This is a genomic window from Pseudomonas sp. AC172 (genome assembly GCF_979258595.1).
In genome coordinates, this window is the sequence record NZ_OZ409868.1 from 3,755,860 (window position 1) to 3,986,545 (window position 230,686).

Genomic DNA, 230,686 nt, shown 5'->3' on the forward strand with positions numbered 1-230,686 from the left:
AACTCGCGTATTTCCTGGTCGTCATCGACCAACAATATCGACTTGTTGACTGAGCTCACTTCGAAGGCATCCTTGTTGTTGGAATTGGGGCGGATTATGCCTGATGAACCTTGGAATTTTGTTGTCTGTTCTGGCGTCATCGCTGGCAAGCCAGCTCCCACAAGGATTTGTGTCGTTCACAAAACCTGTGGGAGCTGGCTTGCCAGCGATGAGAGCGACTCGGTATCAAGCCTGTTCGAGGGCTACACCGGCGCCCACCAGCCCGGAATACGGCGCTGTCACCAGCCACACCGGGATACCTTTGAAATAGTCGCTCATGCACCCTTTGTCAGCAAAGCTACGGGCGAAACCGCTTTCGAGGAAGAAATCGGCAAAGCGTGGGATAACACCGCCGACGATATACACCCCGCCACGTCCGCCCGTGGTCAGCACGTTGTTGCCGGCGACACGGCCGAGCCAGCAACAAAATTGCTCCAGCACTTCCAGCGCAATCGGATCACCCGCCAGACCGGCCGCGGTAATCGCTTCCGGCGTGTCGAGCTTCGGCTCATGCCCATCCACCGCGCAGATCGCCCGGTAAACCCGTGGCAAGCCACCACCGCTCAACGCGGTTTCCGCGCTGACATGGCCGATCTCGTTGTGGATGTGCTGCCACAACTGGGTTTCACGCGGACTGCTCAGCGGCAAATCGACATGACCGCCCTCGCCCGGCAACGCCGCGAAACGGCCTTCACCGAGGTCGAGCAAGGTGCCGACGCCCAGGCCAGTGCCCGGACCGATCACCACCGCCGGACGCAACGGCTCCGGCGCACCCTCGCAGACCACGCGGAATTCGCCCGGCTGCAAACGGGTCATGCCCAGCGCCATCGCCGAGAAGTCGTTGACCAGCAACAACTGCTCGACCTGCAAGGTTTTGCAGAACGCGGTGCGACTCAGCCGCCAGTGATTGTTGGTGAATTTGAACTCGTCACCACTGACCGGCCCCGCCACCGACAGGCACACCGAACCGATTGAGCCCGGCGCCAGACCGAGCCCGCTCAGGTACAGGCTGATCGCCTCTTCCGGGCTGGCGTGGTCGGCCGTGGCCAGCACCTGAACCGATTCCAGTTGCTGGTTTTTCCACAACGCAAACCGCGCGTTGGTGCCTCCGATGTCACCGACCAAAGCCAGTTTCAATTAAGCGTCTCCAGGGCAGAAGTGAAGGCGCTGGCGCCCTGCTCCGCCGAGCTGAAGGCCATGCGCATGAAGCCAAACAGTTCGCGACCGCTGCCGATGTTGTTGCCCAGCAGGCCTTTGGCGGGTTCGCGCGCTGCAAATTCTGCGGCGTCGACCTTGAGTTCCAAGGTGCCTTTGACGCCATCGACGCGAATGATATCGCCCTCTTGCACGCGTGCCAAAGCGCCACCGACATAGGCTTCGGGGCTGACGTGAATCGCCGCCGGGATTTTCCCCGAGGCGCCGGACATGCGCCCGTCAGTTACCAGCGCGACTTTGAAGCCGCGATCCTGCAGCACACCGAGGAACGGCGTCATCTTGTGCAACTCGGGCATGCCGTTGGAGCGCGGGCCCTGGAAGCGCATCACGGCGACAAAATCTTTTTCCAGCAGACCGGCCTTGAACGCGTCGGCCAGATCCTGCTGATCCTGGAACACCATGGCCGGTGCTTCGACGATCTGGTTTTCCAACGCGACGGCGGACACCTTCATCACGCCGCGCCCGAGGTTGCCTTCCATCACGCGCAAACCACCCTCCGCCGAGAATGCACGGGCGACCGGGCGCAGGATGTTTTCGTCGAGGCTGTCGACCGGGCCTTCACGCCAGACCAGTTCACCGTTATCAAGGAACGGTTCTTTCGTGTATTTGCTCAAGCCGTGGCCAAGCACGGTGTTGACGTCTTCGTGCAACAGACCGGCGCCAAGCAGTTCGCGGATCAGGAACGACATGCCGCCCGCTGCCTGGAAGTGGTTGATGTCGGCTTTGCCGTTCGGGTAGACGTGACTCAGGGTCGGCACGACTTCGGAGAGGTCGGCCATGTCCTGCCAGGTCAATTGAATGCCCGCTGCCATGGCGATGGCCGGCATGTGCAGGGTGTGGTTGGTCGAACCGCCAGTGGCGTGCAGCGCGACGATCGAGTTGACCAGCGACTTCTCGTCGACGATTTCGCCGATCGGCATGAAGTTGCCGTTCTGCTTGGTCAGGCGCGTGACTTGATGCGCGGCTTCGCGAGTCAGCGCGTCGCGCAGCGGCGTGTTCGGGTTGACGAAAGAGGCGCCCGGCAAGTGCAGGCCCATGACTTCCATCAGCAACTGGTTGGTGTTGGCGGTGCCGTAGAAGGTGCAGGTGCCCGGGCTGTGGTAGGACTTCATCTCCGATTCCAGCAGCTCTTCGCGGGTCGCTTTGCCTTCAGCGTACTTCTGGCGAACGTCGGCTTTTTCCTTGTTGGAAATCCCCGAGACCATCGGCCCGCCCGGGACGAAGATCGTCGGCAGGTGGCCGAAGCGCAGCGAACCCATCATCAGGCCCGGCACGATCTTGTCGCAGATACCGAGCATCAGCGCGCCGTCGAACATGTTATGCGAGAGCGCCACCGCAGTAGACATGGCGATCACTTCGCGGCTCGGCAGGCTCAGTTCCATACCCGGCTCACCTTGGGTGACGCCGTCGCACATCGCTGGCGTACCGCCGGCGAACTGGCCGACCGAGCCGATTTCGCGCAGGGCGTTCTTGATCTGTTCCGGGAACACTTCGTACGGCTGGTGCGCCGAGAGCATGTCGTTATACGAAGAAACAATGGCGATGTTCGCCGAGTTCATCATCCGCAGGCTGTGCTTGTCTTCGCTGCCGCACCCGGCCACGCCATGGGCGAAGTTGGCGCATTGCAGCTTGCCGCGCATCGGCCCGTCAGTGGCGGCGCCGCGAATCAGTGCAAGGTAAGCCTGACGCGTGGCGCGGCTGCGGGCGATAAGCCGTTCGGTGACCTCAAGAACGCGGGGATGCATGTGTAGAACTCCAGGCTAACGGATGTGGCGACCTGATTGTCTATGCTGATCAAACGCCGTTGTTGTTGGAATGACAGACGGCTTTTTTGACCATTCGGACCAGTTGATTCAGGTCACTCGTTGTAGATAAAACAAAATATTGCCACTAAAAAGGCTTGTTTTCTATTTTTATGCGAATAATCTTGTAATTCCAACAACAAAACGACGGCGGCGCTGTTCCATGACTCTACGAATCGCAATCAATGGTTTTGGCCGCATCGGCCGTAATGTCCTGCGCGCACTGTATACCCAAGGCTATCGACAGGATTTGCAGATCGTCGCCATCAACGATCTGGGCGACAGCTCGATCAATGCCCATCTGCTCAAATACGACACCGTTCACGGCACGTTCGACGCACAGGTCGAGCATGATAACGAGAGCCTGACGGTCAACGGCGACCGCATTGCGGTCAGCGCGATTCGCAACCCGGCCGAACTGCCATGGGCGGCGGAAAAGATTGATGTGGTGTTCGAATGCACCGGTCTCTTTACCGATCGCGCCAAAGCCGCCGCGCATCTTACTGCCGGCGCACGCAAAGTGATCATTTCGGCCCCGGCCAAAGGCGCCGACGCTACCGTGGTTTATGGTGTGAACCACGACATTCTGCGCCAGTCGCACCAGATCATCTCCAACGCTTCGTGCACCACCAACTGCCTGGCGCCAGTGGCGCAGGTGCTGCACCGCGAGCTGGGGATTGAAAGCGGTCTGATGACTACGATCCATGCCTACACCAACGATCAGAACCTGACTGACGTCTATCACACCGACCCGTACCGCGCGCGTTCGGCCACGCAGAACATGATCCCGAGCAAGACCGGCGCCGCTGAAGCGGTGGGCCTGGTGCTGCCGGAACTGGCGGGCAAACTGACCGGCATGGCCGTGCGGGTGCCGGTGATCAATGTGTCGCTGGTGGATTTGACCGTACAGCTGAAAAAAGAAGCCAGTGCCGAGGAAGTCAACGCGCTGATGAAAGCGGCTAGCCAACACTCGAAGATATTGGGTTACAACACGTTGCCGCTGATTTCCAGCGACTTCAACCACAATCCGCTGTCGTCGATCTTCGACGCCAATCACACCAAATCCAGCGGCAAACTGCTGAAAGTGCTGGCCTGGTATGACAACGAGTGGGGCTTCTCCAACCGCATGCTGGATAACTGCCTGGCGCTGTGTAACGCCGAGTAACCTCAAGTAATCCCCTATCCCTGTGGGAGCGAGCTTGCTCGCGAAAGCGGTATGTCAGTCACTATTTGAATAGCCTGACACTACGCCTTCGCGAGCAAGCTCGCTCCCACAGGGTTTCGATTTCAATTTGAAATCAACACTTGACCATTCGACTAGATGATAAGCATTATCATTCGCTTGAAATCGATCAGGTCCTCCCGTGAGTCAATCGCGCTTCAACCACGTCTTCCTTACTCAGCGCACATCCTTGCTGCGTACGCTGGAACGGATGGTCAACAATCACAGCACCGCTGAAGACCTGTTGCAGGAGACCTACCTGCGCGTGACGCGGGCGTTGAGCGAGCGGGCCATCGATCACCTCGAACCTTTTGTCTTCCAGACCGCGCGCAATCTGGCGCTGGATCATTTGCGTGCGCGCAAGATCCATTCGCGGACCATGGTTGATGATGTGCCGCAGGATGTCGTGCACAGCGTCGCCGCCCCCGCCAGCAGCGCCGAAGATGCCGCCCACGCCGAACAGATGCTGGAGCGCCTGAACGTGAGCCTCAGTCAACTCAGCCCCCGCCAGCAGCAGATTTTCATCCTCAGCCGTTTGCACGGGAACAGCTATCAGGAAATCGCCGACGAGCTGAACGTCTCCCTCAGCACCGTGCAGAAAGAACTGAAGCTGATCATGAGCATTTGCATCGGTGTCGCTGAACGCCTGAATGGCGACTGAGGTCGTAGGCCTTTTCTGTAAGTGCCAGGATCGCCTGCACGGATCATCGGGCTTTGTTACCCTTGCCCGACTTTTACGCTTCACTTGAAAAAACAGCCGTGCGCAGACACTGCCGAGGAAACACCGTGACGGACACCCACCGCTCGCCTTCGCCGGATTCGGTGCAGGACGCTGCAAACGCAATGGACCAGGCGCTGGACTGGCTCATCGTGCTCGGCAGCCCGGACGAGGAGCAGACCCGGCAGTTTCATGCCTGGCTGGCGGCCGATCCGCTGAACGCCGAGGCGTTCGCCAAGGCCCAGGCGATCTGGGACGGCCCGCAAGTCGCCCAGTGCGCGCAAAGCCTGGCGGCCAAACCTGCAAAAGTCCCCGTCCTCAAGCGTCTGCGTCCGCACTGGAAACCGCTGGCCACCGCCGCGGTGCTGGTGCTCGGTCTGTTCAGCTTCAGCAATTTGCCCATGCGCCTTCAGGCCGATCACCTCACGGTGGTTGGCGAGCGCCAGCGTCTGCAACTGGAGGACGGCTCGAAAGTCCTGCTCAATACCAATTCGGCATTCTCCAGCACCATCAACGATCAACAGCGCGTTGCCCGGTTGTTTCAGGGTGAGGCGTTTTTCGAGATTGCCAGCGGCCGCAATCAACCGCTGGAAATCGATGCCGGGCCAGTCACTGCCAGCGTGCGCGATACGGCGTTCGCCGTGCGTTATCTCGATGGCGTCGCGCAGGTCAATGTGCAGCGCGGCGACGTCGATTTGCGCGCCACGCACAACGATGCCCGTGTGCGCCTGACTGCCGGCGAAAGCATTCGCATCGGCCCCAACGGTTTCGACCGCCCGGCCAAACTCGATGCCAACACGGACCTGGCCTGGGTGCAGGGCCGGCTGGTGTTCGAGAACTGCCCGCTGAATCAGGTACTGGCCGAATTGCGCCGCTACTACCCGGGCTGGATCATCAACAACAACGAGCAACTGGCCGACGTCGCCGTAACCGGCAATTACCGTCTCGATCAGCCGCTCGACGTGGTGCGTTCCCTCGCGCACATCACCTCGGCGCGCCTGCAGGAATTCCCCGCGCTGGTGATTTTGAACTAAATGAGAATTATTTTTACTCGATAGCCAACGTCAGTACGTCTCGTTATAGCCAATGCAATTGATTCGCAACACGCGAAGCCAATGAGCACCTATAAAGATTCGTGCGACACGGAGCGCTATCGATGTCCTCACGCCTTACCCGCCAGACTTCCTCCCCTTCCCGCGTATTGTCGCTGCTGACCGCGGCCATCCTGATGGCCGGCACCGCGCCACTGATGGCCGCCACCGAGCAACCGATGCGCAACATGGGCGATTACTCGTTCTCCATCGGCCAGCAGCCGCTGGTGTCGGCGCTCAATGCCTTCACCGCCGTGACCGGCTGGCAGGTCGGCTTGCCGGCAGAACTGGGTCAAGGCGTATCGTCGCCGGGCGTGCGTGGCTCGCTGCCACCGGAAAAAGCCCTGGAGCGTCTGTTGGTGGGGACCAACCTGAGCTTCCGCAAAATCAGCAACAACAACGTTGTGCTGGAAAAGCGCAACGCCAGCGGCACGCTCAATCTGGATCAGGTGACCATCAGCGCCACCCGTCAGGAGCAGTCGGTCACTAGCGTGCCGGCCACCGTCACCGTGCAGACCCGTCAGGATCTGGACCGCAACAACGTCAACACCATCAAGGATCTGGTGCGTTATGAGCCGGGGGTTTCCGTCGGCGGGGCCGGCACACGCGGCGGCATCAGCGGCTACAACATTCGCGGTATCGACGGCGACCGCATCCTGACGCAAGTCGATGGCGTGGAAGTGCCGGACGGTTTTTTCAACGGCCCGTACGCCAAGACCCAGCGCAATTACGTTGACCCGGAAATCGTCAAACGCGTGGAAATCCTCCGTGGCCCGGCCTCGGTGCTCTACGGCAGCAACGCCATCGGCGGCGCCGTCAGCTACTACACCCTCGATGCCGACGACATCATCAAGCCCGGCAAAGACGTCGGCGCGCGTCTGAAAACCGGTTACAGCTCGGCCGATGACAGCTGGCTGAAGTCCGCCACCGTCGCCGGCCGCGCCGACCAGTTCGACGGATTGCTGCACTACAGCCAGCGCGACGGTCACGAAACCGATTCCTACGGCAGCAACAATGGCACTGGCCTTGAGCGCACCGCCGCCAACCCGGAAGACGTCCGCGCCTACAACGTGCTGGCCAAGATCGGCTGGAACTACAACGAAGATTCGCGTCTGGGCCTGACCTACGAAAAGTACAAGGATGATCGCGACACCGATCAGAAAAGTGCCTACGGTGGCCCTTACTTCAACGGCGCCCCGACCATCCCCGACAGCGTGCTGCCCGGCGGCATGTACCAGTGGCGCACCGGCAACGACACCATCACCCGTGAACGTATCGGCATCGAACACTCGTTCGCCCTCGACAGCCTGCTGGTCGACAACGTGAAGTGGAGCCTCAACCACCAGATCGCCAAGACTGACCAGAGCACCAGCGAGTTCTACTACCCGATCACCCGTAAAGTGCTGCGTACTCGCGACACCATTTACGAAGAGAAACAGTGGGTCTTCGATGCGCAACTGGACAAGGCTTTCGCCATCGGCGCCACCGATCACGTCCTGACTTACGGCACCACCATCAAGCAACAGAAAGTCACGGGCTCGCGCAGCGGCGACGGCACCTGCCTGGCGGTCGGTCGTGGCTGCACCGCCATTGGTGCGACCAGCACCGCTGACGTGTTGGCCAAAGCCACCGACTTCCCGGACCCGACCATCAACACCTACAGCGTGTTCGCTCAGGAACAGATCAGCTGGAACAACTGGACCTTCCTGCCGGGCCTGCGCTACGACTACACCCAGCTCAAGCCGCACATCACCCAGGAATTCCTCAACACCGTGGCGGCTGACGGCCAAGGCACGGTGAGCGACAAGAACAAGACCTGGCACAAAGTCTCGCCGAAATTCGGCCTGACCTACGCCCTGACCGAGAACTACACCTGGTACGGTCAGTACGCCGAAGGCTTCCGCACCCCGACGGCGAAAGCCCTGTACGGCCGCTTCGAAAACACCACCACCGGCTACAGCGTGGCGCCAAACCCGGACCTCGAACCGGAGAAAAGCAAAAGCTATGAAACCGGTCTGCGCGGCCACTTCGAACAAGGCTCGTTCGACATCGCGGTGTTCTACAACAAGTACCGCGACTTCATTAACGAAGACGCTGTGACCCCGGGCCGCAACGAACTGACCTTCCAGTCGGCCAACATCAAGCACGCCACCATCAAGGGTGCGGAAGTCAAAGGTCGCCTGAATCTGGATGCGTTCGGCGCACCGCAAGGCCTCTACACCCAGGGCTCGATTGCCTACGCCTACGGTCGCAACAACGACAACGGCGAGCCGATCAACAGCGTCAACCCGCTGACCGGCGTGTTCGGTCTGGGTTACGACCAGGACAACTACGGCGGCCTGCTGAGCTGGACCTTGGTGAAGAAAAAGGATCGCGTCGACGACAGCAACTTCAAGTCGCCGGATGGCGTCAGCAGCCAGTTCAAAACCCCGGGCTTCGGCATTCTTGATCTGGCCGGTTATTACAAAGTCACCGACGACGTCACCGTCAGCGGCGGCATCTACAACCTGACCGACAAGAAATACTGGCTGTGGGATGACGTGCGCGGTTACGACAGCGTCGGCGAAGCATCGGTGACGCAACCGGCCAACCTTGATCGTCTGACCCAACCGGGCCGCAACTTCGCGATCAATCTGATCTGGGACATCTGATCCTGCGAACCTCACTGCGCGTGTTCCGGCACCGCGCAGTGAGGTTTTTTTACGCTTGCACGTCTTCTTGTTCGTCTCGTTATCAAGCGCCTCTTTTATCAAGGACATGTCATGACCACTTCGGAAAAAGCCCTGCGTTCACAACGCCTGAACCAGATCACCCACGAGCCGCACAGCAAGCTCGACGCCCTGGTCAAAGCCCACGCGCCGTTCGAGACTCGCGCCAACTTCGCCCGTTTTGTCGTCGCGCAATACCTGTTCCAGTCAGAACTGGTCGACCTGTACAACAACGCTGAACTGACCGCCATCGTCCCTGATCTGCCGGCGCGTTGCCGCGCCGAAGCGGCCAAGGCAGACCTCGCCGATCTCGACACCGAAGTACCGGTACCGGTGGCGGGCGCGGTGAAAAACCCGAGCAAGGCTCGCGCGCTGGGCTGGATCTTTGTTTCCGAAGGTTCGAAGCTCGGTGCAGCATTCCTGATCAAACGTGCCGTGGCGCTGGAGCTGAGCGAAACCTTTGGCGCCCGTCACCTCGGCGAGCCTGAAGGTGGCCGTGCCGAAGGCTGGAAAAGCTTCGTGCGCACCCTCGATTCACTGCAGTTCAGTGCTGAAGAAGAGGCTGAAGTGGAGCAAGGCGCGATCGATGCGTTCAACCGCTTCACCGTGTTGCTGGAACAGGCTTACGCCACAGAAGCCGAATTGGCCTGATCCCCGAAACACCACAAAACCCTGTGGGAGCGAGCTTGCTCGCGAAGACGGCGGCACATTCAACACTGATGTGACTGACCTACCGCTTTCGCGAGCAAGCTCGCTCCCACATGGGAACAGCGCAAGTCTGTAGAATCCCTTTCTCGCCTCACAGCAATCCCGAGCCCATGCCGCAACCCGCCTCCTCGAAACTCGCCCGTGTGCTGTTCGGCCTGCTGGCTTACGTCAGCCTCGGCATTGGCCTGATCGCCGTCGTCGTGCCCGGTCTGCCGACCACCGAGTTCATCCTTCTTGCCGCCTGGGCCGCGACCCGCAGCTCGCCGCGCCTGAGTGCCTGGCTGGAAAACCATCGCTTGTTCGGACCGATCCTCAGCAATTGGCGCAACGGCAAGATCATCGCGCGCAAGGCCAAGGTCAGCGCCACGGTGAGCATGTTGCTGTGCGCCACGTTGATGCTGGTGATGCTCGATCACGGCTGGCCGGTCTATCTGGCAATCGCCGGAATGAGCCTGGGCAATCTGTGGATCTGGTCACGCCCGGAATCAATCTCTGCCCGAATCGATCCTTCATCACACTGAAACATCCCTGTAATTAATCGCTTTTTCAGCACATTTTCCTGCGCAAACGTTTAGCGCTGACCGTCCGTCGGCACGCGCCTCATGACCTCTGCTTCCACGCCGATGAGCATTGAATGGCGCTGAATGGATTTGGCGAACCGGATAGTTCAGTCCGACTGCCACCCGTTTATTCATTCGCGAGATCGCCCCATGTTCGACGCTCTGTCCATTCGCCTGAAAATCGTCCTGCTCTCCGGTCTGTGCCTGCTTGGTGTGGTTGCGCTGATCGTCGGCATGAACATCTACCAGACCAATCAGAACGACGAACTGGTCAGCAACTCCAGCAACAAGCTGCTCACCGCCAGTGTCGAGAATCTGCTGCAAGCCAAAGCCGCCGAGCAAGCGGTGCGGGTGCAGAAAACCTTCGGCGAAAGCCTGACGGTGATCACCGCCCTGGCCGACCAGATCAAGGACATGCGGGTAATGGCCGCCAAGCGTTCGCTGGACGCTGGCGCCTTGCGCGAAGAGTTGAACCTGAGCCTGAAAACCGCCTTCGAGCGCAACGACAAAGTGCTCGGCATCTGGCTCGCTTTCGAACCGAACGCTCTCGACGGCAAGGACAGCGAATTCGCCAACGATGCCGCTCGCCAGTCCAACGAAGCCGGACGTTTTGCCACGTACTGGAGCCGTGCCGCCGGCGCCTCGCTGAACACGATCATGGTCGAAGAAGACCTGACCAAAACCACCCTCAGCGTCAGCGGCACGCCTTACAACAGTTGGTACACCTGCCCTCGCGACAACAAGCGCACCTGCCTGCTCGATCCGTATGCCGACACGGTCGGTGGCAAGGAAATGCTCATGACGACCATCTCCGTGCCGTTGATTGTCGACGGCAAAGCCATCGGTGTCGTCGGTGTCGACATTGCCCTCGACGCCCTGCAAGCAGCGGCCGTGGAGTCCCAGCGCAACCTGTTCAACAACGCCGGGCACATGCTGATCGTCTCCGGCAGCGGCGTGCTCGGTGCCGACAGTTCTGACGCCACCAAGGTCGGCAAAAAGATCAACGACACCCTCGGCGCCGATGGCCAGGATGTGCTGCAACTGCTGACCTCCGGCACCCCGAAAATTCTCGAACAGGGCGACCTGATTCGTGCGGTGTACCCGGTCGACCCGATTGGCAACTCGCGTGCCTGGGGCGTGGTGATCGATCTGCCAAAACAAGTGCTGCTGGCTGACTCGGTCAAGCTGCAAGCGGTGCTCGATGATGCGCAGGAAACCGGCGTGATCACCGCGCTGCTGGTCGCCGTGGCCGCTGGTCTGGTCGGTCTGTTGCTGATCTGGCTGACCGCATCCGGCGTTACTCGCCCGATCAATAGCGTCGCCGAGATGTTGAAGAACATCGCCAGCGGCGAAGGCGATCTGACCCAACGCCTGAACTACAGCAAGCAGGATGAACTGGGCGAACTGGTGAACTGGTTCAACCGCTTCCTCGACAAGCTGCAACCGACCATCGCGCAGATCAAACAGAGCATCACCGAAGCACGCGGCACCGCCGACCAGTCTTCGGAAATCGCCCGCCAGACCAGCGAAGGCATGCAGGTACAGTTCCGCGAGATCGACCAGGTCGCCACTGCCTCCAACGAAATGAGCGCCACTGCCCACGACGTCGCCAACAGCGCGTCGAACGCGGCCAATGCCGCCAAAGGCGCCGACCAGTCGGCCAGGGACGGCATGTCGATCATCGAGCGCAGCACCCGCGACATCAACCAATTGGCCGATGAAGTCAGCAAAGCGGTGACCGAGGTTGAAGCGCTGGCAGTCAACAGCGAGCAGATCGGTTCGGTGCTGGAAGTGATCCGCAGCATCGCCGAACAGACCAACCTGCTCGCCCTCAACGCCGCCATCGAAGCCGCCCGCGCCGGTGAGAGCGGCCGGGGTTTCGCGGTGGTCGCCGACGAGGTACGCAACCTCGCCAAGCGCACGCAGGATTCGGTCGAAGAAATCCGCATCGTGATCGAGCGCATCCAGACCGGCACCCGTGGCGTGGTCGCGACCATGCATTCGAGCCAGACCCAGGCGCACAACAACGCCGGGCAGATTCGTCAGGCGGTGGATGCGCTGGGCAAGATCAGCGATGCGGTGACGGTGATCAGCGACATGAACCTGCAGATTGCCAGTGCGGCTGAGCAGCAGAGTGCGGTGGCGGAAGAAGTGAACCGCAACGTGTCGGCGATTCGTACCGTCACCGAAACGCTGACTGAGCAAGCCACTGAATCGGCGGCGATCAGCAGCCAGCTCAATGCACTGGCCAGTCAGCAGATGAAGTTGATGGATCAGTTCCGCGTCTGAGCCCACCACTCAATCCACCACAAAACCTTGTGGGAGCTGGCTTGCCAGCGATGGCGGCACATCAGTCAGTACATTGTTGACTGACACTCCGCTATCGCTGGCAAGCCAGCTCCCACAGGGTCAAGTGGCAACCCTGCAATCGGGGATTTCATCTGACCCGACATTCTTTTGCACTATCATCGCCCTCTCGCTCCGGAGGGCCTTCGATGACTGATTTACTCACGTCCATTCAAGCCGCACTCGGCTTGCCGCATACGCCGATTGCGTTCACTGATCGTGGCGCCCTGCCCTCGGCATTCGCCGTCACTGAACTTGCCTGCGCCAGCATGGCCGCGGCCGGTCAGGCCGTCAGCGAATTGATCCATCAGCAAACCGCTCACTTGCCCAGCGTAGAAGTCGACCGGCGTCTCGCCTCGTTCTGGTTCTCGACCTCGCTGCGCCCCATAGGCTGGCAAGTCCCACCGCTGTGGGACCCGGTTGCCGGCGACTACGCCACACAGGATGGCTGGATCCGTCTGCACACCAACGCCCCGCATCACCGCGCCGCCGCTGAACGCGTGCTCGGTGCCTGCGCCGACCGTGCCGCGATGGCGGCAAAAGTCGCGCAGTGGACGAGCACGGATCTGGAGCAAGCGGTCGTCGAGGCCAAGGGCTGCGCGGCCGAGATGCGCAGTTGGGCGCAGTGGCAAAAGCATCCGCAGGGATTGGCGGTAAATGCCGAACCGCTGGTGCATTTCATCGATTCGCCGGATGAACACGCACCAATGTGGCAAGGCTCTGTCGAGCGCCCATTGGCCGGGCTCAAGGTGCTGGACCTGACGCGCGTGCTCGCAGGCCCCACCGCCAGCCGTTTTCTCGCCGGCCTTGGCGCCAATGTGTTGCGTATCGATTCGCCGACCTGGAACGAACCCGGCGTCGTTCCGGAAATGACCCTCGGCAAACGCTGCGCGCGACTGGATCTGCATGACTCGCTGGATCGTGCGGTGTTCGAAAGTCTGCTGAAGGACTCCGATATTCTGCTGCACGGGTACCGCGCCGACGCACTGGAGCATCTCGGCTTCGGCGTTGAGCGCCGTCGCCAGCTCGCGCCGGGCCTGATCGATGTCGGCCTTAACGCCTACGGCTGGAGCGGCCCGTGGCAGAACCGCCGCGGCTTCGACAGTCTGGTGCAGATGAGCAGCGGCATTGCCGAGGCCGGCCAGCGCTGGAAGCAAACTGACAAACCGACGCCGTTGCCGGTGCAAGCGCTGGATCATGCGACCGGATATTTGCTGGCGGCGAGTGCGCTCAGGTTGCTCAGCGAGCGCTTGCGCAACGGCCGGGGAGGCTCTGCCCGATTGTCGCTGGCGCGGACTGCGAAGTTGCTGATCGAACATGGGCCCGGCACAAACGAAGCACTGCGCGCCGAGGATGAACAGGATCAGGGATTGCTGATTGAGCAGACCCCGTGGGGCCCGGTGCATCGCTTACAGGTGCCGGTGAAGATCAGCGGCACATCTATTCAATGGGCTTTGCCGGCTACGGAATTGGGTTCTCACCGACCACGGTGGGCTTAAAAAGCCCCTCACCCTAACCCTCTCCCAGAGGGAGAGGGGACTGATCGGGAGATATTGAAGAGATTCACCGACTTGAACGGTTGGTTCTGAATCCATAGTCGATTCGGTCCTTCAGGTCGATGGACAACGCCAGACACCTCGGTCGGCCCCCTCTCCCTCCGGGAGAGGGCTGGGGTGAGGGGCTGCAATTTCAGGCCGGGCGATGATGTATCAATCAGCCCTGCTCAAGGATGTCCACAAAAGCTGCGCCGCATAACCTCGATAAGGCCGCCAGACCTCTGCACGCAACGACAACTCCAGCGCTGTCGGCCGCACGCCCTCCAACACTTCCAATGCCCGCAACAACCCGACATCGCCATGGGGAAACCCATCCATATCCCGCAACTGCCGCAACGCAATGTACTGCGCCGTCCACTCGCCAATCCCGTGCAACGCTAACAACCGCGCCACGCCGCCTTCGCGATTTGGCTCAAATAACCAAGGATCATCCAGCAATGCCCGTGCGACGCCCGACAGCGTGCGCCCTCGACTTTTCGGCATGCCCAGCGCTGCCAGATCTGCCGCTGCCAACACGTCCGCCTCGGGAAACACATGGGTCAATCCAGGCACTGTCGAAGCCAACGGCGTCCCATATTGCGCAACCAGTTTCCCCGCCAGACGAATCGCCGCCACCACCGTAATCTGCTGCCCAAGCACCGCGCGAAACGCCAACTCCAACCCGTCCCACGCACCTGGAATGCGCAACCCCGAACGTTCGACAATCAGCCGTGCCAGCAACGGATCATTCGCCAGATACCCATGCATCACCGCCAGATCCGCATCCAGATCAAACATCCGCCGCAACCTGACAACGATCTCGGGCACCGCTGCCGGATCAGGAAAATCCAGCTCGACCTCCAGCGCATCCGCCGCCCCAAGCCAGACCGAAACCGTGCCGTGGACACCGTTCAATCCAATGCTGCGCGAATACACACCTTCAACGACGGTCTCGATCCCTGACACCGCCCGCGCCGCCAGAAAACCCAACATCGCCGCCCAGTCATAGGGCGGCCGATACTCAAGCAGCAACCTCACAACGACAGCAGACCACTGTACAACCCATACGCTGCCAACCCCGCGCCGATGATCACGCAGGTAAAAATCCCCTTCTCGACATGGGTGAACAGTGGCTCGCCCGCCTCATGTTTGGCCTTGGCAAACAAAATCACCCCCGGCGCATAGAGCAACGCCGACAGCAGCAAATACTTCACCCCGCCGGCGTACAACAGCCACACCGCATAACCGAGGGCGATGCCGCCGATCAGCAGGTCCTTGGTGCGCTCGGCCGAGGCGTGTTCGTAGGTTTCGCCGCGCCCGCTGAGCAGCACTGCGTACGCCGCCGACCACAGATACGGCACCAGAATCATCGACGACGCCAGATAAATCAGGCTGGTGTAAGTGCCCGCCGAGAACAGCGTGATCAACAGGAAAATCTGGATCATCGCGTTGGTCAGCCATAGCGCGTTGACCGGCACATGGTTCTTGTTTTCCTTTTTCAGGAACGCCGGCATGGTCTTGTCCTTGGCCGTGGCGAAGAGAATCTCCGCACACAACAAGGCCCATGACAGCAACGCGCCGAGCAGCGAAATCGCCAGACCAATACTGATCAACAACGCCCCCCACGGCCCGACGATGTGTTCCAGCACGGCCGCCAGTGACGGGTTCTGCAAATTCGCCAGTTCCGGCTGGCTCATGATCCCCAGCGACAACACGTTGACCAGCACCAGCAGCGCCAGCACACCGACAAAACCGATCACCGTGGCGCGGCCGACGTCGCTGCGTTTCTCCGCCCGCGCCGAGTACACACTGGCGCCTTCGATGCCGATGAACACGAACACCGTGACCAGCATCATGTTGCGCACCTGATCCATCACCCCGCCGAAATTCGGGTTGCTGGTGCCCCAGATGTCGCGGGTAAAAATGTCAGCCTTGAAGGCGACGGCAGCGATGACGATGAACATGATCAGCGGTACGACTTTGGCCACCGTGGTCAGTTGATTGATCAGCGCCGCCTCCTTGATCCCGCGCATCACCAGAAAATGCACAGCCCACAGCAGCACCGAGGCGCAGCCGATGGCGATCGGCGTGTTGCCTTGGCCAAATACCGGAAAGAAGTAGCCGAGGGTGCTGAACAACAGGACGAAATAACCGACGTTGCCCAGCCATGCGCTGATCCAGTAACCCCACGCAGAAGAAAAGCCCATGTAGTCGCCAAACCCGGCCTTGGCGTAGGCGTACACGCCAGAGTCCAGTTCGGGTTTGCGGTTAGCGAGGGTCTGAAAGACAAACGCCAGGGTCAGCATGCCAATCGCGGTAATCCCCCAACCGATCAGAATCGCACCGGCATCGGCGCGCGCCGCCATGTTCTGCGGCAGCGAAAAAATCCCCCCGCCAATCATCGAACCCACCACCAGGGCGATCAACGCGCCAAGGCGCAGCTTTTGCGTCGGTTGCGACATTTCAGTTTCCCTTTGAAGTGTGGTGAGAGTTTATTTGTAACAACTATTAACTAAACGGATAAAGGTAGATGACGTTTATCAGGTAACGCCAATTAACGCCCATTTATATATAGCCGATGACGCTAACGCCTAGCACGTTAAGACAGTTTTGTGCGCTGATCCTGATAAATCAATTCTGTACTGAAAACAGTGGCTGAAAATTTGCCAAAAGCTGAAAAAGAACTAGCGTGATAATTCGAAAGTAATAATAGCCATTCCCAAAAATGTAGCCACAACACCTCTAGGACGGCACTTGCAGGCAGGAGCCTTATGCCTTCAATCGAAGCCTAAGTCATTCATTAACAATGGAATGTGACCATGCACTGATCTAAGTCAGCTGTTTGAACAGACAACAGAACTACGCTGTGATCTCTTCTCTCCTGCAATGGAGTCATGCAATGTCTGAAGCTCCCGGAAAACTACGACTTGGTGCACTGGTTGCATTGGTAGTCGGTTCAATGATCGGTGGCGGGATATTCTCTTTGCCACAAAACATGGCCGCCAGCGCCGACGTCGGTGCGGTACTTATCGGTTGGGCCATCACCGCCGTCGGCATGCTCACCCTCGCTTTTGTCTTCCAGACCCTTGCCAATCGAAAGCCCGACCTGGACGGCGGTGTCTACGCCTACGCCAAGGCCGGTTTTGGCGATTACATGGGTTTCTCGTCCGCCTGGGGTTACTGGATCAGTGCCTGGCTGGGCAACGTCGGGTACTTCGTTCTGCTGTTCAGCACCCTCGGCTATTTCTTCCCGGTTTTCGGTGAAGGCAACACCGTTGCTGCGGTGATCGGTGCCTCGGTGCTGCTGTGGGCCGTGCATTTTCTGGTGTTGCGCGGGATCAAGGAAGCGGCCTTCATCAACCTCGTGACTACGGTCGCCAAGGTCGTGCCGTTGCTGCTGTTCGTGCTGATCGCGGTGTTCGCTTTCAAACTGGACATCTTCACCGCTGACATCTGGGGCATCAAAAACCCGGATCTGGGCAGCGTGATGAACCAGGTGCGCAACATGATGCTGGTCACCGTGTGGGTGTTCATCGGCATCGAGGGCGCGAGCATCTTCTCCGCCCGCGCCGAAAAACGCTCGGACGTCGGTAAAGCCACCGTGATCGGCTTCATCACCGTGCTGCTGTTTCTGGTGCTGGTGAACGTGCTGTCGCTGGGCATCATGACCCAACCGGAACTGGCGAAACTGCAGAACCCGTCGATGGCGGCCGTGCTTGAGCATGTGGTCGGTCACTGGGGCGCGGTGCTGATCAGCGTCGGTCTGATCATCTCGCTGCTAGGGGCGCTGCTGTCGTGGGTGCTGTTGTGTGCGGAGATCATGTTCGCCGCCGCCAAAGACCACACCATGCCGGAGTTCCTGCGCAAGGAAAACGCCAACCACGTACCGGTCAATGCCCTGTGGCTGACCAACGCGATGGTGCAGATTTTCCTGATCATCACGCTGTTCTCGGCCAGTACTTACCTGTCGCTGATCTACCTCGCCACCTCGATGATTCTGGTGCCCTACCTGTGGTCGGCGGCGTATGCCCTGCTGCTGGCGGTACGCGGGGAAAGCTACGAAGGTTTTGCGGCCGAACGGCGCAAGGATCTGATTATCGGCGGCATCGCGCTGATCTATGCGGTGTGGCTGCTGTATGCCGGCGGGGTCAAGTACTTGCTGCTCTCGGCCCTGCTCTACGCACCTGGCGCGATCCTGTTCGCCAAAGCCAAGCTGGAACTCAAACAACCGATTTTCACTAACGTCGAGAAGCTGATTTTCGCCGCAGTGGTCGTGGGTGCCCTGGTGGCAGCCTACGGTCTCTACGACGGCTTCCTGACTCTGTAACCCCTGATTTTTTTGTTATCTGGAGGATCTGAAATGACCACGGAAAAAGTTAAGTACGGCGTCCATTCCGAAGCCGGCAAACTGCGCAAAGTCATGGTGTGCTCCCCAGGTCTGGCCCATCAGCGGCTGACCCCGAACAACTGCGACGAACTGCTGTTCGATGACGTGCTCTGGGTGGCTCAGGCCAAGCGCGACCACTTCGACTTCGTCACCAAAATGCGCGAGCGCGGCATCGATGTGCTGGAAATGCACAACCTGCTGACCGACATCGTCGCCATCCCGGAAGCGCTGGACTGGATTCTCGAGCGCAAGGTCACCGCCGACTCGGTAGGCCTGGGCCTGATCAACGAAGTGAAGTCCTGGCTGAAAAGCCTCGAGCCGCGACACATCGCCGAATTCCTGATTGGCGGCGTCTCCGCCGATGATCTGCCGGACAGTTTCGGTGGCAAGACCATCCAGATGTTCCGCGACTTCCTCGGCCACTCCAGCTTCATTCTGCCGCCGCTGCCGAACACTCAGTTCACCCGCGACACCACCTGCTGGATCTACGGTGGCGTGACGCTGAACCCGATGTACTGGCCGGCGCGCCGTCAGGAAACCTTGTTGGCGACTGCCATCTACAAATTCCACCCACAGTTCACCAACGCCGAATTCGAGATCTGGTACGGCGACCCGGACAAGGAGCACGGCAGCTCCACCCTTGAAGGCGGCGACGTCATGCCAATCGGCAACGGCGTGGTGTTGATCGGCATGGGCGAGCGTTCTTCCCGCCAGGCCATCGGCCAACTGGCGCTGAACCTGTTCAAGAACAAAGCCGTGGAAAAAGTCATCGTCGCCGGCCTGCCGAAGTCCCGCGCCGCGATGCACCTGGACACCGTGTTCAGCTTCTGCGACCGCGACCTGGTGACGATTTTCCCGGAAGTGGTGAACCAGATTGTCGCCTTCACCCTGCGCCCTGACGAAAGCAAACAGGGCGGCATCGACATCCGCCGCGAAGAAGGCACCTTCCTCGACACCGTGGCCAAGGCCCTCAATCTGCCAAAGCTGCGCGTAGTGGAAACCGGCGGCAACAGCTTCGCCGCCGAACGCGAGCAATGGGACGACGGCAACAACGTGGTGGCCGTGGAGCCGGGCGTGGTCATCGGCTACGACCGCAACACCTACACCAACACCCTGCTGCGCAAGGCCGGCGTGGAAGTCATCACCATCAGCGCCGGTGAACTGGGCCGAGGCCGTGGCGGTGGCCACTGCATGACCTGCCCGATCATCCGCGACCCGATCGATTACTAAACCTCTGAGCCCTGGCCGGCACTTACAACGTGCGGCCAGGGGGATAACCGACACCGAAGGAGATCCATCATGGCTTTTAACATTCACAACCGTAACCTGCTCAGCCTGGAACACCACACCCCACGTGAGCTGCGTTACCTGCTCGACCTGTCCCGCGACCTCAAACGCGCGAAATACACCGGCACCGAGCAACAACACCTGAAGGGCAACAACATCGCCCTGATCTTCGAAAAAACCTCGACCCGTACCCGTTGCGCGTTCGAAGTGGCGGCGTATGACCAAGGCGCCAACGTCACCTACATCGACCCGAACTCGTCGCAGATCGGCCACAAGGAAAGCATGAAAGACACCGCCCGCGTGCTGGGGCGCATGTACGACGCCATCGAGTATCGAGGCTTCAAACAGGAAATCGTCGAAGAACTGGCGAAGTTCGCCGGCGTGCCGGTGTTCAACGGCCTGACCGATGAATATCACCCGACGCAAATGATCGCCGACGTGCTGACCATGCGTGAACACGCCGACAAGCCGATCCATGACATCAGCTACGCCTACTTGGGCGACGCGCGCAACAACATGGGCAACTCGCTGCTGCTGGTCGGCGCCAAACTCGGCATGGACGTGCGCATCTGCGCGCCGAAAGCGCTGTGGCCACTGGATGATCTGGTCGAGCGCTGCCACAAATACGCCGAAGAAAGCGGTGCGCGCATCACTCTCACCGAAGACCCGAAAGCCGCCGTCAAAGGCGTCGACTTCATTCACACCGACGTTTGGGTGTCGATGGGCGAGCCGGTGGAAGCCTGGGCCGAGCGTATCCAGCAACTGCTGCCGTATCAGGTCAACGCTGAACTGATGAAAGCCAGCGGCAACCCGCGCACCAAGTTCATGCACTGCCTGCCGGCGTTCCACAACAGTGATACCAAGGTCGGCAAACAGATTGCCGAGCAGTATCCGCACCTGAAAAACGGCATCGAAGTGACCGACGACGTGTTCGAGTCGCCTGCCTGCATCGCCTTCGAGCAAGCGGAAAACCGCATGCACACGATCAAGGCGATTCTGGTCTCGACCCTCGCTGACCTCTAACCGATCGACACGGTCACTGTGGGAGCTGGCTTGCCAGCGATAGCGGAGTGTCAGTCGACAGAAATGCTGACTGACACTCCGTCATCGCGGGCAAACCCGACTCCCACAGGGATCGCATTCGTCCTGCACGAACTTCTAGAAGGACATGCACCATGCGTATCGTCGTAGCGCTGGGCGGTAACGCCCTGCTCCGCCGTGGTGAACCGATGACCGCTGATAATCAGCGCGCCAACATCCGCATCGCCACCGAGCAAATCGCCAAGATCCATCCCGGCAACCAACTGGTCATCGCCCACGGCAATGGCCCGCAAGTCGGCCTGCTGTCGCTGCAGGCGGCGGCCTACACCTCCGTCACCCCGTATCCGTTAGACGTACTCGGTGCCGAAACCGAAGGCATGATCGGCTACATCATCGAACAGGAACTGGGCAACCTGCTCGATTTCGAAGTGCCGTTCGCCACTCTGCTGACCCAGGTTGAAGTCGACGCCAACGACCCTGCGTTCAAGAACCCGACCAAGCCGATTGGCCCGGTTTACGACAAGGCTGAAGCAGAAAAGCTCGCCGCCGACAAAGGCTGGGCGATTGCTCCGGACGGCGACAAGTTCCGCCGTGTCGTCGCCAGTCCACGGCCAAAACGCATCTTCGAAATCCGCCCGATCAAGTGGTTGCTCGACAAGGGCAGCATCGTGATTTGCGCCGGTGGTGGCGGGATTCCGACCATGTACGACGAGAACCGCAACCTCAAAGGCATCGAGGCGGTGATCGACAAGGACCTGTGCTCGTCACTGCTCGCCGAGCAACTGGAAGCCGACCTGCTGGTGATCGCCACGGACGTCAACGCGGCGTTCATCGATTACGGCAAACCGACGCAGAAAGCCATTGCCGAAGCACACCCGGATGAACTTGAACGCCTCGGTTTCGCCGCCGGCTCGATGGGTCCGAAGGTGCAGGCAGCCTGCGAATTCGCGCGCCATACTGGCAAGGTTGCGGTGATCGGTTCGCTGGCGGACATCGAAGCCATCGTCCAGGGCACTGCCGGTACTCGCGTGACCACCGCAAAACCCGGCATCACTTACCGATAATTAGAAACTCCGGGGGCAGGCCGAGGGCCTGCCCTTCTCCCATGCCTTGAAAGGAGAAACCCATGGCCCAGTTTGAACCCGGTCATTTGCACATCGAGCGGCATGCGTTGACTGACGATGACGTCAATTACAACGTACACCTCGACTATGAAGTGTTTACCGATCCTTCGAAAGGCAAAGGAATACAGTTCACCCTGCATGGCAGCATGCAGGGCAAGGACATGAAGGAAACGTTTTTCCTGCCCAAGGAAGAGGCCTACAACTTCGCCCGTGACGTGACCCGGATCGCCGAGAAATACGGGATTCCCAAGGCTCACAGCCAGATCGGTTCGGTACACAAGCATTACGACCTGATGTTTGAAGACATTCGGCAGAAGTTGAATATGCAATCCGGGGATCCGGTCAATCCTGAGCATTTCGAGTAAACCGAAAAAGCCCCTCACCCTAGCCCTCTCCCAGAGGGAGAGGGGACTGACCGAAGTGTCTGACGGCAGATATCGACCTGAAAGACCGAGTCGATTATGAATTCACAGCCGTATTTTCGGGTCGGCGTATCTCGTGAGCATTCCACAATCGGCCCCCTCTCCCTCCGGGAGAGGGCTGGGGTGAGGGTGTTTTTGATTTAAGGCATACTTGCCACCCTCCGCTCTGCAGATCACTGAACCGCCCCATGCGTATCCACGTCAGTTTCATCGACCGCGTCGGCATCACCCAGGAAGTCCTGGCTATCCTCGGTGGGCGCAACCTCAATCTGGATGCGGTGGAAATGATCCCGCCGAACGTCTACATCGACGCGCCGACACTCAGCCCGCAAGTGCTCGAAGAACTGAAAGATGCGTTGTTTCGTGTGCTCGGCGTGGAAGCGGTGACCGTGGTCGACATCCTCCCCGGCCAGCGTCGGCACTTGCAGCTTGATGCACTGCTCGCGGCGATGACCGACCCGGTGCTCGCCCTCGACAGTGCCGGCAAGGTGCTGCTGGCCAACCCGGCGTTGATCGCGCTCTACGGTCGCGAGCCTGCGGGGGAAAGTGTCTCTGAGTTGTTCAACGATCCGGCGCTGCTCGACACCTTGCTCGAACACGGCTTCCGCCTGCCGCTGCGCGAAATCACCGTCAACGGTCAGACCTTGTTGCTCGACGCCACGCCAATCACAGACGCTGGCGCCCTGCTCACTTTGTATCAACCGAACCGCATCGGCGAACAACTCTCGGCGTTGCACCACGACCATGCAGAAGGCTTCGATGCGCTGCTCGGCGAATCCCCGGCGATCCGCACGCTCAAGGCGCGCGCGCAACGGGTTGCCGCTCTCGATGCGCCGTTGTTGATCCAGGGCGAAACCGGCACCGGCAAAGAACTGGTCGCCCGTGCCTGCCACGCGATCAGCACTCGCCACAGTGCACCGTTCCTCGCCCTGAACTGCGCAGCACTGCCAGAGAACCTCGCTGAGAGCGAACTGTTCGGCTACGCCCCCGGCGCCTTCACCGGCGCAGCGCGTGGCGGCAAACCGGGGCTGATGGAACTGGCCAACCAGGGCACGGTGTTTCTCGATGAGATCGGCGAGATGTCGCCGTACTTGCAGGCCAAGTTGCTGCGCTTTTTGAACGACGGCAGTTTCCGCCGGGTGGGCGGTGATCGCGAAGTGAAGGTCAACGTGCGCATCCTCAGCGCAACTCATCGTGATCTGGAAAAAATGGTCAGCGAAGGCCTGTTCCGCGAAGATCTGTTCTATCGCCTCAACGTGCTCAACGTTGAAGTGCCGCCGCTGCGCGAACGTGGGCAGGACATTCTGCTGTTGGCGCGCTATTTCATGCAGCAGGCCTGTGCTCAGATCCAGCGCCCGGTCTGCCGCCTCGCCCCGGGGACTTACCCGGCGCTGCTCGGCAATCGCTGGCCGGGCAACGTACGACAATTGCAGAACGTGATCTTCCGTGCGGCGGCGATTTGCGAGAGCAGTCTGGTGGATATCGGCGATCTCGACATTGCCGGCACCTCGGTGGCGCGTCAGGCGGACAGCGATGTCGACAGCCTTGAACAAGCGGTCGAGTCCTTCGAAAAAACGCTGCTGGAAAAGCTCTACGTCAGCTACCCCTCGACCCGCCAACTGGCCAGCCGCCTGCAGACTTCGCACACGGCCATCGCCCATCGCCTGCGCAAGTACGGCATTCCCAACAAATCCTGAGATCACCTCATACCCTGTGGGAGCTGGCTTGCCAGCGATGACGTCGGCACAGGCACCATCGATGGTGTCTGACCCACCGCTATCGCTGGCAAGCCAGCTCCCACAGGTTTTTCAGCAGTCTTTCGATCCGCGTTAAAAACGACCTCCAACTGTACTGAAAGCGCTACAGCGGAACGATATCGATACAACCTCCTCCGATCACCGCTGTGCAAGGCTTTGATCCCGTTCAGCTTTTATCCCCGTCCTAGCCTGTAGCGATTTCGCTACACACGTCACAGCCAACCAATCGACCAATACACGCAACTCATTGATTTATAACGATAAACAAACATTGGCCGTGTTCTTGCTAATCAACTCCTCATAAATAAGGGCCTTCGCGCCCGACTATTCCACCGCGTCCACCAGACGAGTCTGGCCCCCCTGAGGAGTTTCCATGAGCGAGTTGCGTTTTACTGAAGATCACGAATGGCTGCGCACCGAAGCTGACGGCAGCGTTACTGTCGGCATCACCGCTTTCGCGCAGAACGCCCTGGGCGACGTGGTGTTCGTGCAACTGCCTGAGTTGCAGGCTTACGAAAAAGGCGCCGAAGCCGCCACCGTGGAATCGGTAAAAGCCGCCAGCGGCGTGTACATGCCGCTCGACGGCGAAGTGCTGGCAACCAACCCGGCGCTGGAAGACAGCCCGGAACTGGTCAACGAAGATCCGCTGGGCGAAGGCTGGTTCTTCCGCTTCCAGCCAAGCGACGCCGCCGCTGTCGGCAAACTGCTCGACCAGGACGCTTACGACCGTCTGATCAAAGCCCAAGCCGAAGCCTGAGGAACACCGACATGACTCAAGTAAACCTTGGCACCGCCAACGAATTCATCGCCCGTCACATCGGCCCGCGCGCCGGTGACGAGCAAGCCATGCTCAACAGCCTTGGCTTCGACTCGCTCGAAGCCCTGAGCGCCAGCGTCATCCCGGAAAGCATCAAAGGCACCAGCGTGCTCGGCATGGACGACGGCCTCAGCGAAGCCGATGCATTGGCGATGATCAAATCGATCGCCGGAAAAAACCAGCTGTTCAAAACCTACATCGGCCAGGGCTACTACAACTGCCACACGCCGTCACCGATCCTGCGTAACCTGCTGGAAAACCCGGCCTGGTACACCGCTTACACCCCGTACCAGCCAGAAATCTCCCAAGGCCGTCTCGAAGCACTGCTGAACTTCCAGACCCTGATCAGCGACCTCACCGGCCTGCCAATCGCCAACGCCTCGTTGCTCGACGAAGCCACCGCCGCTGCCGAAGCCATGACCTTCTGCAAACGCCTGAGCAAGAACAAGGGCAGCCACCAATTCTTCGCCTCGATCCACAGCCACCCGCAAACCCTCGACGTGCTGCGCACCCGTGCCGAACCGCTGGGAATCGACGTTGTGGTCGGTGATGAGCGTGAACTGACGGACGTGACGCCGTTCTTCGGCGCGCTGCTGCAATACCCGGCGAGCAACGGTGATGTGTTCGATTACCGCGAACTGACCGAACGCTTCCACGCCGCCAACGCCTTGGTCGCCGTCGCCGCTGACCTGCTGGCCCTGACCTTGCTGACCGCGCCGGGCGAGTTCGGCGCTGACGTCGCCATCGGTTCGGCCCAACGCTTCGGCGTGCCGCTGGGTTTCGGTGGCCCGCACGCCGCTTACTTCTCCACCAAAGATGCGTTCAAGCGCGACATGCCGGGCCGTCTGGTCGGCGTTTCGGTTGACCGTTTCGGCAAGCCGGCGCTGCGTCTGGCGATGCAGACCCGCGAGCAACACATCCGCCGCGAGAAGGCCACGTCGAACATCTGCACCGCACAAGTGCTGCTGGCCAACATCGCCAGCATGTACGCCGTCTACCACGGCCCGAAAGGCCTGACCCAGATCGCCAACCGCATCCATCACCTGACCGCGATTCTGGCCAAGGGCCTGACCGCGCTGGGCGCGAAAGTCGAACAAGCCAGTTTCTTCGACACCCTGACCGTGGCCACTGGCGCGCAAACCACCGCACTGCACGACAAGGCGCACGCTGCACAGATCAACCTGCGCGTGATCGATGCTCAGCGTCTGGGCCTGTCGGTCGACGAAACCACCACCCAGGCTGATATCGAAACCCTGTGGGGCCTGTTCGCCGACGGCAAAGCCCTGCCGGACTTCACTGCCCTCGCTGCATCCGTGCAGAGCACTATTCCAGCCTCGCTGGTACGCCAGTCGCCAATCCTCAGCCACCCGGTGTTCAACCGTTATCACTCGGAAACCGAGCTGATGCGCTACCTGCGCAAACTGGCGGACAAGGATCTGGCGCTGGATCGCACCATGATTCCGCTGGGTTCGTGCACCATGAAACTCAACGCTGCCAGCGAAATGATCCCGGTGACCTGGGCTGAATTCGGTGCCCTGCACCCGTTCGCTCCGGCCGCGCAAAGCGCCGGTTACCAGCAACTGACCGATGAACTGGAAGCAATGCTCTGCGCCGCCACCGGTTACGACGCGATCTCTCTGCAACCAAACGCCGGTTCGCAAGGTGAATACGCTGGCCTGCTGGCGATCCGCGCCTATCACCAGAGCCGTGGCGATGAGCGCCGCGACATTTGCCTGATCCCGTCGTCCGCTCACGGCACCAACCCGGCCACCGCCAACATGGCCGGCATGCGCGTTGTTGTAACTGCATGCGATGCGCGCGGCAACGTCGACATCGAAGACCTGCGTGCCAAAGCCATCGAACACCGCGAGCACCTCGCCGCGCTGATGATCACTTACCCGTCGACCCACGGCGTGTTCGAAGAAGGCATCCGCGAAATCTGCGGAATCATTCATGACAACGGCGGCCAGGTGTACATCGACGGCGCCAACATGAACGCGATGGTTGGCCTGTGCGCACCGGGCAAGTTCGGCGGCGACGTTTCGCACCTTAACTTGCACAAAACCTTCTGCATCCCGCACGGCGGTGGCGGCCCGGGCGTTGGCCCTATTGGCGTGAAGTCGCACCTGACCCCGTTCCTGCCGGGCCACGGCCAGATGGAACGCAAGGAAGGCGCGGTCTGCGCAGCACCGTTCGGCAGCGCGAGCATTTTGCCGATCACCTGGATGTACATTCGCATGATGGGCGGCGCCGGTCTGAAGCGCGCTTCGCAACTGGCAATCCTCAATGCCAACTACATTTCCCGTCGCCTCGAAGAGCACTACCCCGTGCTGTACACCGGCAGCAACGGTCTGGTGGCGCACGAGTGCATTCTGGATCTGCGTCCGTTGAAAGACAGCAGCGGCATCAGCGTTGATGACGTCGCCAAGCGCCTGATCGACTTCGGTTTCCACGCGCCAACCATGTCGTTCCCGGTGGCGGGCACGCTGATGATCGAGCCGACCGAAAGCGAATCCAAGGAAGAACTCGATCGCTTCTGCGACGCCATGATCCGCATCCGCGAAGAAATCCGCGCGGTGGAAAACGGCACGCTGGACAAGGACGACAACCCGCTGAAAAACGCTCCGCACACTGCGGCGGAACTGGTTGGCGAGTGGGCTCACCCGTACAGCCGCGAGCAGGCCGTGTATCCGGTTGCGTCGTTGGTTGAAGGCAAATACTGGCCACCGGTCGGTCGTGTCGACAACGTCTTCGGTGATCGCAACCTGGTCTGCGCCTGCCCGTCGATCGAAAGCTACGCTTAATGGAATGAGGGGCGGGTTTACCTGCCCCTTTCTCCAGAACACCACAAAACCCTGTGGGAGCTGGCTTGCCAGCGATGAGGGTGGATCAGCCTACATCTTTGTTGCCTGACCCACCGCCATCGCTGGCAAGCCAGCTCCCACAAGGAACGCATCAAGCCTGATATTTCCGCCAATTCCTATAACAAGAAACCGGAGAACCACTCATGTCGTTAAGCGTGTTCGACCTGTTCAAGATTGGCATCGGCCCCTCCAGTTCCCACACCGTCGGCCCGATGCGTGCTGCTGCGCGTTTTGCCGAAGGGCTGCGTCGTGAAAATCTGCTGACCAGCACCGCCAGCGTTCGCGTCGAGCTCTACGGTTCCCTCGGCGCCACCGGTAAAGGTCACGGCAGCGACAAAGCCGTGCTGCTCGGCCTCGAAGGCGAACACCCGGACACCGTTGATACCGAAACCGTCGCCGCACGCCTGCAAGAAATTCGCGGCAACGGCCGACTGAACCTGCTCGGTGAACACAGCATCGCGTTCAACGAGAAAGAACACCTGGCGATGATCCGCAAGCCGCTGGCCTATCATCCCAACGGCATGATCTTCCGCGCCTTTGATGCGGCGGGCCTGCAGATACGCAGCCGCGAGTACTACTCGGTTGGCGGCGGTTTTGTCGTCGATGAAGACGCGGCCGGTGCAGATCGCATCGTCGAAGACGCCACGCCGCTGACCTTCCCGTTCAAAAGCGCCAAGGACTTGCTCGGTCATTGCGCCACCTACGGTCTGTCGATCAGTCAGGTGATGCTGACCAACGAAAGCGCCTGGCGCCCGGAAGCGGAAACCCGCGCCGGCTTGCTGAAGATCTGGCAGGTGATGCAGGACTGCGTTGCTGCGGGTTGTCGTAACGAAGGCATTCTGCCGGGCGGCCTGAAGGTCAAGCGCCGTGCGGCAGCGCTGCATCGGCAACTGTGCAAGAACCCGGAATCAGCGCTGCGCGATCCATTGTCGGTGCTCGACTGGGTCAACCTGTACGCACTCGCCGTCAATGAAGAAAACGCCAACGGCGGGCGCGTGGTCACCGCGCCCACCAACGGCGCGGCGGGGATCATTCCGGCGGTGCTGCATTACTACATGCGCTTTATCCCCGGCGCGAATGACGACGGTGTCGTGCGCTTTTTGCTGACTGCTGCAGCCATCGGCATTCTCTACAAGGAAAACGCCTCGATCTCCGGTGCCGAAGTCGGCTGCCAGGGTGAAGTCGGCGTGGCTTGTTCGATGGCCGCCGGCGCGTTGTGCGAAGTGCTCGGCGGCAGCGTTCAGCAAGTCGAGAACGCTGCGGAAATCGGCATGGAGCACAACCTCGGCCTGACCTGCGACCCGATTGGCGGACTGGTGCAAGTGCCATGCATCGAACGCAACGCGATGGGCTCGGTAAAAGCCATCAACGCGGTGCGCATGGCCATGCGCGGCGACGGTCAGCATTTCGTTTCCCTCGACAAAGTCATCCGCACCATGCGCCAGACCGGCGCCGACATGAAAAGCAAATACAAAGAGACCGCCCGCGGCGGTCTGGCGGTCAACATTATCGAATGCTGATCACGAAACGTAACTAGCCCCCTCTCCCTCCGGGAGAGGGCTGGGGTGAGGGGCTCTTGATCCTGCCCTTACCCCAAACCCAAATTTTCAAGGAGCCACGCATGTCCACCGAACAACTGTCGAAAACCCCGCTGCACGCTCTGCACCTCGAACTCGGCGCCCGCATGGTGCCGTTCGCCGGCTACGACATGCCCGTGCAGTACCCGCTCGGCGTGATGAAAGAACACCAGCACACCCGTGAACAGGCCGGGTTGTTCGACGTCTCGCACATGGGCCAGATCCGCCTGACCGGCGCCAACGCCGCCAAAGCGCTGGAAACCCTCGTGCCGGTGGACATCATTGACCTGCCCATGGGCATGCAGCGTTACGCGATGTTCACCAACGAGACCGGTGGCATTCTCGACGACCTGATGGTCGCCAATCTCGGCAACGACGAACTGTTTCTGGTGGTCAACGCCGCGTGCAAGGATCAGGATCTGGCTCACTTGCAAAAACACATCGGCGATCAGTGCACCATTACAGCGCTGTTCGAAGAGCGCGCACTGTTGGCGTTGCAAGGTCCGGCTGCTGTTACCGTGCTGGCGCGTCTTGCGCCGGAAGTGGCGAAGATGACCTTTATGCAGTTCAACCGCGTGTCGTTGTTGGGCGTGGAGTGCTTTGTCAGCCGTTCTGGTTACACCGGTGAAGACGGTTTCGAAATCTCGGTGCCTGCCGCTGATGCTGAAAAACTTGCTCGCATTTTGCTGGCCGAACCGGAAGTCCAAGCCATCGGCCTCGGTGCCCGCGATTCGCTTCGCCTGGAAGCGGGCCTGTGCCTGTATGGCCACGACATGAACACCGAGACCACCCCAATCGAAGCCAGCCTGTTGTGGGCGATCTCCAAGCCACGTCGCGCTGATGGCGCGCGGGCCGGCGGTTTCCCGGGCGCAGAACACATTTTCGCCCAACAACAAGATGGCGTGGCACGCAAACGCGTCGGCCTGCTGCCACAGGAACGCACCCCGGTGCGTGAAGGCGCAGAAATCGTCAACGAAGCCGGCGAAATCATCGGCAGCGTGTGCAGCGGCGGCTTCGGCCCAACGCTGGGTGGGCCGTTGGCAATGGGTTACCTCGACAGTGCCTATGTCGCCATCGATACAGCGGTATGGGCCATCGTGCGTGGGAAAAAGGTGCAAATGCTTGTAAGCAAAATGCCATTTGTTCCACAACGCTACTATCGTGGTTGATTGACTGTTTCTATAAGTAACGCGATTGCGTAATGCGTGCACTAATGTGTCACGCAATCGCCACAAAAAAGTGCATTTTCTAACATCCGATTCGGATATGAACTTTGCTTATAACGTTCGAAAACAATTGAACAAGCGAATCGTCCAAGCCCGCACTAGTGAAAGGATTAACTTGCTCAAGCTCAGTAAAACCGGGGGCTTCGCAGGGCTTGTTTTTTCTCCCGTAGTTGGCGTAGAGTTTGTCCACTGTGTTTGCATGGGTCAGCTTGGAATCGTGACCTGGGCAGTAGCCTACAAGTTAGCTACATCCCGTTCGACGTCTTCTTACTCTCCTGCAACCAGCCCCAGTACTCTTTCATGAGAAAGAGACTGTCATCAATTTTTGCGTCAAAGGAAATAAGAAATGTCCACACGTCAGAGCGGTACCGTCAAGTGGTTTAACGACGAGAAAGGTTTTGGTTTTATCACTCCAGAAAGCGGTCCGGATCTGTTCGTGCATTTCCGCGCCATTCAGGGCAACGGCTTCAAAAGCCTGAAAGAAGGCCAGAAAGTGACCTTCGTCGCTGTGCAGGGCCAGAAAGGCATGCAGGCTGACGAAGTACAAGCAGAAGCCTGATTTCTGTTACGAAAAAGCCCCTGATATTGATATCAGGGGCTTTTTTGTGCGCGCGAATCCGTAAAATGGAGCTTCAATTTGCGTCCAGAGGCTGCCATGTCGAAAAACCTGCTCACCCCACAGGGCGACTTTCCTCCCGTTGGCTTCGGCCGGCGCCTGGCCGCGATGTTCTATGATTTTCTGCTGTGTACTGCCCTGCTGATCGTCACGGGTGGCATCTACAAGATGATCCAGGCCGCAATCATTGGCGAAGAACGTCTGCGGGTGATGACCGATGCCGGGCAACTGGACGGAGATCCCTTGTACTCCACCGTACTGGTGTTGGTGCTGTTCGGATTCTTCGCCAAGTTCTGGACCCATGGCGGGCAGACACTGGGCATGCAGGTGTGGGGCATTCGCGTGCAGAACGCCAATGGCACGGCGATCAGTCTGTGGCAGGCGCTGTTGCGGTTTATGGTGTCGATTGCGTCGTGGGCGTGCGTAGGGCTGGGATTCTTATGGTCGCTGTATGACAAGCAGAAGCGCACGTGGCATGACATCTATTCCGATACCCGCGTGGTGCGGATCCCGAAGAAAACAAAGTAATTCCAGACACCAGATACCACTGTAGGAGTGAGCCTGCTCGCGATAGCGGTATGTCAGTCAATGTTTAAGTCGACTGATACACCGCTATCGCGAGCAGGCTCACTCCTACAGGTTTATTTGTTGCCTGAAAGACCTTAAGCGTTACCGGCCAGCTTCATCCGCGCTGCCTGGGTGAAATCGAGCATCCGCTTGAGCGGCCGAATCGCCTGCGGAATCAACGCCGGATCAACAAAGATCTCGTTCGTCCCTTCCTTCAAGCTCTTGAGCGTGCGCTCAAGGGTGTTCATGGCCATCCACGGGCAATGTGCGCAACTGCGGCACGCGGCACCGTTACCGGCGGTTGGCGCCTCGATGAAGACCTTGTCAGGGCACAACTGCTGCATCTTGTAGAAGATGCCACGGTCAGTGGCGACGATCAGGGTCTTGTTCGGCAGGCTCTGCGCGGCAGCGATCAACTGGCTGGTGGAACCGACCGCATCCGCCAGCTCGATCACCGACGTCGGCGACTCCGGATGCACCAGAATGGCGGCGTCCGGGTACAGCGCCTTCATGTCTTCGAGCTGCTTGGACTTGAACTCTTCGTGAACGATGCAGGCACCGTCCCACAGCAGCATGTCCGCGCCGGTCTTGCGCTGAATGTACGTGCCGAGGTGCTTGTCCGGCCCCCAAATGATGGTCTCGCCGTTGTCCATCAGGCTTTCGACGATTTCCAGCGCGCAACTTGAAGTCACCACCCAATCAGCTCGTGCCTTAACAGCTGCGGAGGTGTTGGCGTAAACCACCACCGTGCGCTCCGGGTGCTGATCACAGAACGCCGAGAACTCATCGACCGGGCAACCCAGGTCGAGCGAGCAGGTCGCGTCCAGCGTCGGCATCAGCACGCGCTTTTCCGGGTTGAGAATCTTCGCGGTCTCGCCCATGAACTTCACGCCGGCCACCACCACGGTCTTCGCCGGGTGAGCGTTACCGAAGCGGGCCATTTCCAGGGAGTCGGAGACACAGCCACCGGTTTCTTCGGCCAGAGCCTGAATCACCGGATCGCAATAAAAGTGGGCCACCAGCACCGCGTCCTGAGTCTTGAGCTCGGCGGCGATAGCGGAACGGTAATAAGCCTCTTCCTCAGCGGTCAGCGGTTTGGGCTGTTTGGCATCGAGGTGGGCTTGAACCAGAAGGCGTTCGGAAATCTGCGTCATGTTCGCAAGACCTGCAGGCGCGTTCGCGCGAAAGTCGAGTATACACCCGGCTCCGGACCGCTTGAGGGTACCGCCGGGAGAGTGAGTATTATCAGGCACGGACAGCGTTGAAGCTGCGCAAGGCTACAGAATATCCCGTTGATACAAAAGATCATTCTGACCTGCGTCAGCGCTGCGGGTATTGAAATAATGCATGGCCAAATTGCAGGCAAAAAAAAACCCGGAAATCCTCACTTTCGTGGGCCTTCCGGATTTTCTAAACCGCCAAATATGGTGGGTCGTGTGGGATTCGAACCTACGACCAATTGGTTAAAAGCCAACTGCTCTACCAACTGAGCTAACGACCCGCTGTGTGGTGGCGCGTATAATACTGATTTTTAAGGACTATTCAACACCTTTTTGAAAATAATCAAAAATAAGGTGTTGGGTCGTCCACACCAGCGGCCGCAAAGCCTTCTGCGCGCAGGCGGCAGCTGTCGCATTTGCCGCACGCGCGGCCGTCATCGTCGGCCTGATAGCAGGAAACGGTGAGGCCATAATTAACGCCGAGCTTCACGCCCGCCTGAACGATCTGCGCCTTGCTCAGGTTCTGCAGGGGCGCCTGAATGCGGAAGCCGTTGCCTTCCACGCCAGCCTTGGTCGCCAGATTGGCCATGCGCTCGAAGGATTCGATGAACTCCGGGCGGCAATCCGGGTAACCGGAATAGTCCACGGCGTTAACACCAATAAAGATGTCACGTGCACCGAGCACTTCTGCCCAGCCCAACGCCAGTGACAGGAATACCGTGTTACGCGCCGGTACGTAAGTCACTGGAATGCCTTCGCCCAGCTCCTCGGGGATGTCGATGCTGGTGTCGGTCAGGGCTGAGCCGCCCATGCCATTCAGATTGAGACCGATCACCTTGTGCTCAACCACACCCAAGTCGCGGGCGACGCGGGCAGCGGCGTGCAGTTCGGCGTGCGAACGCTGACCGTAGTCGAAGCTCATGGTGTAGCAGCTGTAGCCTTGGGCGCGCGCCATGGCCACGACGGTCGCCGAGTCCAGGCCACCGGACAGCAGGATGACCGCGCGTTTTTCGAGAGTGTTTAGTTGTTCGGTCATCTCAGCGCCCCGGCTCGTCATTCCACAGATATTTATGCAATTGCAACTGCAGCCGCACCGGCAGATTGTCCGCCACCACCCAGTCCGCCAGATCCCGAGCATTGAGGTCATGGTGACTTGGGGAAAACAGCACTTCGCCGGCACGCCGTTCGAGACCGTACTGAATCAGTTTCGAGACGGCCCAGTCATAGTCGTCCCGCGAGCAGATGACAAACTTCACCTGATCGTTGGTCGTCAGCAGTTCGATGTTCTCGTAACGGTTGCGATGGGCTTCTTTCGAATCCGGCGTCTTCAGGTCGACAACGCGACTGACGCGCGGATCGACATCCGAGACGTCGAGGGCGCCACTGGTTTCCAGCGAGACCTCATAACCGGCGTCACACAACTGCTTGAGCAAAGGAATGGCATTCGGCTGCGCCAGCGGCTCACCACCGGTGACACAGACGTAGCGCGGACGAAATCCGGCCACTTGTTCGAGGATGTCGTCGAGGGTGCGCACAGTGCCGCCACTGAACGCGTAGGCGCTGTCGCAGTATTGGCAACGCAAAGGGCAACCGGTCAGGCGCACAAAAACCGTGGGCAGCCCAGCAGTCCGCGTTTCCCCCTGCAACGAGTAGAAAACTTCGGTGATTCTCAATGTGTCTTGCATAGTCGCCACGGGCGTAACAGCTAAACAGGCTGTCCGCCTCCGTCAGGCACTTCAGGCAATCCCGCCAACGCGTAGACCGCAAGAAGCGTGTTTCAGAAAAAGGGCGTGAATTCTAACGAAAAAACCCGCGACAAGCGCGGGTTTCTTCCAAACGGGTCAAGCTTGCTTACATGCGTTGCAGATCGCGCTGAGCCAACTGAGCGGCAGAGGTACCCGGATATTGGGCCACCACCTGCTGCAGAATGCCTTTGACCTTGTCGGTATGACCGAGACGGCGCTCTACATCAGCCAGCTTGTACAGCGAATCCGGCACTTTGGCGTGCTTGGGATACAGCTGCGAAACCTTGGCGAAAGCCTGACCTGCACCTTGCAGATCGCCTTTGGCCAGATTCACTTCACCCAACCAGTACTGGGCGTTGCCCGCGTATTGGCTGTTCGGGTATTTGCGCAGGAAAGCGGCAAAAGCCTGGCTGGCCTTGTCGAAATCCTTGGCTTTGATCAGGTCGAAAGCAGCATCGTAATACAGCTTTTCCTTGGCCGGATCACCCGGTTCGCTGCTTGCAGCAGGTGCCTGGGCAGCAGCCCCGACGCCAGCGGCAGCACCGGCAGCAGCACTTGCATCGCCACCGGCAGAAGAATTCTCAGGAGTCGCGGCAGGTGCAGCACCGGATCCTATGCGCCGATCAAGATCCTGGTATCGCTCCAGGGATTCCTGTTTCATGCGCGCAACCTGATTCTGCAGTTCTTCGATCACACCTTGCTGGCGCGATATCTGATCCTGCATCTGTTGCAATTGGTTGAACAGCATGCCTTGTGCCGAGGCAGGGGCCGAAGCCGCTCCCCCGGCATAGGCGCCGTTCGTACCGTAACCCGCAGGCGGATAACTGCTCCCGCTATTGTTATAACCGGAGTTGTCATCGACCACAGGAACCGCAGCCCACGCCGCAAGCGGCGCGAGGCTGAGAGCCAGAACAGTTACAGCACGACGGCACGTTCGCATATCGAATTACTTACGCAGTTCGACGCGACGGTTTTGAGCCCAGGACTGCTCGTCGTTGCCGGTAGCAACTGGACGCTCTTCGCCGTAGGAAACCAGTTCCAGCTGAGCTGGGGAAACACCTTGCAGTACCAGGTAGCGTTGAACGGCTTTCGCACGACGCTCGCCCAGTGCCATGTTGTACTCACGAGTACCACGTTCGTCGGTGTTGCCTTCCAGAACAACGCGAGCGCCGTTTGCTTTCAGGTCTTTGGCGTGAACGTCCAGAGCGCGCATGGCTTCTGGCTTCAGGTCCGAGCTGTCGTATTCGAAGTAGAAGGTGGTGATTGCGCGCAGAGCAGCTTCTTCGCTCAGGGAACCGTCAACGGCACCAGTGTTTGCGCCGTAACCAGCGTTTGGATCAACAGCGCCTTCACCGGCGTTGTCGCCGCCTTTGGACGAGCAACCTACAGCTACAGCCATGGCCAGAGCCAGCGCAGCAAATTTACCAAACTTCAGCATTTCCATCGTGAAACTCCTAATGAACCCCAGTGTGTTAAGTAAAACGTGTAGCGCCGCGTCAGTTCAGGTAAGGGGACCAGGACGGTTCTCTGACTTCGCCTTGAGCGGTAGGAAGCGGGAGCCTCACGCGTCCATTAATGGACACGAGCATCAAGACTCCCCGGCCCTGCTGGCGGGTGGCGTAGATTACCATGGTGCCGTTGGGCGCAACAGTAGGTGACTCGTCCAGAGTGCTATCAGTGAGGATCTTTACACTACCTCGCTGCAAATCCTGGGCCGCCACCTTGAAATTGGTGAAGCCATCCTGACGATGGATCATCACCAGGGTCTTTTCATCTGCCGACAGTTTCGGGTTGGCGTTGTAGTTGCCAATGAACGTCACACGCTCGGCACCACCGCCACTGGCGCTGGTTTTGTAGATCTGAGGCTTGCCGCCACGGTCCGAGGTGAAGTAGATGGTCGAACCATCCTTGCCCCAGTACGGTTCGGTGTTGATGCCAGGCCCCGCTGTAACGCGAGTGATCTGACGCGAACCCAGGTTCATCACATAGATGTCCGGGTTACCGTCTTTGGACAGCACGAACGCCAGGCGATTGCCATCCGGCGACCATGCTGGTGCACCATTCAGGCCTTCGAAGTTGGTGATCTGCTCACGGCGACCGGTATCGATGTTTTGCATGAAGATCCGCGGACGCTTCTGCTCGAACGATACGTAAGCGATACGCTTGCCATCCGGGGCGAAACGCGGCGACAGGATCGGCTCGCGCGATTGCAGCAGAGTCACTGCACGAGCACCGTCGTAGTCCGAACGCTGCAAGGTGTAGCGCGTGTTCTTCTCGGAAAAACGTTCGGCCGTCACGTACAGCAGACGGGTCGAAAATGCACCTTTGATACCGGTGAGTTTTTCGAACGACTGGTCGGAGATGTAGTGCGCCATGTCGCGCAGTTGCTCGGTGGTACCGGAAACACTGCCGTCAGCCACTTTCTGCTCGGTGGCAACGTTGAACAATGCCCACTGCACCTGCAGACGACCGCCCGCTGGAACAATGCTGCCGACCATCATGTATTGAGCACCCACCGCCTTCCAGTCACGGAAGATGATTTCGCTCGGCTGGCTTGGCTGGCTGATCATGTTTTGCTTTGGAATCGGCGAGTAGTAGCCCGAGTTGCGCAAATCGTTACCAATGATTTCGGCCATGTCGTCCGGCAGGACTGCACCGCCCTGGAAACCGAACGGTACAACGGCGATCGGAGTAGCCCGATCGCTGCCGCTGGTGACCAGAATGTTCTTTTCATCCGCCATCGCGATCCCTGCCATGCAGCAGATCACGACCAGCATTCCTCGAAGAAGGTTTCTCACAAGGCTAGATCCTCAGGTGTGAATGTCATCTTGAATGAACGATACGGAGCGAAATCGCTCGGCTTCATTCCCTGCATTTCTGTCAAACGTCCAATATTCTTGACCGCTGCCACTGCCGAAGCATCGAACGGACCATCGCCACTGGACTTGGCCACGCTGACCGAGGTCACCGTACCGTCCGGCAACATGCCGATCTGCAACACAACCGTCATGCCTTTGCGTGCCGAAGGTGGACGGGCCCAACCTTCTGCAGCTCGCGCACGAATCAGGTCATCGAAACTGCCCGCGACTTCGTCACCCTGCTCATCGGCCAAGGCCTGCTGACGCTGCGGCGTGTCGGAAAGCAGATCGGCCAAGGCCTGAGCCTTTTTGTCTTCGGTCGATTTACGTGCTGCATCCTGCGCTTTCTTCTTCGCAGCATCGGCAGCAGCTTTCTTCTTCGCTTCGTCGGCGATTTTCTTCTTCGCCTCTTCAGCTTCAGCTTTCTTCTTGGCGTCTTCGGCGGCTTTCTTCTTCGCGTCTTCGACGATCTTCTTCTTGGCTTCTTCAGCGGCCTCTTTCTTGGCCTCTTCCTTAGCCTCTTCTTCAGCCTTCTTCTTGGCTATATCAGCCAACTGTTTCTCTTCGGCCTTCTTGGCTTCGGCTTTCTTTGCGTCGTCAGCTTTCTTGGCGTCATCCGCCTTCTTCGCTTCGTCCGCTTTTTTAGCCTCATCGGCCTTCTTGGCTTCCTCGGCCTTTTGAGCCGCTTCTTCTTTCTTTTGTTCCGCAGCCTTCACCGCTTCCTGTTCGACCTTTTTCTGTTCCATCTGCTCGACTTCGGTCTGGCGCGCGGCGGATTTCTTCGCCTCACCCGCAATCTTCTGATTGGTCTGGGTGGTTGCCTGACTTTTCGATTTCAGCTGGTACAGGGTCGCCTGGACAATCGGTTTGGCCGGCGGCAGCTCTGGTGTGAAGGCAAAACTGACGAACAGCATGCCGAACACCAGCACGTGCAGGACAATCGCCAGAACACTAGGCCAGAAGTAGCTTTCCGAGGCGGACGGCTCTCGCTGTTGCTGCATCAGGGGGCCTCGGTAATCAAACCAACATTACCGACCCCGGCTTTCTGCAACCCGCCCATGGCGCCCATGACGGAACCATAGTCGACGGTCTTGTCACCGCGGATAAAGACTTGGGTACGCTTGCCGCCTTCAGTGCCGGCACGAATGATCTTGGTCACCGCGTCGGTCATTTGCGGCAGGGTCATGGCCCTGTCCTGTTGCTTCTCGGTATCGACTTCGCTGCCAAGGTTCCAGTAGTAGGTCTTGTCAGCCTTGATCGAAATGGTCAGGACCTGAGTGTTGTTGTCCTGCGGCAAGGCTTCGCTGGAAACCTTGGGCAGATCAACTTTCACGCCCTGATTGAGCATCGGCGCGGTCACCATGAAGATGACCAGCAGCACCAACATCACGTCGATGTAGGGCACCACGTTCATCTCGGCGACCGGCTTGCGCTTTTTGCGAGCTCGAGCGATTAAAGCCATTGGAAATTACCTGCTTATTCTTCGCTGGTGTGCACTTTGCGGTGCAGGATCGCCTGGAATTCATCGGCGAAGGTGTAGTAGCGGCCCAGCAAGGTTTCGCTGCGAGCGGCGAAACGGTTGTAAGCGATTACGGCCGGGATCGCGGCGAACAGACCGATCGCCGTGGCGATCAGGGCTTCGGCGATACCCGGAGCCACAGTGGCCAGGGTCGCTTGCTGGGCGCTGGCCAGACCGCGGAAGGAGTTCATGATGCCCCATACGGTACCGAACAGACCGATGTACGGACTGACCGAACCAACGGTGGCGAGGAACGGCAGGCTCTGCTCGAGCTTCTCTTCTTCGCGGGAGATGGCGACGCGCATGGCACGGGCCACGCCTTCCATCACCGCTTCAGGGTCGACGCCAGGCTGCTGACGCAGACGGGAGAATTCCTTGAAGCCGGCACGGAAGATCTGCTCCACGCCCGAATCCGGATCAGGATTGCTGCCCGCCTGACGGTACAGCTTGGACAGGTCGATACCCGACCAGAAGCGCTCCTCGAAGCTCTCCAGGGCGCGTCGACCGGCGCGCAGCAGATTGCTGCGCTGAAAGATCATGATCCATGAGGTCACCGATGCGGCCACCAGGGTCAACATTACCAACTGCACCACGATGCTGGCATTGCTGACCAGGCTCCACATGGAGGAATGGTCGACGACGTTAGCTTCCACGCTTTATCTCCTGCTTTGAGTGTGTACCCGGGCCGACTGCGTCGGCGAAGGCCGCACGCAAGTCTTCGGGAAGGGCCCGGGGTTTCAAACTGTTAGTGCGCACACAGGCCACCAAAAACTGCCCTTCACAGAGCAGCACATTATCCGTTGCCCGCCTGACCTGCTGTTTGAAGCGCAGGCTGACCCGGTTCAATTCGATTACTTCAGCGCTTACCAGCAGTTCGTCGTCCAGTCGCGCCGGCGCGTGATAGCGCGCTTCGCTGGAGTGCACGACAAACAACAGGTCCTCTCCTGCCAGCTGCGATTGGGCAAAGCCCAGCTCGCGAAGCCGCTCGGTTCGAGCCCGTTCCATAAACTTGAGGTAATTAACGTAATACACGATGCCGCCCGCATCGGTGTCCTCGTAATAAACGCGACAACGATGTGCGAACGGCTCAAGCCCGTTTTGCGCGCGCATACTCTAGTGCTTACTCCTCAGGTTGCCAATCCGGCCAGGCAACTGTTTTTCATGGTTTCAGAGCTTTACCGTAAAAGTACCGTCCTGTGACCGTACAAACCCTGAATAAATCGACAACAAATGTGTATTAGTCGTCCATAGCATCAAGAAACTCGTCTGCCACGGGCATTTCGCCCATTCGTGACGGAATGTTTAAACCGAAGTGCAGATAGGCATGCCGCGTCACCACCCTGCCCCGCGGTGTACGCATGATGTAGCCCTGCTGGATCAGATATGGCTCCAGCACGTCTTCGATGGTGTGACGCTCTTCGCTGATGGCCGCGGCGAGGCTGTCGATACCGACCGGGCCGCCATCGAACTTCTCGATCATGGTCAGCAGCAGACGCCGGTCCTGATGATCGAAACCGTGTTCGTCGACATCCAGCAGGTTCAGCGCCAGATCCGCCACCGCTTTGGTGATATGGCCTTTGGCACGGACTTCGGCGAAATCACGCACCCGGCGCAACAAACGGTTGGCGATTCGCGGCGTGCCACGGGCGCGACGAGCGATCTCGAAAGAACCTTCGGGATCCAGCGGCAAACCGAGAATGGCCGCCGAACGACTGACAATCGTCGCCAGGTCAGCCGTGCTGTAGAACTCAAGACGCTGGACTATACCGAAGCGGTCACGCAACGGGTTAGTCAGCATACCGGCGCGAGTGGTTGCGCCCACCAGGGTAAACGGCGGCAGATCGAGTTTGATCGAACGTGCAGCCGGCCCTTCGCCAATCATGATGTCGAGCTGAAAGTCTTCCATCGCTGGATACAGCACTTCCTCAACGATCGGCGACAGGCGATGGATTTCGTCGATAAACAGTACGTCGTGCGGCTCAAGATTGGTCAACAGCGCCGCCAGATCGCCCGGACGCTCCAGCACCGGACCGGAAGTGCTCTTGATCGACACGCCCATTTCCTGAGCGATGATGTTGGCCAGCGTAGTCTTGCCCAAACCCGGCGGGCCGAAAATCAGCGTGTGATCAAGGGATTCACTGCGGCCACGGGCAGCCTGGATGAACAGCTCCATCTGCTCGCGCACGGTCGGCTGGCCAATATAGTCAGCCAGACTGACCGGGCGAATAGCCCGGTCCTGGACTTCTTCGCGCTCGCGCGGGCTGTGCGCGGCGGTGATCAGACGATCAGCTTCAATCACTTAAATCATTCCCTTCAGGGCGCGGCGGATCAGGTCTTCACTGCTCAAATTCTTGTCCTTGATGGCGGTAATCGCCTTGCTCGCTTCCTGCGGCTTGTAACCCAGGGAAATCAGCGCGCTGACTGCATCGTTCTCGGCGGTATTGACCGGCGCCGGCCCATCCGGCTGATTCGGGACGAGCGCGAACATGGCCGGCGTCGTTTCCCAGGCCTTGAAGCGGTCTTTCAGCTCGACCAGCAGACGCTCGGCGGTTTTCTTACCGACACCCGGCACCTTGGTCAGGGCCGAGGTATCCTGCGACTGCACGCAGCGGATCAGTTCGTCGACTTCCAGACTCGACATCAAGGCCAGGGCCAATTTCGGCCCGACACCATTGAGACGGATCAACTCGCGAAAAAAGTCTCGCTCACGCTTGCCGGCAAAGCCATAGAGTAACTGCGCGTCTTCGCGTACGACCAAATGGGTGTGCAGGGTCAGCGGTTCACCGACCGACGGCAGACGATAAAGGGTGGTCATGGGCACTTCCAGCTCATACCCGAGGCCGTTTACATCCAGAATCAGGTGCGGCGGCTGTTTCTCAGCCAGAGTGCCGCGCAAGCGTCCAATCACGTTTCAGATCCTTGAGCATTGGCCAGCCGTGGGCTGGCGACTGTCGAAAGGCGAATTTCGGGCCGACGACTCAGGCGCAGGAAATCCGCTTTCAGGAAAATTGATGCTGATGCTATCAGAGACGCAGGCGCCCGCCACGACTGCGTGCGGTTCCCAAACCGTGCGGCAGCAGACTGGAGCGTGTGTGCGCATGGCAAATGGCAATGGCCAGGGCGTCCGAGGCATCGATTTGCGGTTTGCTGGTGAGCTTGAGCATGTGCATGACCATCATCTGCACTTGTTCTTTATTGGCGGCGCCCGTGCCGACCACGGCCTGTTTGACCTGAGTGGCCGTGTATTCGGCGATCTCCAGGCACTCTTCAGCGCCGGCAACAATCGCTGCACCGCGAGCCTGCCCAAGCTTCAACGCCGAATCGGCGTTTTTCGCCATGAAGACTTTTTCGATGCCCATGGTCACCGGACCGTAGGTCTGGATAATCTCGCGTACGCCGCGATAAACGATTTGCAGACGCTCATGCAGCTCGCCCGCACCGGTGCGGATGCAGCCTGAGGCCACATAGATACAGCCGCCACGCCCGGTATCGCGAACAATCCCGTAACCGGTGATACGCGAACCGGGGTCGATACCAAGAATTAAAGTCATAACGCCTGCAGATTCGGTAAAAGCACGATTTCAAATCAACCCATAACAAATGTGGGAGCGAGCCTGCTCGCGAAAGCGGTTTCATCATCAGCAACGATGTTGCCTGAAAATCCGCCTTCGCGAGCAGGCTCGCTCCCACATTGAATCGTAGTCGCTCTTAACCGAGCTGAGCGGCCACGTCTTCCGGAATGTCCGCGTTGGAGTAGACGTTCTGCACGTCATCCAGATCCTCAAGCATGTCGATCAGCTTGAGCACCTTCTCCGCGCCTTCCAGGTCCAGTTCGGCGCTGGTGGTTGGCTGCATGACGATTTCCGCGTCATCGCCCTTGAATCCAGCAGCTTCCAGCGCGTTACGCACGGCGTAGAAACTGGTGAACGAGGTGAACACGTCGATCGAACCGTCTTCGTGCGTAACCACGTCATCAGCATCCGCTTCCAGCGCCGCTTCGGTCAGCGCGTCTTCATCGACGCCCGGCGCGAAACTGATCTGGCCTTTGCGTTCGAACAGATACGCGACCGAACCGTCGGTGCCGAGGTTGCCACCGCACTTGCTGAACGCATGGCGCACAGCAGCTGCGGTACGGTTGCGGTTGTCGGTCATGCACTCGACCATCACCGCCACGCCGCCCGGGCCGTAACCTTCGTAGGTCAGTTCTTCAACGTTGTCCGCTTCGGTGGCACCGGCGCCGCGCGCAACGGCACGGTCGATGATGTCGCGGCTCATGTTGGCGCTCAGCGCTTTGTCCAGGGCCAGACGCAGACGCGGGTTGGAGCCCGGATCACCGCCGCCCTGACGGGCCGCAACGGTCAGTTCGCGGATCCACTTGGTGAAGATTTTGCCTCTCTTGGCATCCTGACGTTCTTTGCGGTGCTTGATGTTCGCCCACTTGGAATGACCTGCCATAACTCGCTCCGAATTTTCTTTGAAACGTTGCCCGCCCTGCTTTTTGCAGCGGCCAGCACACAAAAAATCTCGACCTGCTTTCCATAGAAAGAAAAAAGGCGCATCCGAAGATGCGCCTTCAGGCCCGTCTTACTCAGCCTTTGGCGTTTCGCGCAAACGAATGTGCAGCTCGCGCAGTGCCTTGGCATCCACCACACCCGGCGCTTGCGTCATCACGTCGGCAGCACTCTGGGTTTTCGGGAAGGCGATCACTTCACGGATCGACTGGGCGCCGGTCATCAGCATCACCAGACGGTCCAGACCGAAGGCCAGACCACCGTGCGGCGGTGCACCGTACTTCAGAGCGTCGAGCAGGAAGCCGAATTTCTCTTCCTGTTCCGCCTCATTGATGCCCAGCAGACGGAATACCGACTGTTGCATTTCCTTGCGGTGGATACGGATCGAACCGCCACCCAGCTCAGTGCCGTTCAGCACCATGTCGTACGCGCGGGACAAAGCGCCAGCCGGGTTGGCTTCAAGCTCTTGCGGCGTGCACTTCGGCGCGGTGAACGGGTGGTGCAGCGCGGAGAAGCTGCCGTCGTCGTTTTCTTCGAACATCGGGAAGTCGACGACCCACATTGGCGCCCACTCGCAGGTCAGCAGCTTGAGGTCGTGACCGAGCTTGATGCGCAGTGCGCCCAGGGCTTCGCTGACGATCTTGGCCTTGTCGGCGCCGAAGAACACGATGTCGCCGTCAACAGCACCCACGCGATCGAGGATGGCGTTGAGGTTTTCCAGCGGGATGTTTTTCACGATCGGCGATTGCAGACCGTCAACACCGGCAGCACGTTCGTTGACCTTGATGTACGCCAGGCCCTTGGCACCGTAGATGCCGACGAACTTGGTGTAATCGTCGATCTGCTTGCGCGGCATGCTCGCCCCGCCTGGAACGCGCAGCGCAGCGATACGACATTTCGGATCGTTGGCCGGGCCGCTGAACACTTTGAAATCGACTTCTTTGAGTTGATCGGCAACGTCGACCAGCTCCAGCGGGTTACGCAGGTCTGGCTTGTCGGAACCGTAGCGGCGCATGGCTTCTTCGAAGGTCATGTGCGGGAAGTCGCCGAATTCCAGACCCAGCACTTCCTTGAACAGGTTGCGGATCATTTCTTCGGTCAGGCCCATGATCTCTTTTTCATCGAGGAAGCTGGTCTCGATGTCGATCTGGGTGAATTCTGGCTGACGGTCAGCGCGCAGGTCTTCGTCGCGGAAGCACTTGGCGATCTGATAGTAACGGTCGAAACCGGCCACCATCAGCAGTTGCTTGAACAGCTGCGGCGATTGCGGCAGGGCGAAGAACGAACCGGCGTGGGTACGGCTTGGCACCAGATAGTCCCGCGCACCTTCAGGGGTGGCACGTGTCAGGATCGGTGTTTCGACGTCGAGGAAGCCGTTTTCGTCGAGGAAGCGACGGATGCTGGTGGTCATGCGCGAACGCAGACGCAGCTTCTCGGCCATTTCCGGACGACGCAGGTCGAGGAAGCGATAACGCAGACGGGTTTCTTCGCCGACGTCGGAGAACTCGTTCAACGGGAACGGCGGAGTTTCCGATTCGTTCAGCACTTCCAGTTCGTAGCCCAGCACTTCGATCATGCCAGACGCCATGTTGGCGTTGGTGGCACCGGCCGGACGCAGACGTACCTTACCGGTAATCTTCACGACGTATTCGCTGCGCACACGATCGGCAGCGGCGAAGCTCTCGGCGCGATCCGGATCGAATACCACTTGGGCCAGACCATCACGATCACGGATATCGAGGAAAATCACCCCGCCGTGGTCGCGACGACGGTGAACCCATCCGCAAAGGGTAATTTCCTGGCCTTCCAGGCTTTCGTTCAGTTGGCCGCAATAGTGGCTGCGCATCATGGTCGTGGTTCGCTTCTCGTAATTCGAAAAATTCGGTGGAGCTCCCGTTGCTTTTCAAGCAATGCGGAACTCACGCGTGTCGTTCAACCTGAGGTTGAACCCTAGTCAGATTTGTCGCCACCGGCCAGATTCTTCTTGGCGCCGGTCTTGAAATCGGTTTCGTACCAACCGCCGCCACTCAGGCGAAAGCCTGGCATCGACAGTTGTTTCTTGAGCTCTGGTGCCTGACAGGCAGGGCAGTCGACCAGCGGGGCCTCGCTGATCTTTTGAATGGCTTCCAGCTGATGACCACAGGAAGCACATTGATAATCGTACATCGGCATGGGGGTGTCTCGGCGATCAGATTGCCACCGCGCGCAGGGCTTTGCGGCGAAAGAGCGGGATTATATCGATTAAATGCGGCCTGTGCAGCCGTAAGACTGCACAGGCCGCGACCTCATTTGCAACCGCCGCTTCAGAGCGATTCGGCAGGTACAGCTTGCTTGACGCCGTTCATGACACACACCACACGCACCAGCGCGCTGAAATTTCTCACCCCGCCGTGACGCAAATGCACCTCACGGTCGACGTGGGACAACAGCGAGCTGATCGAACAGCTGTTGTCTGCGGCCATATTGCCGAGGATGTTCCAGTAGACCCGCTCCAGCCGCAGGCAGGTCGCATAACCGTTCAGACGCACGGACCGTGACGATGGCTGAACCAGTGCCATGTCGAATTCGTTGACGAACGGATCGACTTTCAATTCATGTGGCAAGCCGACAATCCTGTCGCCTCGCCTGTCTCCCTCTACCATATCGGTGACACTCCTTTGCCATCTCTGCTTGTTTGAAAAGTCACATCCTGTGGCTTTCATAAAAGCGCAGACACAAAGTTATAGCCAGACGACTTATTGACCGACAACGTAGGATAAGCCAACGACACAGGTAGGATTGCGGACAGCGCGCGAGCCTTCTTCTGCTGGCCCGCGCACTCGGATGTTTACGCTTCCAGCAAGGCGCGCAACATCCACGCAGTTTTCTCGTGAACCTGCATGCGCTGGGTCAACAGGTCTGCGGTCGGCTCATCACTGACCTTGTCGAGCAGCGGGAAGATGCCGCGCGCCGTTCGGGTCACGGCTTCCTGGCCATCGACCAGTTGCTTGATCATGTCTTCGGCACTCGGCACCCCCACTTCTTCCTTGATAGAAGAAAGGCGTGCGTAGGTGGCGTAGGCGCCTGGCGCCGGAAAGCCCAAGGCGCGAATACGCTCGGCAATCAAATCAACGGCCAGCGCGAGTTCGTTGTATTGCTCTTCGAACATCAAGTGCAGCGTCCGAAACATCGGACCGGTGACGTTCCAGTGGAAATTATGGGTTTTCAGATACAGCACGTAGGTGTCCGACAGCAGACGCGACAAGCCTTCGACGATGGACTTGCGATCTTCTTCACTGATACCGATATCGATTGCCATGTTTACCCCCTAACGGCGATTGAATTCATCCAACAGGTGCAAACCCACTCTAGCAAGCCTGCCGACACCCCGCAGCCCGGATCGGGTGCAGGTGCTGCGACAAATCGACCGAGGTGATGCCGCTGGCCGGGCTGATTTGAGTAGCCGCAGGCTTTGCTGTTAAATAGGCAGTGTGTCGCCATGCCCCATTTTTCGGGGTGTTGCGCATAGGCTGATGCCGTGAACGTGTCCACCGCCTCTTATTTTGTTCCGAAGCGAACCGTGCGCCTTCAGCTCTTCCTTGTGAGCCGTCATAAACGTGAGCCAATCAAAATGTTGAAAATCGTCCACCTGCTAATGGGCGCAGCAGCCTTGCTGCTGTCGTTCATACCCAGCTTGAAATCCGAAGCCGTTCCTTACCTGCAACAACCCGATGCACTTTACCTGGCCTTTTTCGGCCTGCTTAACCTGGTAATTGCTCCAGTGATTCCTTTCTGGAACAAAGGCCCTCGTCAGCATCTGCAAAATCTGGTCAGCGCTCTTCTGGTGCTGACCGTCGTCCTGCAAACCCTGACCCTGATCGCGCCGATGCCCGTCATCGCCGGCCAGCCAGCCGTGCTGTTCACCTTGGTGATTGCACTGGTTGCGGTGGTCTTGCACCTGGCCGTCAGCTTCTATCGTTCTTCACCGGCTGCCGCTCCAACCAGCTATGACATGACCAATCGTGATACCGGCACCGTCAAGTGGTTCAACACCTCCAAAGGCTTCGGCTTTATCTCCCGGGATTCCGGCGATGATATTTTCGTGCACTTTCGCGCGATCCGTGGCGAAGGCCATCGCGTCCTGGTCGAAGGCCAGCGCGTGGAGTTCTCGGTGATGAACCGCGACAAAGGCCTGCAGGCCGAGGACGTGATCGCCGCCCTGCCGCGACGCTGATCCAGGCATAAAAAAACCGCGATCAGCCTGCTGTTCGCGGTTTTTTTACGCCTGATGAAAAGTGCCCGCCTCAGTAGTGCGGCGGTGGCGCCTCATCCTCAAAGGATTCGAACTGGCCGACCATTTCTTCCTGGCGCTTGAGCAGTGCGGCCATCTGCAATTGCAGGCGCTCGACTACGCGCTGTTGGGCCACCAGTACGTCGTTCAACGCCTGAATGGTGTCATCCTGAAACGCCAGACGGCTTTCCAGATCGGTAACGCGATCTTCCAGGCTCATGACTCAGCCCTCCAAAAAAGTGAAATGCTCAGTCAGGACCAGACGTAACCGTTCGCGAATGGTGGCGACCTGCTCGGCACTGTAAGGCCTGGCCGGGTGTTTGCCCCAGACCGGCGCAGGCCAGGCCGCGTCATCGCGCTTACGCACAATCACATGCATGTGCATCTGGCTGACAACGTTACCCAGGGTCGCGACGTTCATCTTGTCGGCGTCAAACAAATCTTTTAGCAACTCAGCCAGCGCGGTGGTTTCCTGCCACAGCTGCTGTTGATCGGCGACATCCAACTGAAACAACTCACTGATATCGTCGCGACGAGGCACCAGGATAAACCAAGGGTAGTTGGCGTCATTGGACAGCAGCAGTCGGCAGAGAGGGAAATCACCGATGGTCAGCGTGTCCTGTTGAAGTCGTGAATCTAAAGCAAACACTGCGCGCACTCCCGGCTGATCTTCAATATTCAGCTTAGTGGCGATCCTTTATGGACAGCGCACCAAGCGACAGGACGGCAGCATACCTGCGAATGCGTCAGCCTTCACGACGACGGTCAACCCCGTCGCTCTGCCAACGCCCCGAGATGTGACATTTGCGAGCGCGACGCACCAGCACGGAACCAACATCGATGTTCAGCTCGACAAAATGACCGAAAGCCTCAGCGACGCTCAGTTCCATTGCCCGTGCAAGCTGTATGAATTCAGAACAGCTGTAAATTTTTTTGCACCAAAACCGCACACTGCGTCTACGCTCACTGCGTCGGGCATCCGCCAAATACTCACTGGAGGGGTGAACCGGTAACGTTTTTGGTTGTCACGCGCGCTTTTCTGCGAGGCAACACCATAGGAGAAATGGCGTCAAGCACTGAAAAAATCAGGCTTGAAGCCCCGCTTTCACAAGGTTTTCACAAGCGCGGGCGGGTGTAGAGAAAAATAACCGCAGCAAAAATGCGGTTTGTGCACGCTTGTTGCATTCGTACCCATATGGACTATAAGCGCACCACTGGAAGTGGATGCCTTAAGCCCCATAAGAACAGTGGCAGGGTTGCCCGATGGAGATTCAAGTGTTTTGCCAGGGACTCTTTTTTACCGATGCAAAAAGGCCCATAAACAGCGAGAAAGTTGTCAGTCCGGCTGCGTCGGTACTGTGAATTTGCGACATCCACCACGCCATTTGCGACACCGTCGTAAAGAAGCTGAAAGGTTGGAATAGCAAGTATCGCCAACATTGTCGGCGTGATATAAGTTTGCGCCGACACAAAAAGAAAGAGCCGCCCAGATAATAAAACAGGTGGGACGGCAGTACTCTTCTAAAACCAAAGGAGCAAATCACGATGCGCGTGATGAAGTGGAGCATGATCGCACTGGCAGTTGCTGCAGCCGCCAGTACTCAAGTGGCTACGGCCGCACCGTTTGTAAGTGACCAGTCTGAAGCCAAAGGTTTTGTTGAAGACGCGAAACTCACCGAGACGTTGAAGAACTACTACTTCAACCGCGACAACAAAGACGGTGGCCATGATCAGAAAGACTGGACCCAAGGCTTTCTGGGTAATTTCACCTCCGGTTACACCCAAGGTACTGTCGGCGTAGGTATCGATGCATTCGGTTACCTGGCGATCAAACTGGATGGCGGTGACGGCACTTCCGGCACTGGCAACATGAGCCGTAGCGACACCCTGAAGGCTAACGGCTATGCTCACGACGTTAACGACAGCCAAGGTAAAGCCGGCGCTGCCGTTAAATTCCGCATCTCCAAAACCGAATTGAAAATCGGTGACCAACAGCCAAGCACTGCTCCAGTGTTCGCCGTGGGTGGTTCACGCATCATTCCTCAATCTGCCAGCGGCTTCCAGCTGCAGAGCAGCGAAGTCAAAGATCTTGACCTCGAAGCCGGGCACTTCTACTCGGCAACCAGCCAGGACAAGAACGCCCGTGATGGCGGCCTGTACGCCAACTACGCTGGCCAGGAAGCCAACACCATCGACTACTTCGGTGGCAAGTACGGTATCACTGAAAACCTGTCGGCATCGCTCTACGGCGCCAAGCTGGAAGACATCTGGAACCAGTACTACGCCAACGTGAACCTCACCACTCCATTCGGTGGTGACACTTCGCTGAACACTGACTTCAACATCTACCGCACCACCGACACCGGTGACAAGCTGGCGGGTGACATCAGCAACACGGCCTTCTCCCTGGCAACCGCGCTGTCGTTCCTGAAAGCACACACCTTCACTCTGGCCTTCCAGAAGGTCAACGGTGATACCCCGTTCGACTACGTCGGTGTGGGTAAAAACAACCGTGGTGGCGACTCGATCTTCCTTGCCAACTCCATCCAGTACTCTGACTTCAACGGTCCTGGCGAGAAATCCTTGCAAGCCCGTTACGACCTGAAAATGGCCGAATACGGCGTTCCAGGCCTGAGCTTCATGGTTCGTTACGTTAAAGGTTGGGACATTGACGGTACCGGTCTGGCTGCAAACAGCAAATACCGCAACGGCGATGGCGATCCACTGTACGGCGAAGATGGCAAACACCACGAAACCAACTTCGAAGCCAAGTATGTTGTTCAGTCTGGCCCGGCTAAAGACCTGTCCTTCCGCATTCGTCAAGCTTGGCACACTGCCAACTCCGACCAGGGCGAAGGCGATGTCAAAGAGTTCCGTCTGATCACCGAATACCCGCTGAACATCTTGTAATTGTCAGTGGTAAGTTTGGAAGCATAAAAAAAGGCCCATCTTGCGATGGGCCTTTTTTATTGTCTGTCACTTGCGATAGTTGCCTGACCGACAAGTCAGGCAATTAATTAGCAACCTATCATTGTGTTGCCGATTCCTGAACCACACGAATCACCCGTTGTGGAAAAGGAATATCAATGCCGGCAGTTTTTAAACGGTCACGCGACTGCTCGTTAAACATGAACATCACGTCCCAGTAATCTGCAGTTTTAACCCACACACGCAGCGAAACAGTGATCGAACTGTCGCCCAAGGTCGAAATCACGGCCTGTGGCGCCGGATCCTGCAACACGCGCTCATCCTTGGCCAGATCCAGCAGCACCTGACGAGCCTTCTGCAGATCGGCTTCGTAATCCACACCGACATCGAATACAACCTTGCGAGTCGGCTGACGGTTGGTGTTGGTAATGATGCCGTTCGACAGGTTGCCGTTTGGCACGATGATGGTTTTGTTGTCGCCAGTACGCAGCACGGTGTGGAAAATCTGGATGCTGTCGACTGTACCCGACACGCCTTGCGCTTCGATCCAGTCACCGATACGGAACGGACGGAACAGCAGAATCAGCACGCCGCCGGCGAAGTTCGCCAGGCTGCCCTGCAAGGCCAGACCGATGGCCAGACCGGCAGCACCGATCGCGGCAACGAACGAAGTGGTTTCAACACCGATCATCGAAGCGACGCTGACAATCAGCAGCACTTTGAGAATGATGTTCGCCAGGCTGCTGATAAAACCTTGCAGCGCCAGATCGGCATTACGCAGGGCCAACAGACCACCGAGTTTTTGCGTGACCTTGTTGATCAGCCACCAGCCGATGGCCAGCGTAATCACTGCCAGCAGCACGCGGCTGCCGTACTCCATGATCATCGGGATCCACGCCTGGGATGCCTTGACCAGGTTGTCCACCTCAGCATTCAAATCCATGTTTTATCTCCTGATTTCCGGCCATTCGGCACGCGAAAAATAAGCGGCAGAAAACCGCCGGGGGTACACAAAATCAATATGGGAGCGAGCCTGCTCGCGAAGGCGGTGTATCAGTCAGCTCATTGCTGAACGACATACAGCTTTCGCGAGCAAGCTCGCTCCCACAGGTCATCTGACCGAGCTTAGTCGCGGAAGTTGTTGAACTGCAGAGGCATGCCGAACTCTTTGGCCCGCAGTGCCGCGATGGCTTCTTGCAGGTCATCACGCTTCTTGCCGGTCACGCGTACTTGCTCGCCCTGAATGGCGGCCTGCACTTTGAGCTTGGCATCCTTGATGTGGCCGACGATTTTCTTCGCCAGCTCTTTGTCGATGCCTTCCTTGAGGATGGCGTCCTGCTTCATCAGCTTGCCCGATGCATAAGCGTCCTTGACCTCAAGACACTGCACGTCGATCTTGCGCTTGACCAGCGCCAGCTTGAGAATTTCGATCATCGCTTCCAGCTGGAACCCGGCTTCAGCGGTCAGGCTCACAGTCAGGTCTTTTTCCTTGAACTCGAAGCTGCCTTTGCCTTTCAGGTCATAACGACGATCGAGTTCCTTCACGGCGTTCTCGACCGCGTTGGTGAGTTCGTGTTTGTCCAGTTCGGATACCACGTCGAACGACGGCATGTAATCTCTCCAATAAAAAGGCGCGCTCGATGTGGATGGAGCGCGCTTGGCTTGCGGTTAAAATCGGGCTCATTATAACGGGTCTTTTCCCACCGACACGGCGAGCCGCACATGCCTGTACGCAATCGAGCAAAAAACTGATGGCCACCACCTGGCATGTACTGGGTGCCGGCAGTCTCGGCACGCTGTGGGCCACGCGTCTGGCTCGCGCTGGTTTGCCGGTCAGATTGATCGTGCGTGACACCGAGCGCTTGCAAAGCTATCAGGCCGCGGGCGGCTTGACGCTGGTGGAGCAAGGCGTGGAGAGCACCTACGCGGTTCCCGGCGAGACACCGGACAGCGCCGATCCGATTCGCCGCTTGCTGGTTGCGTGCAAGGCCTACGACGCTGAAAGCGCTGTCGCCCGCCTCTCCCCGCGCCTGAGCGCCGACGCCGAGCTGATCCTGTTGCAAAACGGCCTCGGCAGTCAGGACGCTGTGGCCACGCAGGTTCCACAGGTGCGCTGCATCAGCGCCTCCAGCACTGAAGGTGCGTTTCGCGACGGCGACTGGCGCGTTGTGTTTGCCGGTCACGGTTTCACTTGGCTGGGCGACGCCGGTCATCCGGTCGCGCCGATCTGGCTGGACGATCTCGACGCGGCAAAGATCCCCCACGAATGGAGCACCGATATCCTCACGCGCTTGTGGCGCAAACTGGCGCTCAACTGTGCGATCAATCCACTGACCGTGCTGCACCATTGCCGCAACGGTGGCTTGCTGGAACACCATTGCGAAGTCGCCACCCTGTGCGCCGAACTCGCTGAGTTGCTGGAGCGTTGCGGCCAACCCGCCGCCGCCAACAATCTGCAACAGGAAGTCGAGCGAGTCATCCACGCCACCGCGGCCAATTACTCGTCGATGTATCAGGACGTCGCCAATCAGCGCCGTACCGAGATCAGCTATCTGTTGGGCCACGCCTGCAAAGTCGCCGCGCGCCACCAGTTGAACCTGCCGCACCTCAATCAATTGCAGCAGCGCCTGGTCACTCACCTGCACAGCCTTGGATTGCCCAGTGACTGAGCAGCGGCTACGCTGGCCACTTGTTCCTTTGCTGTGAAAAAACTGATGCCATTGCGCCAGCGCCTTGAAAACCTGCCAGTCGGCCAGAAACTGCTGGCCGCCCTGCTGGTACTGTTGACCACGGTCCTGCTGGTCGCCAACCTGACCTTTATCAGCGCCGCCTATTACATCTCCCAGGAGAGCATGGCACCGCAGGCCTTGCAGACCATCGGCCGGCTGATTTCCAACCCGAGTCTGGTCAGCGAAGCCCTGCAATCCCCGCAAAGCGCCGAGCGCCTGCTCAAAGAACTCGACAGTTATTCACCACTGCGCGCCGCTGCGCTGTATGACGGCAAGGGCGAACGCCTGGCGCAAGTCCAGCGCGGCGACAAACTCAGCCTGCCGGAACGCTATCGGCACATTGAAGCGTGGCAACTGACCGAATTTCGCAGCAATCAGCTGATCACCCTGCCCCGCCCCGGCACCGCGCCGGGCCATCTGTTGCTGGTGGCCAGCAGCGAGCTGCCGATGGCGTTCTACACCGGCACCCTGACCGCGAGCCTCGGCATCCTGATTTTCAGCGTGTTGCTGTGGCTGGTGATTGCCCGGCAGATCAAACGCCTGATCACCCGGCCGATTCATCAACTCGAGGAATTGTCGCGCCAGGTGACCCGCGAGGAGAACTACGCCCTGCGCGCCTCACGCGGCAATCATGACGAAATCGGCAGCCTCGCCGAAGCATTCAACACCATGCTGTCGCGCATCGAAGCCCGCGAGCAGCAACTCAAGCGTGCCCGCGATGACTCGCAAGCCGCCTACGATCAGGCCCAGGGGCTCGCCGAGGAAACCCGCCACACCAATCGCAAATTGGAACTGGAAGTCCAGGTGCGCAGCAAGATCGAGAAGAAGCTCACCGGTTTCCAGAACTACCTCAACAGCATCATCGACTCGATGCCCTCGGCGCTGATCGCCCTCGACGAGCAGCTCTACGTCACCCAGTGGAACCAGGAAGCCAGTGCCCTTTCCGGCACACGACTGGACGAGGCACTGAACCAGCCAATTTTCCTTGCCTTCGAACCGCTCAAGCCGTTTCTGCCGCAACTCAAGCAGACTGTCGAGCAACACACCGTGGCGAAAATCGAGCGAGTGACGTGGTTCAAGGATGAAGAACCGAAGCATTACGCGCTGACGTTCTATCCATTGATGGGCGGTGCCGGGCGTGGCGTGGTGATCCGCATCGATGACATCACCCAGCGTCTGTCGCTGGAAGAAATGATGGTGCAGTCGGAAAAAATGCTCTCGGTCGGTGGCCTCGCCGCTGGCATGGCCCACGAAATCAATAACCCGCTGGGCGCGATTCTGCACAACGTGCAGAACATCCGACGACGCCTGTCCGCCGATCTGCCGAAGAACCTCGAAACCGCCGAGCAACTGGGCGTAGAGCTGGACACCGTGAACCGCTACCTGCAAGGCCGGGAAGTGCCGCAACTGCTCGATGGCATTCAACAGGCCGGCGCCCGCGCGGCGAAAATCGTCACCCACATGCTCAGCTTCAGCCGCCGCAGTACCCGGCAAATGGCGCCGTGCGATCTGCCGGCACTGATCGATCAAGCCGTGGAAATCGCCGGCAACGACTTCGACCTGGCCATCGGCTTCGACTTCAAGGGCCAGGCGATCATCCGCCAGTTCGACCCGGCGCTCGGCCCGGTGCCGGGCACCGCCAACGAACTGGAACAGGTGCTGCTCAACCTGCTGAAGAACGCCGCGCAAGCAATCCACCAGCGCGAAGATGACAGCGAACCGGGGCGGATCATCCTGCGCACCAGGCTCAATCCGCCGTGGGCTGAAATTCAGGTCGAGGATAACGGCATCGGCATGAGTGAGAGCGTGCGCAAACGCACCTTCGAGCCGTTCTTCACCACCAAGGAAATCGGCCAGGGCACCGGGCTTGGCTTGTCGGTGTCGTATTTCATCATTACCAACAATCACAAAGGGCAGATGGAAGTGCAGTCAGCACCGGGCCAAGGCACCTGTTTCACCTTGCGCCTGCCGTTGACGCAACCGCTGCCCATCGCTGCCGAAACCAATCAATTATCGAGGTAACCCATGGGCTTTCGCCTGTCGAAAATCTACACCCGCACCGGCGACAAAGGTGAAACCGGCCTGGGCGATGGCCGCCGCGTGCCCAAGGATCACCCGCGCATCGAGGCGATTGGTGAGGTCGATACGCTGAACAGTCAGGTCGGTGTATTGCTGGCCGGGTTGCTGGTCGAGCGCGACACATATCCGGGGTTGAATGAACTGATCGAGGTGTTGGCGCCTTGTCAGCATCGGCTGTTCGATCTCGGTGGTGAGCTGGCGATGCCGGAATATCAGGCATTGAACGCAGCGGAAATCGAGCGACTGGAAACTGCGATCGATGCGTGGAATGAAGAGCTGGGGCCGCTGGAGAATTTCATTTTACCGGGCGGGTCGATGCTGATAGCCCAAGCCCATGTCTGCCGGAGTCTGGCAAGGAGTGCCGAGCGCCGCTGTCAGCATTTGAATGCGCTGGAGCCGTTGGCCGGGGTTGGGCTGGCGTATATCAATCGGCTTTCGGATTTGCTGTTTGTGGCGGCGCGGTTGATTGCGCGGCGGCAGGGGATTGCGGAGATTCTTTGGCAGCCGGCGGCAAAACCTGCAGAGATGTAGCGCCTGACCGGCCGCCATCGCTGGCAAGCCAGCTCCCACAGGTTTCGAGTTGTACACAACATCTGTGAACGACACAAAACCTTGTGGGAGCTGGCTTGCCAGCGATGAGGCCTGCAGCCTTTAAGGAGATTCAGGCCAGAACGCGCGAATCCCCGCCACGCCTTGCGCACCAACGCCCCAGGCCTTCTCCCGCTCCGCCGGGCCAACCCCGCCCAACAGAAACACCGGTTTGCTGAAGCTTTCAATCAGCGTCGACGCCTGCTCCCAGCCCAACGGCTGCGCATCCGGGTGCGTCAAGGTCGGCTGCACTGGCGACAGCGTGACGAAATCCACCCCCATCTGCTCGGCCATCGCGAGTTCTTCAGCGTTGTGGCACGACGCCGCCAACCAGCGCTCCGCCGGCAACGGACGCCCCGCCGCCGCGTACTTACGCAACTGTGCGGAGGTTATGTGCCAACCGGCCGACGGGAAATCGCCGAGCCATTCGAACGGTCCCTTGATCATCAACTGCGCCTTGCCCGCACACAGGCCGGCCGCATCGACCGCCAGATCGCGATACTTGGGGTCATAGCCATTCGGCGCACGCAGCTGAATCAACTTGATCCCGCCGGCAATCGCCTTCTGGATACCGCGCAACAACGCCGGGGTTTCCAGATCTTCCGGGGTGATCAGGTATTCGGCCGGCAAACGCGCTGCCGCAACGATCGGCTGGTTGGCGGCAGGGAACTCGTAGCTCGCCAGTTCCTTCGCCGTGACCCAGGCCAACGGCTGCCCTTCGGCACCGTGGGGTTCACCGGTGAAGGCCGACACTTCCCAGACATCCAGCAATACCTGTTTGTCGGGGTAATCGTGACGCACTTTGATCAGCGGTCGGGCGGCGCCAACGACGATGCCCAACTCTTCGTGCAGCTCGCGGGCCAGTGCGCTTTCGACCGACTCGTCAGCCTCGACCTTGCCCCCGGGAAACTCCCACAGACCGCCCTGATGCTGAGTGTCGGCGCGGCGGGCGATGAGGATTTTGCCACTGTCGTCACGAATGACCGCAGCGGCGACGTGTACACGTTTCACGGATTCAACTCCTCCAGTCCAGCCTTTTGCCACGCCTTGAAGGCTGGCCATTGGTAGACGGTTTCAACATAGGCTTGGTCGGCGGCCGGCAGCTGCACCTGATAAGTGCGCAGACGCACGGCGATCGGCGCGAAGAAGGCATCGGCCAGACTCACACGGCCAAAGAGATAGGGGCCGCTTTCGGTGGCCCCGGCACGGCACTCGGCCCACAGCGCGAGCATGCGCTCGATATCAACCTTGACCTCCGGCGGTACCGGGTCCAGCGGCGCGTCATGGTTGAGGTTGAACGGCATGTGATTGCGCATGGCGAAGAAGCCGCTGTGCATTTGAGCACAGGCGGATCGCGCCTGGGCGCGGGCGAAGATATCGGTTGGCCAGAGTTGTTCGGACGGGAACTGTTCAGCAAGGTATTCGGCGATGGCCAGTGAGTCGGCAATGGTACCGCGTGAGGTTTGTAGCAGCGGGACCTTGGCGGTCGGTGAATGCTTGAGCAGCCGCTCGCGGGTGTCGGGCTTGCCGAGTTTGATCAGTTCTTCAGTGTAAGGAGCGCCGGTCAATTCAACGGCCAGGGCGGCGCGCAGGGACCAGGAGGAAAGCAGTTTGTCGCCGATGATCAGGTGCAGGGACATGGTGTGGCGCCTTTTCGTCAGGGGGAAACTTCGCGATCTGGAGCGTGTGAGCTGGCGCAATCGCTAGCAGGGCTAGCTCCCACAGGGGATCTTCAGCGGACATGAAGTCTGAGTCCGACAGAAGACCGTGTGGGAGCCAGCCTGCTGGCGATGCAGGCGACTCGGTCTCAGGTTAGATCAAGTGCGGTATTCAGCGTTGATCTTCACGTATTCATGCGACAGGTCGGTGGTCCAGATGGTTTCGCTGCAGTCGCCGCGACCCAACTCAATACGGATAGTGATCTCTTCTTGCTGCATCACCGCCGAACCCTGCGCTTCAGTGTAGGTCGCCGCACGGGCGCCACGGCTGGCGATGCACACGTCGCCAAGGAACACGTCGATCTTGCTCACGTCCAGATCCGGGACACCGGCACGGCCGACAGCGGCGAGGATACGGCCCCAATTCGGATCGGAGGCGAACAGCGCGGTCTTGATCAGCGGCGAGTGCGCCACGGTGTAACCGACGTCGAGGCATTCCTTATGATTGCCGCCGCCATTCACTTCAACGGTGACAAACTTGGTCGCGCCTTCGCCGTCACGCACGATGGCCTGGGCCACGTCCATGCACACTTCGAACACCGCTTGCTTCAACTTGGCGAACAGCTCGCCTTCGGCGCGAGTGATTTGCGGCAGTGCAGCCTTGCCGGTGGCGATCAGCATGCAGCAGTCGTTGGTCGAGGTGTCGCCGTCGATGGTGATACGGTTGAACGACTTGTTGGCGCCGTCGAGCATCAGGTTGTGCAGGACTTCGCGGGAGACCTTGGCGTCGGTAGCGATGTAGCCAAGCATGGTCGCCATGTTCGGGCGGATCATGCCGGCGCCTTTGCTGATACCGGTGACGGTGATGGTGACGCCGTCATGCTCGAACTGGCGGCTGGCGCCCTTCGGCAGAGTATCGGTGGTCATGATGCCGGTGGCGGCGGCTTCCCAGTTGTTTTCCGACAGATCATCCAGCGCGGCTTGCAGGGCGCCTTCGATCTTCTCGACCGGCAGTGGCTCGCCGATCACGCCGGTGGAGTACGGCAGAATCTGGCTCGCATCGACACCGGTCAGCTCGGCCAGTTTGGCGGTGGTGCGCTCGGCAGCGGCCAGACCCGGCTCGCCGGTGCCAGCGTTGGCGTTGCCGGTGTTGGTCAGCAGGTAGCGCACAGCGTTCTGCACGCGTTTTTTCGCCAGGATCACCGGCGCGGCGCAAAAGGCGTTCAAGGTGAACACGCCCGCCACGGTCGAACCTTCGGCGCAGCGCATCACAACGACATCTTTGCGCCCGGGGCGCTTGATGCCGGCCGAGGCGATACCGAGTTCAAAACCGGCAACCGGGTGCAACGTTGGCAAAGGACCAAGACCAACAGCCATGAATGCGCTCCTTACTCAATGATGTCAGCACCGCCACGCGTAGTGACGGTGGTTTAAATGGCAAAACGCCGCGACGGCAGGAGCCGGTCGCGGCGCGGGTATCTCAGCGATTGAAACGGGTTTTACTGGATCTGCCCGTGGCAATGCTTGAATTTCTTGCCCGAACCGCAGTAGCACAGTTCGTTGCGGCCAAGCTTCTGATCGTTGCGAACCGGAGCGGTTGCGAGGGCTACATCAACCTCTTCACCCAGTACTTCCGGTTGCTCCAGACCCGGCGCTTCGGCGTGTTCGAACTGCATGCGCGCGGCCAGTGCTTCGGCTTCCTGACGCAGACGTTGCTCTTCGGCTTCCGGATCTTCGCGGCGGACCTGAACGTGCGACAGCACACGGATAGAGTCGCGTTTGATCGAATCGAGCAGCTCGGAGAACAGCGTGAACGACTCGCGCTTGTATTCCTGCTTCGGGTTCTTCTGGGCGTAGCCACGCAGGTGGATGCCGTGACGCAGGTGATCCATGGTCGACAGGTGGTCTTTCCACAGGTCATCCAGCACGCGCAGTACGATTTGTTTCTCGAACGAGCGTAGTGCGTCGGCACCGGCCTGGTCTTCTTTCTCGTTGTACGCCGCCATCAGCTCGGTCATGAGCTTCTCGCGCAGGGTTTCTTCGTACAGGTGATCGTCTTCGTCGAGCCATTGCTGGATCGGCAGTGTCACGCCGAAGTCGCTGGCAATCGAGGCTTCCAGACCAGCCACGTCCCACTGCTCTGGCAACGATTGCGGCGGAATGTGCGCGCTGACGGTGGCGTTGAGCACGTCCTGACGGAAGTCGGCGATGGTTTCACCGATGTTGTCAGCGGCCAGCAACGTGTTACGCATGTGATAGATCACTTTACGCTGTTCGTTGTTGACGTCGTCGAACTCGAGCAGTTGCTTGCGAATGTCGAAGTTGCGGCCTTCAACCTTGCGCTGCGCCTTCTCGATCGCGTTGGTCACCATGCGGTGCTCGATCGCTTCGCCCGGCTGCATGCCCAGGGCTTTCATGAAGTTCTTCACCCGGTCAGAGGCGAAAATGCGCATCAGGCTGTCTTCCAGCGACAGGTAGAAGCGGCTGGAACCGGCATCGCCCTGACGGCCGGCACGGCCACGCAGCTGGTTGTCGATACGGCGCGATTCGTGACGCTCGGAAGCGATCACCTGCAGACCACCGGACTCCAGCACTTGCTGGTGACGCTTCTGCCAGTCGGCCTTGATCTGGGCGATTTGCTCAGGGGTCGGGTCTTCCAGCGACGCGACTTCAACTTCCCAGTTACCGCCCAACAGGATATCGGTACCACGACCGGCCATGTTGGTGGCGATGGTCAGTGCGCCCGGACGACCGGCCTGCGCGATGATCTCGGCTTCTTTTTCGTGGAACTTGGCGTTGAGAACCTTGTGTTCGATGCCTTCCTTCACCAGCAATGCGGACATGTGCTCGGAAGTTTCGATGGTGGCAGTACCCACCAGCACCGGACGACCGGCCGCCATGCTTTCCTTGATGTCCGTAACGATCGCCGCGTATTTCTCTTCGGCGGTGAGGAACACCAGGTCGTTGAAGTCTTTACGCGCCAACGGTTTGTTCGGCGGAATGACCATGACTTCCAGACCATAGATCTGGTGGAATTCGAACGCTTCGGTGTCAGCAGTACCGGTCATGCCGGACAGCTTGGTGTACAGACGGAAGTAGTTCTGGAACGTGGTCGAGGCCAGGGTCTGGCTCTCAGCCTGAATGTTCAGGCCTTCCTTGGCTTCGATGGCCTGGTGCAGGCCTTCGGACAGGCGGCGACCCGGCATGGTCCGGCCGGTGTGTTCGTCGACCAGTACGACCTGGCCGTCCTGCACGATGTATTCGATGTTGCGGTTGAACAGCTTGTGCGCACGCAGGCCGGCATATACGTGGGTCAGCAGGCCCAGGTTATGCGCCGAGTACAGGCTCTCGCCTTCAGCCAGCAGGCCGACGCGGGTAAGCATGTCTTCGATGAACTGGTGACCGGCTTCGTTGAGTTCGACCTGACGGGTCTTCTCGTCAACGGTGTAGTGGCCAGCCTTGGTGACTTCGCCTTCGACTTCTTCAACGTGCAGTTCCAGCTGCGGGATCAGTTTATTGATCTCCATGTACAGCTTGGAGCTGTCCTCGGCCTGACCGGAGATGATCAGTGGGGTACGCGCTTCGTCGATAAGGATGGAGTCGACTTCGTCGATCACGGCAAAGTTGAGTTCGCGCTGGAATTTTTCTTCCATGCTGAACGCCATGTTGTCGCGCAGGTAGTCGAAACCGAATTCGTTGTTGGTGCCGTAGGTGATGTCGGCGGCGTACGCCAGACGCTTCTCTTCCGGCGGCTGGAACGGCGTCACGACGCCGACGGTCAGGCCGAGGAATTCATACAGAGGGCGCATCCAGTTGGCGTCACGACGCGCCAGGTAGTCGTTCACCGTCACAACGTGCACGCCCTTGCCGGACAATGCGTTGAGGTAAACACCCAGGGTCGCTACGAGGGTTTTACCCTCACCGGTGCGCATTTCGGCGATCTTGCCTTCGTGCAAGGTCATGCCACCGACGAGCTGTACGTCGAAGTGGCGCATACCCATGATGCGCTTGCCGGCTTCGCGGGCAACCGCAAAGGCTTCTGGCAGCAGCTTGTCGAGGGTTTCCCCTTTGGCGATGCGGGCCTTGAACTCAGCGGTCTTGGCGCGCAATTGATCGTCCGAAAGGGCCACCATTTGCTCTTCGAAGGCATTGACGAGCTGCACCGTCTTGAGCATGCGTTTGACTTCACGCTCGTTCTTGCTTCCAAAAAGTTTCTTTAACAAAGGCGCAAACATATCGGCAGGATCTTCCACACTAAAGGGATGGAGGGCGGCCCCGTGAGCGTCGCCCGTGCAGCCCTCATGGCCGCATGCGAACGAGCATTCTACCCGGAAACGGAAGTGAGGAAAGTGGCGATGTTCCACGATGCTGGCACTGCGCTTTGACGGGGCTCACTTAAAATAGGGGCGTTTTGCTCAACTTCAAGTCATACAAGGCAGAAGTTAGTCGTTGATTTAATGGGTAAAGCGGGGGCAAAAGCAATGGGCGAGTGATTTCGGCCTTTCTGCTACCATGGCGTTTCTGTTACTTCAGGTGTTCAATCATGGCATTCCGCCCTCTTACGGCCAGAGCACCCGCCGTTCTCCTGCGCGAAGCCAAGCCGCTCAAAGCCATCCTCGGCCATGCCCAACGATTGGGGCATTTGCAACGCCTGCTCGAAAGCCAATTGCAACCTGCCGCCCGCGAACACTGCCATGTCGCCTCGTGGCGCGAAGGCAGTCTGTTGCTTATCGTCACTGATGGCCACTGGGCCACACGCCTGCGCTACCAGCAAAAACGCCTGCAGCGGCAATTACAGATGTTTGACGAGTTCGCCAGTTTGACGCGGATTCTGTTCAAGGTGCAGCCGCCGACGGTGCAGCGTGGAGCGGTCGGGCACACGATGGATTTGTCGACGGATGCGGCGGCGACGATTCAGGCGACGGCGGACGGGATCAGTGATCCGGGGTTGCGCGCAGCGCTGGAACGACTGGCGGCGCACGCCAAAGACAAAACCTGACTTCTAGATAAATGTGTACGCATTTCCAATGTGGGAGCGAGCCTGCTCACCAAGAGGTCGTGTCAGATAACATTAAAGTTGAATGGCACACCGCTTTCGCGAGCAGGTCGAATCGTCGCACCGTCGCTCCCACATTTAGATATCCACCAGTTCATGATTAGCGGCGTTTGCTGCCGCCTAATAAAGAGCCCATCAAGCCGCGCACCAGTTGCTTGCCAAGGTTATTAGCAGCCTGACGCATGGCCGACTTCAGCGCCTGCCCGGCCGCCGTACCCAGAAACTCCCCTGCCCTGTCGGCAAGACTCGGCTCTTCAACGGCCGGCTTGCCGGCGGGTGCCTCGGCTTCAGGCGCCAGGCCTTTGCGCCCCATCAGAATTTCATACGCAGACTCCCGATCGATCGGCTTGTCATAGCGGCCCTTGAACGGCGATCCGGCAATCAGCACGGTTCGTTCGGTCTCGGTCAGCGGCCCGATTCGCGATTGCGGTGGCGCGACCAGCACGCGCTGAACCCTCTCCGGCGTGCCTTTCTCGGTCAGCGTGCCGACCAGCGCCTCACCAATCCCCAACTCGGTCAGCACCGAAAGGCTATCGAACGCCGGATTCGGCCGGAAGCCGTCCGCTACCGCGCGCAGGGATTTCTGCTCTTTGGCGGTAAAGGCGCGCAAGCCATGCTGGATTCGCAGGCCAAGCTGCGCCAGCACGTCATCTGGCAGGTCCGCCGGCGACTGCGTGACGAAATACACGCCAACACCTTTGGATCGAATCAAGCGTACTACTTGCTCCAGCCGCTCCTGCAAGGCCTTGGGCGTATCGCCAAAGAGCAAATGCGCCTCATCGAAAAACAGCGCCAGTAGCGGTTTGTCGGCATCGCCGCGCTCCGGCAACTGCTCGAACAGCTCAGCCAGCAGCCACAACAGGAACGTTGCATAGACCTTCGGCGCCTCGTGCACCAAGCGACTGGCGTCGAGCAAGTGGATGCGCCCACGGCCATCGGCGGTCGGCTGCAGAATGTCTTCGAGTTGCAGCGCTGGTTCGCCGAACAAGGCTTCGGCGCCCTGCTGCTCAAGGATCGCCAAACGGCGTAACAACGCCTGACTGGAACCGGTGGTCATCAGCGCCGCGTCTTCGCCCAGCAGTTGCGGGTTGTCCTTGAGGTGATTGAGCAGCGCTTTCAGGTCTTTCAGGTCCAGCAGCAACAGGCCTTCGCGATCGGCGACCTTAAAGGCTGCGTAGAGCGCCGACTGCTGACTGTCGGTCAGCTCCAGCAGACTGCCGATCAGCAGCGGGCCCATTTCGCTCAGCGTGGTGCGCAGCGGATGACCGGACTCGCCGTGGATATCCCACAAGGTCACCGGATAAGCCTGCGCCTTGTAATTGAGCCACGGCATCCCGGCGATACGCTCGGCAACCTTGCCTTGCGGGTTGCCGGCCGCACCCAGGCCACACAGATCGCCCTTGATGTCCGCGGCAAACACCGCGACGCCGGCGTCGCTGAATGCCTCGGCCAAACGCTGCAAGGTGACGGTTTTACCGGTACCGGTGGCGCCGGCGACCAGTCCGTGACGGTTTGCCAGGCGCATGGCCTGAGCAATCTGCTGGCCTGCGAGATCGGCGCCGATTACGAGTTGCGAGGAGTCAGGCATTTTGTCACCCAATGGTTAATCTTTGATTGCGCATGGCCGATAAAGAGGAGTGAGAGACCCCGACCACAAGTCAGGCCGGACATTTCCCTAAGGAGAGACGGAAATATCAGCTTGTTTTCACCCTTGCCCATTTTGCGCGCTTCTATAAAAGCACGCCCTGGACATTAAGACCTTAGCGGAACCCCAAGCCATGAACAAAAATCTGCGCTTCAGCCATAAAATTTTGCTTGCCGCCGCCCTCATCGTCATCGCCGCTTTCGCCTCCTTTACGCTGTACAACGACTGGTTGCAGCGCAATGCGATCCGCGATGACCTGAACAACTATCTCAACGAGATGGGCGAAGTCACTGCCGGCAATATCCAGACCTGGCTCAGTGGCCGCATTCTGCTGGTCGAGAACGCCGCCCAGAACATCGCCATCAACCCCGAGCCCGCCAACGTCGCCGGTCTGCTAGAGCAGAAGACCCTGACCTCGACGTTTATGGCGACCTATCTGGGCGATGCCACCGGGCACTTCACCATCCGCCCGGACACGAAGATGCCGGACGGTTTCGATCCGCGCGTGCGCCCTTGGTATAAAGGTGCCGAGAGCAGCAGCACTTCGACCCTGACCGAGCCATACATCGACGCTGCCACCGGCCAGTTGATCATTTCCATCGCCACCGCCTCGAAAAAGGCCGGTCAGAGCGTCGGTGTGGTTGGCGGTGACCTGAGCCTGCAATCGCTGGTCGATACCCTCGCCGCCCGGGATTTCGACGGCATGGGTTATGTGTTCCTGGTCAGCGCCGACGGCAAGATCCTCGTGCACCCGGACAAGGCCTTGGTGATGAAATCACTGAAAGAAGCCTATCCGCAGGACACCCCGCGCATCAGCAGCGACTTCAGCGAAGTCACCGTCGATGGCAAGACGCGCATTGTCACGTTCGCGCCGATCAAGGGTCTGCCGTCGGTGAACTGGTACATCGGTCTGTCGGTGGACAAGGATCAGGCTTTCGCCATGCTCAGTCAGTTCCGCACCTCGGCAGTGATCGCCACCGTGATCGCGGTGGCGATCATCATCGCCCTGCTCGGCATGCTGATCCGCCTGCTGATCCAGCCGCTGCACGTGATGACCCGCGCCATGGAAGACATCGCTGATGGCGAAGGCGACCTGACCAAACGCCTGACCATCGTCAATAACGATGAGTTCGGCATCCTCGGAACCGCATTCAACCGTTTCGTCGAGCGCATTCACGGCTCGATCCGCGAAGTGTCTTCGGCGACCGGGCAAGTCAACGAAGTCGCCCTGCGCGTGGTCGCGGCGTCGAACTCGTCGATGTACAACTCCGACCAGCAAGCCTCACGCACCAGCAGTGTCGCCGCGGCGATCAACCAGCTCGGCGCCGCCGCACAGGAAATCGCCCGCAACGCCGCACAAGCGTCGAATCAGGCCAGCGATGCGCGCGGCCTGGCTGAAGACGGCCAGCAAGTGGTGGATCGCAGCATCAAAGCGATGAATCAACTGTCGAGCATGCTTAGCGCGTCGAGCAGCAACATCGAGTCGCTGAACAGCAAAACCGTGAACATTGGTCAGATTCTTGAAGTGATCACCAGCATTTCCCAGCAAACCAACTTGCTCGCGCTTAACGCGGCAATTGAAGCGGCACGTGCCGGTGAGGCCGGCCGTGGGTTTGCCGTGGTGGCGGATGAAGTGCGTAATCTGGCGCACCGCACTCAAGAATCGGCGCAACAGGTACAGACCATGATTGAGGAGCTGCAAGTCGGCGCCCGTGAATCGGTGAGCACCATGAGCGATAGCCAGCGTCACAGCCAGGACAGCGTCGAGATCGCCAACCTCGCGGGTGAGCGCCTCAACAGCGTGACCCAGCGGATCGGTGAGATCGACGGGATGAACCAGTCGGTGGCCACCGCGACCGAGGAGCAGACCGCAGTCGTTGAGTCGATCAACGTCGACATCACCGAGATCAACACGCTGAACCAGGAAGGCGTGGAGAACTTGCAGGCAACGTTGCGGGCGTGTTCGGATCTGGAGCAGCAGGCTTCGCGGTTGAAGCAGTTGGTTGGCAGCTTCCGCATTTAAGATCAAAGGCCTACCCCCTCACCCCAGCCCTCTCCCCCAAGGGGGCGAGGGGGAAAGGGAGCCGATCGGGGAGTTTTCCAGACCTGAGTTCGACTCAGGTCTCTCAAGTCGGCGTACCTCCAACATCCTCCTCGGTCAGTCCCCTCTCCCTCTGGGAGAGGGTTAGGGTGAGGGCGCTCTTCAGCTCCACCGCGCAATCCCGACCGAACATCTATTCTTGATAAAGGTCAACCAAGGGAGAACCACGCAGCGGAGGGTTGATCACCGTGCATATCGCCGACATCACCATGTTCTACGCCCCGGCCAGCGGTGGCGTGCGCACTTATCTGGATGCCAAACACCGCCGGTTGGGCGTCAAACCCGGCATTCGCCACAGCCTGTTGATTCCAGGTGCGCATTTGGGCGAAGACGACGGCGTTTACACGGTTCCCGCCCCTGCCCTGCCCTTCGGCAAAGGCTATCGCTTCCCGCTGCGCCTCGCGCCTTGGCGAAATGTCCTGCAGGATTTACAGCCTGAGCTGATCGAAGTCGGTGACCCTTATCTGACCGCCTGGGCCGCGCTTGATGCGCGGCGGCAGCTCGATGTGCCGGTGATCGGCTTCTATCACTCGGATCTGCCGCTGCTGATCAGCAATCGCATGGGCCATTGGGTCACGCCGAATATCGAGGCATATGTCACCCGGCTTTATGGCAATTTCGACCGGGTCCTGGCACCCAGCCAGGTCATGGCTGACAAGCTTAGCGGCCTCGGCGTACGCAATGTCTTCGTGCAACCGTTGGGCGTCGATCTGCAGACCTTTCACCCCAGTGTGCGCGACTCGCAACTACGCGCAGAACTGGGTATCGCCGATGACACCCGGTTGCTGATTTTTGCCGGGCGCGGTTCGAAAGAGAAAAACCTCCCGGTACTGCTCCAATGCATGCAACGCCTCGGCCCGCGCTATCACTTGCTGCTGGTCGGTTCATCGATGCCCACGGCCGTGCCGGACAACGTCAGTGTGATCGACCCATTCTGCCCCGCACCTCGCGTCGCGCAGTTGATGGCCAGTGCCGATGCGTTGATCCATGCCGGCGATCAGGAAACCTTTGGGCTGGTGATCCTTGAAGCCATGGCTTGCGGCATTCCCGTGGTGGCGGTGGCTTCCGGCGCGTTCGAAGAGATTGTCACGGAGTCCTGCGGCCTGCTGTGCGCGCCAAACAACCCGCAGGCGATGGCTAATGCCGTGCGCGAACTGTTCAGTCGCGGCTGCAGCAAACTCGGCGCACAGGCCCGCCAGCATGTCGAAACCCACTACGCCTGGGACACAGTGGTCGACAGTTTGCTGGGCCACTATCACGCGGTACTTGGGCATACGCTGCCGCGGGTGGCCAATGGTTGAATCGATGAACAATCGCGCCGTGTTGCTGGTACTGCACGACGTGGCTCCGTCGACGTGGGCGGATTACCAACCGTTTGTCGAGGCTGTCGACGCATTGGGCAACGTGCCAATCACGTGGCTGGTCGTACCAAACTTCCACCGGCACAACACCCTCGACGCTCACCCGGCATTTTGTCGAATGCTCGACAGGCGCGTCGCCCGTGGCGATGAGTTGGCGTTGCACGGTTATTTTCACGATGACCAGGAGCCCCGCCCGACAACACCGCGCGACTGGTTCATGCGCCGTATTTATACCCATGAAGGCGAGTTCTATCGTTTGTCCCGGGAAACCGCCCTCGCCCGGCTGCGTGACGGCATCGAAGTTTTCCAGCGCCATGACTGGCCGCTGCACGGTTTCGTCGCCCCGGCGTGGTTGATGAGCGACGGTACCCGCCAGGCCCTGCGCGAGTTACCGCTGAGCTACACCAGTGATCCGCAACATCTTTATCGTTTGCCGGATTTCAGCGCTATCGACGCCCCCGGTCTGGTCTGGAGTGCCCGCAGTGCCTGGCGCCGTGGCTTGTCGAAAATAGTCAGCGAGCAGCGTCAACAGCGCTGGCGCGAGACGGCGGTGATTCGGCTAGGCTTGCACCCTGTGGACATGCGCCACCGTTTCTCCCGTGATTACTGGTTGAAAACCCTTGAACGACTGCTGGCAGATGGACGAGTACCTATGAGCAAAATCAACTGGCTTGCGCAACAGTGCAGTCACCTGGAACGCGCCGCATGAGTCGCGGCGTTCTGTTGCTCGTCGGCCTGCTCGCGGCGGTGCTGATTCCCGTTGTGCTGGGCGGCGGCGAAACCTGGGCGCGTCTGCAAAGTTTCCCTTTGCACTGGTTGCTGATCATGTTCGGCATGATTCTGCTGTGCTGGGGCATCAACACCCTGCGCCTGCGCTTGCTGCTCGGGGATCAGCGTGAACGCGTCACGCCACTGAAAAGCCTTGGCGTGGTCATGGCCGCCGAATTTGCCTATTGTGCGACACCCGGCGGCAGCGGCGGGCCGCTGACAATCATGGCTCTGCTCGCTCGCTCGGGCGTTCGTCCGGCGCGGGGCAGCGCGGTGTTTGCCATGGATCAACTGAGTGATTTGCTGTTCTTTCTCTGCGCCCTCAGCGGGATTCTGATTTATGCGCTGTTTCAGCACCTTAGCGATCGGCTGGAGTGGCTGCTGACAGTCAGCGCCGTGTCATTGTTTGGCGGCCTGTTCAGTTGCGTAGTCGTCGCGCGCTATCACCGCGCATTGATTCGTCTGAGTGGGCGTCTGTTGGCGAGGATGAACGTCAAGGCCAGCACCCGACGCCGTTGGGCGCGCAAGTTGCTGCACTTTCTCGCCGCGTTTACCGACACCCTGAAGTTGCCCTGGCAGACGCTGATCAAGGTCTTCGCCCTGACGTGCCTGCATTGGCTGCTGCGTTACAGCGTGTTGTATCTGGCGTTGCGCGGCCTGGGCGCAGACTTGCAATGGGCCTGGAGTTTTCTGGTGCAGATGCTGTCGCTGGGCGCCGGGCAATTCAGCCTGCTGCCGGGCGGTGCAGGGGCGGCGGAGTTGACGTCTGCGGCGCTGCTGGCGCCGATGGTGGGAAAATCCACCGCAGCGGCGGCGATTCTGATCTGGCGGGTGGTGACGTATTACTTTTATCTGCTGGTAGGAGGACCGGTGTTTTTGTTGATGCTGGGCCGGCCGTTGTTGAAGAAGCTAATGAACGTCAGACAGGCTTCTTAGCGTCATCCTGATCCTCTTCTTTGAGTTGTTCCCACAACTCGGCGGCACCGGGAAACTCGGTTCCATCCTCCGGGCTCATGTCATCCGGGTCATATCGACTCAAACAACCCTCGCCCAAAGTCGCCGGCGCTTTGGAAGTGGCTTTGTCCAGTGGATCGGTCATGGCTTTTCCTCAAAGCTGAAATGAACAAGGGTCTGGACGATTGAACGCCCAGACCCTTGGTTTTTCAAGCCTGTGTGAGTTCGATCAGAACACCACAGTCTTGTTGCCGTGTACCAGCACGCGGTCTTCGAGGTGATAACGCAGGCCACGCGCGAGCACCATCTTCTCGACATCACGACCGAAACGCACCATGTCTTCGATGCTGTCACTGTGACTGACGCGGACCACGTCCTGCTCGATGATCGGACCGGCGTCCAGCTCTTCGGTGACGTAATGGCAAGTCGCACCGATCAGCTTCACGCCACGCAGCGACGCCTGGTGGTACGGCTTGGCGCCAACGAACGACGGCAGGAAGCTGTGGTGAATGTTGATGACCTTGTGCGCGTATTCACGGCACATGTCCGGCGGCAGGATCTGCATGTAACGCGCCAGCACCACCACTTCGGCGTCGTGCTGTTTGACCAGGCGCGACACTTCGTCGAAGGCCGGCTGTTTGTCCTGCGGATTGACCGGGACATGGTAATAAGGAATGCCGTGCCATTCGACCATGCTGCGCAGGTCATCGTGGTTGGAAATCACGCAGGAGATTTCGCAATCCAGTTCATCGCTATGCCAGCGGTGCAGCAAGTCAGCGAGGCAGTGGGATTCGCGGCTGGCCATCAGCACAACGCGTTTTTTCTGCTCGGTGTCGGTGATGCGCCAGTCCATCGAAAACTCTTCGGCGATCGGCGCAAACTTCTCGCGCAGCACTTCAATACCGAAAGGCAGCGAATCAGCACGAATTTCGTGACGCATGAAGAACCAGCCCACTTGATTGTCCGAGTGGTGGCTCGCTTCGGTGATCCAGCCGTTATGGGCTGCCAAGAAATTACTGACTTTGGCAACAATGCCAACGCGGTCCGGGCAAGAAATCACCAGCCGAAAAGTGCGCATGAGGGGGAAACTCCAGAACTTCGCAAAGGCCGCCATTCTAGCGGCTGCGGGGGAAAACTGCAGTATTCATCAGCGCAGGCACACGCCAGGCTCGGCGCTTCGGCTTTTCATTGGAGACCGTTAACCTGACCGCCCTCCTCTGGCATCGCTTGATCAGCCAACTGTGAATATCTGTGATGACTGGATCACACTATTTAACTGAATATTCAATAGCGGGCAGTTTCTCGTAACTAATTTAAATAAAAACTCCGGTTAAATGTTTACTTGATGAAACAGCCTGACTATTATTGCGGCACTGTCCCCCTGCCATCCCGCACTCTACTAAGGTAGTAATCATGTCCTTGATCAACGAATATCGCGCCACCGAAGAAGCTATCAAAGAGCTGCAAGCCCGTTTGAAGAACCTGTCCCAAGACGACAAACTGCAAGCCGAGCTGGAATTCGAAGGCAAACTGCGCACTCTGATGGGCGAATACTCCAAATCCCTGCGTGACATCATCGCGCTGCTGGACCCGGAAGCAAAAACCAAAGCAGTACGTGGCGGCGCAGTAAAAACTACCGGCACCAAGCGTGCTCGCAAAGTTAAACAATACAAAAACCCGCACAACGGCGAAGTCATCGAAACCAAAGGTGGCAACCACAAAACTCTGAAAGAGTGGAAAGCCAAGTGGGGCGGCGACGTGGTTGAAGGCTGGGCTACCCTGCTGGGCTAAGCCGCAACGCCTTCGCAGAGCGATCCGCGAAAAAAATAAACGCCGGCGAATGCTGGCGTTTTTTTATGCCCGGCATTTAAGCCCGGTCATGTTCGATTTCAAAGATTCAAACGTTTGCGCAATGCCTGGACATAATTCTGCCATTCATTGAGCACCTCACTCTGCATCGGCGTGGCATTAATTGACCATTGCTCGGCCGCCTCGGTAAAAGATTTCAAGGTATTCGGTGCGCCGCACTCAGGCGTGGACAAACGCTGCTGACAAAATATTCTCCAGCGCTCTTGCTCTTCGAAATTCAACGTCTCGGGAAAGTTACGTGCGCGATATCGAAAGAGTAATTCTGGCAAACGTTCGTCATCGAAAGGCCATTGCTCTTGCGCTAGTTGTGCCGGATCGGCGCTCCTCACTTGCTCACATAGACGCCGATCACGGTCCCCGATAAATCCGTCGTACAACTGTTGTTCCGGATCCTCGCTCGGCGTGAAATCTTCACTGACATAAATCGCCGCAACTTTATCTTTCCAAACTTGTTGTGCGTCAGTTAGCCGCAGTGCTCGCTGTTGATACAGAGCCATGTCCAGCCCCAGCCGATGCTGATCTTGCGCGCGCAAAACCGAAAGCGGCGCCACCACCGGACAACGGTTGATGTGAATCAGCTTGAGCGGCACCGGCAACTCGCCTTCCAGTAAATCATCGCGACGCGTGTACAACCGCTGGCGCAAGGTCTGTGCGTCCAGATCGAGCAACCCCTGCGGGTCGAGGTGCAGGTCGCAGACGATCAGGGCATTACGGTTTTTTGGGTGCCAGGCCAGTGGCAGCACCACACCGACATAACTGCGCGCGGCCGAGAAACGCCCGGAAATATGCACAAGTGGCTGCAGCAGACGAATCTGATCCATGACTTTTTGCTTGCTGCGCAACTGGAACAGCCAGTCATACAGTTTTGGCTGTTTCTCGCGGATCAGCCGGGCCAGGGCGATGGTCGCGCGAACATCCGACAGCGCCTCGTGGGCATGCCCGTGATCGATATTGTTCGCGGCTGTCAGGCGTTCGAGTTTGAGGGTCACCCGGCCTTCGTCATCGGTCGGCCAGACCAGGCCGTCAGGGCGCAACGCATAGGCGGCGCGGACCACATCGATCAGATCCCAGCGGCTGTTGCCACCCTGCCACTCCCGGGCGTACGGGTCGAAAAAATTGCGATACAGGCTGTAACGGGTCATCTCGTCGTCGAAGCGCAGCGTGTTGTAACCGGCGCCGCAGGTGCCGGGGGCCGCCAGTTGAGCATGCACCCGCGTCATGAAGTCCGCTTCGCTCAACCCCCTTTCGGCGAGCTGGCTCGGCGTGATGCCGGTGATCGCGCACGCCGCCGGATGCGGCAGAATGTCTTCGCTGGGCTGGCAGTAGAGGTTGACCGGCTCGTCGATTTCGTTGAGCGCATGGTCGGTGCGAATCCCGGCCACCTGCAACGGGCGGTCGTTACGCGGATTGATGCCAGTGGTTTCGTAGTCGTACCAGAAGATTGAAGTCACGGGCGGTTCCTGAACTGAGATCGGCGAAGTCTAGGCGTTCAACCGCGCTCGCGGCCAGCCTTGAAACATTCAAACACCTTGTGTCACTCGCCGTGCAATACATAGTTATGTCGTTTTCCCCCGAGAGGCTGCTAGCATCGGCTTCACTTGCACCCCGAACAGGCGAACATCAGGTAGCCCATGCTCGATCCCACAGCACCGCCAAGGAAAGCACCGCTGGCCCCGCCGCTGGATACGCGGCATCAGGTCGAAACGCCGGAGGGCATCGACCTGCCGTTGCGTCCCGCCGGGTTGATGGTGCGTGCCGTAGCCTTTGCGGTCGATCTGGGTATTCGCGGCGTGATCATGGGCGTGCTGTTCATCGCTTTGGCGTTTCTCGGCAAACTGGGCCTCGGTCTTGGTTCGCTGCTGCTGTTTGCGATCAGTTGGTGGTACATGGTGCTGTTCGAAGTGCTGCGTCAGGGCCGCTCGCCGGGTAAACAGTGGATGGGCCTGCGCGTGGTGCACGACGACGGCACACCGATTGGCTGGTCAGCATCGTTGCTGCGCAACCTGCTGCGTTTTGTCGATCTGCTGCCCTTCGGCTACTTCCTCGGCACGCTCAGTTGCCTGCAACACCCGACCTTCAAACGCCTCGGCGACATCGCCGCCGGCACACTGGTGGTCTACAGCGAGCGCCCGCTGAGCCGTCCGCAATTGCCTGATGCCGAACCACGGCGCTCGCCCGTCCCCCTTACGCTCACAGAACAACGCGCCGTGCTGGGTTTTGCCGAGCGCCAAGGTGATTTATCGCCAGCGCGGGTCAATGAACTGGCGGCGCTGCTCGCCCAGCCTCTGCATATTTCTGCTCCCAAAGCTGTCGCTGAACTCAACGGCATCGCTCGTGGTTTGTTGGGTCCGACATGAAGCAAAGCCTTTTCGAAAGTCGCCACAAGGCCGAATGGGAGCGTTTTGTGCTGGCCCTCGAACGCCTTGAGCGTGGCAAGGAAACCTCGCAAGTCGGCGGTTTCCCCAAGGCCTATCGACGGCTTTGCCAACATCTGGCGCTGGCTCAGGAGCGTGGTTACAGCAGTTTCCTCATTGATTCGCTGCAACAACAAGTACTGCGCGGACATCAACAGCTGTACCGTCATCGCAGCCGACTCGGCGCCAATCTGCTGAGTTTCATCCTCGCCGGTTTCCCCAGACTGGTGCGTGCCGAGTGGCCTTTTGTGCTGGTCGCCAGCCTGCTGTTCTTTGGCAGCCTGATCGGCGTCGGCATGCTGGTGTATGTGTTTCCCGAACTGGTCTACAACCTGATCCCCGCCGATCAGGTGCGTGAGATGCAAGGCATGTACGATCCGGTCGCCGGTCACCTCGGGCGCCCCGCCGAACGCGCGGCCAGCGAAGACTGGGTGATGTTCGGTTACTACGTGATGCACAACATCGGCATTGCCTTTCAGACCTTCGCCAGCGGCTTGTTGCTGGGCGTGGGCAGTGCGTTCTTTCTGCTCTACAACGGCATGGTCATCGGCGCGGTGGCCGGGCACCTGAGCGAGATCGGTTTCGGCCAGACCTTCTGGTCGTTCGTTATCGCCCACGGCGCCTTTGAACTCACCGCCATTGCCCTCGCCGGCGCGGCCGGCCTGGAACTCGGCTGGGCGTTGATCGCACCCGCACGGCTGACCCGCAGCGAAGCGCTGAAACGGGCGGCGCGCAAAAGCGTGTTGCTGGTCTGCGGGGTGATGTTGTTCCTGTTGATTGCCGCGTTTATCGAAGCTTATTGGTCGTCGAAAACCAGCGTCACGCCGCTGACCAAATATCTGGTCGGCACCGGGCTTTGGGCATTGGTCGCGGTCTATCTGTTGTTCGCCGGAAGGACCCGCCATGCGCCTGAGTGACGCCACCGTGGTGATCCGCCCGCGCACGACCTGGGAAGCCATGGACCTCGGTGTGCTGATGAGCCAGCAACATCGGCGGCTGATGATGACCAGTTGGGCGATCGTCACCCTGCCGCTGTTCGCCTTGCTCAGCCTGTTGTTATGGGATTCACCGTCGCTGGCGGTGTTTATCTTCTGGTGGCTGAAACCGGCGTACGAACGCCTGCCGCTTTACATCCTGTCGAAAGCGCTGTTTGGCGAAACACCGACACTCAGGCAAGCCTTGCGCGAATGGCCGCGCCTGCTCAAACCGCAGCTGCTGGCCAGTCTGACCTGGCGCCGCCTGAGTTTCAGCCGCAGTTTTCTGCTACCGGTGGTGCAACTCGAAGGCCTTGATGGCAGTGCCCGACAACAACGTCTGCACGTGCTGCTGCAACGTAACGCCGGCGCCGCGCAGTGGCTGACCATCATCGGCGTGCATCTGGAGACCGCGCTGTGGATCGGCCTGATGGTGCTGTTCTACATGTTGCTGCCGCAGCAGATCGAAACGGATTGGGACTGGCAGTCGCTGATTCTCTCGACAGGTAACGAGTGGCGTTGGCTCGAACATCTGACCAATGCCTTCTACGCGCTGGTGCTGGTGGTGTGGGAGCCGATCTATGTCGCCTGTGGCTTCAGCCTTTATCTGAACCGGCGCACGCAACTGGAGGCGTGGGATATCGAACTGGTGTTCCGCCGCTTGCGTCAACGTCTGAACAACAGTGTGTTGGGCTTGCTGCTGGCAGTCTGTCTGGTGCTGCCGAATATGCCGCCGGCCTGGGCGGCCGAACCGGATGACAGCCCACAGGCGCCGCGCCTGTTGAATCAGCCGCTGACCAGCCAGGCCTCACGGGAGAGCATAGAGGCATTACTTGAGCAGCCGCCGTTCAAGAACAAGGAAGTCGTCACCCGTTATCGCTTTGGCGAAGACCCGGCGAAACCTGCCGAAGCGCAAACACCCGGTGAAGCGCCGCAGTGGCTGAAAACCCTACTGGGCTGGCTCGACGGACAACACTTGAACGGGCTGGCGAAGATCATTGAAGTGTTGTTGTGGAGCGCGGTCCTTGCTGCGCTGGGCTGGTTGATCTGGCGGTATCGCGAGTTTCTCCAAGCCTTTGTCAGCCGCCGCCCAAGACTGCCTGCCAAACCGAAACGCGCGTTGCCACAGCAAGCCTTCGGTCTGGACTTGAACCGCGACACCCTGCCTGACGACATCGCCGCCCATGCCGAACAACTCTGGCAAAGCCAACCCCGTGCAGCGTTGGGCCTGTTGTATCGAGGGCTGCTCAGCCATCTGCTCGACGACTTCGATCTGACCCTGAAACCCGCCGACACCGAACTTCAGGTGCTGGCGCACGTTGAACAATTGCAGCGCCCCGAACTGCTCGCCTTCAGCCGCAATCTGACTATCCACTGGCAGAACGTGGCCTACGGGCATCGCGCACCGGCGGCTTCTTTGCAGCAGGAACTGTGCGATGGCTGGCGCACCTTGTTCGGTCCCGGAGCCGTCCGATGAGTCGCCGCACAGGGTGGTGGGTCGCTGCGTTGATTGCCCTGCTGCTGGTCGCGGCGAGCGTTTTCCTCTATCTCAAGGCCAAGCCTTACCAGCAAGAAGTCGATCACGGTCCTGCGCCTGCCGCGCAAGCCAATCCTTATCTGGCAGCCGAGCTGTTTTTGCGCGAACACGGCCTGAATGTCGGCCATGCCGAAAGCCTCGCGGTGCTCCCGGACATCGATCCACGCCGTCATATATTGCTGTTGTTCAACGACCGCTCACGCATGACGCCCCGTCAGGTCGATCAAGTGTTGAACTGGACGCGAGCCGGCGGGCGACTGGTGTTCGTTGCCGAGTCGCTGTGGAATGAGCAGACGAAGCAGAGCAACGACTTGCTGCTCGACCGGGTACAACTGCATCAATCCCTGAGCAAAGACCTGAAAGACTTGCCCGCCGACGTTGAGCCAGACCGGTTCCCGAAACTGACCAAACTCTATCTGGAAGACGAGGACGCTCCGGCCTACGCCGGTTTCGACACCGACTTCCATCTCGACGACCCCAAAAACCTCGCGCAAGCCTGGGCCAACAGTGCCAAGGCCACGCACATGATGCAGTTGCCCTACAGCCTTGGCACGGTCACCGTGGTCACCGACGCCGAGTTGTGGAAAAACAAGACCATCAGCCAGTACGACAACGCCTGGTTGCTCTGGTATTTGAGCGCCGACACCGACGTCACGTTGATCTACAACACCGAGCACGATGGTCTGCTGACCTTGCTCTGGCGTTACTTCCCGCAAGCCGTCGTCGCCCTGCTCGCCTTGATCGCCCTGTGGCTCTGGCACGTCGCTGTGCGTCAGGGTCCGCTTCAGCTGCCGGCCCCGAGCGGACGTCGGCAATTGCAGGAACACCTGCGCGCCAGTGCCGATTTCCTGCTGCGCCACAACGGCCAGCAAGCGCTGCTGCAAGCATTGCAACAGGATGTCCTGCGCCGCGCCCGTCGCCGGCATCCCGGCTTTGATCAATTGAACGTTGCCGAACAATGGCTGGCATTGTCGCGCCTGACCCGGCAACCCACCCGCGCTATCAGCCAGGCCCTGAGCCCGGTGCCGAACCGGCGGATCTCCAGCGCCGATTTCTGCCGCCAGGTCGTCCACCTGCAAACCCTGAGGAACACGCTATGACCGAACAGATCGAGCCCGGCAGCGCCAGCCACGCCGCCCAGCAACGCCAGCGTGCCAGCCAGTTGGCGCAAGCGGTGCGCGGTGAATTGCAGAAAGCCCTGATCGGCCAGAACCAGGTGATCGACGACGTGCTGACAGCGCTTATCGCTGGTGGCCACGTACTGCTCGAAGGCGTCCCGGGGCTGGGCAAGACCCTGCTGGTGCGCGCATTGGCCCGCTGCTTCGGTGGCGAGTTTGCGCGGATTCAGTTCACTCCGGACCTGATGCCCAGCGACGTCACCGGCCACGCCGTGTACGACCTGCAAACCGAACAGTTCAAGCTGCGCAAAGGCCCATTGTTCACCAATCTGCTGCTGGCCGACGAGATCAACCGCGCCCCGGCGAAAACCCAGGCAGCCTTGCTCGAAGCGATGCAAGAACGCCAGGTCACGCTCGAAGGTCGCGCCCTGCCCATCGCGCAACCGTTCATGGTCCTGGCCACACAGAACCCGATCGAACAGGAAGGCACCTATCCCCTGCCGGAGGCTGAACTCGACCGGTTCATGCTCAAGGTGCGCATGGACTACCCCGACGCCGATCAGGAGTTGAACATGGTGCGTCAGGTCTGCCGCTCGACCCGGGCCGACATGCTCGATGTGCAACCGCTGCGCACGGTGTTGCAAGCCAAAGACGTGCAAGCCTTGCAACGCATCGCCAGTGACTTGCCGCTGGACGATCAGGTCCTCGATTACGCTGTGCGCCTGGCGCGCAGCACACGCACCTGGCCGGGGCTGACCCTTGGCGCCGGGCCGCGCGCCTCGATTGCGTTGGTGCGTTGTGCCCGCGCTCGCGCCTTGCTGCGTGGCGGTGAGTTCGTGATTCCCGACGACGTCAAAGGCTGCACACTGGCGGTGCTGCGCCATCGCGTGCGCATTGCCCCGGAGCTGGATATCGAAGGCCTGCAGGTCGATCAGGTGCTTGCGCAACTACTCGACCAAGTCCCGGCGCCGCGCCTGTGAAACCCACGCGTCTGCTGTTGATCTGGCTGGCATTGCTGTTGGTCATCGGTATTGTGCTGGGCGCATTGCGCGCACTGGAGGTCGACACTCCGGCGAGCCTGATATCGATCAACTGGGGTTTGCTGCTGGCGCTGCTGGCCCTGGCATTGTTGGATGCATTGCGCCTGCAACGTTTGCCAACACCGCGCGTCACCCGGCAAATGCCCGGCAGTCTGGCGCTCGGCCGTTGGGGTGAGGTGCGGCTGGAGGTCGAACATGACTTCACTGAGCCGATGCACATTGAACTGTTCGACCACCCGCCAGAAGGCCTGAGCTTCGAAAACCTGCCACTGTCGATTGAATTGCAAACCGGCCAGCGCAGCCTGCTCGGCTACCGTCTGCGCCCGCTCAAACGCGGTCATTTCAACTTCAGCCACTGCGAAATCAACCTGCCCAGCCCCTTGGGATTATGGTCAGGCAAACGTCTGCTCGACGTCAGCGACCAGACCCGCGTTTACCCCGACTTCGCCCGGCTCTACGGCGGTGAACTGTTGGCGGTGGACAACTGGCTCAGCCAGCTCGGCGTGCGCCAGCGGCAACGTCGCGGTCAGGGCCTGGAATTCCATCAACTGCGCGAATTCCGTGAAGGCGACAGCCTGCGCCAGATCGACTGGAAAGCCACTGCACGTCAACGCACACCGATTGCCCGCGAATATCAGGACGAGCGTGACCAGCAAATCATTTTCATGCTCGACTGCGGCCGGCGGATGCGCAGCCAGGACGATGATCTGTCGCACTTCGACCACGCGCTCAATGCCTGCCTGCTGCTCACTCATGTGGCTCTGCGTCAGGGCGATGCGGTGGGTTTGAGTACCTTTGCCTGCGAACAGCCGCGTTATCTCGTGCCGGTAAAAGGCAGCGGCCAGTTGAACGTGCTGCTCAACACGGTTTATGACCTCGACAGCACGCAACGCCCTGCGGATTATCAGGCCGCCGCCAATCAACTGCTGAGTCGCCAGAAGCGCCGGGCACTGGTGGTGCTGGTAACCAACCTGCGCGATGAGGACGACGAGGAACTGCTGGGCGCGGTCAAACGTCTGAGCGCACAACATCGGGTGCTGGTGGCCAGTCTGCGCGAAGAAATGCTGGATACGTTACGTCAAACGACGGTGCAAACCCTGGCCGAAGCGCTGGCTTACTGCGGGACAGTGAACTACGTGAATGAACGGGCAGAACTCCATGAGCGGTTGAGTGCTCATGGGGTTCCGGTGATAGATGTCCGGCCTGCGGAGTTGGGGGCCGAACTGGTGACGCAGTATCTGAGCTGGAAACGAAGTGCGGCGCTTTGATCATCTCTCGATCTGCACGTGCACAGATCCGTTACTTGAGGTCCCGTCAGGGTTCTCGACTTTGACGTCAAGGGAAACGGTTTCCGACAGTTCCATCACCCTCCAAGAGGTTTTGTATTCACCGTTGTCATCCGTAATGGCCTCAATGTGTGGCAGCCTGCCGTTAATGGAGACAAGAACTTTCCTTTTCGGCATCGGTTCTCCAGAAGCCTTGTCTACGATCAACGCAGTCATGGTTACCCAGTCGTTCACGAAAGCCGGATTCGGCGCAGCGACGACGGACTTCACAACCGCAGGACGTTCAGTGACAGTCAACCGTAGCGTTTCCACATCCCAGCCAGCCAAGCCGCCCTTTACCGACGCCCACAATGCTGCCTCACCTGCAGAGCCCAAGACAAAGCGCACCGTTGCCATGCCATCGGTACCCGTCAGTGTTGCCGGTAAAGATGTGTTGCCGTACTCCCACATCACTTCGACATTAGCCAAAGGCTCGCCGGTATTGGCTGAAACCACCCAAGCCTGAGCTGAAATTTCTTGCCCCGGATAACCGGTCAAATCATTGCTGAACAGCTCTTTGATCTGTCGAGGCTCATGCAGGTAATACGACAACGAAATCGATTCCGAATACTGCACATCCCCCACCGTCGCGGTCAGTTGCGCCGCTCCGGGAGTCTTGGGCACAAAGCGGATCCGCGCCTCGCCGTAGAAGTTGGTGGTCGTCGTCACCTCGCCAAGATCCGGACTGCGCCAGACAACATTCATCCCCACCATCGGCCTGCCACTGATGGCCGAAAAAACGGTGATCTGCTCGGACACAGCCTTGCCCCAGTACAGCGTCTGGCTAACCCGCGAACGCTCGGCGATCTTCACCACTTGCGCGCCTTCACCCACCGACATTGCATTGACAGGTGACCAGCGAGCCAGGCTTTCGCAGGCTAGAAACAAGCCGAAACTGCCGTTACGCTTGTCATCGACCATGAAGGTATCGGTGAATCCCGCCTCGCTACTGAAGACCCTTGGCAAACCGAGTACTGACTGAGTAAAACGAATGCCCAGTGCCTCGGGCCCGGTGCCGACCATGCCCAGCGTCAACTTTCGACCGGACAAGAAGGTGTCTTGCGGGGCAGTTACATCGATTCTATGGGTCAGTTTGCGACGCGCAAAACCAGTGTCCTGGCCGATAGGCTGTGCCGGGCCGAAATCCATACTGAACAGCAATCGATCCCAAGGGTCGCTGGCCAGCGAGCACACTTGCATCGAACGTGCATCAGTACCATTGTCATACGGACTGTTCACAGAAACTTCAACCGTAGCGGTCCCGTCGCTGGTTGCCTCATAGGCATAGCGAACCCATCCCTCTTCATCTGTAACATGTTCTTCAGTATTGCCGTTCACCGTCCACCGTGTTCGTGTTTGAACCATCCCGTCTTCCGAGAAATCCGAACGTACCTTCGCCCACATCCATGCCGGGTCCTGACCCACGATCGGGAAAACGGCAGACTCACGTACGGTTTCAATGCTGAGTTTGTTGTGGCCCAAGTGCATTCTGGTGACATCCGTCGAGCCAGCCTCCATCGAGAATTTCAGACCGAACGCCCCGCCCCCTGACTATCTGAACAATCCAGTGTCCAGGTCATGCCACTTTCATCAATATTATTGATGCTGCTCTCTGGAGGATTACGCACGATCCCCAGCTCTTCCGCCGTGCTGCCGGACCAGTACATCTCGATGTCAGTACCCACCAATGGGCTCAACGCATTCGTTCTGAAAATATATCGGTGCACAGCGCCGATGCAGGGATACAGCGACTGACCTTTGTCAGTGCTCATTTGATCCAGAACAAGCGTGAACTCATCGTAGATATCCGGCGATGACAAACGCCCGAGCAACTCCCGATCCTCCAGTGAATCGGTCAACAACCGAAGTCCGAACATACTGCTGCGGCTCGTTGCGAACTCGGAACTCAGGGTCCAGATCAACGGTTCACCTGCCCGCAATATCCTGGGTTCGCCAAGTTCACTTATCGCCAACCCGATGTCTGATTCGTCAACGCCCCATGCCAACGTAATTTCCTGGCCGATAAGAGGACTGTCGGCAAGCGCCGTGACCTCCAGAGAATGGATTTGACCTCGTCGGCAGAAAAGACCCAGAACATTGTCGATGTAGCTGCGATTAAAAGTGATGTTGACCTTGTCTTTCCAAGAACTTCTGGCAATCGCTGTCACGCTGAATTCGCACTCATGTGGCTCGGCAGTTTCATGCGCTCGGACCGCTGCGGTGATCCCATGAGTCCCGGGTTCTCTGGTGTAAAACTTCAGGCTCCCCCAACCACCGCTTCCCGTCTGGCTCTGCACGACGCCGTCGGCGGTTTGCCACTCGACCAGCGCACCGATGACCGGTTCGCCGTCGTCCTGATCAGTAACATGCACCACCTGCAACCGCAGGTACGCACTTTCGTGCTCCTCCACCACCGGACTATTTGCGGCCTGGCGTACCTCTTTGATTTTGATCCTGTTGCGCGCCAGCGACATGCGCTTCCTGGGCGACGGCAACAACAGCTTCGAGCAGACCAGTGACAACTCGAATATCCCGTCGCGGCGGTCTTCGCAGTTCAGCGTCCAGGATGCAGTGCCCCCTCCATCGATCGGCATAGGCACCGATGTTTCCAGTGGCGGACTGACCACGACACCCAATTGCCCAGGCTTGTCACCGTGCCAATGCAGATAGAAGTCGCTGCCTCGCAGACGACTGTTGGCCGCCAGCATTACATCAATGAAATGGGTAGAGCCCCGGTTCGGATAACTGTTATCAATCCAGTCCCTGATTTCGTTGTTTTCAATGACAGTCAACTGTGCCCACGGATCCTCACCCAGTACCAGCACATCAAACGTCTGAGTCCACACACCCTGCTCGTAATAAAGGCTGACCACCGAGGCTTCGACAACGAAGTCCCCTGCTGCCTTCGCCTCATAATCGAAGTAGGCCCAACCTTGTTCATCAGTACCGGCAGCCGCCAACACCCCTTGCTCGGCGGTCGACCAGTTCACCGTGAGCCCGGCAAATGGCTGGCTGGTGTAATACGACGCCACTTGCACAGCCAGGCGAACACTTTGCTCAATCAACGGGTAGTAAGCAGCCTCGACCACCTCACGAAAAATCAGTCGATGATGCCCCAGCGATACGAGGATCTCGTAGGCCTGCGAGGTGTAACGGTTGCGCAAGCTCAGGGTGAATTCGTAGTCCTGATCACCGATCAACGGGCAATCGAGCATCCATCGCGCATCCAGCGCTTGCTGGGTGTCCCACGCAGGCGTCGCGACAATCGCGCCCTGCGGGTTATTGTCGATGCTCAATGCAACCGGGGTGCCGTCCCAAGGGTTATCCGGCACAGGTACAAAACCGAGCATGTGGGGCGTGATCAATGAGTCGCTGCCAAAAGCTCCGCCCTTGCTGGCGCCCTGACACAGGTACATTTTGCGCAAGGGCGGGAACGACATGCCGTCCAGCTCAACTTCCTGCAACTCAAGTGGCGCGAGTTTCAACTCGATTTTGACGCGTGTAACCCAGAGTTCGCCAAATGGACTTGAAGACTCTGTCGAGCTGTATATTTCGATGCGCAGTGGCTTTGAGCTTGAGATGTCCGATGTCAGTTCCACTTCATGCAGGGTCGGACTGAATCGCCTCTCTGGCCCAGATCCGAAATCCTCGCGCTGTTGTGCCTGATCAGGTTTACCGGCGGGTGTGAGTTCGACGCGGTAATGCTCGATTTCTCCCTGAGAAATCCTCACCCAGCCTGATTGGTTGAAACTGCTTTCCCAGAGAAAACTCAGCCAATAAGCACCCTTGCCATCGGTATCTCCGGGAAGTGTGACGTCCTGAGTGACGCCCGCGCCCTTCGGCGCTTTGATGTGCTTGACAGGCGTGTTGTCGTAATACGCCGTGCCTATAGCGACCACCCCCGTCCTTGCCCAACATTCGAACCGTTCTTCGAAATCCCCGTTGCACACCAGGTTTTCATTCACCTGAACGATAGGATCATTCATGACTGCGCACTCCCTTGCCCCTGCCGGCCAGGCCCTCTTTTCGCTGCATTGACCAACTCCTTCACCGAATCGGTGAACGACTGATCTCCGCTTTTGCACGTATAGCGAATGCGCAAGATGCAATCGTTCATCGAGCCCAGCATGGCCTTCTGCGACGGTTCGTTATGCCATGGCCATTTCAGCTCCCAAGCGGATACCACACCGGTATTTTCAAATGGATAGAGCAAACCTTCATCTGGCTTCGCCGCCGCCATGCCGCTGTCGGCAATCCCCACCGAAAGGGCGATCTGCTGGCCCGGACGTACGTTGAACAGCACATCGAAAGGGGCCACTTCCCCAGGGGCAGGATTGTGCAAGTACTGCACTGACTGCACCGAAGCCCGGCTGGCGGTCATGCTGCCGACCTGCAGCAAGATCGCGCGCACGTCCTCGAAAGGTCCCGTCAGCACTGGCAAGTCGACTTCCAGCGAACTGATCAGCCGGCAGTAATGTCCCGGATAATCCCGATCGAACAGCAATTGCGTCAATCTGAACTCCAGCGAGCCGGTCGTCTGCAATTGCGCCAATGCATCTTCCCAACTACCGATACCGACCTGAGGGTCTATTGCATCGTTGAACAGCTGACGCAAGGAGATAGTTTTCACCAGTTCCAGCCGCCGCTCGGTGCGTTGCAGGTACTCATGCTCCATGCGCAGCAGGTGCACGCGCAGATGCTCGCCAGCGGTCAAACCGTGGCGTTGATCCTGCCAGACCTGCGGCAAGGGAATATGGGAATCGTAATCGCCGGTTTCGGCATTCATCGCCGCTTGCGCGCTGAGGCACAGACTGACTACTGCGTCATAAGCCTGATAGTGCAAGGCCTTGAGCTGGCCCAGCATCCAGCCGAACAATTCGGCATTGGTCGCGCGCTTTTTCAGATAGTTGTACATCGTCAACGCCTGAGCGTTAGCTCGCAGCGTTTGCGCGAGGTTGGTTCTGGCCGCATCAATCGCATGGTTCTGCGCAACGAGCTGCGCATCGATGGCAGCGATTTCTGCCAGCGCCTGATCGCGTTGCAGCCCCCATTCATTGCGGCGACGGCGATAGCCTTCGGTGGTGGCTTGCTTGTCGGCATCGATTTGCAGCATCGACGAAGCGATCTCCAGGCCAAAGCAGATGGCATCCGTGACTTTGTCGACACGAAACCCGCCGTTCGCCATACCGAAAATATTAGGCGCCGCCGCCACCGCCGCGCCTACCGGTTTGAGGATTTTGGCAGTCAGCGCCAGCTCTTTGGACTGGTCCAGGTTTGCCATGACCTGATATTCGACGGCCGACACGTTTTCGTCATAGCGGGCTGCGTAAGCATCTGCCCGTTCCCGCGCCACTGTCCGGCTCTGCTCAAGCGCCGTCATGCTCGCTTCCAACTGAGCGATGGATTGCTCCTGCACGGTTCTGGCGTAGCTGCCCAACTCCACCAGATGGTTTTGCTGCAGCTCTTCCTGCTCGGCACGGTCACGCCGCTCAAGCAGATTGAGTACCTGGCTGCCGTAATCCTGCAAGGCCTGCACCGCACGCAGGGCCACCTCGAAGATCGCGCGCCAGCGAAACGCAATCACCACCAGCCGTCCGCCCATCGGTCTGGCGCCACCGACCCCACCTGCTGCCAGATCGCGCAGCAATTGGTTCGGGTCAGTCGGTGGGTTGAACAACGGCAGGAGCATGGGCTTGCCATCAATGGTCAGGTTGTTGCGCAGGTTGTTCATGCGGTACTGCGGCTCGTTGAACCGAGTGAGCAAGTCATCATTGATGGGCGCCCTGAACGGCGGACACCCCAACATGCCCAGCATGGGAGCCGTATCGGAGCCGGCCGGAACATCTGCCAGGCTGTAATTCAATGTCTGCTCGAAAGTTTCCAGTGCCGTACGCGTGCAACTTTGCGCCAGAAGGTTGCCCAGCGTCGCGGTCTGCCACAAGTTTACCGTTTGAGTCAGAGGCGGTTTGCCCATCAATGACCCCGCTTGCACATAGCACAGCTTTGCCGCCACCAGGCTTTCGCGGGTCAGTTGGCGGTAATGCCAGTCGCCCCACGCCATGAGGTTCTTCACATACTCGATGAACACCAGCAACCTCAAATGCACAGGTGCCGAATATCCAATCGCGTCCGGGTCGGCGGGCGCCACGGCTTCACAGCCGGCATTACCCAGATCGTTGATCAACGGTCGGCAGCGCCAGTAACTCGGTTTCTCGGGGATCGAGCTGCTGTCGGCAGTAGCCCGAGGATCGAAGACAAATTGCAACCATGTCTGTGCTTCGGCAAACCGCTCTTCATCACGCAAGCGTGTCGCGATCAAATGCGGCAAATGGAAAAACAGCTCCCAGAAAAACAACCCGTTGGCACCGTCAAAAGCGCCATTGCGCTCCTCGAAATCAACACCGGTAGGCGGTGGCTCGGACAGATGCTGGGAGTCCCAATTAATCAGCGTGGCTGGAGAGACAGTGGAGCGTGTGACCAGCTCGGGGCCGAACAGCGAATTGAGCCGAACGTATCGCAGTGCCCAGCCAGTGCCAAGTTGAAAGTCGAGGAATTGGGCGGCATCCGTGGTGTTTTTCAGCAGCGTTGGCGCGAGAAAATCCGGGAGATCAACAATCGTCAGGTCAAACTGTTTACCGCCAAAGCCTTCAGTATCATTCCTTAGAGTGAACTTGACGTTGTTCCAGGTCCCCTTTGGTCGAGTGAAAGTACTCAGAAAACTCATTGTCCAACCGCCGGCTGTAGACACCGCAAGCTTCACGGGCGCTGGGTCATCAGCGGCGGAGTTCTCCAACTGCAAGGTGAAGCTTGTATTCTTCTCTGACAAACCTGTGGGCCTGCAAAAGCCCTCAACCGTGAGCACGTCGTTGTCACCCACTCGCATGGCGAAGACGTTCAGCCCCAGAAAAGCCGCCATGGAGCCTGACGGTGACTCACTTGGGACCACCGTAACCTCAAGACCCAAGGGGTGCTGAACCGTCAATGCAGAAACAAATCGATCTTTCCTGGCCAGCTCCAGCCAGGTACCACTGTCTTCGATGACAGGGCGCATCAGCACATCGATGATCGCCGTCTCTTTCAAGGCACCTGTGCCGGTTTTACCATTGTCCAGCAATACCCCGAGCTTTCCTTTGGGATTCTGAGAATCGACCCACACGGTTGCAATCAGCCTGGCATCTGCAGAAATATCCTCATCAAACTCGCTATGGCGTAAATTCAAAGGCGCCGACCACTGGCCGTTCTGCCTCATGAAGGCCACATTGATATCCAGTTGATGCGGTACGAACCGGGATCTGTCATCTTCCAAGGAACTCGGAGGATCGGCTTTGATAATCTCGCCGACCTTGTCCCGCCACTCCGCCCAGACCAGACACAGCCGGCCGTTCCAGACCACCGGACGCATGTCCAGCACCCGCGCGGCAGGTTGAATATCCACCGCTTTCCATTCACTCCACGCCGCCGGGTTGACGCCAACGCAAGTCGGCGTGATCTCGATTTGCGCCTTGCGCCAGTAGTACTGGAACGGCGGCACCCGCTGACGCCCGACAAAGTAATAATCGGCGCGCTCCGGGGTCGTGCCGTCCATGTAGCCACTGACGACATCCAGATCGCAGATCTGCTCGAAAGCTTGCAAGTAATCCTGCAGCGCGGCCTGAACCGAATCGGTGCTCAGACGGGCCTGGTTGAGATTGTTTTCAAGGGTCTTGAACAGATCCGTCTTGCGCTGACGCACGAACGGATTGATGTAGTTTTCCGGGTAGAGCGCGATCTTCTGCACCGCGGCCCAGTCCGAGTAGTTGTTGTACAGCGCCCAGTTTTGCAGCTGCTCAAGGGGAAACTCGTGGTTTTCGAAACCGGGCTCCATTTTGTTGTACACCGCACTGATGTATTGCTGCGCACAACTGATCGCTTCGGCCACCCCCGACGTCTGCACCCGAGCACTGTCCAGCGGGTCGATGCGCAGCAATTCGAACACGTTCTCCGGGGTCTGCAAAGGCGGGTAACGCTCCGCCCTCACTTGCCCGATGCAATACTCCAGCAACGCGGTACGACGTTTTTCCTGCAACAGACCAATGTTGTTCGAGGTCATGATCCTTGCTCCGTGGAAGAGGTTCCCGCGTCACTGTCGGAAGGCGGTGCCGCTGGTTCAGATGAGTGGCTGACGTTCGTATCCGCAAAAGTGATGGGTTCGAAGTGAGTACCTTTCCCGCTTGCCAGACTGCGTAAACCCAGCACGAATTCGCCGCTGACAGCGCTGGAAACATGGACCCGGGTGACACCTTGCTGATTGGTGAAACCTTGTGCCGGGCGGATCGTCGGTGTGGCATCTGGATTTGTTTCTACTTCCCAAGCCCAGTCCACCAGCATGTTGGCGCCAAGGTTTGCATGCTGGTCCATCATCGTCGCGTAGAGTTCGATTTCCTGACCGAGAGGTACTGCCCCCGCTGGCACCGGAGACATAAGCACGGTCGGGAAATTCATGCTGTCGGCGTCGGCGATGACGTTGATGCTCACTGCCCACTCAGGCTCAAGCAGGCTCATGGAAAAATAAAGGCTGTCCGTGCCCAGGACGTTGCCCGGAAAATACTCAGCCGTGAGGACTCCGTCGGGATCGGTGATCCCCGACCTGATGGTCCCTAGCTCGGAGTGCCAGTCAACAGCGACACCTTTCAAGGCTGCGCCTCGGGCGTCGGTGAGCGTCATCGTGATAAGCGCCTTCTCATCCTTTTTACGAGCGAAGACTTCCGTAGGGACTACTGTGCAAGTCATCCTGACCAATTGGTTCAGTTCACCCGGTATTTGCACGACCGGCACACGCGTCTGGGTTTGACTGAGCAAGGCCAGTTCAGCCGCCTGGGCATAGGCCTCACTGGCATCGGTGGTCTCCGGCAAGGTACCGATCCGCAAAATGGTCCGGGCATCCATACCAGTCTGCATCGACAACTGGTAAACGCGCATCAGCAGATCCAGTTGATCCAGGGTTTTCAACACTTGGGTTTCAGGATCGATATGGCGAACGCATTCGCTGACTTCCTGCGCGCTCCAGGCAAAGAATTCGGCCAGCTTGATGGCCGCTGCCTGTTGCACCACGCGCAATGCATCGGCGCTAAGCGTGGACGGTAGCGAATGGACCTGACGCAGATAGTCGAGCAGTTTCTGCTCCGGCTGTTCACTCAAGCTGAACGCGCGGGACAGCGTGGTCATTGCGTAAAGTATGCGCACCGAGAACACATATTTTTGAGAGGGATCAATGATGGTGAGTTGGTCGACCCACGCCTCATACCCATAATCCAGATAATCCCGGACCAGGGCCGCACTCAAACCCAGTGTCGAAACAACTTCAGCGCGCTGGCGCACAACAGCCAGCAATTCGAGTAACGAATCTGAAGGTTCGTCGCGCCTGCGCTCCGTCGCTGGCAATTCGAGGTCGGTGCGGTCATACACCTGGCGCAACAGTTGATACACCGAGGCATCGACCCAGTTCAGCACCAGAACGGCCAATTCGCCCTCTATGCCGGCGTAGACTGCCAGCGACTCCCTGACCAGCGACACCTGAGCGTCTCTGGCCTGCAGAAGAACGGTGAGCATGATCTCGGCCAAGACGCTGACCTGGCTTTCCTCAATGTCCAGGCCGTTCCTGACGGCCCATTCGAGCTTCTCGCGGGCAAAGGCCGAATAATCTTCCGGCGTCATGGCAGTGGCCAGTATCAGGCCATTGGCATCGACAACCGGCGCCAGCCCCTCACTGTCAATCGACAATAAATCCAGCCAGTCGCTTTCGCCAGCCGGCGGAATGCCGGCTACGAGAAAAGAATTATTGGATAACCGCGCGCTGGGCAGGAGGGTGCCGATCTTGTCGAAAAACTGCTGGTCCTGCTGGGAGAACTCGTTGAGACGCAGTGGTGCACTCACGTGCTGCAACATCCACAGCACCGATATGTTGCTTTGCTCACACCATTGCACACAGGCCTGCATGGCTTCGATCAGGCTCAGCACGCCCGGACCGCCAGCCGTGGCGCCAATGCGGCTGTCATCATCCGACACGTCGACAATACGCGGCTTGCCCGCCAGCCCTTTGAGCCAGGTTTCTCCCCCCAGCACACTGAGCATCAACACGCCTTCGACCGGCGTGATATTCAACAACCGAGGCAATTTTACCAAACGGTAAAAACTGGAAATGACCGCCGAACTGCGCACTAGACTGTCGGAAAGATCATGGGCCTGGGCTATCGCCAACGCCAGATAGTGGTAAGTCTGAAGATCAATGCCCAAACCACTGCATAGCTGGCTCACCGTCAGATTGTCTTGATCCGATGTCGGGATCAGCGCAAACGGTGTGCCGTCGAGTCTCAACGGCTCGCGATAATTGTCCTGATTGTTGAAGACCTGATCGAACTGCGACAGTGCATCACCGCGACCGTACAGTGACAGTTCATCGAGAAACACGGCGAAATCAGCCGCCGTACAGTTGTAGCGTTCACGCAGTCGCTGAAACAGACCCAATGCATGGATCACGTTGACCGAAATCGCCCACACCTCGGGCTTTTCGGCACCCCGTGCTTGCGCCCTGATCGCCGCCACCAACAAGGCGTCAGTCTGCTCAGGGGGCAGATTCAGCCATTTGTCCAGGCGTAACTTGCGGTTGAGTCGATCGAATGTATTCAAGCCTCTTGGGGTATTGGGATTAACGATAATCCGATGAAAATTATTCCCTGACTGCGTGGTGATACCGATAGCGGGGTGAGCATTATCATTGATGTAAACCGAGCCGGATCGGCCGCCTTCCGGAACGTCGGGCTCACTGGAGTATTTGACATTGGCCGAACGCCGCGGCGCGTAGTCCCCAACCGACAAAAGACTTGTCACCTCCTCGGCCACAAGATTTGTACGTTCAGCCAGATAAAATATCTGATTGAGATTCAAAAACTCAAAGTCTTCGGTGCCAAAGTTCTCCAGATAAAACTGATACATCTCCTCGGAATTTTTATATTCCTCAGTCAACAACTGCTGCTGGTACGGGCCAAGGCGAGAAGCATGCGCCAGGGCAGCAGCGGCGAGCCTGGTCAGAGACCCGGAGTGCAAGAAGTTGGGGAATTTCCTGTCAACGATGTTGGCAAAATCCCCTACGGATCGATCGTTGAAACCGGCCACACCATCAACCGTGACCCAATGCTGGTAATACGGCAGACCGTTGGGATAGCGCGCTTTGATCAGTGCCTGTTCAATGGGAACCGTCGTGTTCGCGGCGATGAACGCCTGCAGCACGCGTACGATCACGTCGACTGATGACTCCGGCGCGTTCACCGTTTTACTGTCGACCGTCAACGTCATCAAATCCGTGCGACGCTCATGCAACGGCAGCTTGGTGTCGTCACCAACGGATTCGATCAAGTCGCGAATCAAGCGATACAAGAAGACGAGATACGCCGAAGGCCCGAACATGGATTCCAGAGAATCGGAGGGGCATTTGGCTCTCAATTGCAGATCGAATATTCGCTCCAGTTGCGGCCCGACAACGATCGACATCAAACCACTGGACGGTCCTGTCGACCCGGCTTTGTCTTGCTGCACGTGATGTTCAATAAACCGACGCCGCACGTAGGTCGCCAGGCTATTGGCCCGGCGCAAAAAGCGTCGGGCTTCTTCCTCCTCAAGTCCGTACTCGCCGACCAGCACCGCAAGACCCTTTTCGACCAGAGGGAAAAATGATCCCCCCTGCTCAACGTAGCTCCAGAGCTTCGAAAGCCGGTTTTGCGCAGTGGACGTTTGCTCACCAAACAGCTGAATGAACAACTGCGCAGCGGGACGGAGTGAATCAGCCATGGTCACATTCCTTGAGTCGATAACTGGCCCGGGCCGTCTGACGGTGGTGTCAGGCTACCCAGCGTTCCATAAGGATTTAGCGCTTGAACGCAGCAGTTGCCAACTGTCATAAATGACAGGTTTAACGACCGTTCATCGTAATTTACAACCGCGTTTTGTCCGCCGACGCTTATTCGATTTCAAATCGCTTACTGACGACCCAGTCAGAACCTATCGGATCGCTGCCGCTTGGTTGCAACTTGAAACAACACCAGTTGCCACCCAAGGGCAGCACGTGGTCGGACACACTTTGCCAGTCAGAGTCGACCGGTATAGACGCTACCCATGTCTTGTCCGGGTTGAACGGGTCGACCAGAACACCGACACCTTGACGGCCCTTGCCGGCAAACAGCACCGAGTTGCTGACCCAGCGTCCCGGCGCTGGTCTCTCAATGGTGGGTAGATACGTTGTCAGCAGAACCGTGCGTTTCGCGCTATCGGATGTAAACCCTTTGCAAGCCGCCACAACTTCCAGTTCATGAATGCCCTCGCCTTGCCCAGGCTCCAGCGTTACCGACCACGTTCGGTTGTCCCGCACCTCGGCGCTGGCCTGATCGCTACCCAGCGTCACGGTCACGGTGTCGCCGGGCGTCGCGAAACCCGCCACCACGACCCTTCGGCCGACATGATCATTTGAGGTCGGGGTTTCGATAAACGGAGCCTCCGGCACGACCTTGTAACGCAGACGCTCATTGGGCTGAGAACGCTGCGGAATGCCATTGTGGACGAAGGTTTGCAAGGCCCAGATGGTCGTGTTGCCCACCGGCAAACTCACTTCGGCTTCCCAGTAGCCTGACGCGTTCACCTCAATATCCGTTAGCAATGGCTCATTAGCGTCTTGCAGCCAGACCTCCACCCACGCGCGAGGTCTGCCAGTGCCAGCAATCTTCGAGGTGCGCGACGCTTTCCCGCCAGGGATCGGCGACGTGAATCGAGGCGGCGGTACCACCACCTTGAGTAGGTGCTCAGCGCTGTTGGTCGACTCTTGCCCATTGAGTGTCTGTTGCGCGTGGAGGAAATAATGCCTCAGCTCCAGGCCGTGCAGTTCGATCGACCATTTGCCCTCCTCAATCAATTCGAGCGGAGCCCCCAGCTTTCCTCCCATCTGGCTGTCATGCAATTGCATCACCGCGCCCTGCATGCCGTTATCACCTTCAATGGTGACGTCGTACCCCACTTCCGAGCCGGATCCCGGCGCGACAATGAGTGGTTGCAACATGACTCTGTGGACCGTGAAGGTTTTCGATGCCGGTTTTGAAGGGAGATCGAGGATTGTCTGCGTGACCTCCACGGTATGTTCGATATTTGCCTCGAACGGGGTTGGTCGCTGAAACATCCAGGTGGCACCCGTCACGGTCGCCACATGCGTCTCGATATCGTCGCTGAACCTGATGCTCACCGTGGCGCCCGACAAGCAAGTGCCGCGAAAAACCGGCTCCAGCCCCTCTTCGGTAGGATCATTCACGCCCGGCGCCATCGGTGGAATCGTGACGTACAGGATGAAAGGACGTTGCGAGGGATGGTTTCCCAGATGCTGTGTGATGCGCACTTCCCGCTTGCTGGTTGGCCCCCACTCCACCAATGCCGGAGTCGACCATTGGCCGTTCACGACCAATACGCTCCGTGCAGCCTCGGTTGTATCGGGAAACCTGAGCGAGACGGTGGCGCCTGTGTAGCCTTTGCCGCTGAAGACGGGTAGATACTCCCCGGTGTAGCTCGCCTCGGTGATATCCGGCATGTCGTTGCGGACTTCGAATTCAACAGGCTCTGATTCGATCCAGCCACTGGCGTTGTCGGCGATTTTTTGAATCACCTTCATCTTGTAGCTGCCCAGAGGCCAGACAACGGGGGCCGTTTCCCACCGGCCTTGCCCATCAACGCGGACGTTGGGAGGCAAAGGCAACGAGCTGTCGCTGGCAGAGAACTGGATTTCGGTCGGGAGGTTTTGATCAAAATGGCCGGAGCCGGAGAACTTCAAGCTTGTATCCGGGAGAAAGGTGACCTCAGGTGTTTCCAGTTTGGGAGGGCGGATCCGGAAAGAACGTGGCGCACTGCGCTTGGACGGTACGCCGCCAAAGGTTTGCATCGCGACAAGCGAGACAGGGCCTGGCTCGACAATGACTGGAGCAAACCAGTTGGCACTGGATACTGCATCTTCCCCCACTTGAATAGTCGATAGATCCTTGAAAATCTGCATGACAGAGCCGGGTCTGCCCTGCGTGCCACCGATCGAGAAAGAGCAATTCTGTAAAGGCTCAACCGGGCTGGTGATGACGGGCGTCCATTTCCTCGCAACATTGACCGTTGCGGATTGTGGCGAAGGGAACTCGCCGATGACTTGCGTGGCAAAGTAAGACGCGCTGTTACCCGATAGCGTCAAGCGCTTTTCCCACGTCCCATCGGGTTGAATGTCAGCATTACCCAAGACCCCGCCGGTCGATGCGTTATGCACCCTCACCGTCCCCACGCCAAACTCGCCACCGCTCCCTCGTATGGAGAATTGTTCGTCGACTTCCTCTCCGGAAACGGGAGAGGTGATCGTCACCGGTGTGACGCGTAGATTCACTGTCACCTTCACGCCACCGACCGGCTGGAGCTCTATCCTGTATTGACCGGGTTCGAACACACCCTTTATCACAGTGTTCCAGCGCCCATTTTTTGGGGTAGTCGTTTCGGCAGCGACCTCGTCATTTAGCTTGAACATACGCAAAACGATAGGGAAGTTAACATCTGAATTACCGGCAACGACAATATCGCCATTTCTCACATAGGCATTATTCACCGGAGTTGTAATCGATGTAATCAGCACGCCCTCTGACTCGCCTTCAGTATTCATCTGCAGCCTCCCTGTTCTTTAAGGCTTAACATTAAAAAGCCAAACATCATTCAAACACCGAGTTCTACCCAAATCTCATTGGAGCCCTCTGGATCCTTCTCCCCACCTTTATCGAAGATGTATTTGATGTAAACTCGAGCACGTCCATTGGCAGCAACCCAGCCACCATGGTTATAGCTATGCCACACACCGTCCTGCCACATAGCATCCGGGGAGTCGACGCCCCACCATTGCCTTGAGTCGAAACTAAAGTGCAAGTTGGCTTTGTTGCCACCTTGATGACCAGACTGGGTAATTCGATATTGTGAGGAATAGCAATAAAAGAGCCCTCCACCATTTCCCCACCAATAACTAAAAGTCAGCTCACCTACAAAGTTACCCACACTGACGCTTAACGTTTTGGTAACCGTTCTAGTGCAATCGATCGAATTAAACTGTTCCTCTGAAATCGACTGGCTAGCGCTGACGTCCTCAAGACCATCTGGTTTTGAAGTTGTCAGATTCTTTTTCTCGTCACTCATAAAAACCTCCGCACTTTGCTGAGCTGATTCGTTCCTGTTGCAAAAACATTGAACGCTCAGCCTGTGCAAGGGCACACCTGTAAGATCTGACAGTCCCGACGAACGGTGTTTTTCCCAGCGAATAATCCGACTTGTTTCGGTCGGACAAGCCGCGATCGGATGTCGATCATCCGACTGACAGGAAACTGTTTCTGAGAGCGAAGGCTGAATAACGAGCGGGCGCGATCGATACCACCTGACCGTTAATAAGCGCGTGCCAGTGAAGACGCTTTCGCAGACAAACCCGCCCTCACAGGATGCAGGTGCACCGGATCCTGTGCAGGAGCGAGCCTTGTCACGAAGCCTTTAGGGGTTTTAAATCAAGCCGAGGCCGGCAACGGCTGAAAACTGAAATAACGCTGCAACGCCTGCACCAACTGACCGAACTCCGGCGGGGCGCGTTGCAGGACAAAGCCGGCGTCGTAGTGCAGCGGCGTGGCGTCTTCATGGCACCACACGCAGCACGCGGTGAAGTCGATCACCTGTTGGCAGCTATCGCTGGCGGGTATTTTCAGACGCAACTGGAAATCCACGCCGACCATCATCGGCAATTGGCTGATGAGCATCAGCCCGTCTTCGGAGAGGTTGCCGAGAAAACCGATGGGCTTGTCGGTGACGCTGTTGAACACTCTGAGGAAATACGGCAGCTGATGCCGTTCAATCCGTTCGGTAAACATGCACAGTTCGCCATGCAAGGCTCCGTTACAGAGCCGCACCTTTGCTTCGGAACGTGCCTGTGTCGCAGGCTCGCTCTCCCCGCTTCCGGTGTGACGGTCGCTACGTCGCCGTCACCTGACCACTTGCCAGTCGCAGGTGTTGCTCCGGGTTTACAGATTCGTCTCTAAACCCGGGTTATTCGACTATAGCTCAGCTTGTACACACGGCCAGATTTTGTATGACAACTGTCATCAGAACCGAGTCGGGCGCACCACGGCAGCCGCGCTGCGTGTCGGGTAGTGACCCAGGCTCTGCAAGGTTTCCAGACGCGCGCGGGCGCGGTAGGCGTATTCGCTGTTGGGGTACGAGGCAATGATGAACTGGTAGGTTTGCGCCGCGTCGACAAACATTTTCTGCCGCTCAAGGCACTGGCCGCGCATCATCGACACTTCCGGCCACACATAGGGGCGGGCGCGGCTGGCGCGTTCGACCTTGGACAGCTCGAGCATGACCTGCTCGCAGTTGCCGCGATCGTAGGCGCTGTAGGCGTTGTTCAAATGATGGTTCATCGACCAACGGGTACAGCCCGTGACGGCGAGGACGCTGAGGGCAAGGGCGGCAATGGGTACGAATCGCATGAGGGTTCTCCTGTCTTGTGCTCTTTATCGACCCGCGACTGGAAATCTTCAATGCCGCCTTGCGCGCTGCAGTGAATCGAGTCGTCAGGATTCAACGGCATCGTTGTGCGGTGCGGATAGCTCGGACGCGAGATGGATTGTGACGACGGGTGAACGTGGCGAGACTTCGCCGTCGGGTGCAACCTCGACAACGTAGAATCCGAACTGCCGCAGGTCTATCAAACTCGACCAGTTGTCACCAGGGCCAACAGCTTGACTGAAAAGCGGATTCAAAGAATCCTTGGTGCTGTAGGCGCGCACGGTACTGCCAGGAGTAGCGGTCCCCTTCACGACAAACCATGCACCCGGTCTATCCCCATTTTGCGGTGAAGTAATCACAGGTGGCTCGAGTGCTTCAGATGCGTCTTTTTTTGCGGTCATGTCGTCAGCCTCTTCGCCTCGCCAACCATAGGCGAGATGCGATTTTTTATACCGACAGGAAAACCGGGTGACACCTGTAAGAAATACCAGTTCCGATGAACGGTGTATTGCCTGGAACGTCGAATTGAAAAACGCTGCGTTCAATAAAGAAAACGATAAGTAGTGCAAACGAACAATGACTACACCCTTCGAGCATAGTAGCCTTCGCTAGCGCTTGAACTCAGGAGTCTTTGCATGTCCGTCCGTCGTACCAAAATCGTCGCTACCCTTGGCCCGGCCAGTAACTCGCCGGAAGTTCTCGAACAGCTGATTCTGGCTGGTCTGGACGTTGCCCGTCTGAACTTCTCCCACGGCACCCCCGACGAGCACAAGGCTCGCGCGAAGCTGGTGCGTGACCTCGCTGCCAAGCACGGTCGCTTCGTCGCCCTGCTCGGTGACCTGCAAGGCCCGAAAATCCGTATCGCCAAATTCGCCAACAAGAAGATCGAGCTGAAGATCGGTGACCAGTTCACCTTCTCCACCAGCCATCCCTTGACCGAAGGCAACCAGCAAGTGGTCGGCATCGACTACCCGGATCTGGTCAAGGACTGCGGCGTGGGCGACGAGCTGCTGCTCGACGACGGCCGCGTGGTGATGCGCGTTGATACCCAAACTGACGATGCATTGCATTGCACCGTGACCATCGGCGGCCCGCTGTCCGACCACAAAGGCATCAACCGTCGCGGTGGCGGCCTGACCGCCCCGGCCCTGACTGAAAAAGACAAGGCCGACATCAAGCTCGCCGCCGAAATGGAAGTCGACTACCTCGCGGTGTCCTTCCCGCGTGACGCTGCCGACATGGAATACGCCCGTCAACTGCGCGACGAAGCCGGCGGTACCGCCTGGCTGGTGGCGAAGATCGAACGTGCCGAAGCCGTGGCCGACGACGAAACCCTCGATGGCCTGATCAAGGCGTCCGACGCGGTAATGGTTGCCCGTGGTGACCTCGGCGTGGAAATCGGCGACGCCGAGCTGGTGGGCATTCAGAAGAAAATCATTCTGCACGCACGCCGCCACAACAAGGCTGTGATCGTTGCGACCCAGATGATGGAGTCGATGATCCAGAACCCGATGCCGACCCGCGCCGAAGTGTCCGACGTGGCCAACGCCGTGCTCGACTACACCGACGCCGTGATGCTGTCCGCTGAATCCGCAGCGGGTCTGTACCCACTGGAAGCCGTTCAAGCGATGGCACGTATCTGCGTCGGCGCTGAAAAGCACCCAACGGGCAAGACTTCCAGCCACCGCATCGGCAAGGAATTCACCCGCTGCGACGAAAGCATCGCACTGGCGACCATGTACACCGCCAACCACTTCCCGGGCGTCAAAGCGATCATCGCCCTGACCGAAAGTGGCTACACCCCGCTGATCATGTCGCGTATCCGTTCTTCGGTGCCGATCTATGCGTTCTCGCCGCACCGTGAAACTCAGGCGCGTGCAGCCATGTTCCGTGGCGTGTACACCGTACCGTTCGACCCGGCTTCGCTGGAACCGCACGAAGTCAGCCAGAAGGCGATCGACGAACTGGTCAAGCGCGGCGTTGTGGAAAAAGGCGACTGGGTCATCCTGACCAAGGGCGACAGTTACCACACCACCGGCGGCACCAACGGCATGAAGATCCTGCATGTCGGTGATCCGCAGGTCTGAGTGACGCGCTGAAAACAAGAGCCCCGGCATGTGAATGCCGGGGCTTTTTGTTTTCTGATCAAAAGCGGTGCTGACTGTTCCGGCCCCTTCGCGAGCAAGCTCGCTCCCACAAGGGAACGCATTTCAAAAGTGGGAGCGAGCTTGCTCGCGAAGGAGCCGGCACAGTTAGCGGAAATCTCAATGTCGCTTGATGAACCCGGTCAACGCCGCCAACGCTTCCGGCGAGCGCAGTCTTTGCGTGAATAACACGCCCTCCTCCTCGATCACCTTACGGATCAACTCGCGATCCGGCGCCCTCATCAGTTGCTTGCTGATACGCACCGCCTCAGCCGGAAGTTCGTCGAAACGCAATGCCACTTCCCGCGCCTTGCTCAACACCGCATCGCCGCTGCCCAGCGCCTCGGTGGCAATGCCCCAAGCCGCCGCTTGCTCACCGGTAAAACCTTCGCCCAATAACAAAAGCTCCGCCGCTTTGGCCTGCCCGAGCAAACGCGGCAGGATCAGGCTGGAACCAAACTCCGGGCACAAACCAAGATTGACGAACGGCATGCGCAACCGCGCATCGCGGGCCACGTAGACCAGATCACAGTGCAGCAACATCGTCGTGCCAATGCCCACCGCCGCGCCAGCCACAGCCGCTATCACCGGTTTACGGCATTCGAGCAGGTTAAGCATGAAGTGGAACACCGGACTGTCGAGGTCGCTCGGCGGTTGCTGGACAAAGTCGGCGATGTCGTTGCCGGCGGTGAAGCATTCGGTGCTGCCGGTGATCAGCACGGTGTTGATTTCAGGATCGCTGTCGGCCTGTTTCAGTGCCTCCGCGAGGCGGCTGTACATGGCGCGGGTCAGGGCGTTTTTCTTGTCCGGGCGGTTGAGGCGCAGGGTCAGTAAACCGCGTTCGCGTTCCAGCAGGATGGCATCGGTCATGGCGTGTCTCGCGTCTGAAAGATCAGCGCTCAACCACGGCTCAAAAATACGTCGGCCAGCAGTTGGTTGCGCGGCAAGCCGGCCAGGTACAGACGCCTTGCGAAGGCGTCGACACTGGCCGTCGAGCCGCAGACTAAGGCCAGGGTTTGCCGGGAAACAAGGCGCAGTTGCGCCAAAGCGGCGGCTGACTCGGCCGCCGTCCACAACTCGACGCTGAGGTTTTCGCGCTGCGCGGCCAGTGCGACAAGGGGTTTGGCCAGATAGTGCTCGTGATCGTCATGGGCGATGTGAATAACGCGGATCGCGCCTTGGTGATCCTGGCGCAAGGCTTCGCGCAGCACGCCGAACAACGGGCCTAAACCCGTACCGGCGGCCAGCAGCCACAGCGGGCGACTGTGCCAGTCCGGGTCGTAGTGCAAGGCGCCGCCGCGCAGTTCACCGAGGCGGATCGGGTCACTGATCTGCAAGCGCCGCGCGGCGTCGCTGAACTCGCCGGGCTGGCGGCAATCGAGGTGGAATTCAAGAAAACGGTCTTCTTCCGGCAGGCTTGCCAGCGAATACGGCCGGGCGATGTGGTCAATCCATAGCACCAGATGTTGCCCGGCGCTGTAGCGCAAGGGCCGCTGCGGGGTCAGGCGCAAACGCAGGACGCTGTCGCTGAGCCAGTCCAGTGCCTCGACCACTGCCGGGCGACCGTCGGTGATCGGGTCGAAGGTGTGCACCTGCAAGTCTTCGACAACCTGACACTGACAGGCCAGACGCCAGCCTTGCTGACGCTGTTCGGCGCTCAGGGCGTCCGGGCGATTGTCCGCAGGCACGCCTTGTACGCATTGCACCAGACAGGCGTGGCAACTGCCGGCGCGGCAACTGTAAGGCACGGCGACGCCATTCTGATTGAGGGCATCGAGCAGGTTGCTGCCCGTGGTTACTGACCATTGTCGCTTACCGACGCGAAGTTCAGGCATCAACGTTCTCCCAAGCGGCCGCACACCGATTGCGCCCGTCACGCTTGGCCCGATACAAGGCTTGATCGGCGCGCTGCAAGGCGTCGTCCAGATCATCGCCCAATGCCAGTAGGGTCATGCCGGCCGAGAGACTGAGATTGCGCACATTCAGGCCTACCAATTCGACGTCGGTGAAGGCGATGCGCAGACGCTCACAGCAGGCGGTCAACCGTTCGGAATCACAATCGGGCAGCAGCACAACGAATTCCTCACCACCATAACGCGCCAGTACATCGCCGTCGCGCAGACACGCCTGAGCGACGCCGGCGAAGGCCTGCAATACCTGATCGCCGGCGGCGTGGCCGTGCAGGTCATTGATGCGCTTGAAGTGGTCGAGGTCGATCAGTGCCAGACCGTGCACGACATCGTCGTCCATTGCATTGAGTTCACGCGTGGCCAGACGCAGAAAATGTCGACGATTGAACAGTCCGGTCAATTCATCGGTGGCGACCAGATCTTCGAGCTGACGCATCATCCCGCGCAGGGTGTCCTGATGCGCCTGCAAGGCAAATCGTCTTTGCCGCTGGCGTTGTCGCGACACCTGGACGAAGCGTGCATAAAGCACCAGCCACGCCAGCACCATCGCCAGAATGCATACCTGCAAGGCTGCGAGTGCAGGTTCGCGCAAGCGGAAGTGATAACCGTCCCACAGCGTGATCGCGCAGAAGCTGAAGAACACCAGCAGTGCGCAGCGAACAAACGCCCGCCGACTGAGATGGAACAGGCCAAACAACAGGATCAGTACGTAGAACACCAGAAAGGCGCCGCGTGCTTCATCCAGATGGGCGATCAGCCATGTCTGCCAGCCGAGGCCGATCAGCACCTGTGCTTCGGTCAGGCTGGGGTCGGCAAAGCGCAGGTTGCGCCCGCTCCAGAACAGCGCGAACAACACCGACTGACTGATCACCACCAGCGCACTGCCGATGGCCACGGAGCCAAGTGACTGGTCGTAATGACCGGTGAAAAACGCCAGCCACAGCAGCAGCAAAGCCAATCCATAGGTGGCCGCAGCAAGGGCAAAGCGTTTGAGCAAAAGACGTTGAATGGCGTTATGGGTCAATCGTTGACTCACCGTGCGATAAGAGGCTGACCGAGTGTCCTACTCTACAGACCGGCTGCCACTTTAGAGGCGTAGTCGATAAATGACCACCGATTTTCGGGCTCGAAATTTGACGTCAAAAGTGTGGCCTGCGTATACCGCCAAAAGCCCCTCACCCTAGCCCTCTCCCAAAGGGAGAGGGGACTGACCGAGTCGATTGTTGGCGATACGCCGACCTGAAATACCGAGCTGAACTCAGGTCTGAACAGCATGAAGATCAGTTCCCTTTCCCCCTGGCCCCCTTTGGGGGAGAGGGCTGGGGTGAGGGGGTAGCGCTTGAAGTGCAAACCCGATGTCCGATATTCGCCCACCCATGCGACCAACGAATGACTGCCGGCGCGTGTACGCCCCACCGAGGCGCGGTATACTGCCGCGCCTTTTTAGCGTCGCGCCAGCAGCCCCGGCGTGCCCGGCCCCAAGGGCCAGCTTCAAGTTGCAAGCTTCAAGCCGCTAGCTCAAGCAGTCCGCGTACTGCTCCAGCTTGCCGCAGAAAGCTTGAAGCTTGTAGCTGCCCCATAGAATGTTCCCGTCTTTTAGAGGAGCGCGACTCATGACCGTGATCAAGCAAGACGACCTGATTCAGAGCGTTGCCGACGCCCTGCAGTTCATTTCCTATTACCACCCCGTGGATTTCATCCAGGCGATGCACGAAGCCTACCTGCGCGAAGAATCGCCAGCGGCCCGTGACTCGATGGCGCAGATCCTGATCAACTCGCGCATGTGCGCCACCGGCCATCGCCCGATTTGCCAGGACACCGGTATCGTTACCGTGTTCGTGCGCGTCGGCATGGACGTGCGTTGGGATGGCGCCACCATGGGCCTGGACGACATGATCAACGAAGGCGTGCGTCGCGCCTACAACCTGCCGGAAAACGTCCTGCGTGCTTCGATCCTCGCCGACCCGGCGGGTGCTCGGAAAAACACCAAGGACAACACCCCTGCCGTGATTCACTACTCCATCGTCCCGGGCAACACCGTGGAAGTGGACGTGGCGGCCAAGGGCGGCGGTTCCGAGAACAAGTCGAAAATGGCCATGCTCAACCCGTCCGACTCGATCGTTGACTGGGTACTCAAGACCGTTCCGACCATGGGCGCCGGCTGGTGCCCACCGGGCATGCTCGGCATCGGCATCGGCGGCACCGCCGAGAAAGCTGCGGTGATGGCCAAGGAAGTGTTGATGGAATCCATCGACATCCACGAGCTGAAAGCCCGTGGCCCACAGAACCGCATCGAAGAAATGCGTCTGGAGCTGTTCGAGAAGGTCAACCAGTTGGGCATCGGCGCCCAAGGCCTCGGTGGCCTGACCACCGTGCTCGACGTGAAGATCATGGACTACCCGACCCACGCCGCTTCCTTGCCGGTGTGCATGATCCCGAACTGCGCCGCCACCCGTCACGCGCACTTCGTGCTCGACGGTTCCGGCCCGGCCTCGCTGGAAGCGCCACCGCTGGACGCCTACCCGGAAATCGTCTGGGAAGCCGGCCCTTCGGCCCGTCGCGTCAACCTCGACACCCTGACCCCGGAAGACGTGCAGAGCTGGAAGCCGGGCGAAACCGTCCTGCTCAACGGCAAAATGCTCACCGGTCGCGACGCCGCGCACAAGCGCATGGTCGAGATGCTCAACAAGGGTGAAACCCTGCCGGTCGACCTCAAAGGTCGCTTCATCTACTACGTCGGCCCGGTTGATCCGGTCGGTGACGAAGTGGTTGGCCCGGCGGGCCCGACCACCGCGACGCGGATGGACAAGTTCACCCGTCAGATCCTCGAGCAAACAGGCCTGTTGGGCATGATCGGCAAATCCGAGCGCGGCCCGACTGCGATCGAGGCGATCAAGGACAACAAAGCCGTGTACCTGATGGCGGTCGGCGGCGCGGCTTACCTGGTGGCTCAGGCGATCAAGAAGTCGAAAGTGCTGGCGTTTGCCGAACTGGGCATGGAAGCGATCTACGAGTTCGAGGTCAAGGACATGCCGGTCACCGTTGCGGTGGACAGCAAAGGTGAGTCGGTGCACATCACCGGTCCTGCGATCTGGCAACAGAAGATCAGCGAAAGCCTGGCGGTAGAAGTGCAGTAAGCGCTTTCACCCCATGAAAACGGCCGGTTCATCCGCTGAGATGACCCGGCCGTTTTTACATCTGCAAACCGATCGCGATAAAAAACCCGCCAATACATACAAATGATCTTGCGCACCTGTCAGATCTGACAGGTTCATTTCACCGCCGTTCTTGTTAGCGTCAGTCCATTCACGCCCACCCCGCGCGCAATGGATTCGACCATGCCTGATCAACAAGAGCTGAGCATCACCACCCCCTCCGTCGCCAAAAGCGCATCGATTGCCACCATCGGCAAAAGCTGGGGCGCCGTGGGGCCGACCGGTGCGGCTTCGTTCGAACTGCCGATTCCGATGTCCGCCGGACGTGGCTGGGATCCACAGTTTTCGCTGAACTACAGCAGCCAGAGCGGCAACGGCCCATTCGGTCTTTCCTGGCACTTGGCCGGCGCGGGTCAGATCAGCCGCCGTACCCAAAAAGGTGTGCCGCGTTATACAGATCACGATGAAATCGTCGGTGCCGATGGCGAAGTGTGGATGCCGGAGCTGGATGAGCAAGGTGAACTCAAGTTCCGTGAGGAAAGCGTCTACAACGGCATCGACATTGGCCCCCACAGGGTGGTGCGTTACTGGCCTCAAGTGGAAAGCGATTTCGCCCTGCGCGAGCGCTGGCAGCGGCAGACCCGAGAAGCCGATCCACCGGTATTCTGGCTGATACACGGCGCTGACGGCTCGCTGCACCTTTACGGCAAAACCGAAGCCACACGAATTGCCGATCCTGACGCCCCCGGACATATCGCCACATGGTTGCTCTGCGAAAGCATGAACGCGCGCGGCGAACACATCTGTTTCGATTACAAGGCCGACGATCAGGACCCCGACCCGCTGCATGACTACCGCGCCCAGCGTTATCTGCACCGCGTGTGTTACGGCAACTTCACAGCCAGCAGCGATCTGTACAGCTGGACCACGGACAATCCCACCGAACTGGACTGGCACTTTCATCTGCTGTTCGATTACGGCGAACGCAGCACGTCCCTGACCGATATCCCTGCGCACGACGAAGATCCCCTGAAACCCTGGACGGTCCGCCCGGATCGTTTTTCAACCCATGGTCAGGGTTTTGAACTGGGCACTCGCAGACTCTGCCAACAGGCGTTGCTGTTTCATCAGTTCTCCGAGCAATCGACAGACAAACCGAAACTGGTACACCGCCTGCTACTGGAGTATCGCCAGGCGCAGGAAGACGAACAGTGGACCTACAGCCAGATCAGCGCAGCGCACTATCAGGCATTCGATGCCTATGGCATCGTCGAAAACACACCACCAGTCGAGTTCGACTACGCCCCCTTCGACATCAATAAAACCCCACGTCGCTTCCTTGAACTTGATACACAGCCGGGTATCGAGGACGGAGGTTTTTACCAGTGCATCGATCTTTATGGCGAAGGCGTGCCGGGGTTTCTCTGCCGCTATGACCAGAGTTGGTACTACCGTGAACCACGGCGCGCGACGAAAGGAACCGATGAAATTGGCTATGGGCCATGGATCGCGCTGGACAAGATTCCGCTTGCTGATCGCAACCGTCCGGTACAGCAACTGCTGACCGACCTGACGGGTGACGGTCGGCTCGACTGGGTCACCGCGCAACCGGGTATCAGTGGTTTTCGCACCCTGACAGAACAACGCACGTTTGCCGACTTCGTCCCCTTCGGCAAATTCCCACCGGAGTTTTTCAACGCTCTCTCGACACTCGGCGACTTGAGTGGAGATGGCCTGAGTAGCCTGGCATTGATCGGGCCGGACTCGGTGCGGTTGTATGCCAACGAGCGCGAACAAGGCTTCGCGGCGCCTGAAGAGGTGCGGCACGAAGCCGATGATGACCGGTTGCCATTGTTCAGCAATTCCCCAACAGAACTGGTGCTGTTGGGCAATCTGCTCGGCAGCGACATGCCCGAGCTGTGCCGGATTCGCCACGATGAAATCCGCTGCTGGCCAAACCTGGGTCATGGCCGCTTTGGCAAGGGTCGCAAGATCAGCGGATTGCCGTTCAGCTATGAGCAATTCGATTCGTCACAGGTACGCCTTGCCGACCTCGACGGCTCCGGTGCCGCGTCGCTGATTTATCTGAAGTCAGAGACCTTCGATATCTACTTGAACCGGGGTGGCAACGGTCTGGAGCAGACGCCGATCAGCGTGCCGTGGCCCGACGGCGTGCGCTACGACCGCCTCTGTCAGGTAAGTTTCGCCGACCTGCAAGGCCTGGGCTGCGCCAGTTTGATCCTGACGGTGACGCACATGCAGCCGCAGCATTGGCGCTACGATTTCGTTCCGGCCAAGCCGTATCTGCTGACCAGCAGCAACAACAATATGGGTTGCAGTGCCAGCGTGGTCTACCGCAGCTCGGCGCAGGAATGGCTGGATGAGAAACGCCGTTTGCCCCCCCTCAGGCGTTTTCCGGCTTGCCACCTGCCGTTCCCGGTGGCGGTGGTCAAGAAACAGCAGCAACTGGATGAGATCACCGGCAACTGCCTGACGCAGCTCTTCACCTGGTGGGAAGGTTTCTACGACAGCCGTGAGCGCGAGTTCTGCGGTTTTGGCCTGTTGCAGCAAACCGACAGCGAGAGCGCCAGCGACGATGAGGGCGAAGGCTTCAGCGAGCCGATGCGGGTCTTCACCTGGTTTCATACCGGGCAATCGATGGACCGGTCGCGTGATGACTATTTCAAGCATGACGCACAAGCGGTGGCGCTGGGCGAAACGCTGTTCAGCCGATACCACGAGGCGGACGATTTCGAGGAACGGCTGGACTCCCCTGACGCAGACACTATCTACCAGATCTCGCGGGCGCTGGTCGGCTCGGTAACGCGTATCGAGACCTACGCCGATGCAGATGAGGATGCTCTGCGGAACACCACACCTTATACGGTGGAGGAAATCCGTTATCGGGTGCGCGAGGTGCGCGAACAAGGCGCTTACGCCGCCGCAGTCTTGCTGCCGCTGGTGGTGGAAAAAATCAGTTACCAGTACGACGGCTTCGTCGATGATCCCATGTGCCGCATGGAGGTGGTCCCGCGCTACAACGCTTACGGCCAAGCGACGCATGCAATCACGGTGAGCTACGCCCGGCGGCTCACCGAAACGGATACGCCACCGTCCGACGATCCTGATGAACAGCGGTGGTGGTACGACTCCCATGACCCGGCGCAACGATCGTTCTACCTGAATGAAAGCCGTTTTGTGTTCATCGATCTGGACGAGGATCCACAGCATTGGCGTCTTGGTTTGCCCTATCAACAGCGTGGCAATGCATTGGTCTTGTCGTCCAAAGGCACACTTCCCACCGGGCTTACACCTGCGCAGGTGTCCTATGAGTGCCTGATGGAACATGAGGATTCGGCGTACTGGAATGCCGAACGAGTGCTGACCACGCAGTCCGTGCAGCGTTACGTGAGTGCCGACGGCAAACTGCTGGACGACGGCATTGCCGGCTTCGAAGCCCTGGTCGGCCCACTGGAAGTGGCACAACTGGACAAGACGGCGCTGGACGCTTACAGCGTTCTGTCGAATTTCAACGTGCGCACTGAACTGGCGAAAATCGGTTACACACCGATGCCGTTTCTGTTCTGGGTAAATCCCTTGGGCAGTACAGAACAGGACCTGTGGTCGGCGAATTTCGGCTACGCCGAGTATGCCCGCCTCGACGGTTTCTACAAGGTATGCCGTTATCGCGAGACTCTCAGCCACGGCTTCACCCGGGCCGAATACGACGCTTATGCGCTGTTCGTCACCCTCGTGGAACTGCCGGATGGCTGCACCACGCGCATTGAGTACGACTACCACGCGCTGCAACCACTGAAAATCATCGATGCCAACGACAACATTCACGAAGCGATCAGCGATCCCTCCAAACAGCCACTGGCCACCAGTTTTCATGGCACCGAGAACGGGACGAAGGCGGGGTTCAAGCCACTCAGCTTCTATAAATCTCCCGAGGACCGGAGCCCGGCTACCGCGATTGCCCACCCGGCCGATGCCGTGCAAGAAGCTGCGAGTACCCTGCGCAAGGATCTGTTCAGCTGGATGGGGCAGATAGCCAACGACACTCACGTCGCCATGGCATGGATTGCCCAAGGTTATCTGCTGCCCAGCGGGCATATCAGGGCCAGCGCACGCCGACGACTGGCCCAGCGCAGTAGCGCTTTGACGCCTGATGAACAGGCACTGCAAGCCGCCATCGCAGCTGTGCATCGCGAACCGGTGCACAGCGTGATCCTCAGCGCCGACCGTTACCACGATGATCCGGTGCAGGCGCGGATCCAGATCATCAAAGCCTGCGTCGACGGCTTTGGGCGGTCGCTGCAAACTCAGCAACTGGTCGACCCGGGCAAGGCCTATGCCGTGGACGCCGACGGCTCGCTGATCGTCGAAAATGGCCAGTTCAAAGAGGTCGATGCCGAATCGCGCTGGCGTATCAGCGAGCGTGTCGAATACAACAACAAGGGCATGCCGGTTCGTCAGTTCCGCGCGTTTTTCGCCGATACCCATAGCTACGTCAACGATCGGTCCCTGCGCACACTGGGCAATCACGACCGTATTTTCTATGACACCCAGGGCCGAACAATCCGCGTGGTCAATGCCAAGGGCGATTTTTCCCGAGAGACCTACCACCCTTGGTACCACGCCAGCGAAGACTTCAACGACACCGCTGAACCGTCATCACCCACAAAGGCACCACGGTCATGAATGCCAACGTGCATCGACGCACACCCACGCTGGTGGCGAGCGATGCGCGTGGTCTGCCGGTGCGGCAGATCGGGTACTTGCGCAGCGCCGTCAATGACACGCCTGATGCGCTTGTCTGCCGACAACAGCACGACCTCGCCGGACGCCTGGTCGAGCAGTGGGACCCGCGCCTGTCAGCACCTTGCCTGACCACGGTTTACGGCCTGAACGGTGCGGCATTGAAATCCGACAGCGTCGATGCCGGCTGGCGTCTGACTCTACCGGGGCTGGCCGGTGAGCCTGTGCAGCGATGGGATCAGCGTGAGCATCATTGGCGCACGACCTTCGATGAACAGCTGCGGGTGATCGCAGTCGATGAAAATGGCGAATCCGGTGTTGATGTTTTCATCTACGCCGACGCTTCAGCCGAGGCAGGGCTCAACCAGCGCGGCCAGTTACTGGAACAGAAAGATTGCTCCGGTTCGCTGCTCACGGACAGCTTTTCCCTGGCCGGTCAGGCGCTCAGGGAAACCCGCACCCTTCACAATGATGAACCGTTCACCAGCCACCATCTGTTCAGCCCGCTCGGCGCGCTGCTGGAACAGACTGACGCCGGCGGTCATCGGCGACGCTCGCACTACGGCCTGGCCGGGCAACTCCAACAAGCGGATCTACTGATCAAAGGCACGTCTGGCTGGCAACCGGTGTTGCTGGACGCGCAGTACAACGCCAATGACCAGATCGTCGAGCAACTGGCGGGCAATCGCGTACTCAGTACATGGACTTACGACCCGGCGGACGGACGTTTGCACACCCAGTCCAGCCACAAGGATGGCGGTGGAGTGCTGCAGGACTTCGAGTATTTCTACGACCGCGTCGGCAATATCACCCGTATTGAAGATCACGCTTTTAAGCCGCGCTACTTCGCCAATCAGTTGATCGACGGCCACCGTGATTTCGTCTACGACTCACTCTCTCGGCTGATCAGCGCCACCGGTCACGACGACGCGCCGCCACCGGACATTCCCGGTCTTGTGCAACAGCCCGATCCGAACAATCGCCTCAATTACACTCAAACCTACCGATACGACAGTGGCGGTAACCTGATCGAACTTCATCATGTGCGGGCCGGCAACAACTCCACCCAGCACATGTTCATCGACCCGAAGAGCAATCGCGGGGCGCGCTGGACACCCAACGAGCCGCCCCCCGCGTTCGACGACCTGTTCGATCCCCACGGTAATCAACTAACCGTACAACCGGGACAACCGCTGTATTGGAATGCCCGCGACGAACTGCGGCGCGCGATCCTGGTCCAGCGCGAAAGCGGCTTCAATGATGCCGAAGATTACCGTTACAGCCAGGGTATTCGTGTGTTCAAGCGCCACGAATCCTTCGCGGCCAACGCCGAACACTTCCACCAGGTGCGTTATCTGCCGGGACTGGAAATCCGTACTCGCGACAACGGCGAAGAACTGCACGTCATTATTCTCGGCAACGCGCGCTGCCTGCATTGGGCAGAGAACAAACCCGATGGAATCGACACCGATCAACTGCGTTACAGCCTCGAAGATCACCTCGGTTCCTGCGTGATGGAACTCGATCAACAGGCACAACTGATCAGCCAGGAAGGTTACTACCCGTTCGGCGCCACGGCGTGGACGAGCGCACGCTCGGAGATTGAGGTCAGCTACAAGTTCATACGTTATTCGGGCAAGGAGAGGGATGTCACTGGCTTGTATTACTACGGCGCACGCTATTGCGCGCCGTGGTTGCAACGCTGGGTCAGTACGGATGCCGAGCAGGCAGATGGTCTTAATCTTTATGCGTTTGTGGGCAACAACCCGATGCGCTTCGTTGATCCTGACGGGAACACGCGAGCGGAAGGTGTGATCCTGTTGTATTCACAATTCATTTCAGAACTCCATGACAATACCGGACAACTCGGAGGGCAACTGACCAATATTTTTCACCCTGAAGACATCGCACTTGATCTGCTGACAAATTTCGTCGGCGAAGTGGTGCTGGGGGTTGCGGGTTACGAGGGCGGAGGTGTGGGAGGTCAAGTATTTAATGCCATAGCGCCCGGATTGTCTCAGGCACAGTCTTTCGTAAGCGTTTCTGGATTAGTCGGTGGCAACATCGGTGGCGATGCCGGCGGTGCACTCGCTAATCCATATGCGAACAGTACCGGGCTGAAATTCGGCCCCCTCATCCCGCAAACCTCGCAGATGTCCGTCAGCGCCATTGATAAGAAACTGGGCATCGAGGATGCCGTCAAGGATATCAAGTCCTGGAGTGACTTGAAGAGTGAACTTATCCACCCGGGGTTGGACGCGGTTCTCAATCCCTCCTTCATGATGAACAGAGTCATCGGCTCGGTGATCGGTATCATTCCCGGTGCCCTTAACATGTTTGCCCGGGCGATTGAGGTCGAGGACATCAGGAACCGGCTCGATCCAGTGAAAATAGAAAAAATCGAGAAAATGCTCAGCGACTGGAAGGCCGCGGTGGAGCAACGTTCCGCTTGGGCCGAAAACGCATTCGACGCACTCGGTACAGACGTGATTTATCCGGCCAATTTCCTACCGAACGTCAACAATATGACCACCAAGGAAACTCTGGCTCCCATCCACCGTTCGGAATTGCGCTCAAAGAACGAGGCAGTGCTTGCCGACATTGCCAGGGCTCAACTCGGAATGGCTTGGTACAAGAAAATGGGCACCACCGACAACCAGTTTCTACTGAGGCAGGCGCGCACCAACAAGAAAAAGGCCGCCTGAGATGACCGACTGCGCGCGTGAGCGGGTATGAATCAGTCAGTGCATTGGCATACGCCGACGCTGCACGTTCATGACCCCAGGAATCTGCCGGTGAGACATGTCGCGTACTTGCGCACCGTGGCCGGCGCCGATGCCGAGTGCCAGATCAGCCGTCAACAACACGATACTGCAGGCCGCATGGTCGAGCAGTGGGATCCGCGCCTTTCTGTCCCCTGTCTGGTCACGTTTTACAGCCTCAATAGCGCGATCTTGAAGACCGACAGCGTCGACGCCGGCTGGCGCTTGAATCTGCCGGGGCTGGCCGGCGAACCGTTGCAGCGCTGGGACCAGCGCGGCAGCCATTGGCAATCGAGCTTCGATGAGCAACTGCGTGTAGTCACGGTGGAGGAAAATGGTGAACCCGATGTTGATGTATTTATCCATGCCGACGCATCGGCCGACGCGGGGTACAACCGGCGCGGCCAGTTGCTGGAACAGAAGGATCGTTCCGGACCGCTGAGTACGGAAAGTTTCTCCCTCACCGGCCAGTCCCTGAGCGAAACCCGCACGTTCCACGATGATCAAGCATTCACCAGCCACCATCTGTTCAGCCCGCTCGGCGCGCTGCTGGAACAGACTGACGCCGGCGGTCATCGGCGACGCTCGCACTACGGTCTGGCCGGGCAACTCAAACAGACGGAGTTGCTGATCAGCGGCACGCCGGACTGGCAACCGGTGCTGCTGGACGCGCAGTACAACGCCAACGACCAGATCATCGAGCAACTGGCCGGCAACCGGGTACTCAGTACCTGGACGTACGACCCGGCAGACGGTCGGTTGCACACCCAGTCCAGCCGCAAGGACGGCGGCGGTATCCTGCAGAAATTCGAGTATTTCTACGACCGCGTCGGCAATATCACGCGCATCGAAGACCATGCTTTTCAGCCGCGCTACTTTGCCAATCAACTGATCGACGGCCACCGCAATTTCGCCTACGACTCGCTATATCGGCTGACCAGCGCCACCGGCCATGACGATGCCCCGCCATCGGACATTCCCGGCCTGCCGCAACCGGGCGATCCGAACAATCGCCTCAACTACACCCAGACCTACCAGTACGACAACGCTGGCAACCTGATCGAACTGTGTCACGTTCGGGCCGGAAACAACTCCACCCGGCAAATGTTCATCGATCCAAAGAGCAATCGTGGACTGCGCTGGAAAACAGGCGACCCGGAACCGGATTTCAACAAGTTGTTCGATTCACACGGCAATCAACTGACCGTACAACCGGGACAACCGCTGCATTGGAACGCCCGCGACGAGCAGGAGAGCGTGATCCTGGTCCAGCGCAAAAACGCTTCCAATGATGCCGAGTGCTACCGCTACAGCCAAGGCATACGCGTGTTCAAACGCCACGCAACCTTCGCGGCCAACACCGAACACTTCCACCAGGTGCGCTACCTGCCGGGACTGGAAATCCGTACCCGCGACAACGGCGAAGAACTGCACGTCATCACCCTCGGCAACGCGCGCTGTCTGCATTGGGCAGAGAACAAGCCCAATGGCATAGATGGCGATCAATTGCGCTACAGCCTCGAAGATCACCTTGGTTCCTGCGTGATGGAACTCGATCAACAGGCACAACTGATCAGCGAGGAAGGTTATTACCCGTTCGGCGCCACGGCGTGGATGAGCGCACGCTCGGAGATTGAGGTCAGCTACAAGTTCATACGCTATTCGGGCAAGGAGATGGACGTCAGCGGCATGTATTACTACGGCGCACGCTATTACGCGCCATGGCTGCAACGCTGGGTCAGCGCGGACCCGGCAGGCGACGTGGATGGGCTGAATCTTTACGCCTTCGTCGGCAACGATCCGATTGGCCATGTCGACGTCAACGGTGAATCCAAGTGGCCTACTTTGGACGATATGAATGGCGGAGTGGATCGCATCATTGCTTCGCAAAACAAGAGCTATGCCAAAAATGCGCAACGCCTTGCAGAAAAGCGTATGGCCCGCCAAATGAATGATCAGATGATGCAGCACATTGAAATTCTGGGGATTACCCAGCGCCGCGCCAGCGATGCCGCCAAGCAACTCGACAGAATGGGTTCAGGCAGCGACATTGCCTTGGCGACAACACGCAGAACGCTGGTATTGGTCGCAAGCAAAGCCCTCAGTTATGGCGTCGGTCTAACGGTCGGTGTCGGTGCTCAGGCACTAGGCGCCGCGGCACCCGGTGTCGGCAACGTGATAGGCGCAGGGATGGGCTACGCCGCAAAAATCGGGGTCAGCGCGCTCATCGACTACGCGGCTGAAAGAAGCGGACTGAGCGCGTCGGTCAATTTGAAAACCTCCAAAGTGTCAGCGGACACTATTATCGAGAAAGCCCAACACAAACAAATGCAGCCGCTTGAGTATTTAAACGCCAAACTCCAGGGCATGATTCCTCGCGACAAAAAATCCGGACTCAAGTTGGTGAAGGAGGCAGGCGCTCAACTAACGGCGACGGGTGTGAAGGGAACTTTCAATTCACTACCTCCCGCAGCGGCCGGCGCCATCGCTAGCGGAGCCGCGGCGTTATGGAGTTTGCCGGAAATTGTCAATGAAGCGGCTAAGGCCATCTCTGGAAAATCCAGCGAAAAAATGCTTGAGTTCGAGGGGAAAATTCTCGGACTTGCACAGGCTATCGAGGCGAGTAACGACTCGGTCCATGAGTATGCTCACGCACTTGGCAGAACGAGCATGAACGGCGTCGACCTCAACGATCTAGACCAGGAAACAGCCCGAATCACCGACATGCTCCACGGTCTGGCGTTAACGGTGCAAAAGCATAGAACTGCTCACCACGCCGCCGCGTAAATGGGCGGCTTTCTAAGCGGGGACAATGTTCCCGCCTACCGACATGCTATCGTGCCCGCCCGACTGCCATCCGTTTGCCCAGCATGCTACCGACTTCCCGTACCCTGCGTCTGTCGTTGTATACCCTGCTGATCATTGCCGGCGCGGCGCTTGCCGCCACGCTTGCGATCCGCCACGCCGAACGTCAGGCGCTGGAAGAAGACGCCGCCCGCGCCAACCAGCAACTGGCGTTGTACGCCAATTCCCTGCACACCCTGATCGACCGCTACCGCGCCCTGCCCGCCGTGCTGGCGCTGGACCCGCAATTGCGTTCGGCGCTGGCCGGGCCAGTCGATGCCGCCGAACAGGCGGCACTGAATCTCAAGCTGGAAAAGATCAACGGCGCGGCGCAATCCTCGACCCTTGAACTGCTCGACCACACAGGCCTCGCCGTGGCGGCGAGCAACTGGCGGCTGCCGAGCAGTTACGTCGGCCACAACTACGGCTTCCGTCCCTATTTCAGTCAGACTCGCACCCAGGGCACCGGGCGTTTTTACGCGGTGGGCGTGACCAGCGGGATTCCTGGTTATTTCCTCTCCAGCGCGGTGCTCGGCGACCGCGACGAGTTCCTTGGCGCGATGGTGGTCAAGCTGGAATTCCCCGAGCTGGAACGCGAGTGGAGTCAGGGCAATGACACCCTGCTGGTGAGCGATGCGCGCGGAATCATCTTCATCGCCAATCAGCCCGGCTGGCGTTATCGCGCGCTGCGGCCGTTGAGTGCCAGCGACATGGCCGAGATCAAAGCTACGCGCCAGTACGACAAACAGTCGCTGCTGCCCTTGACCCACTTGTCGCTGCGCAGCTTCGATGACAACAGCGATCTGCGCCGCGTCGAAGGCCCGCAAGGCACCGCGGATTATCTGTGGGAATCGCTGCCCCTGAGCGCCGAAGGCTGGACCCTGCACCTGCTGCGCCATCCACAAGTGGCCTTCGAAGACCTGCGCAATGCTGGCCTCGCCGCCGCTGGGGTGTGGCTGGCGCTGGTGTTTCTGTTGCTGTTTCTCAACCAGCGCTGGCGTCTGTCGAAAATCCGCCAGCGCAACCGCGAAGAACTTGAACAGTTGGTGGAAGAACGCACCCGTGATTTGCGCACTGCGCAGGACGGTCTGGTGCAATCGGCCAAACTCGCCGCGCTCGGGCAGATGTCCGCCGCGCTCGCCCATGAAATCAACCAACCGCTGACCGCTCAGCGCATGCAACTGGCGACCCTGCGCCTATTGCTCGACCATGGCCGCGTCGACGATGCCTATAAAGCGTTGAAACCGGTGGACGAAATGCTCACGCGCATGGCCGCCCTCACCGGCCACCTGAAGACTTTTGCGCGCAAAAGCCCCAGCGGCTTGCGTGAGCGGCTGGATCTGGCGACGGTGGTCGATCAGGCGTTGCAGTTGCTCGATGCCCGGCTGCGCGACGAACAGGTCAGTCTGGTGCTGCACCTGACCCGTCCCGCGTGGGTGCGCGGTGATGCGATTCGTCTCGAACAGGTGCTGATCAACCTGCTGCGCAACGCCCTCGATGCGATGCAGGGTAAACCGTGCAAGCGTCTCGAGATTCGTCTGGAAGCCGATGAGCAGCTGTGGCGCCTGAGCGTCAGCGACAATGGCGGCGGGATTGCCGAAGACCATCTGGGCCAGGTCTTCGATCCGTTCTTCACCACCAAACCGGTGGGCGACGGTCTGGGCCTCGGCCTGGCGGTATCCTTTGCCATCGTGCATGAATCCGGCGGACGTCTGAGCGTCGAAAATGGCGACAGCGGCGCGGTGTTCAGCCTGACTTTGCCGATCGACCTGGAGGCACACATCTGATGCTCAATTCGGTAATGATGGTCGATGACGAAAGCAGCATTCGCAGCGCCGTCGAGCAGTGGCTGAGCCTGTCGGGCTTCGAAGTGCAGTTGTTCAGCCGCGCCGAAGAATGCCTCGCTGCCCTGCCTGCGCACTTTGCCGGAGTGATCCTCAGCGACGTGCGCATGCCGGGCATGGGCGGCCTGGCATTGTTGGCTGAAGTGCAGAAACGCGATGCCGATCTGCCGGTGATTCTGCTCACTGGCCATGGCGACGTGCCGATGGCGGTCGAAGCGATGCGCGACGGTGCCTACGACTTTCTGGAAAAACCCTTCAGCCCGGAAACCCTGCTCGGCAGCTTGCGCCGGGCGCTGGACAAACGCCGGCTGATTCTGGAGAACCGCGCCCTGCACGAGCAGGCCGACAACCGCGCGAAACTCGATGCGACGTTGCTCGGGGTGTCGCGTGGTTTGCAGACGCTGCGTCGGCAGGTGCTGGACCTGGCGGCGTTGCCGGTCAACGTGCTGATCCGTGGCGAAACCGGCAGCGGCAAGGAACTGGTCGCGCGTTGCCTGCATGATTTCGGCCCGCGCGCGGCCAAGCCGTTCGTGGCGCTGAACTGCGCGGCGATTCCTGAACAGCTGTTTGAGGCGGAGTTGTTCGGGCATGAGAGCGGCGCGTTTACCGGTGCGTCGGGCAAGCGCATCGGCAAGCTGGAATACGCCGATGGCGGCACCTTGTTTCTCGATGAAATCGAAAGCATGCCGCTGGCCCAGCAAGTGAAACTGCTACGCGTGTTGCAGGAGCAAAAGCTTGAGCGGCTGGGTTCGAACCAGAGCATTCGCGTCGATCTGCGCATTGTCGCGGCGACCAAACCGGATCTGCTCGACGAGGCTCGGGCTGGACGTTTTCGCGAGGATCTGGCCTATCGCCTGAACGTCGCCGAGTTGCGTTTGCCGCCGTTGCGTGATCGCCGCGAAGACATTCCATTGTTGTTCGAAACCTTCGCCCGCAACGCCGCTGAACGTTTGGGCCGAACCTTTCCGCCTTTGAGTGGCGCGCAATTGAGCCATCTGCTCAGCCACGACTGGCCGGGCAACGTGCGCGAACTGGCGAACGTCGCCGAGCGCCAGGTGCTGGGGCTGGATGAGCCGGCGCCGGGGATTGATCCGGGGCAATCGCTGGCGGCGCAGCAGGAGGCGTTTGAGGCACAGTGTTTGCGTGCAGCGCTGACCCGGCACAAGGGCGATGTGAAAGCGGTGCTTGAAGAACTGCAACTGCCGCGCCGCACGTTCAATGAAAAGCTGCAGCGGCATGGGTTGAGTCGGGAGATGTTTTTGACTGAGTGAGGCTGGCTCGAGATTTTTGCCGTGGCTGAAATCCATCCCCCTCACCCCAGCCCTCTCCCCCAGGGGGGCGAGGGGAAAAGGGAGCCGATCTTCATGCTTTTCGAAACCTGAGTTCGACTCGATATCTCAGGTCGGTGCAACTCGAACAATCCACTCGGTCAGTCCCCTCTCCCTACGGGCGGTCCGACGTTTCGGGAGGGCTAGGGTGAGGGGCTTTTGATCTCAGCCCCAATAAGCGGAAATCCGCTCACACAATCAAATCCATCGGCATAAAACCGCCCACCCAATCCCGTCACCCCCTCTAAACCGGCCCTCCCCCCGTTGGCACACCTCCTGCTATAGCCCTCGCAGGCTGCGTTCCAACGCGCTCCACAAAAACAATTAAACGAAGGATCCTTCAATGGATAACTCCAACGCCCTGCCACTTGGGTCGGCTGCTGCGCCCGCCAAAGAAAGAACCACCGCCAGCCGGATCAAATCGATCTTCAGCGGTTCCGTCGGCAACATGGTCGAGTGGTACGACTGGTATGTGTATGCCGCCTTCTCCCTGTACTTCGCGAAAACTTTCTTCCCTGCCGGTTCCACCACCGCCCAACTGATGAACACCGCCGCGATTTTCGCCGTCGGCTTTCTGATGCGTCCGATCGGTGGCTGGCTGATGGGCATGTACGCCGACAAGGTCGGACGTAAAAAAGCCCTGATGGCCTCGGTCTACCTGATGTGCTTCGGCTCGCTGCTGATCGCCCTCAGCCCGAACTACGAAACCATCGGCATCGGCGCGCCGATCCTGCTGGTGTTCGCCCGACTGCTGCAAGGCCTGTCGGTGGGTGGCGAATACGGCACCTCGGCGACCTATCTCTCGGAGATGGCGACCAAGGAACGTCGCGGCTTCTTCTCCAGCTTCCAGTACGTGACCCTGATCTCCGGCCAGCTCATCGCGCTCGGCGTGCTGATCGTGCTGCAGAACGTGCTGACCACTGAACAGCTGTACGCGTGGGGCTGGCGTATTCCGTTCGCCATCGGCGCGCTGTGTGCGGTCGTGGCGCTGTACCTGCGTCGCGGCATGGAAGAAACCGAGTCGTTCACCAAAAAAGAGAAGTCCAAGGAAAGCGCCATGCGCACCTTGATGCGCCACCCCAAAGAGCTGTTGACCGTGGTCGGCCTGACCATGGGCGGCACCCTGGCGTTCTACACCTACACCACTTACATGCAGAAATACCTGGTGAACACCGTCGGCATGAGCATCTCCGACTCGACCACCATTTCGGCGGCCACACTGTTCCTGTTCATGTGCCTGCAACCGATCATCGGCGGCCTGTCGGACAAGATCGGCCGTCGTCCGATCCTGATTGCCTTCGGCGTACTGGGCACGATTTTCACCGTGCCGATCCTGATGACCCTGCACACCATTCAGACCTGGTGGGGTGCGTTCTTCCTGATCATGGCGGCGCTGATCATCGTCAGCGGCTACACCTCGATCAACGCCGTGGTGAAAGCCGAACTGTTCCCGACCGAAATCCGTGCGCTGGGCGTCGGCCTGCCGTATGCACTGACCGTGTCGATCTTCGGTGGCACCGCCGAATACATCGCGCTGTGGTTCAAGAGCATTGGCATGGAAACCGGTTACTACTGGTATGTGACGGCATGCATCGCGGTGTCGTTGTTGGTGTATGTGACCATGAAGGACACCCAGAAACATTCGCGTATCGTGACTGACTGATCGCGTGTTCACAGCCACTGCAACGGTGGCTGTTCTGGCCCCATCGCTGGCAAGCCAGCTCCCACAAGTTTCGCGTCGTACACAAGGTCTGTGAACGGTGCTGTCATTGTGGGAGCTGGCTTGCCAGCGATTGGGGCGACCCGGTATCAAGTCAACTCGGCAACCTGCGGTTTGCCATAGCGCTTCTGCGCATAAGACGCGCCGACAATCATCACCAGCAAAATCCCCGCCAGCACCGCAGAAGAACCGATGGTGCCAAAGTCCAGCCCACCCTTCTCATGGGACTTGGTCATCAAGTCACCCAAGGTCGCGCCGAACGGTCGGGTCAGCACGAACGCCACCCAGAACAACACCACCGTGGAAATCCTGGTGAAGTACTTCAGCAGCACGACGGCCGCGATGGTCGAGCCAATCAGCAGCGCGCCCCCGGCAAAACCCATCCCTGAATCGTCAGCCAGGTAATCGCCCAGCGCCGTGCCGAGGGTGTTGGAAAACAGAATCGCCATCCAGTAGAACATCTCGCCACGGAAGGTCTGCACCTTGCTGACGTTGAGCGAATCACCGCTCAGGCGCCACGCGGCGAAGATCGCCAGCAGAATGGCGATAAGGATCATCGAGCCAGTGGCGTAACCCAGTCCGAGGGTGCGGTCCATGAAATCCGACATCGTCGTGCCAGCGGTGCTGGTCGACAGGATCACCAGCCAGTACAGCAATGGCTTGTAAGTCTTGGCCATCAACTGGGTGATCAGCGTCATCACGAACACACTGATCAGGATCAACGAGCTCATGGCGTAACCGACGTTGAGGGTCATCGACAGCAAATCCCCCGCGGTTTCCCCCAGGGTCGTCGCGCAGATTTTCATGACCCAGAAGGCCAGGGTGATTTGAGGAAGTTTGTTCATCGCGGGGAAAGCTCCAGTGTGTGGCGGCCGGTTCTTGGTTTTCTGGCCACGGGCAGACTGGCGTTGCAACGGTGAAAAAGCGGTCGGCAAAGTATGAAAAATCTGTCACACGGCGCAAAACAGCGATTAATCGCTAATTAATGCTGCCCCTGCATTCTGCAATCACCTGATCGATGACCTGCGCGACGCTCGCTCCGACGACGAAAGCGAATTCAATGCGCCGCCCTTAACATCAAGTTAATCGATAGTTTTTAGCATCAATTTGCGCTTTTTAATCAATTTAGTTGGCGTAGCATTAAACCCATGCAAGACACACCGCCAACGAATCTGGAGCAACCGACATGAAAACCAAACTGATCCTCGCCCTGACCCTGTCCGTGCTGGCTGCCAATACCTTCGCTGCCGACGGCTCGGATCGCACCAAATCCGCCGACTTCATCAACGGCGCCAGCGCTGCGATCGAAACCAGCCACACCGGCACTTATGCTGCCGATGGCTTCGATAAAACCAACCTGGGTAAAACGGTCGCTGCTGACGGCTTCGATAAAACCGGCACCGCCGCTGCCATCAGCTAAGTATCAGCAGTCCACCCACAGCCCGGCCTTGGCCGGGCTTAGTCATTTCTGGGGCATGACATGTTTTATAAAACCGACACAAAACCCTGTGGGAGCTGGCTTGCCAGCGATGACATTTTGTCATTCAAAGTCATTGTCGACTGACAGGCCGCCATCGCTGGCAAGCCAGCTCCCACAGGTTTTCCATTGGATGGAATATCAGTGACTGACTGGAAATTGTTTGACGGCACTTGCACTATTGGCCATCTGATTCAGACCTCTCCAGGACCACCCGCCATGCCCGATGACATCCACTTCTATGAACCCGCCAACGGCCACGGTCTGCCCCACGACCCGTTCAACGCCATCGTCGGCCCGCGCCCGATCGGCTGGATTTCTTCACAGGATGCCAACGGCCAGTTGAACCTGGCGCCGTACAGCTTCTTCAACGCCTTCAACTACATTCCGCCGATCATTGGTTTTTCCAGCGTCGGGCGCAAAGACAGCCTGAACAACATCGAACAGACCGGCGAATTCGTCTGGAACCTCGCCACCCGCCCGCTGGCCGAGCAGATGAACCAGAGCTGCGCGATGGTCGCGCCGCAGGTCAACGAGTTTGAATTGGCGGGATTGACGACCGTTGCGTCAAAAGTGATTTCGGTGCCACGGGTCGCCGAAAGCCCGGTGTCCTTCGAGTGCAAGGTCACGCAGATCATTCAGTTGCAGCGTGCCGATGGTGAGACGGTGCCGAGCTGGCTGATCCTCGGCGAAGTGGTCGCCGTGCACATTGCCAAGTGGCTATTGAAGGACGGCATCTACGACACCGCCGCGGCAGAACCGATTCTGCGCGGCGGCGGGCCGGCGGATTACTTCCAGCTGGGGCCTGAGGCCCTGTTCAGGATGTGGCGTCCGGGCGCCAACAAGTAACGCGTTACCAGATCAACTCGGCGTCGTCAGTGACACCTTTGAGGTTATCCAGCTCATTGATGGCAGCCTCATCGGCAGCAATGGCGCCGGGGAAGATCTGGTCATTCAGCAATTTGTGAAAGCGTGGTGCGCCGCCATCGACCAGGGCCTTGACCGCGATTGCCGCATGATAACCCTTGTTGCCGCCCAACTCGACGGGGACGACTGCGGAAACTGCTTCGAAGTGCTCGAACTCTTTACGTGCCATGTCACACATCCCGGCTCAGACAAATTAAGCCGGACATTAAACCCTCAACCGACGAGTTTGTGTACCGGTGCCGGGCATTGACCGAGGGCTTGTGCCGCCGACACGTCCTTGAACGTGTGGAAGTCGAGGCTGTTGACCACCAGTTCCTGCACCAGCTCGGCGAAGATTTCCATCGAGGGGCTGTTGAAATAGTTGGTCATCATTTGCTGGCTGCTCCAGAAGCCAGAGACCAGCCACAACTCGGCATCACACTGCGAATGCTGCAGGGCAAAGCTCAGGCAACCGGGGGCGGCGCGGGACGGCTCGATCAACGCACTCAGGCGTACACCGAGTTCCGCCGAACGCCCGGCGCGCGCTCGAACGAAGGCCATATGACTGACGGGAATCTGCTTGGACATGTTCAACCCTCCCAGGGAGTCGCGTGGCAGCCGGGGGACGGGCTGCGACAGGATCAAAGGTTAAAGGCCGCACACACTGCGCCGTTAGTCGATTCCTGCCGCCGCGTTGCACAATCCTGCGAGACTGCACACGGAAGCTGTAACAACCTGTAAAACTACGTCACACGGATGTCATACGGCGTATCAAGCAAGTTTGCCGCTCTGCGTCCTGCTATGGCTGGGCATGCACACAAGCCCAGGCAGAATCAGGCAAGCAATTGGCAGGATGTGTCTACCGCTGACGCTTGCACAAACATATGCTCTGCTCCATTCCACCTCCCCTGCCGAGGATGCCGTGCATGACGTCATTCGATCGTTTTCAAGCCGAACCCACCGCTGACATGGAAAAACAGCGGGCGGAACTGGCGGCGATCATCCGCCGCAACACCACCGACGATGGCAGCTACGAGACCGCCATCGGTTCGCTGTTCATGTCGCGCCACACAAGATCCCACGACTTTGCCCCGGTGCTCGCGCAACCGGCGCTGTGCATCATGGCGCAGGGACGCAAAGAGGTGCGGCTAGCGGACGAGTACTTCAATTACGACCCGCTGAATTATCTGGTGGTGTCGGTTTCGATGCCGTTGAGCGGGCGCGTGGTGAATGTTTCGCCGGAAGAACCGATCCTCGCCGTGCGCCTGGATATCGACCCGACAGAAATCACCGCACTGATCGCCGACGCCGGCCCCATGGGCGTGCCGACCCGGCCGACCGGGCGTGGTTTGTATGTCGAGCAGATCGACAGTTCGATGCTCGATGCGGTGTTGCGTCTGGCCCGATTGCTCGATGCGCCGAAAGACATCGCCATGCTCGCGCCGCTGATTCGCCGGGAGATTCTCTATCGCCTGCTGCGCAGTCCGCAGGGGCATCGCTTGTATGAAATCGCGATTGCCAACAGTCAGAGCCATCGCATCAGTCAGGCGATCAAATGGCTCAACGGCAACTTTGAACAGCCGTTGCGCATTGATGACCTGGCCAAGGAAGTGAATTTGAGTGTGTCGACGTTGCATCACCGGTTTAAGGCGATGACGGCGATGAGCCCGCTGCAATATCAGAAGCAGTTGCGCCTGCAAGAGGCGCGGCGCTTGATGCTGGCCGAAGGGCTGGAGGCTTCGGCGGCGGGGTATCGCGTGGGATATGAAAGTCCGTCGCAATTCAGCCGTGAGTACAGCCGTTTGTTTGGTGCGCCGCCGCTGCGGGATCTGGCGCGATTGCGGCTTTCTGTCTGATCCGGACTTTGTGTCAAGACTGATGGCCTCTTCGCGAGCAAGCTCGCTCCCACAGGGTTAGTGTCAATCACAAATCCCCTGTGGGAGCGAGCTTGCTCGCGAAGGGGCCGGAATGATCAGTGAAAAATCCGGATCATTCCCCCAACACCCGACAAGCCTCTGCCGGCAACGTCACCGAGACCGGATGCCCGATCCCCAAGCCGATCCCCTGACACGGCGTACTCAACGCCGTAAACATCACTCCGGAACACTCCACCGTGGTCTCGATGGTCGCGCCGATATCACGCACAAACGTCACCTTGCCGAGCAACCGATTCCCCGCCGTCGCTTGCGGTGCCGACAGTTGCAGGTCTTCCGGGCGAATCAGCATTTTCACTTTCTGCCCGACGACAATGCTGCTGCAGATCGGCACTTGCAGCGCGTCACCACCCGGCAGGCTGACCTTGCCGTCGCCCAGTGCCGTGGCCGGAAAGATGTTGCCCGAACCAATGAAGTCAGCGACAAACTCGTTGGCCGGATGCCGATAGATTTCGATCGGCGTACCGATCTGCTGCACCTTGTGCTCGCCCAGCACCACGACGATGTCGGCCATGGTCATCGCTTCGCGCTGGTCGTGGGTGACCATGATCGTGGTGATATTCAGGCGTTGTTGCAGTTGGCGGATTTCCACCTGCATCGACTCGCGCAGCTTGGCGTCGAGCGCTGACAGCGGTTCGTCGAGCAGAAGGATTTTCGGGTGCGAGGCAATCGCCCGGGCAATCGCCACGCGCTGGCGCTGGCCGCCGGAGAGTTTTGCCACCGGGCGATCGATCATCGCCTGCAACTGGATCAGCTCCAGCAATTCCACCACCCGTTTCTGCTGATCAGCCTTGCTGACGCCGCGCAATTTCAGCGAGTAGGCGATGTTCTCGCCGACGGTCATGTGCGGGAACAGCGCCAGCGACTGAAAGACCATGCCGAAGTTGCGCAAGTGCGCCGGGGTCTGGCCGATGTCTTCGCCGTCCAGACGAATCTCGCCACCACTCAAGGTTTCCAGCCCGGCGATCATCCGCAGCAAAGTGGTCTTGCCGCAGCCGGACGGGCCGAGAAAACACACCAGTTTGCCTTCCGGCAAATGCAGGTTGACGTCTTGTACCGCGCACGCCGAGCCGTAGAATTTCTCGACGTTTTCCAGAATCAGACCAGTCATGTTGCACCTCAAATCAAAAGGAAACGCCGCCCTCGCCCACCAGCTTCTCCAGCGCCCAGATCAGGACGAAGTCGATCAGCACGATCAGCACGGCAAACGAGAACACGGTAGGGTCGAGCGATGACACGGTGCGGCTGTACATCCAGATCGGCACGGTCATGACGTCGATGGTGTAGAGAAAATAGGTCACGGTGAATTCGTTGAACGAGACGATGAACGCCAGCAGCATGCCCGCCAGAATCCCCGACTTCATCAACGGCACCACCACATCGACAATCGCGCGCAGCGGCGAGGCACCAAGCATCCGTGCTGCTTCTTCGACTTCACTGCCAATGGAAAGCATCGCCGCGGTGCAGTTCTTCACCACAAACGGCAAGGCCAGAATCACGTGAGCGATCACCAATCGCGAGGTGGTCATGTGGAACGGCAGGCTGTCGAACACCAACAACAACGCCAGGCCCAACACCACCATCGGAAACACCAGCGGCAGCGACATCAGTTGCAGCGCCACGGCTTTGCCCCGGAACTCGCAACGGGTCAGCGCGTAAGCGGCGGGCACGGCGATCAGCGTGGCGAAGATCATCGTCAGGCACGATACCAACAGACTGGTGGCCATGGCCTGACCGAGGCTGAGCACGTCGCTGGCATCCGGCGACACGAAGGTGTGCCAGGCGGCTTTGTACCATTGCAGGCTGTAGCTGCTCGGCGGGAAGTCGAGGTTTGACGCACCGCTGAACGACATGACGATCATGGTCAGGATCGGCAACACTGCCAGCAGCAGAATGAAGCCAGAGAGGATGCCGGCGAACTTGCCGGTTTCGCCGGGCAGCAGCGCCATGCGTTTCTTGGTCAGGGCACTCATTGCGAAGCCTCCAGCAGACGCCGACGACGGCCAGTGATGTATTCGGACAAGGTCATGATCGCCAGCGTGGTGATGATCAGCACCACGCCGGCAGCGGACGCGGCAGGCCAGTTCATCAGCGGCGCGATCTGGTCATGCACCATCACCGCGAGCATCGGCACGCGCCGGCCACCGAGCAGCAACGGCACCACAAAGCTGCTGGCGTTGTAGGCGAACACCAACGTTGCGCCGGTGATGATCCCGGGCAAACTCATCGGCAACACCACTTGGCGGAACACCTGAAAACGGCTGGCACCGAGGGTTGCTGCTGCTTCTTCATAGCTTCGCGCGACGCCGCGCATGGCGCTGGCAATCGGCAGCACGGCGAGCGGAAACGCGGTTTGCACCAGGCCCATCAACACGCCGTTCTGGTTGTACAGCAACATGATCGGCCGCTTGATCAGGCCGAGGCCCATCAGCGCCTGATTGAGCATGCCGGCGGGGCCGAGAATCACCAGCCAGCCGTAGCTTTGCAGCAGCAGATTGACCAGCAACGGCAGCAGCACCGCAGCGAGAAAAATCCGCCGCAGGAACGGCGAGGTCAGCCGTGACATGGTGTACGCCACCGGGATCGCCAGCACCACGGCAATCACCGCGCTGATCAGCGCCAGACGCAAGGTCAGCAGCAAGGATTTCAGGTAGTACGGTTCGAGCAACTGGGCGTAACTGGCCAGACTGAAACCGCTCCATTCCGCGCCTTTGGTGCCGACGCTCATGCGCAGCACCAACAGGCTGGCGGCGATGAGCACGCCGAGAAACAGCATCGACGGCGTGAGGAAAAGCCACGCCCGTGCGGTCGGAGAAACGCCGCGCGCCGCGCGTACGTCAGCGGCGCCGACCGCTTGGGTCAGGGATTGATGTTCCATAGCAATGATCTCGTCAATGGAAAAACAACTGACAAACACAACTCTCCAAACCACCAGCTCCCACAAGGGTTTTTTGGTGTTTTGAAGGTTTGTGTTCGGCTCAGGAAGAAAAGATTTCCGTATAGCGACGAATCCATTGGTCATGCACGGTGGCCAGGAAGGCGTTGTCGTGCATGATCGCCTTCTCGGCAATCTGCTCCGGCGTCAGAATGAACGGGCTCTTGCGCGCTTCGGCGGAGATGATCGCCTTGGCGTTGACCGGGCCGTTGAAGATGTCCTCGGCCATCTTGCCCTGCACCAGCGGGTCAAGGGAGTGATCGATAAACGCGTAAGCCAGATCGGTATCGCCCGGACGATTCTTCGGCATCACTGACAACATCAAGTCGGTGTAAAAACCTTCCTTCATGCCGAAAGTGGCACCGAGGCCGTAGTTCGGATCGCGAATCTGCTTGGGGAAAAATGCCGGTGCATAGAGGCCGCCCATGTCCAGCGAACCGGTGCGAAACAGCTCGGCAATCTGGTTCGGGTTCTCGCCCAGCGTCACCACGCGGTCCTTGAGTTCGGCGAGTTTTTTGAAGCCCGGTTCGATGTTGTGTTCGTCACCACCGGCCAGTTTCGCGGCGATGATGATCAGGTCCATCGCTTCGGTCCAGTTCGGCGGCGGCAGGAAAATGTTCGGAGCCAGATCGGCGTCCCACAGCGCGGCGTAACTGGTTGGCGCTTCTTTTTGCGTGCGGGTGCTGTAAACCAGACTGTTGCACCACAACAGGTAACCGATGCCGTGGCCATTGGCGCCGGTGCGGTATTTTTCCGGGACGTCGACGAGGTTGGGAATGCGGTTGAGGTCGGGTTTTTCCAGCAGTCCTGCGGCGGCCAGACCTTCGGCGCCGACACCGGCCAGAGTGATGATGTCGTACTGCGGACGATCACCGCCGGCCTTGAGTTTGGCGACCATTTCCGAGGTGCTGCCGGTGCGGTCAGCGATGACCTTGGCGCCGGTCTTGGCTTCGAACGTGGCGGCAATGTTGCGCAGTGCGGCGAGGCCGGTGTCATCCGACCAGGTCAGCAAGCGCAGGGTCTTGCCGGCGAACCGCGTGTCGCTGGCACTCGCCCGGATGAAGGGCATGCTCAGGGCGGCCGCCGCCACCGAGGCGACGCCGACGGTTTTAATGAATTGACGCCTGTTCAGATCGTGCTCGCCCATGACGGACTCCCTTTGTTCTTTTAAGTATGAGGTTGGTCGCAACCGTTGCATCCGCGCGGCCGGATCCGCGCCAGGCCCCGATTTACAAGGGCTTGAGCGCTGCCGACGGGTTCATCCTGAAGTCGTGCAAAACACCTGACTATCGATAAAAACTCATTGAAGCCATGACGCCAACGCATGCCTCGTTGCGAGGCATGCGCTGACCTTTTTCGGGCGTTCAGAGCGCCCGGATCACGTGTTTGATTTCCTGAAATGCGGCCAGGCCCCACGGCCCCAATTCGCGGCCGATGCTGCTCTGCTTGTAACCGCCCCACGCGGTTTGCGGGAAGATCACTTGCGGCGCGTTGAGCCACACCAGCCCCGCCTGCAGGGCGTTGGCGACTCGGTCGGCCGTTTCGGCGTTACGCGTCACCACACTGGCGACGAGGCCGAACTGGCTGTCGTTGGCCAAGGCGATTGCTTCGGCTTCGCTGCTGAAACGGCGCACGCACAACACCGGGCCGAAAATCTCTTCGCACCACAGCGCACTGTCGAGGGGCACGTCGGTGAACACCGTCGGCTGCAAAAAATAGCCGCGTGGCAAATCCGCTGGACGATTGCCGCCGCAAAGCAGCTTCGCTCCGGCACTCAGGCCGCGATCAATGTGCCCGAGCACACGCTGGTATTGCGCCTGATTGACCAGTGCGCCCATCTCCACGTCCGGGTCCAACGGATCCGCCACGCGGATCGCTTGAGCACGCTTTTGCAGACGTTCAAGAAACTCGTCCGCCAGTTCATCGGCAATCAACACGCGGCTGGTCGCCGAGCACATCTGCCCGGCATTGAAGAAGCCGCCGCCACAGGCCAGCTCTACCGCCAGCTCCAGATCGGCATCGTCCAGCACCAGCAACGAAGATTTGCCGCCCAGTTCGAGGCTCACGCCCTTCACCGTTTCGGCGGCGCGCTGCATCACCTGGACACCGACGGCGTTGCTGCCAGTGAACGAGATCCTGGCAATACGCGGATCCGCCGACAGCGGCGCGCCCACCGCCAGACCGGTGCCGCAGACGACGTTGAACACACCGTTGGGCAGACCGGCTTCGGCGATGATTGCCGCCAGTTCCAGCTCCGGCAGCGGCGTGACTTCCGACGGTTTCAACACCACGCAGCAACCGGCGGCGAGGGCCGGCGCGAGTTTCCACGCGGTGGTCACCATGGGGAAATTCCACGGCACGATCAGCCCGACCACACCGCACGGTTCGCGGCGCAGGCGTGCGCTGAAATCATCGCTGGGCAGCGGCACGTTGCTGTCCTGTTTCGCGTCGAGGCCTTCGGCGAGTTCGGCGTAGTACTCGAAGGTGGCGATCACATCGTCGACGTCGATGGCCGCTTCGAACTGCGGTTTGCCGTTGTTGCTCGATTGCAGATTCATCAAATGATCGCGACCGTTACGCACGCCATTGGCGATGTTGCGCAGGATCGCGCCACGCTCGGCGCCAGTGGTTTTCGACCAGTCCTTGAACGCCGCCGTGGCAGCAGCAACCGCTTGCTCGACCGCCTGCTCGTCACCGCCATTGACCGTGGTCAGCAGCGCCTCGGTGGCCGGGTTGATCACCCGCAGATGTTCGCGGCCGGCCGACCATTGGCCGTTGATATACAGGCCGTCGAGTGTGGTGGGGAAACTGATCATTGGGCCACCGCCTGCATCCACTGATTCTGGTCGATTTCGATCACCGTCGGGCCTTGGCGATCGGTGGCGGCACGCAGCGCACTGCGCAGTTGTTCCACCGAGCTGATCGCTTCGGCAGCGCAGCCGAGGGCCTTGGCCACACCGATAAAGTCCGGGGTGTAAATGTCGACGCCGACCGGCTCGATGGCGCGGTTGACCATGTATTTCTTGATCTCTTCGTAGCCCTGGTTATTCCACAGCAGGACGATCACCGGCGTGCGCGCTTCGACGGCGCTGGCCAGTTCCGGCAGGGTGAATTGCAGACCGCCGTCGCCGATCAGGCACACCACCGGTGGCCGCGCGCCTTTGTCGAGTTGACCACCGAGCCATGCGCCAATCGCGGCTGGCAACGCATAACCAAGCGTGCCGTAACCGGTCGACGAGTTGAACCAGCGGCGCGGGCGCTCCGGATTAAAGGTGAGGTTGCCGGTGTACACCGGTTGCGTGGAGTCGCCGACGAACACCGCGTCGGGCAATTCGTGCAGCACGGTTTCGAGGAAACGGGTTTGCGCCAGCGTCGGGGCATCCCAGGTTGCGGCGAGATCATCACGCAGACGCGCGGCGCGCACCTGGCCCCAATCGTTACGGCGCTCGGCCAACGGCTTGTGCGACAAGGCGCTGAGCAGTGCCTGCGCGGCGTTGCGCGAGTCAGCAACCAGCGCCACGTGTGGCGGATAGTTACGCACGGTCTGATCGGCGTCGATGTCGATCCGCAGCAGTTTGCCGGGAATCTCGAAGCCACCGGCGAAGGTCACGTCGTAATCGGTTTCGGCCAGTTCGGTGCCGATCGCCAGCACCACATCGGCGTCTGCAACCAGCGCGCGGGTCGCGACCAGACTTTGCGTCGAACCGACCAGTAGCGGATGCGTCGACGGCAGCATGCCTTTGGCGTTGATGGTCAGCGCCACGGGGGCGTCGAGCAGTTCGGCCAGTTCAGTGAGCTCGGCAGCGGCGTCGATCGCACCGCCGCCGGCGAGGATCAAGGGACGCTGAGCGCCGGCGAGCAACTCGCTCATGCGGCTGACGGCGGCGGGTGCGGCACCGGCGCGGTCGATGTGGACCGGGATGCTGGCGAGCAGTTCATCAGCGTCTTCAACCAATACGTCCAGCGGGATTTCGATGTGCACCGGACGCGGGCGCCCGGCCTGGAACAAGGCGAATGCGCGGGCGAGCACGCCGGGCAATTCCGCCGCCGACATCAGCGTGTGGGAGAACGCCGCAACGCCAGCGACCAGTGCGCTCTGGTTCGGCAACTCGTGCAGCTTGCCGCGGCCGCCGCCCAACTGATTGCGGCTCTGCACGCTGGAGATCACCAGCATCGGGATCGAATCGGCGTAAGCCTGGCCCATTGCCGTGGTGATGTTGGTCATGCCCGGGCCGGTGATGATGAAGCACACCCCCGGTTTGCCACTGGTGCGCGCATAACCGTCGGCCATGAAACCGGCGCCTTGTTCATGCCGTGGGGTGACGTGGTTGATGCTCGAACGGGCCAGCCCGCGATACAGCTCCACGGTGTGTACGCCGGGAATGCCGAACACCTGCTCGACCCCATACCTTTCGAGTAACTTGACCAGTACTTCGCCACACGTCGCCATGTCATTGCCCTTTTGTCAGCTAAAAACACAGATCCCTTGTGGGAGCGAGCCTGCTCGCGAAAGCGCTGGATCAGCCAACATCAATGCTGAATGTGAAACAGCCTTCGCGAGCAGGCTCGCTCCCACATGACCTGAACATGGGCTCATTGGAACGGCGTGCAGGTAGCGGCAACAATCGATTAAAAGTCATACTAGCCATGTCCTCACGTCATACCTTGGTATCCACATGAAACGACTGCCTCCCCTGCCCGCCCTGCATACGTTTCTGATCACCGCGCAGTGCTGCAACTTCACCCGGGCCGCCGAGCAGTTGCACATCACCCAAGGCGCGGTCAGCCGGCAGATCGCCGGGCTGGAAGATCATCTGGGGTATGAATTGTTCATTCGTCTGGCTCGTGGTCTGGAGCTGACGGCTGAAGGTCGTGAATGGTTGCCGCGAGTGGAGAAGGTCTTCGCTCTGATCAGCGAGGCAACCGAGCAGATCGGCCTCAAGCGCGAAACCCTGCAACTCAAGGCGCCGAGTTGCGTGATGCGCTGGCTGGTGCCGCGTCTGCTGCAATGGCAAAAGGAACGCCCGGATGCGCCGGTCAAACTGACCACCACGTTGGCCCATGGCGTGGATTTTCAACGTGAGCAATTCGATGCGGCGGTGATTTATGGAACGCCACCGGACAACTCATCGACCGCGCTGCATCTGTTCGATGAACAACTGACCCCGGTCTGCTCACCGGCACTTTTGAAAGGCCCGCCGATGTTGTCCGACCCGGCCGACCTGCAACAGCATTTGTTGCTGCATCCGACTCGCGACACTCAGGACTGGAAGGTCTGGCTGACGGCGGCCGAACTGCAGCTGAGTAACGTCAACATGGGCCAGCATTTCGAAACACTGGATCAGGCGATGTCGATGGCGTCGCATGGGACGGGGGTGGCGATCGGGGACTGGTCGTTGATCGGCGATGACCTGCGCGCGGGGCGGCTGGTGATGCCGTTTGAGTTGAAGGTAAAGACGGGGCTGGCGTATTACGTGGTGGTGCCTGCGGGAGCCGAGCCTTCGCCGCAGCTGGAAGAACTGATGATCTGGCTGGTGGAGCAGGCGCATTTGCGGTGAGGCTATTTCCCCTCACCCTAACCCTCTCCCAGAGGGAGAGGGGACTGACCGGGGGATATTGAGAGGTTCAGCGACCTGAACGATTGGCTTTGAATCCATAATCGACTGGATTTTTCAGGTCGATGTACAGCGCCAGACACCTCGGTCGGCTCCCTCTCCCTCCGGGAGAGGGCTGGGGTGAGGGTAAAGCGGTATTTCAATACCCGACAGTAAACCGCTGACGCGAATGCTTCGGCGTTTCCACTTCGTCGATCAGCGCAATCGCGTAATCGGCAAAGGTGATCCAGCTACGCCCTTCAGCGCTCACCAGCAAGTGATCCCTGCCGACACGAAACTTGCCGCTGCGCTCACCTTCGACAAACTCCGCCGACGGCGAAAGGAACGTCCAGTCCAGCTCCTTCTCCTGACCCAACGCCTCAAGAAACGCCGCACCGGCACTGGCTTCTGCTTTGTACTCGGCCGGGAAACCCGCACTGTCGATCACTCGCGTATCGTCCGGCAGCAACAGCGAACCGGCACCGCCGACCACCAGCAAACGCTTGACCCCGGCCTGCTTCACCGGCCCGACAATCGCGGCCGCCGGGACGGTGGCGAAATGCGCAGCGGTGATCACCACATCGTGACCGGTCACCGCATCTTGCAACGCCGCCGAATCCAGCACATCGACATTCTTGCTGACCACACCGGCACGCGCGCCGATCTTCGAGGTGTCGCGTGCGATAGCGGTAACACTATGGCCACGACGCAGGGCTTCTTCCAGCAATTGGCTACCGGCGCGGCCGGTGGCACCAATGATTGCAATCTTGCTCATGACATTCTCCAGTTGGCTTGAGAGTGCTGCGTTTTTCAGAATCGGTTACCACTGCATTTCGCCCTTGGCGACTTTCGCACTCAGCTCCAGCGAGCTTTCCTCGCCGAGTGTCGGGTAGCGTTTTTTCATCGCCTTGATCAGTGCGGCGGAGTCTTTGGCCTTGGCGGTTTCCACGTCGAAAGCTTTAATGTAGTCGGCGGTGAATTTCACGCTGGCCAGCGAACGGCTGCTGTTGCCGAGGTAATGACCCGGCACCACGGTGTTCGGCTTCAGGGTTTCGATCGAGTGCAACGTTTCCAGCCAGTCGGCGTGAGATTGCGCGGTCTGGGTGTCGGCCATCCATACGTGGATGTTCTCGGCAACGACCACGCCGCCGACCACGGCTTTGAGCGACGGGATCCACACAAAGCTGCGATCCGGTTGTTTGCCGTCGAGGCCGACTACCTGCAATTTCTGCCCTTCGAGCATCAGGCTGTCGCCCTTGAGCACGCCCGGCACGATGGTTTTCGCCGGAACGTCGGCGCCCATTTTCGGGCCCCAGAATGCCAGTTTGCCGGCGACGGTTTTGTTGATGTGGTCGACGGTCGGCTGCGAAGCCAGCACCTTGGCGTCGGGGAACGCCTGGGTCAGGGTGTCGAGACCGAAGTAGTAATCCGGGTCACCATGGCTGATGTAAATGGCGGTCAGGTGCTTGCCGCTGGTGCGGATTTTTTCCACGACTTGTTCAGCCTGGGATTTGCCGAATTGTGCATCGACCAGGATCGCGTCTTTCTCGCCGCTGACCAGCACCGAGGTCACCGGGAAAATCGCGTTTGTCCCTGGGTTATAGACGTCGAGGGTCAAGTTGGCAGCCGCTGCATGCGCGGCAAAACCCAGGGAAGCGGTGGTGAGCAGAACGCGTTTGAGTGTGGTGAAGCCGATCATCTGTTGCTCCGGTGTCCGAATGCCGTGCTTGGCGATGGGACAGAGCTTAGTTGCCTGACTCAGTACAAAAAATGCGATGCTTGAACATAGTTTGTTTCTGAAAGCGGGCAAATCATGGATCGTCTCCAAGCAATGCGGGTGTTTGTCACCGTCGTGGATCTGGGCAGCCAGTCGGCAGCGGCCGATCATCTGGACCTTTCGCGGCCGGTGGTTTCGCGCTACTTGGCGGAGCTGGAAGACTGGGTCGGCGCGCGTCTGATGCACCGCACCACGCGCAAGTTGAGCCTGACCGCCGCCGGCAATGAGATCCTGCCGCGCTGCCGGCAGATGCTCGAACTGTCGACGGACATGCAGGCGGCCGTCAGCGAGCCCCACGACGCCCCGCGCGGGCTGCTGCGGATCAGCGTCAGCACTTCGTTCGGCCAGGCCCAACTGGCGGATGCGATGGCCGCTTACGTCAAACGCTACCCCGGAGTCAGCATTGACCTGCAAATGCTCGATCGCACGGTGAATCTGGTGGATGAGCGCATCGATCTGGCGATTCGTACCAGTAACGATCTGGACCCCAACCTGATCGCCCGACGTCTGACCGTTTGTCGCTCGGTGGTCTGCGCCGCGCCGGCTTATCTGCAGGAGCAAGCCGCACCGTTGCGGGTCGAGGAATTGAGTCGGCACAACTGCCTGACGCACTCGTATTTCGGCAAAAGCCTGTGGCATTTCGAGGAAGATGGCGAACCGGTTTCGGTGCCGGTGCAAGGCAATATCAGCGCCAACGAGGCCAGCACATTGTTGCGTGCGACGCTGGCGGGCGCGGGGGTGGCGATGCTGCCGACCTATCAGGCCGGCGTGCATATTCATAGCGGTGAACTGGTGCGACTGCTACCGAATGCCGAGCCGCGGCAGATGAACATCTACGCGGTGTACGCCTCGCGCAAACACATGCCGGCGGCACTGCGCAGCATGCTGGATTTTCTGGTGCTCAGATTTCCCGAAAATCCCGAATGGGATGAAGCAGCTTCAAGCGTCAAGCCACAAGCTGCAAGCTAGCTGCACCGCAATTCATCTTGACGCTTGCAGCTCCAAGCTTGCAGCTGCCCCTACCTGACCTATGCTGAAAGTAATACCGCAGGGTATGTCGTTCAGAGGTCTACGCCATGAACATCAAAACAAGAAGGTACTTCGCGATTTTCATCACCTGCGCCGCCACGCTGGCGCTGTACGGCACCGCGGCCTGGCGGGTCGAACAGCTGCGACAGCTACCGCGCGAGTATGCGAGCTGCAACTTCGAGCGGTGCATTCCGCACAATGCCACGCTGAATGCATTGCGCTGAATCATCTTGGCTGGAATGCAATTCTGTGGGAGCGAGCCTGCTCGCGAAAGCGGTGGGTCAGTCAACACTTGAGTCGAATGACAGGACGCCTTCGCGAGCAGGCTCGCTCCCACAAGGGTTTTGTTGTGTGAGTGGTTATTGCTCGGCCTTGAGGCTGTCGCGGAAAGCCTTTGGCGAGATCCCCACCCGGCGCCGAAACAGCCGCGTAAAGTTGGTCGGATCGGAAAACCCCAACAACTCCGACATCTCGTAAATCGTCATGCTGGTGTACGTCAGCAAGCGCTTGGCTTCCAGCAACTGCCGTTCATGCATGATCTGCAACGCCGGCTGCCCCGCCAATTCTCGGCAGGTGCCGTTGAGGTGCGACACAGAAATCCCCAACCGATGCGCGAGGTCTTCGACCTTCACATGCTGGCGATATGTCTCTTCGACCAACTGAATAAAGCCATTGAGGTACTCGCGCTGACGTTGCGGGCGCTGACTGGCTTTGTGGCGCACGATTGCCTGACGGCTAACCCAGACCATGATCACGCTGACCAGCGAATGCATGAGCATTTCTCGCGCCGGTTGGTGGCCGTTGTACTCGGCCTGCAACGCCGAGAACAGGCTGTTGAGGTAATCGCCGTCGGGGCCGGCCGGGTAGTGTTCCGCCTGGGCCAAGGCATGCACCGCGTCACCCAACTGCGCCTGCAGGTGATTGATCAGCGGCGTGGCGAGGGTAACGATGAACCCTTCGACGTCTTCGGAAAAACGAAAGCCGTGCACCGACAACGGTGGCAGCACTTGAATGGCCGGGGTGTCGAGTTGCGTGCGTTGCCCTTCGATCTCAAGCTCTGCCTGACCTTTGAAGACGAAGAGTAACTGGCACAAATCAGCATGGCGGTGGGGTTTGATTTCCCACTCATGTTCGCGACTGCGGGAGGAAATGGTTTCACAGTGCAGCAAGTCAGGGGTCGGCCAGTCCAGGCTTTCACCGTAGAGCTTGAACACTGGAATCGAAGGCAGCTCAGGCTTGTTCATCACTTCAATCCAGGCCTCGGGGTTGTGGGCGATAATCGCACCGATTGGCAGAATGTACAGGTATCGGCTCAGTTTTCACCTTCAATTGACAGACCCGCAAGGGAAAAATGCAAGCACTCGATCCATAAAAATCATTCACAGGTCTTGGCCGCGTGAAGCTTGCGAGTCATAAAAACAATGAAAACGCTGAAAACCCAAGTCGCCATTATCGGCGCCGGTCCGTCCGGATTACTTCTCGGTCAGTTGCTGCACAACGCTGGCATCGACACCCTCATTCTTGAACGTCAGACACCCGATTACGTGCTCGGACGCATCCGCGCCGGCGTGCTTGAACAAGGCATGGTAGAGCTGTTGCGTCAGGCCGGCGTGAGTCAGCGTATGGACGCCGAAGGACTGGTGCATGGCGGTTTCGATCTGGCCCTCGACGGGCGTCAGGTGCACATCGATCTGCACGCGCTGACCGGCGGCAAGACTGTGATGATCTACGGCCAGACCGAAGTGACTCGCGACCTGATGGCCGCTCGTCGGGAGGCTGGCGCGCCGACGATTTACCAGGCGCGCGATGTCGTTCCTCATGGCATGAAAAGCGACGAGGCATTTGTCACCTTTGAAAAGGACGGCGAAACCTGGCGTGTCGATTGCGATTACATCGCCGGTTGCGACGGTTTCCACGGTGTCGCGCGACAGTCGATTCCGGCCGATTGCATGAAGGTCTTCGAGCGGGTTTATCCGTTTGGCTGGCTGGGCATTCTGGCCGACACGCCGCCGGTGCATGAGGAGTTGGTCTACGCCCGTCATGAACGCGGTTTCGCGTTGTGCAGCATGCGTTCGGCCACCCGCACCCGCTATTACCTGCAAGTGCCGGCCGATGAAAATGTCGATGACTGGAGCGATCAGCGTTTTTGGGATGAGTTGAAACGTCGTTTGCCTGAGACGCTTGCCGAAAAACTGGTCACCGGCCCGTCGATTGAAAAAAGCATCGCGCCGCTGCGCAGTTTTGTTGTTGAACCAATGCAGTATGGGCGCATGTTTCTGGTCGGCGATGCCGCGCACATCGTTCCGCCCACTGGCGCCAAGGGTTTGAATCTGGCTGCCAGCGATGTCAGCACCCTGTTCAATATATTGCTGAAGGTCTACCACGAGGGTCGCACCGAACTGTTAGAGAAATACTCGGAAATCTGCCTGCGCCGAGTCTGGAAAGCCGAGCGGTTTTCCTGGTGGATGACCTCGATGCTGCATCGTTTCGACGATCACGATGACTTCAGCCAGCGCATCAGCGCCTCGGAACTGGACTACTTTGTCAGTTCGGAGGCAGGGCGAAAAACCATTGCAGAAAATTACGTCGGACTTCCGTACGAGGCTATCGAATAGCTTCCTATCGACTTACACTGGCGAGCATCCCCGCTCGCCTGACGATCTGCGGGACTCTCACTGCCCGCAGGTTTTGCCCGTGACCAATCTCAATCACCCCGAAACGCCCAAACCGGCCATTCGCAGCGTGCTGGTCGCGCTGATGATGGCGATCTTTCTCGGCGCGCTCGACCAGACCATCGTCGCCGTGTCGATGCCGGCCATTTCTGCTCAGTTCAAGGATGTCAGCCTGCTGGCCTGGGTGATCTCCGGCTACATGGTGGCAATGACCGTGGCGGTGCCGATCTACGGCAAGCTCGGCGACTTGTACGGGCGGCGCAAACTGATGCTGTTCGGCATGGGCCTGTTCACCCTCGCCTCACTGTTTTGCGGGATGGCGCAGAGCATGGAGCAACTGGTGCTGGCGCGGATCCTTCAGGGCATCGGCGCCGGCGGGATGATTTCGGTGAGTCAGGCGATCATCGGCGACATCGTGCCGCCGCGTGAGCGCGGGCGTTATCAGGGTTACTTCAGCAGCATGTACGCGGTGGCCAGTGTCGCCGGCCCGGTGCTTGGCGGTTACATGACTGAATACCTGTCGTGGCGCTGGGTGTTTCTGATCAACCTGCCGCTGGGCCTCGGTGCTTATTGGGTGGCACGGCGCAACTTGCGTGGCCTGCCGATTCCCCAGCGCAAACCGGTCATCGACTACCTCGGTACGTTGTTGATGATCATCGGCCTGACCGCGCTGCTATTGGGCATCACTCAGGTTGGTCAGGGTCATGCCTGGCGCAGCAGCGAAGTGCTCGGGTTGTTCGCGGGTGCGGTGGTGGTGTTGGCCGTGTTTGTCTGGCACGAACGCCGCGCTCGGGAGCCATTGCTGCCGATGCACCTGTTTGCCAACCGCAACGCCCTTCTGTGCTGGTGCACGATTTTCTTCACCAGTTTCCAGGCGATCTCGCTGATCGTGCTGATGCCGCTGCGCTTTCAGAGCGTCACCGGCGCCGGGGCTGACAGCGCCGCCTTGCACTTGTTGCCGTTGGCGATGGGTTTGCCAATTGGCGCCTACTTCGCCGGCCGACGCACGTCGATCACCGGGCGTTACAAACCGCAGATTCTGACCGGCGCGATGCTGATGCCGATCGCGATTCTCGGCATGGCGTTCAGCCCGCCCGAGGCGACACTGGTCAGCGGTCTGTTCATGTTGCTCTGCGGTATTTCCAGCGGCATGCAGTTTCCGACCTCGCTGGTCGGCACGCAGAATTCGGTGGAGCAACGCGACATCGGCGTCGCCACCAGCACCACCAACCTGTTTCGCTCCCTCGGCGGCGCGGTGGGCGTGGCGTTGATGTCAGCGCTGTTGCTGGCATTGCTGCAGGATTCCAGTTTTGCGCATCTGGCGAGCAGTTCGCTGATGAGCGAGGGGCATTCGGGCAACGTCCTGCTGGATGGTCTGAACGCCGCGCCGGGGGATGCCCAGGACGCCTTGCGTGCGGAGTTGCTGGTGACGTTCCGGCATTTGCTGTGGGTCAGTGCTGCGGTGTCGTTGCTGGGGTTGGCAGCGGCGATTGCGATGCCCAATAACCTGCTGCGCGGGCGTGAGCACGGCGCCAAATAACCGCAAAGCCGCAAACCCCTGTGGGAGCGAGCAGGCTCGCTCCCACAGGGGGCGGTATTTCACTCAGGGGCTGTAATAACCGACGGCGACGAGGAAATGCCCGGCCTTTTTCAGATAGGCATGTTTGTCCTCGACCTTGCCGGTCACCGGGTTCTTCCAGCGATATTCATACTCACCCTCATCCTGCTTGCCGATGAGCGCCAGAATCGGCTCGCCCACGGGTTTGCCTTCGGGATCCTTGACCTTGCCGAAGTCGGTATTGATCAAGCGCAGATTGGTGCCGTGGGCGACGTAGCGCTGGGTATTCAGGTCGACCACAAACACATACAGGTCATCCTGCAAATAGCCGCCCTTGAGCGAATTGATCGCCGTCAACGTGCCCTTCTCGTCTTTGCCCAAATCAGTCGCCGCTTTGTCGAGCAATGCCTTGGCCTGCTCCGCCGAAGCTCGCGGCAAGTAATAACCGACCGCCAGAATCCGCTGGCCGATGCGCTGGTAATACACGTGCTTGCGCTCGACCTTGCCGTCGGCCCAGTTCTGCCAACGGTATTCAGCCTGCTGGATGCCATTGCCTTCCGGCACTTTCAAGGCGTCCTTGAAGGTTTTCTGCAAATCCGGGCCGAGCACCTCACTTACGTCACGGCCGATCAATGCCGACGAAGGCCCGCCGCTGGCGAGCATCACGCCTTTGGTGTCGAGCACGAACACATAGCGGTCCTTGTCGACGAACTCGCCTTGGCGGCTGAACGCGGCGAACGCCTTGTCACCGTTGTCGTGGTAATAGGCCAGGGCCTTTTCCAGCAAGGCGATGGCGGCCTGACTGTCATCCTTGGCGGTCGTGGCGCTGGCCTGGCCGAAACCGACCAGTAACATCAAACAGAGACAGGCGATTTTTTGCACAAACCCCATGACGCATCCCTCGTTCTTTTTAGTGTTTCAAGAGCGTAGACGGCTTGGGGGCATGTATGGATATTCAGAGGGTTTCTGAACGTTTCGCGGATCCTGTGGTGAGGAATGGCCCCACCACAGGTGATCAGGATTCAAGGCCGGGAATTGATCTGCTGCTGCAAATTCTGAATCTGCGCCTGAAGGGTGTTGATGTTGCGGGTCATCTGAGCACGGAAGGCATCGAACTCAGCAGTATTGCCGCCACCTTGCGCGGCTGCCGGGCGGTTGTCCTGCTCGCTTTTGAGTACAACGATTTCCTGTTCCAGGCGATCGATCGCCGCGCTCGGGTTGCCCTGCTTCTTCAACGCCGTAATATCAGCGCCGAGGCTTTTGAACTGAGCGTCAAAGGCCTTCAACTGGGCATCGACCTTGCTGGTGTCGGCCGGTGTGCTTTTCACCGTCGCCAATTCCGCGCTCAAGGCTTTGACCTGCGCCTGCAACTGGGTATTGGCGTTCTGCTGTTCGGTGGTCTGCGCGGTCATCTGCGCCAGGCGCTTATCGAGATCGCTGGCCTGTCCGGCCACGCCCTGCTGCTGTTTGCTCTGATCGAGCAGCCTGCCTTCGAGCTGTTTGATTTGCAGCTTCAGCGCCTCGCTGTCACTGGTGACGTTGGACTGGCTGGCGACAACCTTGCCGGAAATGTCCTGCAATCGACCGGCCGCTTCTTCGCTGATCCGCGCGAAGCTTTCCTGGGTCGCGACCAGTTGCTGCTCCATCAACGAGATCTGCTGGAAACTCCACCAGGCCAGACCGACGAAGGCGAAGAACAGCGCCCCGACCAAGGCCCACAATGGCCCGGTGCTCGCGGCTTTGACCTTGACCACCGGCGGCGTGCGCGAGTGTACGGAGGTGCGCGCAGTGGTCGGAATGTCATCGTCGTCGAAGGTGTCGGCACGCAGGCTCGGGACATCATCGAAATCGTCGTGGGCATCATTACGCATGGACATTGAGGCAACCTTTGTGAAACGCGGTGATGGCTAAATGCTGCGAAGTATAACCGCCGCAGCCGCAGGGATTGACCCCCAAGCAGCTACACGGTTCATTGCCGCCCGGCCGAATCGTTTCAACGGATGTCCTGAGCTTTCCACCACGCGCAGAATTCATCCAGCGCCGACCACAGGCTGACTTTCGGATCGTAGTCCAGATAATGCCGGGCGCGGCTGATGTCGAGGGTGAAATTTTTTTTCATCACCTGCATGCCCAGGCGCGACAGGGTTGGCTCCGGACGTCCGGGCCAGAGCTTGCACGCACCTTCGTTGAGCGCCGCGACGCTATAGGCCAGACCATACGAACGGTATTTGGTGACCTGCGGCACTTCCATCTTGCGCATCACGTAATTGACCACATCCCACAACGGCACCGGCGCGCCATTGCTGATGTTGTAGGCCTTGCCCAGTGCGGAACCGGCGGCCAGCAAACTGCTGAGCAGCGCTTCGTTGAGGTTCTGTACGCTGGTGAAGTCGACTTTGTTCAGGCCATTGCCGATGATCGCCAGGCGGCCCTTGCGCTGCATGTTGAGCAGGCGCGGAAAAATGCTCATGTCGCCAGCACCGGTGACGAAACGCGGGCGCAGGGCGATGGTTTCCAGACCGAATTCCTGAGCACCGAAGACCTTCTGCTCGGCCAGGTACTTGGTCGCGGCGTAGTGATGTTTGAAGCGCTTGGGCACTTGCTCTTCGGTCAGGTTGAAATGATCACGGCCATCGAAATAGATCGATGGCGACGACAGATGCACCAAGCGTCGGACGCGCTGCTTCAGACAGGCTTCGACGACGTTTTCGGTGACCTGCACGTTACCTTGATGGAAGTCTTGATAGCGGCCCCACAGTCCGACGGCGCCCGCGCAATGCACCACGGCTTCAACATCGCAGCACAGCTCGCGGACCAGATCGGGATCGGTCAGATCGCCGGGGACAAACTCGGCACCACGGCGCACCAGATGCTCGACGCTCTCGGCCCGGCGACCGTTGACCCGTACGTCCAGGCCCTGCTCCAAAGCGAAACGCGCAAAGCGTCCGCCAATGAAGCCGCTTGCGCCGGTGACCAAAATTTTCATGCAAAACTCCAATGAAACCAGCTGCGAGCTTAAAGCTTCGAGCTGCAAGTTTAAAACGGTGCGCAGCGCTGAACTTGCCGCTTGCAGCTTGACGCTCATGGCTGCTTCCAGGGCACCAGCCATTGCGCCGATGAACGCACCAATTGCTCGGTCAGCAAGCCCAGCAGCTGACCGCCATTACGCCAATGATGCCAGTACAAAGGCACGTCGATCGGTTTATCTGGCAGCAGTTCGAGCAACAACCCACGCTGCAACTGATCGCGCACTTGCAGTTCCGGCACCAGCCCCCAGCCGAGTCCGGCTTCGGTCAGGCGGATAAAGCCTTCCGAAGACGGGCACAAATGGTGTTCGAATCCGCCATCGACGCCCAACGAGGCGAGATAGCGATGCTGGAGAAAGTCGTCCGGGCCGAATACCAGCGCAGGTGTGCGCGGCAATTGTTCGGCGCGAACGACGTCGGGGAAATGCCGTTCGATGAACGCCGGGCTGGCCAGCGCGCGATAACGCATCGCCCCCAGCAACACACTTCGCGCACCCGCGACCGGTCGTTCGCTGGCGCAAAGGCATGCGGCCACTTCGCCAGCGCGCATACGCTTGAGGCCGACGGTCTGGTCTTCGACGATCAGATCGAGCAACAAATGTTGTTCGGCACAGAAGTCGCCAACTGCCTCGGCCCACCACGTGGCGAGGCTGTCAGCGTTCAAGGCGATACGCAGGCGCTCCGGCAAACCCTCTTCGTCCAGCGCAGGCACCAGGGTTTGCAGGTCGCGCTCAAGCAAACGCACCTGCTGCACATGGTTGAGCAGACGTCGGCCAATTTCGGTCGGCGACGGCGGCGTGCCGCGTATCAGCACCGGTTGGCCGACCCGCGCTTCGAGCAGTTTGATCCGCTGCGAAATCGCCGATTGCGACAAGCCGAGCACTTGCGCGGCCCGTTCGAAACCGGCCTGCTCGACCACGGCGGCCAGAGCGGACAGCAATTTATAGTCGAACATCAGTTTTCCTAATGAGCGATCAGCACTATTGGTTTTTCTTATACAGGTTTCGATCAGAGAATAGCCAGCAAGCACTCTTTCTCAAGGAACAAACCCATGGCTGGCGAAACTTCACTCTCGACTTTGTTGCGCAGCATGAGTCCGCAACTCAACGCCGGCGAATACGTATTCTGCACCCTGCGCGACGGAGTGTTGCCCAGCGGTCTGGAGATTGTCGGCAGCTTCCGCGAGCAGGAAGGCCTGACCGTGATCGTCGAACGTTCCCGCGCCGAACAGGCCGGTTTCAGCTTCGACTATGTCGCCGCGTGGATCACCCTCAACGTGCACTCGGCTCTGGAAGCGGTTGGCCTTACCGCCGCTTTCGCCACAGCATTGGGCAAGGCCGGGATCAGTTGCAACGTGATCGCCGGTTACTACCACGATCATTTGTTCGTCGGCCAGACCGATGCCGAACGCGCCATGCAAGTGCTGCGTGATCTCGCAGCCAACGCGGAGTAAATCTTATGTGGCAAAGCTATGTGAACGGCCTGTTGGTGGCGTTCGGGCTGATCATGGCGATCGGCACGCAGAACGCGTTTGTATTGGCGCAGAGCCTGCGCCGCGAACACCATTTGCCCGTGGCGGCGTTGTGCGTGGTCTGTGATGCGCTGTTGGTGGCGGCCGGGGTGTTCGGGCTGGCGACGATTCTGGCGCAGAACCCGACGCTGTTGGCGATCGCCCGTTGGGGCGGTGCGACGTTTTTGATCTGGTACGGCAGCCAGGCGTTGCGCCGGGCCTGTTCGAAACAAAGCATGGATCAGGGTGCGAATCAGACCGTACGTTCGTTGCGGGCGGTGATGCTCAGCGCCTTGGCGGTGACGCTGCTCAACCCGCACGTTTATCTGGATACGGTGTTGCTGATCGGTTCGCTCGGCGCGCAGCAATCGGTGCCGGGGGCCTATGTGGTCGGTGCTGCGAGTGCTTCGCTGTTGTGGTTTTTCACCTTGGCACTGGGTGCAGCGTGGTTGGCGCCGTGGCTGGCCCGGCCGAGTACCTGGCGGATCCTTGATCTGGTGGTGGCGCTGATGATGTTCACGGTCGCCGGACAACTGATATTGGCGTCGTGATTTATTCCAAACAGCTCTGGAACCTCTATCCCACACAGTTGTTGCGTGGTTATGGCGCAACCCCGGTGCTATGATCGAAACCCTGCGCCGCAAAGAGTAAAAACTCGCCGGTGCATTTCTGGCCGCCCGTGATCGGCCTTGCGCTCACCGCAACAGACCTGATTAGGAGAATCATCATGGCTTTCGAATTGCCGCCGCTGCCTTACGCACACGATGCCCTGCAGCCGCACATTTCCAAGGAAACCCTGGAATACCACCACGACAAGCACCACAACACCTACGTCGTGAACCTGAACAACCTGGTGCCAGGCACCGAGTTCGAAGGCAAGACCCTGGAAGAAATCGTCAAGACTTCCTCGGGCGGTATCTTCAACAACGCCGCGCAGGTCTGGAACCACACTTTCTACTGGAACTGCCTGGCGCCAAACGCCGGCGGTCAACCAACCGGCGCGCTGGCTGAAGCCATCAACGCAGCCTTCGGTTCGTTCGACAAGTTCAAGGAAGAGTTCAGCAAAACCTCGATCGGCACCTTCGGTTCCGGCTGGGGCTGGCTGGTGAAAAAGGCTGACGGTTCCCTGGCCCTGGCCAGCACCATCGGCGCCGGCAACCCGCTGACCAGCGGTGACACCCCGCTGCTGACCTGCGACGTCTGGGAACACGCTTACTACATCGACTACCGCAACGTTCGTCCTAAGTATGTCGAAGCGTTCTGGAACCTGGTCAACTGGAAGTTCGTTGCTGAGCAGTTCGAAGGCAAAACCTTCACCGCTTAAGCTGCGCGCCAGTCAAAAAACCCGGCTTTTGCCGGGTTTTTTTATGGGCGTTCGATGATCGTTCCCACGCTGAGCGTGGGAACGATCAATAGCGTTTCTCTCACGATGAAAGCTGTCTGCCGCTGCTTGCCGCCATGCCACAGCGGGCTACCATCAAAAAGAGGAAAAAATGCTGCGAACCGCTCAAGTTGAGGGGCGAAACTACCGACATAGTACAAATTAGGGCTAATACTCCAGACAGCAGCATTTCGGACGAGACCACGGGCAAATCATCCCCGGCCTGATTGTCCCTTTGACTGCCAACCCGGGATTGCCAATACTCATGGCAACTTGACGCTACCCGCACGGATTAAGGAATAACCCTTTGAAGCTGGAACTCAAGAACAGCTTGTCGGTGAAGTTGCTCCGGGTCGTGCTCCTGTCGGCATTGATCGTCGGCGTAGTCTTGAGCTGCGCGCAGATCGTTTTCGATGCCTACAAAACCCGTCAGGCCGTTGCCGGCGACGCCGAGCGCATCCTCGACATGTTCCGCGACCCGTCGACCCAGGCCGTTTACAGCCTGGACCGGGAGATGGGCATGCAGGTGATCGAAGGCCTGTTCCAGGACGATGCCGTGCGTCAGGCTTCCATCGGCCACCCGAACGAAGCCATGCTCGCGCAAAAATCCCGCGAGTTGCAGCATTCCAACAGCCGCTGGCTGACCGACCTGATCCTCGGCCAGGAGCGCACCTTCACCACTCAACTGGTGGGGCGCGGTCCGTACAGCGAGTATTACGGCGACCTGAGCATCACCCTCGATACCGCTACCTATGGCGAGGGGTTTATCGTCAGCTCGGTGATCATCTTCATTTCCGGGGTTCTGCGCGCGCTAGCCATGGGCCTGGTGTTGTATCTGGTCTATCACTGGCTACTGACCAAACCGCTGTCGCGGATCATCGAACACCTCACCGAGATCAACCCGGATCGTCCGAGCGAGCACAAGATTCCGCAGCTCAAGGGTCACGAGAAAAACGAACTGGGGATCTGGATCAACACCGCCAACCAGTTGCTCGAATCCATCGAACGCAACACTCACCTGCGCCACGAAGCGGAAAACAGCCTGCTGCGCATGGCCCAATACGACTTCCTCACCGGCCTGCCGAACCGCCAGCAATTGCAGCAGCAACTGGACAAGATTCTGGTCGACGCCGGCAAGCTGCAACGCCGGGTCGCGGTGTTGTGCGTGGGACTGGATGACTTCAAGGGCATCAACGAGCAGTTCAGTTACCAGACCGGCGACCAATTGTTACTGGCCTTGGCTGATCGCTTGCGTGCCCACAGTGGCCGCCTCGGCGCCCTCGCCCGTTTAGGCGGCGATCAGTTCGCCCTGGTACAGGCCGACATCGAACAACCTTACGAAGCAGCGGAACTGGCGCAAAGCATCCTTGATGATCTGGAAGCGGCGTTTGCCCTCGATCATCAGGAAATCCGCCTGCGCGCGACCATCGGCATCACTCTGTTCCCGGAGGACGGCGACAGCACCGAGAAGCTGTTGCAGAAGGCCGAGCAGACCATGACGTTGGCCAAGACGCGCTCGCGCAACCGCTATCAGTTCTATATCGCCAGCGTCGACAGCGAGATGCGTCGCCGTCGCGAACTGGAAAAAGACCTGCGCGATGCCTTGCTGCGCGATCAGTTCTACCTCGTCTATCAGCCGCAGATCAGCTATCGCGATCACCGCGTGGTCGGCGTCGAAGCACTGATCCGCTGGCAGCATCCGGAACACGGTCTGGTGCCGCCGGACCTGTTCATTCCGCTGGCCGAGCAGAACGGTACGATCATCGCCATCGGCGAATGGGTGCTCGATCAGGCCTGCAAACAGTTGCGCGAATGGCACGATCAGGGCTTCGCCGATCTGCGCATGGCAGTGAACCTGTCCACCGTACAACTGCACCACGCCGAGTTGCCACGCGTGGTCAACAACCTCTTGCAGATGTATCGCCTGCCACCGCGCAGTCTGGAACTGGAAGTCACCGAAACCGGCCTGATGGAAGACATCAGCACCGCCGCGCAGCACCTGTTGAGCCTGCGCCGCTCCGGCGCGTTGATTGCCATCGACGACTTCGGCACTGGCTATTCATCGCTGAGTTATCTGAAAAGCCTGCCGCTGGACAAGATCAAGATCGACAAGAGCTTCGTTCAGGATCTGCTCGATGACGACGACGATGCGACCATCGTTCGCGCCATCATTCAACTGGGCAAGAGCCTCGGCATGCAAGTGATCGCCGAGGGCGTGGAAACCGCCGAACAGGAAAGCTACATCATTTCCGAAGGCTGCCACGAAGGTCAGGGTTACCACTACAGCAAGCCGTTGCCGGCGCGCGAACTGAGCGCTTATCTCAAGCAGGCGCAACGCAGTAACGCGGCTATTTTATAAAAGCAAAAGATCGCAGCCTGCGGCAGCTCCTACATTTGGAATGCGTTCCCATGCAGGAGCTGCCGCAGGCTGCGATCTTTTGATCTGCGTAAACAAGAAATATTTCCAGCCACAACCCTTTACACATAATGCGAAAGATTTGCATTATGTCGCAGTTTTGCGCACCCCCAGCGCGAGTCCACTCAACTATCGAAGCAGGATGTTCGCCATGATTCGTATGCCTCTGGCTACCGCCAGTCTGCTGGCCATCGCTATTTCCCTCGCCGGTTGCGGCGAAGGAAAAGACAAGGCCTCCGCTCCGGCCGCACCGACGCCAGCCGCCAGCACCACCGCACCCGCGGCTGCTCCTGCCGCTGCCGGTAAAGTCGATGAAGCCGCCGCCAAGGCTGTGGTCGCGCACTACGCCGACATGGTCTTCGCCGTTTACAGCGATGCCGAATCCACCGCGAAAACCCTGCAGACCGCCGTTGACGCCTTCCTCGCCAAGCCGAACGCCGACACCCTGAAAGCCGCCAAGGCTGCCTGGGTCGCCGCGCGCGTTCCGTACTTGCAGAGCGAAGTGTTCCGCTTCGGCAACACCATCATCGATGATTGGGAAGGTCAGGTTAACGCCTGGCCACTGGACGAAGGTCTGATCGACTACGTCGACAAATCCTACGAGCACGCACTGGGTAACCCGGGCGCCACCGCCAACATCATCGCCAACACCGAAGTTCAAGTCGGCGAAGACAAGGTCGACGTCAAAGACATCACCCCGGAAAAACTCGCCAGCCTCAATGAGCTGGGCGGTTCCGAAGCCAACGTTGCTACCGGCTACCACGCGATTGAATTCCTGCTGTGGGGCCAGGACCTCAACGGTACCGGCCCTGGCGCTGGCAACCGTCCTGCCTCCGATTACCTGGAAGGCGCCGGCGCCACTGGCGGTCACAACGATCGTCGTCGTGCCTACCTGAAATCCGTGACCCAACTGCTGGTCAGCGACCTCGAAGAAATGGTCGGTAACTGGAAGCCGAACGTGGCTGACAACTACCGCGCCACTCTGGAAGCCGAGCCGGGCGAAACCGGTCTGCGCAAAATGCTCTTCGGCATGGGCAGCCTGTCGCTGGGCGAACTGGCGGGCGAGCGCATGAAGGTTTCCCTGGAAGCCAACTCTCCTGAAGACGAGCAGGATTGCTTCAGCGACAACACGCACAACTCGCACTTCTACGATGCCAAAGGCATTCGTAACGTCTATCTGGGCGAGTACACCCGTGTTGACGGCACCAAGCTGACCGGCGCCAGCCTGTCGTCGCTGGTCGCCAAGGCTGACCCGGCTGCCGACACCGCACTGAAAGCCGATCTGGCTGCCACCGAAGCCAAGATCCAGGTCATGGTCGATCACGCCAACAAGGGTGAGCACTACGACCAGTTGATCGCGGCCGGCAACACCGCTGGTAACCAGATCGTTCGCGACGCCATCGCTTCCTTGGTCAAGCAGACCGGCTCGATCGAAGCCGCCGCCGGTAAACTGGGCATCAGCGACCTGAACCCGGACAACGCTGATCACGAGTTCTGATCACAGCGTCCGCATCAAAAAAAGGCGACTTTCGGGTCGCCTTTTTCATGTCTGCTTTCTGTGGTGATGCTGATGGCCCCATCGCTGGCAAGCCAGCTCCCACAGTGATCGGTGGCGTACACAAATTTTGCAAGCACCCAAAATCCTGTGGGAGCTGGCTTGCCAGCGATAGGGGCGACTCGGTCCTCGGGTGAAACCCTGCCACAAATCAAGCAAACGATAATTCCTCTTATTCAAACCCCCCGGCCCTGTTAGACTTTGCGCCTTTATTTTCGCCCGTCCGCAGGATGTCTGATGCCCTCGCTGCCTCTTCGCTTGTCCGCACTGTTTCTGGCCCTGGGCCTGAGTGCCTGCGATGACGCCCCGCGTTTCACCAAGGCCGAGCCCGGTGAAGCGCGTTCGGGTGGCGCGGCGACCGTGCGCAAGACTGATCAGAATGCGTTCTCGCTGCCTTCGGCGAATCTGCCGCCGTCGCGGCGGGTGGACTTCAGCGTCGGTAACAGTTTCTTCCGCAGCCCGTGGGTGATCGCGCCGTCGACCACCACGGCGCGCGATGGTCTCGGCCCGCTGTTCAACACGAACGCCTGCCAGAACTGCCACATCAAGGACGGTCGCGGTCACCCGCCAACGCCCGATGCGGCCAACGCGGTGTCGATGCTGGTCAGGCTGTCGATTCCCGATGCGCCGGAGTATGCCCGGCTCATCGAGCAAGTCGGCGTGGTGCCGGAGCCGGTCTACGGCGGGCAGTTCCAGGACATGGCCGTGCCCGGCGTCGCCCCGGAAGGCAAGGTGCGCGTCGATTACACGCCAGTGCCGATTCGTTTCAAGGACGGCACCGAAGTCGAATTGCGCAAACCTGTCTTGCAGATCACGCAACTGGGCTACGGCCCGATGCACCCGGACACGCGGTTCTCGGCACGCGTCGCACCGCCGATGATTGGCCTCGGCCTGCTCGAAGCGATCCCCGAAGAAGCGATCCTCGCCAACGCTGCCGCACAGGCCAAAGACAACAAAGGCATCAATGGCCGCCCCAATCAGGTCTGGGATGACGAACTGCAAAAAACCGTCATGGGCCGATTTGGCTGGAAAGCCGGCCAACCAAACCTCAATCAACAGAATGTTCACGCGTTTTCCGGTGACATGGGCCTCACGACCAGCCTGAGACCCTTCGATGACTGCACCGACGCGCAAACCGCCTGCAAACAGGCGCCGAACGGCAATGGCCCGGACGGTGAACCGGAAGTCAGCGATAACATTCTGCGGCTGGTGCTGTTCTACAGCCGCAACCTCGCCGTACCTGCGCGCCGTGGCGTTAACGATGCAGACGTCATCGCCGGCAAGAACCTGTTCTTCCAGGCTGGCTGCGATTCCTGCCACACCCCGAAATACACCACCGCCGCCAACGCGGCCGAACCTGAACTGGCCAATCAGGTGATTCGCCCGTACAGCGATCTGCTGTTGCATGACATGGGCGACGGCCTGGCCGACAACCGCACGGAATTCCAGGCCTCCGGCCGCGACTGGCGCACACCGCCGTTGTGGGGGATCGGCCTGACGCAAGCGGTCAGCGGACACACGCAGTTTTTGCATGACGGTCGCGCACGCAATCTGCTCGAAGCAGTGCTTTGGCATGGCGGCGAAGCGCAAGCCGCACAGCAACAGGTTTTGTCTTTCAATGCCGAGCAGCGCGCCGCGTTGCTGGCGTTTTTGAACTCACTTTAAACACTGATAAAAAATCGGGAGCCCGACATGTTCCGTCCCAAGCTACTGTTCACCAGCCTTGCCGCGCTCGCCCTCGGCGCCTGCTCGCCGCAGGATCCGCAAGCGGTCACTTCGGCGGCCATCGCCAAATCGGTGATCCTGCCGACTTATACCCGCTGGGTCGAAGCCGACAAGCAACTGGCCGTCAGTGCCCTCGCCTACTGCCAGGGCAAAGAAACCCTGGAGACTGCCCGTGCCGACTTCCTGCACGCGCAAAAAGCCTGGGCTGAGCTGCAACCGCTGTTGATCGGCCCATTGGCCGAGGGCAACCGTTCGTGGCAGGTGCAGTTCTGGCCGGACAAGAAGAACCTCGTCGGCCGTCAGGTCGAGCAGTTGGTCGTCGCGCAGCCGCAGATCGATGCCGCCGCACTGGCCAAATCGAGCGTCGTGGTGCAAGGCCTGTCGGCTTACGAGTACATCCTGTTCGACGCCAAGCCTGACGTGGCCAACGCCGATCAGAAAGCCAAATACTGCCCACTGCTGATCGCCATCGGCGAGCGTCAGAAGCAACTGGCTGAAGAGATTCTGCAGAACTGGAACAACACCGACGGCATGCTCGCGCAGATGACCAAGTTCCCCAACCAGCGCTATGCCGACTCCCACGAAGCGATCGCCGATCTGTTGCGTGTGCAAGTCACCGCGCTGGACACCCTGAAGAAAAAACTCGGCACGCCAATGGGCCGTCAGAGCAAGGGCGTGCCACAGCCGTTCCAGGCCGATGCATGGCGCAGCCAGTCGTCCCTGACCGCGCTGGAAGCCAGCCTCGCCGCCGCCAAAACCGTGTGGGAAGGCGTCGACAACAAAGGCCTGCGCGGTTTGTTGCCGGCTGAGCAAAAGCCATTGGCCGACAAGATCGACGCCGCTTATGCCGCCTCGCTGAAACTGTTCGACAGCACCCAGCGCTCGCTCGGCGAGATGCTTGAAGACGACGCCGGTCGTCAGCAACTGAACGACATCTACGACAGCCTCAACGTCGTCCATCGCCTGCACGAAGGCGAGCTGGCCAAGGCGCTGGGCATCCAACTGGGCTTCAACGCCAACGACGGTGACTGATGAGGGCAAGTGCCATGCTGCGACGTCAGGTTCTGACTTTAGGTAGTGCACTGCTGGGAGCAGTGACGCTGGGCGGCTGGACGCTGTTCAAACGCAAGGATCAGAGCCCGCTGTTGCTGTCGGCGCGCGACGACACCGACGGCAAGCATTACGCCGTCGGTTATCGCCTGGACGGCAAGCAGGTGTTCGCCACCGAAGTCGGCCAGCGCTGCCACGACATCATCAACCATCCGACGCAGCCGATTGCGCTGTTCGTCGCGCGGCGTCCGGGCACTGAAAGCTATCTGATCGACCTGCGCGACGGCACGCTGTTGCAAACCGTAACCTCGCAGCCGAACCGGCACTTCTATGGCCACGCCGTGGTGCACAAGGACGGCGAATACCTGTACGCCACCGAGAACGACACGACCGATCCTGGCCGTGGATTGCTCGGCGTGTACAAGTTCGAAGGCGAGCGGCTGGTGCACAGCGGTGAGATTTCCACCCACGGTCTCGGCCCGCATCAGGTGTCATGGATGCCCGACGGCGAGACCCTGGTGGTGGCCAACGGCGGGATTCGTACCGAGGCGGAAAGCCGTGTCGACATGAACCTCAACGCCATGGAGCCGAGCCTGGTGCTGATGCAGCGCGACGGTACTTTGCTGAGCAAGGAAACCCTCGCCCAGCAGATGAACAGCGTGCGCCATCTTGGCATCGCCAGTGACGGCACCATCGTCGCCGGTCAGCAGTTCATGGGCGCGTCGCATGAGCGTTCGGAGCTGTTGGCAATCAAGCGTCCGGGTCAGCCGTTCGTGGCGTTTCCGGTGCCGGAGCATCAGTTGCAGTCGATGGGGCATTACACCGCCAGCGTCGCCGTGCACAGTGATTTGCGTCTGGTCGCGCTGACGGCGCCGCGTGGCAACCGTTTCTTTATCTGGGATCTGGACAGCGGCGAAGTGCGCCTCGATGCGCCGTTGCCGGATTGCGCCGGTGTCGGGGCAGTGAAGGACGGTTTTGTCGTGACCTCGGGTCAGGGCCGTTGCCGATACTACGATTGCCGTCAGGATGAGTTGTTGGCCAAGCCGCTGGAATTGCCGGCGGGGCTCTGGGACAACCATCTGCATCTGATGGCATAAGCCGCCCGCTTCATCTGCCATCACTACCTCAAGGGTGAGGGGATTTTTGTCTCCCTCACCCTTTTCTTCACCTGTAAGAACTGCCAGTTGGAATCCCCCCTGCACTCGGAGTAATGTGCCCGCCTGTCTCACCTGATTTATCCAAGGAACTGGAAATATGCTGCGTCGCCGCATGCTGATCATGTTGGGTGTTGTTTTGCTGATCGTCCTGGTACTGGGCGGGTACAAAGCCTTTTCGATCTATACGATGATCCAGGGCTTTTCCAAGCCGAAGCCGCCGATCAGTGTCGCCGTGGCCAATGCGACCGAACAGCCGTGGCAGCTGCGCCTGCCCACCGTCGGCACGCTCAAGGCGCTGCAAGGTGTCGAGCTGAGCCTGGAAGTGGCCGGCACCGTCACCGAGCTCAAATTCGAATCCGGACAGAAGGTCAAGGCCGGGCAGCCGCTGCTGCAACTCGACAGCGCCGTCGAAACCGCCCTGCTGGAAACCGCCAAAGCCGACCTCGGTCTGGCGCAACTGGATTTCGGCCGTGGCGCGCAACTGGTCGACAGCCGCGCGATCTCCAAAGGCGAATACGACCGCCTCTCCGCCGTGCTGCAAAAGAACAAGGCCACGGTCAATCAGCTCAACGCTTCGCTGGCAAAAAAACGCATCCTCGCGCCGTTCAGCGGCACTATTGGTATCCGTCAGGTCGACGTCGGCGACTACCTTGCCAGCGGCACCAAAATTGCCACGTTGCAGGACTTGAGCAGCCTCTACGCCGACTTCTACCTGCCCGAACAATCAGTGCCGAAACTGGCCATCGGTCAACCGGTGCAAATCACGGTTGCCGCCTATCCCAAGCAAAACTTCGCCGGCAAGATCAGCGCAATCAACCCGATCGTTGAAAGCAGCACGCGCAACATTCTGATCCGCGCCACGCTGGCTAACTCCGATGGCAAATTGTTGCCGGGCATGTTTACCAGCCTTGAAGTGCTGCTGCCCGATCCGCAAAAACACGTCGTGGTACCGGAAAGCGCGATCACCTACACCCTCTACGGCAACTCGATCTACGTGGTCGGGCAGAAGAAAGCCGAGGACGGCAGCGTCGAGAAAGACGACAAAGGCCAACCAGTACTGATCGCCGAACGCCGCTTCATCGAAACCGGTGAACGCCGCGACGGCGTGGTGATGATCAACAAGGGCGTGCAGAGCGGCGAACAAGTGGTAACGGCCGGCCAGATCAAACTGGACAACGGTGCACACATTGCCATCAGCGACGACAAGACCCTCGGCGAGCAGAACAGTCCGCCTCGCGCTGACTGATCAAGGAATCCCCATGGCTTTTACCGATCCGTTCATCCGCCGCCCGGTGCTCGCCACCGTGGTCAGCCTGTTGATTGTGCTACTGGGCTTTCAGGCCTGGAGCAAGTTGCCGCTGCGCCAATACCCGCAAATGGAAAACGCCCTGATCACGGTGACCACCGCTTACCCCGGGGCCAACGCCGAAACCATTCAGGGCTATATCACCCAGCCGATGCAGCAAAGTCTGGCCAGCGCCGAGGGCATCGACTACATGACCTCGGTCAGCCGGCAGAACTTCTCGGTGATTTCGATCTACGCGCGTATCGGTTCCAACACCGACCGTTTGTTCACCGAATTGCTGGCCAAGGCCAACGAGGTGAAAAACAAATTGCCGCAGGACGCCGAAGATCCGGTGCTGAGCAAGGAATCCGCCGACGCTTCGGCGCTGATGTACATCAGTTTCTTCAGCAAGGATCTGAGCAACCCGCAGATTACCGACTACCTGTCACGGGTGATCCAGCCGAAACTGGCAACGTTGCCGGGCATGGCCGAAGCGGAGATTCTCGGCAATCAGGTGTTCGCCATGCGCCTGTGGCTCGACCCGGTGAAACTCGCCGGTTTCGGCCTAAGCGCTAGCGATGTGACCAACGCCGTGCGCCAGTACAACTTCCTCTCCGCTGCCGGCGAAGTGAAAGGCGAGTACGTGGTCACCAGCATCAACGCCAACACCGAACTGAAATCCGCCGAGGCGTTTGCGGCCATTCCGCTCAAGGTCAGTGGCGACAGCCGGGTGCTGCTCAGCGATGTCGCGCGGGTGGAAATGGGCGCGGAAAACTACGACTCGATCAGCTCGTTCGGCGGCACGCCGTCGGTGTACATCGGCATCAAGGCGACACCCGGCGCAAACCCGCTGGACGTGATCAAGGAAGTGCGCAAGCTGATGCCCGAGTTGGAAGCGCAACTGCCACCGAACCTGAAAAGCGACATCGCCTACGACGCCACGCTGTTTATTCAGGCCTCGATCGATGAAGTGGTGAAAACCCTGTTCGAAGCGGTGCTGATCGTCATCGTCGTGGTGTTCCTGTTCCTCGGCGCACTGCGTTCGGTGGTGATCCCGGTGGTGACCATTCCGCTGTCGATGATCGGCGTGATGTTCTTCATGCAGATGATGGGCTACTCGATGAACCTGCTGACGCTGCTGGCAATGGTGCTGGCCATCGGTCTGGTGGTCGACGATGCGATTGTCGTGGTGGAAAACATCCACCGGCACATCGAGGAAGGCAAGACGCCGTTTGATGCCGCCCTTGAAGGCGCACGGGAAATCGCCATGCCGGTGGTGTCGATGACCATTACGCTGGCGGCAGTGTACGCGCCGATCGGTTTCCTCACCGGACTGACCGGGGCGCTGTTCAAGGAGTTCGCGCTGACCCTCGCCGGTGCGGTGGTGATTTCCGGGATCGTCGCCCTGACCCTGTCGCCGATGATGTGCGCGTTTTTGCTGCGCCACGAACAGAACCCCAGCGGCCTCGCCCATCGTCTCGACCGCATCTTCGACAGCCTCAAGCGCCGCTACCAGAGCATGCTGCACGGCACGCTGGACACACGGCCGGTGGTGTTGGTGTTTGCGGTGATCGTGCTGTGCCTGATCCCGGTGTTCCTCAAGTTCACCAAATCGGAGCTGGCGCCGGATGAGGACCAGGGCATCATTTTCATGATGGCCACCGCCCCGCAGCCGACCAATCTCGATTACCTGAGCACCTACACCGACGAATTCATCAAGATCTTCAAGCAATTCCCGGAGTACTACTCCTCGTTCCAGATCAACGGCTACAACGGTGTACAGGCGGGCATCGGCGGCTTCCTGCTCAAGCCATGGAACGAACGCAGCCGCACACAGATGGCAATCCTCCCCGAGGTGCAAGGCAAACTCGAAGGCATTCCGGGCTTGCAGATCTTCGGTTTCAACCTGCCCTCCCTGCCCGGCACCGGCGAAGGTCTGCCGTTCGAGTTCGTGGTCAATACCGCCAACGACTACGAGCTGCTGCTGCAAGTCGCCGACCGGATCAAGAAGCGCGCCATGGAGTCGGGCAAGTTTGCCTTCGTCGACCTTGATCTGGCGTTCGACAAACCGGAAGTGGTAGTCGATATCGACCGCGCCAAAGCGGCGCAGATGGGCGTGTCGATGCAGGACTTGGGCGGCACGCTGGCGACACTGCTGGGTGAGGCGGAAATCAACCGTTTCACCATTGAAGGCCGCAGCTACAAGGTAATTGCCCAGGTTGAACGGCCCTATCGCGACAATCCGGACTGGCTGAACAATTACTACGTGAAAAACACCCAGGGCGAATTGCTGCCATTGTCGACGCTGATCAAAGTCAGTGACCGCGCGCGACCGCGACAACTCAACCAGTTCCAGCAACTCAACGCGGCGAAGATTTCCGGTTTTCCGCTGGTGAGCATGGGTGAAGCCATCGATACCGTGCTGCAGATCGCCCGGGAAGAAGCGCCAGCCGGGTTTGCCTTCGACTATGGCGGCGCCTCACGCCAGTTCGTCCAGGAAGGCAGCGCGTTGTGGGTGACGTTTGCCCTGGCCCTGGCGATCATCTTTCTGGTGCTGGCGGCGCAGTTCGAGAGCTTCCGCGATCCGCTGGTGATTCTGGTGACGGTGCCGTTGTCGATCTGCGGGGCGTTGATTCCATTGTTCCTCGGCTGGTCGAGCATGAACATTTACACCCAGGTCGGGCTGGTGACACTGATCGGTCTGATCAGTAAACACGGCATCCTCATCGTCGAGTTCGCCAACCAGTTACGCAAGGACAAAGGCCTGACGGCGCGCGAAGCCGTTGAGGAAGCGGCGGCTATTCGCTTGCGGCCGGTGCTGATGACCACGGCGGCGATGGTGTTTGGCATGGTGCCGTTGATTCTGGCCACGGGGGCCGGAGCGGTCAGCCGTTTTGATATCGGCATGGTGATTGCCACGGGGATGTCGATCGGCACGTTGTTTACGCTGTTTGTGCTGCCATGCGTTTACACCCTGCTGGCGAAACCCGATCCCAAGCCAACCGCATAACCCTGTGGGAGCGAGCCTGCTCGCGAAGGCGGTGTGTCAGGCACCATAAGTATTAACTGACAGACCGCCTTCGCGAGCAGGCTCGCTCCCACATTGGTCGGCGTGCATCCATAAAATCCGCGCATAAAAAAAGGCCTCGCATCTGCGAGGCCTTTTATATTGGCTTCAATCGAATCAACTCTGCGGCCTCATCCCTTGGGAAAGTCCGAACATGAACAACAACAAATCATGATCGGGTTGGGTCGCCACGGAGGCTTTTGCCACCCGTGGGACTGCGCAGTGGGCGTCGTCTACCGACGCGCCAACCACCTGCATGCGGGGCTGCTCCCAGGCAGCCACCGCCAATGACGCAACTGCCAAGGCTCCAACCAAAAACAAACCTCGTGCAATTTCTAGTTTCATCGCTATAAACCTTTGATAGCGCTGCCAAACGCCGTCTCATAAAAGTAGACGAGTTTTTTCCAGTCCGCGTCGCGGAACGACGAATGGCGGCGCAATTGCTTCATGTCGTGGGAAGCGGCACGATAGGCGGTCAGACGCTGGCGGCACTTCTCCAGATCGATCAAAGCGACCTCGACCTTGGCCGACTCGCCTTCACCCGTCACCCGCACAAACACGTGTTTGATGTAGATGCAGCTATGCTGCCAACGGCCCTTGTGCATGCGCGCCAGGTTTTCGGCGAGGTCCTTGAGCACACGCTCATAAACCCCATCGCCACACTGATCGCGACCGCCGGCAGCCGCCAGCCAATGTTCCAGTTCCTGGAAACCGTCCAGGGACTTGGTCACCAGCAGCGCGCGCCATTTGTGCTGCGGATCAGGCTGGGCGCCGCAGAAAACGATTTCCGGCACGCGCACACCGAGCTTGCTGACGCCGGTCAGCGCGTCGAGCTCACGCAAAACAGTGGGACGGCCAAAAGGGTGCAACCAGCTGCGATAGATATGACCCGTCTGGCGCTTGGCGTACAGCAGTTGTCCATCGCGCCCCACGACCCTCTGCACGCCACTTTCCCCGCCGCGTCGAACGTTGGGCTCTTCCACCCACTCGCCGCGCTGGTTCCAGTAATAGTCAAAGCGATCTTGCGAAGCGACTTCCGTTTCTGCTGCCAATTGCACTGCCATCCTGTTACCTCTTGCGTAATACGTAAACCCGCCACATGGCGTAGAGCGGAATAAAGTCCAGTTGTTCCTGAATCCGAAAACCTGCCTGCTCGAACTCCTTTTCCACCGTAACGGCCGGTAACACAAAGCGATTCTGATACTCGCGTTTGTCACGGTTGCGCTCGGCTCGCTGGCGTTTCCATGCTTTGAAATTGCCATCAACCCACAGCGAAACGATCACACTGTCCCGGGTAACGCGCTCGAATTCGCGCAGAATTGCCCGGCGATGCTCGGCTTCACCGATGTGGTGAAGCAGACGCATGCAGAAAATGCTGTCGACGGCGTTGTCAGGCAAGGCAATGTCGAAGGCAGATGTGTGCAAGGGTTGTACCCGTTTCACCACATCGGCCGGTTGCGCCTGCATGGCCGTCGCGATCATCGACTCGGAATTGTCCGCGCCAATGATCACCCGGTTGGTCTTTTCACCCAGCAATGGCCAGAACCGCCCGGCACCACAAGGCAGATCCAGCACCAGCCCTGGCTCACCGACCAACGCCAGCGCCTTGCGGGCCAGTTGTTCGTCACGCCAGTGGGAGAGACGACGTCCAAGGCTTTCTTTGTGCTTGCGCAGGTATTTCTGCGCATGTTGATCGTCGTACTTCTCGGAAAAATCGAGTTTGATCGGACCGGCCATCACCTGGACTCCTGAATTGCTGATGTCACCACCTTAAGGAGCAGCGTGTCAGCGTCAGGTCATCCATTTGTGAAAAAAATGTCCGGTAAACAGACAAATTATTACAGCGTTATACAGGATTTAGACAGGAAGGAGGGAGTAGCATTGAGCCACTCCGTGCGTCAGATTTTGCCCAGATCTACCTCGAAGCGGCAGCCATTGGGCTCCATCGTGCTCAAGCTGACGGTCCAGCCCTGGTTCTCGCAGATCCGCTGAACCAGTGATAACCCCAGCCCCAGACCTTCGCCGCGTTTCTCGCTGCCACGTACGAAAGGCTCGAACATGGCTTCGCGTTTTTCTTCCGGAATGCCGACACCGGAGTCCTCCACAACGAAACCGTTGCCGTTGAGCGTCAGGCGAATAAAGCCCTTCTCGGTGTAGTGGCAAGCGTTGCGCAACAGGTTGCCCATCACCGCGGTCAACAACGTTGCGTTGTAGCAGGTGGTCGGTGGATTGCCCGGCTCGAACTGCAAGGTCAACCCTTTGCTTTCGATCGGCTCACGCCACACGCACAACAGACTGTCCGCCACTTGGGCAAGATGCTGTTGCGGCGCCGAACCGGCATCTTCGCGCTGGGAGCGGGCGAGCATCAGGAAGGTCTGCACCAGTTCGCGCATTTCCTCACTGGCCCGGGCAATGCGCTCGACCTGATTGCGCCCGCGCTGATCGATGGCCGGGTTTTCCATCAGCAGTTCGCAAGAGCTGGCCAGCACCATCAACGGCGTGCGCAATTCGTGACTGACATCGCTGGTGAACAATCTTTCACGGGTCAGCGCCTGACGCAGGCGTCCCAGCGTGGCATCGAACGCCACCGCCAGCTCGCCGACTTCGTCTGCCGCATAATCCGGCGCCAGCGGCGGTGCCAAGCCGAGCAACTGGTCGCGATGGCGCACTTGCCGGGCCAGCCGCACCACCGGTGCCATCACCTTGCGCGCCAGCACCCAGCCGAGGAACACCGCCAGCGCCAGACTGAGCACAAAGCCCACCAGCACCACGGCAAACAGCACGCGCTCACGCTCTTCGAAATCGCTTTGATCCTGCAGCAGCACATAGCGCCGACCGTCGACAATCTCGACCATCGCGTGATACGACAGCTGCTCGCGGAACACTTCATGGAAACCCGCATCGAGGTGACGTAGATCCTTGGGCAGTTCGAAATCCCCCGGGCCACCGCTGAAATAGAACAACTGATCCGGCTCTGGGCGATGGCTCCAGTCCGAGACGTTGTCCATCAGCAGCAGGCGCTGCAAATCGCCGCCCAGCCCCGCCGAAATCAGTTTTTCTTCCACAAGGTGCACGGTCGCGACGATTCCCATGGCAAAGGCGCCTGCCACCAGTGCGCTCATCAGTGCAAAGGCAATGATGATCCGCTGGGAAAGGCTTTGCTTAAACTCCATCACGCCCCTCGGCCAAGCGATAACCGACGCCGTGCACGGTGTGCAGCAGTGGTTTGGCGAACGGTTTGTCGATCACCTGACGCAATTGGTGCACGTGGCTGCGCAAGCTGTCGCTGTCCGGACAATCATCCCCCCACAGCGCCTCTTCGAGAATTTCCCGGCGCAGCACGTGCGGGCTCTTCTGCATCAACACCGCCAGCAGCTTGAGGCCGACCGGGTTGAGCTTGAGAAACTTGCCTTCACGGGTCACTTCCAGTGTATCGAGGTCATAACTCAGATCACCGACCTGCAACGCCCGGCGTCCGCCACCCTGGGTACGCCGCATCACCGCTTCGACGCGCGCGGCCAGTTCGGACAAGGCAAAGGGTTTGACCAGGTAATCGTCGGCGCCGGACTTGAAGCCCTGCAAACGGTCGTCGAGCTGGTCGCGGGCAGTGAGCATGATCACCGGCGTGTCACGACGGGCGTCTTCACGCAGGCGTTTGCACAGGGTGTAGCCATCGATGCCGGGCAGCATGATGTCGAGGACGATCAGGTCGTAATGCTCGGTGGCCGCCAGATGCAGGCCTGACAGACCGTCCTGGGCGCAATCGACGGTATAGCCTTTGAGCCCCAGGTAATCAGCCAGATTGGCGAGGATATCGCGGTTGTCTTCAACCAATAGAATTCGCATGGGCACTCCTCCGTACACAGTAACGGCCGTCATGGCTCGCGCAGCTTAAGGCCATCGCCACCTCAGGGCTAGGGCTGAAAGCCTCGTAAATCGACTCTCTCAAGCAAATTCAAACCTTAACGAGTTTTTCACTATCGGTTCACAACCTGACTACAGTGACAACGCGAGACTCTCGCGCCATTAGATATAAGGAATGTAGACAATGGACTTTTTCAAGACGGCGCCCATGCGCCTTCTGCTGTTGGTCACTGGCGTCTGGCTGGTGCTGTTCTTCCTGACCCGAACCGTCCTGCTGCTGACTCACCTTGATGAGGCCGGCGGCATTGCGCTTTCCGTATTTGGAATCGGTCTGTTGTATGACCTGGGTTTCCTCGCCTACGCCGCATTGCCAATGGGCCTGTACCTGTTGCTGTGCCCGCCGGCGCTGTGGCGTCGCCGTGGTCATCGCTGGTTCCTGCAAGGGCTGCTGACCGTCAGTCTGTTCGCCATGCTGTTCGTCTCGGTGGCCGAGTGGCTGTTCTGGGACGAGTTCGGTGTGCGCTTCAACTTCATCGCCGTCGACTACCTCGTGTATTCCGACGAAGTGCTGAACAACGTGCTGGAGTCATACCCGATCGGCACGCTGCTGAGCATCCTCGCGCTACTGGCCGTCGCTCTCAGCTTCGCCCTGCGCAAGCCGTTCAATGCTGCGCTGGATGCTCCACTGCCGCCGTTGCGTGGGCGTTTGCTCAATGCGCTGGCGTTGCTGGTGGTCGCCGGCCTGAGCCTGCAGTTGCTTAGTCAGGATGCGCCCCGCGCCCAGGGCGGCAACGCCTATCAGAATGAACTGGCGAGCAACGGTCCTTATCAGTTCTTCGCCGCGTTCCGGAACAACGAACTGGACTACACGCAGTTTTACGGCAGCCTGGCGCCGGAAAAAGTCGCCCAGCAGATTCGTGCCGAACTGAATGAACCCAATGCGCAGTTCATCAGCCGGGATCCGCAAGACATTCGCCGGATGATCGATAATCCCGGCACCCCGCGTAAACCGAACATCGTACTTGTGACCATCGAAAGCCTCAGCGCCAAGTACCTTGGCAGCAATGGCGACAAACGTGACCTGACACCGAATCTGGATGCCTTGCGCAAACAGAGCCTGTACTTCAATAACTTCTACGCCACCGGCACTCGCACGGACCGTGGTCTGGAAGCTATCACGCTGGCCATTCCTCCGACCCCGGGCCGTTCGATCGTCAAGCGCATCGGCCGTGAAAGCGGCTTCGCCAGTCTCGGTCAGCAACTGAGCGCAGTCGGCTACGACAGCGTGTTTGTCTACGGCGGACGCGGTTACTTCGACAACATGAACGCGTTCTTCAGTGGCAACGGTTATCGCGTTGTCGACCAGAGCAGCGTTGACGAAGCAGAGATTCACTTCAAGAACGCCTGGGGCATGGCCGACGAGGATCTGTACAAGCAGACCCTGAAGCTAGCCGATGCCGATTACGACAAACAGCAGCCGTTCTTGCTGCAGTTGATGACCACCTCCAACCACCGCCCTTACACCTACCCGGACGACCGGATCGACATCAAGTCCGGTAATGGTCGCGATGGCGCGGTGAAATACACCGACTATGCGATTGGCCAGTTCCTTGAACAGGCACGGCAGAAACCGTGGTTCGACAACACGATCTTCATCTTCGTTGCCGATCACACGGCGGGCAGTGCCGGCAAGGAAGACTTGCCGATCGCCAACTATCAGATCCCGCTGTTCATCTATGCACCGAAGTTGGTCGAGCCTCGCGAGAATGGCGAACTGGCCAGCCAGATCGATCTGGCGCCGACGCTGCTGGGCTTGTTGAACATGGATTACCAATCGACGTTCTTCGGTCGCAACCTGTTGCAGGACAACCCGCTGCCACCGCGCGTCGTGGTCGGCAACTACCAGCATCTGGGCCTGTTCGACGGCAAGGATCTGGCGATCCTCAGTCCGCGCCAAGGCTTGCGCCGGCATGACGATGCGCTGACCGAGAGCCGCGAATCCCGCGCAACCAGCGATGATCCGCTGATCAGCCGCGCCATCACCTATTACCAAACCGCCAGTTATGGCTTCAAGCAACAGCTGCTTGGCTGGAAAGCACCCAAGGAGGGTGCTCCGCAAGTCAGCGAACGTTAATCGAAGCGCCCCGGGCTGATGCCCCGGGGCGTGTTCTTTTATTCAGGAACCAACATGTCATCAAGTGTTGTACGCCCCACCCCTCGCCCGCTGAATCTGTGGCTGTATCTGGGAATTCCAATCATCGCGGCGATAAGCCTGATTCTGCTGGAAATGACCGACCTGGACATGGTGCTGGCGCGGTTGTTCTACGATCCAGTTGCCGGTGACTTCATTGGCCGTCACAGCTTTTTCCTTGAAGACATCCTTCACGACCGTGCCAAACAGGTGGTGATCGGTTTCTCGGTGTTTGCGGTACTGGGTTTTATCGGCTCGTTTTTTATCGCCAGACTGAAGCCATTCAAGCGTGAGCTGGGCTGTCTGGTGCTGTCGCTGGGTCTTGCCACTTCGTTCGTCACTCCGGTCAAAGCCGTGACAGCCGTCCAGTGCCCGTGGAGCCTGGAACAATTCGGTGGTCATGAAACCTACAGCAAGTTGATGGAGCATCGCCCGCAGACCGACAAGCCCGGGCGTTGCTGGCCCGGTGGCCATGCGGCGACGGGGTTCACTCTGTTTGCGCTGTTCTTTGTCCTGCGTGATCGCCGTCCGCGTCTGGCGCGTCAGGCCTTTATCTTTGCCTTTGCGCTGGGTTCGGTATTTTCTATCAGCCGGATGATGCAGGGTGCACACTTCTTCTCGCACAACGTGTGGACGGCGATTTTCTGCTGGCTGATTTGTCTGGGGTCGTATTACTGGGTGCTGTATCGCCCGGCGGTGAAAACCGAGGCCATCATCAAGGCACAACCGGTCAGTGCCTGAAATATAGATCCAATTGTGGGAGCGAGCCTGCTCGCGAATGCGGTGTGTCATTCAACATTAATGCTGGTTGATCCGACGCCTTCGCGAGCAGGCTCGCTCCCACAGGGAATTGGTGTGAAGCTGAAATTTGGGCAATAAAAAACCCCGCGGACTTTCGTCAGCGGGGTTTTTGCGTTACAGGGACAAGGCTGGCTTACATCATGCCGCCCATGCCACCCATGCCGCCCATGTCTGGCATACCGCCGCCAGCCGCGCCGTCTTTCTTCGGCGCGTCAGCTACTGCCGCTTCAGTGGTCAGGATCAGACCGCCGATCGACGATGCAGCTTGCAGAGCGGAACGAGTCACCTTGGTTGGGTCCAGGATGCCCATTTCGATCATGTCGCCGTATTCGCCAGTTGCAGCGTTGTAACCGAAGTTACCTTTGCCGTTCTTGACTTCGTTGACCACAACGCTTGGTTCGTCACCGCTGTTGGCAGCGATCTGACGCAGCGGAGCTTCAACAGCGCGGCGCAGAACAGCGATACCAACGTCCTGATCAGCGTTGTCGCCTTTCAGGTCGTTCAGGGTTTGCAGAGCGCGGATCAGCGCAACGCCACCGCCAGGTACCACGCCTTCTTCAACGGCTGCACGAGTTGCGTGCAGGGCGTCTTCAACGCGGGCTTTCTTCTCTTTCATTTCAACTTCGGAACCAGCGCCAACCTTGATCACTGCAACGCCGCCGGACAGCTTGGCCAGACGCTCTTGCAGTTTTTCACGGTCGTAGTCCGAGGAAGTTTCGGCAGCCTGGGCACGAATCTGAGTGATACGCGCCTGGATGTCAGCTTCAACGCCAGCACCGTCAACGATGATGGTGTTTTCCTTGGAGATGGTCACACGCTTGGCGCTACCGAGGTTTTCCAGGGTAGCGGCTTCCAGGCTCAGGCCGATCTCTTCGGAGATAACGGTACCGCCGGTCAGAACAGCGATGTCCTGCAGCATGGCCTTGCGACGGTCGCCGAAGCCTGGCGCCTTGACGGCTGCGACTTTAACGATGCCACGCATGTTGTTCACAACCAGAGTCGCCAGGGCTTCGCCTTCAACGTCTTCGGAAACGATCAGCAGTGGACGGCCGGCTTTGGCAACGGCTTCCAGCACTGGCAACATTTCGCGGATGTTCGAGATCTTTTTGTCGACCAGCAGGATCAGCGGGCTGTCCAGCTCGGCAACCATGGTCTCTGGCTTGTTGACGAAGTACGGGGACAGGTAGCCACGGTCGAACTGCATGCCTTCAACAACCGACAGTTCGTTTTCCAGGCCAGTGCCTTCTTCAACGGTGATCACGCCTTCTTTACCGACTTTTTCCATGGCTTCGGCAATGATGTCGCCGATGGAGCTGTCGGAGTTGGCGGAGATGGTGCCGACCTGAGCGATTGCCTTGGTGTCAGCGCATGGCTTGGACAGGTTCTTCAGCTCTTTGACGATCGCGATGGTCGCTTTGTCGATACCGCGCTTCAGGTCCATCGGGTTCATGCCGGCAGCGACGGCTTTCAGGCCTTCGTTGACGATCGACTGAGCCAGAACGGTAGCGGTGGTAGTACCGTCACCAGCGTCATCGTTGGCACGGGAGGCAACGTCTTTGACCAGCTGCGCGCCCATGTTTTCGAAACGGTCGTCGAGTTCGATTTCTTTGGCGACGGAAACGCCGTCCTTGGTGATGGTCGGAGCGCCGAAGCTCTTCTCGATGATCACGTTACGGCCTTTCGGGCCCAGGGTCGCTTTTACTGCGTCAGCCAGGACGTTGACGCCCTTGAGCATTTTTTTACGGGCGGAATCGCCAAACAGAACTTCTTTAGCAGCCATGATCGATATTCCTTAAATACTTTGTAGTAGCGGGAAAATGAACGGGGTTATCAGCCTTCGATAACAGCGAGGATTTCGTTCTCGCTCATTACCAACAGGTCTTCGCCGTCGACTTTCACAGTGTTGCTGCCGGAGTAAGGACCGAACACAACCTTGTCGCCTTCCTTCACGGACAGTGCGCGCACTTCGCCGTTTTCCAGAGCTTTGCCCGGGCCTACAGCGAGAATCACACCGTGGTTGGCTTTCTCAGCAGCCGAACCTGGCAGGACGATACCGCCAGCGGTTTTCTTTTCTTCTTCGCTGCGACGGATAACGACGCGGTCATGCAGAGGACGAAGCTTCATTGTCGATCTCTCCTAATTGTGGTTTTCATCGGCCGGTGTATTCCCGGCGGGTTTAACAAATCCGGCCTTCGCCGGTTGCGCCTCGTCGAGCGAGACGCGGAAGACTGACTGGCGCAAATGCCAGAAACCTTTCGGTGACCGATACATAAGGGCGCATAAGCTTATTACAAGGGCGAGGCGAAAAATTTTTCACCGATGTTCTGCATAAATGCGGCCCATAAACGAACACGGCACCCGAAGGTGCCGTGTCGATATCGCCGTTACTTGGTGTCGCGGTGTTCGAACTCGCCTTCGATCACATCACCCTCGCGGCCCAACGGCTGACGCGGTGCAGGACCGCCACGGGGTTGCAGGTCGTCGGCGAACGCACGCTGGCGCATAGCCTGTTCTTCGGCGCGCTGACGCATTTTGTTCGCCAGCAACCGGCGGCTGAATGGCAGCAGCATCACCAGACCGACCACGTCGCTGATGAAGCCCGGCAGGATCAACAGGCCTCCGGCCAATGCCAGCATCAGCCCTTCAAGCATGGTTTGCGCGGGCAGTTCGCCGCGGTTCAGGCTTTCACGGGCACGCAGGGCCGTGGCCAGACCGGCGACGCGCAGCACAAACACGCCGAACATCGAGCCGACAATGATCAGCAGCAGGGCCGGGAAAAACCCGATAGCCCCTGCCACTTTGACGAATACGAACAGCTCCAGCACTGGAAACAGCAGAAAGAGCAACAGAAAAGGGCGCATCAAAGTTTCCTCAACGCAAGAAATGCCTTGCAGTAAGCCTTAGATGACGTCGCCCTTTCGTGAATTCAAGCATCGGCCACTGCATTTTTTGCCCAGACCTCGGCATGAGCCAATGAAACCAGGGCCTCGCGCACTTGTGTCGGCGTATTACAAGGCGCCGGGAACGGCAACCAGTACAGCGCCTGACCGATGCGCAGGTGCATGCCTTCGGTGTCGATCCCGGCCAGTTGCGCCTGCGCGGTTTTCGGCAGGCCGGCGAGGTCAACGTAATGCGCGATGGCTTTGGCATGGTCGCTGTTCATGTGCTCGACCATGCTGATTTCGGCCTTGCCGGCGAACGGGTTGGCCAGGGTCAGTTGATCGACCCAGTGAATCGCGCCGAAACCGCCGATGTAGCGGTGACGCACCGGGTTCAGTACCCAGAAATCGAAATCGTGGGCCTTGTGGTAGTTCTGCGAATCGGGGAAATAGCGGTAGTAACGCTCGGCGGCAGCTTCGATGGCAGCTACGTCTTCGAGCTTTTGCGCTTCGGCCAGATAGGTCAGGCGACCAACGGCTTGCACATCATCGGCCTCACGCTCGCCGACGAGCATCGAGCACTTCGGGTCTTTTTGCAGGTTGTGGGTGTGCTGGGCGATGCGGCTGATCAGGATCAGCGGCCGACCCTGCTCGTCCAGGCAGTAAGGCACTACGGAGCCAAAGGGAAAACCGGGCATCGATTTGGAGTGGGTCGACAGCACTCCACGGTATTCCTTGAGAAGCAATTCTCGGGCATTCTTCGCCACTTCAACGCTCAATTTATGACTCCTTAAATAGAATCCGTCGAAAAAACGGACAGGCGCCCGGGATCAAGTCCCCGTCACGCCAGCGGGCAATTCTGATGTGCATCCCGGCCACGGCCGGGGCAGATCGAGAGTCGCTGAAAACAAAAACTACTCAGACCTGCTATCGGGGCATGCGAATGCAACTCAACGACAAAGTAATCATTATCACTGGCGGTTGCCAGGGTTTGGGCCGTTCGATGGCCGAGTATTTCGCCGGCAAAGGCGCGAAGCTCGCGCTGGTCGACCTCAATCAGGAAAAGCTCGACGACGCGGTCGCGGCTTGCAAGGCCAAGGGCGTCGAGGCGCGCAGCTATCTGTGCAACGTCGCCAATGAGGAGCAGGTCGAGCACATGGTAGCGCAGGTCGCCGCTGATTTCGGCGCGATCCATGGCTTGATCAACAACGCCGGGATCCTGCGTGATGGCCTGCTGCTCAAGGTCAAGGACGGCGAAATGACCAAGATGAGCCTGGCACAGTGGCAGGCAGTGATCGACGTCAACCTGACCGGCGTGTTCCTGTGCACCCGTGAGGTGGCGGCGAAAATGGTCGAGCTGAAGACCAGCGGCGCAATCATCAATATTTCGTCGATCTCGCGTGCCGGTAACGTTGGCCAGACCAACTATTCGGCGGCCAAGGCCGGTGTTGCTGCAGCGACAGTGACCTGGGCCAAAGAGCTGGCGCGTTACGGCATTCGCGTGGCGGGCATTGCGCCGGGCTTCATCGAAACCGAGATGACCCTGGGCATGAAGCCGGAAGCGCTGGAGAAGATGACCTCGGGGATTCCGCTCAAGCGCATGGGCAAGCCGGAAGAGATCGCCCACTCGGCGGCGTATATCTTCGAAAACGACTATTACACCGGCCGGATCCTGGAGATGGATGGCGGGTTGCGGATCTAACTGGCAATAAAGAACCAATGTGGGAGCGAGCTTGCTCCGGGCGGCGTTCCGACGAAGGCGTCGTATCAGACAACTGATAGGTTGAATGACACTCCGCTTTCGCGAGCAAGCTCGCTCCCACAGGGTTATCGGTGTTGCGGATGCATCAATCGTCGCTGATGGTGATATTCGGCATCGCCGGTGTCGCCGCTTCCTGCAACACAATGCGCGCGCCGACGTGGCGGGCCAGTTCCTGATAGACCATGGCAATCTGGCTGTCCGGCTCGGCGATCACCGTTGGCTTGCCGCCGTCGGCCTGTTCGCGGATCAGCATCGACAGCGGCAGCGATGCCAGCAGCTCTACGCCGTACTGGGTCGCCAGTTTTTCACCACCGCCCTCACCGAACAGATGCTCGGCATGCCCGCAGTTCGAGCAGATGTGCACGGCCATGTTTTCCACCACGCCCAGCACCGGAATGTTGACCTTGCGGAACATTTCCACGCCTTTGCGCGCGTCGAGCAGGGCCAAATCCTGTGGCGTGGTGACGATCACCGCACCCGCCACCGGGACTTTCTGCGCCAGGGTCAGCTGGATGTCGCCGGTGCCTGGCGGCATGTCGATAACCAGATAGTCCAGATCGCCCCACGCGGTTTGCGTGACCAGTTGCAGCAGTGCGCCGGAGACCATCGGCCCGCGCCAGACCATCGGCGTGTTGTCGTCGGTCAGAAAGGCCATCGACATGACTTCGACGCCATGGGCCTTGAGCGGCACAAACCACTTCTGATCCTTGACCTCGGGGCGGGTGCGCTCGGGAATACCGAACATGATGCCTTGGCTCGGGCCGTAGATATCGGCGTCGAGAATCCCCACTTTGGCGCCTTCACGGGCCAGGGCCAGCGCGAGGTTGGCGGCGGTGGTCGACTTGCCTACACCGCCCTTGCCGGACGCCACGGCAACCACGTTCTTGACATTGGCCAGCCCCGGAATCTGCGCCTGCGCCTTGTGCGCAGCGATAACACTGTTCACTTCAACCTTGGCGATCACCACGCCATCGAGGTTTTCGATGGCCAGTTGCAGTAATTGCGCCCAGCCGCTCTTGAACAGACCGGCGGCGTAACCGATTTCCAGCTGCACGTTGACGCGGTCACCGACGATCTCGATGTTTTTCACGCAACCGGCGCTGACCGGGTCCTGGTTCAGGTAAGGGTCGGTGTATTGGCTGAGGACGGCTTCCACCGCTGCGCGAGTGACGGCGCTCATGGGCAACTCCGATAACAAGACTGGGAAAAGATGGCGGGTATCCTACCCCTTCTATCCTCCGGACGGCACGCCCGGCAACGATTTGCAGGGGTGAAATATCTTGCTCGGCGCTTTATAGTGGCCGACCTCCGTTTCATCAAGTAGCGAAGCCCCACATGTCCGAACCACGCAAGATCCTCGTCACCAGCGCCCTGCCCTACGCCAACGGTTCGATTCACCTTGGCCATATGCTGGAATATATCCAGACCGATATGTGGGTGCGCTTCCAGAAGCATCGCGGCAATCAATGCATTTATGTCTGCGCCGACGACGCCCACGGTTCGGCGATCATGCTGCGCGCGGAAAAGGAAGGCATCAGCCCGGAACAACTGATCGCCAACGTGCAGGCTGAACACAGCGCCGACTTTGCCGAGTTCCTGGTCGATTTCGACAACTTCCACTCCACTCACGCCGAAGAAAACCGTGAGCTGTCGAGCCAGATCTACATCAAGCTGCGTGACGCCGGGCACATCGCCCAACGCTCGATCACCCAGTATTTCGACCCGGAAAAGAAAATGTTCCTGGCCGACCGTTTCATCAAGGGCACCTGCCCGAAATGCGGCACTGAAGACCAGTACGGCGACAACTGCGAAAAATGCGGTGCGACCTATGCACCGACCGACCTGAAGGATCCGAAGTCGGCAATCTCTGGCGCCACCCCGGTGCTCAAGGATTCCCAGCACTTCTTCTTCAAACTGCCAGACTTCCAGCAAATGCTGCAGACCTGGACCCGCAGCGGCACCCTGCAGGACGCTGTCGCCAACAAGATCGCCGAATGGCTGGACGCCGGCCTGCAACAGTGGGACATCTCCCGCGATGCGCCGTACTTCGGTTTCGAGATTCCGGGCGAGCCAGGCAAGTATTTCTACGTGTGGCTGGACGCGCCAATCGGCTACATGGCCAGCTTCAAGAACCTCTGCGACCGCACGCCGGAGCTGGACTTCGATGCGTTCTGGGCCAAGGATTCCACCGCCGAGCTGTACCACTTCATCGGCAAGGACATCGTCAATTTCCACGCACTGTTCTGGCCAGCAATGCTTGAAGGCGCGGGCTACCGCAAGCCGACCGGCATCAACGTGCACGGCTACCTGACCGTCAACGGCCAGAAGATGTCCAAGTCCCGTGGCACCTTCATCAAGGCCCGCACCTACCTCGATCACCTGTCGCCGGAATACCTGCGCTACTACTACGCGGCCAAACTGGGCCGTGGTGTCGATGACCTTGACCTGAACCTCGAAGACTTCGTGCAGAAGGTCAACTCCGACCTGGTCGGCAAAGTGGTCAACATCGCCAGCCGTTGCGCCGGGTTCATCCAGAAAGGTAACGCCGGCCTGCTGGTCGACAACAATGCCGCGCCAGAGCTGACCGAGGCGTTCCTCGCTGCCGCCCCGAGCATTGCCGATGCTTACGAAGCCCGCGACTTTGCCCGTGCCATGCGCGAAACCATGGCCCTGGCCGACCGCGCCAACGCCTGGATCGCCGACAAGGCGCCGTGGTCGTTGAACAAACAGGAAGGCAAGCAGGATGAAGTCCAGGCGATCTGCGCCACCGCCATCAACCTGTTCCGCCAACTGGTGATCTTCCTCAAACCGGTGCTGCCGCTGCTGGCCGCCGATGCCGAGGCGTTCCTCAACGTCGCCCCGCTGACCTGGAACGACCACACCACCTTGCTGGCCAACCACCAGCTCAACGAATTCAAGCCGTTGATGACCCGCATCGACCCGGTAAAAGTGCAAGCCATGAGCGACGCCTCGAAAGAAGACCTGACCGCCAGCCAGACCGACACCGGCGCCGCCCCAGCCGGCAATGGCGAACTGGCCAAGGATCCGCTGTCGCCGGAAATCGACTTCGACGCCTTTGCCGCGATCGACCTGCGCGTCGCACTGATCGTCAAAGCCGAACACGTGGAAGGTGCCGACAAGCTTCTGCGCCTGACACTGGATATCGGTGACGAACAACGCAACGTGTTCTCCGGAATCAAGAGCGCTTATCCGGATCCGTCCAAGCTCGACGGTCGCCTGACCATGATGATCGCCAACCTCAAGCCACGGAAAATGAAGTTCGGTATCTCCGAAGGCATGGTGATGGCAGCCGGCCCCGGCGGTGAAGAGATTTACCTGCTGAGCCCGGACAGCGGCGCCAAGCCGGGTCAGCGCATCAAGTAACAGTCGGCGGTGAATCGATCCCACAGGCGTGCCCGGCATGCCTGTGGGATTTTTCATATCTGGCCGGATAATGCCTAACCTTAAGAGACACCCGCCCGTTTCGCTGGCAGAACCATGATCGAACTCGTGCTTACGCTCATCAGTGCTGCGCTGCTCAACAACTTCGTGTTGCACTGGCCCCTGGGCGTCGATCCGCTGCTGGCGGGCAGTCGTCGTCAGGTGCATGCGCTGGGTTTGGCGACGTTGTGCCTGATGCTGATCGTTGGCGTTACCAGTTACGCAGTCTGGCATTGGCTGCTGGTACCGCTGCACCTTGAAGCCCTGCGCTTGTTCGTGTTTCTGCCGTTGAGTGTATTGCTGATTGCGCCACTGTTGAAGCTGCTGGCGCGCAGGCTGCCGAATCTGCCCTTCGAAGGTTTGTGGCCATTGCTGCTGGGCAATGCCGGTGTGCTCGGGCTGGCACTGATCAACGCGCAAAACGATCGAGGCCTGCTGCAGGCGACAGCGCTGAGTCTCGGAGCCGGGCTGGGTTTCTGGCTGGTGCTGAGCCTGTTCCAGGACTTGCGTGAACGCACGGTCGATAACGATATTCCCCTGCCCTTCCGTGGCCTGCCGATCGATCTGATCGGCGCCGGACTGATCGCAGTGATTTTTCTCGGATTCAGTGGACTGATCAAAACATGAGTCTGATTCAACGCATCGATGCCCTTCTGCCGCAGACCCAATGCGGTAAATGCGGCCATCCGGGATGCAAGCCGTATGCGCAAGGCATCGTCGCAGGCGAGCCGATCAACAAGTGCCCGCCGGGCGGTAACGAAACCATTGCCGCGCTGGCTGAGTTGTTGAAAGTGCCGGTACTGGAACTGGACATCAGTCGCGGCTCAGCGCCGCCACAAGTGGCGTTCATCCGTGAAGCCGAATGCATTGGCTGCACCAAGTGCATCCAGGCCTGCCCGATCGACGCGATTGTCGGCGCGGCGAAACTGATGCACACGGTGATCATTGACGAGTGCACCGGTTGCGACCTGTGTGTCGCGCCATGCCCGGTGGATTGCATTGAAATGCATCCATTGCCACCGAGCACAGTACCGGTGGTGGGCGGTCTGGCCTTCAGTCTTGAAGAACAGCGGGCACGGGCGGCCAAACGCGATCACGCACGCCAACGTTTCGAGCGACGAAACGAGCGCTTGCAACGCGAAGAACAACAAAAGCAGGCAGAGCGTGAAGCGCGGGCGAAACGGGCGGCGCAACCTGAAGTGAGTGCAACCAATCCGGTGCAGGCTGCGCTCGAGCGGGTGCGTGCGCAGAAAGCGGCGAGCGCTGATGCGGCGCTGAAGAAAGCCAAGATCGATGTGGCCATGAGCCGTGCGCAACTGCACAAATCGCTGAAGGCCTTCGGCCATCCGCCGACGTTCGAGCAGCAGACGCAATTAATCGTGTTGCAGCAGCAATTCGAAGCGGCCGAACAGGCTTTGGCAGCTGTTGAAATCAACGCTCCGCCAGCCCCCACAGTGCCTGCCCCTGGCAAAGACGCCGATCTGAAACGGGCGAAGATCCAGTTGGCCATGCGCCGCGCCGAACTGAAAAAAGCCCAAACCGCCGAAGCGGCGCCGGAGCAGATCGCCGCGCTGGAACAAGCATTAAGCGATGCCGAACAAGCCCTGCACGCCGCCGAAGCCACAAGCGATCAACCTTTGCCTGACCTGATGCGCGTCGAAAAACGCCCGATCGACAGCCAGCTTCGCCAGTTGAAAACCGAATTGGCCTACGCCCGCGCGGATCTCAACAAACTCGAACGTCGCGCCGACACGCCCTGTGAAACCCTCGACAAGGCCCGCGCCCGCCTGCAAGACGCCGAGCGCCAGGTACAAGATCATGTCGCCCCTTGAGGCACCCGACGACCGCCTGCTACGGGCGATGAAGCTGGTGCTGCTGGCCACGTTGCCGGGGCTGCTGGCGCTGTTCTGGTTTTACGGCTGGGGCGTGTTGATCAATCTGCTGTTGGCAATCATCACCGCGCTGATGATCGAGGCAGCTGTCCTCAGACTGCGTCGACAGCCAATGCAGCCGACACTCAGCGACGGCAGTGCGCTGGTCAGCGCGACATTGCTGGCCGCCGCCCTGCCACCTTATTGCCCGTGGTGGCTGACGGTGACGGCGATTGCCTCGGGTCTGTTGTTTGGCAAGCACGCGTACGGCGGCGTCGGTCGAAATCCGTTCAATCCGGCGATGCTCGGGTTTGCCTTGGCTATGGTGATGTTCCCGCAGCCGATGACCCATTGGCCGGCCCATGGCCTGGATCTGACGGCAGCGTTTCAACAGGTGTTCGGTGCAGGCCAGGCGCCGGACGCTTGGGCGCAGGCCACGGTGCTGGACAGCCTGCGCATCAACAAAAGCCTGACCATGGACGAATTGTTCGCCAGCAATCCGGCGTTTGGTCGCTTTGGCGGCCACGGTGTGGAATGGGTGAATCTGGCGTTTCTCGCCGGCGGCTTGTTTTTGCTGCAACGCCGGGTTTTCGGTTGGCACGCACCGGCAGGCATGCTCGCCAGTCTGTTTGTTGTCAGCCTGCTGTTCTGGAATGGTTCCGGGTCGGACTCGCAGGGGTCGCCGCTGTTCCACCTGCTCAGTGGCGCGACCATGCTGGGCGCGTTCTTCATCATCACTGAACCGGTCTCGGGTGCTAAAACCGCGCTCGCCCGCCTGCTGTTCGGCGTCGGGGTCGGGCTGCTGACTTATTTGATTCGCACCTGGGGTGGGTATCCGGATGGCGTGGCGTTTGCGGTGCTGTTGATGAACCTTTGCGTGCCGGCGCTGGAGCGATTTGCCGCAGACCGTCAGGTTGAGGTGAGGCCATGAATAGTACGGCCAGCACACTTATTGTGCTGCTGTTGGCAGTCATCGGCATCGGCGCGACCTACTTCGTACAGCGTATTAACGCACCGCAGATTATCGCGGAGCAGCGCTTGATCGAAAGCCGCAAACTGCTCGACCTGCTCCCGCGCGAGACCTACGACAATCAACCGCTGGAACAGCCTTTGGCTTTGACAGACACCACCTTGAGTCACAGCGCCTTGTCGAGCGGCTATCGCGCGACCCGAGACGGCCAGACCGTCGCGATACTGCTGCGCAGTCAGACCCAGGGTTATGCGGGTGCCATCGAGTTGTTGATCGCCATCGATACCACCGGCAAATTATTGGCTGTGAAAACCCTTGAGCAGACCGAAACCCCGGCACTCGGCGCGCACCTGGGTGACTGGCCGAATGCCTGGCTGCAAACGTTCACCGGCAAATCGGCCAAAGAGCCGACCGATGCAGGCTGGGCGCTGAAAAAGGATCAAGGGCAATTTGATCAAATCGCCGGTGCGACCATCACCTCTCGCGCGGCGATCAGCGCGATCCATGATGCGCTGCGCTACTTCGATGAACATCGGTCGGCGCTGCTGGGGAACGGAACATGAACCGCTCGGAAGCCCATTCGAATGTTTTGATGCTGACACTGCTGCTTGGCACCAGTGACTCCTTGGTAGGCGCACTGGGGGCAGTATTGATGTTCGCCAGTGTCGTGGGCCTGTATGGCTTGTGCATGCCTGTTTTACGGTCTCGCCTCACTGGCACGAGCGCGTTGCTGGCCAGCCTGCTGCTCGCCGCGACCTTCACCAGTTGTGCAGACCTGTTGGCACAGCGCTGGTTTCTGCCCTGGCAGCAAACATTCGGCCTCTATGCAGGCCTGATCGCGTTGCAATGCGTGGTACTGGAACACAATGGTTTCTGGCATCAATCATTGGCCGAACGCTTCAAACTCTACGCGACGTTCGGTGGACTCATGCTGGTACTTGCAGGGCTGCGTGAACTCATCGGTCACGGTAGTCTCGGCCGGGGACTTTCCGAATACTGGCCAGGTCTTGTTGTATTTAGCGAAGGGCTGCACCTGATCACCTTGATCCCCGGTGCTTTTATTTTGTTGGCGCTGCTGTTGGCGGCGCGCCAGGCGTTGATTCGCCCGAACTCGATATCCAAGGAAACGCATCGCCCATGAATGCTGCAAAACGTCTGGAGATTTTCCGCCGCCTGCACGAAGACAATCCGGAGCCGAAGACCGAACTGGCCTACTCCTCGCCGTTCGAGCTGTTGATCGCCGTGATTCTTTCGGCGCAGTCGACTGACGTCGGTGTCAACAAAGCCACGGCGAAGCTGTTTCCGGTGGCCAATACGCCGGCGACGATCCACGCTTTAGGGGTCGAAGGTCTATCGGAATATATCAAGACGATCGGTCTCTACAACAGCAAGGCCAAAAACGTCATCGAAACCTGCCGCCTGCTGGTCGAACGCCACGGCAGTGTGGTTCCGCAAACCCGTGAAGAGCTCGAAGCCTTGCCGGGAGTGGGCCGCAAGACCGCCAACGTCGTACTCAACACGGCTTTCCGTCAACTGACCATGGCCGTCGATACCCACATATTTCGTGTCAGCAACCGCACCGGCATTGCACCGGGCAAAAATGTGGTCGAAGTGGAAAAGAAGCTGATGAAGTTTGTACCCAAGGAATTCCTGCTCGACTCTCATCACTGGCTGATCCTTCACGGCCGCTACGTGTGTCTGGCCCGCAAGCCGCGCTGCGGCAGCTGCCGGATCGAAGACTTGTGCGAGTACAAGGACAAAACTTCGGACGATTGAGCGGCTATTGGAATAATTGATAAGTCGATTGAAAAAATCTTTTTTACCCGCCGCAGGAATATCGATATAAGGAGCGCCAAAGGCATTCTTAGCCGGGAGTTAGCTGATGAGTAGCGACAAAGAGCCAATGGATGTAGATGACGATATGGCTGCAGAAACTGATGACGCCGAACCTGTGGTCGAAGTCGCCAAGACCAATCTCAGCAAGCGCCGTACGATCGATAACCTGCTTGAGGAGCGCCGACTGCAAAAACAATTGGCCGAGTTCGATTTTGATGACTGATATTTGAAAGCCTCCCGAACCGGAGGCTTTTTACTTTCTGCAGCTAGCTGAGTTTGATCGGCCCATGACCCCGTCAGCCATCGATACATTCAGACCAGACCATTACGCTGCGCCAACTCGATCAGATCAACCAGGGAGCGAGCATTGAGCTTCAACAACAAGCGCGTCTTGTAGGTACTCACCGTTTTGTTGCTCAAAAACATGCCATCGGCAATTTCCTTGTTGGTCTTGCCCCGCGCCAACTGCTGCAACACCATCATTTCCCGACCGGACAGACGATCCACCATATCGGCTTCGCTCGCATTGCCCAGACTGGTGCGCACAGTATGCAAAGCCTGATTGGGAAAATAACTGTAGCCGGACAATACGGCCTTGATTGCGCTGAGCAACTCGGTCAAGTCCTGCTGTTTACAAACATAACCGGCAGCCCCCGACTGCATGCAGCGCATTGAAAAGTGCCCGGGCGCCTGGGAAGTCAACACCAGTACTTTAATAGGCATCGCCGTCGAAGTCAGACGTGCAATAACTTCCAGACCATCAAGTTTCGGTATTCCTATATCCAGAATGACAATATCCGGCATTTGTTCGCGAGCAAGTTGTAACGCATCCACACCGTTATCAGTTTCTGCGATGACTTCGTAGCCATGACGTTCCATCAGCATACGTACCGCAAGACGAATGACAGGGTGATCATCCACGATCAGCACTTTATTCATGGGCAAGTCCAGTTTCGCTGTTCGAATTTTTAGAACACGCACAATAGCCCAGTCACTTGCCCTATGGCATGCCGAGGTTAACACGCACTTGCAACGAGAGACATGCCCTACATTCATCGCGGATTAATCCTACAAAAAACTTCTAGACCCCTAAACATCCAACGCCGCTTGACTCTCCGCCAAGGCATTACCTCCCATTTCTAGCCTGTTACAAATTACAACTAACGGCGCAAAAATCACATGTCACCGCTGAGATTCACTGTGCCTGACCGGTGCGGGCGACTCTACACCCTTGCGTGGTAAAAACAGAAATCAAACATTGGCAATACAAAACCACAATTGCGACACCGGCATACTACGCGAAGCAAAAGATAAACACTTGAAACAAGATATTTATACCAGAACAAATACTTTTGCTATAAACATAAACATAACCACCCACAACCATAAACCTTAACTCGCATAAACTTATCAACCATGACAAAGACCAGACAAAAGAGTAAGAACATGCTCAAAATAAAAAGCAAAATCACCAACCCCATGACAGTGATTGCCATATTCGCCGCCATTTCGGAAACATCAGCCGCCGTTTCCCTGCCATTCCTGGACAATAAGGACCGGGAGGTTTACGTGTGGTTCCTGATCAGCTTCCCGTTTTACTTGCTATTCCTTTTCTTTATCACTCTAAACTTCAACTCCCGTTCCCTCTATTCACCTTCAGACTTTGACAAAGACAAGAGTTTTCTAAGAACGATCGACAGCAATATTCGCGAGAACAAACGAAGCGCGCCGAAGGCGGACTCATCCGCGCAAGGCACATTTGGACTATCCAGTTGTATCGTCCCGAGCGAGTCAGGCGCTGGCGAATGCAAAGACTCGTGCAAAGTCCACAACGCACCTGATCCGCCGCCCGACATCAACACAAAATCGAGCCAGATTGTTCAGCACAACATTCAGTTGCCTGCATGTGTCAGCGACCTGCACCTCATCGATGCACGGGATATCGATGCATCAAGAGAATTAGCCACCATTCTGGAAAATATCCGCAACCTCGACAGGAAAATTCCACGGATGGTTGTGTTTCTTTCCAATCACGTATCGGACGTCGTACTGACGCAGCATGCACTTGTGCAGATCAAACACGTCAAGAAAGGCTCAGGAAAAACGCTTTGTATTGTTTATAACCTGTGCTCACAAGCCGTGACGCTACTGGGGCGAGCATGAAAGATGAGTCGAAGCCACACAGGCGAAGAACAGCACCTGGGTTCAAGCTGAAGTCGACAAGGAATGATGCAAAAAGGCGACCTTGTCTCGATGACAGGGCCGCCCTTTTCATTGTGCGTCAGTCTGCAACGCTTAAAACAGTTTGCGGCCCTTGTTGGCAGCAATGCGCATGCGCAGCGCGTTGAGCTTGATGAAGCCCGCCGCGTCGGCCTGGTTGTAAGCACCGCCGTCTTCTTCGAAGGTCGCGATGTTGGCATCGAACAGCGAGTCGTCGGACTTGCGGCCGGTGACGATCACGTTGCCTTTGTACAGCTTCAGGCGAACTACACCGTTCACGTTGACCTGCGAAGCATCGATCATCTGTTGCAGCATCAGACGCTCTGGGCTCCACCAGTAACCGGTGTAGATCAGGCTGGCGTATTTCGGCATCAGCTCGTCTTTGAGGTGAGCGACTTCGCGGTCCAGAGTGATCGACTCGATGGCGCGGTGAGCGCGCAGCATGATGGTGCCGCCCGGGGTTTCGTAGCAGCCACGGGACTTCATGCCGACGTAACGGTTCTCGACGATGTCGAGACGGCCGATACCGTGAGCACCACCGATCTTGTTCAGCGTCGCCAGCACGGTGGCCGGAGTCATTTCGACGCCGTCCAGCGCAACGATGTCGCCGTTACGGTAGGTCAGTTCCAGATACTGTGGTTTGTCAGGAGCGTTCTCCGGGGAGACGGTCCATTTCCACATGTCTTCTTCGTGCTCGGTCCAGGTGTCTTCCAGCACGCCGCCTTCATAGGAGATGTGCAGCAGGTTGGCGTCCATCGAGTACGGGGATTTCTTCTTGCCGTGACGCTCGATCGGGATCGCGTGCTTCTCGGCGTAGTCCATCAGCTTCTCGCGGGACAGCAGATCCCACTCGCGCCAAGGGGCGATCACTTTTACGCCTGGCTTGAGCGCATAGGCACCCAGTTCGAAACGTACCTGGTCATTGCCCTTGCCGGTAGCGCCGTGGGAAATGGCGTCAGCGCCGGTTTCGTTGGCGATTTCGATCAAACGCTTGGCGATCAGCGGACGTGCGATGGAAGTACCCAGCAGGTACTCGCCCTCGTAAACGGTGTTGGCGCGAAACATCGGGAACACGAAATCACGCACGAACTCTTCGCGCAGATCGTCGATGTAGATTTCTTTGACGCCCATGGCCTGAGCCTTGGCGCGGGCCGGCTCGACCTCTTCGCCTTGACCGAGATCAGCGGTGAAGGTCACCACTTCACAGTTATAAGTATCCTGCAGCCACTTGAGGATCACCGAAGTGTCCAGGCCGCCGGAATACGCCAGAACGACCTTGTTTACGTCCGCCATGCCATCACTCCACGGGGTTCTACGGAAAGCCGAGGAGTCTACCGCCCAAACGCGATAATTTACAGAGGCGCGACAGCTTAAGACGACAAAGCGACAGAATCTGTCGAGAGCGCGACGATGACCGGCGGGTCAGGAAGTCGCTGCAGTGCTGGCTGGCGTGCTCGCTTGAGGCGCAGGTACGGGGCTTGTCGGCGCCACGCGCGCCAGTTTGACATTGACCCGACGGTTCTTCGCGCGATTGGCCGCATTGGTGTTCGGCACAATCGGGTATTGCTCGCCATGGAAGCGCACGGTGATCTGCGATTCCTGAATGCCGTTGGCCTTGAAGAAGTCGACCACTGCCAGTGCTCGGCGGCGCGACAGTTCACGGTTGGTCAGGCGATTGCCGCTGTTGTCCGAGTGGCCATCGAGTTCGATGTGATTGACCGTTGGATCGGCCTTCATGAATTCGAGCATCACTTGCAGCTTGGCCTTGGCGGCGGCGTCCAGATCAACGCCCTCGCCGGGAAAGCCGATCTGCGATTGTTTGATCTGGTCGAAATTCTGCGGCAGCAATTTCGCTACACAGGTCTGATAGTCGTTAAACGCCTTGCTGAATTTCACCGGCAATAAACGCACTTCCGAGACGCGTCCGTCGCCAGACGCACGACGTACAACCGGACTGCGACCATCCAGCAGGCCGCTGATCAGACCTCCGGCCTGCGACTGCGAACTGCTGAACAGCACGTTGCCACTGCCGAGCCGGACGTTGCCCAGATTGATGTCACCACGACCCGGCTGCCACGGTGCAGCCGCCGCCAGCAACGTCGCCGAACCACCGCCAAGCATGGCGTTGTAGGCGTTCAGACGGAAGATCGCCTGCTCGCCCGCCTTGCGCACGAACTCACCCGAGCCGAAATCGGTGATCGGCTGGGTCAGACGACATTCGAACTTGTCGCCGGCGACCGTCCACTCAATGTTCTCCAGACGGGTCTGGTACGTGAGCGCCATCGCGGGAAGGCTGGCAAACACACTGAGCAAGGCTAAATAACGCTGGCGCACGGGAGGCTCCATTGGCTTCTGAAACACAAAGACCGATTCACACTATGTTTACGGCATACCTACGGGATATCGGAAGGTTCTGGCAAAACTTGATAGCGAGTGCCTGCAAGAGTCTTTTCCGGTAGCATTCGCCTCAGTTTGACCCGCCTGGAATCCCCTCATGTCCGACCGCCTGACCCTGCTGCGTCCCGACGACTGGCACATTCATCTTCGCGATGGTGCCGTGTTGACCAATACCGTTGCCGATGTTGCGCGCACTTTTGGTCGCGCCATCATCATGCCCAACCTGGTACCTCCGGTGCGCAACGCCGCTGAAGCCGACGGCTATCGCCAGCGGATTCTCGCTGCCCGCCCGGCCGGCAGTCGCTTTGAGCCGCTGATGGTGCTGTACCTCACCGACCGCACCCAGCCCGAAGAAATTCGTGAGGCCAAGGCCAGTGGTTTTGTCTACGCCGCCAAGCTGTACCCGGCCGGTGCGACCACCAACTCCGATTCCGGCGTGACCAGCATCGACAAGATTCTGCCGGCAATCGAAGCCATGGCCGAAGTTGGCATGCCGCTGTTGATCCACGGTGAAGTCACCCGTGGCGACGTCGATGTGTTCGACCGCGAAAAGATTTTCATCGATGAGCACATGCGCCGCGTGGTGGAGCGTTTTCCGACGCTGAAAGTGGTGTTCGAACACATCACCACCGGCGACGCCGTGCAGTTCGTCAACGAGGCTTCGGCCAATGTTGGCGCGACCATCACCGCGCATCACCTGCTGTACAACCGCAACCACATGCTGGTGGGCGGGATTCGGCCGCACTTCTACTGCTTGCCGATCCTCAAGCGTAATACGCACCAGGAAGCCCTGCTCGACGCTGCCACCAGTGGCAGCGCGAAGTTCTTCCTCGGCACTGATTCGGCGCCACACGCGCAGCACGCCAAAGAAGCCGCTTGCGGTTGCGCCGGCTGCTACACCGCGTACGCCGCCATCGAAATGTATGCCGAAGCCTTCGAACAGCGTAACGCGCTGGACAAGCTCGAAGCCTTCGCCAGCCTCAACGGCCCGCGTTTCTACGGCCTGCCGGCAAACACCGATCGCATCACCCTGGTTCGTGAAGAATGGACCGCCCCGACCAGCCTGCCGTTTGGCGAGCTGACCGTTATCCCGCTGCGCGCCGGTGAAAAACTGCGCTGGCGCCTGCTGGAGGAACACGCGTGAGTGAAGACCATTTCGACGACGAACTGGACGGTCAAAGTGGCGGTGGCGGTTCCCGTCACCCGATGGCAGCACGCTTTCGCGGCTACCTGCCGGTTGTCGTCGACGTAGAAACCGGCGGCTTCAACTCGGCCACCGATGCATTACTGGAGATTGCTGCGACCACCATCGCCATGGATGAAAAGGGTTTTGTTTACCCGGATCACACCTACTTCTTCCGCGTTGAGCCGTTCGAAGGCGCCAACATTGAAGCAGCAGCGCTGGAGTTCACCGGGATCAAACTGGATCACCCGCTGCGCATGGCCGTCAGCGAAGAAACCGCGCTGACCGACATCTTCCGCGGCATCCGCAAGGCGCTGAAGGCCAACGGCTGCAAGCGCGCGATCCTGGTCGGCCACAACAGCAGCTTCGACCTTGGCTTCCTCAACGCTGCGGTCGCGCGACTGGACATGAAACGCAACCCGTTTCACCCGTTCTCCAGCTTCGACACCGCGACGCTGGCCGGCCTGGCGTACGGTCAAACCGTACTGGCAAAAGCTTGCCAGGCCGCCGACATTGACTTCGACGGCCGTGAGGCGCACTCGGCGCGTTACGACACCGAGAAAACCGCTGAGCTGTTCTGCGGCATCGTCAATCGCTGGAAACAGATGGGCGGCTGGGAAGACTTCGACGACTGATTGATGGTCGCCGGGTAAATCCCACGCATAAAAAAACCGGCCACATGGGCCGGTTTTTTGTACCTCGACGTTGCGCCTTACAGGGCAGCAGCGTTTTCGGTCAGGTATGCAGCAACGCCTTCTGGCGAAGCGTTCATGCCTTTGTCGCCTTTTTTCCAGTTGGCAGGGCAGACTTCGCCGTGCTCTTCGTGGAATTGCAGAGCGTCGACAAGACGGATCAGCTCTTCCATGTTACGGCCCAGCGGCAGGTCGTTGATGATCTGCGAACGAACCACGCCTTTGTCGTCGATCAGGAACGCGCCACGGAAAGCCACGCCGCCTTCGGATTCAACGTCGTAAGCCTTGGCGATGTCGTGCTTCATGTCGGCAGCCATGGTGTATTTCACCTGACCGATGCCGCCATTGTTCACTGGGGTGTTGCGCCAAGCGTTGTGAGTGAAGTGCGAGTCGATCGACACAGCGATCACTTCAACGTTGCGTGCCTTGAAGTCAGCCATGCGGTTGTCCAGAGCGATCAGCTCGGACGGGCAGACGAAGGTGAAGTCCAGTGGGTAGAAGAACACCAGGCCGTATTTGCCTTTGATGGCCGAGGACAGGGTGAAGCTGTCAACGATCTCGCCATTGCCGAGTACGGCCGGGACGGTGAAGTCAGGGGCTTGTTTGCCTACGAGTACGCTCATTGATATCTCCTGGTGTAAAAACTTGAAGTTCAGGGTCCGCGCCAGCCTGCCACCCTCAGGCGACAGCCCTGTGACACGAACCCCCTTCGCAAGGGCCGACCATCATACACTGCGAATTTGGCCTGTCCTTAACGGTTTTTCAAAGCAGGCGCATAACGGCGCTGCATTTACGGGGCCAGGCAAATCGCCAGCAAATACCGTTCGTCAGTCATGGCTGTTAATCAGCTGAAGCGTTCCGAAAGCACTTTGACAATCATTCTCGTTAACATTAAGATCCATCGCAATTGAGTCACAACCAGCGACGGTTCTCACTTATGTATGTTTGTCTCTGCACTGGCGTCACCGACGGACAGATCCGCGAAGCGATCTATGAAGGTTGCTGCAGCTATAAAGAAGTCCGCCAGGCCACCGGCGTCGCCAGCCAATGCGGCAAATGTGCCTGCCTTGCCAAGGAAGTGGTCCGCGAAACCCTGACCAAGCTGCAAACGGCCCAGGCTGCGATCCCCTATCCGGTCGAATTTACTGCCGCGTAATACCCCCTATTTCAAAGAACCGGACTTATGTCCGGTTTTTTTATGCCTTCAAATCAATTGCTTAGCGTCTAGACGCGGAACACAAACATTCTTATTCCGATTAATTTTCATATATTATTCAATAACTTAGGTTTGACACTTATAAATACGAAGCTCAAACTCTGCCGTATATACAGCGAATACAGGGCAGGACTCCGATCATGAAAGGCGACATTACAGTCATCCAGCATCTCAACAAGATCCTTGCCAATGAGCTGGTCGCGATCAATCAGTACTTCCTGCATGCCCGCATGTATGAAGATTGGGGTCTGAACAAGCTCGGCAAGCACGAATACAAAGAATCCATCGACGAGATGAAACACGCGGACAAGCTGATCAAGCGCATCCTGTTCCTCGAAGGCCTGCCGAACGTACAGGATCTGGGCAAGCTGCACATCGGCGAGCACACCAAGGAAATGCTGGAGTGCGACCTGCGTATCGAGAAGACCGGTCACGCTGACCTGAAGACCGCGATCGCGCATTGCGAAACCGTCGGTGACTTCGGTAGCCGTGAACTGCTTGAAGACATTCTCGAATCCGAAGAAGAACATATCGACTGGCTCGAAACCCAACTGGGCCTGATCGATAAAGTCGGTCTTGAGAACTATCTGCAATCGCAGATGGGCGAAGAGTAGGAGCTGCCGAAGGCTGCGATCTTTTCAGATTGCACCGGCAACTTGCAGTAACTTTTCGAACGCACTAAAAAGCCCCGCCCTCTTTCGAGTGGCGGGGCTTTTTATTGGCTGAAGATCAAAAGATCGCAGCCTCGTTTCACTCGACAGCTCCTACACAAGCAGGAGCTGTCGGTTGAAACCCAGCCTTATCAGGCTTCGGACTTGTTCGCCGCTGCCGCTTCAACAGCCGACTTGATGGTGCTTTGCAGCGAACCGTCTGCAGCCATCTCGGTCATGATGTCGCTACCGCCGACCAGCTCACCGCCAACCCACAGTTGTGGGAAAGTCGGCCAGTTGGCGTACTTAGGCAGGTTGGCGCGGATTTCCGGGTTCTGCAGGATGTCCACGTACGCAAACTTTTCGCCACACGCCATTACAGCCTGCGCAGCTTTCGCGGAGAAGCCACACTGTGGGGCATTCGGCGAGCCTTTCATGTAAAGCAGAATGGTGTTGTTGGCAATCTGCTCTTTAATCGTTTCGATGATATCCATGGAGCACCTCGGCTGAACTTTCCGACTCATGGGTCGGCACGGTGACGCATTGTAACGGAATCCCGAGCGCCATGCTCGGTCTCCCCGACGGTCACGCTCAGGCGGCCGCCACCGTGACCGGCACGCCATTCAACGCGGCGTTACCGGACAACTCGTCGAGCTGACATTCATCAGTCAGATCGTTCGCGCTCGACCCCGGCTGACTACTGGCAATCGCCATCTGCACGCCTGGCCGTGCATGACCCCAGCCATGCGGCAGGCTGACCACACCCTTCATCATGTCGAGGCTGCCAAGCACTTCGACTTCGATTTGCCCAACCCGCGAACTGACGCGCACCCATTGACCATCGTGGAGCCCACGGCTGGCGAGATCGTCCGGATGCATCAACAGTTGATGGCGCGGCTTGCCCTTCACCAGACGGTGATAGTTGTGCATCCACGAGTTGTTGCTGCGTACATGGCGGCGGCCGATCATCAGTAGCTCATCGGCGGCCGGCGCCTGCAGCGCAGCAAAGCGTGCGAGGTCAGCGAGGATCTCTGGCGGAGCCGCCTGCACACGCTGGTTCGGTGTTTTCAGGCGCGAGGCCAGATTCGCTTTCAACGCACCCAGATCAATTCCATGGGGATGATCGAACAGCGTCGCCAACGAGAGTTTCTGCTCGAAGGCGTCACCGTACATGCCCATGCGCAGGCCCATGTCGATCATCTTCGCTGGCGGCATGGTCGGTTTCAGTTCTTTGCCGGTCTTCTCGGCGAAGGCCTTGGCCAGACCGACGAAGATCTCCCAGTCATGTAAAGCGCCCTCCGGCTTGGCCAGGATCGCGCGGTTGAAGCGGGTGACGTTACGCACCGCGAACAGATTGAAGGTGGTGTCGTAGTGATCATTTTCCAGCGCCGAGGTCGACGGCAGGATCAGGTCGGCATAGCGCGTGGTTTCGTTGATGTACAGGTCAATGCTGACCATGAACTCCAGACCGTCCAGCGCTTGCTCAAGTTGCCGCCCGTTCGGCGTCGACAACACCGGATTGCCGGCCACAGTGATCAGCGCACGGATTTGCCCCTCGCCTTCGGTGAGCATCTCTTCGGCCAGCGCCGAGACCGGCAACTCGCCGCCGTATTCAGGACGTCCCGAGACACGGCTCTGCCATTTGTTGAAATGCCCGCCCGAGGTCGATGCCACCAGGTCCACTGCCGGCTCGGTGCACAACGCGCCACCAATCCGGTCGAGGTTGCCGGTGACCAGATTGATCAACTGCACCACCCAATGGCACAACGTGCCGAAGGCCTGGGTCGAGACGCCCATCCGCCCGTAACACACAGCACTCGGCGCCGCCGCGAAGTCACGCGCCAGCTGGCGGATCTGTTCGGCAGGCACGGCGCACAGCAGGCTCATGCTTTCAGCGGTAAACGCGGCGACGGCGGCGCGCACCTCGTCCAGACCATCGACCGGCAAGTGACTGTCGCGGGTCAGCCCTTCGCTGAACAGCGTGTTGAGCACGCCAAACAACAACGCCGCATCGCCGCCCGGGCGCACAAACAAGTGCTGATCAGCCATGGCCGCCGTCTCGCTGCGCCGTGGATCGACCACAACGACTTTACCGCCGCGCGCCTGGATTGCCTTTAAACGTTTCTCAACATCTGGCACGGTCATGATGCTGCCGTTGGAGGCCAGTGGATTACCACCAAGGATCAACATGAAATCGGTGTGATCGATGTCCGGAATCGGCAGCAACAAGCCGTGGCCGTACATCAGATAGCTGCTCAGGTGATGTGGCAACTGATCGACCGAGGTCGCCGAGAAGCGATTACGCGTCTTCAGCAACCCGAGGAAATAGTTGCTGTGGGTCATCAACCCGTAATTGTGCACGCTTGGGTTGCCCTGATAGACCGCCACTGCATTCTGCCCATGACGCTCCTGAATCGCCGCCAGCTTCTCGGCGACCAGTGCAAAGGCCTCGTCCCACTCGATCGGCAACCACTCGCTGCCCATACGGCGCATTGGCTGGCGCAGGCGGTCCGGATCGTTCTGAATATCTTGGAGGGCTACGGCTTTGGGGCAGATGTGGCCACGACTGAAGGTGTCGAGGGCATCCCCTTTGATCGAGGTGATCGCGACCTTGCCATCGGTTTCGGTGGTTTCGATGGTCAGGCCGCAAATGGCTTCACACAGGTGGCAGGCACGGTGATGGAGAGTCTTGGTCATGGCCAGTCTCTGTCTTGTTCTGGGCGGGCAACCACGCCCGCGGGAACAAAACTATGGCCCCGGCGCCGTTCAGGCGCCAGCGACGTTCGTCTTGTGAATCCACGCTTATCAGGCGAGCCGATAAACCGCCATGATCAGTTCGACGGCAACTGCGGCGGCGCGGCCAGCTGAATTTCCTGGATGGTTTCGATCTGCTCATGGGCGATGTGCACGCCGGTAAGTTCGCCGATCAATCGCCAGTGCTCGTCGAGGCCAGCACTGATGGTCGCCATGCGATCGATCATGTGGCGACCGGCGGTCTTGACCACTTCGTCTTCGCTGCGCAGCAGCTCGAAAGACATTGAGGTGACCGACGCGGTGAGATGGGTCAGGGAGCGAGCCGTGTGGCCCAGCAATTCCATTAACAGTTTTTCTTTCGATTCCATGCGGAGGCTTCCTGCGTCGCTCGAAACTTATTTATAACCCAGCACTTTGCTTTAGCAAATGTTTCAGCCTGAGCATCCGACCAAATGATGGCATGGCGCCACGGTCGTAAACCGACCCAAGCGACTCGATCCCCGCCACGCCGCATTGCCAAGCCCCGCGAGGCCAGTGTACAAAGGGACTCGCTGCTGTCCTGAACACGGCTTCAAATGCGCGACTGCAACATTCAGTGCGCCCTTCGATTTCCGCAAAAACCGTAGCCTATTGGAAAAACGCGACATTTAGTGTCAATATCGCGCCTCCCCCTATTTCGTCGCCCCGTGCGGCTTACGCCGCAGGTCTCGCCCGTTGTTCCGTTAAACAAGGCTTTGAGCATCTGCGGTTTGTAGCAAAAAGGTAGTCAATGATGAGCGCAAGGCACTTTCTCTCCCTGATGGATTGCACGCCCGAAGAGCTGGTCAGCGTGATCCGTCGAGGCGTTGAGCTCAAGGACCTGCGTAACCGCGGCGTACTGTTCGAGCCTCTGAAAAACCGCGTGCTGGGCATGATCTTCGAGAAATCCTCGACCCGCACCCGGATCTCGTTCGAGGCCGGCATGATCCAGCTCGGTGGCCAGGCAATCTTCCTTTCCCCGCGTGACACCCAACTGGGCCGTGGCGAGCCGATCGGTGACTGCGCCATCGTCATGTCGAGCATGCTCGATGCGGTGATGATCCGCACTTTCGCCCACAGCACTCTGACCGAATTCGCGGCCAACTCGCGCGTACCGGTGATCAACGGCCTGTCCGATGACCTGCACCCGTGCCAGTTGCTGGCCGACATGCAGACCTTCCTTGAACACCGCGGCTCGATTCAGGGCAAAACCGTGGCCTGGATCGGCGACGGCAATAACATGTGCAACAGCTATATAGAGGCGGCGATCCAGTTCGACTTCCAGTTGCGCGTCGCCTGCCCGGAAGGCTACGAGCCCAACCCAGAGTTCGTGGCCAAGGCTGGCGATCGCGTGACCATCGTTCGCGATCCGGCCGACGCCGTGCGCGGCGCGCATCTGGTGAGCACCGATGTCTGGACTTCGATGGGTCAGGAAGAGGAAACTGCCAAACGCCTCAAGCTGTTCGCCCCGTTCCAGGTCAACCGTGCCCTGCTCGACCTCGCTGCCGAGGACGTGCTGTTCATGCACTGCTTGCCTGCACACCGTGGCGAAGAAATCAGCCTCGACCTGCTTGATGACCCGCGCTCCGTCGCCTGGGATCAGGCAGAAAACCGTCTCCACGCACAGAAGGCCCTGCTCGAGTTCCTCGTCGAACCGGCATATCACCACGCATGAGCCATGAATTACTGCTGAACCTGCGCAACCTCGCTTGCGGGTATCAAGATCAACGTGTGGTGCAGAACCTCAATCTGCACCTCAATGCCGGTGACATCGGCTGCCTGCTCGGCTCGTCCGGCTGCGGCAAGACCACCACCCTGCGCGCCATCGCCGGATTCGAACCGGTGCACGAAGGTGAAATCACCCTCGGTGGCGAGACCATTTCCAGCGCCGGTTACACCCTGGCGCCGGAGAAACGCCGGATCGGCATGGTGTTCCAGGATTACGCGCTGTTCCCGCACCTGAGCGTTGCCGACAATATTGCCTTCGGTATCCGCAAGCATCCGAACAAAGAGCGCGTCACCGAAGAGCTGCTCGAACTGGTCAACCTGAAGAACCTCGGCAAACGTTTCCCGCACGAGTTGTCCGGCGGCCAGCAACAGCGCGTCGCCCTCGCCCGCGCCTTGGCGCCGGAGCCGCAATTGCTGTTGCTCGACGAGCCGTTCTCCAACCTCGATGGCGAACTGCGGCGCAAGCTCAGTCATGAAGTGCGCGACATCCTCAAGGCCCGTGGCACCAGTGCGATTCTGGTGACCCACGACCAGGAAGAAGCCTTTGCCGTCAGCGATCACGTTGGCGTGTTCAAGGAAGGTCGACTGGAGCAATGGGACACGCCGTACAACCTGTATCACGAACCGGCGACGCCGTATGTGGCCAGCTTCATCGGCCAGGGTTACTTCATTCGTGGTCAGCTCGGCAGCCCGGAATCGGTGCAGACCGAACTGGGTGAGTTGCGCGGCAATCGTGCTTACACCTGGCCGATTGGCGGGGCTGTGGATGTGTTGCTGCGTCCGGATGACATTGTTTATGCGCCGGACAGTGCGTTGAAAGCGCGGATTGTCGGCAAGACGTTCCTTGGGGCGTCGACGCTGTATCGTTTGCAACTGCCGACGGGTGCGCAGCTGGAATCGATTTTCCCGAGCCATGCTGATCATCAGGTCGGTGCACAGGTGGGGATTCGCGTTGCCGCTGAACATCTGGTGTTGTTCCAGGCATCAGGCAGCACCGCTGCGCAAATCCCGGCAGTGGAAAACGGCGTCCGCCGCTACAGCACCGCCCTCTGATCCGTCCTGGATCAAAACTGTGGGAGCGAGCCTGCTCGCGAATGCAATGTATCAGTCACAGATGATTTGACTGACAAACCGTATTCGCGAGCAGGCTCGCTCCCACAGTGTTTTTGGGCTAACCCAACAACAATGTACCGCTGGCAACCAGCGTCGCATTACCGCCAATCTTCACCCGCTCACCTTCCAGCCGACAAAACAACTCCCCACCCCGCGCCGAGCGCTGGCAGGCGGTCAGGCTAGACTTGCCCAGTCGCTTCGACCAATACGGAATCAGGCTGCAATGCGTCGATCCGGTGACCGGATCCTCATTGATACCAATCGCCGGTGCAAAATAACGCGAGACGAAATCGTGCTGATTGCCGCGCGCCGTGACGATCGCACCCAGCCACGGCAATTTGGCCAACGCGACCATGTCCGGCTTGCAATCAAGCACCGCCTGCTCCGATTCCAACACCACAAACAATTCGTTCGAACCGAGCACATCAACGGCTTCAACGCCCAATGCCCGCTCGACATCCAGCGTCACACCAATCCCTGACGGCACAATCGAAGGGAAATCCAGCCACAGCCGATCACCCTCCCGAGTGACGCTCAACGGACCGGATTTAGAAGTGAAGTCGATACGCTCGGCGGTTTCCTTATAGATCTCGAACAGCACATAAGCACTGGCCAACGTGGCGTGCCCGCACAACGGCACTTCAGTGGTCGGGGTGAACCAACGGATGTGCCACGCCTGACCTTCGCGTACTAGAAACGCAGTTTCCGCCAGATTGTGTTCGGCGGCGATCTTTTGCATCAGCTCATCCACAAGCCACGCCTCCAGCCGATAAACCATCGCCGGATTACCACCGAACGGCCGATCACTGAACGCGTCGACCTGATGAAACTCGAGCTGCATAACTTTCTCCCTAAGTCAGTCGCCAAAGCATGCAACCACGCTGCGATCCACGCCAGTGACAGAACCGGCCAATTTTCTACATACAGCGATAACGATTACGCGCGGCCGATATCGGCAAATTTCGCCTGGGTGTGTTCGGCGAGCACGGCCGGCGCCAGCTCGACCTCCAGACCACGCCGACCGGCGCTGACATAAATAGTCGCAAAACCCTGAGCCGAGTTATCGATGAAGGTGCGCAGGGGCTTTTTCTGCCCCAGCGGGCTGATGCCGCCCAACAGGTAGCCGGTGGAACGCTGTGCGGCCGCCGGGTCAGCCATCTCGACTTTTTTCACCCCTGCCGCATGGGCCAGACCTTTGAGGTCGAGGCTTCCGACGACCGGCACTACAGCCACCAGCAACTCGCCTTTTTCGCTGGCCGCCAACAGCGTCTTAAACACCTGCGCCGGCTCAAGCGCGAGTTTTTCTGCGGCCTCCAGCCCGTAGGACGCGGCTTTGGGGTCATGTTCGTAACTGTGCACGCGATGTTCGGCACGAACTTTTTTCAACAAGTCCAACGCAGGGGTCATGGCAGCTCCAGGCTCGGCAGTGACGGAAAAACACTGTGCCGGATTCTAGGTGATCAGCCCCTAAAAGGCTCTATCCCAAGCCGTGATTCCCGTGACTTGCAGACATTCTGAGCGCGCCGTTCTGCCTCGACGGCGAAGGATCATTCACACAGCGAATAGTTTTATTGTGACCGATGGTTCACTTTCGACCTTTGACAGGTTTGTTTCTTGTCTATATTTTTTCGAATCTGAATAATGTAAGAATTATCGTCACCGCAGCACCCAGCAGTAAACCGGGAAAGGAATGGGGATTCCTGACCGGGGAAAATCGCGCCCTGCCCTGACGGCATCGCGCCAGACAACAACAAAAACCGAGGTTTTCAATGACAACTGCTTTACAGCAACCATCGCTCTCGAGCCAATGCATGGCCGAGTTTCTGGGCACTGCACTGCTGATCTTTTTCGGCACTGGTTGTGTCGCCGCGCTCAAAGTCGCGGGCGCCAGCTTCGGCCTGTGGGAAATCAGCATCATCTGGGGCGTCGGCGTGAGCATGGCGATCTACCTCACCGCCGGGGTTTCCGGCGCACACCTGAACCCGGCGGTCAGCATCGCGCTCGCGATCTTCGCTGACTTCGAAAAGCGCAAACTGCCGTTCTACATTCTTGCCCAGATCGCCGGCGCCTTCTGCGGAGCACTGCTGGTTTACACGCTGTACAGCAATCTATTCTTCGATTACGAACAAACTCACCAAATGGTTCGCGGTTCGGCTGCCAGCCTTGAGTTGGCCTCCGTGTTCTCGACCTTCCCGAACCCTGTGCTGTCGACTGCTCAGGCGTTCCTGGTCGAGATGATCATCACCGCCATCCTGATGGGCGTGATCATGTCCCTCACCGACGACAACAACGGCCTGCCGAAAGGCCCACTGGCGCCGCTGCTGATCGGTTTGCTGATTGCCGTGATCGGCAGTTCGATGGGCCCGCTGACCGGTTTCGCGATGAACCCGGCACGTGACTTCGGTCCGAAACTGATGACTTTCTTCGCCGGCTGGGGTGAAATTTCCTTCACTGGCGGTCGCGATATTCCCTATTTCCTGATTCCGATTTTTGCACCGATTGTCGGTGCCTGCCTCGGCGCTGCCGGGTATCGCGGGCTTATCGCTCGTCACCTGACCGGCGCCACACCTGCTACAAAGGATGCAGAACCGGCCATTGACGGCAAACCAAGAACTTCTTGAAACAGTCGGCGCCGGCTCCTGCCCAATAGAGCCTGCGCCACGGCCCACTCTCCCTTATTTCGTCCAAGGCAATCGACATGACCGACATTCAGAATAAGAACTACATCATTGCCCTCGATCAGGGTACGACCAGCTCCCGCGCGATCATTTTCGACCGCGATGCGAACGTGGTCTGCACCGCGCAGCGCGAATTCGCACAGCATTACCCACAGGCGGGTTGGGTCGAACACGATCCGATGGAAATCTTCGCCACCCAGAGCGCGGTGATGGTTGAAGCGCTGGCCCAGGCCGGTCTGCACCACGACCAGGTCGCAGCCATCGGTATCACCAACCAGCGCGAAACCACCGTGGTCTGGGACAAGACCACCGGTCGCCCGGTGTACAACGCCATCGTCTGGCAGTGCCGCCGCAGCACCGAGATCTGCCAGCAGCTCAAGCGCGACGGCCACGAAGAGTACATCCGCGACAACACCGGTCTGGTCACCGACCCGTACTTCTCCGGCACCAAACTGAAGTGGATCCTCGACAACGTCGAAGGCAGCCGCGAGCGTGCACGCAACGGCGAACTGCTGTTCGGCACCGTCGATAGCTGGCTGATCTGGAAATTCACTGGCGGCAAGGTGCACGTCACCGACTACACCAACGCCTCGCGCACCATGCTCTTCAACATCCATTCGCTGGAATGGGATTCGAAGATGCTCGAGATCCTCGACATCCCGCGCGAAATGCTTCCGGAAGTGAAGGCTTCTTCGGAAATCTACGGCCGTACCAAGAGCGGCATCGCCATCGGCGGTATCGCCGGCGACCAGCAGGCCGCCCTGTTCGGCCAGATGTGCGTCGAGCCAGGCCAGGCGAAAAACACCTATGGCACCGGCTGCTTCCTGCTGATGAACACTGGCGACAAAGCGGTGAAGTCCCAGCACGGCATGCTTACCACCATCGCTTGCGGCCCGCGTGGCGAAGTCGCTTACGCGCTGGAAGGCGCGGTGTTCAACGGCGGTTCCACCGTGCAGTGGCTGCGCGATGAGCTGAAGATCATCAACGACGCCCACGACACCGAATACTTCGCCAATAAAGTGAAGGACAGCAATGGCGTATACCTGGTGCCGGCCTTCACCGGTCTCGGCGCTCCGTACTGGGACCCGTATGCCCGTGGCGCGCTGTTCGGCCTGACTCGCGGCGTACGCGTGGATCACATCATCCGCGCTGCGCTGGAATCGATCGCCTACCAGACCCGCGACGTGCTCGACGCCATGCAACAGGACTCCGGCGAACGCCTCAAGGCCCTGCGGGTGGACGGCGGTGCGGTGGCGAACAACTTCCTCATGCAGTTCCAGGCCGACATCCTTGGCACTCAGGTTGAGCGCCCGCAAATGCGCGAAACCACGGCGCTTGGCGCGGCGTATCTGGCCGGTCTGGCGTGTGGGTTCTGGGGCAGCCTGGAAGAGTTGCGCGGCAAAGCGGTGATCGAGCGCGAGTTCGAACCGAGCCTGGACGAAACCGAAAAAGAGAAACTGTACAAAGGCTGGAAAAAAGCCGTCAGCCGTACCCGTGACTGGGCGCGCGAAGACGCTGAATAAGCCAACCTGCAGCGACTGATAGGTAACTAACTGGTCGGGAGCGGATTCCTGCGGCATCATGGGCAAATTTTGCACGGCAGCCCAAAGGAAGCCCCATGAATCTGCCTCCCCGTCAGCAGCAAATCCTCGAGCTGGTCCGCGAACGCGGCTATGTGAGCATCGAGGAAATGGCCACGCTGTTCGTTGTTACCCCGCAAACCATCCGCCGCGACATCAATCAGCTCGCGGAAGCCAATCTGTTGCGTCGCTACCATGGCGGCGCTGCTTACGACTCCAGCGTCGAAAACACTGCTTATGCGATGCGCGCCGATCAGATGCGCGATGAAAAACAACGCATCGGTGAAGCCATCGCCGCACAGATTCCCGATCACGCCTCGCTGTTCATCAATATCGGCACCACCACCGAATCGATTGCTCGCGCCCTGCTCAATCACAATCACCTGAAGATCATCACCAACAACCTGCACGTAGCGTCGATGCTCAGTGCCAAGGATGATTTCGATGTATTGCTGACCGGCGGCAATGTGCGCCGTGATGGCGGTGTGGTCGGTCAAGCCAGTGTGGATTTCATCAATCAGTTCAAGGTTGATTTCGCCTTGGTCGGGATCAGCGGGATCGATGAAGACGGCAGTTTGCTGGATTTTGATTATCAGGAAGTGCGGGTTTCGCAGGCGATCATTGCCAATGCCCGGCAGGTGATTCTGGCGGCTGACTCGAGCAAGTTCGGGCGTAACGCGATGATCCGGTTGGGGCCGATCAGCCTGATCGATTGCCTGGTGACCGATCAGCAGCCTGTGCCGGCGCTGGCGCAGTTGTTGAGTCAGCACAAGATTCGCCTGGAAGTCGTTTAACCTCCCTAATCTTCATTGGCTGCGCCGACGCCTTCGCGAGCAGGCTCGCTCCCACACTGGAATGCATTTCAAACTGTGGGAGCGAGCCTGCTCGCGAATGCAATCGAGTAAACAGCACACTTCTAGCGCCCCTCCGCGCATTTAATGTTCGAAAATTTTCTTTTAACCGCCCTTCGATGAGTTTTTTCAATCGAACGTGACTGGCTGCGCGCGTGTTTATGGGCTACCATTTTCGCAAATGAACATTCATGTTCGATTTCCAATATAGAAAATCAAAAGAACCCGAGGCCAGCCGATGTCCACCTCTACCTTGCGTACGCCCCCAATCTCCGAGATCTACGACATCGCCGTTATCGGCGGCGGGATCAATGGCGTGGGGATCGCAGCGGATGCCGCCGGTCGCGGGCTTTCGGTGTTCCTTTGTGAAAAAGACGATCTGGCCAGCCACACCTCGTCAGCCAGCAGCAAGCTGATCCACGGCGGCCTGCGCTACCTCGAACATTATGAATTCCGTCTGGTGCGTGAAGCACTCGCCGAACGCGAAGTGCTGCTGGCCAAGGCACCGCACATCGTCAAACCGATGCGCTTTGTGCTGCCGCACCGTCCGCACCTGCGCCCGGCGTGGATGATCCGTGCGGGCCTGTTCCTGTATGACAACCTCGGCAAGCGCGAAAAACTGCCAGGTTCGAAAAGCTTGAAGTTTGGTGCCGACAGCGCGCTGAAAAGCGAAATCAAGAAAGGCTTCGAATACTCCGACTGCTGGGTCGACGACGCCCGTCTCGTGGTTTTGAACGCCATGGCCGCCCGGGAAAAAGGCGCCCACGTGCACACCCAGACTCGCTGCGTCAGCGCCCGTCGCGCCAAAGGCCTGTGGCACCTGAACCTGGAACGTGCCGACGGCAGCCTGTTTTCGATCACTGCCAAAGCGCTGGTGAACGCCGCTGGCCCGTGGGTAGCCAAGTTCATTCGTGATGACCTGAAGATGGAATCGCCATACGGCATCCGTCTGATTCAGGGCAGCCACATCATCGTGCCGAAACTGTACGAAGGTGATCATGCGCACATTCTGCAAAACGAAGATCAGCGCATCGTCTTCACCATTCCGTACCTGAACCACTTCACATTGATTGGCACTACTGACCGCGAGTACACCGGTGATCCGGCGAAAGTGGCAATCACCGAAGGCGAAACCGATTACCTGCTGAAAGTGGTCAACGCGCACTTCAAGCAGCAGATCAGCCGCGACGACATCCAGCACAGCTACTCGGGCGTACGCCCACTGTGCAACGACGAATCCGACAACCCGTCGGCCGTCACCCGCGATTACACCCTGGCCTTGTCGGCTGGCGGCGAAGAAGCGCCACTGCTGTCGGTGTTCGGCGGCAAACTGACCACCTACCGCAAACTCGCTGAGTCGGCGATGGCGCAGTTGCTGCCGTTCTTCACCCAGATGCGCCCGAGCTGGACAGCCACCGCTACCCTGCCCGGCGGCGAAGACATGACCACGCCACAGGCCTTGTGTGCGCAGATTCGCGACAAGTTCGACTTCGTGCCGACCGAGATCGCTCGTCGCTGGTCCACCACCTACGGCAGCCGCTCCTGGCGCATGCTTGAAGGCGTGGAAACCCTGGCGGACATGGGTGAGCACTTGGGCGGCGGACTCTACACCCGTGAAGTCGATTACCTGTGCAGCGAAGAATGGGCGACCACTGCCCACGACATTCTGTGGCGCCGCAGCAAACTCGGCTTGTTTACCACGCCGGCAGAGCAGGAAAAACTCGCAACCTATCTGGGTAAGGTTGAACAGAACCGCAAGATCGAAGCGGCCTGATTTTCGGATCAACGCTTAAACGAAAGCCCCTGAATTGAGAGATTCAGGGGCTTTTTGTTGTGCCAATGAGATCCAGCCCCCCTCACCCCAACCCTCTCCCCCAAGGGGGCGAGGGGGAAAGGGAGCCGATCGGCGAAGATTTCCAATCCTGAGGTCGACTCGATATTTCAGGTCGGCATACTCGCAAGGGCAACGCGGTCAGTCCCCTCTGCCTCTGGGAGAGGGCTAGGGTGAGGGGCTTTTGGGCCAGCATCACTGCGCCAGGTGCAACAACAGAAAATCAATGAACGCCCGTGACTTGTGTGGCAGATGCGGGGTGTTCGGAAATACCACATTGATCGACTGCGAAGGCAACGAATACTCCGGCAGCAAGCGCACCAGATGCCCGGCAGCAATGTCATCGGCCACCACCCACGCCGGCAGAACCGACACGCCCAGGGACGACAACGTCATCGAGCGAATCGCCGTCGACGAGTTCGACTCGAAGTGGCTGGTACCGCCAACCTCGACGCCCTGCCCTTGGCCATGACGCAATGTCCACTGGGTCGGCGCCTGTAAATTACTGTTGGCAATCCACGGCACGCTGTTCAGATCCTGCGGTTCCCGCACCGGATGCCGGGCGAGAAATGCCTCGGTGGCCACCAGCACGATTTCATAATCGGCCAACTTGCGACTTTTGAATGCCGAATCCGCCAAGTTGCCCAGACGGATCACCAGATCCAGTTTTTCCGCGACCAGATCATTCAACGAAGAGTTGAAGTTGTAGCACAGACGAATTTCCGGATAACGCTCGGAGAACAGAGGGATCAACGGCAGAATATACTTTTCACCGTATTCACTGGTTGAACTAATCCGTAACTTTCCGGACACCCGATTATTACCTTTCAGGACATTATCAAACGCATTATCGATGTCCGCGACAATACCCTTGAACTCCTCATAAAACTCCTGACCTATTTCGGTCAGCGATATATTGCGAGTATTGCGGATCAACAGCGTCGCCGACAACACTTCTTCCAGCGCCTTGACATGCAGGCTGGCCATGGCTTTGCTGATACTCAGATAATTCGCGGCCTTGGTGTAAGAACCAAAATCCACCACCGCAAGGAACGTCTGAACCCGATTAAGATGAGAGTGCATGGCGCTATGGCTCACTGTTAAATCCTGTCAAACATTGTTTTAAGCATAGTCGTATCGACACTTCAAGTCCATCGCCCCTATGCTGCGCGGCAAAGGGGATACAACATGAACTATCGCTATAAAATTGCGCTGATCTTTCTGATCGGCTTTTTTATTGACTGTATAAACATATTTATGTCGGCTGTGGCATTGCCCAGTATATCGGCAACTTTACAGGTCAGTACTTCATCGGTGGCGTGGGTCGCCAATGCTTATATTCTTGGCCTGACCCTGATTATTCCGGTCAGCACCTGGCTGGCCGGGCGTTTTGGCAGCCGCGAGATTCTGACCGCTTCGATGCTGGTGTTCACCGGTTCTGTGTGGATGTGCGGCATGGCCGACAGTTTCCACGAGCTGGTGATCTGGCGGTTCGTGCAGGGCATTGGTGGCGGGCTGCTGATTCCGGTCGGTCAGGCGCTGACCTTCAATCTGTTTCAGGGCGAGCAGCGGGCCAGGATATCCACACTGGTGATGGCCGTCGCGCTGATTGCCCCGGCCATTTCGCCGACAGTCGGCGGCATCATCGTCGACAGCAGTTCATGGCGTTGGGTGTTCTACAGCAACATCCCGTTCTCGTTGATCGCTGCCGGGCTGTCGTGGTTCTGGATCAAGGAAAGCAAACCGACCGATCTGCCGCGCCCGGACATCAAAGGCCTGCTACTGGTCAGTGCCGCACTCGCCAGCCTGCTGATGGGCATGTCGCTGTACGGCGGCGACTACCCGGCGCTGGCCGCGTTGAGCTGTGTCGCGGCGGGTTTGCTGTTCATCGTGCTGTACCTGCGGCACTACCGCGGCTGCAGCAACGCGATCATCGAATTGAGCCTGCTCAAAAGTAAAAAACTCAGCACCTCGATCTTCATCTATTACGCGATCCCCGGCGTGTTCACCGGGGTCAATCTGATGAGCATTTTCTTCCTGCAGAACACCCTGCACTTCAGTGCCCGGCTGACCGGGATGTTCATGATCCTCTACGCCATCGGCGCCTTCATTGCGATGACGATTTGCGGCCGGGTCTACAACCGCGTCGGCGCGAAACGTCTGTTCACCCTCGGCATGCTGCTGCACAGCGCCGGCATCGCCACGCTGATGCTGGTCAGCGCGCCAACGGACCTGTGGGTGATCGTCATCGCTTACAGCCTGATGGGCATCGGCGGTGGCATCGGCGCCAACACCGCACAAACCACCTCGCTGATGGACTTCTCCGGCGGCGATACACACAAGGCCAGTGTGATCTGGAACATCAATCGGCAGATGTCGTTCAGCCTCGGTGCGGCGTTGTTTCTGATGATTTTCAATGTGCTGCTCAAGCAGTTCGACACCACACAGGCCTACCACGCGACGTTCGCGATTGCGGCACTGGTCGGGCTGTTCCCGCTGTTTCAGATGAGTCAATTGAACCCTCCAAAGGAATGCCATGAACAACAACCTGGTTGAACGAGCGCAACACAGTATTCACCACGTGCACGAACTGATTCACCGTGTCTTCACCGATGCCGACGGTGCTGGCGCAGAGGCCATCGCGCCGCTGATGGCGGTGTTCGCCGAGCACTTCAGCATGGTCACCACGTCGGCCGCCGTGGTCGGTCGGGCACAAGTCGAGCAACTGTTCAGCGGCGCCGTCGGCGCCCGCAAAGGTCTGGAGATTCTGATCAGCGACTTGCACACGGTCTGGCACGAAGGCTCGACCGTGGCCCTGCGCTACAAGGAAACCCATCGCCTGAATCAGAGCGAAACCTCGCGTATTTCGCTGGCGATCCTGCGTGTCCAGCACCACGACGTCCAGTGGCTGTACCTGCACGAAACACCGATCAGCCAGGAAAAGCCTGCATGAAATACACCGTCACCCACTGCCGAATGCTCTCGGCGTCGATCAAGGAAGTCACCGTCAGCGGTCCGGCTTCCCTGTCGGACATGACCCATGCCGGTGCGCACTTCAAATGGCTGATCCCGGGGCTGGACGACTGTCGGCATTACTCGACGGTGCATGTGGACGAGGTTGCGGATGGCCAGTTCACCTTCGCCATCCGTCTCTCGCCGGACTCCGCCAGCAGCCGGTACATCAGCACCTTGGCGGTCAATGACAGTGTGGAGCTTGAAGGTCCGCTGAACACCTTCAACTACCCGCTCGACGCTGACCGCGGACGTGACATCGCGATTGCTGGCGGCATCGGCATCACGCCGCTGACCGGCATCCTGCGCCACCTCGACGCGTTGAACCGCCCTGCGCACCTGCATTACTTCGCCAAGAGCGCCGACGACGCGGTCTACGCCCGGCACCTGCAAGAACAGTTGCGAGAACGCCTGCAACTGCACCTCTCCGGCAGTCGCCCGGCAATCAGCGAGGTGCTTGCCGACTTGAGCGCCGATGACCGTCTGTATGTCTGCGGCCCGGCGGCGATGCTCAGCGCCGTGCTCAGCCACGCCGAAAGCGTTGGCCTGGCGCGTGAGCAGATCCATCTGGAAGTGTTCAACGTGGCCCGCGATGACGCCGCGCAAGGCTTTGTCATCGAAGCGGCCGACTCCGGCGTCAACGTCAATGTCGGCCCGCAACAGTCGCTGCTCGAAGCCTTGGAGGCGGCCGGACTCGATCCGCTGTACGACTGCCGTCGTGGTGAATGCGGCGTCTGTGCGCTGGACGTACTCGAAGGCGAAGTCGATCACCGCGACTTCATCATGAGCGAACAGGAAGCGGCGTGCAGTGCGCGAATCTACCCCTGCGTCTCCCGTGCCAAAAGCCCGCGCCTGAAACTGGCGATCTGAGAGAGGACACCCCGTTGGACAACTATTTCAATGGCAGAGAAGTGCATAAATCTCTGTTCCTTGATCAGGCGCTTTTCGAACAGGAACAGCAGCGCGTATTCGCTGCGAGCTGGTGTTACCTGGGTCACGACAGCCTGATCCCTGAGACCGGTGACTACTTCACCACCACCCTCGCGCAACAGCCGCTGGCCATGGTTCGGCAAAAGAACGGCGCCATCGTCGTGCTGCACAACCGCTGCCCGCACAAAGGTGTGAAAGTCCTCGCCGAAGCGCGCGGCAATGTCGGCCGTTTCATGCGTTGCCCTTACCACGCCTGGACGTTCAAGACTGACGGCGAGCTGCTGAGCATTCCGGTGAAAAAGGAATACGACGACTGCGACCTCAGCAGTTGTTCCGCGCACAAAGGCATGCGCCCGGTGAACGCGGTGCACAACTATCGCGGCTTCGTGTTTGTCCGTTTGACAGAAGAAGGCATCGGCTTCGAGGAATTTTTCGGCGAGTCGCTGTCGACGCTCGACAACATGGTCATGCGCTCGCCGCTTGGTCAGCTGAAAGTGATCGGCCAGCCGCTGCTGCATCGCCATCGCTGCAACTGGAAAATGGTCGTCGACAACCAGACCGACACCTGCCACCCGATGATCGCCCACGAATCTTCGGCCGGCGAAGCCATACGCCTGTGGCAGGAAACCGGCGATGAGGGAAAACCACCGATGGCGGTCGAACTGTTCTCGCCGTTCATGGCCTCCTACGAGTTTTTCGCCGGCATGGGCATTCGCGTCTGGCCCAATGGCCACGGGCACACCGGGGTGAGTAATTCGATTCACAAGGCCTACACCGACATCCCCGGTTACTGGGACTTGATGGTCGAAAGCTACGGTGAAGACCAAGCTCGGGCGATCCTCGACGACACCCGCCACAACACCGTGTATTTCCCCAACCTGATGGTCAAGGGACCGATCCAGACCTTGCGTGTGATCAAACCGGTCAGCGCCCGCGAAACCATTGTCGAGTCATGGATCTTCGAACTGCAAGGCGCCCCGGTGCAGTTGCTGGAAAGGACCGTGCAGTACAACAACCTGATCAACTCGCCGTGCTCGATGGTCGCCCACGACGACGTGGAAATGTACGAACGGGCCATGGAAGGCCTGGGCAGCGACGCCAACGAATGGGTCAACGTCGCCCGCCTGTTCAGCCCGAACGAATCCTACGCGCAGACCCAAGTGGTGTCCGGCACCAGCGAAATGGCCATGCGTAATTTCTATAACAGTTGGCAGCACTTGATGCGGGACGACCATGCAACACGATCAATCTAATCACCACGCCATCGAGCAACTGATCGAAACCGAACTGCACTTGCTCGACCAGCAGGATTTCGATGCCTGGCAACAGCTGCTCAGCGATGACTACCACTACTGGATTCCCATGACCCGTGAGCAGGTCAGCCCGTTGCGCGAATCATCGCTGGTGTACGAAGACCGTTTTCTGACCACGCTGCGGATCAACCGGCTGGCCAACGCGCGCAACTTTTCCCAGCAACCCAAGAGCCGCAGCCTGCACATCGCCCAGCGTCCGCGCATCACCCTCGACGCAGCCACGTTCAGCGCCTTCGCCAGTTCCAACATGCTCTATTGCGAAGCACGCGGCGACAATGAATGGCACTACCCGGTAACCGTCGAACATCAACTGATCAACATCGATGGCACGTGGAAGATTCACGGCAAGAAAATCCTGTTGCTCAACCCCGCACGCGCCCTTGAAAGCCTGCAGCTCATTATCTGATCGATCGAGAAGTCCCCCTGTGAAACCTATTTCCCATGATGTCAGTCAGGCGTCCGCGTGCCTGTCTTTTCCCTACGTCGATCTGCTGTATGACTATGGCCAGTTCCTGCGCAGTGCCGAGGAAGCCATCGGTTACCTGCCAGCGGAAACTGCCGAGAAACACATCGGCATCGTCGGCGCCGGCCTCAGCGGGCTGGTCGCCGCTTATGAACTGCTGCGCGCCGGTGCGCGCCGCGTGACGTTGTTTGAAGCCGAACCTGCGCATGTCGGCGGGCGCCTGCTGACGCAGTGCTTTGACGAGGAACAGCCACAATTCATCGCGGAAATGGGCGCCATGCGCTTTCCGCCGAGTGAGGTCGGTCTGTTTCATTACCTCAACCGATTCGGCATCCAGACCACCGAAGCGTTTCCCGATCCGGGCGTCGTCGACACCGAAATTCACTACCGTGGCGAGGCCCATCACTGGGCAGCCATGCAACCGCCGCCAGCGCTGTTCAGCACCGTGCACCAGGGCTGGATCGCCTTTCTCAGTGAAGGCGTCACCCTCGATGACGGCACGTGTCTGGCGCCACCGCTGCTGATCACCGAATTGCTCAAGCAGCACAATTACTGCGAAGTGCAGCCCGAGTGGCAACGCTATCTGGACTGCTTCGGCGACAGCTCGTTCTACTCGGCGATGGTACGCATCTTCACCGGCAAAAAGCCGCCGGGCGGCAAGCCGTGGCGCAAGCCCGAAGACTTCCATCTGTTCGGCTCGCTGGGCATTGGCTCGGGCGGTTTCCAGTCGGTGTACCGCGCCTCGTTCACCGAGATCCTGCGGCTGGTGGTGAATGCGCTGGAGGTCAATCAGCGTCTGGTTCCCAACGGTATTTCTTCGCTGGCCGAGCGGATTGCCGACAGCGAATTCAACGGTATTCAGGTGCGCGACATGATTTGCCGCACACGCATTGAATCGATCAACAAAGGGCCGAAAGGCGAAATTCTGCTGGCCGGCAGCAACGGCGAAACCTACGCCTGCGACCGGGTGATCACCACCACCACGACCCGCGCCCTGCAAGTGAACCTCAAGCTCACGCAGAACCAGGCCTTCGTCAATCGCGACGTCGCGCGGGCGATCAACGAAACGCACATGGTCGGCTCATCCAAGCTGTTCATCCTGACCAAGGACAAGTTCTGGCTCAAACATGGCCTGGCGCAAAACATCCAGACCGACACCCTGGTCAAGGGCGTGTATTGCCTCGACTATGCGCCGCACGATCCGGATTCCTGGGGCGTGGTGCTGATCAGTTACACCTGGGAAGACGACTCGCACAAGATGGTTTCGATGACCGACAAGGTGCAGCGCTGCCTGCGTCTGGTCGATGAATTGGCGATGAGTGCACCGGAATTTGCCAGCCATCTGCTCCCGCTGGACGATGACTACCAGCGCTACGTCCTGGAATACGACTGGCTGACCGACAAGCACGCACTCGGCGCTTTCAAGCTGAATTTCCCCGGCGACGACATTTACTCCGAGCGCCTGTTTTATCAGTTCCGCACCGCACTCGATCCGAAACAGGACACCGGTTTGTACCTGGCCGGTTGCGGCGCCTCGTTCACTGGCGGCTGGGCCGAAGGCGCGATTCAAACCGCGCTCAACGGTGCGTGCGCGGTGATCAGCAGCCTGGGCGGCGACCTCATTGCCGGCAACCCGCTCGACGACTTGCACTCGCAGTACCGCTACTGCTGACCCAGTCCCTTTTTTCGCCGAGAATCATCCATGTACAGCCAGCTTTCAATTGAACAGCTCGTCAACGGCTTTCGCAGTGGCCAACACTGCCCGGACACCTGGCAGCATGCCCTGCGCGAGCGTCATGTGCAGATGCAACACCTGAACAGTTTCATCACCTTCGACCCGTCAGCGTTCAAGGCAAATGCTGCCGAACGCGACAGCGCACTGTATGGCCTGCCGGTGTCGTTCAAGGACAACATCAACGTCAGCGGCCTGCCGACCACCGCCGGTACGCCCGGGCTGGCCGACTATGTGCCAACGGCCGATGCCGGCATCGTCGAGCGCTTCCGCCAATTGGGCGCGCAGATTGTCGGCAAGAACAACATGCACGAATTGTCGTTCGGCGTGACCTCGGCCAACCATTCCCATGGCGCGGTGATCAACCCTGTCAACGAACGCCACAGTGCCGGTGGCAGCAGCGGCGGTTGCGCGGCGGCAGTCGCCGCCGGGCTGGTGGCGTGCGCGGTCGGCACCGACACCGGCGGTTCGGTACGGATACCGGCGGCGTTCTGCGGGATTGTCGGGTTTCGCCCCACCACCGGCGTATATCCGGTGGACGGCATCGTCCCGGTGTCGCAAACCAAAGACACCCCGGGCCTGCTGACCCGCACCGTGGAAGACTGCCAGTTCATTCACGCGCAATTGACCGGCAGCCTGCATCAGCCTGAAACCCGACCGTTGCGCATTGGCATTCCCGAGCGTTTTCTCTGGACCGACCTCGCTGACAACGTGCAACGCGCTTGCCGCGCGGCCATTGATAGCCTGGCCGAGCGCGGCGTAATCATTGTGCCGGTCGACGATTCCGTGATTGGCGAGATCAACGAGAGCATTCAGTTTCCGCTGCCGATCTATGAGTTCTTCATCGACTTTCCACGCTTCCTGATGAAAGCAGGGCGCGGCGAACAGTTCCTCGACATCCTCGCGCAGATTCGCGATCCGGCGATCAAGAAAATCCTCACCGCCCAACTGGAAAGCCCAGCGATTTCCTACACCGACTACGTGCAGGCGCTGATGAGCAAGCTGTGTCTGGAGAAGGAGTACCGCGCTCTGTTCAACCGTCATCAGCTGGATCTGCTGGCTTACCCGACCGTCACTTGCAGCGCACCACTGCTCAGCGCTTGCGCGGATGAGAGCAATTTCGAAACCTTCGTGCGCAATACCGACCCGGCGAGCAACCTGGCGGCGCCGAGCATCAGCGTTCCGGTGGCGGCCGCGGGTGAGCTGCCAGTGGGCCTGTCGTTCGATGCGCTGCCGGGGCAGGACGGCTTTTTGCTGGCGAATGTTCAACGGTTAGCTCGTTTGCTCAACATCGCCTAAACCACGATCCCTGTGGGAGCGAGCCTGCTCGCGAAGGCGTCGTGTCAGTCGACATCAACTTCGTCTGCCAGACCGCATTCGCGAGCAGGCTCGTTCCCACAGGGGGACCTTGCGTCGATGCACCTATAACAATTCAAATTGCAGGCCTTGCCATGCGCGTCACCTCAATATCCTCCGTTCCCGCTGTCGAACGCTCGCCGTCGATCCTTGGCGGCGCCATGATCATCGGCGGCACCATCGTCGGTGCCGGCATGTTCTCGCTGCCGGTGATCATGTCCGGGCTGTGGTTCTACGGCTCCGTCGCCGTGCTGCTGTTTGCCTGGTTCTGCACCTTGCACTCAGGCCTGATGATCCTCGAGGCCAATCTCAACTACCGCGAAGGCGCGAGTTTCTCCACGATCACCCGGGATCTGCTCGGCCATGGCTGGAGCCGTTTGAACGGCTTGAGCATTGTGTTTGTCCTCTACACCCTGACGTACGCCTACATTTCCGCCAGCGGCTCAGTGATTCACCACACCGCGCAATCCTTCGGGCTTGAATTGTCATCGCGCGCCGGCGGTCTGGGGTTCACGCTGCTGGTGGCGTTCATTGTCTGGCTGAGTACCACGGCGGTGAGTCGCATGACCACGCTGGTGTTCGGCGCAAAAATCCTCGCGTTCTTTCTGACTTTCGGCGGTTTGCTGGGCCATGTGCAAAGCACCACACTGCTTGATCTGAACAGCGGCGACAGCCACTACTGGCCCTATTTGCTGGTGACCCTGCCCTTCTGCCTGACTTCGTTCGGTTTTCACGGCAACGTGCCGAGCCTGATGAAGCACTACGGCAAGGATCCACAGCGGATTCGCGCCTGTCTGGTCGGCGGCACCTTGATCGCACTGGCGCTGTATCTGGTGTGGATGCTGTGCAGCATGGGCAACGTTCCCCGCGACGCGTTCAGGGACATTGCCCAGCGCGGCGGCAACATCGATGTGCTGATCAGCGCCCTGGGGGCACGGCTCAACAGCGCCAACGTCGATCTGCTGCTGACGTTTTTCTCCAATTTCGCCGTGGCCTGTTCGTTTCTCGGGGTGACCCTGGGGTTGTTCGATTACCTGGCCGATGTGCTCAAGTTCGACGACAGCCCCGTCGGTCGCCTGCAGACGGCGGCCGTGACGTTCGGCCCGCCGATGCTCAGTGGTTTTCTCTGGCCGGAAGGCTTTCTGCATGCCATCGGTTTCGCCGGGTTGGCGGCAACGTTGTGGGCGGTGATCACCCCGGCGCTGCTGGCACGCGCTTCGCGCAAGCGCTTTGGCAGCCCGCGCTATCGCGTGTGGGGCGGCACGCCGATGATCGTTCTGGTGCTGTTGTTCGGGGTGATCTGTGCGACGTCCCATGTGCTGTTCGTGTTTGATTGTCTGCCGGTGTGGCGCTGAGGCGTCGCGTTCGGTTTACCGAACGCGACTCTACGGTCGATTCGGTTAACCGGATCAGTCAGGGTGAAAAATACCGCCACAAAACTTTAATAACGTTATAAATCATCAAGTTAAATATCTACGACTGGCCTGGCACGACTCATGCTCTACACTCTCTCGACGAATGCCTGTTGCGCCAACACTTCAGGAGCCGTCAGGCATTCGAAGCACAAAAGGGCCGACAAACTGGCTCCATAAAAAAAACAATGTCGAGGAAAATTTGATGCGCATCGTTCCCCACATCCTGGGCGCAGCCATTGCGGCCGCTCTGATCAGCACGCCAGTTTTCGCCGCCGAACTCACCGGCACCCTGAAGAAAATCAACGATTCGGGCACCATCACGCTCGCTCACCGCGACAGCTCCATTCCGTTTTCCTACATCGCGGACGCTTCCGGCAAGCCAGTCGGCTACTCCCACGACATTCAAGTGGCCATCGTCGAGGCCCTGAAAAAAGACCTGAACAAGCCAGACCTGCAGGTCAAATACAACCTGGTGACCTCGCAAACCCGTATCCCGCTGATCCAGAACGGTACCGCGGATATCGAGTGCGGCTCCACCACCAACAACGCCGAGCGCGCCCAGCAAGTCGACTTCACCGTCAACATCTTCGAAATCGGCACCCGTCTGCTGGTCAAGAAAGACAAGGATGGCAAGCCGTCCTACGCTGACTTCGCCGACCTGAAAGGCAAGAACGTCGTGACCACCGCGGGCACCACGTCCGAGCGCATCATCAAAGCGATGAACGCCGACAAGCAGATGGGCATGAACATCATCTCCGCCAAAGACCACGGCGAATCCTTCAACATGCTGGAAAGCGGCCGCGCCGTAGCCTTCATGATGGACGACGCGCTGCTGGCCGGCGAAGAAGCCAAGGCCAAGAAACCGGCTGACTGGATCATCACCGGTACTCCACAGTCCTTCGAAGCCTACGCGTGCATGGTTCGTAAAGACGACCCGGCATTCAAGAAGGCTGTCGATGACGCCATCGTCGCCCTGTACAAGTCTGGCGAGATCAACAAGATCTACAGCAAGTGGTTCGAAAGCCCGGTTCCACCAAAAGGCCTGAACCTGAACTTCCCGATGAGCGACAAGGTAAAAGATCTGATCGCCAACCCGAGCGACAAGCCGGCGCCTGACGTAAAAATCTGATTACTGACTAACCTTATTGCCTGAGGGGGCCACTCTCCCTCAGGCGTCTGTTACTACCTGCGGGCTTTACTGTGGAACACTCGACCTGGCGGTTTTCGAGCCGATCGCGTGTGCCTGACGTTCAACGTCAGGCGGGAAAGGATCTTCCCCAAGCGGGTGCTTGTACATCGATCGATCTCGAGGGGAGACCCTAATGAATTACAACTGGGACTGGGGCGTGTTCTTCAAGTCCACCGGCGTCGGCAGCGAGACGTATCTCGACTGGTACGTCACCGGTTTGGGCTGGACCATTGCCATCGCCATCGTGGCGTGGATTATCGCCTTGCTGCTGGGCTCCATTCTGGGGGTCATGCGCACGGTGCCAAACCGCATCGTGTCGGGCATCGCGACCTGCTACGTGGAACTGTTTCGCAACGTGCCGCTGCTGGTTCAGCTGTTCATCTGGTACTTCCTGGTGCCCGACCTGCTGCCGCAAAACCTGCAGGACTGGTACAAACAGGACCTCAATCCGACCACCTCGGCTTACCTGAGCGTTGTCGTCTGCCTGGGCCTGTTCACCGCTGCCCGCGTTTGCGAACAAGTGCGTACCGGCATCCAGGCGCTGCCACGGGGCCAGGAAGCCGCCGCCCGCGCCATGGGTTTCAAGCTGCCGCAGATCTACTGGAACGTGCTGCTGCCCCAGGCCTACCGGATCATCATTCCGCCGCTCACCTCGGAATTCCTCAACGTCTTCAAGAACTCCTCCGTGGCGTCCTTGATCGGCCTGATGGAATTGCTGGCGCAAACCAAACAGACCGCCGAGTTCTCGGCCAACCTGTTTGAAGCCTTCACCCTGGCCACGCTGATCTACTTCACCCTGAACATGAGCCTGATGTTGCTGATGCGCATGGTCGAGAAGAAAGTCGCGGTGCCCGGCCTGATCTCCGTGGGGGGTAAATAATGGACTTCGATTTCAGCGGCATCATCCCCGCTATCCCGGGCCTGTGGAACGGCATGGTCATGACCTTGCAGTTGATGGTCATGGGCGTGGTCGGCGGTATCGTGCTGGGGACGATTCTCGCGCTGATGCGCTTGTCGTCCAGCAAACTGCTGTCGCGCGTTGCTGGCGCTTATGTGAACTACTTCCGTTCGATCCCGCTGCTGTTGGTGATCACCTGGTTCTACCTGGCGGTGCCGTTCGTGCTGCGCTGGATTACTGGCGAAGACACCCCGATCGGCGCGTTCACCTCCTGCGTCGTGGCGTTCATGATGTTCGAAGCCGCGTACTTCTGCGAAATCGTCCGTGCCGGTGTTCAGTCGATCCCCAAAGGTCAGATGGCCGCCGCGCAGGCGATGGGCATGACCTATGGCCAGACCATGCGTCTGATCATCCTGCCCCAGGCGTTCCGCAAGATGACGCCGTTGCTGCTGCAACAGTCGATCATCCTGTTCCAGGACACCTCGCTGGTTTACACCGTGGGCCTGGTGGACTTCCTCAACTCCGCCCGCTCCAGCGGCGACATCATTGGCCGCTCCAACGAGTTCCTGATCTTCGCCGGTGTCGTCTACTTCATCATCAGCTTTTCCGCCTCGCTGCTGGTCAAGCGTCTGCAAAAAAGGTTCGCCGTATGATCTCTATCAAGAACATCAACAAGTGGTATGGGGACTTCCAGGTACTGACTGATTGCAGCACCGAGGTCAAAAAAGGCGAAGTGATCGTGGTCTGCGGCCCCTCGGGTTCCGGAAAATCGACCCTGATCAAATGCGTCAACGCGCTGGAGCCGTTCCAGAAAGGCGACATCGTCGTCGACGGCACCTCGATCGCCGACTCGAAGACCAACCTGCCGAAACTGCGTTCGCGCGTCGGCATGGTGTTCCAGCATTTCGAACTGTTCCCGCACCTGACCATCACCGAAAACCTGACCATCGCGCAGATCAAGGTGTTGGGCCGCAGCAAGGAAGAGGCAACCAAGAAAGGTCTGCAACTGCTCGAGCGCGTCGGTCTGTCGGCGCACGCGCACAAGCATCCGGGACAACTGTCCGGTGGTCAGCAACAGCGTGTGGCGATTGCCCGTGCGCTGGCGATGGACCCGATCGTCATGCTGTTCGACGAACCGACCTCGGCGCTCGACCCGGAAATGGTCAACGAAGTGCTCGACGTGATGGTGCAACTGGCCCACGAAGGCATGACGATGATGTGCGTGACCCACGAAATGGGCTTTGCGCGCAAAGTGGCCGACCGAGTGATCTTCATGGACGCCGGCAAGATCATCGAAGACTGCCCGAAAGAGGAATTTTTCGGCGACATCAGCGCCCGCTCCGAACGTGCGCAGCACTTCCTCGAGAAAATCCTGCAGCACTAAAACCGAGTACTTGCGCCATCACACTGATCCCTGTGGGAGCGAGCTTGCTCGCGAAAGCGGACTGACATTCAACATTGATGTTGACTGATCCGCCCCCTTCGCGAGCAAGCTCGCTCCCACAGGGACAGCGGTGAGCCTGCAAGTGTGGTGGTTGACCCAAGGCAACTGTGATGAAATGCGACCCCAATCTCTATCGCGCCGCGCCGCCATCACTTGCCGTGAAGCCCCGTCTGATTCGTCATTTGTTCCTGCCGCCACTGATCATCGCCCTGATGATCGGGTTGGGTTTTATCGGCTTCTGGACCAGTGAGCATTTCGGCATTCGCAGCCTCGGCGAGAACGGTCAGCGTCAGCTCGAACTGCACGCCCGCGCGGTCGAAAGCGAGATCAGCAAATACACCTACCTGCCCAGCCTGCTGGAACTCGAAACCAGTGTGTCGCAGCTGTTGGCCGACCCGACCCCGCAATACCGGGAAACGGTCAACGCTTACCTTGAAGGCCTGAACCGGCGCAGTCGCAGTCGGGCCATCTACGTCATGGACACCACCGGCCGCGTCATGGCCACCAGCAACTGGCGCGATGTCGACAGTTATCTCGGTGAAGACCTGTCCTTCCGCGCCTATTTCCAGAAAGCCGTACGCGGCGAACCCGGGCGTTTCTACGGCATCGGCAGTACCAACGGCGAACCCGGTTATTACCTCGCTCACGGCCTCGAAGAGCATGGCAAGATCATCGGCGTCGCGGTGGTCAAAGTGCGCCTGGAAGCCATGGAAGAACGCTGGCAGCGGGCGCGTCTGGAAGCCTTCGTCAGCGATGAAAACGGCATCATCATTCTGTCCAGCGATCCGGCCCGGCGCCTGAAAGCAGTGATTCCCCTGAGTGAAGCCACCAAGGAAAAACTCGCCCGCAGCCTGCAGTACTACTGGTTCCCGCTCAACGAGCTGCAACCTCTGGCTCGCGAAACCTTGTCCGAGGGCGTAGAAAAACTCACCTTCCCGGCCAACAGCGAAGTGCAGTCCGGCGAGGACGACATCAGCTATCTCGCGCAGACCCGGCCACTGAGCGATACGCCGTGGAATTTCACCCTGCTCACGCCGTTGCAGGACCTGCGCCGTGAAGCGATCAACCAAGGCATTCTCGTCGCGGTCGCCTTCGCGTTGGTCGCCTTCTTGCTGATCGCCTGGAACGAGCGGCGCAAGGTCATCGCCACCCGCCTCGCGGCCCGAGAAGCCTTGCAGGAAGCCAACAATCAACTGGAGCGTCGGATTACCGAACGCACCACTGACCTGCGCGCCAGCAACGAGCGACTGAAAAGCCAGATCCGCGAACGCCGTCAGGCCGAAGAGACCTTGCGTCGTGCGCAGGATGAGCTGGTGCAGGCCGGAAAACTCGCCGCCATCGGCCAGATGTCGACCAGCATTGCCCATGAATTGAACCAGCCGTTGGCGGCGATGCGCACGCTGTCGGGCAACACCGTGCGCTTCCTCGAACGCGGTCAACTGGATGTCGCCAGCACCAATCTGAAAACCATCAACGAGCTGATCGACCGCATGGGCCGAATCACCGCCAGCCTGCGTTCGTTCGCCCGACGTGGTGACAATCAGGGCCAGGCCAGCCTTGGCAAAGCCGTGGAAGCGGCGCTGCAATTGCTCGGTGCACGCCTGGAAAGTTCGGCGGTCAACATTCACCGCCAGTTAATTGATGTCCAGGTGCAGATCGACCAGACCCGCCTCGAACAGATTCTGGTCAACCTCATCGGCAACGCCCTTGACGCCATGCAGGCGCAGCCCCAGCCCGAACTGTGGCTGGAGGGCGAAGAGTTCAACGCCAAGTATCGCCTGCGCGTGCGCGACAACGGCCACGGCATCGACGCCGAAGCGCGCAAGCATCTGTTCGAACCGTTTTTCACCACCAAACCCGGCGAACAAGGCCTGGGCCTTGGTTTGACCCTTTCCGCCAGCCTCGCGGCCGCCACCGGCGGACACCTGGGTGTTGAACACCCGGCCAGCGGTGGCACCACCTTCGTCCTCAGTTTACCGTTGGTAAGCCCTACTCCCGCCGAGCCAATATGAACCCCGAACTCAGTGTACTGATCGTCGAAGACGACCCCCATGTGCTGCTCGGCTGCCAACAGGCGCTGACCCTGGAAGACATTCCCTGCGTCGGTGTTGCCAGTGCCGAGGAAGCGCTGGAGCGTGTCGGCGACAACTTTGCCGGTATCGTCATCAGCGATATCCGCCTGCCAGGCATCGATGGCCTGGAACTGTTGACCCGCCTCAAGCAACGCGATCGCAGCCTGCCGGTGGTGTTGATCACCGGCCATGGCGACATTTCCATGGCCGTCGGCGCGATGCAGAAAGGCGCCTACGACTTCATGGAAAAACCCTTCTCGCCGGAGCGTCTGGTGGATGTCGCACGGCGCGCGCTGGAGCAACGCAGCCTCGCCCGCGAAGTGTCGTCGCTGCGTCGGCAACTGGCCGAGCGCGATTCCCTTGAGGGGCGGATCATCGGCCGCTCACCGGCCATGCAAAACCTGCGCGAGCTGATCGCCAACGTCGCCGACACCTCGGCCAACGTGTTGATCGAGGGCGAGACCGGCACCGGCAAGGAGCTGGTCGCGCGTTGCCTGCACGACTTCAGTCGGCGCCACAGCAAGCAATTCGTCGCGCTGAACTGCGGTGGTCTGCCGGAAAACCTTTTCGAAAGCGAGATTTTCGGCCACGAGGCCAACGCCTTCACCGGCGCCGGTAAACGCCGGATCGGCAAGATCGAACACGCCGACGGCGGCACATTGTTCCTCGACGAAGTGGAAAGCATGCCACTGCCGTTGCAGATCAAACTACTGCGCGTGTTGCAGGAACGCACCCTCGAACGCCTCGGCTCGAACCAGAGCGTGGCGGTGGATTGCCGGTTGATCGCGGCGACCAAATCCGACCTCGACGAGTCGAGCAAGACCGGCGAATTTCGCAGCGACTTGTACTACCGCCTCAACGTGGTAACGCTGGAGCTGCCACCACTGCGCGAACGCCGCGAAGACATCCTGCAACTGTTCGAACACTTCACCCAGCAGTCGGCCCTGCGCTTTGATCGCGCGCTGCCGGAGCTGGATAACCAGACCCTGTCGAACCTGATGAGCCACGACTGGCCGGGCAACGTGCGCGAACTGCGCAACGTCGCAGAACGCTTCGCCCTCGGTCTGCCTGCGTTCAAGAAGTCGGGGGCCAACAGTGGCGGACAAGGGCTGGGGTTTGCCGAAGCGGTGGAAGCGTTCGAGCGCAACCTGCTCAGCGATGCCCTGCAACGCAGCGGCGGCAACCTGACTCAGGCGAGTCTGGAATTGGGTATGGCCAAGACCACGCTGTTCGACAAAGTAAAGAAGTACGGGTTGAGCCACTGATGGATCTGTTTTTCAAAGCCCTGTTGGGCGCAGCGGTAGTACTGATCATCGCGGCGCTGTCGAAAACCAAAAACTACTATATCGCTGGATTGGTGCCGCTGTTTCCGACGTTTGCGCTGATTGCGCATTACATCGTCGGCAAGGGACGTTCGATCGATGATCTGAAGACCACGATCGTCTTCGGGATGTGGTCGATCATTCCGTACTTTGTGTATCTGGCGACGTTGTATGTGATGGTGGACCGGCTGCGGCTGGAGGCTTCACTGGCGGTGGCGGCGGTGGCCTGGTTGATGGCTGCCACTGTTTTGGTGACTGTTTGGGTTCGCCTGCACAGCTAAGGTCAAAAGCCACCCTCACCCCAGCCCTCTCCCACTGGGAGAGGGGGCCGACCGAGGTGTCATGCGTCTGACATCGACCTGAAAGATCCGGTCGATTATGGATTCGGTACAGCGCGTTCAGGTCGGCGTATCACTCCAGCATCCCCCATTCAGTCCCCTCTCCCTCTGGGCGGTCCGACGTTTCGGGAGGGCTAGGGTGAGGGGCTTTTGCTCTTCAGTTGACGGTACCGCCCTTGGACTCCGCCATAATCTGCCGAATCGCCCCGACAAACGTCTCCACCGGCTGCCCGCCAGTCACCGCGTACTGCTCGTTGAACACCACGGTCGGCACCGAACTCACCCCGCGTTGCAGCCACAACTGCTCTTCTTCGCGCACCTCATCGGCAAATTCATCGGACGCCAGAATCGCTTCTGCACGCTGACGATCCAGCCCGACGTTTTCCGCAATCTGCACCAGTTGCCGGTGATCCGACGGATTGCCGCCATCACTGAAGTACGCCTTGAACAGCGCCTCTTTCAACGGCAACTGCAACCCCTCAAGCCCTGCCCAGTGCAGCAAGCGGTGCGCATCGAAGGTGTTGTAGATGCGGCTGTTGCCGTCGGTGCGAAAGGCAAACCCGAGTTCGGCGCCACGGGCGCGAATGGCTTCACGATTTTTTTGCGACTGCTCCGGCGTCGAGCCGTACTTCTCTTGGATATGCTCGGCGATGTTTTGCCCGTCAGCGCCCATTTTCGGATTCAGTTCGAACGGCTGGAAACGGATCTCGGCCTGCACTTCGTTGCGCAGGATTTGCAGTGCTTCCAGCAAGCCATACAAACCGACAACGCACCAAGGGCAGGAGACGTCGCTGACAAAATCGATTTTCAGAGCAGAACTCATCACACACCTCGCGGGGGGAAATCGTGCGGGAAAGTTTGCACGATACACCGGGGCAGCGTTTTGTGGTGACCGTGATGCCGCCATCGCTGGCAAGCCAGCTCCCACAAGGATCACACCGAACCTGTGGGAGCTGGCTTGCCAGCGATGGGGAAACAGCAGACTTCTCGGTTACAGCAGATTCCCCCCCACCACCGGCTCAATCTGCGCCCAGTGCGAAGTGTCTTCACGATGCGCCTGCAAATACGGCAGCACCGCCGCCAGCAACGGTTCCTTGAATGCCTCCTGAAAACGATGCGCCAGCCCCGGGATCAGTTTCAACTGACTGCCGCGAATATGCGCCGCCAGATGCACACCGTGCATCACCGGCAACAACGGGTCCGCCGTGCCATGCACCACCAGCGTCGGCACGCGCAATTGGTTGAGCAACGCCACCCGGCTCGGCTCGGCAAGAATCGCCATGATCTGCCGTTTCACGCCTTCGGGGTTGAATGCACGGTCATACGACAGCGCCGCCTGATGCAGCAAGGCCTGCCGATCATCCGTCACCGCCGGGCTACCCAGCGCCGCGAGCAAATCCGCCTGTTGCTCCAGTGCCACCTGACGATTCGGTGCACCGCGTCGCGACAGCAACTGCACCAGCGCGGCACTCGGAGCCGGCAGACCTTCGGCGCCAGAAGTGGTCATGATCAATGTCAGGCTTTCGACCCGCTGCGGCGCCATCGCGGCCATGTGCTGGGCAATCATTCCGCCCATGCTCGCGCCCAATACGTGAAATTGCTCGACGTGCAACGCGTCCATCAAGCCCAGCGCGTCGTCCGCCATGTCGGTCAGGCTGTACGGCGCCGCCACCGGCAGACCAAGCTTGTAGCGCAGCACTTCGAAGGTCAGGTTGGCTTCAACCGGCGCCTGTCGCCAGGTCGACAGACCGACGTCGCGGTTGTCGTAGCGAATCACCCGAAAGCCCTGCTGGCACAGCGCAACGACCACTTCGTCCGGCCAGTGGATCAACTGTCCACCCAGGCCCATGACCAGCAACAACGCCGGATCCGATGCGCGACCAATGCTCTGGTAAGCCAGGCTCACCTGCGGCAGATCGACGTGTTCGGTCGGCACATTCACATCGCAACGCGCCGCCGCCCATGACGACGATCCGAAAAAAATCGCGGCCAACAAAGCCGCGACAGATAGAAAAACCTTAGCCATGAAAAACACCGAAACGCAGAACCCCAGTAGAGCGCGAGTCTGATGAAGTTTGTACAAGCGCGCTGCCACAGTTCCATGACAGTTTGATGAAGAGTGCCGAGCGGTCATGGGCGCTTGTTGCAAACAATATCTATGTACCGCCATCGCCTTGCGCGATTTCTCTTCAATGACCCGCTCTGGGACGGATTTCCCGCCCCGCCATGCGAGTCATGCCCCCATGCCCGATCGTCTTGTTCTGGATGAACTCCCCGCCCCCTCACCGTTGCCCGAGACCGTCGAGCACCTGCCGAAAACGATCGATGACAGCCTGTTGCAGCAGGCCAGCCATCGCTGGCGCGCCAGCCGTGAGGGTTTGCGCGAATTGTTTGCCGCCAGCCCTGCCCTGCGCGACAGCGTCAATGAGCTGCTGCGACAACAGCTGCAACTGGACGGCGAAAAAGCCGGATTGCGCTTCGCGGCCACCGATGACGAGCCGGAACACACCGTCAGCCTTACCGATGCCTGTGCCTTCGTCGTTCAACAGCCGACACTGGAAACCGATCTGGATCAGCGTTGTGAGCTCACAGGTATCGGCGCCGATCATCCGCTGTACGCACTGAAACCCCGGCAACTCCTTGAGAAGCTCAAATCGCTCGATCCACGCAAAAGCCACGAGGCTCGCTGGACAGCGTTCTGGGAAGCGCGCGCGCCACGCACGCCTGTGTCACGGAGTAGCCGCGCCACGCAGCTCTATCGTGCGCACTTCGAAGCCACCGCGCATACGGCCCACGCGAACCGCGTCATCACCGCCGCACAACTCAAAACGCTGCAACACATTATCGATTCGGGTGCTGGTGCATTGACAGTCGAGGGTCAAGCCATCCACACGGAAAAACTGGCACTGGTGTTGAGCAACGACAGCAAAGTCAAACTTCCCGGTGCGTGGGTCGTCAGCGTCGGCGATCTGGCCGCGACGGCGCCATTGCTTTATCTGCCCTGCAACGCCGCGTCGATCCTGGCCTTCAACACACGCGCAGAGATGCAAATCTGGCTGGCCCGTCAGGTACAGATACCCACGGGACTGCCCAAGGAAATCCGGCGCATCGACTACAGCGCGGCGCTCGACCCGATGGTCACCGGGGCGAGCGACCTGTTCGCCGACCGACACCACGCGCAGCTCGATGCCTTGAGCAACACCAATAAAGGCAAGCCCGGGATCAGCGAGCACGGTGCGCAATCGCTGGTCCATGTCGACCTGATCGATCATCAGCGCAGCAGCGCGATCATTGTGGCGGCCCCGCCAAAACCGCTCGCGCCCGGCAGCGATAGCCAGACGGATGAGAAACCGCTGTTCGGCAGCCTGTCGGCCGGCATTCCACTGACGGTACGACAAGCGGCGCTCAAACGTGAACGCGATGCGCTCGAACGCTTGCAGGACAACGACGGTGACGGGGCTGGATATCGAGAGTGCAAGGACGCCCTCGAAGCGCTGGAGACAGCCGAACAAGCCGGCGAGGTTGCCGCCACATCGCTGCTTTACCGCGACAGTGCCCTCGACGCGAGCGCTTTCAACACAGCGTTCACGGCCCTCCGTCAGGCGCACCAGGACGGCTTGTACGCCGAAGGCGGACTGCAAGCGGCGCTGGGCCAACTCGACAGTGCCGAACACGATCTGCTCAAGGCCGTCCTGGACAGCCCCGTCGCGGCTGAACGCGACGCTGATTTCACGGCGGCCTGCCTGACGCTTTCGCGGACCGAAACCAAGGAAGGGATCCGTACGACGCAGACCGAACCACTCAAGGGCGCGCTGCTCCTCGGACGCCAAGCGGCCCTCTCGGACAGGGCAGCGACTTCCAGCCTCATGCTCTACTGGCCGGGCACCGGCGGTGGCCTGCAACGCTTTGCCGATCGCCGGACACTGGAGCGCGAAGTATTCAGGATTCTGGACGACGACAGCGACGTGACCCTGCAACTGAGCCCGCTCACCACAGACCCACTGCATCATTGCCTCAATGAGCTGGTGACCGACTTCGAAGCAAAAGCCGCACCTCTGCGCGGCAAACCCGAACAGGCTGACGCGCTGGAAATTCTGCGTCAGGACTACCTCGCCCATGTGCAGGTTCCGGTTCACGCCGCCAGAAGCCTGTCCTTTGCTCACCTGCAAGAGCAGGAACGCAGCGGCACTCTTGCCGGCCATCTGCCGGACTGGTTGATCAAGCTCAAGGAGCACGAGCGTAACGGGCTCAAACAGAACATCGAGGCATACATCGCGGCGATGCGCCAAAGCCATGCCCTCATGACCCTCGCACTGGAACCCCGTGACGACTTCACCCGCCGTCACCTGAGCGCCCGACTGCGCAAGGATTTTTCCCTTGAAGGCCACTTTTCCATCCAGGTCGAATTGCCCGACTCGACCAAAACCGAACAGGTCCCCGAGTCGGGGCCTGGTGGCGTCAGGAAGAAGACCACCATTGTGCCCAGCAAAACCCGCAGCAAAATGTCACTGGAAGACCTGGCCCAACTCAATATCGATAACGTGCAGTCAGTACTCAACGACTCACTGTCGCAGCGTCTGGTCTTCCTGCGGCTTGAGGTGACTGCGACACTGAAAAAGGATCGCACGCGCCTGCTCAACGGCATCAACCTGACCTATCTGCGCAAAGTCTTGCCAGAACTCGACCTGCCCAAGGCCTACGAGCAGAAGATCCATAACGCGTTCAGGGGCGCCGCCAGCGAGTCGGACTTCGTCAGACAACACCGCCGGGAAAGCCTGATCGAACCCTGGCGCCTGATGCTGAAAATCCAAAGCGACAATGCGCGCCTGCAAAAGCACCTCAGCGCTGATGAGTCCGCACTGCTGAACATCGCCATCGATGCCGACACCGCAGAGGCGTGGCAAGCCAACGGCAAGCGCCTGGTCCTGTTGCCGGTGTCGCTGAAAGTCGGCGGCAAGGACACCCCCGGCGAAGGCCCGGTGACCCTGTCCGGGGTCAGCCTGATCGAAGAACAGATCAGCGGCGTCACCCTGTTGTACCTGCCAGACAGCCACGACGGGCAGTTTTTCCGCCGCTACGATACGCTCGAAGCGGCGCGCAAAGGCCTGTTCACCCTGTGCGGGAGTGACAAGTGGATCGAGTACCTGGCGAACAGAGCTTTGCAGGGCAACGTCAGGGCCCATGTCAGCCGTATCGGTCAGGCCGTGGAAAAAAACTTCGACGCCATCATCGAAGTCGGCGTGCGCTGGCCGGCGACTACTTCATTCGCTGCGCACCTGCTCGATGCACACATGGGACGCTTGATCGAGGCCCATCGCGGCACTTCGCGCTCCAACGATGAGCTGTTCTTCGAACGCTACAGCTTGAAAGGCCCGCGCGCTTTCAATTACATAAAAATGGCCTTGGGGATGGTGCCCTTTGTTGGCAGCGTGCTGGCCCTCTATCAGGCGTGGACCGCTGCCAATCAGGCCGCTGCCGCGTTCTTGCGGGGTGATGTGGCTGACGGTCTCGCGGAAATCGAGTCTATGCTGCTGTCGTTGATCGACGCGCTTATGGACCTGCTCCCGGGCGAAGCGGTGGCCTCGACCCTCTCACGGACGACACGCGCATTGACGCAGGCTCGGCAGCTCCACGCGGTGCTCGGCAACGTCGCGGCGCTGCACGGCAAATCGCAGCGTCAGGCCAGGCATGTGCTGGCACGATTCAAGGATTACGAATATGAAAAACCGATTTCACTGGCAGGGACTGAACCCGCCACCCATGGTCTTTATCGCGGTATCTACCGGCATGCCGACGGCGACTTCATCGAACGTCAGGGTCGCCTCTACCAGGTTGAGCTGAGCAAGGACTCGCGCCAGTGGCGCTTGTCAGGCAACTCGCAAAAAACCTACAAGCAACCGATCGCACTGGATGAAAGCGGGCATTGGGACACCTGGTTCGGCGTTTACGGGACCACCCTTGAAGGCGGCGTGGTAGGTGGCGGCAATGTGGGCGGGCGCATGCTCGATACACTCGACCCTTACTGGCCGCCGGTGATTCGGCAACGCTTGCCACGCTGGCTGGTGGATCGAAATTTCCGTCGTCACCATCAACTGACCGCCGCCGCAGACGACCTGGCTGACCAATTACAGCGCAGGGGAACAAAAAGCGACCAGGTGCTCAATGTCTACCGCGAAGCCTCGGACGCGGAGCGCATAGCCATGTGGCCAACCGTCGAAGCCGCTTGCGTTGGCGATATCCAGTTGGCCAGGCAGCGTTATGAGGCGCTGACCGAGTTGACTGCGCTGACCCAGGGTAGAAAACGCAGGGCTGTCGCCGAAATGCAAAGCAAGACCGCCTGGCTGTTGACTGATCGTTATCGGCGTCGCGCCCTTCACCTGTCACATAACATTCACGGCATGACACAAGCAATCAAGCGATTGAAGCAGCTACACAATGCGCTGCCAGGTGATGCTCTGGTTGAACGCTTGCAACACTTTGAGGACATCCACGGGTTTCGTGTCGAGATCGTGAACAAGCTCGATCAGTTGGGGGAGCTCAAGGACCAGGTCAATCACTGGTATGAGCGCATGCTTGCCAAAGACCGGCCGAAAATTTCGGTGCTGGTCGATAACACTAACACCCGTCACAGTGAAGCGATCCTGCTTTACCTGAAAACCTCCCAACGCTTGGAAGTCGTCAAAAAAACCGGCAGCCCGAACGATGCGTCGTGGCGCTATTTTGTAACTGTGACAGAGCCACTTCGCAGAAAAATCGATCTGCACCTGTACCGCCAGTACGACTTGCCGAACATTCAGAGCACGACCGCCCAACGTAACCGCATTCTTCAGGAAAGCGTCGACGCTTGCGTCGAGTTTCGTCGCGAGATGGCCGTCTGGACCGCCAGCTATCCGCAATTTTTTCATCTGGACGTCGTTGATCCCTTGCTGGAAGGCATTGATCGCTTGGCTGATCGAGCGCGTGCCGCGATCAACAAACCACCCGAGCCCAGGGTCGTGGGGCAACCTCTGCAGCGCGTGTTCATCACTGATGACAACCAATTGCGCCATGGCGTGGAGCAATGGGATAACGTGACCCAGACACATCGATATAGAAGTACCGGATCCGGAGGCCATGAAGAAATCTGGGAACAAGGCGCCGATGGCGTCATGCGCCTGACCAACCCGCAACCCACAGTGACCCGTTCACCCACTGGATTGAGTCTGGCCACTCTCGTCACCGAGGCACAACAACGTCTGGATAACGTGGCCACTTACCGCGCCACGGTTCAGAGAAACGCTAAGCGGGGCATGCTCCCCATCGACCTGCAACACATGATGGACAGTCAGGCGGGTGAACTCACCACCCGTGCCGATAGTATCGCTGCCAAGTCGGCAGAGCAGCCGATCATCCAGCAACTGCGCGATCAGGCCGCCGAGCTTATCGTCGAAGGCCGCGCCCTGCGCACCCAACACTCATTGACCAGTCAAAAGCCTACCGACGGCATGCTGGATGACCTCATCGGCCAGAATGCGGTGGAAATCCGCAAGCCCCTTGCGATGCGGCAACTGCCTGACCATCAGGGCCAAGCCAACTACCTGCAGGAATATGAGGTCTGGAATATCACACTGGAGCCTGCACAATTGCTCTGGTACGTGCATTTCCATTACCGCTCGGCTACCCGGCCTTTTAACAAATTCGAAAGAGCCCACCTGAAACTCCCACAGCATCGCATGCTGACGCACGCTGACGACTCGACCTTGCTTGATTCCAGAATTACCCAACAGTCGATTGTCCTGAGGCATTTCGAAGGGGGTTGAATCCGTATTTCATAACCGCTCGTCGCTACTGTCAGATCTGACAGTAGCGCGACCTTGCGTTTACGCAGTCAATGGTTCGACGACGGAACTCATGGTGAACCGTCGATACGATTACGGGATGGCAGACATGAATAAAAATTTTCTGCAAAACGGCGACTTCGGCACTGGCGAGTTTGCGCCTTGGGAGGTTCATGTATTCCAAGGCAAGGCCAGCGTCGTTCAGCATAACCTCGACTATCAAGCGAAGGTGCTGCCTGGTGTAGACAACGGCGTCGTACTGTTGAATCGATTCGACGCCCCACCCGGGGTCTTTACCGTGCAGATCGATGCATCCGCGCCTGAGGCCGAATACCATCAGGATCCGCCGAACATCGACACGCACCCGATTCTGTTTTTTATCATCTCGGGCTATGGAGAGGACGGCAGACCAATCCAGTACGACGTCGGTAGCTGGTGGCTGAAACCTGCGCAAATGTCTTTCAAATACTCCGGCGTCATGTTGGCAGGTGTAGTGAGCGCCCAAGTGCAAGTGTCCTTTCCCTCTGATCCTCTTAAGGTCAAGGGGTCGCTCTACATCGATAACGTCAGCTATACGCTCGACCCGCCAGGGCAGATTCATAAAACGCGCTGGAATCAGTGATCGGCAACCCCCACTCAGAAACTGCGCAGCGGGTAGGTGACACTCTGCGGGCAAAAGATTTCGTAATCGTCGACAGCCCACTAAACATGAGACAAACTCAACACTTTTGCGTTGACCACAAGTTTTCTTCATGGAGCCATCGGTGCTTGAAATCCGCCACCTGAAAACCCTGCACGCCCTGCGCGAAGCCGACAGCCTGGTCGATGCCGCCGACCGTTTGCATCTGACGCAATCAGCGCTGTCCCACCAGTTCAAAGAGCTTGAGGAACGGCTGGGCATGGCGTTGTTCGTGCGCAAAACCAAGCCGGTGCGTTTCACCAGTGCCGGTTTGCGCCTGCTGCAATTGGCCGACGCCACCCTGCCGCTGCTGCGCGCCGCCGAACGGGATATCGGCCGTCTGGCCGGTGGCACCGCCGGGCGTTTGCACATGGCCATCGAATGCCACAGTTGTTTCCAGTGGCTGATGCCGACCATCGACCAGTTCCGCGATGCCTGGCCGGAAGTCGAACTCGACCTTGCCTCGGGTTTCGCCTTCGCACCGCTGCCAGCGCTGGCGCGTGGTGATCTGGATCTGGTGGTGACGTCTGATCCATTGGAAATCGCTGGCATCACCTATGTGCCGCTGTTCACTTATGAAGCCATGCTTGCCGTGGCCAATCAGCATGCACTGGCGAGCAAACCGTACATCGTTCCCGAAGACCTGCTGACGGAAACGCTGATCACCTACCCGGTGGAACGCGACCGCCTCGACATCTTCACGCGCTTCCTCGAGCCGGCCGACATTGAGCCGGCCCAAGTGCGCACCTCAGAGCTGACGGTGATGATGATGCAACTGGTCGCCAGCGGCCGAGGCGTCTGCGGCATGCCGCACTGGGCGCTGCACGAGTACAGCTCGCGCGGATATGTGAAGGGTAAACGGCTGGGGGAAAAGGGTTTGTTTGCAACGTTGTATGCGGCGATTCGTACCGACATGCTCGATGCACCGTACATGCGTGATTTCCTGCTGACGGCCAAGGACACCTCGTTCTCGACCCTTGATGGTGTCAGCGCCGTGCGCTGAACCCTGTGGGAGCGAGCCTGCTCGCGAATGCAATCGGTCAGTTGCCACGGTTGCTGACTGACACACCGCTTTCGCGAGCAAGCTCGCTCCCACAAGGGCGGGGTGATATCAGATCTCGCGCCACATGTGGATCTTGTCGAAGTAGTCTTCGCCCACCCGCACTGCCAGCGGTTCAAGACCGAACTGGATGAAGCCGCAGCGCTGGTAGAGGTTGAACGCGGCTTCATTGCCAGCCGTGACGGTCAATTGAATGAGTTTTAACGCCGGGTGGTTTTGCGCTTCGGCAATGGCCGCCTGTACCAGTTCATGACCCAAACCGTGCTGACGAAAGTCGGCTGATACGTACATGCCGAACAGCGTGGCCTTATGGCGGGCCTTTTCGCGCGGTTCGAACGCCAGGCCGACGATGCCGGCCAGCGTGCCGGCTTCAAACGCGCCAAGTACCACGTCGAGTTTGCTGGTCAGGCGTGCTTCCCACCAACTCAACGGCATCACCGCGCGTTCGCGCACGCTGGAGGTGAACGCCTGCGGATGACGGTCGTAGGCTTCGAGCATCAGTTCCCGGTAGGCCAGGGCATGGCTGGCGTCCAGCCGCTCGATCCACATGCTCATGCAGCCCTGCGTTGTTCAAGCATCAGGCGCAGCGCCAGACCACCGAGCACAACCCCCATGAAGTAACGCTGCAGCGCCAGCCATGTCGGGTTGCGCACAAACCACGAAGCAATGCCGGCCGCGAACAGTGCGATCAGCAAATTCACGCAGAAACTGACGCTGATCTGGGTCAGGCCGAGGATGATGCTTTGGGTGAACACCGAGCCGTGTTCTGGCGTGATGAATTGCGGGAATACCGAAAGGTAGAACACGGCGATCTTCGGGTTCAGTGCGCTGGTGAGAAAACCCATGGTGATCAGCTTTCGCGATGAATCCGCCGGCAGTTGCTGTGCTTCGAACGGTGAGCGCGCCCCCGGTTTCAGCGCTTGCCAGGCCAGCCACAGCAAGTACAACGCCCCGGCCCATTTCAGCACTTCGTAGGCCATCGGCACCGCCAGAAACACTGCGGTCAAACCCGCCGCTGCCGCAAACAGATGCACAAAGAACCCAGCCACCACCCCGAGCAACGAGGTCACTCCGGCCTTGCGCCCCTGACATATCGAACGCGAGATCAGGTAGATCATGTTCGGCCCCGGCGTCAGCACCATCAGCAGTGCAGCAGCGGCGAAAATCAGCAGGTCTTGTAGCGGGATCATGGCAAAGTCCCTTGCGTGGATGATCAGGCAATTGCGCTCAGCGAGTTGCGATAAAACGGCAGGATCAGGTCGCGTGTCAATGGCGCCAGAACGACTGCAGGATCAGTGGCCGGATCGACCCAGATCACTTCTTCGATCTCCGCCGCCGGCGTGACATTGGCCTCGATGGTCAATTGAAAAATCTCGGCCTGAACGACAAACCCCGGCTCGTTGGCGGCAGGTGCCGAAAACTGGCCGAGAAAAGAGGCCTGCGCCGGATCGATCCGCAAGCCCAACTCCTCCTCCAGCTCACGCGCCAGTGCGTGCACCGGCAACTCGTGCGCCTCGATCTTGCCGCCCGGTTGCATGAACGCCGTGGTACCGCGCTTGCGCACCAGCAGGGTCTGCCCTTCGAGGTTGAGCAACAGCGCGGCGGCTATACGAATGAGGTTTGCAGAGTCAACAGATGCACAAGTCATGGGTCAGCCACCGGCCTGAAAAAACCGCAAGGATCCCATGCCCGACCCCATGACGTCACCTCGCCGCTCATTCCCCCAGCGCCTTGAGCGTGGCTTCAACCTCCTCCGGCACCTTGACGAAAATCGTGTACTTGCCGCCCTCCATCGCTTCGAACGCAATCAGCTTTTCCACCAACAACGCGCTGAGCACCTTGCCGGCGTTGAGCAGTAGCATGCCGTTATCGGCATTGAGGTTGCGCGCCAGAATCATCCCCGTCGCCAGATCCCGAGTGGACAGCACCTTGACCGACGGATCGGCCAGCGTCACGTCGCTGAGAAATGCCGCACACACCTGAATGAAATCTTCGACCAGATCGGGATCGTACAAGCGCCCCGCGTATTGGCGCAGGTAAAGCAGCGCTTCATCGCTGTTCATCTGCCGCTCGAGGATCAGACCGCGCTGCAACTCGACGAAATCCACCGCCAGTTTCAGCAAGCGTGAGCCGAACGGAATGCCTTCGCCCTTGAGCCGGTCGGGAAAGCCGCTGCCGTCCCAGCGCTCCTGATGATGCAGGATCAGACGCGCCGCATCCTTCATCGGGTCCAGGGTCATGAGCAACGATTCGCTTTGCTTCGGATAACCGCGATAGCGCTCGCGTTCGGTATGGCGCAGCAGATCCGAGGGCGTGGTCATCATCGCGTCGGTCCAGCTCAGCTTGCCGATGTTGTACAGCGCCGCAGCCATGGTCAGGTCGCGGCTGCTGGCCTCGTCCAGCCCGTGCTGTTTGCAGTAGCTGCGCACCAGTTCGATGATCTGCCGGTTGGTCTGTTTGGCAGGTGGCAAGCGCAGATTGGCCAGCAGCGAAAACACTTCGGTGCCGGTGACATAGCTGTGTTTGAGCTCTTCGTACGCCAGATCGAGCATGTCGGCGGTTTGCTGCAATTCGGCGGTGCGCGCCGCGACATGCTTTTCCAGAGTGCTGTTGAGCAGTTTGAGCTGGTCGTTCTGCACTCGGGTCAAGCGCTCCAGGCGCTGGCGCTCCTGCTCGGAATGCTGGTGTTCGAGGGACTGGCGCAGAATCAGCAGCAACTCTTCGTCATTCCACGGTTTGCTGATGTAACGGTGAATCTGCCCGTCATTGATGGCTTTGATGATCGCCGCCGGGTCGGCATAGCCAGTGAGCATGATCCGCGCAGTCGCCGGATAACGCTCACGGACATGCGCCAGCAACGACGCACCGTCCATGCCCGGCATGCGCGCATCGCTCATCACCAGGTTCACCGGTTGCTGCGCGAGAATCTCCAGCGCCTGGGCGCCGCTGGTGGCCAACAGAAGATCGTAGGGTTGGCCGCGTAACAGGCGACGCAGGCTGTTGAGGATCGACTCCTCGTCATCGACCAGCAGCACTGAGGGTCGATGCGCCGGCATCGGCGCGGATAGCTCTTCCATGGCATGGCCTCAAGCAAACAGGGAAATAACGACGCACCGACCCGATACTTCGCCGGTTCGCGCCTGAGTCCAAGGCTAGATGATTTTGGCCGGCATTCACGCCGATCTTTGTCCGGGGCCGAAAGCGCAGTGCCGGGGAGCCGACTATGCTGAAGACAGCACAAGACTTCATCGGCTGATACAAACAGGCAAATGGCGAGGGAAAAGGATGCCCCGGATCACCACAGCATGCCTCCCCACGGGTGGCGCGGCATGACAGCGCCAACCGTGCACTTCAATCGCCGCGTGCTGATCGTTGACGACAGCCCGGCGATCCATGGCGATTTCGCCAAGATTCTCAGCCCGGTCATCCCTGGTGACGACGGCCTGGGCGAAACCGAGAGCCTGCTGTTTGGCACGCCGTCCGTACAGCACGCCCAACATTTCGAACTGGATTCGGCGTTTCAGGGTCGCGAAGCCCTGGAAAAACTTGAGGTCGCGCTGGCGCAAAACCGCCCCTACGCCATGGCCTTCATCGACATGCGCATGCCGCCGGGCTGGGATGGCCTGGAGACCATCGAACGGCTGTGGCAGGTCGATCCCAAACTACAAGTTGCGCTGTGCACGGCCTATTCCGATTACTCCTGGGAGGACATCGACCGGCGTCTGGCATTGAACGACCGGTTACTGATCCTGAAAAAACCCTTCGACGCCATCGAAATCCGCCAGATGGCCAGCGCCCTCACGGTCAAATGGCAGATGACCGAAGACGCCGAACTGAAGATGAGCCTGCTGGAGCAAGCGGTGCAGGAGCGCACCCGGGAGCTGTCGGACGCCAACGTGATCGTGCAGAACAGCCCGACCATTCTTTACCGTTTGCGCGGCGAACCCTCGTTTGCGCTGATGTACATCTCCCACAACATCACCCGTTACGGCCATGTCGCCGCCGACCTGGTGGGGACGCCCGACTGGGCACAGGCACTGATTCATCCGGACGATCAGGCGAACGTCGATGCGGCCATGGCCCGGGTGCTGGATCGGCATGCGTCGGGCGCTTCGATCGAATTCCGCATGCGCACAGGTCAGGGCACCTGGCGCTGGGTGGAGAACCGCTACATCCCGGTGCGCGATCAGGACGGCCGTCTGCTGGAAGTCGAAGGCATCATTCTCGACATCACCGAACGTCGCCTGGCCGAGGAAAAGCTGGCATTGCTGGCGCGCTCCGATGGCCTGACGGGGCTGGCCAATCGCGCCACACTGATCGAACGCCTGCATCAAGCGTTTGCCGCCGCACGACGGGGCGCCATGCCGTTCGCGGTGTTCTACCTGGACCTCGACCATTTCAAGCGGATCAATGACACCCTGGGCCACCCGGTGGGCGATCTGCTGCTGCAGGAAGTCGCCCGGCGCATCAAGTTCGACGTCCGCGAAAACGACGTGGTGGCACGTCTGGGCGGCGACGAATTCGCGATCCTGCAACTGGACGTGAGCGACCCGACCCAATCGGCCGCGATGGCCGCCAAGATTCGCGACACGCTGCTGGCGCCCTACAACCTGGCCGGTAATGCGCTGCATATTTCGGTGAGCATCGGCATCAGCAGTTACAGCGACCTCAGCCTCGATGCCGACGCGCTGCTCGGACAGGCCGACATGGCGCTGTACCGCGCCAAGGAAATGGGCCGCAACCAGTACCACTTCCACTCCGAGGAAATCTCTCGGGAAGTGGCCGAACGCATGACCCTCGTCAGCGAATTGATGACGGCCCTCGAGGGCAATGAGCTGAAGCTGCGTTATGCGCCGGAGGTTGATCTGCACAGTGGCAGGATTCTCGGCATGGAGGCACAAGTCCTCTGGCAACATCCCCGTCGCGGCCTGCTGCCGGCCTGCGACTTCGTGCCGATCGCGGAGAAAACCGGCGCGATCATTCCGCTCGGACGCTGGGTGCTGGATCACGCCTGCCACCAGATGCATCTGTGGCGAAGCGAGGGAGTTGCGCCGCCAGTGATGGCGATCAAACTTTCACTGGCCCAACTCAAGAGCGGCCCCGAGCTGATCTACAACGTGCTGCGTACCACCGCCCGCTGGGAACTCGCCCCTTGGGACCTGCGCTTCGATGTCACCGAGGCCACGCTGGCCCAGACCAAGTGGACGCACAACGATGCACTGCCGCGTCTGCGTGAACTGGGCGTGAGCATTGCCATCGATGATTTCGGCACCGAATACTCCTCGTTCGACTACCTGAAAACCTACCGGGTCAATCACCTCAAACTGGCGCAGAGTTTCGTCGACAGTGCCGCTCACGATGTCGCCGGTGCCAATGCCCTGCGCGCGATCGTCAACTTCGCCCGGGATCTGGACATCGGCATCATTGCTCAAGGCCAGCCGTCGTCGGATCAAGCTTGCACGCCCCCCGCCGCGCCCCCGCTGCCCAGCGCCCGGGGCATGTATTTCAGCGCAGCGGTCAGCGCCGAACAGGCCGGACATTTGCTCAAGGACAGCGCCCGTCTGACGCCAAGGGAGGACGAGGCATGAAAACGCCTTTTCCCCAGACCAACCGGCGCATCCTGATCATCGACGACACGCCGGCAATCCACGACGACTTTCGCAAGATCCTCGCCCCGCAGGTGGCGGACGCCGTCGATTTGCAGCAACTGGAACAGACATTGTTCGGCAGCCAGCAGACGCCGCACCTGAGTTTCCAGCTCGACTCCGCCTATCAGGGCCAGGAAGCGCTGGCACTGGTCAACCGCGCACTGGCCAGTGGCAATCCCTACGCCCTCGCCTTTATCGACATGCGCATGCCACCCGGCTGGGATGGCCTGGAAACCATCGAGCAACTGTGGCGGGTCGACCCGAACCTGCAAATCGCCTTGTGTACGGCGTACAGCGACTACAGCTGGGAAGCGATGGCCGAACGGCTGGAGTTCGGCGATCAGTTACTGATCCTGAAAAAGCCGTTCGACAGTCTGGAAATCCGTCAGATGGCCAGCGCCCTGACGTGGAAATGGCAACTGGCGCAGGACGCAGCGCTAAAGATGCTCAGCCTTGAGCGGACCATCGAGGCGCGGGTGCAC

The 230,686-nt window shown here is 59.2% G+C and carries 193 protein-coding genes, 1 tRNA gene and 4 pseudogenes (2 of these 198 running past the window's edge); 107 read left to right on the forward strand and 91 right to left on the reverse strand.

The window, feature by feature from the left end; translation table 11 throughout:
- From ACZ0A4_RS16955 to edd, 3 genes are all read right to left on the reverse strand, one after another.
- Positions 1 to 59, reverse strand: the 5' portion of a protein-coding gene (locus tag ACZ0A4_RS16955) for a response regulator (RefSeq protein WP_007917879.1). The gene continues 673 nt to the left of window position 1, outside the view; the window shows 59 of its 732 coding nt (coding positions 1-59); it begins with the start codon at positions 57 to 59; the stop codon falls past the left edge of the window.
- Between the two features lie 166 nt (positions 60 to 225).
- Entirely contained in the window at positions 226 to 1,176 is a 951-nt protein-coding gene (locus ACZ0A4_RS16960) for a glucokinase (RefSeq protein ID WP_463575666.1), read from the reverse strand.
- Complete coding sequence (edd, locus tag ACZ0A4_RS16965) at positions 1,173 to 2,999, reverse strand: phosphogluconate dehydratase (protein WP_095112266.1); 1,827 nt, start codon at positions 2,997 to 2,999, stop codon at positions 1,173 to 1,175. The genes ACZ0A4_RS16960 and edd overlap by 4 nt, the downstream gene beginning before the upstream one ends.
- 220 nt (positions 3,000 to 3,219) lie before the next feature.
- Here edd and gap point away from each other — a divergent pair, with 220 nt between their 5' ends.
- The 9 genes and pseudogenes from gap to ACZ0A4_RS17010 all read left to right on the forward strand — a co-directional run bounded on the left by gap (position 3,220) and on the right by ACZ0A4_RS17010 (position 13,908).
- Complete coding sequence (gene gap, locus ACZ0A4_RS16970) at positions 3,220 to 4,221, forward strand: type I glyceraldehyde-3-phosphate dehydrogenase (RefSeq protein WP_463575667.1); 1,002 nt, start codon at positions 3,220 to 3,222, stop codon at positions 4,219 to 4,221.
- A 199-nt stretch (positions 4,222 to 4,420) separates the two neighbouring features.
- Positions 4,421 to 4,939, forward strand: a complete 519-nt coding sequence (locus ACZ0A4_RS16975) for an RNA polymerase sigma factor (protein ID WP_093430467.1) — start codon at positions 4,421 to 4,423, stop codon at positions 4,937 to 4,939.
- Between the two features lie 125 nt (positions 4,940 to 5,064).
- Positions 5,065 to 6,030, forward strand: a complete 966-nt coding sequence (locus ACZ0A4_RS16980) for a FecR family protein (protein ID WP_463575668.1) — start codon at positions 5,065 to 5,067, stop codon at positions 6,028 to 6,030.
- Between the two features lie 122 nt (positions 6,031 to 6,152).
- Positions 6,153 to 8,738 (forward strand): TonB-dependent receptor, encoded by a 2,586-nt coding sequence (locus ACZ0A4_RS16985; RefSeq protein ID WP_463575669.1) that lies wholly within the window; start codon positions 6,153 to 6,155, stop codon positions 8,736 to 8,738.
- Between the two features lie 111 nt (positions 8,739 to 8,849).
- A complete protein-coding gene (locus ACZ0A4_RS16990) occupies positions 8,850 to 9,446 on the forward strand; it encodes a biliverdin-producing heme oxygenase (protein ID WP_463575670.1) in 597 nt (198 codons plus the stop codon).
- Between the two features lie 167 nt (positions 9,447 to 9,613).
- Entirely contained in the window at positions 9,614 to 10,024 is a 411-nt protein-coding gene (locus ACZ0A4_RS16995) for a YbaN family protein (RefSeq protein WP_463575671.1), read from the forward strand.
- 462 nt (positions 10,025 to 10,486) lie between these two features.
- Positions 10,487 to 11,494: pseudogene (locus ACZ0A4_RS17000) on the forward strand (methyl-accepting chemotaxis protein); the annotation flags it as partial.
- 330 nt (positions 11,495 to 11,824) lie between these two features.
- Positions 11,825 to 12,352 (forward strand): annotated as a pseudogene (locus tag ACZ0A4_RS17005) (methyl-accepting chemotaxis protein); the annotation flags it as partial.
- A 206-nt stretch (positions 12,353 to 12,558) separates the two neighbouring features.
- Positions 12,559 to 13,908, forward strand: a complete 1,350-nt coding sequence (locus ACZ0A4_RS17010; RefSeq protein WP_463575672.1) for a CoA transferase — start codon at positions 12,559 to 12,561, stop codon at positions 13,906 to 13,908.
- Between the two features lie 210 nt (positions 13,909 to 14,118).
- Here ACZ0A4_RS17010 and ACZ0A4_RS17015 read toward each other — a convergent pair whose 3' ends face one another.
- Together ACZ0A4_RS17015 and arcD (ACZ0A4_RS17020) are read right to left on the reverse strand one after the other, a co-directional pair.
- On the reverse strand, positions 14,119 to 14,982 hold the full coding sequence (locus tag ACZ0A4_RS17015; RefSeq protein ID WP_463575673.1) for a DNA-3-methyladenine glycosylase family protein: 864 nt from the start codon (positions 14,980 to 14,982) through the stop codon (positions 14,119 to 14,121).
- Positions 14,979 to 16,406 (reverse strand): arginine-ornithine antiporter, encoded by a 1,428-nt coding sequence (arcD, locus tag ACZ0A4_RS17020; RefSeq protein WP_463575674.1) that lies wholly within the window; start codon positions 16,404 to 16,406, stop codon positions 14,979 to 14,981. Before arcD (ACZ0A4_RS17020) ends, ACZ0A4_RS17015 begins: the two co-directional genes overlap by 4 nt.
- Before the next feature lie 437 nt (positions 16,407 to 16,843).
- Here arcD (ACZ0A4_RS17020) and arcD (ACZ0A4_RS17025) point away from each other — a divergent pair, with 437 nt between their 5' ends.
- From arcD (ACZ0A4_RS17025) to ACZ0A4_RS17080, 12 genes are all read left to right on the forward strand, one after another.
- Positions 16,844 to 18,271: an arginine-ornithine antiporter gene (gene arcD, locus ACZ0A4_RS17025; protein ID WP_008086807.1), complete on the forward strand. Its 1,428-nt coding sequence runs from the start codon at positions 16,844 to 16,846 to the stop codon at positions 18,269 to 18,271.
- Positions 18,272 to 18,304: 33 nt separating this feature from the next.
- Positions 18,305 to 19,561 (forward strand): arginine deiminase, encoded by a 1,257-nt coding sequence (arcA, locus tag ACZ0A4_RS17030; protein ID WP_008086806.1) that lies wholly within the window; start codon positions 18,305 to 18,307, stop codon positions 19,559 to 19,561.
- A 69-nt stretch (positions 19,562 to 19,630) separates the two neighbouring features.
- Positions 19,631 to 20,641, forward strand: a complete 1,011-nt coding sequence (locus ACZ0A4_RS17035; protein ID WP_016983839.1) for an ornithine carbamoyltransferase — start codon at positions 19,631 to 19,633, stop codon at positions 20,639 to 20,641.
- 152 nt (positions 20,642 to 20,793) lie between these two features.
- Positions 20,794 to 21,723, forward strand: a complete 930-nt coding sequence (gene arcC, locus ACZ0A4_RS17040; RefSeq protein WP_064119120.1) for a carbamate kinase — start codon at positions 20,794 to 20,796, stop codon at positions 21,721 to 21,723.
- A 62-nt stretch (positions 21,724 to 21,785) separates the two neighbouring features.
- On the forward strand, positions 21,786 to 22,148 hold the full coding sequence (locus tag ACZ0A4_RS17045; RefSeq protein ID WP_158831189.1) for a DUF5064 family protein: 363 nt from the start codon (positions 21,786 to 21,788) through the stop codon (positions 22,146 to 22,148).
- Positions 22,149 to 22,393: 245 nt separating this feature from the next.
- A complete protein-coding gene (locus ACZ0A4_RS17050) occupies positions 22,394 to 23,902 on the forward strand; it encodes a sigma-54-dependent transcriptional regulator (RefSeq protein WP_463575675.1) in 1,509 nt (502 codons plus the stop codon).
- Positions 23,903 to 24,335: 433 nt separating this feature from the next.
- Positions 24,336 to 24,719, forward strand: coding sequence for a glycine cleavage system protein GcvH (gcvH, locus tag ACZ0A4_RS17055; RefSeq protein ID WP_236428244.1), 384 nt, complete (start codon positions 24,336 to 24,338; stop codon positions 24,717 to 24,719).
- Positions 24,720 to 24,730: 11 nt separating this feature from the next.
- Positions 24,731 to 27,583 carry an aminomethyl-transferring glycine dehydrogenase gene (gcvP, locus tag ACZ0A4_RS17060; RefSeq protein WP_463575677.1) on the forward strand — a complete coding sequence of 951 codons (2,853 nt, stop codon included), beginning with the start codon at positions 24,731 to 24,733 and terminating at the stop codon, positions 27,581 to 27,583.
- A 203-nt stretch (positions 27,584 to 27,786) separates the two neighbouring features.
- A complete protein-coding gene (locus tag ACZ0A4_RS17065) occupies positions 27,787 to 29,163 on the forward strand; it encodes an L-serine ammonia-lyase (protein ID WP_463575678.1) in 1,377 nt (458 codons plus the stop codon).
- 101 nt (positions 29,164 to 29,264) lie between these two features.
- A complete protein-coding gene (gcvT, locus tag ACZ0A4_RS17070; RefSeq protein ID WP_463575680.1) occupies positions 29,265 to 30,389 on the forward strand; it encodes a glycine cleavage system aminomethyltransferase GcvT in 1,125 nt (374 codons plus the stop codon).
- Between the two features lie 403 nt (positions 30,390 to 30,792).
- A complete protein-coding gene (locus tag ACZ0A4_RS17075) occupies positions 30,793 to 31,005 on the forward strand; it encodes a cold-shock protein (RefSeq protein ID WP_003227496.1) in 213 nt (70 codons plus the stop codon).
- 96 nt (positions 31,006 to 31,101) lie between these two features.
- Positions 31,102 to 31,590: an RDD family protein gene (locus tag ACZ0A4_RS17080; protein WP_463575681.1), complete on the forward strand. Its 489-nt coding sequence runs from the start codon at positions 31,102 to 31,104 to the stop codon at positions 31,588 to 31,590.
- Between the two features lie 134 nt (positions 31,591 to 31,724).
- On the opposite strand, the gene nadA is transcribed toward ACZ0A4_RS17080, so the two are convergent.
- The 19 genes from nadA to ACZ0A4_RS17175 all read right to left on the reverse strand — a co-directional run bounded on the left by nadA (position 31,725) and on the right by ACZ0A4_RS17175 (position 46,780).
- Complete coding sequence (gene nadA / locus ACZ0A4_RS17085; protein WP_463575682.1) at positions 31,725 to 32,783, reverse strand: quinolinate synthase NadA; 1,059 nt, start codon at positions 32,781 to 32,783, stop codon at positions 31,725 to 31,727.
- A 271-nt stretch (positions 32,784 to 33,054) separates the two neighbouring features.
- A tRNA-Lys gene (locus ACZ0A4_RS17090) sits at positions 33,055 to 33,130 on the reverse strand.
- Between the two features lie 62 nt (positions 33,131 to 33,192).
- Positions 33,193 to 33,885 carry a 7-cyano-7-deazaguanine synthase QueC gene (gene queC / locus ACZ0A4_RS17095; RefSeq protein WP_463575683.1) on the reverse strand — a complete coding sequence of 231 codons (693 nt, stop codon included), beginning with the start codon at positions 33,883 to 33,885 and terminating at the stop codon, positions 33,193 to 33,195.
- Between the two features lies 1 nt (position 33,886).
- A complete protein-coding gene (gene queE, locus ACZ0A4_RS17100) occupies positions 33,887 to 34,534 on the reverse strand; it encodes a 7-carboxy-7-deazaguanine synthase QueE (RefSeq protein WP_463575685.1) in 648 nt (215 codons plus the stop codon).
- 166 nt (positions 34,535 to 34,700) lie between these two features.
- On the reverse strand, positions 34,701 to 35,534 hold the full coding sequence (ybgF, locus tag ACZ0A4_RS17105) for a tol-pal system protein YbgF (protein ID WP_463575686.1): 834 nt from the start codon (positions 35,532 to 35,534) through the stop codon (positions 34,701 to 34,703).
- A gap of 6 nt (positions 35,535 to 35,540) precedes the next feature.
- Positions 35,541 to 36,038 (reverse strand): peptidoglycan-associated lipoprotein Pal, encoded by a 498-nt coding sequence (gene pal / locus ACZ0A4_RS17110; RefSeq protein ID WP_003178634.1) that lies wholly within the window; start codon positions 36,036 to 36,038, stop codon positions 35,541 to 35,543.
- 52 nt (positions 36,039 to 36,090) lie between these two features.
- Positions 36,091 to 37,371, reverse strand: coding sequence for a Tol-Pal system beta propeller repeat protein TolB (gene tolB / locus ACZ0A4_RS17115; RefSeq protein ID WP_171057245.1), 1,281 nt, complete (start codon positions 37,369 to 37,371; stop codon positions 36,091 to 36,093).
- A 17-nt stretch (positions 37,372 to 37,388) separates the two neighbouring features.
- Positions 37,389 to 38,453, reverse strand: a complete 1,065-nt coding sequence (gene tolA / locus ACZ0A4_RS17120) for a cell envelope integrity protein TolA (protein ID WP_141126314.1) — start codon at positions 38,451 to 38,453, stop codon at positions 37,389 to 37,391.
- On the reverse strand, positions 38,453 to 38,905 hold the full coding sequence (gene tolR / locus ACZ0A4_RS17125) for a protein TolR (protein WP_161806672.1): 453 nt from the start codon (positions 38,903 to 38,905) through the stop codon (positions 38,453 to 38,455). The genes tolA and tolR overlap by 1 nt, the downstream gene beginning before the upstream one ends.
- A gap of 23 nt (positions 38,906 to 38,928) precedes the next feature.
- Positions 38,929 to 39,624 carry a protein TolQ gene (gene tolQ / locus ACZ0A4_RS17130; RefSeq protein WP_008080223.1) on the reverse strand — a complete coding sequence of 232 codons (696 nt, stop codon included), beginning with the start codon at positions 39,622 to 39,624 and terminating at the stop codon, positions 38,929 to 38,931.
- A complete protein-coding gene (gene ybgC, locus ACZ0A4_RS17135) occupies positions 39,614 to 40,081 on the reverse strand; it encodes a tol-pal system-associated acyl-CoA thioesterase (RefSeq protein ID WP_064391775.1) in 468 nt (155 codons plus the stop codon). Before ybgC ends, tolQ begins: the two co-directional genes overlap by 11 nt.
- A 127-nt stretch (positions 40,082 to 40,208) precedes the next feature.
- Entirely contained in the window at positions 40,209 to 41,270 is a 1,062-nt protein-coding gene (gene ruvB / locus ACZ0A4_RS17140; RefSeq protein WP_397482320.1) for a Holliday junction branch migration DNA helicase RuvB, read from the reverse strand.
- The gene (gene ruvA / locus ACZ0A4_RS17145) at positions 41,271 to 41,879 is read right to left on the reverse strand and encodes a Holliday junction branch migration protein RuvA (protein ID WP_034153418.1); all 609 of its coding nucleotides are present in this window, start codon (positions 41,877 to 41,879) and stop codon (positions 41,271 to 41,273) included. It lies immediately after the preceding gene.
- A gap of 115 nt (positions 41,880 to 41,994) precedes the next feature.
- Positions 41,995 to 42,522 (reverse strand): crossover junction endodeoxyribonuclease RuvC, encoded by a 528-nt coding sequence (ruvC, locus tag ACZ0A4_RS17150; protein ID WP_007962095.1) that lies wholly within the window; start codon positions 42,520 to 42,522, stop codon positions 41,995 to 41,997.
- 157 nt (positions 42,523 to 42,679) lie between these two features.
- Complete coding sequence (locus ACZ0A4_RS17155; protein ID WP_034153419.1) at positions 42,680 to 43,426, reverse strand: YebC/PmpR family DNA-binding transcriptional regulator; 747 nt, start codon at positions 43,424 to 43,426, stop codon at positions 42,680 to 42,682.
- Positions 43,427 to 43,555: 129 nt separating this feature from the next.
- Positions 43,556 to 45,331: an aspartate--tRNA ligase gene (gene aspS / locus ACZ0A4_RS17160; RefSeq protein ID WP_016983822.1), complete on the reverse strand. Its 1,776-nt coding sequence runs from the start codon at positions 45,329 to 45,331 to the stop codon at positions 43,556 to 43,558.
- 101 nt (positions 45,332 to 45,432) lie between these two features.
- Positions 45,433 to 45,654 carry an FmdB family zinc ribbon protein gene (locus ACZ0A4_RS17165; RefSeq protein WP_007912741.1) on the reverse strand — a complete coding sequence of 74 codons (222 nt, stop codon included), beginning with the start codon at positions 45,652 to 45,654 and terminating at the stop codon, positions 45,433 to 45,435.
- Between the two features lie 131 nt (positions 45,655 to 45,785).
- Positions 45,786 to 46,124 carry a ribbon-helix-helix domain-containing protein gene (locus ACZ0A4_RS17170; RefSeq protein WP_463575690.1) on the reverse strand — a complete coding sequence of 113 codons (339 nt, stop codon included), beginning with the start codon at positions 46,122 to 46,124 and terminating at the stop codon, positions 45,786 to 45,788.
- Positions 46,125 to 46,309: 185 nt separating this feature from the next.
- Complete coding sequence (locus tag ACZ0A4_RS17175) at positions 46,310 to 46,780, reverse strand: Dps family protein (RefSeq protein WP_007912745.1); 471 nt, start codon at positions 46,778 to 46,780, stop codon at positions 46,310 to 46,312.
- Between the two features lie 312 nt (positions 46,781 to 47,092).
- Between ACZ0A4_RS17175 and ACZ0A4_RS17180 the strand changes: the two genes are divergently transcribed.
- Positions 47,093 to 47,695, forward strand: a complete 603-nt coding sequence (locus tag ACZ0A4_RS17180; RefSeq protein WP_007912746.1) for a cold-shock protein — start codon at positions 47,093 to 47,095, stop codon at positions 47,693 to 47,695.
- A gap of 70 nt (positions 47,696 to 47,765) precedes the next feature.
- On the opposite strand, the gene ACZ0A4_RS17185 is transcribed toward ACZ0A4_RS17180, so the two are convergent.
- Positions 47,766 to 47,972: a SlyX family protein gene (locus ACZ0A4_RS17185; RefSeq protein WP_034153424.1), complete on the reverse strand. Its 207-nt coding sequence runs from the start codon at positions 47,970 to 47,972 to the stop codon at positions 47,766 to 47,768.
- 3 nt (positions 47,973 to 47,975) lie between these two features.
- Entirely contained in the window at positions 47,976 to 48,401 is a 426-nt protein-coding gene (locus tag ACZ0A4_RS17190; RefSeq protein ID WP_242208171.1) for an HIT domain-containing protein, read from the reverse strand.
- Between the two features lie 896 nt (positions 48,402 to 49,297).
- On the opposite strand from ACZ0A4_RS17190, the gene ACZ0A4_RS17195 reads away from it, so the two are divergent.
- Positions 49,298 to 50,662 carry an OprD family porin gene (locus ACZ0A4_RS17195; RefSeq protein ID WP_463575691.1) on the forward strand — a complete coding sequence of 455 codons (1,365 nt, stop codon included), beginning with the start codon at positions 49,298 to 49,300 and terminating at the stop codon, positions 50,660 to 50,662.
- Positions 50,663 to 50,780: 118 nt separating this feature from the next.
- Here the strand turns inward: ACZ0A4_RS17195 and ACZ0A4_RS17200 are convergent, their stop codons facing one another.
- Positions 50,781 to 51,623 (reverse strand): mechanosensitive ion channel family protein, encoded by an 843-nt coding sequence (locus ACZ0A4_RS17200; RefSeq protein WP_034153426.1) that lies wholly within the window; start codon positions 51,621 to 51,623, stop codon positions 50,781 to 50,783.
- 182 nt (positions 51,624 to 51,805) lie between these two features.
- Positions 51,806 to 52,291 (reverse strand): YajQ family cyclic di-GMP-binding protein, encoded by a 486-nt coding sequence (locus tag ACZ0A4_RS17205; protein ID WP_008080210.1) that lies wholly within the window; start codon positions 52,289 to 52,291, stop codon positions 51,806 to 51,808.
- Positions 52,292 to 52,431: 140 nt separating this feature from the next.
- On the opposite strand from ACZ0A4_RS17205, the gene ACZ0A4_RS17210 reads away from it, so the two are divergent.
- Genes ACZ0A4_RS17210 through ACZ0A4_RS17220 form a run of 3 tightly spaced genes read left to right on the forward strand, consistent with a single transcriptional unit; the run spans position 52,432 to position 56,019 of the window.
- Positions 52,432 to 53,349 carry a putative 2-dehydropantoate 2-reductase gene (locus ACZ0A4_RS17210; RefSeq protein ID WP_463575692.1) on the forward strand — a complete coding sequence of 306 codons (918 nt, stop codon included), beginning with the start codon at positions 52,432 to 52,434 and terminating at the stop codon, positions 53,347 to 53,349.
- A 45-nt stretch (positions 53,350 to 53,394) separates the two neighbouring features.
- A complete protein-coding gene (locus ACZ0A4_RS17215) occupies positions 53,395 to 55,431 on the forward strand; it encodes a sensor histidine kinase (protein WP_463575693.1) in 2,037 nt (678 codons plus the stop codon).
- A gap of 3 nt (positions 55,432 to 55,434) precedes the next feature.
- Complete coding sequence (locus ACZ0A4_RS17220; RefSeq protein WP_463575694.1) at positions 55,435 to 56,019, forward strand: cob(I)yrinic acid a,c-diamide adenosyltransferase; 585 nt, start codon at positions 55,435 to 55,437, stop codon at positions 56,017 to 56,019.
- A 120-nt stretch (positions 56,020 to 56,139) separates the two neighbouring features.
- Here ACZ0A4_RS17220 and ACZ0A4_RS17225 read toward each other — a convergent pair whose 3' ends face one another.
- The 4 genes from ACZ0A4_RS17225 to secA form a co-directional block, all read right to left on the reverse strand.
- Positions 56,140 to 57,087: a Nudix family hydrolase gene (locus ACZ0A4_RS17225; protein WP_463575695.1), complete on the reverse strand. Its 948-nt coding sequence runs from the start codon at positions 57,085 to 57,087 to the stop codon at positions 56,140 to 56,142.
- Complete coding sequence (locus ACZ0A4_RS17230) at positions 57,084 to 57,716, reverse strand: glutathione S-transferase family protein (RefSeq protein ID WP_463575696.1); 633 nt, start codon at positions 57,714 to 57,716, stop codon at positions 57,084 to 57,086. The genes ACZ0A4_RS17225 and ACZ0A4_RS17230 overlap by 4 nt, the downstream gene beginning before the upstream one ends.
- A 177-nt stretch (positions 57,717 to 57,893) precedes the next feature.
- Complete coding sequence (gene argJ, locus ACZ0A4_RS17235) at positions 57,894 to 59,111, reverse strand: bifunctional glutamate N-acetyltransferase/amino-acid acetyltransferase ArgJ (protein ID WP_463575697.1); 1,218 nt, start codon at positions 59,109 to 59,111, stop codon at positions 57,894 to 57,896.
- A 122-nt stretch (positions 59,112 to 59,233) separates the two neighbouring features.
- Positions 59,234 to 61,969, reverse strand: a complete 2,736-nt coding sequence (secA, locus tag ACZ0A4_RS17240; RefSeq protein ID WP_141126324.1) for a preprotein translocase subunit SecA — start codon at positions 61,967 to 61,969, stop codon at positions 59,234 to 59,236.
- A gap of 308 nt (positions 61,970 to 62,277) precedes the next feature.
- Here secA and ACZ0A4_RS17245 point away from each other — a divergent pair, with 308 nt between their 5' ends.
- Positions 62,278 to 62,733: a DUF721 domain-containing protein gene (locus ACZ0A4_RS17245; RefSeq protein ID WP_141126325.1), complete on the forward strand. Its 456-nt coding sequence runs from the start codon at positions 62,278 to 62,280 to the stop codon at positions 62,731 to 62,733.
- Between the two features lie 157 nt (positions 62,734 to 62,890).
- Here ACZ0A4_RS17245 and ACZ0A4_RS17250 read toward each other — a convergent pair whose 3' ends face one another.
- Positions 62,891 to 64,378 (reverse strand): helicase HerA-like domain-containing protein, encoded by a 1,488-nt coding sequence (locus tag ACZ0A4_RS17250; protein WP_463575699.1) that lies wholly within the window; start codon positions 64,376 to 64,378, stop codon positions 62,891 to 62,893.
- 190 nt (positions 64,379 to 64,568) lie between these two features.
- Between ACZ0A4_RS17250 and ACZ0A4_RS17255 the strand changes: the two are divergent.
- From ACZ0A4_RS17255 to ACZ0A4_RS17275, 5 genes and pseudogenes are all read left to right on the forward strand, one after another.
- Positions 64,569 to 65,600: pseudogene (locus tag ACZ0A4_RS17255) on the forward strand (HAMP domain-containing protein); the annotation flags it as partial.
- A 93-nt stretch (positions 65,601 to 65,693) separates the two neighbouring features.
- A complete protein-coding gene (locus ACZ0A4_RS17260) occupies positions 65,694 to 66,458 on the forward strand; it encodes a methyl-accepting chemotaxis protein (RefSeq protein WP_371043227.1) in 765 nt (254 codons plus the stop codon).
- A 287-nt stretch (positions 66,459 to 66,745) separates the two neighbouring features.
- Complete coding sequence (locus ACZ0A4_RS17265) at positions 66,746 to 67,837, forward strand: glycosyltransferase family 4 protein (protein ID WP_463577581.1); 1,092 nt, start codon at positions 66,746 to 66,748, stop codon at positions 67,835 to 67,837.
- Positions 67,830 to 68,606, forward strand: a complete 777-nt coding sequence (locus ACZ0A4_RS17270) for a DUF2334 domain-containing protein (RefSeq protein WP_463575700.1) — start codon at positions 67,830 to 67,832, stop codon at positions 68,604 to 68,606. Before ACZ0A4_RS17265 ends, ACZ0A4_RS17270 begins: the two co-directional genes overlap by 8 nt.
- The gene (locus tag ACZ0A4_RS17275; RefSeq protein WP_463575701.1) at positions 68,603 to 69,601 is read left to right on the forward strand and encodes a lysylphosphatidylglycerol synthase transmembrane domain-containing protein; all 999 of its coding nucleotides are present in this window, start codon (positions 68,603 to 68,605) and stop codon (positions 69,599 to 69,601) included. The genes ACZ0A4_RS17270 and ACZ0A4_RS17275 overlap by 4 nt, the downstream gene beginning before the upstream one ends.
- On the opposite strand, the gene ACZ0A4_RS17280 is transcribed toward ACZ0A4_RS17275, so the two are convergent.
- Entirely contained in the window at positions 69,585 to 69,764 is a 180-nt protein-coding gene (locus ACZ0A4_RS17280; RefSeq protein ID WP_141126331.1) for a hypothetical protein, read from the reverse strand. The genes ACZ0A4_RS17275 and ACZ0A4_RS17280 overlap by 17 nt on opposite strands.
- Before the next feature lie 84 nt (positions 69,765 to 69,848).
- A complete protein-coding gene (gene purU / locus ACZ0A4_RS17285; RefSeq protein WP_007912774.1) occupies positions 69,849 to 70,697 on the reverse strand; it encodes a formyltetrahydrofolate deformylase in 849 nt (282 codons plus the stop codon).
- A 335-nt stretch (positions 70,698 to 71,032) separates the two neighbouring features.
- On the opposite strand from purU, the gene mvaT reads away from it, so the two are divergent.
- Positions 71,033 to 71,410 (forward strand): histone-like nucleoid-structuring protein MvaT, encoded by a 378-nt coding sequence (gene mvaT / locus ACZ0A4_RS17290; protein ID WP_007912775.1) that lies wholly within the window; start codon positions 71,033 to 71,035, stop codon positions 71,408 to 71,410.
- A gap of 98 nt (positions 71,411 to 71,508) precedes the next feature.
- On the opposite strand, the gene sbcB is transcribed toward mvaT, so the two are convergent.
- The gene (gene sbcB, locus ACZ0A4_RS17295; RefSeq protein WP_463575702.1) at positions 71,509 to 72,939 is read right to left on the reverse strand and encodes an exodeoxyribonuclease I; all 1,431 of its coding nucleotides are present in this window, start codon (positions 72,937 to 72,939) and stop codon (positions 71,509 to 71,511) included.
- A gap of 180 nt (positions 72,940 to 73,119) precedes the next feature.
- On the opposite strand from sbcB, the gene ACZ0A4_RS17300 reads away from it, so the two are divergent.
- The 6 genes from ACZ0A4_RS17300 to ACZ0A4_RS17325 are packed head-to-tail and all read left to right on the forward strand — an operon-like array spanning position 73,120 to position 79,839.
- Positions 73,120 to 73,845 (forward strand): RDD family protein, encoded by a 726-nt coding sequence (locus tag ACZ0A4_RS17300; RefSeq protein WP_463575704.1) that lies wholly within the window; start codon positions 73,120 to 73,122, stop codon positions 73,843 to 73,845.
- Positions 73,842 to 74,819: a stage II sporulation protein M gene (locus tag ACZ0A4_RS17305; protein WP_463575705.1), complete on the forward strand. Its 978-nt coding sequence runs from the start codon at positions 73,842 to 73,844 to the stop codon at positions 74,817 to 74,819. The genes ACZ0A4_RS17300 and ACZ0A4_RS17305 overlap by 4 nt, the downstream gene beginning before the upstream one ends.
- Positions 74,806 to 76,353: a DUF4129 domain-containing protein gene (locus ACZ0A4_RS17310; protein WP_463575706.1), complete on the forward strand. Its 1,548-nt coding sequence runs from the start codon at positions 74,806 to 74,808 to the stop codon at positions 76,351 to 76,353. Before ACZ0A4_RS17305 ends, ACZ0A4_RS17310 begins: the two co-directional genes overlap by 14 nt.
- The gene (locus tag ACZ0A4_RS17315) at positions 76,350 to 77,513 is read left to right on the forward strand and encodes a DUF4350 domain-containing protein (protein ID WP_463575707.1); all 1,164 of its coding nucleotides are present in this window, start codon (positions 76,350 to 76,352) and stop codon (positions 77,511 to 77,513) included. The genes ACZ0A4_RS17310 and ACZ0A4_RS17315 overlap by 4 nt, the downstream gene beginning before the upstream one ends.
- Entirely contained in the window at positions 77,510 to 78,511 is a 1,002-nt protein-coding gene (locus tag ACZ0A4_RS17320) for an AAA family ATPase (RefSeq protein ID WP_463575708.1), read from the forward strand. Before ACZ0A4_RS17315 ends, ACZ0A4_RS17320 begins: the two co-directional genes overlap by 4 nt.
- Positions 78,508 to 79,839: a DUF58 domain-containing protein gene (locus ACZ0A4_RS17325; RefSeq protein ID WP_463575709.1), complete on the forward strand. Its 1,332-nt coding sequence runs from the start codon at positions 78,508 to 78,510 to the stop codon at positions 79,837 to 79,839. The genes ACZ0A4_RS17320 and ACZ0A4_RS17325 overlap by 4 nt, the downstream gene beginning before the upstream one ends.
- On the opposite strand, the gene ACZ0A4_RS17330 is transcribed toward ACZ0A4_RS17325, so the two are convergent.
- The 9 genes from ACZ0A4_RS17330 to ACZ0A4_RS17370 all read right to left on the reverse strand — a co-directional run bounded on the left by ACZ0A4_RS17330 (position 79,840) and on the right by ACZ0A4_RS17370 (position 96,869).
- Positions 79,840 to 81,384: a hypothetical protein gene (locus tag ACZ0A4_RS17330; protein ID WP_463575710.1), complete on the reverse strand. Its 1,545-nt coding sequence runs from the start codon at positions 81,382 to 81,384 to the stop codon at positions 79,840 to 79,842.
- Positions 81,385 to 81,422: 38 nt separating this feature from the next.
- On the reverse strand, positions 81,423 to 83,882 hold the full coding sequence (locus tag ACZ0A4_RS17335) for a hypothetical protein (RefSeq protein WP_463575712.1): 2,460 nt from the start codon (positions 83,880 to 83,882) through the stop codon (positions 81,423 to 81,425).
- Complete coding sequence (locus tag ACZ0A4_RS17340; protein ID WP_463575713.1) at positions 83,879 to 87,985, reverse strand: Tc toxin subunit A-related protein; 4,107 nt, start codon at positions 87,983 to 87,985, stop codon at positions 83,879 to 83,881. Before ACZ0A4_RS17340 ends, ACZ0A4_RS17335 begins: the two co-directional genes overlap by 4 nt.
- The gene (locus ACZ0A4_RS17345) at positions 87,982 to 91,719 is read right to left on the reverse strand and encodes a Tc toxin subunit A (RefSeq protein ID WP_463575714.1); all 3,738 of its coding nucleotides are present in this window, start codon (positions 91,717 to 91,719) and stop codon (positions 87,982 to 87,984) included. Before ACZ0A4_RS17345 ends, ACZ0A4_RS17340 begins: the two co-directional genes overlap by 4 nt.
- A gap of 169 nt (positions 91,720 to 91,888) precedes the next feature.
- Positions 91,889 to 94,594: a hypothetical protein gene (locus ACZ0A4_RS17350; RefSeq protein ID WP_463575715.1), complete on the reverse strand. Its 2,706-nt coding sequence runs from the start codon at positions 94,592 to 94,594 to the stop codon at positions 91,889 to 91,891.
- A gap of 50 nt (positions 94,595 to 94,644) precedes the next feature.
- Complete coding sequence (locus ACZ0A4_RS17355) at positions 94,645 to 95,115, reverse strand: hypothetical protein (RefSeq protein WP_463575716.1); 471 nt, start codon at positions 95,113 to 95,115, stop codon at positions 94,645 to 94,647.
- 359 nt (positions 95,116 to 95,474) lie between these two features.
- Positions 95,475 to 95,831, reverse strand: coding sequence for a PilZ domain-containing protein (locus ACZ0A4_RS17360; RefSeq protein ID WP_463555524.1), 357 nt, complete (start codon positions 95,829 to 95,831; stop codon positions 95,475 to 95,477).
- A gap of 231 nt (positions 95,832 to 96,062) precedes the next feature.
- The gene (locus ACZ0A4_RS17365; RefSeq protein WP_007951249.1) at positions 96,063 to 96,449 is read right to left on the reverse strand and encodes a tetratricopeptide repeat protein; all 387 of its coding nucleotides are present in this window, start codon (positions 96,447 to 96,449) and stop codon (positions 96,063 to 96,065) included.
- An 84-nt stretch (positions 96,450 to 96,533) separates the two neighbouring features.
- Entirely contained in the window at positions 96,534 to 96,869 is a 336-nt protein-coding gene (locus ACZ0A4_RS17370; protein WP_463575717.1) for a hypothetical protein, read from the reverse strand.
- Positions 96,870 to 97,103: 234 nt separating this feature from the next.
- On the opposite strand from ACZ0A4_RS17370, the gene pyk reads away from it, so the two are divergent.
- Positions 97,104 to 98,555, forward strand: coding sequence for a pyruvate kinase (gene pyk / locus ACZ0A4_RS17375; protein ID WP_034153448.1), 1,452 nt, complete (start codon positions 97,104 to 97,106; stop codon positions 98,553 to 98,555).
- A 177-nt stretch (positions 98,556 to 98,732) separates the two neighbouring features.
- On the opposite strand, the gene ACZ0A4_RS17380 is transcribed toward pyk, so the two are convergent.
- Genes ACZ0A4_RS17380 through ACZ0A4_RS17390 form a run of 3 tightly spaced genes read right to left on the reverse strand, consistent with a single transcriptional unit; the run spans position 98,733 to position 101,546 of the window.
- On the reverse strand, positions 98,733 to 99,482 hold the full coding sequence (locus ACZ0A4_RS17380) for an enoyl-CoA hydratase-related protein (protein WP_463575718.1): 750 nt from the start codon (positions 99,480 to 99,482) through the stop codon (positions 98,733 to 98,735).
- A gap of 29 nt (positions 99,483 to 99,511) precedes the next feature.
- Positions 99,512 to 100,447, reverse strand: coding sequence for an iron-sulfur-binding ferredoxin reductase (locus tag ACZ0A4_RS17385; RefSeq protein ID WP_463575720.1), 936 nt, complete (start codon positions 100,445 to 100,447; stop codon positions 99,512 to 99,514).
- Positions 100,440 to 101,546: a GGDEF domain-containing protein gene (locus ACZ0A4_RS17390; RefSeq protein WP_463575722.1), complete on the reverse strand. Its 1,107-nt coding sequence runs from the start codon at positions 101,544 to 101,546 to the stop codon at positions 100,440 to 100,442. The genes ACZ0A4_RS17385 and ACZ0A4_RS17390 overlap by 8 nt, the downstream gene beginning before the upstream one ends.
- A gap of 589 nt (positions 101,547 to 102,135) precedes the next feature.
- Here ACZ0A4_RS17390 and ACZ0A4_RS17395 point away from each other — a divergent pair.
- The 7 genes from ACZ0A4_RS17395 to ACZ0A4_RS17425 all read left to right on the forward strand — a co-directional run bounded on the left by ACZ0A4_RS17395 (position 102,136) and on the right by ACZ0A4_RS17425 (position 118,879).
- Positions 102,136 to 103,659: a fumarate hydratase gene (locus tag ACZ0A4_RS17395; RefSeq protein WP_007916251.1), complete on the forward strand. Its 1,524-nt coding sequence runs from the start codon at positions 102,136 to 102,138 to the stop codon at positions 103,657 to 103,659.
- Between the two features lie 201 nt (positions 103,660 to 103,860).
- Positions 103,861 to 108,381 (forward strand): SpvB/TcaC N-terminal domain-containing protein, encoded by a 4,521-nt coding sequence (locus tag ACZ0A4_RS17400; protein WP_463575723.1) that lies wholly within the window; start codon positions 103,861 to 103,863, stop codon positions 108,379 to 108,381.
- On the forward strand, positions 108,378 to 111,143 hold the full coding sequence (locus ACZ0A4_RS17405; protein ID WP_463575725.1) for an RHS repeat-associated core domain-containing protein: 2,766 nt from the start codon (positions 108,378 to 108,380) through the stop codon (positions 111,141 to 111,143). Before ACZ0A4_RS17400 ends, ACZ0A4_RS17405 begins: the two co-directional genes overlap by 4 nt.
- A 27-nt stretch (positions 111,144 to 111,170) precedes the next feature.
- Entirely contained in the window at positions 111,171 to 113,987 is a 2,817-nt protein-coding gene (locus ACZ0A4_RS17410) for an RHS repeat-associated core domain-containing protein (RefSeq protein WP_463575726.1), read from the forward strand.
- An 83-nt stretch (positions 113,988 to 114,070) separates the two neighbouring features.
- On the forward strand, positions 114,071 to 115,831 hold the full coding sequence (locus tag ACZ0A4_RS17415) for an ATP-binding protein (RefSeq protein WP_463575727.1): 1,761 nt from the start codon (positions 114,071 to 114,073) through the stop codon (positions 115,829 to 115,831).
- Positions 115,831 to 117,159, forward strand: coding sequence for a sigma-54-dependent transcriptional regulator (locus ACZ0A4_RS17420; protein ID WP_463575728.1), 1,329 nt, complete (start codon positions 115,831 to 115,833; stop codon positions 117,157 to 117,159). The genes ACZ0A4_RS17415 and ACZ0A4_RS17420 overlap by 1 nt, the downstream gene beginning before the upstream one ends.
- 400 nt (positions 117,160 to 117,559) lie before the next feature.
- Positions 117,560 to 118,879 (forward strand): MFS transporter, encoded by a 1,320-nt coding sequence (locus ACZ0A4_RS17425; protein ID WP_463575729.1) that lies wholly within the window; start codon positions 117,560 to 117,562, stop codon positions 118,877 to 118,879.
- Between the two features lie 146 nt (positions 118,880 to 119,025).
- Here ACZ0A4_RS17425 and ACZ0A4_RS17430 read toward each other — a convergent pair whose 3' ends face one another.
- On the reverse strand, positions 119,026 to 119,781 hold the full coding sequence (locus ACZ0A4_RS17430) for a COG4705 family protein (protein ID WP_463575730.1): 756 nt from the start codon (positions 119,779 to 119,781) through the stop codon (positions 119,026 to 119,028).
- Positions 119,782 to 120,122: 341 nt separating this feature from the next.
- Between ACZ0A4_RS17430 and ACZ0A4_RS17435 the strand changes: the two genes are divergently transcribed.
- Together ACZ0A4_RS17435 and ACZ0A4_RS17440 are read left to right on the forward strand one after the other, a co-directional pair.
- Positions 120,123 to 120,356, forward strand: coding sequence for a hypothetical protein (locus ACZ0A4_RS17435; protein ID WP_463575731.1), 234 nt, complete (start codon positions 120,123 to 120,125; stop codon positions 120,354 to 120,356).
- Between the two features lie 276 nt (positions 120,357 to 120,632).
- Complete coding sequence (locus ACZ0A4_RS17440) at positions 120,633 to 121,262, forward strand: flavin reductase family protein (RefSeq protein ID WP_463575732.1); 630 nt, start codon at positions 120,633 to 120,635, stop codon at positions 121,260 to 121,262.
- Between the two features lie 4 nt (positions 121,263 to 121,266).
- Here ACZ0A4_RS17440 and ACZ0A4_RS17445 read toward each other — a convergent pair whose 3' ends face one another.
- Complete coding sequence (locus tag ACZ0A4_RS17445) at positions 121,267 to 121,509, reverse strand: hypothetical protein (protein ID WP_077574323.1); 243 nt, start codon at positions 121,507 to 121,509, stop codon at positions 121,267 to 121,269.
- Positions 121,510 to 121,553: 44 nt separating this feature from the next.
- On the reverse strand, positions 121,554 to 121,907 hold the full coding sequence (locus ACZ0A4_RS17450; RefSeq protein ID WP_463575734.1) for an antibiotic biosynthesis monooxygenase family protein: 354 nt from the start codon (positions 121,905 to 121,907) through the stop codon (positions 121,554 to 121,556).
- 338 nt (positions 121,908 to 122,245) lie between these two features.
- Between ACZ0A4_RS17450 and ACZ0A4_RS17455 the strand changes: the two genes are divergently transcribed.
- Complete coding sequence (locus tag ACZ0A4_RS17455) at positions 122,246 to 123,175, forward strand: AraC family transcriptional regulator (protein ID WP_038366799.1); 930 nt, start codon at positions 122,246 to 122,248, stop codon at positions 123,173 to 123,175.
- Positions 123,176 to 123,308: 133 nt separating this feature from the next.
- On the opposite strand, the gene ACZ0A4_RS17460 is transcribed toward ACZ0A4_RS17455, so the two are convergent.
- The 6 genes from ACZ0A4_RS17460 to ACZ0A4_RS17485 all read right to left on the reverse strand — a co-directional run bounded on the left by ACZ0A4_RS17460 (position 123,309) and on the right by ACZ0A4_RS17485 (position 130,638).
- On the reverse strand, positions 123,309 to 124,364 hold the full coding sequence (locus ACZ0A4_RS17460) for an ABC transporter ATP-binding protein (protein ID WP_463575735.1): 1,056 nt from the start codon (positions 124,362 to 124,364) through the stop codon (positions 123,309 to 123,311).
- A 13-nt stretch (positions 124,365 to 124,377) separates the two neighbouring features.
- Positions 124,378 to 125,226: an ABC transporter permease gene (locus ACZ0A4_RS17465; protein ID WP_007912618.1), complete on the reverse strand. Its 849-nt coding sequence runs from the start codon at positions 125,224 to 125,226 to the stop codon at positions 124,378 to 124,380.
- Positions 125,223 to 126,131, reverse strand: a complete 909-nt coding sequence (locus ACZ0A4_RS17470) for an ABC transporter permease (protein ID WP_463575736.1) — start codon at positions 126,129 to 126,131, stop codon at positions 125,223 to 125,225. The genes ACZ0A4_RS17465 and ACZ0A4_RS17470 overlap by 4 nt, the downstream gene beginning before the upstream one ends.
- Positions 126,132 to 126,231: 100 nt before the next feature.
- Positions 126,232 to 127,335 (reverse strand): ABC transporter substrate-binding protein, encoded by a 1,104-nt coding sequence (locus ACZ0A4_RS17475; RefSeq protein WP_242210021.1) that lies wholly within the window; start codon positions 127,333 to 127,335, stop codon positions 126,232 to 126,234.
- A 217-nt stretch (positions 127,336 to 127,552) separates the two neighbouring features.
- Positions 127,553 to 129,004, reverse strand: a complete 1,452-nt coding sequence (locus ACZ0A4_RS17480) for an aldehyde dehydrogenase family protein (RefSeq protein ID WP_463575738.1) — start codon at positions 129,002 to 129,004, stop codon at positions 127,553 to 127,555.
- Positions 129,001 to 130,638 (reverse strand): 5-guanidino-2-oxopentanoate decarboxylase, encoded by a 1,638-nt coding sequence (locus ACZ0A4_RS17485; protein ID WP_463575739.1) that lies wholly within the window; start codon positions 130,636 to 130,638, stop codon positions 129,001 to 129,003. The genes ACZ0A4_RS17480 and ACZ0A4_RS17485 overlap by 4 nt, the downstream gene beginning before the upstream one ends.
- 226 nt (positions 130,639 to 130,864) lie before the next feature.
- Here ACZ0A4_RS17485 and ACZ0A4_RS17490 point away from each other — a divergent pair, with 226 nt between their 5' ends.
- Positions 130,865 to 131,746 (forward strand): LysR substrate-binding domain-containing protein, encoded by an 882-nt coding sequence (locus ACZ0A4_RS17490; RefSeq protein ID WP_463575740.1) that lies wholly within the window; start codon positions 130,865 to 130,867, stop codon positions 131,744 to 131,746.
- Positions 131,747 to 131,942: 196 nt separating this feature from the next.
- On the opposite strand, the gene ACZ0A4_RS17495 is transcribed toward ACZ0A4_RS17490, so the two are convergent.
- The gene (locus tag ACZ0A4_RS17495) at positions 131,943 to 132,557 is read right to left on the reverse strand and encodes an NAD(P)-dependent oxidoreductase (protein WP_463575742.1); all 615 of its coding nucleotides are present in this window, start codon (positions 132,555 to 132,557) and stop codon (positions 131,943 to 131,945) included.
- Positions 132,558 to 132,602: 45 nt separating this feature from the next.
- A complete protein-coding gene (locus ACZ0A4_RS17500) occupies positions 132,603 to 133,481 on the reverse strand; it encodes an MBL fold metallo-hydrolase (RefSeq protein WP_463575743.1) in 879 nt (292 codons plus the stop codon).
- A 114-nt stretch (positions 133,482 to 133,595) separates the two neighbouring features.
- Between ACZ0A4_RS17500 and ACZ0A4_RS17505 the strand changes: the two genes are divergently transcribed.
- Together ACZ0A4_RS17505 and ACZ0A4_RS17510 are read left to right on the forward strand one after the other, a co-directional pair.
- Entirely contained in the window at positions 133,596 to 134,528 is a 933-nt protein-coding gene (locus ACZ0A4_RS17505) for a LysR family transcriptional regulator (protein WP_463575744.1), read from the forward strand.
- 107 nt (positions 134,529 to 134,635) lie between these two features.
- Positions 134,636 to 134,812: a hypothetical protein gene (locus tag ACZ0A4_RS17510; RefSeq protein ID WP_008085463.1), complete on the forward strand. Its 177-nt coding sequence runs from the start codon at positions 134,636 to 134,638 to the stop codon at positions 134,810 to 134,812.
- A 135-nt stretch (positions 134,813 to 134,947) separates the two neighbouring features.
- Here ACZ0A4_RS17510 and ACZ0A4_RS17515 read toward each other — a convergent pair whose 3' ends face one another.
- Positions 134,948 to 135,832 (reverse strand): helix-turn-helix domain-containing protein, encoded by an 885-nt coding sequence (locus ACZ0A4_RS17515; protein WP_463575745.1) that lies wholly within the window; start codon positions 135,830 to 135,832, stop codon positions 134,948 to 134,950.
- Positions 135,833 to 136,018: 186 nt separating this feature from the next.
- Here ACZ0A4_RS17515 and pobA point away from each other — a divergent pair, with 186 nt between their 5' ends.
- Together pobA and ACZ0A4_RS17525 are read left to right on the forward strand one after the other, a co-directional pair.
- Positions 136,019 to 137,203, forward strand: a complete 1,185-nt coding sequence (pobA, locus tag ACZ0A4_RS17520; RefSeq protein ID WP_463577583.1) for a 4-hydroxybenzoate 3-monooxygenase — start codon at positions 136,019 to 136,021, stop codon at positions 137,201 to 137,203.
- Positions 137,204 to 137,282: 79 nt separating this feature from the next.
- Positions 137,283 to 138,800, forward strand: a complete 1,518-nt coding sequence (locus ACZ0A4_RS17525) for an MDR family MFS transporter (RefSeq protein WP_463575747.1) — start codon at positions 137,283 to 137,285, stop codon at positions 138,798 to 138,800.
- Positions 138,801 to 138,863: 63 nt separating this feature from the next.
- On the opposite strand, the gene ACZ0A4_RS17530 is transcribed toward ACZ0A4_RS17525, so the two are convergent.
- The 4 genes from ACZ0A4_RS17530 to ACZ0A4_RS17545 all read right to left on the reverse strand — a co-directional run bounded on the left by ACZ0A4_RS17530 (position 138,864) and on the right by ACZ0A4_RS17545 (position 142,799).
- Entirely contained in the window at positions 138,864 to 139,709 is an 846-nt protein-coding gene (locus ACZ0A4_RS17530) for a cache domain-containing protein (protein ID WP_463575748.1), read from the reverse strand.
- A gap of 131 nt (positions 139,710 to 139,840) precedes the next feature.
- Positions 139,841 to 140,695: an ATPase gene (locus ACZ0A4_RS17535; RefSeq protein ID WP_463575749.1), complete on the reverse strand. Its 855-nt coding sequence runs from the start codon at positions 140,693 to 140,695 to the stop codon at positions 139,841 to 139,843.
- Between the two features lie 116 nt (positions 140,696 to 140,811).
- A complete protein-coding gene (locus ACZ0A4_RS17540) occupies positions 140,812 to 141,804 on the reverse strand; it encodes an NAD-dependent epimerase/dehydratase family protein (RefSeq protein WP_141128475.1) in 993 nt (330 codons plus the stop codon).
- Between the two features lie 95 nt (positions 141,805 to 141,899).
- Positions 141,900 to 142,799 carry a LysR family transcriptional regulator ArgP gene (locus tag ACZ0A4_RS17545; RefSeq protein ID WP_463575750.1) on the reverse strand — a complete coding sequence of 300 codons (900 nt, stop codon included), beginning with the start codon at positions 142,797 to 142,799 and terminating at the stop codon, positions 141,900 to 141,902.
- A 96-nt stretch (positions 142,800 to 142,895) separates the two neighbouring features.
- Between ACZ0A4_RS17545 and ACZ0A4_RS17550 the strand changes: the two genes are divergently transcribed.
- The 10 genes from ACZ0A4_RS17550 to ACZ0A4_RS17595 all read left to right on the forward strand — a co-directional run bounded on the left by ACZ0A4_RS17550 (position 142,896) and on the right by ACZ0A4_RS17595 (position 156,933).
- A complete protein-coding gene (locus ACZ0A4_RS17550) occupies positions 142,896 to 143,297 on the forward strand; it encodes an ACT domain-containing protein (protein WP_463575751.1) in 402 nt (133 codons plus the stop codon).
- 5 nt (positions 143,298 to 143,302) lie between these two features.
- Complete coding sequence (locus ACZ0A4_RS17555) at positions 143,303 to 143,905, forward strand: LysE/ArgO family amino acid transporter (protein WP_242206596.1); 603 nt, start codon at positions 143,303 to 143,305, stop codon at positions 143,903 to 143,905.
- A 176-nt stretch (positions 143,906 to 144,081) separates the two neighbouring features.
- On the forward strand, positions 144,082 to 144,678 hold the full coding sequence (locus ACZ0A4_RS17560) for a superoxide dismutase (protein ID WP_007918933.1): 597 nt from the start codon (positions 144,082 to 144,084) through the stop codon (positions 144,676 to 144,678).
- 364 nt (positions 144,679 to 145,042) lie between these two features.
- Positions 145,043 to 147,094 carry a putative bifunctional diguanylate cyclase/phosphodiesterase gene (locus ACZ0A4_RS17565; protein ID WP_008085483.1) on the forward strand — a complete coding sequence of 684 codons (2,052 nt, stop codon included), beginning with the start codon at positions 145,043 to 145,045 and terminating at the stop codon, positions 147,092 to 147,094.
- A gap of 208 nt (positions 147,095 to 147,302) precedes the next feature.
- Positions 147,303 to 148,649 (forward strand): imelysin family protein, encoded by a 1,347-nt coding sequence (locus tag ACZ0A4_RS17570; RefSeq protein ID WP_463575752.1) that lies wholly within the window; start codon positions 147,303 to 147,305, stop codon positions 148,647 to 148,649.
- A gap of 294 nt (positions 148,650 to 148,943) precedes the next feature.
- The gene (locus tag ACZ0A4_RS17575) at positions 148,944 to 150,371 is read left to right on the forward strand and encodes a di-heme oxidoreductase family protein (RefSeq protein ID WP_463575753.1); all 1,428 of its coding nucleotides are present in this window, start codon (positions 148,944 to 148,946) and stop codon (positions 150,369 to 150,371) included.
- Positions 150,372 to 150,398: 27 nt separating this feature from the next.
- Complete coding sequence (locus tag ACZ0A4_RS17580) at positions 150,399 to 151,463, forward strand: imelysin family protein (protein ID WP_454562935.1); 1,065 nt, start codon at positions 150,399 to 150,401, stop codon at positions 151,461 to 151,463.
- A 14-nt stretch (positions 151,464 to 151,477) separates the two neighbouring features.
- Entirely contained in the window at positions 151,478 to 152,578 is a 1,101-nt protein-coding gene (locus tag ACZ0A4_RS17585; protein ID WP_463575754.1) for a DUF1513 domain-containing protein, read from the forward strand.
- A 157-nt stretch (positions 152,579 to 152,735) separates the two neighbouring features.
- Positions 152,736 to 153,884 carry an efflux RND transporter periplasmic adaptor subunit gene (locus ACZ0A4_RS17590; protein WP_463575755.1) on the forward strand — a complete coding sequence of 383 codons (1,149 nt, stop codon included), beginning with the start codon at positions 152,736 to 152,738 and terminating at the stop codon, positions 153,882 to 153,884.
- A 13-nt stretch (positions 153,885 to 153,897) separates the two neighbouring features.
- The gene (locus ACZ0A4_RS17595) at positions 153,898 to 156,933 is read left to right on the forward strand and encodes a multidrug efflux RND transporter permease subunit (RefSeq protein WP_463575757.1); all 3,036 of its coding nucleotides are present in this window, start codon (positions 153,898 to 153,900) and stop codon (positions 156,931 to 156,933) included.
- Positions 156,934 to 157,107: 174 nt separating this feature from the next.
- Here ACZ0A4_RS17595 and ACZ0A4_RS17600 read toward each other — a convergent pair whose 3' ends face one another.
- The 5 genes from ACZ0A4_RS17600 to colR all read right to left on the reverse strand — a co-directional run bounded on the left by ACZ0A4_RS17600 (position 157,108) and on the right by colR (position 160,836).
- Positions 157,108 to 157,335: a hypothetical protein gene (locus ACZ0A4_RS17600; RefSeq protein ID WP_038369054.1), complete on the reverse strand. Its 228-nt coding sequence runs from the start codon at positions 157,333 to 157,335 to the stop codon at positions 157,108 to 157,110.
- Positions 157,336 to 157,337: 2 nt separating this feature from the next.
- A complete protein-coding gene (locus tag ACZ0A4_RS17605) occupies positions 157,338 to 158,054 on the reverse strand; it encodes a lipopolysaccharide kinase InaA family protein (protein ID WP_150729713.1) in 717 nt (238 codons plus the stop codon).
- Positions 158,055 to 158,058: 4 nt separating this feature from the next.
- Positions 158,059 to 158,727: a class I SAM-dependent methyltransferase gene (locus ACZ0A4_RS17610; RefSeq protein WP_463575759.1), complete on the reverse strand. Its 669-nt coding sequence runs from the start codon at positions 158,725 to 158,727 to the stop codon at positions 158,059 to 158,061.
- A gap of 161 nt (positions 158,728 to 158,888) precedes the next feature.
- Positions 158,889 to 160,163, reverse strand: coding sequence for a sensor histidine kinase (locus ACZ0A4_RS17615; RefSeq protein WP_463575760.1), 1,275 nt, complete (start codon positions 160,161 to 160,163; stop codon positions 158,889 to 158,891).
- The gene (colR, locus tag ACZ0A4_RS17620) at positions 160,153 to 160,836 is read right to left on the reverse strand and encodes a two-component system response regulator ColR (RefSeq protein ID WP_016986673.1); all 684 of its coding nucleotides are present in this window, start codon (positions 160,834 to 160,836) and stop codon (positions 160,153 to 160,155) included. Before colR ends, ACZ0A4_RS17615 begins: the two co-directional genes overlap by 11 nt.
- Before the next feature lie 202 nt (positions 160,837 to 161,038).
- Here colR and ACZ0A4_RS17625 point away from each other — a divergent pair, with 202 nt between their 5' ends.
- Together ACZ0A4_RS17625 and ACZ0A4_RS17630 are read left to right on the forward strand one after the other, a co-directional pair.
- Complete coding sequence (locus ACZ0A4_RS17625; protein ID WP_463575762.1) at positions 161,039 to 162,988, forward strand: LTA synthase family protein; 1,950 nt, start codon at positions 161,039 to 161,041, stop codon at positions 162,986 to 162,988.
- Positions 162,989 to 163,042: 54 nt separating this feature from the next.
- A complete protein-coding gene (locus tag ACZ0A4_RS17630) occupies positions 163,043 to 163,786 on the forward strand; it encodes a phosphatase PAP2 family protein (protein ID WP_463575763.1) in 744 nt (247 codons plus the stop codon).
- A 10-nt stretch (positions 163,787 to 163,796) separates the two neighbouring features.
- On the opposite strand, the pseudogene ACZ0A4_RS17635 reads toward ACZ0A4_RS17630, so the two are convergent.
- From ACZ0A4_RS17635 to ACZ0A4_RS17655, 5 genes and pseudogenes are all read right to left on the reverse strand, one after another.
- Positions 163,797 to 163,922, reverse strand: a pseudogene (locus ACZ0A4_RS17635) (metal ABC transporter ATP-binding protein); the annotation flags it as partial.
- 57 nt (positions 163,923 to 163,979) lie between these two features.
- Entirely contained in the window at positions 163,980 to 165,626 is a 1,647-nt protein-coding gene (groL, locus tag ACZ0A4_RS17640; protein WP_141128463.1) for a chaperonin GroEL, read from the reverse strand.
- A gap of 50 nt (positions 165,627 to 165,676) precedes the next feature.
- Positions 165,677 to 165,970, reverse strand: a complete 294-nt coding sequence (locus ACZ0A4_RS17645; RefSeq protein ID WP_007916610.1) for a co-chaperone GroES — start codon at positions 165,968 to 165,970, stop codon at positions 165,677 to 165,679.
- Between the two features lie 260 nt (positions 165,971 to 166,230).
- Positions 166,231 to 166,707 (reverse strand): FxsA family protein, encoded by a 477-nt coding sequence (locus ACZ0A4_RS17650; protein ID WP_129395309.1) that lies wholly within the window; start codon positions 166,705 to 166,707, stop codon positions 166,231 to 166,233.
- 65 nt (positions 166,708 to 166,772) lie between these two features.
- Positions 166,773 to 167,504, reverse strand: a complete 732-nt coding sequence (locus tag ACZ0A4_RS17655) for a HugZ family pyridoxamine 5'-phosphate oxidase (protein ID WP_463575764.1) — start codon at positions 167,502 to 167,504, stop codon at positions 166,773 to 166,775.
- Positions 167,505 to 167,668: 164 nt separating this feature from the next.
- Between ACZ0A4_RS17655 and ACZ0A4_RS17660 the strand changes: the two genes are divergently transcribed.
- Positions 167,669 to 168,427, forward strand: coding sequence for an SDR family oxidoreductase (locus tag ACZ0A4_RS17660; RefSeq protein ID WP_064391936.1), 759 nt, complete (start codon positions 167,669 to 167,671; stop codon positions 168,425 to 168,427).
- A 145-nt stretch (positions 168,428 to 168,572) separates the two neighbouring features.
- Here ACZ0A4_RS17660 and apbC read toward each other — a convergent pair whose 3' ends face one another.
- Positions 168,573 to 169,667, reverse strand: coding sequence for an iron-sulfur cluster carrier protein ApbC (gene apbC, locus ACZ0A4_RS17665; protein ID WP_008079385.1), 1,095 nt, complete (start codon positions 169,665 to 169,667; stop codon positions 168,573 to 168,575).
- A gap of 155 nt (positions 169,668 to 169,822) precedes the next feature.
- On the opposite strand from apbC, the gene metG reads away from it, so the two are divergent.
- The 8 genes from metG (at position 169,823) to ACZ0A4_RS17705 (ending at position 176,828) form a co-directional block, all read left to right on the forward strand.
- Positions 169,823 to 171,871 (forward strand): methionine--tRNA ligase, encoded by a 2,049-nt coding sequence (gene metG / locus ACZ0A4_RS17670; protein WP_463575765.1) that lies wholly within the window; start codon positions 169,823 to 169,825, stop codon positions 171,869 to 171,871.
- A gap of 114 nt (positions 171,872 to 171,985) precedes the next feature.
- Entirely contained in the window at positions 171,986 to 172,555 is a 570-nt protein-coding gene (locus tag ACZ0A4_RS17675) for an electron transport complex protein RnfA (protein WP_463575766.1), read from the forward strand.
- A complete protein-coding gene (gene rsxB, locus ACZ0A4_RS17680) occupies positions 172,552 to 173,760 on the forward strand; it encodes an electron transport complex subunit RsxB (protein ID WP_463575767.1) in 1,209 nt (402 codons plus the stop codon). The genes ACZ0A4_RS17675 and rsxB overlap by 4 nt, the downstream gene beginning before the upstream one ends.
- Positions 173,747 to 174,730 (forward strand): RnfABCDGE type electron transport complex subunit D, encoded by a 984-nt coding sequence (locus ACZ0A4_RS17685; RefSeq protein ID WP_463575768.1) that lies wholly within the window; start codon positions 173,747 to 173,749, stop codon positions 174,728 to 174,730. The genes rsxB and ACZ0A4_RS17685 overlap by 14 nt, the downstream gene beginning before the upstream one ends.
- A complete protein-coding gene (locus ACZ0A4_RS17690; RefSeq protein ID WP_463575770.1) occupies positions 174,727 to 175,332 on the forward strand; it encodes an RnfABCDGE type electron transport complex subunit G in 606 nt (201 codons plus the stop codon). Before ACZ0A4_RS17685 ends, ACZ0A4_RS17690 begins: the two co-directional genes overlap by 4 nt.
- Positions 175,329 to 175,910 carry an Rnf-Nqr domain containing protein gene (locus tag ACZ0A4_RS17695; protein WP_463575771.1) on the forward strand — a complete coding sequence of 194 codons (582 nt, stop codon included), beginning with the start codon at positions 175,329 to 175,331 and terminating at the stop codon, positions 175,908 to 175,910. Before ACZ0A4_RS17690 ends, ACZ0A4_RS17695 begins: the two co-directional genes overlap by 4 nt.
- Complete coding sequence (gene nth, locus ACZ0A4_RS17700) at positions 175,907 to 176,545, forward strand: endonuclease III (protein WP_463575773.1); 639 nt, start codon at positions 175,907 to 175,909, stop codon at positions 176,543 to 176,545. The genes ACZ0A4_RS17695 and nth overlap by 4 nt, the downstream gene beginning before the upstream one ends.
- A 106-nt stretch (positions 176,546 to 176,651) precedes the next feature.
- The gene (locus tag ACZ0A4_RS17705) at positions 176,652 to 176,828 is read left to right on the forward strand and encodes a PA3496 family putative envelope integrity protein (RefSeq protein ID WP_463575774.1); all 177 of its coding nucleotides are present in this window, start codon (positions 176,652 to 176,654) and stop codon (positions 176,826 to 176,828) included.
- Positions 176,829 to 176,917: 89 nt separating this feature from the next.
- Here the strand turns inward: ACZ0A4_RS17705 and ACZ0A4_RS17710 are convergent, their stop codons facing one another.
- Entirely contained in the window at positions 176,918 to 177,544 is a 627-nt protein-coding gene (locus tag ACZ0A4_RS17710; protein WP_007916656.1) for a response regulator transcription factor, read from the reverse strand.
- Positions 177,545 to 178,051: 507 nt separating this feature from the next.
- On the opposite strand from ACZ0A4_RS17710, the gene ACZ0A4_RS17715 reads away from it, so the two are divergent.
- Entirely contained in the window at positions 178,052 to 178,768 is a 717-nt protein-coding gene (locus tag ACZ0A4_RS17715) for a hypothetical protein (protein WP_463575776.1), read from the forward strand.
- Positions 178,769 to 178,900: 132 nt separating this feature from the next.
- Here the strand turns inward: ACZ0A4_RS17715 and ACZ0A4_RS17720 are convergent, their stop codons facing one another.
- Both ACZ0A4_RS17720 and ACZ0A4_RS17725 read right to left on the reverse strand, forming a co-directional pair.
- A complete protein-coding gene (locus ACZ0A4_RS17720; RefSeq protein WP_129395322.1) occupies positions 178,901 to 180,118 on the reverse strand; it encodes an argininosuccinate synthase in 1,218 nt (405 codons plus the stop codon).
- 129 nt (positions 180,119 to 180,247) lie between these two features.
- Positions 180,248 to 181,159, reverse strand: a complete 912-nt coding sequence (locus ACZ0A4_RS17725; RefSeq protein ID WP_463575777.1) for a flagellar protein MotY — start codon at positions 181,157 to 181,159, stop codon at positions 180,248 to 180,250.
- 160 nt (positions 181,160 to 181,319) lie between these two features.
- On the opposite strand from ACZ0A4_RS17725, the gene pyrC reads away from it, so the two are divergent.
- Both pyrC and rnt read left to right on the forward strand, forming a co-directional pair.
- On the forward strand, positions 181,320 to 182,366 hold the full coding sequence (gene pyrC, locus ACZ0A4_RS17730) for a dihydroorotase (RefSeq protein WP_007916661.1): 1,047 nt from the start codon (positions 181,320 to 181,322) through the stop codon (positions 182,364 to 182,366).
- The gene (rnt, locus tag ACZ0A4_RS17735) at positions 182,363 to 183,040 is read left to right on the forward strand and encodes a ribonuclease T (protein WP_007916667.1); all 678 of its coding nucleotides are present in this window, start codon (positions 182,363 to 182,365) and stop codon (positions 183,038 to 183,040) included. Before pyrC ends, rnt begins: the two co-directional genes overlap by 4 nt.
- A gap of 77 nt (positions 183,041 to 183,117) precedes the next feature.
- On the opposite strand, the gene ACZ0A4_RS17740 is transcribed toward rnt, so the two are convergent.
- The gene (locus tag ACZ0A4_RS17740) at positions 183,118 to 183,720 is read right to left on the reverse strand and encodes a peroxiredoxin (protein WP_003227723.1); all 603 of its coding nucleotides are present in this window, start codon (positions 183,718 to 183,720) and stop codon (positions 183,118 to 183,120) included.
- 314 nt (positions 183,721 to 184,034) lie between these two features.
- Here ACZ0A4_RS17740 and ACZ0A4_RS17745 point away from each other — a divergent pair, with 314 nt between their 5' ends.
- Complete coding sequence (locus ACZ0A4_RS17745) at positions 184,035 to 184,253, forward strand: bacterioferritin-associated ferredoxin (protein WP_003227725.1); 219 nt, start codon at positions 184,035 to 184,037, stop codon at positions 184,251 to 184,253.
- Positions 184,254 to 184,453: 200 nt separating this feature from the next.
- Positions 184,454 to 184,927 carry a bacterioferritin gene (gene bfr / locus ACZ0A4_RS17750; protein WP_007916671.1) on the forward strand — a complete coding sequence of 158 codons (474 nt, stop codon included), beginning with the start codon at positions 184,454 to 184,456 and terminating at the stop codon, positions 184,925 to 184,927.
- A 188-nt stretch (positions 184,928 to 185,115) separates the two neighbouring features.
- On the opposite strand, the gene grxD is transcribed toward bfr, so the two are convergent.
- From grxD to ACZ0A4_RS17765, 3 genes are all read right to left on the reverse strand, one after another.
- Complete coding sequence (gene grxD, locus ACZ0A4_RS17755) at positions 185,116 to 185,457, reverse strand: Grx4 family monothiol glutaredoxin (RefSeq protein ID WP_008079424.1); 342 nt, start codon at positions 185,455 to 185,457, stop codon at positions 185,116 to 185,118.
- A 97-nt stretch (positions 185,458 to 185,554) separates the two neighbouring features.
- Positions 185,555 to 187,660 (reverse strand): molybdopterin oxidoreductase family protein, encoded by a 2,106-nt coding sequence (locus ACZ0A4_RS17760; RefSeq protein WP_463575779.1) that lies wholly within the window; start codon positions 187,658 to 187,660, stop codon positions 185,555 to 185,557.
- 134 nt (positions 187,661 to 187,794) lie between these two features.
- Complete coding sequence (locus ACZ0A4_RS17765; protein WP_463575780.1) at positions 187,795 to 188,085, reverse strand: hypothetical protein; 291 nt, start codon at positions 188,083 to 188,085, stop codon at positions 187,795 to 187,797.
- A gap of 404 nt (positions 188,086 to 188,489) precedes the next feature.
- On the opposite strand from ACZ0A4_RS17765, the gene argF reads away from it, so the two are divergent.
- Both argF and ACZ0A4_RS17775 read left to right on the forward strand, forming a co-directional pair.
- The gene (argF, locus tag ACZ0A4_RS17770) at positions 188,490 to 189,410 is read left to right on the forward strand and encodes an ornithine carbamoyltransferase (RefSeq protein WP_042704963.1); all 921 of its coding nucleotides are present in this window, start codon (positions 188,490 to 188,492) and stop codon (positions 189,408 to 189,410) included.
- Positions 189,407 to 190,516, forward strand: a complete 1,110-nt coding sequence (locus ACZ0A4_RS17775) for an ABC transporter ATP-binding protein (protein ID WP_463575783.1) — start codon at positions 189,407 to 189,409, stop codon at positions 190,514 to 190,516. The genes argF and ACZ0A4_RS17775 overlap by 4 nt, the downstream gene beginning before the upstream one ends.
- 118 nt (positions 190,517 to 190,634) lie before the next feature.
- Here the strand turns inward: ACZ0A4_RS17775 and ACZ0A4_RS17780 are convergent, their stop codons facing one another.
- Both ACZ0A4_RS17780 and ybaK read right to left on the reverse strand, forming a co-directional pair.
- A complete protein-coding gene (locus tag ACZ0A4_RS17780) occupies positions 190,635 to 191,417 on the reverse strand; it encodes a PhzF family phenazine biosynthesis protein (RefSeq protein WP_463575784.1) in 783 nt (260 codons plus the stop codon).
- Positions 191,418 to 191,512: 95 nt separating this feature from the next.
- Positions 191,513 to 191,983: a Cys-tRNA(Pro) deacylase gene (ybaK, locus tag ACZ0A4_RS17785; RefSeq protein WP_463575785.1), complete on the reverse strand. Its 471-nt coding sequence runs from the start codon at positions 191,981 to 191,983 to the stop codon at positions 191,513 to 191,515.
- A gap of 362 nt (positions 191,984 to 192,345) precedes the next feature.
- On the opposite strand from ybaK, the gene ACZ0A4_RS17790 reads away from it, so the two are divergent.
- The 4 genes from ACZ0A4_RS17790 to glpD all read left to right on the forward strand — a co-directional run bounded on the left by ACZ0A4_RS17790 (position 192,346) and on the right by glpD (position 197,459).
- A complete protein-coding gene (locus ACZ0A4_RS17790; protein WP_007916695.1) occupies positions 192,346 to 193,197 on the forward strand; it encodes an MIP/aquaporin family protein in 852 nt (283 codons plus the stop codon).
- Positions 193,198 to 193,274: 77 nt separating this feature from the next.
- Positions 193,275 to 194,777, forward strand: a complete 1,503-nt coding sequence (gene glpK / locus ACZ0A4_RS17795) for a glycerol kinase GlpK (RefSeq protein ID WP_077574371.1) — start codon at positions 193,275 to 193,277, stop codon at positions 194,775 to 194,777.
- A gap of 95 nt (positions 194,778 to 194,872) precedes the next feature.
- A complete protein-coding gene (locus tag ACZ0A4_RS17800; protein ID WP_007916700.1) occupies positions 194,873 to 195,628 on the forward strand; it encodes a DeoR/GlpR family transcriptional regulator in 756 nt (251 codons plus the stop codon).
- Between the two features lie 295 nt (positions 195,629 to 195,923).
- A complete protein-coding gene (gene glpD / locus ACZ0A4_RS17805; RefSeq protein ID WP_463575786.1) occupies positions 195,924 to 197,459 on the forward strand; it encodes a glycerol-3-phosphate dehydrogenase in 1,536 nt (511 codons plus the stop codon).
- Positions 197,460 to 197,711: 252 nt separating this feature from the next.
- On the opposite strand, the gene ACZ0A4_RS17810 is transcribed toward glpD, so the two are convergent.
- Complete coding sequence (locus ACZ0A4_RS17810; RefSeq protein WP_463575787.1) at positions 197,712 to 198,599, reverse strand: LysR family transcriptional regulator; 888 nt, start codon at positions 198,597 to 198,599, stop codon at positions 197,712 to 197,714.
- A 105-nt stretch (positions 198,600 to 198,704) separates the two neighbouring features.
- Here ACZ0A4_RS17810 and ACZ0A4_RS17815 point away from each other — a divergent pair, with 105 nt between their 5' ends.
- From ACZ0A4_RS17815 to ACZ0A4_RS17885, 15 genes are all read left to right on the forward strand, one after another.
- On the forward strand, positions 198,705 to 200,072 hold the full coding sequence (locus ACZ0A4_RS17815; RefSeq protein WP_463575788.1) for an MFS transporter: 1,368 nt from the start codon (positions 198,705 to 198,707) through the stop codon (positions 200,070 to 200,072).
- A complete protein-coding gene (locus ACZ0A4_RS17820; RefSeq protein ID WP_463575789.1) occupies positions 200,053 to 200,469 on the forward strand; it encodes a DUF4440 domain-containing protein in 417 nt (138 codons plus the stop codon). The genes ACZ0A4_RS17815 and ACZ0A4_RS17820 overlap by 20 nt, the downstream gene beginning before the upstream one ends.
- Complete coding sequence (locus ACZ0A4_RS17825; protein WP_463575790.1) at positions 200,466 to 201,398, forward strand: flavin reductase family protein; 933 nt, start codon at positions 200,466 to 200,468, stop codon at positions 201,396 to 201,398. Before ACZ0A4_RS17820 ends, ACZ0A4_RS17825 begins: the two co-directional genes overlap by 4 nt.
- A gap of 14 nt (positions 201,399 to 201,412) precedes the next feature.
- Entirely contained in the window at positions 201,413 to 202,711 is a 1,299-nt protein-coding gene (locus tag ACZ0A4_RS17830; RefSeq protein ID WP_463575791.1) for a Rieske 2Fe-2S domain-containing protein, read from the forward strand.
- Entirely contained in the window at positions 202,692 to 203,177 is a 486-nt protein-coding gene (locus ACZ0A4_RS17835) for an aromatic-ring-hydroxylating dioxygenase subunit beta (RefSeq protein WP_463575793.1), read from the forward strand. Before ACZ0A4_RS17830 ends, ACZ0A4_RS17835 begins: the two co-directional genes overlap by 20 nt.
- Positions 203,178 to 203,196: 19 nt before the next feature.
- Positions 203,197 to 204,906 (forward strand): NAD(P)/FAD-dependent oxidoreductase, encoded by a 1,710-nt coding sequence (locus tag ACZ0A4_RS17840; protein WP_463575795.1) that lies wholly within the window; start codon positions 203,197 to 203,199, stop codon positions 204,904 to 204,906.
- 30 nt (positions 204,907 to 204,936) lie between these two features.
- Positions 204,937 to 206,265 carry an amidase family protein gene (locus ACZ0A4_RS17845; protein ID WP_463575796.1) on the forward strand — a complete coding sequence of 443 codons (1,329 nt, stop codon included), beginning with the start codon at positions 204,937 to 204,939 and terminating at the stop codon, positions 206,263 to 206,265.
- A gap of 152 nt (positions 206,266 to 206,417) precedes the next feature.
- On the forward strand, positions 206,418 to 207,677 hold the full coding sequence (mtr, locus tag ACZ0A4_RS17850) for a tryptophan permease (protein ID WP_463575797.1): 1,260 nt from the start codon (positions 206,418 to 206,420) through the stop codon (positions 207,675 to 207,677).
- 262 nt (positions 207,678 to 207,939) lie between these two features.
- Complete coding sequence (locus tag ACZ0A4_RS17855; protein WP_077574373.1) at positions 207,940 to 208,866, forward strand: glutamate/aspartate ABC transporter substrate-binding protein; 927 nt, start codon at positions 207,940 to 207,942, stop codon at positions 208,864 to 208,866.
- 193 nt (positions 208,867 to 209,059) lie between these two features.
- Positions 209,060 to 209,806 (forward strand): amino acid ABC transporter permease, encoded by a 747-nt coding sequence (locus tag ACZ0A4_RS17860; protein ID WP_008079435.1) that lies wholly within the window; start codon positions 209,060 to 209,062, stop codon positions 209,804 to 209,806.
- The gene (locus ACZ0A4_RS17865) at positions 209,806 to 210,477 is read left to right on the forward strand and encodes an amino acid ABC transporter permease (protein WP_003227756.1); all 672 of its coding nucleotides are present in this window, start codon (positions 209,806 to 209,808) and stop codon (positions 210,475 to 210,477) included. The genes ACZ0A4_RS17860 and ACZ0A4_RS17865 overlap by 1 nt, the downstream gene beginning before the upstream one ends.
- A complete protein-coding gene (locus ACZ0A4_RS17870) occupies positions 210,474 to 211,208 on the forward strand; it encodes an amino acid ABC transporter ATP-binding protein (protein WP_007963947.1) in 735 nt (244 codons plus the stop codon). The genes ACZ0A4_RS17865 and ACZ0A4_RS17870 overlap by 4 nt, the downstream gene beginning before the upstream one ends.
- Positions 211,209 to 211,378: 170 nt before the next feature.
- A complete protein-coding gene (gene aauS, locus ACZ0A4_RS17875; RefSeq protein WP_463575798.1) occupies positions 211,379 to 213,280 on the forward strand; it encodes a two-component sensor histidine kinase AauS in 1,902 nt (633 codons plus the stop codon).
- Positions 213,277 to 214,605, forward strand: coding sequence for a two-component response regulator AauR (gene aauR, locus ACZ0A4_RS17880; protein WP_463575799.1), 1,329 nt, complete (start codon positions 213,277 to 213,279; stop codon positions 214,603 to 214,605). The genes aauS and aauR overlap by 4 nt, the downstream gene beginning before the upstream one ends.
- Positions 214,605 to 214,943: a GlpM family protein gene (locus ACZ0A4_RS17885; protein ID WP_463575801.1), complete on the forward strand. Its 339-nt coding sequence runs from the start codon at positions 214,605 to 214,607 to the stop codon at positions 214,941 to 214,943. Before aauR ends, ACZ0A4_RS17885 begins: the two co-directional genes overlap by 1 nt.
- 214 nt (positions 214,944 to 215,157) lie before the next feature.
- Here ACZ0A4_RS17885 and ACZ0A4_RS17890 read toward each other — a convergent pair whose 3' ends face one another.
- Together ACZ0A4_RS17890 and ACZ0A4_RS17895 are read right to left on the reverse strand one after the other, a co-directional pair.
- Positions 215,158 to 215,823: a DsbA family oxidoreductase gene (locus ACZ0A4_RS17890; RefSeq protein WP_463575802.1), complete on the reverse strand. Its 666-nt coding sequence runs from the start codon at positions 215,821 to 215,823 to the stop codon at positions 215,158 to 215,160.
- Between the two features lie 168 nt (positions 215,824 to 215,991).
- On the reverse strand, positions 215,992 to 217,026 hold the full coding sequence (locus ACZ0A4_RS17895; protein ID WP_463575803.1) for an alpha/beta fold hydrolase: 1,035 nt from the start codon (positions 217,024 to 217,026) through the stop codon (positions 215,992 to 215,994).
- 217 nt (positions 217,027 to 217,243) lie between these two features.
- Between ACZ0A4_RS17895 and ACZ0A4_RS17900 the strand changes: the two genes are divergently transcribed.
- From ACZ0A4_RS17900 to metR, 3 genes are all read left to right on the forward strand, one after another.
- The gene (locus ACZ0A4_RS17900; RefSeq protein WP_463575806.1) at positions 217,244 to 222,799 is read left to right on the forward strand and encodes a dermonecrotic toxin domain-containing protein; all 5,556 of its coding nucleotides are present in this window, start codon (positions 217,244 to 217,246) and stop codon (positions 222,797 to 222,799) included.
- Between the two features lie 127 nt (positions 222,800 to 222,926).
- Complete coding sequence (locus ACZ0A4_RS17905; protein WP_463575808.1) at positions 222,927 to 223,439, forward strand: hypothetical protein; 513 nt, start codon at positions 222,927 to 222,929, stop codon at positions 223,437 to 223,439.
- A 142-nt stretch (positions 223,440 to 223,581) separates the two neighbouring features.
- A complete protein-coding gene (metR, locus tag ACZ0A4_RS17910; protein WP_007916739.1) occupies positions 223,582 to 224,499 on the forward strand; it encodes a transcriptional regulator MetR in 918 nt (305 codons plus the stop codon).
- Between the two features lie 108 nt (positions 224,500 to 224,607).
- Here the strand turns inward: metR and ACZ0A4_RS17915 are convergent, their stop codons facing one another.
- The 4 genes from ACZ0A4_RS17915 to nosR form a co-directional block, all read right to left on the reverse strand.
- Positions 224,608 to 225,105, reverse strand: a complete 498-nt coding sequence (locus ACZ0A4_RS17915) for a GNAT family N-acetyltransferase (RefSeq protein ID WP_463577585.1) — start codon at positions 225,103 to 225,105, stop codon at positions 224,608 to 224,610.
- Between the two features lie 2 nt (positions 225,106 to 225,107).
- Positions 225,108 to 225,746, reverse strand: a complete 639-nt coding sequence (locus ACZ0A4_RS17920) for a LysE family translocator (RefSeq protein WP_463575810.1) — start codon at positions 225,744 to 225,746, stop codon at positions 225,108 to 225,110.
- 23 nt (positions 225,747 to 225,769) lie between these two features.
- Positions 225,770 to 226,204 (reverse strand): NUDIX hydrolase, encoded by a 435-nt coding sequence (locus ACZ0A4_RS17925; RefSeq protein ID WP_463575812.1) that lies wholly within the window; start codon positions 226,202 to 226,204, stop codon positions 225,770 to 225,772.
- 67 nt (positions 226,205 to 226,271) lie between these two features.
- Positions 226,272 to 227,633, reverse strand: a complete 1,362-nt coding sequence (gene nosR, locus ACZ0A4_RS17930) for a response regulator c-di-GMP phosphodiesterase, NosR family (protein WP_463575814.1) — start codon at positions 227,631 to 227,633, stop codon at positions 226,272 to 226,274.
- 252 nt (positions 227,634 to 227,885) lie between these two features.
- Here nosR and ACZ0A4_RS17935 point away from each other — a divergent pair, with 252 nt between their 5' ends.
- Positions 227,886 to 230,144 carry a GGDEF/EAL domain-containing response regulator gene (locus ACZ0A4_RS17935; RefSeq protein WP_463575816.1) on the forward strand — a complete coding sequence of 753 codons (2,259 nt, stop codon included), beginning with the start codon at positions 227,886 to 227,888 and terminating at the stop codon, positions 230,142 to 230,144.
- A protein-coding gene (locus tag ACZ0A4_RS17940) for a putative bifunctional diguanylate cyclase/phosphodiesterase (protein WP_463575818.1) crosses the window boundary here: on the forward strand, positions 230,141 to 230,686 show its beginning. It continues 1,329 nt past the right edge of the window; 546 of the gene's 1,875 nt are visible here — the first part of the coding sequence; its start codon is at positions 230,141 to 230,143; its stop codon lies off the right edge, out of view. Before ACZ0A4_RS17935 ends, ACZ0A4_RS17940 begins: the two co-directional genes overlap by 4 nt.

What these genes read in the sequence shown, in the direction of transcription:
- ACZ0A4_RS17645 (WP_007916610.1), bottom strand. Translation starts at nt 165,970, where the DNA reads ATGAAGCTTCGTCCTCTGCATGACCGCGTCGTTATCCGTCGCAGCGAA.
- ACZ0A4_RS17810 (WP_463575787.1), bottom strand. Translation starts at nt 198,599, where the DNA reads ATGCACTCTCATCTTAATCGGGTTCAGACGTTCCTTGCGGTGGTGGAT.
- ACZ0A4_RS17320 (WP_463575708.1), top strand. Translation starts at nt 77,510, where the DNA reads ATGACCGAACAGATCGAGCCCGGCAGCGCCAGCCACGCCGCCCAGCAA.
- ACZ0A4_RS17890 (WP_463575802.1), bottom strand. Translation starts at nt 215,823, where the DNA reads ATGAGTTCTGCTCTGAAAATCGATTTTGTCAGCGACGTCTCCTGCCCT.
- ACZ0A4_RS17080 (WP_463575681.1), top strand. Translation starts at nt 31,102, where the DNA reads ATGTCGAAAAACCTGCTCACCCCACAGGGCGACTTTCCTCCCGTTGGC.
- ACZ0A4_RS17900 (WP_463575806.1), top strand. Translation starts at nt 217,244, where the DNA reads ATGCCCGATCGTCTTGTTCTGGATGAACTCCCCGCCCCCTCACCGTTG.
- ACZ0A4_RS17765 (WP_463575780.1), bottom strand. Translation starts at nt 188,085, where the DNA reads ATGGAATCGAAAGAAAAACTGTTAATGGAATTGCTGGGCCACACGGCT.
- ACZ0A4_RS17915 (WP_463577585.1), bottom strand. Translation starts at nt 225,105, where the DNA reads ATGTGGATCGAGCGGCTGGACGCCAGCCATGCCCTGGCCTACCGGGAA.
- ACZ0A4_RS17815 (WP_463575788.1), top strand. Translation starts at nt 198,705, where the DNA reads ATGAACTATCGCTATAAAATTGCGCTGATCTTTCTGATCGGCTTTTTT.
- ACZ0A4_RS17720 (WP_129395322.1), bottom strand. Translation starts at nt 180,118, where the DNA reads ATGGCGGACGTAAACAAGGTCGTTCTGGCGTATTCCGGCGGCCTGGAC.
- ACZ0A4_RS17370 (WP_463575717.1), bottom strand. Translation starts at nt 96,869, where the DNA reads ATGACCGCAAAAAAAGACGCATCTGAAGCACTCGAGCCACCTGTGATT.
- ACZ0A4_RS16990 (WP_463575670.1), top strand. Translation starts at nt 8,850, where the DNA reads ATGACCACTTCGGAAAAAGCCCTGCGTTCACAACGCCTGAACCAGATC.
- ACZ0A4_RS17530 (WP_463575748.1), bottom strand. Translation starts at nt 139,709, where the DNA reads ATGGGGTTTGTGCAAAAAATCGCCTGTCTCTGTTTGATGTTACTGGTC.
- ACZ0A4_RS17200 (WP_034153426.1), bottom strand. Translation starts at nt 51,623, where the DNA reads ATGGATTTGAATGCTGAGGTGGACAACCTGGTCAAGGCATCCCAGGCG.
- ACZ0A4_RS17035 (WP_016983839.1), top strand. Translation starts at nt 19,631, where the DNA reads ATGGCTTTTAACATTCACAACCGTAACCTGCTCAGCCTGGAACACCAC.
- ACZ0A4_RS17415 (WP_463575727.1), top strand. Translation starts at nt 114,071, where the DNA reads ATGCTACCGACTTCCCGTACCCTGCGTCTGTCGTTGTATACCCTGCTG.
- ACZ0A4_RS17800 (WP_007916700.1), top strand. Translation starts at nt 194,873, where the DNA reads ATGAATCTGCCTCCCCGTCAGCAGCAAATCCTCGAGCTGGTCCGCGAA.
- ACZ0A4_RS17050 (WP_463575675.1), top strand. Translation starts at nt 22,394, where the DNA reads ATGCGTATCCACGTCAGTTTCATCGACCGCGTCGGCATCACCCAGGAA.
- ACZ0A4_RS17605 (WP_150729713.1), bottom strand. Translation starts at nt 158,054, where the DNA reads ATGGCAGTGCAATTGGCAGCAGAAACGGAAGTCGCTTCGCAAGATCGC.
- aauR (WP_463575799.1), top strand. Translation starts at nt 213,277, where the DNA reads ATGAACCCCGAACTCAGTGTACTGATCGTCGAAGACGACCCCCATGTG.
- ACZ0A4_RS17715 (WP_463575776.1), top strand. Translation starts at nt 178,052, where the DNA reads ATGCTCAAAATAAAAAGCAAAATCACCAACCCCATGACAGTGATTGCC.
- ACZ0A4_RS17595 (WP_463575757.1), top strand. Translation starts at nt 153,898, where the DNA reads ATGGCTTTTACCGATCCGTTCATCCGCCGCCCGGTGCTCGCCACCGTG.
- argJ (WP_463575697.1), bottom strand. Translation starts at nt 59,111, where the DNA reads ATGGCTGTTGGTCTTGGTCCTTTGCCAACGTTGCACCCGGTTGCCGGT.
- ACZ0A4_RS17560 (WP_007918933.1), top strand. Translation starts at nt 144,082, where the DNA reads ATGGCTTTCGAATTGCCGCCGCTGCCTTACGCACACGATGCCCTGCAG.
- ACZ0A4_RS17570 (WP_463575752.1), top strand. Translation starts at nt 147,303, where the DNA reads ATGATTCGTATGCCTCTGGCTACCGCCAGTCTGCTGGCCATCGCTATT.
- ACZ0A4_RS17230 (WP_463575696.1), bottom strand. Translation starts at nt 57,716, where the DNA reads ATGTCCCTGCACCTGATCATCGGCGACAAACTGCTTTCCTCCTGGTCC.
- ACZ0A4_RS17790 (WP_007916695.1), top strand. Translation starts at nt 192,346, where the DNA reads ATGACAACTGCTTTACAGCAACCATCGCTCTCGAGCCAATGCATGGCC.
- ACZ0A4_RS17535 (WP_463575749.1), bottom strand. Translation starts at nt 140,695, where the DNA reads ATGTCCATGCGTAATGATGCCCACGACGATTTCGATGATGTCCCGAGC.
- ACZ0A4_RS17365 (WP_007951249.1), bottom strand. Translation starts at nt 96,449, where the DNA reads ATGCGATTCGTACCCATTGCCGCCCTTGCCCTCAGCGTCCTCGCCGTC.
- ACZ0A4_RS17420 (WP_463575728.1), top strand. Translation starts at nt 115,831, where the DNA reads ATGCTCAATTCGGTAATGATGGTCGATGACGAAAGCAGCATTCGCAGC.
- ACZ0A4_RS17675 (WP_463575766.1), top strand. Translation starts at nt 171,986, where the DNA reads ATGATCGAACTCGTGCTTACGCTCATCAGTGCTGCGCTGCTCAACAAC.
- bfr (WP_007916671.1), top strand. Translation starts at nt 184,454, where the DNA reads ATGAAAGGCGACATTACAGTCATCCAGCATCTCAACAAGATCCTTGCC.
- ACZ0A4_RS16985 (WP_463575669.1), top strand. Translation starts at nt 6,153, where the DNA reads ATGTCCTCACGCCTTACCCGCCAGACTTCCTCCCCTTCCCGCGTATTG.
- pal (WP_003178634.1), bottom strand. Translation starts at nt 36,038, where the DNA reads ATGGAAATGCTGAAGTTTGGTAAATTTGCTGCGCTGGCTCTGGCCATG.
- ACZ0A4_RS17450 (WP_463575734.1), bottom strand. Translation starts at nt 121,907, where the DNA reads ATGTCCAAGCAGATTCCCGTCAGTCATATGGCCTTCGTTCGAGCGCGC.
- glpD (WP_463575786.1), top strand. Translation starts at nt 195,924, where the DNA reads ATGTCCACCTCTACCTTGCGTACGCCCCCAATCTCCGAGATCTACGAC.
- ACZ0A4_RS17650 (WP_129395309.1), bottom strand. Translation starts at nt 166,707, where the DNA reads ATGCGCCCTTTTCTGTTGCTCTTTCTGCTGTTTCCAGTGCTGGAGCTG.
- ACZ0A4_RS17330 (WP_463575710.1), bottom strand. Translation starts at nt 81,384, where the DNA reads ATGCACTTGGGCCACAACAAACTCAGCATTGAAACCGTACGTGAGTCT.
- ACZ0A4_RS17445 (WP_077574323.1), bottom strand. Translation starts at nt 121,509, where the DNA reads ATGGCACGTAAAGAGTTCGAGCACTTCGAAGCAGTTTCCGCAGTCGTC.
- ybgF (WP_463575686.1), bottom strand. Translation starts at nt 35,534, where the DNA reads ATGCGAACGTGCCGTCGTGCTGTAACTGTTCTGGCTCTCAGCCTCGCG.
- tolA (WP_141126314.1), bottom strand. Translation starts at nt 38,453, where the DNA reads ATGCAGCAACAGCGAGAGCCGTCCGCCTCGGAAAGCTACTTCTGGCCT.
- mtr (WP_463575797.1), top strand. Translation starts at nt 206,418, where the DNA reads ATGCGCGTCACCTCAATATCCTCCGTTCCCGCTGTCGAACGCTCGCCG.
- ACZ0A4_RS17690 (WP_463575770.1), top strand. Translation starts at nt 174,727, where the DNA reads ATGAATAGTACGGCCAGCACACTTATTGTGCTGCTGTTGGCAGTCATC.
- ACZ0A4_RS17575 (WP_463575753.1), top strand. Translation starts at nt 148,944, where the DNA reads ATGCCCTCGCTGCCTCTTCGCTTGTCCGCACTGTTTCTGGCCCTGGGC.
- ACZ0A4_RS17925 (WP_463575812.1), bottom strand. Translation starts at nt 226,204, where the DNA reads ATGACTTGTGCATCTGTTGACTCTGCAAACCTCATTCGTATAGCCGCC.
- ACZ0A4_RS17210 (WP_463575692.1), top strand. Translation starts at nt 52,432, where the DNA reads ATGGCCACCACCTGGCATGTACTGGGTGCCGGCAGTCTCGGCACGCTG.
- groL (WP_141128463.1), bottom strand. Translation starts at nt 165,626, where the DNA reads ATGGCTGCTAAAGAAGTTCTGTTTGGCGATTCCGCCCGTAAAAAAATG.
- ACZ0A4_RS17545 (WP_463575750.1), bottom strand. Translation starts at nt 142,799, where the DNA reads ATGTTCGACTATAAATTGCTGTCCGCTCTGGCCGCCGTGGTCGAGCAG.
- ACZ0A4_RS17400 (WP_463575723.1), top strand. Translation starts at nt 103,861, where the DNA reads ATGCCTGATCAACAAGAGCTGAGCATCACCACCCCCTCCGTCGCCAAA.
- ACZ0A4_RS17585 (WP_463575754.1), top strand. Translation starts at nt 151,478, where the DNA reads ATGCTGCGACGTCAGGTTCTGACTTTAGGTAGTGCACTGCTGGGAGCA.
- ACZ0A4_RS17775 (WP_463575783.1), top strand. Translation starts at nt 189,407, where the DNA reads ATGAGCCATGAATTACTGCTGAACCTGCGCAACCTCGCTTGCGGGTAT.
- mvaT (WP_007912775.1), top strand. Translation starts at nt 71,033, where the DNA reads ATGTCCTTGATCAACGAATATCGCGCCACCGAAGAAGCTATCAAAGAG.
- ACZ0A4_RS16995 (WP_463575671.1), top strand. Translation starts at nt 9,614, where the DNA reads ATGCCGCAACCCGCCTCCTCGAAACTCGCCCGTGTGCTGTTCGGCCTG.
- argF (WP_042704963.1), top strand. Translation starts at nt 188,490, where the DNA reads ATGAGCGCAAGGCACTTTCTCTCCCTGATGGATTGCACGCCCGAAGAG.
- ACZ0A4_RS17905 (WP_463575808.1), top strand. Translation starts at nt 222,927, where the DNA reads ATGAATAAAAATTTTCTGCAAAACGGCGACTTCGGCACTGGCGAGTTT.
- colR (WP_016986673.1), bottom strand. Translation starts at nt 160,836, where the DNA reads ATGCGAATTCTATTGGTTGAAGACAACCGCGATATCCTCGCCAATCTG.
- ACZ0A4_RS17600 (WP_038369054.1), bottom strand. Translation starts at nt 157,335, where the DNA reads ATGAAACTAGAAATTGCACGAGGTTTGTTTTTGGTTGGAGCCTTGGCA.
- ACZ0A4_RS17590 (WP_463575755.1), top strand. Translation starts at nt 152,736, where the DNA reads ATGCTGCGTCGCCGCATGCTGATCATGTTGGGTGTTGTTTTGCTGATC.
- ACZ0A4_RS17505 (WP_463575744.1), top strand. Translation starts at nt 133,596, where the DNA reads ATGGATCGTCTCCAAGCAATGCGGGTGTTTGTCACCGTCGTGGATCTG.
- ACZ0A4_RS17185 (WP_034153424.1), bottom strand. Translation starts at nt 47,972, where the DNA reads ATGAGCCTGGAAGATCGCGTTACCGATCTGGAAAGCCGTCTGGCGTTT.
- arcC (WP_064119120.1), top strand. Translation starts at nt 20,794, where the DNA reads ATGCGTATCGTCGTAGCGCTGGGCGGTAACGCCCTGCTCCGCCGTGGT.
- ACZ0A4_RS17395 (WP_007916251.1), top strand. Translation starts at nt 102,136, where the DNA reads ATGACCGTGATCAAGCAAGACGACCTGATTCAGAGCGTTGCCGACGCC.
- grxD (WP_008079424.1), bottom strand. Translation starts at nt 185,457, where the DNA reads ATGGATATCATCGAAACGATTAAAGAGCAGATTGCCAACAACACCATT.
- nadA (WP_463575682.1), bottom strand. Translation starts at nt 32,783, where the DNA reads ATGACGCAGATTTCCGAACGCCTTCTGGTTCAAGCCCACCTCGATGCC.
- ACZ0A4_RS17165 (WP_007912741.1), bottom strand. Translation starts at nt 45,654, where the DNA reads ATGCCGATGTACGATTATCAATGTGCTTCCTGTGGTCATCAGCTGGAA.
- ACZ0A4_RS17885 (WP_463575801.1), top strand. Translation starts at nt 214,605, where the DNA reads ATGGATCTGTTTTTCAAAGCCCTGTTGGGCGCAGCGGTAGTACTGATC.
- ACZ0A4_RS17245 (WP_141126325.1), top strand. Translation starts at nt 62,278, where the DNA reads ATGGCATTCCGCCCTCTTACGGCCAGAGCACCCGCCGTTCTCCTGCGC.
- ACZ0A4_RS17865 (WP_003227756.1), top strand. Translation starts at nt 209,806, where the DNA reads ATGGACTTCGATTTCAGCGGCATCATCCCCGCTATCCCGGGCCTGTGG.
- ybgC (WP_064391775.1), bottom strand. Translation starts at nt 40,081, where the DNA reads ATGCGCGCGCAAAACGGGCTTGAGCCGTTCGCACATCGTTGTCGCGTT.
- ACZ0A4_RS17855 (WP_077574373.1), top strand. Translation starts at nt 207,940, where the DNA reads ATGCGCATCGTTCCCCACATCCTGGGCGCAGCCATTGCGGCCGCTCTG.
- ACZ0A4_RS17205 (WP_008080210.1), bottom strand. Translation starts at nt 52,291, where the DNA reads ATGCCGTCGTTCGACGTGGTATCCGAACTGGACAAACACGAACTCACC.
- ACZ0A4_RS17860 (WP_008079435.1), top strand. Translation starts at nt 209,060, where the DNA reads ATGAATTACAACTGGGACTGGGGCGTGTTCTTCAAGTCCACCGGCGTC.
- ACZ0A4_RS17825 (WP_463575790.1), top strand. Translation starts at nt 200,466, where the DNA reads ATGAAATACACCGTCACCCACTGCCGAATGCTCTCGGCGTCGATCAAG.
- nosR (WP_463575814.1), bottom strand. Translation starts at nt 227,633, where the DNA reads ATGGAAGAGCTATCCGCGCCGATGCCGGCGCATCGACCCTCAGTGCTG.
- ACZ0A4_RS17315 (WP_463575707.1), top strand. Translation starts at nt 76,350, where the DNA reads ATGAGTCGCCGCACAGGGTGGTGGGTCGCTGCGTTGATTGCCCTGCTG.
- edd (WP_095112266.1), bottom strand. Translation starts at nt 2,999, where the DNA reads ATGCATCCCCGCGTTCTTGAGGTCACCGAACGGCTTATCGCCCGCAGC.
- ACZ0A4_RS17760 (WP_463575779.1), bottom strand. Translation starts at nt 187,660, where the DNA reads ATGACCAAGACTCTCCATCACCGTGCCTGCCACCTGTGTGAAGCCATT.
- ACZ0A4_RS17550 (WP_463575751.1), top strand. Translation starts at nt 142,896, where the DNA reads ATGGCTGGCGAAACTTCACTCTCGACTTTGTTGCGCAGCATGAGTCCG.
- ACZ0A4_RS17350 (WP_463575715.1), bottom strand. Translation starts at nt 94,594, where the DNA reads ATGAATACTGAAGGCGAGTCAGAGGGCGTGCTGATTACATCGATTACA.
- ACZ0A4_RS17555 (WP_242206596.1), top strand. Translation starts at nt 143,303, where the DNA reads ATGTGGCAAAGCTATGTGAACGGCCTGTTGGTGGCGTTCGGGCTGATC.
- ACZ0A4_RS17580 (WP_454562935.1), top strand. Translation starts at nt 150,399, where the DNA reads ATGTTCCGTCCCAAGCTACTGTTCACCAGCCTTGCCGCGCTCGCCCTC.
- metG (WP_463575765.1), top strand. Translation starts at nt 169,823, where the DNA reads ATGTCCGAACCACGCAAGATCCTCGTCACCAGCGCCCTGCCCTACGCC.
- ACZ0A4_RS17345 (WP_463575714.1), bottom strand. Translation starts at nt 91,719, where the DNA reads ATGGCTGATTCACTCCGTCCCGCTGCGCAGTTGTTCATTCAGCTGTTT.
- arcD (WP_463575674.1), bottom strand. Translation starts at nt 16,406, where the DNA reads ATGTCGCAACCGACGCAAAAGCTGCGCCTTGGCGCGTTGATCGCCCTG.
- ACZ0A4_RS17385 (WP_463575720.1), bottom strand. Translation starts at nt 100,447, where the DNA reads ATGCCTGAACTTCGCGTCGGTAAGCGACAATGGTCAGTAACCACGGGC.
- ACZ0A4_RS17405 (WP_463575725.1), top strand. Translation starts at nt 108,378, where the DNA reads ATGAATGCCAACGTGCATCGACGCACACCCACGCTGGTGGCGAGCGAT.
- aauS (WP_463575798.1), top strand. Translation starts at nt 211,379, where the DNA reads ATGAAATGCGACCCCAATCTCTATCGCGCCGCGCCGCCATCACTTGCC.
- ACZ0A4_RS17175 (WP_007912745.1), bottom strand. Translation starts at nt 46,780, where the DNA reads ATGGCAATCGATATCGGTATCAGTGAAGAAGATCGCAAGTCCATCGTC.
- ACZ0A4_RS17540 (WP_141128475.1), bottom strand. Translation starts at nt 141,804, where the DNA reads ATGAAAATTTTGGTCACCGGCGCAAGCGGCTTCATTGGCGGACGCTTT.
- ACZ0A4_RS17410 (WP_463575726.1), top strand. Translation starts at nt 111,171, where the DNA reads ATGAATCAGTCAGTGCATTGGCATACGCCGACGCTGCACGTTCATGAC.
- ruvC (WP_007962095.1), bottom strand. Translation starts at nt 42,522, where the DNA reads ATGACTTTAATTCTTGGTATCGACCCCGGTTCGCGTATCACCGGTTAC.
- secA (WP_141126324.1), bottom strand. Translation starts at nt 61,969, where the DNA reads ATGTTTGCGCCTTTGTTAAAGAAACTTTTTGGAAGCAAGAACGAGCGT.
- ACZ0A4_RS17075 (WP_003227496.1), top strand. Translation starts at nt 30,793, where the DNA reads ATGTCCACACGTCAGAGCGGTACCGTCAAGTGGTTTAACGACGAGAAA.
- ACZ0A4_RS17895 (WP_463575803.1), bottom strand. Translation starts at nt 217,026, where the DNA reads ATGGCTAAGGTTTTTCTATCTGTCGCGGCTTTGTTGGCCGCGATTTTT.
- ACZ0A4_RS17615 (WP_463575760.1), bottom strand. Translation starts at nt 160,163, where the DNA reads ATGGAGTTTAAGCAAAGCCTTTCCCAGCGGATCATCATTGCCTTTGCA.
- ACZ0A4_RS17920 (WP_463575810.1), bottom strand. Translation starts at nt 225,746, where the DNA reads ATGATCCCGCTACAAGACCTGCTGATTTTCGCCGCTGCTGCACTGCTG.
- ACZ0A4_RS17460 (WP_463575735.1), bottom strand. Translation starts at nt 124,364, where the DNA reads ATGACTGGTCTGATTCTGGAAAACGTCGAGAAATTCTACGGCTCGGCG.
- ACZ0A4_RS17510 (WP_008085463.1), top strand. Translation starts at nt 134,636, where the DNA reads ATGAACATCAAAACAAGAAGGTACTTCGCGATTTTCATCACCTGCGCC.
- ACZ0A4_RS17065 (WP_463575678.1), top strand. Translation starts at nt 27,787, where the DNA reads ATGTCGTTAAGCGTGTTCGACCTGTTCAAGATTGGCATCGGCCCCTCC.
- ACZ0A4_RS17170 (WP_463575690.1), bottom strand. Translation starts at nt 46,124, where the DNA reads ATGGTAGAGGGAGACAGGCGAGGCGACAGGATTGTCGGCTTGCCACAT.
- ACZ0A4_RS17220 (WP_463575694.1), top strand. Translation starts at nt 55,435, where the DNA reads ATGGGCTTTCGCCTGTCGAAAATCTACACCCGCACCGGCGACAAAGGT.
- gap (WP_463575667.1), top strand. Translation starts at nt 3,220, where the DNA reads ATGACTCTACGAATCGCAATCAATGGTTTTGGCCGCATCGGCCGTAAT.
- ACZ0A4_RS17305 (WP_463575705.1), top strand. Translation starts at nt 73,842, where the DNA reads ATGAAGCAAAGCCTTTTCGAAAGTCGCCACAAGGCCGAATGGGAGCGT.
- ACZ0A4_RS17780 (WP_463575784.1), bottom strand. Translation starts at nt 191,417, where the DNA reads ATGCAGCTCGAGTTTCATCAGGTCGACGCGTTCAGTGATCGGCCGTTC.
- ACZ0A4_RS17180 (WP_007912746.1), top strand. Translation starts at nt 47,093, where the DNA reads ATGTTGAAAATCGTCCACCTGCTAATGGGCGCAGCAGCCTTGCTGCTG.
- ACZ0A4_RS17155 (WP_034153419.1), bottom strand. Translation starts at nt 43,426, where the DNA reads ATGGCAGGTCATTCCAAGTGGGCGAACATCAAGCACCGCAAAGAACGT.
- ACZ0A4_RS17630 (WP_463575763.1), top strand. Translation starts at nt 163,043, where the DNA reads ATGTCATCAAGTGTTGTACGCCCCACCCCTCGCCCGCTGAATCTGTGG.
- ACZ0A4_RS17515 (WP_463575745.1), bottom strand. Translation starts at nt 135,832, where the DNA reads ATGAACAAGCCTGAGCTGCCTTCGATTCCAGTGTTCAAGCTCTACGGT.
- ACZ0A4_RS17470 (WP_463575736.1), bottom strand. Translation starts at nt 126,131, where the DNA reads ATGGAACATCAATCCCTGACCCAAGCGGTCGGCGCCGCTGACGTACGC.
- ACZ0A4_RS17660 (WP_064391936.1), top strand. Translation starts at nt 167,669, where the DNA reads ATGCAACTCAACGACAAAGTAATCATTATCACTGGCGGTTGCCAGGGT.
- ACZ0A4_RS17610 (WP_463575759.1), bottom strand. Translation starts at nt 158,727, where the DNA reads ATGGCCGGTCCGATCAAACTCGATTTTTCCGAGAAGTACGACGATCAA.
- ACZ0A4_RS17480 (WP_463575738.1), bottom strand. Translation starts at nt 129,004, where the DNA reads ATGATCAGTTTCCCCACCACACTCGACGGCCTGTATATCAACGGCCAA.
- ACZ0A4_RS17440 (WP_463575732.1), top strand. Translation starts at nt 120,633, where the DNA reads ATGCCCGATGACATCCACTTCTATGAACCCGCCAACGGCCACGGTCTG.
- ACZ0A4_RS17425 (WP_463575729.1), top strand. Translation starts at nt 117,560, where the DNA reads ATGGATAACTCCAACGCCCTGCCACTTGGGTCGGCTGCTGCGCCCGCC.
- ACZ0A4_RS17270 (WP_463575700.1), top strand. Translation starts at nt 67,830, where the DNA reads ATGGTTGAATCGATGAACAATCGCGCCGTGTTGCTGGTACTGCACGAC.
- ACZ0A4_RS17380 (WP_463575718.1), bottom strand. Translation starts at nt 99,482, where the DNA reads ATGACCGATGCCATCCTGCTGGAACGCGAACGCGGTTTACTGACCCTG.
- ACZ0A4_RS17435 (WP_463575731.1), top strand. Translation starts at nt 120,123, where the DNA reads ATGAAAACCAAACTGATCCTCGCCCTGACCCTGTCCGTGCTGGCTGCC.
- ACZ0A4_RS17310 (WP_463575706.1), top strand. Translation starts at nt 74,806, where the DNA reads ATGCGCCTGAGTGACGCCACCGTGGTGATCCGCCCGCGCACGACCTGG.
- ACZ0A4_RS17685 (WP_463575768.1), top strand. Translation starts at nt 173,747, where the DNA reads ATGTCGCCCCTTGAGGCACCCGACGACCGCCTGCTACGGGCGATGAAG.
- gcvP (WP_463575677.1), top strand. Translation starts at nt 24,731, where the DNA reads ATGACTCAAGTAAACCTTGGCACCGCCAACGAATTCATCGCCCGTCAC.
- ACZ0A4_RS17835 (WP_463575793.1), top strand. Translation starts at nt 202,692, where the DNA reads ATGCAACACGATCAATCTAATCACCACGCCATCGAGCAACTGATCGAA.
- gcvT (WP_463575680.1), top strand. Translation starts at nt 29,265, where the DNA reads ATGTCCACCGAACAACTGTCGAAAACCCCGCTGCACGCTCTGCACCTC.
- ACZ0A4_RS17845 (WP_463575796.1), top strand. Translation starts at nt 204,937, where the DNA reads ATGTACAGCCAGCTTTCAATTGAACAGCTCGTCAACGGCTTTCGCAGT.
- arcD (WP_008086807.1), top strand. Translation starts at nt 16,844, where the DNA reads ATGTCTGAAGCTCCCGGAAAACTACGACTTGGTGCACTGGTTGCATTG.
- queE (WP_463575685.1), bottom strand. Translation starts at nt 34,534, where the DNA reads ATGCAAGACACATTGAGAATCACCGAAGTTTTCTACTCGTTGCAGGGG.
- aspS (WP_016983822.1), bottom strand. Translation starts at nt 45,331, where the DNA reads ATGATGCGCAGCCACTATTGCGGCCAACTGAACGAAAGCCTGGAAGGC.
- ACZ0A4_RS17625 (WP_463575762.1), top strand. Translation starts at nt 161,039, where the DNA reads ATGGACTTTTTCAAGACGGCGCCCATGCGCCTTCTGCTGTTGGTCACT.
- ACZ0A4_RS17250 (WP_463575699.1), bottom strand. Translation starts at nt 64,378, where the DNA reads ATGCCTGACTCCTCGCAACTCGTAATCGGCGCCGATCTCGCAGGCCAG.
- ACZ0A4_RS17870 (WP_007963947.1), top strand. Translation starts at nt 210,474, where the DNA reads ATGATCTCTATCAAGAACATCAACAAGTGGTATGGGGACTTCCAGGTA.
- ACZ0A4_RS17430 (WP_463575730.1), bottom strand. Translation starts at nt 119,781, where the DNA reads ATGAACAAACTTCCTCAAATCACCCTGGCCTTCTGGGTCATGAAAATC.
- arcA (WP_008086806.1), top strand. Translation starts at nt 18,305, where the DNA reads ATGACCACGGAAAAAGTTAAGTACGGCGTCCATTCCGAAGCCGGCAAA.
- ACZ0A4_RS17705 (WP_463575774.1), top strand. Translation starts at nt 176,652, where the DNA reads ATGAGTAGCGACAAAGAGCCAATGGATGTAGATGACGATATGGCTGCA.
- ACZ0A4_RS17820 (WP_463575789.1), top strand. Translation starts at nt 200,053, where the DNA reads ATGAACAACAACCTGGTTGAACGAGCGCAACACAGTATTCACCACGTG.
- ACZ0A4_RS17360 (WP_463555524.1), bottom strand. Translation starts at nt 95,831, where the DNA reads ATGTTTACCGAACGGATTGAACGGCATCAGCTGCCGTATTTCCTCAGA.
- gcvH (WP_236428244.1), top strand. Translation starts at nt 24,336, where the DNA reads ATGAGCGAGTTGCGTTTTACTGAAGATCACGAATGGCTGCGCACCGAA.
- ACZ0A4_RS17465 (WP_007912618.1), bottom strand. Translation starts at nt 125,226, where the DNA reads ATGAGTGCCCTGACCAAGAAACGCATGGCGCTGCTGCCCGGCGAAACC.
- ACZ0A4_RS17695 (WP_463575771.1), top strand. Translation starts at nt 175,329, where the DNA reads ATGAACCGCTCGGAAGCCCATTCGAATGTTTTGATGCTGACACTGCTG.
- ACZ0A4_RS17495 (WP_463575742.1), bottom strand. Translation starts at nt 132,557, where the DNA reads ATGAGCAAGATTGCAATCATTGGTGCCACCGGCCGCGCCGGTAGCCAA.
- ACZ0A4_RS17265 (WP_463577581.1), top strand. Translation starts at nt 66,746, where the DNA reads ATGTTCTACGCCCCGGCCAGCGGTGGCGTGCGCACTTATCTGGATGCC.
- glpK (WP_077574371.1), top strand. Translation starts at nt 193,275, where the DNA reads ATGACCGACATTCAGAATAAGAACTACATCATTGCCCTCGATCAGGGT.
- ACZ0A4_RS17475 (WP_242210021.1), bottom strand. Translation starts at nt 127,335, where the DNA reads ATGGGCGAGCACGATCTGAACAGGCGTCAATTCATTAAAACCGTCGGC.
- ACZ0A4_RS17045 (WP_158831189.1), top strand. Translation starts at nt 21,786, where the DNA reads ATGGCCCAGTTTGAACCCGGTCATTTGCACATCGAGCGGCATGCGTTG.
- ACZ0A4_RS17355 (WP_463575716.1), bottom strand. Translation starts at nt 95,115, where the DNA reads ATGAGTGACGAGAAAAAGAATCTGACAACTTCAAAACCAGATGGTCTT.
- ACZ0A4_RS17275 (WP_463575701.1), top strand. Translation starts at nt 68,603, where the DNA reads ATGAGTCGCGGCGTTCTGTTGCTCGTCGGCCTGCTCGCGGCGGTGCTG.
- ACZ0A4_RS17455 (WP_038366799.1), top strand. Translation starts at nt 122,246, where the DNA reads ATGACGTCATTCGATCGTTTTCAAGCCGAACCCACCGCTGACATGGAA.
- ACZ0A4_RS17490 (WP_463575740.1), top strand. Translation starts at nt 130,865, where the DNA reads ATGAAACGACTGCCTCCCCTGCCCGCCCTGCATACGTTTCTGATCACC.
- ACZ0A4_RS17195 (WP_463575691.1), top strand. Translation starts at nt 49,298, where the DNA reads ATGCGCGTGATGAAGTGGAGCATGATCGCACTGGCAGTTGCTGCAGCC.
- ybaK (WP_463575785.1), bottom strand. Translation starts at nt 191,983, where the DNA reads ATGACCCCTGCGTTGGACTTGTTGAAAAAAGTTCGTGCCGAACATCGC.
- ACZ0A4_RS17300 (WP_463575704.1), top strand. Translation starts at nt 73,120, where the DNA reads ATGCTCGATCCCACAGCACCGCCAAGGAAAGCACCGCTGGCCCCGCCG.
- ACZ0A4_RS17710 (WP_007916656.1), bottom strand. Translation starts at nt 177,544, where the DNA reads ATGAATAAAGTGCTGATCGTGGATGATCACCCTGTCATTCGTCTTGCG.
- pyk (WP_034153448.1), top strand. Translation starts at nt 97,104, where the DNA reads ATGTCCGTCCGTCGTACCAAAATCGTCGCTACCCTTGGCCCGGCCAGT.
- pyrC (WP_007916661.1), top strand. Translation starts at nt 181,320, where the DNA reads ATGTCCGACCGCCTGACCCTGCTGCGTCCCGACGACTGGCACATTCAT.
- tolB (WP_171057245.1), bottom strand. Translation starts at nt 37,371, where the DNA reads ATGCTGGTCGTGATCTGCTGCATGGCAGGGATCGCGATGGCGGATGAA.
- rsxB (WP_463575767.1), top strand. Translation starts at nt 172,552, where the DNA reads ATGAGTCTGATTCAACGCATCGATGCCCTTCTGCCGCAGACCCAATGC.
- ACZ0A4_RS17340 (WP_463575713.1), bottom strand. Translation starts at nt 87,985, where the DNA reads ATGACCTCGAACAACATTGGTCTGTTGCAGGAAAAACGTCGTACCGCG.
- apbC (WP_008079385.1), bottom strand. Translation starts at nt 169,667, where the DNA reads ATGAGCGCCGTCACTCGCGCAGCGGTGGAAGCCGTCCTCAGCCAATAC.
- ACZ0A4_RS17745 (WP_003227725.1), top strand. Translation starts at nt 184,035, where the DNA reads ATGTATGTTTGTCTCTGCACTGGCGTCACCGACGGACAGATCCGCGAA.
- ACZ0A4_RS17010 (WP_463575672.1), top strand. Translation starts at nt 12,559, where the DNA reads ATGACTGATTTACTCACGTCCATTCAAGCCGCACTCGGCTTGCCGCAT.
- ACZ0A4_RS17935 (WP_463575816.1), top strand. Translation starts at nt 227,886, where the DNA reads ATGACAGCGCCAACCGTGCACTTCAATCGCCGCGTGCTGATCGTTGAC.
- ACZ0A4_RS17280 (WP_141126331.1), bottom strand. Translation starts at nt 69,764, where the DNA reads ATGACCGATCCACTGGACAAAGCCACTTCCAAAGCGCCGGCGACTTTG.
- queC (WP_463575683.1), bottom strand. Translation starts at nt 33,885, where the DNA reads ATGACCGAACAACTAAACACTCTCGAAAAACGCGCGGTCATCCTGCTG.
- purU (WP_007912774.1), bottom strand. Translation starts at nt 70,697, where the DNA reads ATGCGCACTTTTCGGCTGGTGATTTCTTGCCCGGACCGCGTTGGCATT.
- ACZ0A4_RS17215 (WP_463575693.1), top strand. Translation starts at nt 53,395, where the DNA reads ATGCCATTGCGCCAGCGCCTTGAAAACCTGCCAGTCGGCCAGAAACTG.
- nth (WP_463575773.1), top strand. Translation starts at nt 175,907, where the DNA reads ATGAATGCTGCAAAACGTCTGGAGATTTTCCGCCGCCTGCACGAAGAC.
- ACZ0A4_RS17485 (WP_463575739.1), bottom strand. Translation starts at nt 130,638, where the DNA reads ATGGCGACGTGTGGCGAAGTACTGGTCAAGTTACTCGAAAGGTATGGG.
- ACZ0A4_RS17500 (WP_463575743.1), bottom strand. Translation starts at nt 133,481, where the DNA reads ATGATCGGCTTCACCACACTCAAACGCGTTCTGCTCACCACCGCTTCC.
- ACZ0A4_RS17335 (WP_463575712.1), bottom strand. Translation starts at nt 83,882, where the DNA reads ATGAATGATCCTATCGTTCAGGTGAATGAAAACCTGGTGTGCAACGGG.
- ACZ0A4_RS17260 (WP_371043227.1), top strand. Translation starts at nt 65,694, where the DNA reads ATGTACAACTCCGACCAGCAAGCCTCACGCACCAGCAGTGTCGCCGCG.
- ACZ0A4_RS17740 (WP_003227723.1), bottom strand. Translation starts at nt 183,720, where the DNA reads ATGAGCGTACTCGTAGGCAAACAAGCCCCTGACTTCACCGTCCCGGCC.